The 220,635-nt window shown below is 58.0% G+C and carries 235 protein-coding genes and 2 tRNA genes (1 of these 237 only partly in view); 122 read left to right on the top strand and 115 right to left on the bottom strand.

Annotated features, from left to right (window positions below; translation table 11 throughout):
• The 5 genes from ACR0B3_RS05645 to uvrC form a co-directional block, all read left to right on the top strand.
• Positions 1 to 54, top strand: partial view of an ABC transporter permease gene (locus ACR0B3_RS05645; protein WP_170685199.1) — the final stretch only. Its footprint begins 708 nt before the window's first position; only the last 54 of its 762 coding nucleotides appear in the window; its start codon lies beyond the left edge, outside the window; its stop codon occupies positions 52 to 54.
• 104 nt (positions 55 to 158) lie between these two features.
• Positions 159 to 956: a S49 family peptidase gene (locus ACR0B3_RS05640; protein ID WP_170722317.1), complete on the top strand. Its 798-nt coding sequence runs from the start codon at positions 159 to 161 to the stop codon at positions 954 to 956.
• Positions 957 to 1,124: 168 nt separating this feature from the next.
• The gene (locus ACR0B3_RS05635; RefSeq protein WP_170722312.1) at positions 1,125 to 2,087 is read left to right on the top strand and encodes a calcium/sodium antiporter; all 963 of its coding nucleotides are present in this window, start codon (positions 1,125 to 1,127) and stop codon (positions 2,085 to 2,087) included.
• Positions 2,088 to 2,105: 18 nt separating this feature from the next.
• Positions 2,106 to 2,885, top strand: a complete 780-nt coding sequence (locus ACR0B3_RS05630; protein ID WP_480808210.1) for an SDR family oxidoreductase — start codon at positions 2,106 to 2,108, stop codon at positions 2,883 to 2,885.
• A 290-nt stretch (positions 2,886 to 3,175) separates the two neighbouring features.
• The gene (gene uvrC / locus ACR0B3_RS05625) at positions 3,176 to 5,050 is read left to right on the top strand and encodes an excinuclease ABC subunit UvrC (protein ID WP_480808209.1); all 1,875 of its coding nucleotides are present in this window, start codon (positions 3,176 to 3,178) and stop codon (positions 5,048 to 5,050) included.
• On the opposite strand, the gene ACR0B3_RS05620 is transcribed toward uvrC, so the two are convergent.
• Positions 5,047 to 5,931, bottom strand: coding sequence for a DMT family transporter (locus tag ACR0B3_RS05620; protein WP_480808448.1), 885 nt, complete (start codon positions 5,929 to 5,931; stop codon positions 5,047 to 5,049). The genes uvrC and ACR0B3_RS05620 overlap by 4 nt on opposite strands.
• Before the next feature lie 190 nt (positions 5,932 to 6,121).
• On the opposite strand from ACR0B3_RS05620, the gene pgsA reads away from it, so the two are divergent.
• Genes pgsA through ACR0B3_RS05605 form a run of 3 tightly spaced genes read left to right on the top strand, consistent with a single transcriptional unit; the run spans position 6,122 to position 7,484 of the window.
• On the top strand, positions 6,122 to 6,790 hold the full coding sequence (gene pgsA / locus ACR0B3_RS05615; RefSeq protein ID WP_480808208.1) for a CDP-diacylglycerol--glycerol-3-phosphate 3-phosphatidyltransferase: 669 nt from the start codon (positions 6,122 to 6,124) through the stop codon (positions 6,788 to 6,790).
• A 3-nt stretch (positions 6,791 to 6,793) separates the two neighbouring features.
• The gene (gene moaD / locus ACR0B3_RS05610) at positions 6,794 to 7,039 is read left to right on the top strand and encodes a molybdopterin converting factor subunit 1 (RefSeq protein WP_170685205.1); all 246 of its coding nucleotides are present in this window, start codon (positions 6,794 to 6,796) and stop codon (positions 7,037 to 7,039) included.
• A 1-nt stretch (position 7,040) separates the two neighbouring features.
• On the top strand, positions 7,041 to 7,484 hold the full coding sequence (locus ACR0B3_RS05605; protein WP_480808207.1) for a molybdenum cofactor biosynthesis protein MoaE: 444 nt from the start codon (positions 7,041 to 7,043) through the stop codon (positions 7,482 to 7,484).
• Position 7,485: 1 nt separating this feature from the next.
• On the opposite strand, the gene ACR0B3_RS05600 is transcribed toward ACR0B3_RS05605, so the two are convergent.
• From ACR0B3_RS05600 to ubiA, 3 genes are all read right to left on the bottom strand, one after another.
• Positions 7,486 to 7,806, bottom strand: a complete 321-nt coding sequence (locus tag ACR0B3_RS05600) for a hypothetical protein (protein ID WP_170395619.1) — start codon at positions 7,804 to 7,806, stop codon at positions 7,486 to 7,488.
• A 1-nt stretch (position 7,807) separates the two neighbouring features.
• A complete protein-coding gene (locus tag ACR0B3_RS05595) occupies positions 7,808 to 9,712 on the bottom strand; it encodes an OmpA family protein (RefSeq protein ID WP_480808206.1) in 1,905 nt (634 codons plus the stop codon).
• Between the two features lie 66 nt (positions 9,713 to 9,778).
• A complete protein-coding gene (gene ubiA / locus ACR0B3_RS05590; protein WP_480808205.1) occupies positions 9,779 to 10,741 on the bottom strand; it encodes a 4-hydroxybenzoate octaprenyltransferase in 963 nt (320 codons plus the stop codon).
• Positions 10,742 to 10,753: 12 nt separating this feature from the next.
• On the opposite strand from ubiA, the gene ACR0B3_RS05585 reads away from it, so the two are divergent.
• The 9 genes from ACR0B3_RS05585 (at position 10,754) to pheT (ending at position 19,872) form a co-directional block, all read left to right on the top strand.
• Entirely contained in the window at positions 10,754 to 11,479 is a 726-nt protein-coding gene (locus ACR0B3_RS05585; protein WP_480808204.1) for a 16S rRNA (uracil(1498)-N(3))-methyltransferase, read from the top strand.
• Positions 11,476 to 12,324 (top strand): GNAT family N-acetyltransferase, encoded by an 849-nt coding sequence (locus tag ACR0B3_RS05580; RefSeq protein ID WP_480808203.1) that lies wholly within the window; start codon positions 11,476 to 11,478, stop codon positions 12,322 to 12,324. Before ACR0B3_RS05585 ends, ACR0B3_RS05580 begins: the two co-directional genes overlap by 4 nt.
• A complete protein-coding gene (locus tag ACR0B3_RS05575; protein ID WP_480808202.1) occupies positions 12,321 to 12,848 on the top strand; it encodes a hypothetical protein in 528 nt (175 codons plus the stop codon). Before ACR0B3_RS05580 ends, ACR0B3_RS05575 begins: the two co-directional genes overlap by 4 nt.
• A gap of 66 nt (positions 12,849 to 12,914) precedes the next feature.
• Complete coding sequence (locus ACR0B3_RS05570; protein ID WP_480808201.1) at positions 12,915 to 14,285, top strand: glutamate--cysteine ligase; 1,371 nt, start codon at positions 12,915 to 12,917, stop codon at positions 14,283 to 14,285.
• 70 nt (positions 14,286 to 14,355) lie between these two features.
• Positions 14,356 to 15,429 (top strand): phenylalanine--tRNA ligase subunit alpha, encoded by a 1,074-nt coding sequence (gene pheS / locus ACR0B3_RS05565; protein WP_480808200.1) that lies wholly within the window; start codon positions 14,356 to 14,358, stop codon positions 15,427 to 15,429.
• A gap of 227 nt (positions 15,430 to 15,656) precedes the next feature.
• A complete protein-coding gene (locus ACR0B3_RS05560) occupies positions 15,657 to 16,007 on the top strand; it encodes a hypothetical protein (protein WP_480808199.1) in 351 nt (116 codons plus the stop codon).
• A 158-nt stretch (positions 16,008 to 16,165) separates the two neighbouring features.
• A complete protein-coding gene (locus ACR0B3_RS05555; RefSeq protein ID WP_480808198.1) occupies positions 16,166 to 16,969 on the top strand; it encodes a CE1 family esterase in 804 nt (267 codons plus the stop codon).
• A 23-nt stretch (positions 16,970 to 16,992) separates the two neighbouring features.
• The gene (locus ACR0B3_RS05550; protein WP_480808197.1) at positions 16,993 to 17,400 is read left to right on the top strand and encodes a cupin domain-containing protein; all 408 of its coding nucleotides are present in this window, start codon (positions 16,993 to 16,995) and stop codon (positions 17,398 to 17,400) included.
• 75 nt (positions 17,401 to 17,475) lie between these two features.
• The gene (pheT, locus tag ACR0B3_RS05545) at positions 17,476 to 19,872 is read left to right on the top strand and encodes a phenylalanine--tRNA ligase subunit beta (protein WP_480808196.1); all 2,397 of its coding nucleotides are present in this window, start codon (positions 17,476 to 17,478) and stop codon (positions 19,870 to 19,872) included.
• A gap of 45 nt (positions 19,873 to 19,917) precedes the next feature.
• Here the strand turns inward: pheT and ACR0B3_RS05540 are convergent, their stop codons facing one another.
• Positions 19,918 to 20,802, bottom strand: coding sequence for a LysR family transcriptional regulator (locus tag ACR0B3_RS05540; RefSeq protein WP_480808195.1), 885 nt, complete (start codon positions 20,800 to 20,802; stop codon positions 19,918 to 19,920).
• 85 nt (positions 20,803 to 20,887) lie between these two features.
• Here ACR0B3_RS05540 and ACR0B3_RS05535 point away from each other — a divergent pair, with 85 nt between their 5' ends.
• Both ACR0B3_RS05535 and ACR0B3_RS05530 read left to right on the top strand, forming a co-directional pair.
• Positions 20,888 to 21,520, top strand: a complete 633-nt coding sequence (locus ACR0B3_RS05535; RefSeq protein ID WP_480808194.1) for a class I SAM-dependent methyltransferase — start codon at positions 20,888 to 20,890, stop codon at positions 21,518 to 21,520.
• Positions 21,521 to 21,604: 84 nt separating this feature from the next.
• Entirely contained in the window at positions 21,605 to 22,054 is a 450-nt protein-coding gene (locus ACR0B3_RS05530) for a YtoQ family protein (protein ID WP_480808193.1), read from the top strand.
• 51 nt (positions 22,055 to 22,105) lie between these two features.
• On the opposite strand, the gene ACR0B3_RS05525 is transcribed toward ACR0B3_RS05530, so the two are convergent.
• Positions 22,106 to 22,804, bottom strand: coding sequence for a glutathione S-transferase family protein (locus ACR0B3_RS05525; RefSeq protein ID WP_480808192.1), 699 nt, complete (start codon positions 22,802 to 22,804; stop codon positions 22,106 to 22,108).
• 220 nt (positions 22,805 to 23,024) lie between these two features.
• Between ACR0B3_RS05525 and ACR0B3_RS05520 the strand changes: the two genes are divergently transcribed.
• Complete coding sequence (locus ACR0B3_RS05520) at positions 23,025 to 23,831, top strand: mechanosensitive ion channel family protein (RefSeq protein WP_480808191.1); 807 nt, start codon at positions 23,025 to 23,027, stop codon at positions 23,829 to 23,831.
• A 180-nt stretch (positions 23,832 to 24,011) separates the two neighbouring features.
• Here the strand turns inward: ACR0B3_RS05520 and ald are convergent, their stop codons facing one another.
• Positions 24,012 to 25,130 carry an alanine dehydrogenase gene (gene ald / locus ACR0B3_RS05515; RefSeq protein ID WP_480808190.1) on the bottom strand — a complete coding sequence of 373 codons (1,119 nt, stop codon included), beginning with the start codon at positions 25,128 to 25,130 and terminating at the stop codon, positions 24,012 to 24,014.
• 135 nt (positions 25,131 to 25,265) lie between these two features.
• On the opposite strand from ald, the gene ACR0B3_RS05510 reads away from it, so the two are divergent.
• The gene (locus ACR0B3_RS05510) at positions 25,266 to 25,724 is read left to right on the top strand and encodes an Lrp/AsnC family transcriptional regulator (protein ID WP_170685221.1); all 459 of its coding nucleotides are present in this window, start codon (positions 25,266 to 25,268) and stop codon (positions 25,722 to 25,724) included.
• A gap of 152 nt (positions 25,725 to 25,876) precedes the next feature.
• Positions 25,877 to 26,815, top strand: coding sequence for a polyphosphate kinase 2 (gene ppk2, locus ACR0B3_RS05505; RefSeq protein WP_170685428.1), 939 nt, complete (start codon positions 25,877 to 25,879; stop codon positions 26,813 to 26,815).
• A gap of 52 nt (positions 26,816 to 26,867) precedes the next feature.
• Here ppk2 and ACR0B3_RS05500 read toward each other — a convergent pair whose 3' ends face one another.
• Positions 26,868 to 28,139 (bottom strand): CAP domain-containing protein, encoded by a 1,272-nt coding sequence (locus ACR0B3_RS05500; protein WP_480808189.1) that lies wholly within the window; start codon positions 28,137 to 28,139, stop codon positions 26,868 to 26,870.
• Positions 28,140 to 28,435: 296 nt separating this feature from the next.
• The gene (gene rpsU, locus ACR0B3_RS05495; protein WP_005614280.1) at positions 28,436 to 28,642 is read right to left on the bottom strand and encodes a 30S ribosomal protein S21; all 207 of its coding nucleotides are present in this window, start codon (positions 28,640 to 28,642) and stop codon (positions 28,436 to 28,438) included.
• A 111-nt stretch (positions 28,643 to 28,753) separates the two neighbouring features.
• Here rpsU and ACR0B3_RS05490 point away from each other — a divergent pair, with 111 nt between their 5' ends.
• On the top strand, positions 28,754 to 29,446 hold the full coding sequence (locus ACR0B3_RS05490; RefSeq protein ID WP_480808188.1) for a COQ9 family protein: 693 nt from the start codon (positions 28,754 to 28,756) through the stop codon (positions 29,444 to 29,446).
• Positions 29,447 to 29,518: 72 nt separating this feature from the next.
• Complete coding sequence (locus ACR0B3_RS05485; RefSeq protein ID WP_480808187.1) at positions 29,519 to 30,505, top strand: NAD(P)H-quinone oxidoreductase; 987 nt, start codon at positions 29,519 to 29,521, stop codon at positions 30,503 to 30,505.
• Between the two features lie 16 nt (positions 30,506 to 30,521).
• On the opposite strand, the gene ACR0B3_RS05480 is transcribed toward ACR0B3_RS05485, so the two are convergent.
• Positions 30,522 to 31,379, bottom strand: a complete 858-nt coding sequence (locus tag ACR0B3_RS05480) for a DUF2189 domain-containing protein (RefSeq protein WP_480808186.1) — start codon at positions 31,377 to 31,379, stop codon at positions 30,522 to 30,524.
• Between the two features lie 214 nt (positions 31,380 to 31,593).
• Here ACR0B3_RS05480 and ACR0B3_RS05475 point away from each other — a divergent pair, with 214 nt between their 5' ends.
• Complete coding sequence (locus ACR0B3_RS05475) at positions 31,594 to 32,577, top strand: quinone oxidoreductase family protein (protein ID WP_480808185.1); 984 nt, start codon at positions 31,594 to 31,596, stop codon at positions 32,575 to 32,577.
• Between the two features lie 41 nt (positions 32,578 to 32,618).
• On the opposite strand, the gene ACR0B3_RS05470 is transcribed toward ACR0B3_RS05475, so the two are convergent.
• From ACR0B3_RS05470 to ACR0B3_RS05430, 9 genes are all read right to left on the bottom strand, one after another.
• Positions 32,619 to 33,152: a porin family protein gene (locus tag ACR0B3_RS05470; RefSeq protein ID WP_170722254.1), complete on the bottom strand. Its 534-nt coding sequence runs from the start codon at positions 33,150 to 33,152 to the stop codon at positions 32,619 to 32,621.
• A 256-nt stretch (positions 33,153 to 33,408) separates the two neighbouring features.
• On the bottom strand, positions 33,409 to 33,882 hold the full coding sequence (locus ACR0B3_RS05465) for a YHS domain-containing (seleno)protein (RefSeq protein ID WP_170685228.1): 474 nt from the start codon (positions 33,880 to 33,882) through the stop codon (positions 33,409 to 33,411).
• A 173-nt stretch (positions 33,883 to 34,055) separates the two neighbouring features.
• Entirely contained in the window at positions 34,056 to 34,328 is a 273-nt protein-coding gene (locus ACR0B3_RS05460) for a hypothetical protein (RefSeq protein ID WP_480808184.1), read from the bottom strand.
• Complete coding sequence (plsY, locus tag ACR0B3_RS05455) at positions 34,325 to 34,930, bottom strand: glycerol-3-phosphate 1-O-acyltransferase PlsY (RefSeq protein WP_480808183.1); 606 nt, start codon at positions 34,928 to 34,930, stop codon at positions 34,325 to 34,327. The genes ACR0B3_RS05460 and plsY overlap by 4 nt, the downstream gene beginning before the upstream one ends.
• Positions 34,930 to 36,210: a dihydroorotase gene (pyrC, locus tag ACR0B3_RS05450; RefSeq protein ID WP_480808182.1), complete on the bottom strand. Its 1,281-nt coding sequence runs from the start codon at positions 36,208 to 36,210 to the stop codon at positions 34,930 to 34,932. Before pyrC ends, plsY begins: the two co-directional genes overlap by 1 nt.
• Positions 36,207 to 36,593: a hypothetical protein gene (locus tag ACR0B3_RS05445; RefSeq protein ID WP_480808181.1), complete on the bottom strand. Its 387-nt coding sequence runs from the start codon at positions 36,591 to 36,593 to the stop codon at positions 36,207 to 36,209. The genes pyrC and ACR0B3_RS05445 overlap by 4 nt, the downstream gene beginning before the upstream one ends.
• Complete coding sequence (locus ACR0B3_RS05440; RefSeq protein ID WP_480808180.1) at positions 36,578 to 37,102, bottom strand: hypothetical protein; 525 nt, start codon at positions 37,100 to 37,102, stop codon at positions 36,578 to 36,580. Before ACR0B3_RS05440 ends, ACR0B3_RS05445 begins: the two co-directional genes overlap by 16 nt.
• Positions 37,099 to 38,034 (bottom strand): aspartate carbamoyltransferase catalytic subunit, encoded by a 936-nt coding sequence (locus tag ACR0B3_RS05435; RefSeq protein WP_480808179.1) that lies wholly within the window; start codon positions 38,032 to 38,034, stop codon positions 37,099 to 37,101. The genes ACR0B3_RS05440 and ACR0B3_RS05435 overlap by 4 nt, the downstream gene beginning before the upstream one ends.
• 60 nt (positions 38,035 to 38,094) lie before the next feature.
• Positions 38,095 to 38,709, bottom strand: coding sequence for a scavenger receptor class F, member 2 (locus ACR0B3_RS05430; RefSeq protein ID WP_480808178.1), 615 nt, complete (start codon positions 38,707 to 38,709; stop codon positions 38,095 to 38,097).
• 84 nt (positions 38,710 to 38,793) lie between these two features.
• Here ACR0B3_RS05430 and ACR0B3_RS05425 point away from each other — a divergent pair, with 84 nt between their 5' ends.
• The 5 genes from ACR0B3_RS05425 to ACR0B3_RS05405 all read left to right on the top strand — a co-directional run bounded on the left by ACR0B3_RS05425 (position 38,794) and on the right by ACR0B3_RS05405 (position 45,756).
• Positions 38,794 to 39,567, top strand: a complete 774-nt coding sequence (locus tag ACR0B3_RS05425) for a uracil-DNA glycosylase (RefSeq protein ID WP_480808447.1) — start codon at positions 38,794 to 38,796, stop codon at positions 39,565 to 39,567.
• Positions 39,564 to 40,163 (top strand): metallophosphoesterase family protein, encoded by a 600-nt coding sequence (locus ACR0B3_RS05420; RefSeq protein WP_480808177.1) that lies wholly within the window; start codon positions 39,564 to 39,566, stop codon positions 40,161 to 40,163. Before ACR0B3_RS05425 ends, ACR0B3_RS05420 begins: the two co-directional genes overlap by 4 nt.
• 79 nt (positions 40,164 to 40,242) lie before the next feature.
• A complete protein-coding gene (moaB, locus tag ACR0B3_RS05415) occupies positions 40,243 to 40,785 on the top strand; it encodes a molybdenum cofactor biosynthesis protein B (RefSeq protein ID WP_480808176.1) in 543 nt (180 codons plus the stop codon).
• Between the two features lie 106 nt (positions 40,786 to 40,891).
• Entirely contained in the window at positions 40,892 to 42,349 is a 1,458-nt protein-coding gene (locus ACR0B3_RS05410; RefSeq protein ID WP_480808175.1) for an efflux RND transporter periplasmic adaptor subunit, read from the top strand.
• Positions 42,350 to 42,354: 5 nt separating this feature from the next.
• The gene (locus ACR0B3_RS05405; RefSeq protein ID WP_480808174.1) at positions 42,355 to 45,756 is read left to right on the top strand and encodes an efflux RND transporter permease subunit; all 3,402 of its coding nucleotides are present in this window, start codon (positions 42,355 to 42,357) and stop codon (positions 45,754 to 45,756) included.
• Here ACR0B3_RS05405 and ACR0B3_RS05400 read toward each other — a convergent pair.
• Positions 45,736 to 46,170: an NUDIX hydrolase gene (locus tag ACR0B3_RS05400; protein ID WP_480808173.1), complete on the bottom strand. Its 435-nt coding sequence runs from the start codon at positions 46,168 to 46,170 to the stop codon at positions 45,736 to 45,738. The two genes, ACR0B3_RS05405 and ACR0B3_RS05400, sit on opposite strands and share 21 nt — an antisense overlap.
• A gap of 4 nt (positions 46,171 to 46,174) precedes the next feature.
• Positions 46,175 to 46,987, bottom strand: a complete 813-nt coding sequence (locus tag ACR0B3_RS05395; protein ID WP_480808172.1) for a protein-disulfide reductase DsbD domain-containing protein — start codon at positions 46,985 to 46,987, stop codon at positions 46,175 to 46,177.
• A gap of 148 nt (positions 46,988 to 47,135) precedes the next feature.
• Here ACR0B3_RS05395 and ACR0B3_RS05390 point away from each other — a divergent pair, with 148 nt between their 5' ends.
• On the top strand, positions 47,136 to 47,690 hold the full coding sequence (locus tag ACR0B3_RS05390; RefSeq protein WP_480808171.1) for a YqgE/AlgH family protein: 555 nt from the start codon (positions 47,136 to 47,138) through the stop codon (positions 47,688 to 47,690).
• Here the strand turns inward: ACR0B3_RS05390 and ACR0B3_RS05385 are convergent.
• The gene (locus ACR0B3_RS05385) at positions 47,687 to 48,634 is read right to left on the bottom strand and encodes an L-threonylcarbamoyladenylate synthase (RefSeq protein ID WP_480808170.1); all 948 of its coding nucleotides are present in this window, start codon (positions 48,632 to 48,634) and stop codon (positions 47,687 to 47,689) included. The two genes, ACR0B3_RS05390 and ACR0B3_RS05385, sit on opposite strands and share 4 nt — an antisense overlap.
• Before the next feature lie 132 nt (positions 48,635 to 48,766).
• On the opposite strand from ACR0B3_RS05385, the gene ACR0B3_RS05380 reads away from it, so the two are divergent.
• The 7 genes from ACR0B3_RS05380 to ACR0B3_RS05350 all read left to right on the top strand — a co-directional run bounded on the left by ACR0B3_RS05380 (position 48,767) and on the right by ACR0B3_RS05350 (position 55,273).
• Positions 48,767 to 50,470, top strand: coding sequence for an acyl-CoA dehydrogenase family protein (locus tag ACR0B3_RS05380; RefSeq protein ID WP_480808169.1), 1,704 nt, complete (start codon positions 48,767 to 48,769; stop codon positions 50,468 to 50,470).
• Entirely contained in the window at positions 50,470 to 51,516 is a 1,047-nt protein-coding gene (locus tag ACR0B3_RS05375; RefSeq protein WP_480808168.1) for an MBL fold metallo-hydrolase, read from the top strand. The genes ACR0B3_RS05380 and ACR0B3_RS05375 overlap by 1 nt, the downstream gene beginning before the upstream one ends.
• Before the next feature lie 4 nt (positions 51,517 to 51,520).
• A complete protein-coding gene (locus ACR0B3_RS05370; protein WP_170685244.1) occupies positions 51,521 to 51,970 on the top strand; it encodes a DUF6173 family protein in 450 nt (149 codons plus the stop codon).
• Between the two features lie 64 nt (positions 51,971 to 52,034).
• On the top strand, positions 52,035 to 53,873 hold the full coding sequence (locus ACR0B3_RS05365; RefSeq protein ID WP_480808167.1) for a glycerophosphodiester phosphodiesterase family protein: 1,839 nt from the start codon (positions 52,035 to 52,037) through the stop codon (positions 53,871 to 53,873).
• Positions 53,860 to 54,414, top strand: coding sequence for a hypothetical protein (locus tag ACR0B3_RS05360; protein ID WP_480808166.1), 555 nt, complete (start codon positions 53,860 to 53,862; stop codon positions 54,412 to 54,414). The genes ACR0B3_RS05365 and ACR0B3_RS05360 overlap by 14 nt, the downstream gene beginning before the upstream one ends.
• Before the next feature lie 68 nt (positions 54,415 to 54,482).
• Positions 54,483 to 54,617, top strand: coding sequence for an aa3-type cytochrome c oxidase subunit IV (locus tag ACR0B3_RS05355; RefSeq protein ID WP_170685247.1), 135 nt, complete (start codon positions 54,483 to 54,485; stop codon positions 54,615 to 54,617).
• A 23-nt stretch (positions 54,618 to 54,640) separates the two neighbouring features.
• The gene (locus ACR0B3_RS05350) at positions 54,641 to 55,273 is read left to right on the top strand and encodes a hypothetical protein (RefSeq protein ID WP_480808165.1); all 633 of its coding nucleotides are present in this window, start codon (positions 54,641 to 54,643) and stop codon (positions 55,271 to 55,273) included.
• Here the strand turns inward: ACR0B3_RS05350 and ACR0B3_RS05345 are convergent.
• Both ACR0B3_RS05345 and ACR0B3_RS05340 read right to left on the bottom strand, forming a co-directional pair.
• Positions 55,262 to 55,594, bottom strand: coding sequence for an AzlD domain-containing protein (locus tag ACR0B3_RS05345; RefSeq protein ID WP_480808164.1), 333 nt, complete (start codon positions 55,592 to 55,594; stop codon positions 55,262 to 55,264). The genes ACR0B3_RS05350 and ACR0B3_RS05345 overlap by 12 nt on opposite strands.
• The gene (locus ACR0B3_RS05340; protein ID WP_480808163.1) at positions 55,591 to 56,301 is read right to left on the bottom strand and encodes an AzlC family ABC transporter permease; all 711 of its coding nucleotides are present in this window, start codon (positions 56,299 to 56,301) and stop codon (positions 55,591 to 55,593) included. The genes ACR0B3_RS05345 and ACR0B3_RS05340 overlap by 4 nt, the downstream gene beginning before the upstream one ends.
• On the opposite strand from ACR0B3_RS05340, the gene ACR0B3_RS05335 reads away from it, so the two are divergent.
• Genes ACR0B3_RS05335 through ACR0B3_RS05320 form a run of 4 tightly spaced genes read left to right on the top strand, consistent with a single transcriptional unit; the run spans position 56,300 to position 59,640 of the window.
• Entirely contained in the window at positions 56,300 to 57,241 is a 942-nt protein-coding gene (locus tag ACR0B3_RS05335; protein ID WP_480808162.1) for a formate dehydrogenase accessory sulfurtransferase FdhD, read from the top strand. The genes ACR0B3_RS05340 and ACR0B3_RS05335 overlap by 2 nt on opposite strands.
• Positions 57,234 to 57,890 (top strand): molybdenum cofactor guanylyltransferase MobA, encoded by a 657-nt coding sequence (mobA, locus tag ACR0B3_RS05330; protein ID WP_480808161.1) that lies wholly within the window; start codon positions 57,234 to 57,236, stop codon positions 57,888 to 57,890. Before ACR0B3_RS05335 ends, mobA begins: the two co-directional genes overlap by 8 nt.
• Positions 57,887 to 58,378 carry a molybdopterin-guanine dinucleotide biosynthesis protein B gene (gene mobB, locus ACR0B3_RS05325; protein ID WP_480808160.1) on the top strand — a complete coding sequence of 164 codons (492 nt, stop codon included), beginning with the start codon at positions 57,887 to 57,889 and terminating at the stop codon, positions 58,376 to 58,378. The genes mobA and mobB overlap by 4 nt, the downstream gene beginning before the upstream one ends.
• The gene (locus ACR0B3_RS05320) at positions 58,375 to 59,640 is read left to right on the top strand and encodes a molybdopterin-binding protein (RefSeq protein WP_480808159.1); all 1,266 of its coding nucleotides are present in this window, start codon (positions 58,375 to 58,377) and stop codon (positions 59,638 to 59,640) included. The genes mobB and ACR0B3_RS05320 overlap by 4 nt, the downstream gene beginning before the upstream one ends.
• On the opposite strand, the gene ACR0B3_RS05315 is transcribed toward ACR0B3_RS05320, so the two are convergent.
• The 3 genes from ACR0B3_RS05315 to ACR0B3_RS05305 all read right to left on the bottom strand — a co-directional run bounded on the left by ACR0B3_RS05315 (position 59,637) and on the right by ACR0B3_RS05305 (position 61,725).
• Positions 59,637 to 60,629, bottom strand: a complete 993-nt coding sequence (locus tag ACR0B3_RS05315; RefSeq protein WP_480808158.1) for a hypothetical protein — start codon at positions 60,627 to 60,629, stop codon at positions 59,637 to 59,639. The genes ACR0B3_RS05320 and ACR0B3_RS05315 overlap by 4 nt on opposite strands.
• 15 nt (positions 60,630 to 60,644) lie before the next feature.
• A complete protein-coding gene (gene greA, locus ACR0B3_RS05310) occupies positions 60,645 to 61,115 on the bottom strand; it encodes a transcription elongation factor GreA (RefSeq protein WP_170395722.1) in 471 nt (156 codons plus the stop codon).
• Between the two features lie 229 nt (positions 61,116 to 61,344).
• Positions 61,345 to 61,725 (bottom strand): VOC family protein, encoded by a 381-nt coding sequence (locus tag ACR0B3_RS05305; protein ID WP_170685255.1) that lies wholly within the window; start codon positions 61,723 to 61,725, stop codon positions 61,345 to 61,347.
• A gap of 90 nt (positions 61,726 to 61,815) precedes the next feature.
• Here ACR0B3_RS05305 and soxR point away from each other — a divergent pair, with 90 nt between their 5' ends.
• The 4 genes from soxR to ACR0B3_RS05285 all read left to right on the top strand — a co-directional run bounded on the left by soxR (position 61,816) and on the right by ACR0B3_RS05285 (position 66,681).
• On the top strand, positions 61,816 to 62,271 hold the full coding sequence (gene soxR, locus ACR0B3_RS05300) for a redox-sensitive transcriptional activator SoxR (RefSeq protein WP_480808157.1): 456 nt from the start codon (positions 61,816 to 61,818) through the stop codon (positions 62,269 to 62,271).
• 135 nt (positions 62,272 to 62,406) lie between these two features.
• Complete coding sequence (locus tag ACR0B3_RS05295; RefSeq protein WP_170685257.1) at positions 62,407 to 64,053, top strand: electron transfer flavoprotein-ubiquinone oxidoreductase; 1,647 nt, start codon at positions 62,407 to 62,409, stop codon at positions 64,051 to 64,053.
• 104 nt (positions 64,054 to 64,157) lie between these two features.
• Complete coding sequence (locus ACR0B3_RS05290) at positions 64,158 to 65,870, top strand: tetratricopeptide repeat protein (RefSeq protein ID WP_480808156.1); 1,713 nt, start codon at positions 64,158 to 64,160, stop codon at positions 65,868 to 65,870.
• The gene (locus tag ACR0B3_RS05285) at positions 65,860 to 66,681 is read left to right on the top strand and encodes a 4-(cytidine 5'-diphospho)-2-C-methyl-D-erythritol kinase (protein ID WP_480808155.1); all 822 of its coding nucleotides are present in this window, start codon (positions 65,860 to 65,862) and stop codon (positions 66,679 to 66,681) included. Before ACR0B3_RS05290 ends, ACR0B3_RS05285 begins: the two co-directional genes overlap by 11 nt.
• On the opposite strand, the gene ACR0B3_RS05280 is transcribed toward ACR0B3_RS05285, so the two are convergent.
• Entirely contained in the window at positions 66,674 to 67,672 is a 999-nt protein-coding gene (locus ACR0B3_RS05280) for a polyprenyl synthetase family protein (protein ID WP_480808154.1), read from the bottom strand. The genes ACR0B3_RS05285 and ACR0B3_RS05280 overlap by 8 nt on opposite strands.
• 56 nt (positions 67,673 to 67,728) lie before the next feature.
• Here ACR0B3_RS05280 and ACR0B3_RS05275 point away from each other — a divergent pair, with 56 nt between their 5' ends.
• The 3 genes from ACR0B3_RS05275 to ACR0B3_RS05265 all read left to right on the top strand — a co-directional run bounded on the left by ACR0B3_RS05275 (position 67,729) and on the right by ACR0B3_RS05265 (position 68,997).
• Positions 67,729 to 67,944, top strand: a complete 216-nt coding sequence (locus ACR0B3_RS05275; protein ID WP_008755664.1) for a putative signal transducing protein — start codon at positions 67,729 to 67,731, stop codon at positions 67,942 to 67,944.
• Entirely contained in the window at positions 67,941 to 68,708 is a 768-nt protein-coding gene (locus tag ACR0B3_RS05270; RefSeq protein ID WP_480808153.1) for a tRNA1(Val) (adenine(37)-N6)-methyltransferase, read from the top strand. The genes ACR0B3_RS05275 and ACR0B3_RS05270 overlap by 4 nt, the downstream gene beginning before the upstream one ends.
• Before the next feature lie 124 nt (positions 68,709 to 68,832).
• Positions 68,833 to 68,997 (top strand): DUF465 domain-containing protein, encoded by a 165-nt coding sequence (locus ACR0B3_RS05265; RefSeq protein ID WP_170685262.1) that lies wholly within the window; start codon positions 68,833 to 68,835, stop codon positions 68,995 to 68,997.
• Here ACR0B3_RS05265 and yddG read toward each other — a convergent pair.
• Both yddG and ACR0B3_RS05255 read right to left on the bottom strand, forming a co-directional pair.
• Positions 68,994 to 69,860, bottom strand: coding sequence for an aromatic amino acid exporter YddG (gene yddG, locus ACR0B3_RS05260; protein ID WP_480808152.1), 867 nt, complete (start codon positions 69,858 to 69,860; stop codon positions 68,994 to 68,996). The genes ACR0B3_RS05265 and yddG overlap by 4 nt on opposite strands.
• Positions 69,857 to 70,804 carry a transcriptional regulator GcvA gene (locus tag ACR0B3_RS05255; RefSeq protein ID WP_170722175.1) on the bottom strand — a complete coding sequence of 316 codons (948 nt, stop codon included), beginning with the start codon at positions 70,802 to 70,804 and terminating at the stop codon, positions 69,857 to 69,859. Before ACR0B3_RS05255 ends, yddG begins: the two co-directional genes overlap by 4 nt.
• A 72-nt stretch (positions 70,805 to 70,876) precedes the next feature.
• Here ACR0B3_RS05255 and ACR0B3_RS05250 point away from each other — a divergent pair, with 72 nt between their 5' ends.
• Positions 70,877 to 71,026: a hypothetical protein gene (locus ACR0B3_RS05250; protein ID WP_480808151.1), complete on the top strand. Its 150-nt coding sequence runs from the start codon at positions 70,877 to 70,879 to the stop codon at positions 71,024 to 71,026.
• Between the two features lie 81 nt (positions 71,027 to 71,107).
• Here ACR0B3_RS05250 and phbB read toward each other — a convergent pair whose 3' ends face one another.
• From phbB to ACR0B3_RS05210, 8 genes are all read right to left on the bottom strand, one after another.
• Positions 71,108 to 71,830 carry an acetoacetyl-CoA reductase gene (gene phbB, locus ACR0B3_RS05245; RefSeq protein WP_170685266.1) on the bottom strand — a complete coding sequence of 241 codons (723 nt, stop codon included), beginning with the start codon at positions 71,828 to 71,830 and terminating at the stop codon, positions 71,108 to 71,110.
• 187 nt (positions 71,831 to 72,017) lie between these two features.
• Positions 72,018 to 73,193: an acetyl-CoA C-acetyltransferase gene (locus tag ACR0B3_RS05240; RefSeq protein WP_480808150.1), complete on the bottom strand. Its 1,176-nt coding sequence runs from the start codon at positions 73,191 to 73,193 to the stop codon at positions 72,018 to 72,020.
• A 194-nt stretch (positions 73,194 to 73,387) separates the two neighbouring features.
• The gene (locus tag ACR0B3_RS05235) at positions 73,388 to 74,221 is read right to left on the bottom strand and encodes an EAL domain-containing protein (RefSeq protein WP_480808149.1); all 834 of its coding nucleotides are present in this window, start codon (positions 74,219 to 74,221) and stop codon (positions 73,388 to 73,390) included.
• Between the two features lie 111 nt (positions 74,222 to 74,332).
• Positions 74,333 to 74,521 carry a hypothetical protein gene (locus tag ACR0B3_RS05230; RefSeq protein WP_170685268.1) on the bottom strand — a complete coding sequence of 63 codons (189 nt, stop codon included), beginning with the start codon at positions 74,519 to 74,521 and terminating at the stop codon, positions 74,333 to 74,335.
• Between the two features lie 88 nt (positions 74,522 to 74,609).
• Positions 74,610 to 75,581, bottom strand: a complete 972-nt coding sequence (locus ACR0B3_RS05225) for a sterol desaturase family protein (protein WP_170760294.1) — start codon at positions 75,579 to 75,581, stop codon at positions 74,610 to 74,612.
• On the bottom strand, positions 75,578 to 75,964 hold the full coding sequence (locus tag ACR0B3_RS05220) for a hypothetical protein (RefSeq protein WP_480808148.1): 387 nt from the start codon (positions 75,962 to 75,964) through the stop codon (positions 75,578 to 75,580). Before ACR0B3_RS05220 ends, ACR0B3_RS05225 begins: the two co-directional genes overlap by 4 nt.
• A gap of 92 nt (positions 75,965 to 76,056) precedes the next feature.
• Positions 76,057 to 76,422, bottom strand: coding sequence for a hypothetical protein (locus ACR0B3_RS05215; protein ID WP_480808147.1), 366 nt, complete (start codon positions 76,420 to 76,422; stop codon positions 76,057 to 76,059).
• Positions 76,423 to 76,485: 63 nt separating this feature from the next.
• Positions 76,486 to 77,052 carry a TlpA disulfide reductase family protein gene (locus ACR0B3_RS05210; protein WP_480808146.1) on the bottom strand — a complete coding sequence of 189 codons (567 nt, stop codon included), beginning with the start codon at positions 77,050 to 77,052 and terminating at the stop codon, positions 76,486 to 76,488.
• 21 nt (positions 77,053 to 77,073) lie between these two features.
• Here ACR0B3_RS05210 and argH point away from each other — a divergent pair, with 21 nt between their 5' ends.
• From argH to ACR0B3_RS05185, 5 genes are all read left to right on the top strand, one after another.
• On the top strand, positions 77,074 to 78,462 hold the full coding sequence (gene argH, locus ACR0B3_RS05205; RefSeq protein ID WP_480808145.1) for an argininosuccinate lyase: 1,389 nt from the start codon (positions 77,074 to 77,076) through the stop codon (positions 78,460 to 78,462).
• Positions 78,462 to 78,644: an argininosuccinate lyase gene (locus ACR0B3_RS05200; RefSeq protein WP_170722162.1), complete on the top strand. Its 183-nt coding sequence runs from the start codon at positions 78,462 to 78,464 to the stop codon at positions 78,642 to 78,644. Before argH ends, ACR0B3_RS05200 begins: the two co-directional genes overlap by 1 nt.
• Positions 78,645 to 78,715: 71 nt before the next feature.
• Entirely contained in the window at positions 78,716 to 78,868 is a 153-nt protein-coding gene (locus ACR0B3_RS05195; protein WP_480808144.1) for a hypothetical protein, read from the top strand.
• A 64-nt stretch (positions 78,869 to 78,932) separates the two neighbouring features.
• Entirely contained in the window at positions 78,933 to 80,198 is a 1,266-nt protein-coding gene (gene lysA, locus ACR0B3_RS05190) for a diaminopimelate decarboxylase (protein WP_480808143.1), read from the top strand.
• A 34-nt stretch (positions 80,199 to 80,232) separates the two neighbouring features.
• Positions 80,233 to 82,779 (top strand): TIGR02302 family protein, encoded by a 2,547-nt coding sequence (locus tag ACR0B3_RS05185; RefSeq protein WP_480808142.1) that lies wholly within the window; start codon positions 80,233 to 80,235, stop codon positions 82,777 to 82,779.
• Here the strand turns inward: ACR0B3_RS05185 and ACR0B3_RS05180 are convergent.
• Entirely contained in the window at positions 82,776 to 83,504 is a 729-nt protein-coding gene (locus tag ACR0B3_RS05180; RefSeq protein ID WP_480808141.1) for a zinc-ribbon domain-containing protein, read from the bottom strand. The two genes, ACR0B3_RS05185 and ACR0B3_RS05180, sit on opposite strands and share 4 nt — an antisense overlap.
• Positions 83,505 to 83,686: 182 nt before the next feature.
• On the opposite strand from ACR0B3_RS05180, the gene ACR0B3_RS05175 reads away from it, so the two are divergent.
• From ACR0B3_RS05175 to ACR0B3_RS05160, 4 genes are read left to right on the top strand one after another with little or no spacing between them, the layout of a single operon-like run.
• A complete protein-coding gene (locus ACR0B3_RS05175) occupies positions 83,687 to 84,364 on the top strand; it encodes an ATP-binding cassette domain-containing protein (RefSeq protein WP_170760308.1) in 678 nt (225 codons plus the stop codon).
• Positions 84,361 to 85,260, top strand: coding sequence for a cell division protein FtsX (locus tag ACR0B3_RS05170; protein ID WP_480808140.1), 900 nt, complete (start codon positions 84,361 to 84,363; stop codon positions 85,258 to 85,260). The genes ACR0B3_RS05175 and ACR0B3_RS05170 overlap by 4 nt, the downstream gene beginning before the upstream one ends.
• Positions 85,260 to 86,000 (top strand): lysophospholipid acyltransferase family protein, encoded by a 741-nt coding sequence (locus ACR0B3_RS05165; protein WP_480808139.1) that lies wholly within the window; start codon positions 85,260 to 85,262, stop codon positions 85,998 to 86,000. The genes ACR0B3_RS05170 and ACR0B3_RS05165 overlap by 1 nt, the downstream gene beginning before the upstream one ends.
• Positions 85,987 to 86,592, top strand: coding sequence for a pyridoxamine 5'-phosphate oxidase family protein (locus ACR0B3_RS05160; protein ID WP_480808138.1), 606 nt, complete (start codon positions 85,987 to 85,989; stop codon positions 86,590 to 86,592). The genes ACR0B3_RS05165 and ACR0B3_RS05160 overlap by 14 nt, the downstream gene beginning before the upstream one ends.
• Before the next feature lie 20 nt (positions 86,593 to 86,612).
• Here ACR0B3_RS05160 and ACR0B3_RS05155 read toward each other — a convergent pair whose 3' ends face one another.
• The gene (locus ACR0B3_RS05155; protein WP_480808137.1) at positions 86,613 to 87,206 is read right to left on the bottom strand and encodes an NAD(P)H-dependent oxidoreductase; all 594 of its coding nucleotides are present in this window, start codon (positions 87,204 to 87,206) and stop codon (positions 86,613 to 86,615) included.
• A 101-nt stretch (positions 87,207 to 87,307) separates the two neighbouring features.
• Between ACR0B3_RS05155 and ACR0B3_RS05150 the strand changes: the two genes are divergently transcribed.
• Positions 87,308 to 87,886 carry a TetR/AcrR family transcriptional regulator gene (locus tag ACR0B3_RS05150; protein ID WP_480808136.1) on the top strand — a complete coding sequence of 193 codons (579 nt, stop codon included), beginning with the start codon at positions 87,308 to 87,310 and terminating at the stop codon, positions 87,884 to 87,886.
• 17 nt (positions 87,887 to 87,903) lie between these two features.
• Here ACR0B3_RS05150 and lpdA read toward each other — a convergent pair whose 3' ends face one another.
• The 9 genes from lpdA to mdh all read right to left on the bottom strand — a co-directional run bounded on the left by lpdA (position 87,904) and on the right by mdh (position 98,466).
• Complete coding sequence (gene lpdA / locus ACR0B3_RS05145; RefSeq protein WP_480808135.1) at positions 87,904 to 89,292, bottom strand: dihydrolipoyl dehydrogenase; 1,389 nt, start codon at positions 89,290 to 89,292, stop codon at positions 87,904 to 87,906.
• 69 nt (positions 89,293 to 89,361) lie between these two features.
• Positions 89,362 to 89,634, bottom strand: coding sequence for a hypothetical protein (locus ACR0B3_RS05140; RefSeq protein ID WP_480808134.1), 273 nt, complete (start codon positions 89,632 to 89,634; stop codon positions 89,362 to 89,364).
• A gap of 2 nt (positions 89,635 to 89,636) precedes the next feature.
• Positions 89,637 to 91,151, bottom strand: coding sequence for a 2-oxoglutarate dehydrogenase complex dihydrolipoyllysine-residue succinyltransferase (odhB, locus tag ACR0B3_RS05135; protein ID WP_480808133.1), 1,515 nt, complete (start codon positions 91,149 to 91,151; stop codon positions 89,637 to 89,639).
• A 3-nt stretch (positions 91,152 to 91,154) separates the two neighbouring features.
• Complete coding sequence (locus tag ACR0B3_RS05130) at positions 91,155 to 94,112, bottom strand: 2-oxoglutarate dehydrogenase E1 component (protein ID WP_480808132.1); 2,958 nt, start codon at positions 94,110 to 94,112, stop codon at positions 91,155 to 91,157.
• Entirely contained in the window at positions 94,109 to 94,648 is a 540-nt protein-coding gene (locus tag ACR0B3_RS05125) for a DUF805 domain-containing protein (protein ID WP_480808131.1), read from the bottom strand. Before ACR0B3_RS05125 ends, ACR0B3_RS05130 begins: the two co-directional genes overlap by 4 nt.
• Positions 94,649 to 94,682: 34 nt before the next feature.
• A complete protein-coding gene (gene sucD / locus ACR0B3_RS05120) occupies positions 94,683 to 95,564 on the bottom strand; it encodes a succinate--CoA ligase subunit alpha (protein ID WP_170455655.1) in 882 nt (293 codons plus the stop codon).
• A gap of 42 nt (positions 95,565 to 95,606) precedes the next feature.
• The gene (locus tag ACR0B3_RS05115; RefSeq protein ID WP_480808130.1) at positions 95,607 to 95,996 is read right to left on the bottom strand and encodes a hypothetical protein; all 390 of its coding nucleotides are present in this window, start codon (positions 95,994 to 95,996) and stop codon (positions 95,607 to 95,609) included.
• 6 nt (positions 95,997 to 96,002) lie between these two features.
• The gene (gene sucC, locus ACR0B3_RS05110; protein ID WP_170685292.1) at positions 96,003 to 97,196 is read right to left on the bottom strand and encodes an ADP-forming succinate--CoA ligase subunit beta; all 1,194 of its coding nucleotides are present in this window, start codon (positions 97,194 to 97,196) and stop codon (positions 96,003 to 96,005) included.
• A 307-nt stretch (positions 97,197 to 97,503) separates the two neighbouring features.
• Positions 97,504 to 98,466 (bottom strand): malate dehydrogenase, encoded by a 963-nt coding sequence (gene mdh, locus ACR0B3_RS05105; protein WP_010442827.1) that lies wholly within the window; start codon positions 98,464 to 98,466, stop codon positions 97,504 to 97,506.
• 161 nt (positions 98,467 to 98,627) lie between these two features.
• On the opposite strand from mdh, the gene ACR0B3_RS05100 reads away from it, so the two are divergent.
• On the top strand, positions 98,628 to 99,383 hold the full coding sequence (locus ACR0B3_RS05100; protein ID WP_480808129.1) for a sulfite exporter TauE/SafE family protein: 756 nt from the start codon (positions 98,628 to 98,630) through the stop codon (positions 99,381 to 99,383).
• Here the strand turns inward: ACR0B3_RS05100 and ACR0B3_RS05095 are convergent.
• On the bottom strand, positions 99,380 to 99,679 hold the full coding sequence (locus tag ACR0B3_RS05095; protein ID WP_480808128.1) for a hypothetical protein: 300 nt from the start codon (positions 99,677 to 99,679) through the stop codon (positions 99,380 to 99,382). The genes ACR0B3_RS05100 and ACR0B3_RS05095 overlap by 4 nt on opposite strands.
• A gap of 175 nt (positions 99,680 to 99,854) precedes the next feature.
• On the opposite strand from ACR0B3_RS05095, the gene ACR0B3_RS05090 reads away from it, so the two are divergent.
• The 11 genes from ACR0B3_RS05090 to ACR0B3_RS05040 all read left to right on the top strand — a co-directional run bounded on the left by ACR0B3_RS05090 (position 99,855) and on the right by ACR0B3_RS05040 (position 108,284).
• A complete protein-coding gene (locus ACR0B3_RS05090) occupies positions 99,855 to 100,712 on the top strand; it encodes an HpcH/HpaI aldolase/citrate lyase family protein (RefSeq protein ID WP_480808127.1) in 858 nt (285 codons plus the stop codon).
• A 7-nt stretch (positions 100,713 to 100,719) separates the two neighbouring features.
• Positions 100,720 to 101,274, top strand: coding sequence for an NnrU family protein (locus ACR0B3_RS05085; RefSeq protein WP_170685296.1), 555 nt, complete (start codon positions 100,720 to 100,722; stop codon positions 101,272 to 101,274).
• Between the two features lie 12 nt (positions 101,275 to 101,286).
• Positions 101,287 to 101,493, top strand: a complete 207-nt coding sequence (locus ACR0B3_RS05080; protein WP_170685297.1) for a DUF1737 domain-containing protein — start codon at positions 101,287 to 101,289, stop codon at positions 101,491 to 101,493.
• The gene (locus ACR0B3_RS05075) at positions 101,493 to 102,521 is read left to right on the top strand and encodes a MaoC family dehydratase (RefSeq protein ID WP_480808126.1); all 1,029 of its coding nucleotides are present in this window, start codon (positions 101,493 to 101,495) and stop codon (positions 102,519 to 102,521) included. Before ACR0B3_RS05080 ends, ACR0B3_RS05075 begins: the two co-directional genes overlap by 1 nt.
• Positions 102,522 to 102,587: 66 nt before the next feature.
• A complete protein-coding gene (locus tag ACR0B3_RS05070) occupies positions 102,588 to 103,262 on the top strand; it encodes a DUF1194 domain-containing protein (RefSeq protein ID WP_480808125.1) in 675 nt (224 codons plus the stop codon).
• A 204-nt stretch (positions 103,263 to 103,466) separates the two neighbouring features.
• Positions 103,467 to 103,850, top strand: coding sequence for a succinate dehydrogenase, cytochrome b556 subunit (gene sdhC / locus ACR0B3_RS05065; RefSeq protein WP_170685300.1), 384 nt, complete (start codon positions 103,467 to 103,469; stop codon positions 103,848 to 103,850).
• Positions 103,851 to 103,863: 13 nt separating this feature from the next.
• Complete coding sequence (locus ACR0B3_RS05060; RefSeq protein ID WP_480808124.1) at positions 103,864 to 104,247, top strand: succinate dehydrogenase, hydrophobic membrane anchor protein; 384 nt, start codon at positions 103,864 to 103,866, stop codon at positions 104,245 to 104,247.
• A gap of 12 nt (positions 104,248 to 104,259) precedes the next feature.
• Complete coding sequence (gene sdhA / locus ACR0B3_RS05055) at positions 104,260 to 106,068, top strand: succinate dehydrogenase flavoprotein subunit (RefSeq protein WP_480808123.1); 1,809 nt, start codon at positions 104,260 to 104,262, stop codon at positions 106,066 to 106,068.
• Between the two features lie 12 nt (positions 106,069 to 106,080).
• Positions 106,081 to 106,860: a succinate dehydrogenase iron-sulfur subunit gene (locus tag ACR0B3_RS05050; RefSeq protein ID WP_170408332.1), complete on the top strand. Its 780-nt coding sequence runs from the start codon at positions 106,081 to 106,083 to the stop codon at positions 106,858 to 106,860.
• 137 nt (positions 106,861 to 106,997) lie between these two features.
• A complete protein-coding gene (locus ACR0B3_RS05045; protein WP_480808122.1) occupies positions 106,998 to 107,138 on the top strand; it encodes a hypothetical protein in 141 nt (46 codons plus the stop codon).
• Positions 107,139 to 107,420: 282 nt separating this feature from the next.
• The gene (locus tag ACR0B3_RS05040; RefSeq protein WP_480808121.1) at positions 107,421 to 108,284 is read left to right on the top strand and encodes an urea carboxylase-associated family protein; all 864 of its coding nucleotides are present in this window, start codon (positions 107,421 to 107,423) and stop codon (positions 108,282 to 108,284) included.
• A gap of 12 nt (positions 108,285 to 108,296) precedes the next feature.
• On the opposite strand, the gene deoD is transcribed toward ACR0B3_RS05040, so the two are convergent.
• From deoD to ACR0B3_RS05025, 3 genes are all read right to left on the bottom strand, one after another.
• Complete coding sequence (gene deoD / locus ACR0B3_RS05035; protein WP_480808120.1) at positions 108,297 to 109,007, bottom strand: purine-nucleoside phosphorylase; 711 nt, start codon at positions 109,005 to 109,007, stop codon at positions 108,297 to 108,299.
• A gap of 17 nt (positions 109,008 to 109,024) precedes the next feature.
• Positions 109,025 to 109,336, bottom strand: coding sequence for an H-NS histone family protein (locus tag ACR0B3_RS05030; RefSeq protein ID WP_480808119.1), 312 nt, complete (start codon positions 109,334 to 109,336; stop codon positions 109,025 to 109,027).
• 113 nt (positions 109,337 to 109,449) lie between these two features.
• Complete coding sequence (locus tag ACR0B3_RS05025; protein ID WP_480808118.1) at positions 109,450 to 111,417, bottom strand: methylmalonyl-CoA mutase family protein; 1,968 nt, start codon at positions 111,415 to 111,417, stop codon at positions 109,450 to 109,452.
• 145 nt (positions 111,418 to 111,562) lie between these two features.
• Between ACR0B3_RS05025 and ACR0B3_RS05020 the strand changes: the two genes are divergently transcribed.
• The 6 genes from ACR0B3_RS05020 (at position 111,563) to ACR0B3_RS04995 (ending at position 118,471) form a co-directional block, all read left to right on the top strand.
• On the top strand, positions 111,563 to 112,945 hold the full coding sequence (locus tag ACR0B3_RS05020) for a 1-acyl-sn-glycerol-3-phosphate acyltransferase (protein WP_480808117.1): 1,383 nt from the start codon (positions 111,563 to 111,565) through the stop codon (positions 112,943 to 112,945).
• 111 nt (positions 112,946 to 113,056) lie between these two features.
• Positions 113,057 to 114,343: a crotonyl-CoA carboxylase/reductase gene (gene ccrA, locus ACR0B3_RS05015; RefSeq protein WP_170589705.1), complete on the top strand. Its 1,287-nt coding sequence runs from the start codon at positions 113,057 to 113,059 to the stop codon at positions 114,341 to 114,343.
• 367 nt (positions 114,344 to 114,710) lie between these two features.
• The gene (locus tag ACR0B3_RS05010) at positions 114,711 to 115,430 is read left to right on the top strand and encodes a helix-turn-helix transcriptional regulator (RefSeq protein ID WP_480808116.1); all 720 of its coding nucleotides are present in this window, start codon (positions 114,711 to 114,713) and stop codon (positions 115,428 to 115,430) included.
• An 84-nt stretch (positions 115,431 to 115,514) separates the two neighbouring features.
• The gene (locus tag ACR0B3_RS05005) at positions 115,515 to 116,153 is read left to right on the top strand and encodes an acyl-homoserine-lactone synthase (protein WP_480808115.1); all 639 of its coding nucleotides are present in this window, start codon (positions 115,515 to 115,517) and stop codon (positions 116,151 to 116,153) included.
• A gap of 60 nt (positions 116,154 to 116,213) precedes the next feature.
• Complete coding sequence (locus ACR0B3_RS05000) at positions 116,214 to 117,746, top strand: ATP-dependent DNA helicase (protein ID WP_480808114.1); 1,533 nt, start codon at positions 116,214 to 116,216, stop codon at positions 117,744 to 117,746.
• A complete protein-coding gene (locus tag ACR0B3_RS04995; RefSeq protein ID WP_480808113.1) occupies positions 117,743 to 118,471 on the top strand; it encodes an SDR family oxidoreductase in 729 nt (242 codons plus the stop codon). Before ACR0B3_RS05000 ends, ACR0B3_RS04995 begins: the two co-directional genes overlap by 4 nt.
• Before the next feature lie 3 nt (positions 118,472 to 118,474).
• Here ACR0B3_RS04995 and ACR0B3_RS04990 read toward each other — a convergent pair whose 3' ends face one another.
• The 13 genes from ACR0B3_RS04990 to ACR0B3_RS04930 form a co-directional block, all read right to left on the bottom strand.
• Positions 118,475 to 119,239: a TIGR02186 family protein gene (locus tag ACR0B3_RS04990; RefSeq protein WP_170685313.1), complete on the bottom strand. Its 765-nt coding sequence runs from the start codon at positions 119,237 to 119,239 to the stop codon at positions 118,475 to 118,477.
• Between the two features lies 1 nt (position 119,240).
• Positions 119,241 to 120,161, bottom strand: a complete 921-nt coding sequence (locus ACR0B3_RS04985; RefSeq protein WP_170760357.1) for a sulfite exporter TauE/SafE family protein — start codon at positions 120,159 to 120,161, stop codon at positions 119,241 to 119,243.
• A gap of 260 nt (positions 120,162 to 120,421) precedes the next feature.
• Positions 120,422 to 121,432, bottom strand: a complete 1,011-nt coding sequence (locus ACR0B3_RS04980) for an ABC transporter permease (RefSeq protein WP_170722086.1) — start codon at positions 121,430 to 121,432, stop codon at positions 120,422 to 120,424.
• Positions 121,432 to 122,526, bottom strand: a complete 1,095-nt coding sequence (locus tag ACR0B3_RS04975; protein ID WP_170685316.1) for an ABC transporter permease — start codon at positions 122,524 to 122,526, stop codon at positions 121,432 to 121,434. Before ACR0B3_RS04975 ends, ACR0B3_RS04980 begins: the two co-directional genes overlap by 1 nt.
• A 3-nt stretch (positions 122,527 to 122,529) precedes the next feature.
• Positions 122,530 to 124,059, bottom strand: coding sequence for an ABC transporter ATP-binding protein (locus tag ACR0B3_RS04970; protein ID WP_170722084.1), 1,530 nt, complete (start codon positions 124,057 to 124,059; stop codon positions 122,530 to 122,532).
• 81 nt (positions 124,060 to 124,140) lie between these two features.
• Positions 124,141 to 125,139, bottom strand: a complete 999-nt coding sequence (locus ACR0B3_RS04965; RefSeq protein WP_170722081.1) for a BMP family ABC transporter substrate-binding protein — start codon at positions 125,137 to 125,139, stop codon at positions 124,141 to 124,143.
• Between the two features lie 147 nt (positions 125,140 to 125,286).
• Positions 125,287 to 125,706 (bottom strand): GNAT family N-acetyltransferase, encoded by a 420-nt coding sequence (locus ACR0B3_RS04960; protein WP_480808112.1) that lies wholly within the window; start codon positions 125,704 to 125,706, stop codon positions 125,287 to 125,289.
• Positions 125,703 to 126,293: a tRNA (adenosine(37)-N6)-threonylcarbamoyltransferase complex dimerization subunit type 1 TsaB gene (gene tsaB, locus ACR0B3_RS04955; protein ID WP_480808111.1), complete on the bottom strand. Its 591-nt coding sequence runs from the start codon at positions 126,291 to 126,293 to the stop codon at positions 125,703 to 125,705. Before tsaB ends, ACR0B3_RS04960 begins: the two co-directional genes overlap by 4 nt.
• Entirely contained in the window at positions 126,283 to 126,846 is a 564-nt protein-coding gene (locus ACR0B3_RS04950) for a NifU family protein (protein ID WP_480808110.1), read from the bottom strand. The genes tsaB and ACR0B3_RS04950 overlap by 11 nt, the downstream gene beginning before the upstream one ends.
• 69 nt (positions 126,847 to 126,915) lie before the next feature.
• Positions 126,916 to 127,509 (bottom strand): DsbA family protein, encoded by a 594-nt coding sequence (locus tag ACR0B3_RS04945; RefSeq protein WP_480808109.1) that lies wholly within the window; start codon positions 127,507 to 127,509, stop codon positions 126,916 to 126,918.
• Between the two features lie 9 nt (positions 127,510 to 127,518).
• Positions 127,519 to 127,974 carry a universal stress protein gene (locus ACR0B3_RS04940; RefSeq protein ID WP_170685323.1) on the bottom strand — a complete coding sequence of 152 codons (456 nt, stop codon included), beginning with the start codon at positions 127,972 to 127,974 and terminating at the stop codon, positions 127,519 to 127,521.
• Between the two features lie 72 nt (positions 127,975 to 128,046).
• Complete coding sequence (locus tag ACR0B3_RS04935) at positions 128,047 to 128,910, bottom strand: branched-chain amino acid aminotransferase (protein WP_480808108.1); 864 nt, start codon at positions 128,908 to 128,910, stop codon at positions 128,047 to 128,049.
• 58 nt (positions 128,911 to 128,968) lie between these two features.
• Entirely contained in the window at positions 128,969 to 129,430 is a 462-nt protein-coding gene (locus ACR0B3_RS04930) for an Lrp/AsnC family transcriptional regulator (RefSeq protein WP_480808107.1), read from the bottom strand.
• Positions 129,431 to 129,559: 129 nt separating this feature from the next.
• Here ACR0B3_RS04930 and ACR0B3_RS04925 point away from each other — a divergent pair, with 129 nt between their 5' ends.
• Positions 129,560 to 130,609, top strand: coding sequence for a Glu/Leu/Phe/Val family dehydrogenase (locus ACR0B3_RS04925; RefSeq protein ID WP_480808106.1), 1,050 nt, complete (start codon positions 129,560 to 129,562; stop codon positions 130,607 to 130,609).
• Positions 130,610 to 130,671: 62 nt separating this feature from the next.
• On the opposite strand, the gene trpS is transcribed toward ACR0B3_RS04925, so the two are convergent.
• Positions 130,672 to 131,700 (bottom strand): tryptophan--tRNA ligase, encoded by a 1,029-nt coding sequence (gene trpS, locus ACR0B3_RS04920; protein ID WP_480808105.1) that lies wholly within the window; start codon positions 131,698 to 131,700, stop codon positions 130,672 to 130,674.
• A gap of 86 nt (positions 131,701 to 131,786) precedes the next feature.
• Here trpS and ACR0B3_RS04915 point away from each other — a divergent pair, with 86 nt between their 5' ends.
• Complete coding sequence (locus ACR0B3_RS04915) at positions 131,787 to 132,473, top strand: rhomboid family intramembrane serine protease (RefSeq protein WP_480808104.1); 687 nt, start codon at positions 131,787 to 131,789, stop codon at positions 132,471 to 132,473.
• 6 nt (positions 132,474 to 132,479) lie between these two features.
• On the opposite strand, the gene murJ is transcribed toward ACR0B3_RS04915, so the two are convergent.
• Genes murJ through ACR0B3_RS04900 form a run of 3 tightly spaced genes read right to left on the bottom strand, consistent with a single transcriptional unit; the run spans position 132,480 to position 137,969 of the window.
• The gene (gene murJ / locus ACR0B3_RS04910; protein ID WP_480808103.1) at positions 132,480 to 134,021 is read right to left on the bottom strand and encodes a murein biosynthesis integral membrane protein MurJ; all 1,542 of its coding nucleotides are present in this window, start codon (positions 134,019 to 134,021) and stop codon (positions 132,480 to 132,482) included.
• Positions 134,018 to 136,837 carry a [protein-PII] uridylyltransferase gene (locus ACR0B3_RS04905; protein ID WP_480808102.1) on the bottom strand — a complete coding sequence of 940 codons (2,820 nt, stop codon included), beginning with the start codon at positions 136,835 to 136,837 and terminating at the stop codon, positions 134,018 to 134,020. Before ACR0B3_RS04905 ends, murJ begins: the two co-directional genes overlap by 4 nt.
• Positions 136,797 to 137,969: a penicillin-binding protein activator gene (locus tag ACR0B3_RS04900; protein WP_480808101.1), complete on the bottom strand. Its 1,173-nt coding sequence runs from the start codon at positions 137,967 to 137,969 to the stop codon at positions 136,797 to 136,799. Before ACR0B3_RS04900 ends, ACR0B3_RS04905 begins: the two co-directional genes overlap by 41 nt.
• Positions 137,970 to 138,056: 87 nt before the next feature.
• On the opposite strand from ACR0B3_RS04900, the gene rsmI reads away from it, so the two are divergent.
• From rsmI to gshB, 3 genes are all read left to right on the top strand, one after another.
• Positions 138,057 to 138,914, top strand: coding sequence for a 16S rRNA (cytidine(1402)-2'-O)-methyltransferase (gene rsmI / locus ACR0B3_RS04895; RefSeq protein WP_480808100.1), 858 nt, complete (start codon positions 138,057 to 138,059; stop codon positions 138,912 to 138,914).
• Between the two features lies 1 nt (position 138,915).
• Complete coding sequence (locus ACR0B3_RS04890; protein WP_480808099.1) at positions 138,916 to 139,287, top strand: YraN family protein; 372 nt, start codon at positions 138,916 to 138,918, stop codon at positions 139,285 to 139,287.
• 61 nt (positions 139,288 to 139,348) lie between these two features.
• Positions 139,349 to 140,281, top strand: a complete 933-nt coding sequence (gene gshB, locus ACR0B3_RS04885; protein WP_480808098.1) for a glutathione synthase — start codon at positions 139,349 to 139,351, stop codon at positions 140,279 to 140,281.
• Here the strand turns inward: gshB and ACR0B3_RS04880 are convergent.
• The 4 genes from ACR0B3_RS04880 to cobU are packed head-to-tail and all read right to left on the bottom strand — an operon-like array spanning position 140,278 to position 143,879.
• On the bottom strand, positions 140,278 to 141,792 hold the full coding sequence (locus tag ACR0B3_RS04880) for a YifB family Mg chelatase-like AAA ATPase (protein WP_480808097.1): 1,515 nt from the start codon (positions 141,790 to 141,792) through the stop codon (positions 140,278 to 140,280). The two genes, gshB and ACR0B3_RS04880, sit on opposite strands and share 4 nt — an antisense overlap.
• Before the next feature lie 47 nt (positions 141,793 to 141,839).
• Positions 141,840 to 142,724 carry a glutathione S-transferase gene (locus ACR0B3_RS04875; protein ID WP_480808096.1) on the bottom strand — a complete coding sequence of 295 codons (885 nt, stop codon included), beginning with the start codon at positions 142,722 to 142,724 and terminating at the stop codon, positions 141,840 to 141,842.
• Positions 142,725 to 142,782: 58 nt separating this feature from the next.
• Positions 142,783 to 143,361 (bottom strand): histidine phosphatase family protein, encoded by a 579-nt coding sequence (locus ACR0B3_RS04870; protein WP_480808095.1) that lies wholly within the window; start codon positions 143,359 to 143,361, stop codon positions 142,783 to 142,785.
• Positions 143,358 to 143,879: a bifunctional adenosylcobinamide kinase/adenosylcobinamide-phosphate guanylyltransferase gene (cobU, locus tag ACR0B3_RS04865; RefSeq protein WP_480808094.1), complete on the bottom strand. Its 522-nt coding sequence runs from the start codon at positions 143,877 to 143,879 to the stop codon at positions 143,358 to 143,360. The genes ACR0B3_RS04870 and cobU overlap by 4 nt, the downstream gene beginning before the upstream one ends.
• Positions 143,880 to 143,981: 102 nt before the next feature.
• Here cobU and ACR0B3_RS04860 point away from each other — a divergent pair, with 102 nt between their 5' ends.
• The 6 genes from ACR0B3_RS04860 (at position 143,982) to ACR0B3_RS04835 (ending at position 150,545) form a co-directional block, all read left to right on the top strand.
• Complete coding sequence (locus tag ACR0B3_RS04860) at positions 143,982 to 144,860, top strand: RNA polymerase factor sigma-32 (protein WP_480808093.1); 879 nt, start codon at positions 143,982 to 143,984, stop codon at positions 144,858 to 144,860.
• Positions 144,857 to 145,678, top strand: a complete 822-nt coding sequence (locus ACR0B3_RS04855) for a ChaN family lipoprotein (protein WP_480808092.1) — start codon at positions 144,857 to 144,859, stop codon at positions 145,676 to 145,678. Before ACR0B3_RS04860 ends, ACR0B3_RS04855 begins: the two co-directional genes overlap by 4 nt.
• Positions 145,679 to 145,741: 63 nt before the next feature.
• Entirely contained in the window at positions 145,742 to 146,953 is a 1,212-nt protein-coding gene (coaBC, locus tag ACR0B3_RS04850) for a bifunctional phosphopantothenoylcysteine decarboxylase/phosphopantothenate--cysteine ligase CoaBC (RefSeq protein WP_480808091.1), read from the top strand.
• 10 nt (positions 146,954 to 146,963) lie between these two features.
• On the top strand, positions 146,964 to 147,419 hold the full coding sequence (dut, locus tag ACR0B3_RS04845; RefSeq protein ID WP_480808090.1) for a dUTP diphosphatase: 456 nt from the start codon (positions 146,964 to 146,966) through the stop codon (positions 147,417 to 147,419).
• Positions 147,419 to 148,477 (top strand): HesA/MoeB/ThiF family protein, encoded by a 1,059-nt coding sequence (locus ACR0B3_RS04840; protein ID WP_480808089.1) that lies wholly within the window; start codon positions 147,419 to 147,421, stop codon positions 148,475 to 148,477. The genes dut and ACR0B3_RS04840 overlap by 1 nt, the downstream gene beginning before the upstream one ends.
• A gap of 52 nt (positions 148,478 to 148,529) precedes the next feature.
• Positions 148,530 to 150,545 carry a M3 family metallopeptidase gene (locus ACR0B3_RS04835; protein WP_480808088.1) on the top strand — a complete coding sequence of 672 codons (2,016 nt, stop codon included), beginning with the start codon at positions 148,530 to 148,532 and terminating at the stop codon, positions 150,543 to 150,545.
• Here ACR0B3_RS04835 and ACR0B3_RS04830 read toward each other — a convergent pair.
• From ACR0B3_RS04830 to ACR0B3_RS04805, 6 genes are read right to left on the bottom strand one after another with little or no spacing between them, the layout of a single operon-like run.
• Entirely contained in the window at positions 150,542 to 151,474 is a 933-nt protein-coding gene (locus ACR0B3_RS04830) for a 2-hydroxyacid dehydrogenase (protein WP_480808087.1), read from the bottom strand. The two genes, ACR0B3_RS04835 and ACR0B3_RS04830, sit on opposite strands and share 4 nt — an antisense overlap.
• 10 nt (positions 151,475 to 151,484) lie before the next feature.
• On the bottom strand, positions 151,485 to 152,624 hold the full coding sequence (rodA, locus tag ACR0B3_RS04825; protein WP_480808086.1) for a rod shape-determining protein RodA: 1,140 nt from the start codon (positions 152,622 to 152,624) through the stop codon (positions 151,485 to 151,487).
• On the bottom strand, positions 152,621 to 154,570 hold the full coding sequence (gene mrdA, locus ACR0B3_RS04820; protein ID WP_480808085.1) for a penicillin-binding protein 2: 1,950 nt from the start codon (positions 154,568 to 154,570) through the stop codon (positions 152,621 to 152,623). The genes rodA and mrdA overlap by 4 nt, the downstream gene beginning before the upstream one ends.
• Entirely contained in the window at positions 154,567 to 155,103 is a 537-nt protein-coding gene (locus ACR0B3_RS04815) for a rod shape-determining protein MreD (RefSeq protein ID WP_480808084.1), read from the bottom strand. Before ACR0B3_RS04815 ends, mrdA begins: the two co-directional genes overlap by 4 nt.
• Positions 155,096 to 155,998: a rod shape-determining protein MreC gene (gene mreC, locus ACR0B3_RS04810; protein WP_480808083.1), complete on the bottom strand. Its 903-nt coding sequence runs from the start codon at positions 155,996 to 155,998 to the stop codon at positions 155,096 to 155,098. Before mreC ends, ACR0B3_RS04815 begins: the two co-directional genes overlap by 8 nt.
• A 56-nt stretch (positions 155,999 to 156,054) precedes the next feature.
• A complete protein-coding gene (locus tag ACR0B3_RS04805) occupies positions 156,055 to 157,101 on the bottom strand; it encodes a rod shape-determining protein (protein ID WP_480808446.1) in 1,047 nt (348 codons plus the stop codon).
• A 155-nt stretch (positions 157,102 to 157,256) separates the two neighbouring features.
• On the opposite strand from ACR0B3_RS04805, the gene ACR0B3_RS04800 reads away from it, so the two are divergent.
• On the top strand, positions 157,257 to 158,042 hold the full coding sequence (locus tag ACR0B3_RS04800; protein ID WP_480808082.1) for a 23S rRNA (adenine(2030)-N(6))-methyltransferase RlmJ: 786 nt from the start codon (positions 157,257 to 157,259) through the stop codon (positions 158,040 to 158,042).
• 166 nt (positions 158,043 to 158,208) lie between these two features.
• On the opposite strand, the gene ACR0B3_RS04795 is transcribed toward ACR0B3_RS04800, so the two are convergent.
• On the bottom strand, positions 158,209 to 159,777 hold the full coding sequence (locus ACR0B3_RS04795; RefSeq protein WP_480808081.1) for a 2-isopropylmalate synthase: 1,569 nt from the start codon (positions 159,775 to 159,777) through the stop codon (positions 158,209 to 158,211).
• A 274-nt stretch (positions 159,778 to 160,051) separates the two neighbouring features.
• Here ACR0B3_RS04795 and ACR0B3_RS04790 point away from each other — a divergent pair, with 274 nt between their 5' ends.
• On the top strand, positions 160,052 to 160,717 hold the full coding sequence (locus ACR0B3_RS04790) for an SDR family NAD(P)-dependent oxidoreductase (protein WP_480808080.1): 666 nt from the start codon (positions 160,052 to 160,054) through the stop codon (positions 160,715 to 160,717).
• A 7-nt stretch (positions 160,718 to 160,724) separates the two neighbouring features.
• Here ACR0B3_RS04790 and ACR0B3_RS04785 read toward each other — a convergent pair whose 3' ends face one another.
• Positions 160,725 to 162,215 (bottom strand): MORN repeat-containing protein, encoded by a 1,491-nt coding sequence (locus ACR0B3_RS04785; protein WP_480808079.1) that lies wholly within the window; start codon positions 162,213 to 162,215, stop codon positions 160,725 to 160,727.
• Positions 162,216 to 162,362: 147 nt separating this feature from the next.
• Here ACR0B3_RS04785 and ACR0B3_RS04780 point away from each other — a divergent pair, with 147 nt between their 5' ends.
• From ACR0B3_RS04780 to ACR0B3_RS04770, 3 genes are all read left to right on the top strand, one after another.
• Entirely contained in the window at positions 162,363 to 164,021 is a 1,659-nt protein-coding gene (locus ACR0B3_RS04780; protein WP_480808078.1) for an NAD+ synthase, read from the top strand.
• 335 nt (positions 164,022 to 164,356) lie between these two features.
• On the top strand, positions 164,357 to 164,578 hold the full coding sequence (locus ACR0B3_RS04775) for a hypothetical protein (protein ID WP_480808077.1): 222 nt from the start codon (positions 164,357 to 164,359) through the stop codon (positions 164,576 to 164,578).
• Between the two features lie 148 nt (positions 164,579 to 164,726).
• On the top strand, positions 164,727 to 166,046 hold the full coding sequence (locus ACR0B3_RS04770; protein WP_480808076.1) for an NAD(P)/FAD-dependent oxidoreductase: 1,320 nt from the start codon (positions 164,727 to 164,729) through the stop codon (positions 166,044 to 166,046).
• Between the two features lie 3 nt (positions 166,047 to 166,049).
• Here the strand turns inward: ACR0B3_RS04770 and ACR0B3_RS04765 are convergent, their stop codons facing one another.
• Positions 166,050 to 166,982, bottom strand: coding sequence for an MBL fold metallo-hydrolase (locus ACR0B3_RS04765; RefSeq protein WP_170760423.1), 933 nt, complete (start codon positions 166,980 to 166,982; stop codon positions 166,050 to 166,052).
• A 116-nt stretch (positions 166,983 to 167,098) separates the two neighbouring features.
• On the opposite strand from ACR0B3_RS04765, the gene ACR0B3_RS04760 reads away from it, so the two are divergent.
• Entirely contained in the window at positions 167,099 to 167,533 is a 435-nt protein-coding gene (locus ACR0B3_RS04760; protein ID WP_480808075.1) for a DUF1801 domain-containing protein, read from the top strand.
• Between the two features lie 60 nt (positions 167,534 to 167,593).
• The gene (gene gltX, locus ACR0B3_RS04755; protein WP_480808074.1) at positions 167,594 to 168,919 is read left to right on the top strand and encodes a glutamate--tRNA ligase; all 1,326 of its coding nucleotides are present in this window, start codon (positions 167,594 to 167,596) and stop codon (positions 168,917 to 168,919) included.
• Positions 168,920 to 168,934: 15 nt separating this feature from the next.
• Here the strand turns inward: gltX and ACR0B3_RS04750 are convergent, their stop codons facing one another.
• Positions 168,935 to 169,546: a gamma-glutamylcyclotransferase family protein gene (locus ACR0B3_RS04750; protein ID WP_480808073.1), complete on the bottom strand. Its 612-nt coding sequence runs from the start codon at positions 169,544 to 169,546 to the stop codon at positions 168,935 to 168,937.
• A gap of 94 nt (positions 169,547 to 169,640) precedes the next feature.
• On the opposite strand from ACR0B3_RS04750, the gene ACR0B3_RS04745 reads away from it, so the two are divergent.
• Entirely contained in the window at positions 169,641 to 170,087 is a 447-nt protein-coding gene (locus ACR0B3_RS04745; RefSeq protein ID WP_480808072.1) for an RrF2 family transcriptional regulator, read from the top strand.
• 2 nt (positions 170,088 to 170,089) lie between these two features.
• Here ACR0B3_RS04745 and ACR0B3_RS04740 read toward each other — a convergent pair whose 3' ends face one another.
• Both ACR0B3_RS04740 and ACR0B3_RS04735 read right to left on the bottom strand, forming a co-directional pair.
• Positions 170,090 to 172,618 (bottom strand): ABC transporter permease, encoded by a 2,529-nt coding sequence (locus ACR0B3_RS04740; RefSeq protein WP_480808071.1) that lies wholly within the window; start codon positions 172,616 to 172,618, stop codon positions 170,090 to 170,092.
• The gene (locus tag ACR0B3_RS04735; protein ID WP_480808070.1) at positions 172,615 to 173,310 is read right to left on the bottom strand and encodes an ABC transporter ATP-binding protein; all 696 of its coding nucleotides are present in this window, start codon (positions 173,308 to 173,310) and stop codon (positions 172,615 to 172,617) included. Before ACR0B3_RS04735 ends, ACR0B3_RS04740 begins: the two co-directional genes overlap by 4 nt.
• A gap of 69 nt (positions 173,311 to 173,379) precedes the next feature.
• On the opposite strand from ACR0B3_RS04735, the gene ACR0B3_RS04730 reads away from it, so the two are divergent.
• Positions 173,380 to 174,000 (top strand): arylesterase, encoded by a 621-nt coding sequence (locus ACR0B3_RS04730; RefSeq protein ID WP_480808069.1) that lies wholly within the window; start codon positions 173,380 to 173,382, stop codon positions 173,998 to 174,000.
• 9 nt (positions 174,001 to 174,009) lie between these two features.
• Positions 174,010 to 174,624 carry an SOS response-associated peptidase gene (locus ACR0B3_RS04725; RefSeq protein WP_480808068.1) on the top strand — a complete coding sequence of 205 codons (615 nt, stop codon included), beginning with the start codon at positions 174,010 to 174,012 and terminating at the stop codon, positions 174,622 to 174,624.
• Here ACR0B3_RS04725 and ACR0B3_RS04720 read toward each other — a convergent pair.
• Together ACR0B3_RS04720 and ACR0B3_RS04715 are read right to left on the bottom strand one after the other, a co-directional pair.
• Positions 174,621 to 175,175, bottom strand: a complete 555-nt coding sequence (locus ACR0B3_RS04720; RefSeq protein ID WP_170685366.1) for a L,D-transpeptidase — start codon at positions 175,173 to 175,175, stop codon at positions 174,621 to 174,623. The two genes, ACR0B3_RS04725 and ACR0B3_RS04720, sit on opposite strands and share 4 nt — an antisense overlap.
• Before the next feature lie 168 nt (positions 175,176 to 175,343).
• On the bottom strand, positions 175,344 to 175,550 hold the full coding sequence (locus tag ACR0B3_RS04715; protein ID WP_170573203.1) for a cold-shock protein: 207 nt from the start codon (positions 175,548 to 175,550) through the stop codon (positions 175,344 to 175,346).
• A gap of 327 nt (positions 175,551 to 175,877) precedes the next feature.
• On the opposite strand from ACR0B3_RS04715, the gene ACR0B3_RS04710 reads away from it, so the two are divergent.
• Entirely contained in the window at positions 175,878 to 176,429 is a 552-nt protein-coding gene (locus tag ACR0B3_RS04710; RefSeq protein ID WP_480808067.1) for an REP-associated tyrosine transposase, read from the top strand.
• 129 nt (positions 176,430 to 176,558) lie between these two features.
• Here the strand turns inward: ACR0B3_RS04710 and ACR0B3_RS04705 are convergent, their stop codons facing one another.
• From ACR0B3_RS04705 to ACR0B3_RS04685, 5 genes are all read right to left on the bottom strand, one after another.
• Positions 176,559 to 177,287, bottom strand: coding sequence for a hypothetical protein (locus ACR0B3_RS04705; protein ID WP_480808066.1), 729 nt, complete (start codon positions 177,285 to 177,287; stop codon positions 176,559 to 176,561).
• Positions 177,288 to 177,317: 30 nt separating this feature from the next.
• On the bottom strand, positions 177,318 to 177,677 hold the full coding sequence (locus tag ACR0B3_RS04700; protein WP_480808065.1) for a hypothetical protein: 360 nt from the start codon (positions 177,675 to 177,677) through the stop codon (positions 177,318 to 177,320).
• Entirely contained in the window at positions 177,674 to 178,006 is a 333-nt protein-coding gene (locus ACR0B3_RS04695) for a hypothetical protein (RefSeq protein ID WP_480808064.1), read from the bottom strand. Before ACR0B3_RS04695 ends, ACR0B3_RS04700 begins: the two co-directional genes overlap by 4 nt.
• 54 nt (positions 178,007 to 178,060) lie before the next feature.
• Positions 178,061 to 179,728 (bottom strand): energy-dependent translational throttle protein EttA, encoded by a 1,668-nt coding sequence (ettA, locus tag ACR0B3_RS04690; RefSeq protein WP_480486725.1) that lies wholly within the window; start codon positions 179,726 to 179,728, stop codon positions 178,061 to 178,063.
• 93 nt (positions 179,729 to 179,821) lie between these two features.
• On the bottom strand, positions 179,822 to 181,213 hold the full coding sequence (locus tag ACR0B3_RS04685) for a KAP family P-loop NTPase fold protein (RefSeq protein WP_480808063.1): 1,392 nt from the start codon (positions 181,211 to 181,213) through the stop codon (positions 179,822 to 179,824).
• A gap of 103 nt (positions 181,214 to 181,316) precedes the next feature.
• On the opposite strand from ACR0B3_RS04685, the gene ACR0B3_RS04680 reads away from it, so the two are divergent.
• From ACR0B3_RS04680 to dacB, 3 genes are all read left to right on the top strand, one after another.
• Positions 181,317 to 181,784: an MOSC domain-containing protein gene (locus ACR0B3_RS04680; protein WP_480808062.1), complete on the top strand. Its 468-nt coding sequence runs from the start codon at positions 181,317 to 181,319 to the stop codon at positions 181,782 to 181,784.
• 32 nt (positions 181,785 to 181,816) lie between these two features.
• Positions 181,817 to 182,437 (top strand): nicotinate-nucleotide adenylyltransferase, encoded by a 621-nt coding sequence (locus tag ACR0B3_RS04675; RefSeq protein ID WP_480808061.1) that lies wholly within the window; start codon positions 181,817 to 181,819, stop codon positions 182,435 to 182,437.
• A 67-nt stretch (positions 182,438 to 182,504) separates the two neighbouring features.
• Positions 182,505 to 183,983, top strand: a complete 1,479-nt coding sequence (gene dacB / locus ACR0B3_RS04670; protein WP_480808060.1) for a D-alanyl-D-alanine carboxypeptidase/D-alanyl-D-alanine endopeptidase — start codon at positions 182,505 to 182,507, stop codon at positions 183,981 to 183,983.
• On the opposite strand, the gene ACR0B3_RS04665 is transcribed toward dacB, so the two are convergent.
• The gene (locus ACR0B3_RS04665; protein ID WP_480808059.1) at positions 183,980 to 184,402 is read right to left on the bottom strand and encodes a tellurite resistance TerB family protein; all 423 of its coding nucleotides are present in this window, start codon (positions 184,400 to 184,402) and stop codon (positions 183,980 to 183,982) included. The genes dacB and ACR0B3_RS04665 overlap by 4 nt on opposite strands.
• Before the next feature lie 154 nt (positions 184,403 to 184,556).
• Positions 184,557 to 185,843, bottom strand: a complete 1,287-nt coding sequence (locus ACR0B3_RS04660) for a DUF1963 domain-containing protein (RefSeq protein WP_480808058.1) — start codon at positions 185,841 to 185,843, stop codon at positions 184,557 to 184,559.
• 214 nt (positions 185,844 to 186,057) lie between these two features.
• Between ACR0B3_RS04660 and ACR0B3_RS04655 the strand changes: the two genes are divergently transcribed.
• The 3 genes from ACR0B3_RS04655 to ACR0B3_RS04645 all read left to right on the top strand — a co-directional run bounded on the left by ACR0B3_RS04655 (position 186,058) and on the right by ACR0B3_RS04645 (position 190,504).
• Positions 186,058 to 187,632 (top strand): lysine--tRNA ligase, encoded by a 1,575-nt coding sequence (locus tag ACR0B3_RS04655; protein ID WP_480593287.1) that lies wholly within the window; start codon positions 186,058 to 186,060, stop codon positions 187,630 to 187,632.
• A 48-nt stretch (positions 187,633 to 187,680) separates the two neighbouring features.
• Positions 187,681 to 188,082: a DUF4864 domain-containing protein gene (locus tag ACR0B3_RS04650; protein ID WP_480593286.1), complete on the top strand. Its 402-nt coding sequence runs from the start codon at positions 187,681 to 187,683 to the stop codon at positions 188,080 to 188,082.
• 136 nt (positions 188,083 to 188,218) lie between these two features.
• Entirely contained in the window at positions 188,219 to 190,504 is a 2,286-nt protein-coding gene (locus tag ACR0B3_RS04645) for a glycosyl hydrolase family 28-related protein (protein ID WP_480808057.1), read from the top strand.
• A 37-nt stretch (positions 190,505 to 190,541) separates the two neighbouring features.
• Here ACR0B3_RS04645 and ACR0B3_RS04640 read toward each other — a convergent pair whose 3' ends face one another.
• Complete coding sequence (locus ACR0B3_RS04640) at positions 190,542 to 191,207, bottom strand: hypothetical protein (protein ID WP_480808056.1); 666 nt, start codon at positions 191,205 to 191,207, stop codon at positions 190,542 to 190,544.
• Between the two features lie 154 nt (positions 191,208 to 191,361).
• Between ACR0B3_RS04640 and ACR0B3_RS04635 the strand changes: the two genes are divergently transcribed.
• The 3 genes from ACR0B3_RS04635 to ACR0B3_RS04625 all read left to right on the top strand — a co-directional run bounded on the left by ACR0B3_RS04635 (position 191,362) and on the right by ACR0B3_RS04625 (position 192,680).
• Complete coding sequence (locus ACR0B3_RS04635) at positions 191,362 to 191,688, top strand: antibiotic biosynthesis monooxygenase family protein (protein ID WP_170687253.1); 327 nt, start codon at positions 191,362 to 191,364, stop codon at positions 191,686 to 191,688.
• Between the two features lie 65 nt (positions 191,689 to 191,753).
• Positions 191,754 to 192,161 carry a universal stress protein gene (locus tag ACR0B3_RS04630; RefSeq protein ID WP_480808055.1) on the top strand — a complete coding sequence of 136 codons (408 nt, stop codon included), beginning with the start codon at positions 191,754 to 191,756 and terminating at the stop codon, positions 192,159 to 192,161.
• A gap of 72 nt (positions 192,162 to 192,233) precedes the next feature.
• Complete coding sequence (locus ACR0B3_RS04625; protein WP_480808054.1) at positions 192,234 to 192,680, top strand: excalibur calcium-binding domain-containing protein; 447 nt, start codon at positions 192,234 to 192,236, stop codon at positions 192,678 to 192,680.
• 65 nt (positions 192,681 to 192,745) lie between these two features.
• On the opposite strand, the gene ACR0B3_RS04620 is transcribed toward ACR0B3_RS04625, so the two are convergent.
• On the bottom strand, positions 192,746 to 192,895 hold the full coding sequence (locus ACR0B3_RS04620; protein WP_480808053.1) for a hypothetical protein: 150 nt from the start codon (positions 192,893 to 192,895) through the stop codon (positions 192,746 to 192,748).
• 179 nt (positions 192,896 to 193,074) lie between these two features.
• On the opposite strand from ACR0B3_RS04620, the gene ACR0B3_RS04615 reads away from it, so the two are divergent.
• A complete protein-coding gene (locus ACR0B3_RS04615; protein ID WP_170687250.1) occupies positions 193,075 to 193,428 on the top strand; it encodes an MmcQ/YjbR family DNA-binding protein in 354 nt (117 codons plus the stop codon).
• Here ACR0B3_RS04615 and ACR0B3_RS04610 read toward each other — a convergent pair.
• Positions 193,425 to 194,132, bottom strand: a complete 708-nt coding sequence (locus tag ACR0B3_RS04610) for an ORF6N domain-containing protein (RefSeq protein ID WP_480808052.1) — start codon at positions 194,130 to 194,132, stop codon at positions 193,425 to 193,427. The two genes, ACR0B3_RS04615 and ACR0B3_RS04610, sit on opposite strands and share 4 nt — an antisense overlap.
• A 215-nt stretch (positions 194,133 to 194,347) precedes the next feature.
• Here ACR0B3_RS04610 and ACR0B3_RS04605 point away from each other — a divergent pair.
• A tRNA-Arg gene (locus ACR0B3_RS04605) sits at positions 194,348 to 194,425 on the top strand.
• A gap of 105 nt (positions 194,426 to 194,530) precedes the next feature.
• Here ACR0B3_RS04605 and ACR0B3_RS04600 read toward each other — a convergent pair.
• Together ACR0B3_RS04600 and ACR0B3_RS04595 are read right to left on the bottom strand one after the other, a co-directional pair.
• Entirely contained in the window at positions 194,531 to 195,007 is a 477-nt protein-coding gene (locus ACR0B3_RS04600; protein WP_480808051.1) for a GNAT family N-acetyltransferase, read from the bottom strand.
• A gap of 13 nt (positions 195,008 to 195,020) precedes the next feature.
• A complete protein-coding gene (locus ACR0B3_RS04595) occupies positions 195,021 to 195,332 on the bottom strand; it encodes an ETC complex I subunit (protein ID WP_010442452.1) in 312 nt (103 codons plus the stop codon).
• 274 nt (positions 195,333 to 195,606) lie between these two features.
• On the opposite strand from ACR0B3_RS04595, the gene uvrB reads away from it, so the two are divergent.
• Positions 195,607 to 197,793, top strand: a complete 2,187-nt coding sequence (gene uvrB, locus ACR0B3_RS04590) for an excinuclease ABC subunit UvrB (protein WP_170733624.1) — start codon at positions 195,607 to 195,609, stop codon at positions 197,791 to 197,793.
• Between the two features lie 27 nt (positions 197,794 to 197,820).
• On the opposite strand, the gene ACR0B3_RS04585 is transcribed toward uvrB, so the two are convergent.
• Together ACR0B3_RS04585 and ACR0B3_RS04580 are read right to left on the bottom strand one after the other, a co-directional pair.
• The gene (locus ACR0B3_RS04585) at positions 197,821 to 198,597 is read right to left on the bottom strand and encodes an SMODS-associated NUDIX domain-containing protein (RefSeq protein ID WP_480808050.1); all 777 of its coding nucleotides are present in this window, start codon (positions 198,595 to 198,597) and stop codon (positions 197,821 to 197,823) included.
• A gap of 205 nt (positions 198,598 to 198,802) precedes the next feature.
• Complete coding sequence (locus tag ACR0B3_RS04580) at positions 198,803 to 199,093, bottom strand: antibiotic biosynthesis monooxygenase family protein (RefSeq protein WP_480808049.1); 291 nt, start codon at positions 199,091 to 199,093, stop codon at positions 198,803 to 198,805.
• Positions 199,094 to 199,469: 376 nt separating this feature from the next.
• Between ACR0B3_RS04580 and ACR0B3_RS04575 the strand changes: the two genes are divergently transcribed.
• From ACR0B3_RS04575 to ACR0B3_RS04560, 4 genes are all read left to right on the top strand, one after another.
• The gene (locus ACR0B3_RS04575; protein ID WP_480808048.1) at positions 199,470 to 199,898 is read left to right on the top strand and encodes a hypothetical protein; all 429 of its coding nucleotides are present in this window, start codon (positions 199,470 to 199,472) and stop codon (positions 199,896 to 199,898) included.
• A gap of 240 nt (positions 199,899 to 200,138) precedes the next feature.
• On the top strand, positions 200,139 to 200,474 hold the full coding sequence (locus ACR0B3_RS04570) for a hypothetical protein (protein ID WP_170687242.1): 336 nt from the start codon (positions 200,139 to 200,141) through the stop codon (positions 200,472 to 200,474).
• A 699-nt stretch (positions 200,475 to 201,173) separates the two neighbouring features.
• Positions 201,174 to 203,870: a Z1 domain-containing protein gene (locus ACR0B3_RS04565; RefSeq protein ID WP_480808047.1), complete on the top strand. Its 2,697-nt coding sequence runs from the start codon at positions 201,174 to 201,176 to the stop codon at positions 203,868 to 203,870.
• 11 nt (positions 203,871 to 203,881) lie between these two features.
• Positions 203,882 to 204,766, top strand: coding sequence for a PD-(D/E)XK motif protein (locus ACR0B3_RS04560; protein WP_480808046.1), 885 nt, complete (start codon positions 203,882 to 203,884; stop codon positions 204,764 to 204,766).
• Here the strand turns inward: ACR0B3_RS04560 and ACR0B3_RS04555 are convergent.
• Entirely contained in the window at positions 204,672 to 205,679 is a 1,008-nt protein-coding gene (locus tag ACR0B3_RS04555) for a tyrosine-type recombinase/integrase (protein ID WP_480808045.1), read from the bottom strand. The two genes, ACR0B3_RS04560 and ACR0B3_RS04555, sit on opposite strands and share 95 nt — an antisense overlap.
• 130 nt (positions 205,680 to 205,809) lie before the next feature.
• Positions 205,810 to 205,885: transfer RNA gene (locus ACR0B3_RS04550), tRNA-Val, on the bottom strand.
• Between the two features lie 240 nt (positions 205,886 to 206,125).
• Here ACR0B3_RS04550 and modA point away from each other — a divergent pair.
• The 3 genes from modA to modC are packed head-to-tail and all read left to right on the top strand — an operon-like array spanning position 206,126 to position 208,675.
• Positions 206,126 to 206,890, top strand: coding sequence for a molybdate ABC transporter substrate-binding protein (gene modA, locus ACR0B3_RS04545; RefSeq protein ID WP_480808044.1), 765 nt, complete (start codon positions 206,126 to 206,128; stop codon positions 206,888 to 206,890).
• A 4-nt stretch (positions 206,891 to 206,894) separates the two neighbouring features.
• Positions 206,895 to 207,587 (top strand): molybdate ABC transporter permease subunit, encoded by a 693-nt coding sequence (gene modB / locus ACR0B3_RS04540; protein ID WP_480808043.1) that lies wholly within the window; start codon positions 206,895 to 206,897, stop codon positions 207,585 to 207,587.
• The gene (modC, locus tag ACR0B3_RS04535) at positions 207,584 to 208,675 is read left to right on the top strand and encodes a molybdenum ABC transporter ATP-binding protein (protein WP_480808042.1); all 1,092 of its coding nucleotides are present in this window, start codon (positions 207,584 to 207,586) and stop codon (positions 208,673 to 208,675) included. Before modB ends, modC begins: the two co-directional genes overlap by 4 nt.
• A gap of 3 nt (positions 208,676 to 208,678) precedes the next feature.
• Here modC and ACR0B3_RS04530 read toward each other — a convergent pair whose 3' ends face one another.
• Positions 208,679 to 209,590 carry a Hint domain-containing protein gene (locus ACR0B3_RS04530; protein WP_480808041.1) on the bottom strand — a complete coding sequence of 304 codons (912 nt, stop codon included), beginning with the start codon at positions 209,588 to 209,590 and terminating at the stop codon, positions 208,679 to 208,681.
• Between the two features lies 1 nt (position 209,591).
• Positions 209,592 to 210,104: a toxin-activating lysine-acyltransferase gene (locus ACR0B3_RS04525; protein WP_480808040.1), complete on the bottom strand. Its 513-nt coding sequence runs from the start codon at positions 210,102 to 210,104 to the stop codon at positions 209,592 to 209,594.
• 175 nt (positions 210,105 to 210,279) lie between these two features.
• Here ACR0B3_RS04525 and ACR0B3_RS04520 point away from each other — a divergent pair, with 175 nt between their 5' ends.
• Positions 210,280 to 210,690: a hypothetical protein gene (locus tag ACR0B3_RS04520; RefSeq protein WP_480808039.1), complete on the top strand. Its 411-nt coding sequence runs from the start codon at positions 210,280 to 210,282 to the stop codon at positions 210,688 to 210,690.
• Positions 210,691 to 210,693: 3 nt separating this feature from the next.
• Here the strand turns inward: ACR0B3_RS04520 and hemF are convergent, their stop codons facing one another.
• Genes hemF through clpS form a run of 4 tightly spaced genes read right to left on the bottom strand, consistent with a single transcriptional unit; the run spans position 210,694 to position 213,729 of the window.
• Positions 210,694 to 211,578, bottom strand: coding sequence for an oxygen-dependent coproporphyrinogen oxidase (gene hemF, locus ACR0B3_RS04515; RefSeq protein WP_480808038.1), 885 nt, complete (start codon positions 211,576 to 211,578; stop codon positions 210,694 to 210,696).
• A 5-nt stretch (positions 211,579 to 211,583) separates the two neighbouring features.
• Positions 211,584 to 212,384, bottom strand: coding sequence for an SDR family NAD(P)-dependent oxidoreductase (locus tag ACR0B3_RS04510; protein ID WP_480808037.1), 801 nt, complete (start codon positions 212,382 to 212,384; stop codon positions 211,584 to 211,586).
• Between the two features lie 37 nt (positions 212,385 to 212,421).
• The gene (locus tag ACR0B3_RS04505) at positions 212,422 to 213,384 is read right to left on the bottom strand and encodes a class I SAM-dependent methyltransferase (RefSeq protein WP_480808036.1); all 963 of its coding nucleotides are present in this window, start codon (positions 213,382 to 213,384) and stop codon (positions 212,422 to 212,424) included.
• A gap of 24 nt (positions 213,385 to 213,408) precedes the next feature.
• The gene (clpS, locus tag ACR0B3_RS04500; protein ID WP_480808035.1) at positions 213,409 to 213,729 is read right to left on the bottom strand and encodes an ATP-dependent Clp protease adapter ClpS; all 321 of its coding nucleotides are present in this window, start codon (positions 213,727 to 213,729) and stop codon (positions 213,409 to 213,411) included.
• A 115-nt stretch (positions 213,730 to 213,844) separates the two neighbouring features.
• Between clpS and ACR0B3_RS04495 the strand changes: the two genes are divergently transcribed.
• Positions 213,845 to 214,546, top strand: coding sequence for an HAD family hydrolase (locus ACR0B3_RS04495; RefSeq protein ID WP_480808034.1), 702 nt, complete (start codon positions 213,845 to 213,847; stop codon positions 214,544 to 214,546).
• Positions 214,547 to 214,827: 281 nt separating this feature from the next.
• The gene (locus ACR0B3_RS04490) at positions 214,828 to 216,195 is read left to right on the top strand and encodes a D-alanyl-D-alanine carboxypeptidase family protein (protein WP_480808033.1); all 1,368 of its coding nucleotides are present in this window, start codon (positions 214,828 to 214,830) and stop codon (positions 216,193 to 216,195) included.
• Between the two features lie 67 nt (positions 216,196 to 216,262).
• Here the strand turns inward: ACR0B3_RS04490 and ACR0B3_RS04485 are convergent, their stop codons facing one another.
• The 5 genes from ACR0B3_RS04485 to ACR0B3_RS04465 form a co-directional block, all read right to left on the bottom strand.
• Complete coding sequence (locus ACR0B3_RS04485) at positions 216,263 to 217,510, bottom strand: hypothetical protein (RefSeq protein WP_480808032.1); 1,248 nt, start codon at positions 217,508 to 217,510, stop codon at positions 216,263 to 216,265.
• A 130-nt stretch (positions 217,511 to 217,640) separates the two neighbouring features.
• A complete protein-coding gene (locus ACR0B3_RS04480; protein ID WP_480808031.1) occupies positions 217,641 to 218,402 on the bottom strand; it encodes a LamB/YcsF family protein in 762 nt (253 codons plus the stop codon).
• A 12-nt stretch (positions 218,403 to 218,414) separates the two neighbouring features.
• Positions 218,415 to 219,410 (bottom strand): 5-oxoprolinase subunit C family protein, encoded by a 996-nt coding sequence (locus ACR0B3_RS04475; RefSeq protein WP_480808030.1) that lies wholly within the window; start codon positions 219,408 to 219,410, stop codon positions 218,415 to 218,417.
• The gene (locus tag ACR0B3_RS04470; RefSeq protein ID WP_480808029.1) at positions 219,407 to 220,156 is read right to left on the bottom strand and encodes a 5-oxoprolinase subunit B family protein; all 750 of its coding nucleotides are present in this window, start codon (positions 220,154 to 220,156) and stop codon (positions 219,407 to 219,409) included. Before ACR0B3_RS04470 ends, ACR0B3_RS04475 begins: the two co-directional genes overlap by 4 nt.
• 255 nt (positions 220,157 to 220,411) lie before the next feature.
• The coding region (locus ACR0B3_RS04465; RefSeq protein ID WP_480808028.1) for a hypothetical protein at positions 220,412 to 220,635 on the bottom strand (224 nt) is incomplete at its 5' end.

Raw genomic sequence — 220,635 nt, 5'->3', positions numbered from 1 at the left:
TGCCTTGCGATCGTAGGCTGGATATTCAAAACCGGTTGGCGCATCCGTAGCTAGGGCGTTGCATTTTTGCCGACCGGGTGTGTGAAATTCGTTCACGTCGCGTTTATGGCCCTGCGGGTCTCTTGTTTACGACCCCGGCGCGCTCTACATCGGCTTCCATGAAACTCAGCCTGCCTTTCATGAAAAAGCCGCCGCTCGTGGCCGTTGTTCGCCTGTCCGGCGCCATCGGGATGGCCGGACGCGGATCGATGAATGCAACCGCCTTAGCACCAGTGCTGGAAAAAGCCTTTCGCAAGGGCAAGCCTGCTGCTGTCGCGCTTGAGGTCAATTCGCCGGGCGGATCACCGGTCCAGAGTTCACTGATCGGAGCGCGTATCCGACGGCTGGCGGATGAACTTGAGATACCCGTCTACGCATTTGTCGAAGACGTGGCAGCCTCAGGCGGTTACTGGCTGGCGGCATCTGCGGATGAGATTTGGGCCGATGACAGCTCGGTTCTGGGATCGATCGGGGTGATCTCTTCAGGATTTGGCGCGCATGTCTTTCTGGCCCGTCAAGGGTTTGAAAGGCGTGTCCATACTGCGGGTCAGTCGAAATCGATGCTTGATCCGTTTGCACCGGAAAAGAAAGAAGACGTCGCCCGCCTCAAAGTGCTACTTGGCGATATCCACGAGAATTTCATCGCCCATGTCAAAACCCGTCGGGACGGCAAGCTGGATAACAGCGCTGATCTGTTCAACGGCGAGGTTTGGCTGGCCCGCCGCGCGCAAGAGCTGGGCCTGATCGATGGGATTGCCCATCTGAAACCCAAGATGCAGGAAAAGTTCGGCGAAAAGGTCAGGTTCCGCCGCTATGGAATGCGCAAGCCGATCTGGTCTCGCTTCGGCGCGACGCTGGCGCAGGATGCAATCGCCGGGATTGAGGAGCGTGCCGCCTACGCGCGTTTCGGGTTGTAACGTGATCATCAAGGCAGTCACCCTGTTCCTGATCGCCATGGGCGTTCTGGCGATGTTCGGCAAGCTACGCTTTCCGGGGCAGAAGCGGCTGAGCTCCGCGAAATGCCCGCGGTGCGGACGCTTTCGGATCGGCAAAGGCCCGTGCCCGTGTGAAAAAGGAGGCCGCGGATGACGGCGTGGCTGTTCTCGGGCCTTGGTCTGCTGATCCTTCTTCTGGCAGGTGATGCGCTGGTGCGCGGGGCCGTTAACCTTAGCCTGCGACTGGGTGTGCCTGCCCTGATTGTCAGCCTGACAATTGTAGCCTTTGGAACATCCGCCCCCGAGCTTTTGATCGCAATCAGTGCGATCCAGGAAAATGCGCCGGGCATTGCACTGGGTAACGTGGTGGGATCGAATACGGCGAATATTTTGCTGGTTCTGGGTCTGCCCGCATTGTTGGCAACCCTGCACACAAGCGAATGTGACAGCCGTAAGAATTACGTCTTCATGCTGCTTGCATCGGTCCTGTTCATCGGACTGGCCTTTTGCGGCGTCTTCAATCTGGTCAGCGGGGCGATCCTGTTGGCGGCTTTGGCTTTGGTGCTGGCCAATGCCTTTCGCGAGGCACGTGCCCACCGCAAAGCCTGTGGAGAGGACTGTGCCGATGAGGAAGAGCTTGAGGGGCTTGAGGAAGCAGACCCCGACATGCCCTATTGGAAAGTCGCGGTCTATCTGATCCTCGGCCTCATTGGTCTGCCTATGGGCGCGCATCTGTTGGTCGACAATGCCACAATCATTGCGCGGAACTATGGTGTGAGCGAAACGGTAATCGGGCTTACGTTGATCGCGGTTGGGACGTCATTGCCCGAACTCGCCACGACCGTGATGGCCGCATTGCGGCGACAGGCGGATGTGGCTTTGGGCAATGTCATTGGATCGAACATGTTCAATCTGCTGGCCATTGTTGGCATCGCGACCTTGTTTGGGCGTATACCTGTCGACCCCGAATTCCTGCGGTTCGATCTGTGGGTGATGTTGGGCTCTTCGCTTTTGCTGGTGCCATTTGTGTTCTTCAAGAAAGATATCACGCGCGTCTGGGGCCTGATCTTGACAGCACTCTATGTGATCTATGTAGCAAGCCTGTTAGCCTGACTTTCGAGGAGAGTACCTATGACCCGAGCATTGGTAACAGGTGCAGGCATGCGTCTTGGCCGTGCCATGGCGCTGTACCTGGCGCAGCGCGGCATGGATGTGGCGGTACACTATTCAAGTTCGGAACAGGCTGCGCATAAGACGGTCGAAGACATTCAGGCGCTGGGCCGGAAATCAATTGCGCTGCAGGCTGACTTACTTGATGAAAGCCGCGTCAGTACATTGCTCCCCAGCGCTGCTGAGGCGTTGGGTGGGTCGATCACCTGTTTGGTCAATAATGCGTCTATCTTTGAATACGACAATATTCATACAGCCACGCGCCAAAGCTGGGACAGGCATCTCGACAGCAACCTGCGCGCGCCGTTTGTACTGACGCAAGCAATGGCCGAACAAGGGTTGGCGCCAGAGCTTGATGATCAGGGTGAACCCCGGGCTGTTGGCCTGATCGTTAACATGGTCGATATGCGGGTACGTAAGCTTACGCCCGAATTCATGTCTTATACGATCGCCAAAATGGGCCTGTGGGCTCTGACCCGGACCGCTGCACAGGCTCTTACGCCTGCAATCCGCGTGAATGCAATTGGTCCGGGGCCGACCTTGCAGGGTCATCGCCAGAGCGAGAAGCACTTTAGCGCCCAGCGTCAGAACACAATTCTGGAACGCGGATCCAACCCGTCAGATATCACTGCTGCACTGGGGTATTTTCTGGATGCGCATGCTGTTACCGGCCAGCTTCTGTGCGTGGATGGTGGGCAGCATCTGGGCTGGCAGACCCCGGATGTTCTGGGCGTAGAATAGGTATATCCGCCGCAAGTTTTGCACCGCTCTCGTTCCCGTTATGTTAGCGTTACAAAAATGTCTTAATTTTCATACACTTGTCTCGCGTTAGAAAAAATAACGTTTAAAAACAACAGTATAAAATACTGCCTATTTTTTGTGCAGATCAACGAATAGGCAAGGATTCAAGGGAAAATCGCGATGCCCCAAAAGTTATCTGCACAGTTATCCACAGAAGTCGTGGATTTGTTTTCTCTTGATCTGAAACGCGCAAGATTGCAGCCATGGTCAGAGAATCATATCTCTGACACATGACCGCCACCACCGATCCCGATTCGTCGAACCAAGCCACCGGCTATGCCTGTATCCAGCGCTATGTGAAAACGCTGGACAGCTCGCCAGGTGTTTACCGAATGCTGGATTCGGATAGCCGTGTTCTGTATGTGGGTAAGGCGCGGAACCTGAAGGTGCGGGTGTCGAACTATACGCGGCCCGGGCATTCGGGACGGATTGAGAAGATGATCGCGGCGACCGCCTCGATGATGTTCCTGACTACGCGGACCGAGACCGAAGCGTTGTTGCTTGAACAAAACCTGATCAAGCAGCTCAAACCGAAATACAACGTCCTGCTGCGTGACGATAAGAGCTTTCCGAACATTTTGGTTGCCAAGGATCATGCATTTCCGCAGATCAAGAAACATCGTGGTGCCAAGAAGGAAAAGGGCGCCTATTTCGGACCATTCGCCAGCGCGGGTGCCGTGAACCGGACGTTGAACCAGTTGCAGAAAGCATTCCTGCTACGGAATTGCTCGGATTCCATGTTCGACAGTCGAACCCGGCCTTGCTTGCTCTACCAGATCAAGCGCTGTTCTGGGCCATGTGTTGGCTTAATCTCCGAGGCTGAGTACTGCGAAAGCGTCAAAGATGCTGAACGGTTCCTATCTGGCCGATCCACCAAGGTGCAGGAAGATTTGGCCGACCAGATGATGGCAGCCTCCGAAGCGATGGAATTCGAGCGCGCTGCTGGTCTGCGCGACCGCATCCGGGCGCTGACTCAAGTGCAGACCAGCCAAGGCATCAACCCGCGCGGTGTGACTGAGGCTGATGTCATCGGCCTCTATATGGATAGCGGGCAGGCTTGTGTTCAGGTGTTCTTTATCCGCGCCAATCAGAACTGGGGGAACAAGGACTTTTATCCGCGCGTCGGCGCGGACGTATCGCCAGCTGAGGTGATGGAGGCGTTCCTTGGACAGTTCTATGACAACAAGGAACCCCCACGGCAGTTGATCCTGTCCGATGCCATCGAGAACGCTGATCTGATGCAAGAGGCGCTTTCGGAAAAGGCAGGGCGCAAGGTGGAAATCCTAGTGCCCCAGCGTGGCGAAAAGCAGGAACTGATCGCAGGTGCGCTGCGCAATGCACGAGAGTCTTTGGCGCGCCGCATGTCGGAAAGCGCTACTCAGGCCAAGCTGCTGCGAGGCGTGGCGGAGGCGTTCGATCTGGACGGCCCGCCGGCCCGGATCGAGGTCTATGACAACTCTCACATACAAGGCACCAACGCGGTTGGCGGCATGATCGTCGCGGGCCCTGAAGGCTTCATGAAAAACGCCTATCGCAAATTCAACATCCGAGGTGACGATCTGACACCGGGCGATGACTTTGGGATGATGAAAGAGGTTTTGACCCGCCGGTTTACCCGTCTGCAAAAAGAAGATCCGGATCGCGACAAGGGTCTGTGGCCTGATCTACTGTTGATCGATGGCGGCGCCGGGCAGGTGAGTGCTGTGCAGGAGATTATGCAGGCCCACGGCGTCGAAGATATCCCGATGATCGGCGTTGCCAAAGGCGTCGACCGCGACCACGGCAAGGAAGAGTTCCACCGTACCGGTCAGCGCCCCTTTGCCTTGAAACGTAACGATCCTGTTTTGTATTTCATCCAGCGCCTAAGGGACGAAGCACACCGCTTTGCCATCGGCACGCACCGCGCCAAGCGGGCCAAAGCTGTGGGTGCGACGCCCTTGGATGAAATCCCAGGCGTTGGTGCCGCGCGAAAGCGGGCCTTATTGGCCCATTTCGGCAGTGCCAAAGCCGTAAGCCGCGCCAACTTGGCGGACTTGAAAGCGGTCGATGGAATCTCTGCCGGGCTGGCGCAGAAGGTCTATGATTTCTTCCACGATAAGGGTTAGGCTTTTCGACCACGCCAGAGAATATAAAGCCCCGAGGCCACAATCAGCGCGCAGCCGATCCACATGGTTTGATCCAATCTCTCTTGGAACAGGAAAACACCCAGCCCGATCCCGAACAAAAGTCGGGAATAGCGGAATGGCGTTACTGCAGACACTTCGCCTGTACGCATCGCTTTCATGAGTGACGCGTAGGCAATCGTCCCGATTACCACTGCCGCAGCAATGTAGATCCCTGTTTGGCCGGTCAAAGCCTCCATCGGTGTGCCTTCCCAAAAGCGATAGGCGATCCCCGCCACAACGACCGAGAGGAACCCATAGAAGCCCAGCACGTCAGCTCCCAAAGTGGCTGGTGCGGCGCGGCTGGCCAAATCGCGACCTGCAAACCCCAGCATCCCCAACACAGCCAGCAATGACAGCATCGTAAAGCTATCGCCCGTTGGCCTGATGATGACGATCACACCGACCAAGCCAATTGCGATAGCGCTCCAGCGTCGCCAGCCCACGGTCTCTCCAAAAAACAGCGCTGCACCAGCGACCACGACCAGTGGCGTTGCCTGCAAAATTACCGTTGCTGAGGATAGTGGTGTCAGAGCGATTGCCAGTAAATAGAACATCCGGCCGAGGATTTCAAAAAACACGCGGATTTTCATGGGTCCAGACAAAACGTCGGGATGAAACAAGCGCCCACCGCGTAAGGTTGCCGCGCAGGCGAAAATCACCGACCCACCTGCGCCGAATAGAACTAATACTTGCCAGATTGGTAGATCTGCCGACGCGCCCTTCAGCAGCGCGTCTTCAATTGCGAACAAAGCCATGGCGGCAATCATCCAGGCGCTGCCGATCAGATTTGATCGGGGATCAGTTTGAATATTCGGTGTCATGTTGGGTTCTGGTACTTTCAGGCCGGGCCGATCGCCAATCTGGCCCCAAAGCCGCACGATGCCAAGATGTATCTGATCGCCTCGCAACTGTTGCGACTCTGTGACGTGCTGCGGGCCAAACGCTTGTGCGTGGTTAGTTTTTTGCGGCCTTGTCTTTTCTGTCTTGAACCGGCGATGTAGGGTCCAAGCCATGAAATGGAACCTGCCCAATATTCTGACCGTTCTGCGCCTTGTGGCGGCCCCCGGTCTTGCCGTGATGTTTCTGTATTTCACGCGCCCCTATGCGGATTGGTTTGCGCTGATCCTGTTCCTGACTGCGGCCATCACTGATTGGTTTGACGGCTATCTCGCACGCGCCTGGAAGCAGGAAACCAAGATCGGAGCCATGCTGGATCCGATCGCCGACAAGGCGATGGTTGTGATCGCGTTGATGATCCTGGTGGGGTACTCAACCGAACACTGGACGCCATGGCTGGTACTGCCCGCAACGGTCATTCTGTTTCGCGAAGTGTTTGTTTCAGGTCTGCGGGAATACTTGGGTGATGTGGCTGGAACACTGAAAGTCACGAAGCTGGCCAAGTGGAAAACGACGGCGCAAATGGTTGCCATCGCCATCCTGTTCTCGCAGGGCATATTCGAACATCACTTTGTAATGGCCACGTTCGGCATGGATGCGGCTACCATAGATCAGGTCCTGACCGGGCAGGTGGAAGATGTGGGCCACATAGGATGGCATCTTGAAGGCATGTTCTGGTCTGGTCGCATTGGTCTGTGGTTGCTGTGGATTGCCGCAACGCTGACATTGATCACTGGCTATGACTACCTACGTAAAGCCATGCCCCACCTGAAGGAGAGCTAAGCAATGGACGTGCTGTATTTCGCCTGGGTGCGTGAACGCATCGGCCTGCCGAAAGAGAAAGTCGAGACCGAGGCTGCCACGGTTAACGACCTGGTCGCTGAACTCAGCGCGCGCGAAGATCGCTATGCCGCAGCATTTGCTGATCTGTCGGCCCTTCGCGTGGCGCTTGATCAGGAGCTTTCGGATTTTGATGCTTCGCTATCCGGAGTGCGCGAGGTCGCCTTTTTCCCACCCATGACGGGTGGATAAAGTGCGTATCGTCGTGCAAGAGGCTCCGTTCGATCTAGGGGCCGAGGCGAACGCATTTGCCGCCGGAAACGACGCCAATGGGGCCATCGTGACCTTTACGGGCGTTGTGCGCGATCTGGCCACTGGCGATCTGGATGTGATGGAGATCGAGCATTATCCGGGCATGACCGAACGTGCCCTGACAAAGATCGCAGAAGAGGCGCTCACACGTTGGTCACTGGGTGATGTGCTGGTGATCCATCGCCACGGACGGCTTGCTCCGGGGGACCGGATCATGATGGTTGCCACCGCCGCACCGCATCGCAAGGATGCGTTTGAAGCGGCGGAGTATCTGATGGATTACCTCAAATCCCGCGCGCCGTTCTGGAAGAAAGAAATCACCACATCCGGAGCTGAATGGGTCACCGCGAAGGATGAGGATGAGGATGCGTTGACGCGCTGGTAAGTCAGTCTGCGTTGTTGATCCGCCCACGCATCTCTTCGGCTTCCTGCCGCGCGGCGCGCAATCCTTCCATTGCTGCGTTCAACTCTGCCTCAGTCTGCGTCAACTGATTGGTCAGTTCCGCCTCACGCTGTTGCAGGTAAGTGATCGCCTGATCGCGGGTTTCCTCTGCCTCGTGCAACTCCTGGCTCATGCGATCCAGATCGGCCACGTCGCTTTGACGGACACGTGACAGGCGATGGGCCAACCAATTGGCGAACCATCCCATACAGAAAGCGGCGAACAGGATTATGGCGGTGGCGATGATGAATTCTGTTCTGTTCAACTTACTGGTCCTCTGCGCCCGCATCCGGTGCGTCGGTTTCAGGTGTTTCGGTCTCGGTTTCCATCGCCTCAAGTCCGGTTTCGGAATTTGCGACCGGCTCAGGCCGGATCAAGCGGAACTCAATGCGACGGTTTTCTTCGCGGCCTTCTTCGGTCTCATTGTCGGCGATGGGCTGGGTCTCACCATAGCCGACCGCTGAAAAGCTGGACGTAGGCACACGCCGCCCGCGCAATTCATTCAGGATCGATTGCGCCCGCGCCTGGCTGAGCTGCTCGTTCATTTCCTCACGGCCTTGGCTGTCGGTATGGCCCTGAATTTCCAACCGGATCGGACCGCATTCGCGCAGGATGTCAGCAATCTGGTTCAGGGCATCGCGAGATTCTGCGGCGACGGTGGCTGAGCCCGGTTCGAATGCGATTTTGCTGGCGGCCTGAACCTCTGCGAGCTGTTCTTCGCAGACCTCAGGATCAGGAGGCGCATCTGCGGGTGCAGGGGGCTCCTGATAGGTGATCGACAGGGCGTATTCCTGCGCCTCACCCAACTTATCCGACAACATGCCGGCGATCCGTGCCTTGGCGTCGGGATCATGGCTGATACCAGACAAGGCGACATTGTCCGGCGTCACGGTCAGCGCACCGTTGTGTAGCTCTGACAAAGCCTCCAGCCCAGCGAGTACACGCACTGGCCAATCTGCGGGCAGGTCCGGCGCGATCCGGGTTGCGGTGTGAACTTGCAAAGATCCGAAAGCAGCGCGGGCAAAGCTGTCGGTCATTTCGCGCAGAGTTTCGTCACCTACACGGCCCCGCAATTGCACCAGCCCCTCGGGGCTGCGCGTTGCCACGAACTCAACAGGCCCTGATGGGTCGTCCGGTTCGGGCTCAGGCAAGACCGCATGCAGGACAAAGACCTCAGGCAGCGCGTTTTCGAGCTCTCCCACAATGCGGTCGAACTCCAACGGGTTGGTGTCTTGTGCTGCGACGAGTGTGATATCTGCATCCGACAGCGTGATCGATCCTTTGCCGAGTTCAGCCAAGGCCCGGATGCTTAACTGTGCCGCATTGGCCCAACGCGGGGAAGGCACGCCCAATCCGATTTTACAAGAATAGGGGCCCGTCAGCCCTGCCTCTTGTGCTGTTCCAACAATGATATCTCGCGCATCTTCGTCCTGCGCTGAACACGCATCAAATTGCCCGCCAACCTCATCGATCAGGTATCGCAGCGTAAAGGGCGTAATCACTGGGCGGGGCGCCGAGATCGAAAGGCCTATGCGCAGACCCGGCGGCGCGGCGCGGTTCAGGTTCTGCTCAAGCCGCTCTTTTTCCTGTTGGCTGTCCGCGATGGCGGTGACGCGTACAAGCCCGGGGCTGGCAGAAATCTTGGCACGTGGCAAATCCGAGAGCGCATCAATCGCATAGTCGATGGCCTGATCCCAGCCATCTGGCTTGGGATAATCAGCGCTTTCCATCAGGTCCGAAACCCGAGCACTTGGATCGAGGCGCTGAAGATGTTCGATCAGATCATCGCGATCCAACTCGGCAGGCACCAGCCCTATGATCGAAATTCCGCTGTCATTGCGCAGGATTTCGGCCGAGAAACGCGGCGGCGTTAGGTCAGCGGTGGGTGCGACTTCCATTTCATCGATCACGCGTGAGGTTTCGACCTCGGTTCCGGCAGCGGTCAGGGCGTTGAATCGGGTGGCCTCATCAGGCGCGGTCCCCGTCAACACGACACGAAGGCCATCGGATTGCACTTCGGCCCAGTCATGCCCCTGCAGGTTCAACGCCCGGCGTACGGCAAACTCCGATGCGTCTTCGATTTTGCTAACAGCAAAGCCGGCGGCCACCAATGACAGCAGGGCAGTCACCGCGAAGATCAACGCAACGGCAAGGGCGTAGGGCAGACGCATGGGTTGGATCGAAACTCCTCGGGCGGTTGGTTCCGGACTCATACAGAGCCCGAACCAGAGGTGCAATCAGAGGAAAAGGGCGACGCAGAGGAAGATCAGCGGAATCAAGCCGGTGTCGCGATTGGCCCGAAACAGTTGCAACAATTTGGCGTTGTCTTCCGTATCCAAACCTCGCAATTGCCAGGCTAGATGCCACCCCATCGCCCAAGGTCCACCCAGGGCCACCACCAAAGCGAGCACCGAAGCCTCAGGCAAAGCCGCATCGACAATCGCAAGTCCCATCAGGCTGACGGTTCCAATCAGAAAGTATTTAAGCCAGCGCGCGGTGTCGTTGCCAAACAGCCGGGCAGTGGACTTGATGCCGATCAGTTCGTCATCCTCGGCATCTTGATGGGCATAGATCGTGTCATAGAATAGCGTCCAGGCGATTCCTGACAGGTAGAGCAGGATCGCGGGCCAACCGACCGCGCCGGTATGGGCCGCCCAGGCCAGCAGCGCCCCCCAGTTGAAAGCCAGCCCCAGGAAAACCTGTGGCCACCATGTAAAGCGTTTCGCAAAGGGATAGATGGTGACTGGTAGCAGTGAGAGCACTCCCATCGCAATCGCCGCCCTATTGAAGGTCAGCAAGATTGCCAGGGCCAGCAGACACTGCAACACCATCCAGAACACGGCCTGACGCACACTGACCTGACCCGATGGGATAGGGCGCGAGCGGGTGCGCTCGACCTTCCCGTCAAACTCCCGATCCGTGATGTCATTCCACGTACAGCCCGCGCCGCGCATCAGAAAAGCCCCAATGGCGCAGCCGATGGCGATCCAGAGGTCTTCCCACCGAGGTTGGCCATCGCTCAGGATCGCCAGCGCCAGCCCCCACCAACAGGGGATCAGTAGCAGCCAAGTGCCGATGGGCCGATCAGCCCGGCTGAGTCGCAGATAAGGGCGAGCAAATGCAGGTGCGTGAGTATCGACCCAGTTGCCGGATACTGCGTCAGCGACTTGACCGTCTGGTGTTGGGGCATTGCCTTGCATATGTAGGGTCTCATGACTGCGAAGATCAGACTTTATGTAGAGCACCCTTTGGGTCCGGGGCAATCGGTTCCTTTGACGCGCGAGCAGGCACATTACCTGTTCGGCGTCATGCGGCTGTCGATTGGAGGTCAAGTTGCCTTGTTCAACGGTCAGGATGGCGAGTGGCGGGCTGAGGTCGTCGAAGCGGGCAAGCGCGGTGGCGCGCTTTCCTGTGTTGATCAGACAAAGCCGCTGCAATTACCGCCTGACCTGTGGCTGCTCTTTGCGCCGATCAAGAAGGCACGTACTGACTTTATCGTTGAAAAGGCAGCCGAAATGGGTGCTGCGCGGATCATCCCGGTCCAAACCGAATTCACCAATTCTGAACGCATCCGACGGGACCGCCTGCAGGCCCATGCTGTGGAAGCGGCCGAGCAGTGTGGTGGAACATATGTGCCTGAGGTCACCGACCTGCAGCGTCTGGAACACATCCTTGGTGATTGGTCCGAAAACCGCCAATTGATGTTTTGTGACGAGGCCGAAGTTGGCTCAGCCCTGCGCTTGGCAGAGACTGAGAAAGGAAAACCCTGGGCCATCCTGATTGGTCCTGAAGGCGGGTTTTCAGAGCGTGAGCGTAGGCGATTGGCGGAGTTGCCATTCGCTCATGTGGTCAGCCTTGGCCCACGTATCCTGCGCGCCGATACTGCAGCCGTTGCAGCGATGACAATGTGGCAGCAGGCGTTGGGGGATTGGGTGTGACGTGGCGACCAGCGCAGGAGGCAGACCTGCCCGAGATCGACACGTTTTTTTCCCGGCACATCCAGACATCCATGTTTCCTTTGGCCAACTTGCGCGATCACGGCCTGCACAGCGTTGATCCACGCGCGTTGAATGTCTGGGTTCTGGGTGATGGTCCTCGTGATGTCTTCGCGATCACAAACGAAGGCATGCTGTTGCCGCAATGTCCTGAATGCACTGACGCTGAGCTCATCAACGCGATCTCGCTCACTCGAGGCAGGGCTCTGTTTGGTATCGCCGCCGAGGCCACGCAGGCGCGACGGATTATGCAGCTTGCGGGGTGGCAGGATCGACCGGCGACTCTCAATAGCGATGAGCCGGGGTTTTTCTTGGCGCTGGATCAGCTCCAAGTGCCAGATCCAGATGGTGCTGAGCTCATTCCCCTCACTGATGCCAAACGTGCGGTTACTGAAAGGTGGCGGGAAAGCTACCTGATTGAAGCCATGGATTTTGATGCAGCACGGGCGAGAAAACAGTCCAGCAAAGACATTCAATCATATATTGAGCGCAACTCACATCGCGTTTTGCTGATTGACGGTGACCCCGTCGCCATGACCGGGTTCAACGCCAGCTTGCCCGAGATCGTACAGATCGGCGGTGTCTATACGCCACCCGAATTGCGTCGAAGGGGCTTTGCGCGTCTCGCCGTTGCGCTGCATCTGGTCGAGGCACGTAATGCCGGGGTGTCTCGCGCTGTTCTCTTTGCAGCTTCCGATGCCGCAGCGCGTGCCTATATATCGATTGGGTTCCAGCCTGCGGGCCATTACTCGCTAATCCTGTTCAAACACCCGGAGGACGTGGCATGAGTTTCATCCGACCCGAAGCCAAGCTGGCCCTGTGGCGCTGGCGCGAAGTGCTGGTTGCAGGGTTTGTTCTGATCCTCGGCCTCAGTTGGATCAGCGGCCCCGGTGGATTGCTTGCGTGGTTGGGATGGCTGTTGATTGCGATCTCGGTCGCTCTGGCCGTGATCGGATTACAGCGCGCGCGCTTTCGCAATAGTGCAGGCGGTCCCGGTGTTGTGACCATCGATGAAGGCCAGATCACCTATCTGGGCCCGCTTGACGGGGGGATGGTCGCTGCGCGTGAGATTGAGCGGTTGGCGTTGGACCCGACCTCGCGCCCCGCGCTTTGGGTTCTGGACCAGCCGGGGCAGCCGACACTTCACATTCCGGTGAACGCTGAAGGGGCCGAGTCGCTGTTTGATGTCTTCTCAGCGCTTCCGGGGCTGAAAACCGAGCAAATGCTGTCGGAACTCAACGGTCGAGCGACGCATCCGGTGGTGATCTGGGAACGCACGCCATCACGACCAGCCCACCTTAGGCTGCATTGACACTCGCGCGGTTTGCGCTCAGGACTGAGCCGAAGACAGACACATCAGGATCGGAGCACGGGTCACATGTCCATCCCCCAGTCCGGCGGCGGACCGATCGAACGCCACGAGCAATTGGCCGAATATCTGGAATCGGGCTGCAAGCCCAAGGATGATTGGCGCATCGGTACCGAGCATGAAAAGTTCGGTTATTGCAAAGACACGCTGAAGCCGCTGCCGTTTGAGGGCAAACGGTCCATCGTGGCCGTATTGGAAGGTTTGCGCGACCGCCACGGTTGGGCGGAAGTACGCGAAGCCGGGCATCTGATTGGGCTTCAGAAGGATGGTGCGAATGTCAGCCTGGAGCCGGGCGGCGCATTGGAGCTGTCGGGTGCTCCGCTGGAGACGATCCACGAGACCTGCGACGAAGTGAACATCCATCTGCGCGAGGTAAAAGACATCGCTGACGAGATCGGCGTAGGCTTTATCGGTCTGGGCGCGGCTCCGATCTGGACCCATGATGAGATGCCGTTGATGCCCAAGGGCCGCTACCGACTGATGAACGACTATATGGAAGAAGTCGGCACCATGGGTCGCGCCATGATGCGGCGTACCTGTACCGTTCAAGTCAATATCGACTTTGGGTCTGAGGCGGACATGGTGCAGAAACTGCGCGTTGCACTGGCCCTTCAGCCGGTGGCGACAGCGCTGTTCGCAAATTCCCCATTCTTCGAGGGCAAGGTGAACGGCCAGAAAAGTTGGCGCAGCTATATCTGGCGGCATCTCGACGATGCACGGACGGGCATGCTGCCCTTTGTGTTCGAAGAGGGCTTCGGGTTTGAGCGCTATGTGCAATACGCGCTCGATGTGCCGATGTATTTTGTCTATCGCAACGGTGAATATATCAACGCGCTGGGCATGTCGTTCCGCGACTTCCTGCAGGGCAAGCTGCCCGCGCTGCCGGGTGAGACACCAACGCTTTCAGACTGGGCTGACCACCTGACCACGGCCTTCCCCGAGGCGCGGATCAAAAAATTCATGGAGATGCGCGGCGCCGATGGTGGCCCATGGCGTCGCCTGTGTGCGCTGCCGGCATTTTGGGTCGGTCTGACCTATGATCAGGGCGCGCTAGATGCCGCTTGGGATCTGGTCAAAGGTTGGGATGCTGAGACGCGCGAAGCCCTTCGGGTTGAGGCTGCCAAGGATGGTCTGCAAGCGCAGGTTGGCAACATCAATATGCATGATCTGGCGCGTGAAGTGGTCTCGATATCCGAAGCTGGCCTGAAGGCACGCGCGTGCCCCGGCGCAGGTGGACTGGTGCAGGACGAGACGCATTTCCTGAACGCGCTCAAGGACAGCATCGATACGGGCAAGGTACCAGCAGATGAGTTGCTGGATCACTACAATGGCGACTGGAATGGCGACCTGACCCGGATTTTCCCCGAATACAGCTATTGATCCCCTCCGTCCCGCTTGCATTCACGGGGCGGGGCCGATAGCAGGTTGGCGACCAAATTCAGAGGGCGTCATGGACGATCTTAAGGCAAAATATCTGGGCCAAATCGCCGAAGCAGGCGATGAAAACGCGCTTGAGGCGATCCGCGTCGCTGCTGTGGGCAAAAAAGGCGAGGTCGCGCTGAAAATGCGCGAGCTCGGCAAGATGACCCCCGAAGAGCGTCAGGTCGCAGGCCCCGCGTTGAACGCTCTGAAGGATGAGATCAACTCGGCGCTTTCTGCGAAAAAGGCCGCGCTGGCCGATGCCGCGCTGGATGAGCGTCTGCGCACCGAATGGCTGGACGTCACTCTGCCGACCCGCGCACGCCGTCAGGGCTCGATCCACCCGGTCAGCCAGGCGACCGAGGAATTGACAGCGATTTTTGCCGAACTGGGATTCTCGGTGGCCGAAGGGCCGCGCATTGAAGATGACTGGTACAACTTCGACGCGCTGAACATTCCCGGGCACCATCCTGCGCGGGCCGAGATGGACACGTTCTACATGCACCGCGCCGAGGGCGATAATCGCCCGCCGCATGTGTTGCGCACCCATACTTCGCCGGTGCAGATCCGCTCGATGGAGCAGCAAGGTGCACCGATCCGCGTGATCTGTCCGGGCGGTGTGTATCGCGCCGACTACGACCAGACCCACACGCCGATGTTCCATCAGGTCGAAGGGCTTGCCATCGACAAAGACATCTCGATGGCGAACCTGAAATGGGTTCTGGAAGAGTTCGTAAAGGCGTTCTTCGAAGTCGACGACGTCGAACTGCGCTTCCGCGCCTCGCATTTCCCCTTCACCGAACCGTCGGCCGAGGTCGATATCCGCTGTTCCTGGGATAACGGTCAGCTGAAGATCGGCGAGGGCGACGACTGGATGGAGATTCTGGGCTCGGGCATGGTCCACCCCAAGGTCATCGCCGCTGGTGGCATTGATCCTGAGGTCTATCAGGGCTTTGCCTTCGGGATCGGGATCGACCGTTTGGCGATGCTGAAATACGGGATTCCGGATTTGCGGGCGTTCTTTGATTCTGACCTGCGTTGGCTGCGGCACTATGGGTTTGCAGCGCTGGATATGCCGAACCTGCATGGTGGTTTGTCGCGGTGATCTATCACTTTCTGAGCGTCAATCGCGGAAGATACTTGTGCCGGGAGCATGGGTCGTTTTGCGATAGCTCTGATGGTTATACGACAAATTGCCCACTATGTTCTGCCGAGAGCAAATGTACTTGGGAAGTAAACCGAGTTGACCGCTCGTTACAGATATTAGGAAACTTACAAGCTAGATCACAAAGAGGTCTGACGGTAGCGTCTGGACTCCTCGGGGCTGCAAGCGTGGTTGGTTTGGCTGAAAAGATCACTGGATTGGGGATGCTCAAAAACAGTGATCTTTTTGCACCCGGCCTGTTGGTTGGTCTTTCTACACTTTTGGTTGCGATCTGGCTCTACTTGCTATCGATGAAGCACATGGATGTGACGGTTAATAGGCGATTTGAAAAACTCGAGTTGAGCCAGTGGGAGAAAAAAATCACTGGGTTCATCTGGCAGGTCGAGCGTCTACACACCTACGCCACTTATTTTCTCGGCGCTGCGATACTAACCTTTTCGTTGAGTCTTATTGTGCCGCCTGTTTGGGTTGAACTAGTAACCTATTGGCACAAGATAAATGGAACCAAGGGTTTCTGAGCGCAGTAGCGCGGTTAGCGAATATAATTTGATGTAGGGTGGGCTTTAGCCCACCATGTTGTGCGTGCCAGGCTGAAGCCCGGCCTACATGCGGGCTGCGTTTGGTTTACACCGATATGTTATGTGACAGCGGGGAAAGTCTCGTTAGGGTCGGGCGCATGATTTATCGACTGCTTCTTCTTCTGCTAACCGCAACCCCGGCATTGGCCATGGGGCCGTGGAACACTGATTGCCACGGCGATACCGCCTGTGAGGTCGGCGACCGCTCGTATCATGTGCTGGAGCCTGAGGGTTGGGATGGTGAGACGCCTCTGCCGGTGCTGCTGCATTTCCACGGATGGGCGCGGCAGGGAACCGTGGTGGTAAACCATCAGCGCATCGCGGGCGCGACCAAGCTGCGGGGTGTGCTGTTGGTGGCCCCGAACGGGCGCGGCAAGAGTTGGGATTTCTGGCGCTCGGGTACCGAGGATGTGCCATTCGCGGATGCCGTGTTGGAGGATGTCGCCAAACGCTATCCGATTGATACTGACCGCATCTATGTTTCGGGCTATTCCTTTGGCGGCGCGATGGCGTGGCGCTATGTGTGCCAGTCGGGCAACGACGTGGCCGCCTTGCTGGCCGTGGCAGGCAGCATTCGCCAGACCGAGGACTGCCCCGAAGCCCCAACCGAGGCGCGCCATGTGCATGGGTTGGACGACACGGTGATGGATTATCCCTTTGGACCGGGCGGAGACACCACCTATCCGGTGGCGCTGTGGCGCGAGAAATTCCGCTGCAACGGCGCGACCCCGCGCGGGGATTGGAGTGTTGAGCCGTTCCTGACCCTCAGCCGTGTGGAATGGACGGATTGTGCGCAAGGCCAAGTGGTGTTGGATATCCATCCCGGCGGGCATTTCATCCCGCATGGCTGGATTGGACGGCAATTGGACGAACTGCTAGGCCGGGCACCAACATATCCGTAGTCTTGCTGAATAGGAGCCATTTCATGCGTTTATTTCTGCCTCTCATGTTCGTGCTCACATCGCTTCCGGTGCTGGCCCATGAGGCCTATCCGCCGCTTGAATTGCTATTGCAGACAAGCACCACGGTGGCAGGCGAACCTCTGGTCTATCCCGACGGCACACCCGAGATCACCATGGCCATCGTCACCCTTGAGCCGGGTCAGAAAACCGGCACCCATCGGCATGAGGCGCCACTGGTGGGCTATATCCTCGAAGGGGAAATCACCGTGGATTACGGCCCTGCGGGGATCAAGGTGTTCAAGGCCGGCGATGCGGTGGCCGAGGCACTGAACTCGCCCCATGCCGGTGAAAACAGCGGCGACGGGATCGCGCGTATTCTGGCAGTGTTCATCGGATCGGACACTGTGACCAACACAGTCCTCGAAGAGTAGGCGCGCCCTCTTTCCCATGTGCGGATAATCCGGTAAGTGCGGTCTGACCCGAGATCTACTGGCGGAACCCGACCGATGAAATTCACACTTTCCTGGCTGAAAGACCACCTCGACACTGACGCTTCGGTCGATGAGATCGCAGAAGCGCTGACCGATCTCGGGCTCGAGGTCGAAGAGATCGTGAACCCGGCGGATCGGCTGGCAGGCTTTACGCTAGGCCATGTGAAACACGCGGAAAAGCATCCCGACGCGGATAAGCTGCGCGTATGTACGGTGGAAACGGATGAGGGTGATCTACAGATCATCTGTGGTGCACCCAATGCGCGCGAAGGAATCACCGTCGTGGTCTGCAAACCGGGCATGTATATCCCGGGTCTTGATATCACGATCAGCGTCGGCAAGATTCGCGGCGTCGAAAGCTTTGGCATGATGGCTTCTGAGCGCGAGCTTGAGCTATCGGACGAGCATGATGGCATTATCGAGCTGCCCTCGGGCGAGGTGGGTGACACATTCGTCGACTGGCTGGCCGAGAATGATCCGTCCAAGATTGACCCGATGATCGAGATCGCGATCACGCCGAACCGCCCCGATGCGCTGGGTGTTGCGGGTATTGCGCGCGATCTGGCAGCCCGTGGATTGGGCACGCTGAAGGTGCGTGACTATGTCCCCGTGCCGGGGGACTTTGAAAGCCCGATCAAAGTGTCGATTGACGAGGATACGCTGGATGGCGCACCACATTTCACTGGGCGTCTGATCAAGGGCGTGAAGAATGGCCCCAGCCCTCAATGGTTGCAGGATCAGCTGAAGGCGATTGGCCTGCGTCCGATCTCGGCTTTGGTCGATATCACCAACTACATGACCTTCGACCACAATCGCCCGCTGCACGTGTTTGATGCGGACAAGGTGCAGGGCAATTTGCGGGTGCACCGCGCTGAGGGTGGAGAGAAACTGGTGGCGCTGGATGAGAAGGAATACACTCTGCAGCCCGGCATGATGGTGATTTCGGACGACAAAGGTCCGGAATCGATTGCTGGTATCATGGGTGGCGAAGAAACCGGCTGTACTGAGGAGACAGTGAACGTCTTTCTGGAAAGTGCGTTCTGGGATCATGTGCAGATCGCCCTGACGGGCCGTGCACTGAAGATCAACTCGGACGCGCGGTATCGGTTCGAACGTGGGGTTGACCCCGAATACACGCGCGAAGGGTTAGAGCATGCAACGCAGATGATTTTGGATATCTGCGGCGGTGAAGCTTCGAATGTTGTCGAGGCGGGCAAAGCGCCGAACCATGCGCGGGCCTACAAGCTGGACGCAGCGCGGGTGCAGTCTCTGGTCGGGATGGAGATCCCGGAAAGCGAGCAGCGGCAGACGCTGACTCGTTTGGGCTTCCGCTTGGACGGCGAGATGGCGCATGTGCCCAGCTGGCGTCCGGATATCATGGGTGAGGCCGATCTAGTGGAAGAGGTCGCGCGTATCGCATCTCTGACCAAGCTGCAGGGTATTCCTCTGCCACGCACCACGGCGGGGATTCCCAAGCCGGTTATGACACCCACGCAGCGCCGCCAGTCGATGGCGCGCCGGACCTGCGCTGCGCTGGGGTATAATGAATGTGTGTCTTATACCTTCATCGATCAGGCCTCGGCAGCCTTGTTTGGGGGCGGTGACGCGGCAACGATGCTGGAAAACCCGATCTCGTCCGAGATGAGCCATATGCGCCCCGATCTGTTGCCCGGTCTGCTACAAGCGGCGGCACGCAATCAGGCTCGGGGCTATGCCGATCTGGCTTTGTTCGAAGTCGGGCCCGTGTTCCATGATGGCGAGCCCGGGGATCAGCAGACGCAGATCACCGGTCTGTTGGTGGGCCGCAACGGTCCCAAGGACGTGCATGGTTCCTCCCGCCCCGTTGACCTGTTTGATGCCAAAGCCGACGCAGAGGCGGTGCTTGCCGCCATTGGTGCGCCCGCCAAGGTTCAGATCCTTCGTGGCGGCGATGCCTGGTGGCATCCCGGTCGGCACGGTAAGATTTGCCTGGGTCCGAAAAAGGTTCTGGGTGTCTTTGGTGAACTGCATCCGCGCGTGTTGCAGGCGATGGATATCAAGGGTCCGGCAATGGCGTTCACCATCTGGCCGGATCAGGTGCCGATGCCGCGCAAATCCGGTGCAACCCGTTCCGCCTTGGAGCTGCGTGACCTGCAGGCTGTTGAACGGGACTTTGCCTTTGTGGTCGATGCAGATGTCGAGGCATTGACGCTGGTGAATGCGGCGGCGGGTGCCGACAAGGCGTTGATCGAGGATGTGCGCGTCTTTGACGAGTTCATTGGCGGCAGCCTTGGCGAAGGCAAGAAATCACTGGCCATCACCGTGCGTCTGCAGCCTTCGGACGAGACACTTAAGGAAAAAGATATCGAGGCCGTGGCTGAAAAGATCATCGCTAAGGTCACCAAGGCAACCGGTGGCACCTTGCGCGGGTAGAGCCCCTCAGATTGTATCTGAACGACGCGCCTTCGGGCGCGTTTTTCATTTGGACAGATATTCAGCCAACAGATCAAAGACCAGCCGAATGCGGCGACTGGTGTGCAATTCACGATGGGTAGTGAGCCAGACGGGAAATGTGATCGGCTCCATCTCCGGCAGAACGCGTTCCATCCCGGGCGTTGCATCGCCGACGACCTGAGACATTGGCGCGATCCCAAAGCCATGTTTTGCGTATTCCCATGCCACAAGCCCGTTTTGTGAACCCAGCCGGAAATTCTCATCAGACAGGTGAATACTCAAGGGTTTCAGATAGGCGATCATCTGGGTGGTATCGCCGAAACTGATAAACTCGTGCTGTGAAAGGTCCAATGTATTCCGGGGGCGCCCGACGCGGTTCAGATATTCTGTGGTGGCATAGAAATGCCCGGTAGCCTCCTGCACAAGCTTTGCGATGAGGTCGGGTTGGTCCGGGCGCACGTGTCGGATGGCGATATCTGCCTCACGCCGCATCAAATCGCGAATGTCGTTCGATGCGATCACATCTATGTGCAAACGTGGGGCCTGGGCGCGAATATCTCGCAGCAAGTTGGGCAGGATATAGGCGGCCATCACGTCACTGGCGGTGATGCGAACCAGCCCTTCGATGGATTGCGCCTGCCCGGATGCGGTCAGAGAAATACGATTGGCGGCTTCGCCCATCTCGCGCGTGTGATCCAACAACTCCATTCCGGCTTGCGTAATCTCCAAGGATCGACCAATGCGTTCGAACAGCATCAATCCCAGATCTACCTCAAGCGCAGCGATCTGTCGGCTGAGTGTGGGTTGCGTCTGCCCCAATTGGCGCGCGGCTGCAGATAGTGAGCCTGTTTCGGCTGTGGCGAGAAACGCCCTGATGTGGTTCCAGTCAAAGTCACTGAGATTGTTCATGCAAATATGTATAAGCGTTCTGCAATATTCGGCAATTCCTATTCGATCTGTGCATAGCTACCTAGTGAGTCAAAGGAGACACCCTATGACGACCGCTGCAAAGTTTTGGGATGGCGTGGCAGAAAAATATGCCCGCTCACCCATCAAGGATATGGCCTCGTACGAGCATACGCTGGAACGAACCGCCTCATATCTGCAAAAATCAGATGACGTGCTCGAGCTTGGCTGCGGCACCGGGATGACCGCCTTGCGCCTTTCAAAATTCGCCGGCTCGATCACCGCCACCGATGTGTCGCAGGCCATGTTGGACGTCGGGCGCAAACACGCCGCTGAGCAAGACGTCACGAATGTGAAATTCGTCTGGGCCGAGGCGAATACACCGCCCTCTGGAAAATTCGATGTCGCGATGGCCTTCAATTTGCTGCATCTGCTGGAGGACCTAGAGGGAGGGTTGAAACAGATACATAGGTCGCTCAAGCCGGGCGGTCTGTTCATTTCAAAGACATTTTGCCCCCCTGCACATGGTGCAAGCCTTCGGTTTCAGGCCATAAGGCTTGCGCTGCCTGTCATGCAGTTGCTGGGAAAGGCCCCTTTCGTGCGTTTCATGTCCGAGCATGAGCTGGACAGCGCCATACGGTGGGCCGGGTTCGAACTGGTCGAACAAGATAGTTTTCCCGCTCGCGACGCCCGGCGATTTGTCGTTGCCCGCAAGATTTGAGACAATTACAGAAACTCACACTTTCTGATTGGGACTTGCCCGTTTGAGGCTTAAGTAGCACCAGAAGCAACAGCGGAGGGTGCAATGGGCCTAAAGGTCTATCTATCCGGAGAAATCCACACGGACTGGCGTGAACAGATCATCGACGGGGCGCAAGGGTTGGATGTGACATTCAGCAGCCCGGTCACCGAACATGGCGCATCGGATGACTGCGGGGTCGCGATACTTGGGTCTGAGCCGAACAAGTACTGGCATGACCATAAAGGCGCGATGGTAAACGCGATCCGGACCCGCAAGGGGATATCAGACGCAGATGTTGTGGTTGTACGATTTGGCGAGAAATACAAGCAGTGGAATGCGGCCTTTGACGCAGGCTATGCAGCGGCGCTGGGTAAATCGATTATTGTTCTGCACGGGCCTGACCACCAGCACGCACTGAAAGAAGTGGACGCCGCAGCCCTTGCTGTGGCTGAGGAACCTTCTCAGGTGGTTGAGATTCTAAAGTACGTGCTCACCGGGTCGTTGCCCGGGTGATATGCAGGACGGGTGCGGCGTGTTTGGGGCTCGCCGCACCTTCAACATCGCTTAGTCCCGCGATGGGATGTTCAGTCCGCGTTGCACGGCGGGCCGCTCAAGGAATCTGTCGAGATATTCAGTCACGTTGCTAAAGCTGTCCCAAGCCACAACATCCTTGACACCGTAAAAGTCCAGGCCCCGCAGCCACGGAGCGATTGCGATATCTGCGATCGAAAAGTCACCAGCAACCCAGTCTTGGCCATCCAATTGCTTGTCCAGAACACCGAGCAGTCTTTTGGCCTCAGACACGTAACGCTCACGCGGACGGGGGTCTTCAATATCGGCCCCTGCGAATTTGTGGAAATATCCCAGCTGGCCGAACATCGGCCCTAGACCCCCCATCTGGAACATGACCCATTGGGTGACCCGATGCTTGTCGGCCACGGACTCACCGAGCAATTTGCCGCTTTTCTCAGCCAGATACAGAAGGATCGCCCCGCTTTCGAACAGAGCAAGCGGAGATCCGTCGGGTCCGTTAGGATCAATGATCGCGGGAATCTTGTTATTCGGGTTCAGAGAAAGAAACTCGGGGCTTTTGACATCTGCATCTGCCAGGGTAACTTTGTGCGCCTCATACGGCAGGCCGATTTCCTCAAGCGCGATCGAAACCTTAACGCCGTTCGGTGTGGGGAACGAATACAGCTGAATCCGCTCGGGAAACTGCGGGGACCATTTGGTCGTGATCGGGAATTGGATTTCGTCCAGCATGAGGGGCTCCTGAGATCGTAGTGGTGCAGTCAATTTGGGAACTTGAGACGAATTTGTAAGACCCGCAACTGTGCATGATTGTTCAGTCGATGTTTGCTGAGGAACAGCAGGGGGAAAACTCAGGAATCCCGCACCTAGACCTGGAGGCAAAATTAGCCCAGACTTTTCAATGATCCCGCGCCAGAGGCGCGGGTTTGCTATTGTTGCAAAGGAGATGCGCGTGGAAGACGTCGTAACACAGGTGGGTGCATTTGCGCCGCTGATCATGAGCGCGATCAAGGCGTTGATCGTTCTGATATTGGGTTGGATCGTAGCCAGAGCCATCAGTGGGCTGGTGAGGCGGCGCATCAACGCGACGCCGCATATCGATCCGACTTTGGGGAATTTTGTAGCGAGCCTCGTAAAATGGGTTCTGCTGGCGATCGTGTTCGTCGCAGTGCTCGGCATTTTCGGGATCGAGGCGACCAGCATCGTTGCCATTTTGGGTGCTGCATCATTGGCCATTGGTTTGGCTTTGCAAGGGACGCTCAGCGATCTTGCTGCGGGTGTGATGTTGGTGGTGTTCCGGCCTTATAAGCTGGGGCAATATGTCGATATCGGCGGGACGGCCGGTACGGTGAAAGACCTAAACCTTTTCACAACGGAATTGGTCACGCCTGACAACGTGCAGATCATCGTGCCCAATGGTCAGGCCTGGGGCTCGGTGATCACCAACTATTCAGCGCATGACACGCGCCGCGTGGATTTGGTGTTTGGGATCGACTATGGCGACAGCGCCGACGAGGCAATGGGCATCATTCTGGACGTGGCCAAAGCTGATAACCGTATCATGGGTGACCCTGAACCTTGGGTGCGTGTGACCAATCTGGGTGACAGCTCGGTCGATCTGACTGCGCGCCTATGGTGTGCGGCTGCTGATTACTGGGACGTGAAATTCGAGCTTACCAAAGCGATCAAAGAAGCGTTTGATGCCAAGGGTGTTTCGATCCCCTATCCGCATTCTGTGGAAATCCACAAGGAAGGCTAGGGTCTCCCGCCCGTCGCGCGGGCATTGGAAATGCCCTCCTCCGGTTGGGCTCAGCGCCGCGCATCATGCGCGGCGCTTTTGTTCTGAGCTGTGGCACAACCGCGCTGCGCCGAAGGCGCGGCGCCCGGCCCAACGCTGTAAAGCGCTCTCGCTAAAGAGCGCTTTCAAGGGCGGGAGCGTTTATGATTTGACCACAACACCCGGAGCGACCACATCGATGCCCAAAGCTTTGCCAACGGCATAATAGGTCAGTTGTCCGGCGTGGACGTTCAGACCGGCCAGCAGGTGCGGATCGTCCTGACACGCCTGTTTCCAGCCCTTGTCCGCCAGCGACAGCATAAACGGCATCGTCGCGTTGCCCAATGCGATGGTCGAGGTGCGTGCGACGGCACCCGGCATGTTGGCGACGCAGTAGTGCATGACACCATCCACCTCATAGATTGGATCGGCGTGCGTTGTTGCCTTCGAGGTCTCGAAGCAACCACCCTGGTCGATCGCAACGTCTACCAATGCCGCACCGGGCTTCATGGTGGATAGCTGTTCGCGCGAGATCAACTTTGGAGCAGCTGCACCCGGAATGAGTACCGCACCGATCACCAGATCGGCATCCTGAATCAGCTCAGCTGTGGCACCAGCAGTCGAGTATTGGTTCTTGAACGTACCGCCGAACACATCGTCCAAATAGCGCAGACGCGGCAGCGAGCGATCCAGCACGGTGACATCCGCGCCCATTCCCGCCGCGATTTTCGCGGCATGTGTACCAACAACACCGCCGCCGATGACGATCACCTTGGCCGGGCCAACACCCGGAACACCGCCCATCAGTACGCCACGACCGCCATTGGCTTTCTGCAAAGTCCAAGAACCTACTTGAGGCGCCAGACGCCCAGCGACTTCGGACATCGGAGCCAACAGGGGCAGGCCGCCATTTGCGTCGGTGACAGTCTCATAGGCAATTGCGGTGCAACCCGATTCCAGCAGATCGTGGGTTTGATCCGGATCGGGTGCCAGATGCAGATAGGTAAACAGCAATTGGCCTTCGCGCAGCATCTTGCGCTCACCCGCCTGCGGTTCCTTGACCTTGACGATCATGTCGGCGGTGGCGAACACTTCTTCGGCGGTGTCGACAATACGAGCACCTGCGGCGACATAGGCGTCGTTATCAAAACCCGAACCCATCCCGGCACCGGTTTCGATGATGACTTCGTGACCACGGGCTACAGCCTCGCCAGCCGCGTTCGGGGTCATACCGACGCGGAATTCCTGGGGTTTGATTTCCTTGGGGCAGCCGATTTTCATGTGAGACTCCATTGATAAACTGCCTAAATTATGGGCATTATTCAGCGCAATTTTTGTGAAACCCCACTTGCCAAACTGAAATTCTACGGGAAATTATTCTAAATGAATGCAGCCTGACGCAATGGATGTGCGCAAATGACGATTGATGCAACGGATCGGAAGATTCTAGCCGCCCTTCAACGAAAAGGTCGGATGTCGAATTCAGAACTGTCTGATCAGGCGAATCTGTCCCCTTCGGCCTGCCATCGGCGCGTGCAGCGGCTTGAGGCTGAAGGTTATATCAAAGACTACGTCGCACTGCTCGATGCCCGGAAGATGAATGTGCCGACAACCGTCTTTGTTGAGATCACGTTGCAGGGGCAGGCGGAAGAGGTGCTGGAGGCCTTTGAAAAGGCCGTTGCGCGAATACCTGATGTGCTTGAATGCCACCTTATGGCCGGCACGGCGGACTATATTCTGAAGGTCGTAGCTGAAAACACTGAGGATTTTGCCCGCATTCATCGACAATACCTGTCGCGCCTGCCCGGCGTGGCACAGATGCAAAGCTCGTTTGCCTTACGTACTGTGTTCAAAACCACGGCTCTGCCGGTTTGAAACCGGCCTCAGCGCAGGCCTCATTGCGTCAATTCCACCGCTTGTATCTGCTGCCAGACCGGGTCAAAATCCGTGGTTCCGACCTTATGTGTAACCCAGGCAATTTGCGCTGACACCCTATGGTTACACTGGCCGTGTACGGTCCGAACCCGATGAATGAGAAGGAGCAGACCTTGGCTTACGAAAACAACAGCACCCCCAAAGACTGGCTGGAAGCCGAACTGGAAGACACGCTGGACGAGGATTTCGAGATTGAATTCAGCGAGCCGATGCTCTCGATGGAGGTGCGCAAGATCTATAAGGATCAGCACCCCGACCTGCTGGATCGCAAGGTCTATTTTCGCAACCTTCTGCGGTTGCAGGCTGAATTGATCAAGGTCCAGGATTGGGTGGTCCACACAGGTGCCAAGGTATGCATTCTGTTCGAAGGTCGGGACAGCGCTGGCAAGGGTGGGGTGATCAAGCGGATCACGCAGCGTTTGAATCCGCGCGTTGCGCGCGTGGTCGCCCTGCCTGCCCCCAGCCGTCGGGAACAAAGTCAGTGGTATTTCCAACGCTATGTGCCGCATCTGCCCGCAGCCGGGGAGATCGTGTTCTTCGACCGGTCCTGGTACAACCGCGCGGGTGTCGAGCGTGTGATGGGCTTTGCCAACGAAGATCAGGTTGAACAGTTCTTCCAGGACGTTCCCGAATTCGAACGGATGCTGGTGCGGTCAGGGATCATTCTGCTGAAGTACTGGTTCTCGATCACTGACGAAGAACAACAATTGCGATTCCTGATGCGCATTCATGACCCGATGAAGCAGTGGAAACTGTCACCGATGGATCTGGAATCCCGCATCCGGTGGGAGGCCTATACCAAGGCTAAGGAAGACATGTTCTTTCGCACCAATATCTCTGAGGCACCGTGGTACATTGTTGAGGGCAATGACAAAAAGCGCGAGCGGCTCAATTGCATCGAGCACTTGCTGACCAAGATACCCTATGAAGATGTACCGCAGGAAAAGGTGAACCTGCCCGACCGGCGCTATAACCCGGAATATGAACGCCGGATTCTGCCGGATGAGCTACACGTGCCCAAGATTTACTGACCTCGTGGTCGGATGGTGCGGGGAAGTGATCCCCCGCACCTGAACGGATTGATTAAGCCCAATCAAATCCGCAGTTCATTTCAAAAACAAACATGCCACACATGTCGTCATTCATGTCTTCGACTGTGGTTTCGACAGTTTCGATGATGTCGTCAGCGATGTCGGTATCGACCACAAGATCGATTTCATCCATCTCGGACGTTATGTCGGCCTGCTGTACCGGTGCCCATTCGAATTGATCAAAATGGGCCTGCAGTGCGTTAACAAACGCCTCAATTCCAGCAAGGAAAGCCTGCACGTCAAAACAGTCTGCACCCGGTGCGCCATTATCAACGACAATTTCAGGCGTTTCCGCCTCGGGGTCTTCGACATCTGTGACGTCAGTGTCCGGAGTTTCGGGCTCGTCGACGTCGACCACGTCAGTATCCGGCATCTCAGGTTCTTCAACTTCGGTTACGTCTGTTTCCGGGGTTTCCGGCTCAGGGTCTTCGCCTTCGGTCACATCGGTTTCAGGCGTTTCCGGATCTTCGGTTTCGGTCACATCTGTTTCCGGCGTGTCTTCCACGGGGTCTTCTGTCTCGGTCACATCCGTTTCAGGTGTTTCGTCAACCGGTTCCTCGGTCTCGGTCACATCTGTTTCGGGAGTTTCGTCCGTTGGCTCTTCGGTTTCAGTGACGTCCGTCTCCGGAGTGTCCTCTACCGGCTCTTCCGTCTCGGGCGTTTCCGCGACAGGAGTTTCGTCTGCTGGCTCTTCGACCTCAGTCACATCGGTTTCCGGCACCTCGGGTTCGACCGGTTCGATAACCTCTTCTTCCGGTTCGACAACCTCTTCAACGGGCGGCGCGACCGGCGGGGCGGTGCTACCCGTATCGAGCATGACCTCGCCTTGGGTTGCGGCAAAGTTTTGCGTCACCATGACCGCATCGTACCCTTGCATGTCGCCTTCTTCGATCCCGATGCCGATATACTTGAAATCGGGGTTCAGGATGTTGGCGCGGTGGCCCGGGCTGTTCATCAGGTTTTGGTGCAGTTGGGCGACATCATCGCTGATGCCGGGTGCGCCCCGCTCGGATTGCCAGGCGATGTTTTCGCCAGTGCGCCAGCTTCCGGACAAATCGAATCCTGCGGCTTGCATCCGTTGGGTCGCGGATGAGCCACCTTCGCCGGTGTGGCTAAAGCGGTCGGTGTCCAGCATCCAGCTGCTGTGGTCTTCGGATGAGTCGTTCAGTCGTCTCTCAAGTTGTAGGGGATCAAGACCGCGGGATGTGCGTTCTTGGTTGATCAGCGCGAGCATTTCGCGCTCGACCGTACTTGCTGTCGACATCAGTGCCTCCGTTTTTGGTTATGTCTGAGTGGACGAGACCAACTACCGAGGATCAACGAACGCTGAACAGAGGGGTGAGAGTCATGGGCGTTTTTCGGCGGCGGAATGCAACCGGGCGGCGATTCGCTGCGCTGTAATATGCCGACTGCGGCTGCAGCATCGAAATCGGCAGGTTGCCGCGTTGCTAAAGCTGGAAACGGGCGGAAATACCCGCCCTAGAAACGACAAACCCCCGGGCGGGGCCTCGGGGGTCGTCAAATAGTGTCATCCAAAGCTGGACGAGTCGCGGTAGGCTCTTAGAGCAAACCTTCGCGCTGTGCTTTCTTACGTGCCAGTTTACGGGCACGGCGGATCGCTTCAGCTTTCTCGCGCGCTTTTTTCTCGGACGGTTTCTCGAAATGTTGCTTCAGCTTCATTTCACGGAACACGCCTTCGCGCTGCAGCTTTTTCTTCAGGGCACGAAGCGCCTGATCGACGTTATTGTCGCGAACACTAACCTGCATGTGGTTGTCACCACCTTTCTAGATAGAGTTGCAAGGAAATTGCAGGAAGTGGCCGTATAGCAAAGCGCGCCTAACTTGTCTAGTACTGGACCCGCAGACCGGAGACCTGACATGACCGCCACCTACGAAGACACCAAAGAACAGCTCTTGAACGCGATTCTGGACCATGTGCCGTTTGACGGATGGTCGGAAACCGGCTTTCGGGCCGCGATCGCGGATTGCAATCTGGACGCGGGGCTGGCGCGCGCGATTTGCCCGCGCGGGGCTGTCGATTTGGCGCTGGCCTTCCATGCGCGTGGTGATCAGGCGATGCTGGATCGGATCAAATCCGAGGATCTAAGCGGGCTGAAGTTTCGCGACAAGATTGCCGCTGCCGTCCGTTTCCGCCTTCAGGCCGTCGAGGATAAAGAGGCGGTGCGCCGGGGGGTGACCCTGTTTGCCCTGCCAATCTATGCCGCAGATGGGGCCAAGGCGGTCTGGGGCACCTGTGATTTGATTTGGAACGCTCTGGGTGACAGCTCGGACGATGTGAACTGGTACACCAAGCGCGCGACTCTGACGGGTGTCTACTCCTCTACGCTGCTTTATTGGCTTGGAGATGACAGCCCCGATTATCAAGCGACATGGGAGTTTCTGGATCGCCGGATCGAGGGCGTGATGCAGTTTGAAAAGCTCAAGGCACAAGTCAATGGCAATCCATTGCTAAAGCCGTTTTTGGCCGTGCCCAATTGGCTGGCAGGCCAGGTCAAAGCCCCTGTGAAAATGCCGGATAACTTACCGGGTTCCCTGACATCTGGGAAATAAACGCGTCTGCCTCACTTGTCGCTAGGTCTTTGCTTGGCGGCCTGTTAGTCAATGGGCAAAGGAGAACTGCCCATGACCCAGACGATGCGCGTTGTTGAGATTTCCCAACCAGGTGGCCCGGATGTTTTGCAATTGGCAGAACGCCCGGTCCCGGCACCGGCTGAGGGTCAATTGGTTCTCAAAGTGGCCTATGCAGGCGTGAACCGCCCCGATGCGCTGCAGCGGGCAGGGGCGTACGATCCGCCTCCGGGCGCAAGCGATCTGCCGGGGCTTGAGGCGTCGGGCGAAGTTTTGGCGCTCGGATCAGGCGTCGAAGGGGTGGCCGTAGGCGATCAGGTCTGCGCCCTTCTGCCCGGTGGCGGCTATGCAGAATATGTCGCCACGCCCGCCGCGCATTGTTTGCCTGTGCCTGAAGGCATGGGCTTGAAAGAAGCCGCCTGTCTGCCTGAAACCTTCTTTACTGTTTGGTCTAACGTCTTCACCCGAGGTGGCTTGAAGCCGGGGGAAAGGTTTCTGGTACATGGCGGTTCCAGCGGGATTGGCACAACGGCCATTCAGCTGGCGAATGCCTTTGGTGCTCGGGTCTTTACCACCGCCGGCTCGGCTGAGAAATGTGAGGCTTGCGTCAAGCTGGGTGCCGAAAAGGCGATCAACTACCGTGACGAAGATTTTGTGGCCGCGATGCGCGCCGAGGGTGGGGCGAACCTGATCCTCGACATGGTCGGCGGCGATTACATCCCGCGCAACGTCAAGACACTGGCCGAGGATGGAAGGCTGGTCCAAATCGCCTTTCTGCAGGGCCCGGTTGTTGAACTGAACTTTGCCCTGATGATGGTCAAACGCCTGACCCTGACCGGCAGCACTCTGCGTCCGCAAAGTGATCTGGCCAAGGCACGCATTGCGCAGGACCTGCGCGAGGCCGTCTGGCCCCTGCTTGAGGCGGGGAAAGTCGCGCCGGTGATGGATTCCGAATTTGAATTGGCCGATGCCGCAGCCGCGCATACGCGTATGGAAAGCTCAGGCCATATTGGCAAAATCGTTCTGAAGGTCGCTGGCTAGCTCTGCGTCAGGGCGGTCATGCGACCGCTCGGCGATACAGATGCCAAGTGGCGTGGCCCAAAATGGGAATGACGACGATCATTCCCAGCAACATCGGGACCGCGCCCAGTATCAACAATGCGGCCACGATCGCGCCCCATGTCAGGATCACGCCGGGGTTCTGACGCAGGACCCGGACTGAGGTCACAACGGCCACGGGTACACCAACTTTGCGATCCAGCAGCAGTGGGAAGCTGACCACGCTCAGCGCCAGTGCGACCAATGCAAATAAGAAACCGGTGGCGGTGCCGATGATGATCATGCTCCACCCCGCTCCGGTGGTGAAGACTTCGGTTACGAAGCCCGTCGCCGAGGCTGGAGGTTCGGGCCCAAGTGTCTGTGCATAGATGCCTTGCGCGACCATCAGCCAAACCAGCAGCAGCATGACCAGATAGAATCCCAGTGCCAGTATTGCTCCGAAGGAAGGTGAGCGGAATACGCCGAACGCGTCCAGCCAATGCACCTCACCACCCTGTTCCCGTTTGCGGCTGATTTCATAAAGCCCAACGGCTGCGACCGGTCCTATCAGGGCAAAGCCCATGACCAGCGGGGCCAACAAGGGCACCATGTCCTTGTTCAAGCCGATCCCGAACATCAGCAATCCCGCAATCGGATAAATCAGAACGATAAAGATCGCATCCGCGCGGGTTTCCAGAAAATCCGTATAACCGGCCTTCAGGCATTCGCGCAGGTCCTGAAGCGTCAGCGTGTGCACGGTTGGCAAGGCGCGGACATCCGCACTGCCGATCTCGGATACTGATTCTGTGACATGATCACTGGTCGCCTGCAAATTGCGGGCGACCCAGGTAATTGGGTTACCGATTGTCTTGTCCATGTTCATCCCCTTTTCTGGCGTGGGTGCGCCGCGGGATGCATCCGGCATGGCAATTCGCGTGACCGGATCAGCCGGCAACGTCTGCCCATTCACAACGTCTGCTTGCACTATAGCACATCTTGCGAAGTTTTGCCTGATCACCCTTTCGAGACCGCAAGGATTGCTCTGCCACACAAGCGTGTTAGCTTTGGCTTCACAGGCAAAGGAGGCATTCATGCAGCAAACAGCACGCACTGTCGTCATTCATGAAAACGGAGGCCCAGAGGTTCTGAGGATCGAAGATCGCCCGCTTGGCGATCCGGGCCCGGGTGAGGTGCGCATTCGCCATCACGCTTGCGGATTGAATTTCATAGATGTGTATCAGCGCACCGGCCTCTATCCGCTTGAATTGCCTCATGCATTGGGGATGGAGGCTGCCGGTGTGATTGAGGCCGTGGGCGAAGGTGTGACGCATCTCGCACCTGGCCAACGAGCGGCCTATGCGGCGGGCCCGTCTGGGGCGTATTCTGAGGCGCGTGTCATGCCTGCCGCGCAGGTCTGCCCACTGCCTGAAAGCATCTCGTTCCGAACGGCAGCGGCCATGATGCTAAAGGGCATGACCGTCGAATATCTGTTTCACCGTACAACGCCGCTTCGGCGGGGCGACACCGTGCTGTTTCACGCCGCTGCTGGCGGGGTGGGTCTGATCGCCTGCCAATGGGCGAAATCCGAAGGCATCAAGCTGATCGGAACCGCTGGAACAGATGAAAAATGCAGCTTGGCGCAGTTCAATGGCGCAGCGCATTGCATCAATTATCGAACAGAGAACTTTGTCGAACGTGTCGCCGAGATCACCGGGGGCAAAGGGGTCGATGTGGTGATGGATTCGATCGGCGCGGACACGTTTGAAGGATCTTTGGATTGTCTGAAACCTTTGGGCATGATGATCTCATTCGGCAATGCCTCGGGTCCGGTGCCACCGGTAGATCTGGGTATGCTCGCGCAGCGTGGATCATTGAAGGTGACGCGGCCAACCCTGTTCACCCATATCTCGGATCATGCGACCTGTCAGGCGATGGCGCGGCGCTTGTTTGGCAAAGTGGACGGGCGAGAGGTCAAGATCCACGTCGATCAGGAATTCCCGCTGGATCAGGTTGCAGACGCGCATCGTGCGTTGGAAGCGCGTCAAACCACGGGCAGCACGGTTCTGGTACCCTAGCGGCGCGGGCCCGGCGATCTGCGCCGGGCCCAATCATTTCGTCAAAAGCGATACGCGACTCGCAGCTGAACTGTCGTGGCGTCTACATCAACGCCCGATGAGTTGAAGTCATCAAACTCATGATACAGAATCTCGCCGCCAACGCTGATATTGGGGGCTACGATCTGTTCATAGCCTGCACCGATGAACCAGCCGTCGTCGCTGCCCAGATTGTCCGTATCGGCATCGGCATAGCCAGCAGTCCCATAGAGCAGTCCTTGAGGATTTACCTTGTAGCCCGCACGCGCTTTGAGCCGCCATACATTCTCGACTGTGGCGGCGCTGCCCAGGTCGACGTCGCTCCAGTCATAGTCGAAGCCACCGCCGACAACCCAGTCGCCCAGATCATAGTCATATCCCAGGATGATACCGCCAATCGCGCCATCACCGTCGACGCCTGACACGTTTGTATCGATGTCTGCATAACCGAACTGCGCACCGCCATAAAAACCGGTCCAATCGCCCGAGGATTGCGCCATGGCGGATCCCGCCGTCAATACCGCGACCGAGGTGATCAGTGCCAATCTTCCTGTCATCGTCTCATTCCTTTCGCTCGAAACCTGCTGCCAATCGAATGGCAGCGTTATGATTCAATCTACGTCCCGGCCTCGGGGCCGGATCAGAGCTTCATTGACTGTCCCGAACTAAGTGAATTGGCCAGGTGTTCTGGCGCAGGCCCTTTCAGGTTGGGCTCTTTTCTTTTGTTCTAGATAGGTTGCGGCGCGAGGCCTTCAAATAACAATCGGCGGCAGATACGATCTGCCGCCGATGCGATAAGGTCCTGTCAGCGGATTATTGCTGCAGCTCAGCCGGATCTTTGTCAGCAATGTTTTCCCAGTTTGCGCTGGCTTGCTCAACAAAGCCGGGAATGTCGCCTTCCCAACGTTCTTGAATGTCTTGCGACAGGTTCAGATAGAGCTTGTTGTCAACGATTTTCCAGTAGTTCGGGTCGCCGTCGAATTTGAAGCCCATCGCGGTACCGAATGCGCAGTAGCCGCCATACGCGGGCAGATACGCCTCTGGGTTGGCTTCAAATGCGGCTTTGTTTTCTTCCGATGCAAAACGATACAGCGCTTCGTTGTGCAGGGTCGAGATGCGATAGTCACCTTTGGTCGCCTCGCCAACGGTGAAATAGGCAACGGGGTCATAGCCCTGCATGGCCAGACCGGTCGAGCTTGCGTTGATTTCAACACCGGCCGCCATTGCCGAGCTAGCAATTGCAACAGACAGCGCGACACCGCTGATGATGGATTTGAACTTGTTCATGACTTCACCTTTCGTGAATAGGCTCGCTTTGAGAGCACTGAAATTTTGCCCGGGCGAACCGGATTTGATTGTCGCAACGCCGGTAATTGGCCGTCACAAAATCCCAGTTGGGGAATGGCTTGTTCACGTTCAAAGCAATCAATTGTGATTGTGCAGAAACAAATACCCGGTGTTCATTCCTGCACGTCTGGGACAAGCTTCAGTACGAAGTCCACGACCTTCTCAGCAGGCATCTCGCAAGGGCGAAGCAACGCGGCGTTCCCGGTCAGATACAGGTTCAGGCTGATATAGTCAGAACCGCCCAACTGCTCGGCGACCAGTTTGTGAGATTTCCCACCCGCCATGATCTGATGCGACACCACGTATCGGTTATGGCCCGCAGTCCCGTTAAACGTACCGATCGGCAGATTGTTGAGGGCGTCCAGAAAGGCGCTGGGTGCGATCACGATTTGCCGATTTTCGGCTCGGTCCCTGCCTTAATCCGCGCAAGGTTGGCGCTGTGCCGCCAATACACCAACAGGGTCAGCGCTATCCCAAGGATGAACGTGCTGCCATCTGTCAAAACCATGATCCAGGTCGTCGATAGCGCAGCGGCAGCCAATGCGCCAACGGACGAGATACGCCAGATCAGAGCTGCCACCAACCAAGTCAGGCAGCAGGCAACGCCGACGCGCCAATCCAGCGCCAGCCAGAGGCCCAGAAATGTTGCCACGCCTTTGCCGCCTCTGAAACCCAGCCAGACGGGAAAGCAATGCCCCAGAAACGCTGCAAGCGCCGCGACCTGGGCAGCGTCTTCTCCGGCCAATGTCCGTGCAAGCAGTACAGCAACTGCACCTTTGGCGGCATCAAGCAGCAATGTCAGCGCAGCCGCAGCTTTGTTCCCGGTGCGTAAAACATTGGTAGCACCTATATTGCCTGACCCAATCTGTCGAAGATTGCCTAGCCCCATCACACGCGCAACAATCATGCCAAACGGGATAGACCCGAACAGGTATCCCAGCGCGGCCCACAAGATGAGCTGGGTCATCGAACTGTCGATTACGGGCATCAGGTTCTCCGGTACACTTCTTGTCCTGCGACATACGTCGCAGTGACCTTACCCTGCATCCGTTGCCCGTCAAACGGCGTATTCTGCGATTTTGATTCCAACGTAAAGCGGTCCAGAACAAAGGGAATGTCCGGGTCGAACAGCACCAGATCGGCGGGTGCGCCCTCGGCCAATCGACCGCTTTCCAGCCCAAGCCGTTTGGCAGGGTTCAGCGCCATGGCGCGAAACAGTGTTGGCAGGTCCAACTGATCCGAGTGATGCAGCCGTAGTGCTGCGGGCAGCAGCGTTTCCAGCGCCACCGCGCCCGAAGCGGCTTCTTCAAACGGCAGACGCTTGCTCTCCTCGTCTTGCGGGGTGTGCATCGAACTGATCGTGTCGATCAGGCCGGTTCGGACCGCTTCGATGATGGCTTGCCGATCATCTTCGGACCGCAACGGAGGTTTGACCTTGAAGAAGGTGCGATAGTCGGCCACGTCCAATTCGTTCAGCGTCAGATGGTGGATCGAGGTTCCGGCGGTGATATCCAGCCCATTGCGCTTGGCGCGTCCCAGCGCAGGCAGAGCACGAGCCGCTGTGATCTGATCGGCATGGTAGGCCGCGCCCGTCATCTCCAACAAGGCGATGTCGCGGTCCAACCCCATGCGTTCGGCCATAGGCGACACAGCGGGCAAGCCACGCAGGGCGGCGAATTTGCCGCTAGTGGCTGCGGCACCAGCGCTGAGCCCCGGCTCCTGAGGGTGGGCAATGACCAGCGCACCGCAGGATTTCGCGTAGGTCAGCGCGCGCGAGAATACTTTGGTATTGGTGATCACGTGATCGCAATCCGTAAATGCGACAGCGCCTGCGTCTTGCAGGAACCCGATCTCGGTCATTTCGCGCCCATCGCGGCCCTTGGTTAGGGCGGCCATTGGCAAGACATTGACGGGCGCATCAGCCTGCGCGCGCCGGGTCGCAAATTCCAGCGTTTCGGGCGTATCGACGGCTGGCAGCGTATCGGGGCGCGTGACGATGGTGGTCACGCCTCCGGCAGCCGCCGCCAAACCGGCAGATTTATAGCTTTCCTTGTGCCGCTCACCGGGTTCACAAACCTTGACGCCGATATCAACGATGCCAGGGGCAAGGCATTGCCCTTTGCAATCGATCACCTGCGCGTTAGCGTCCGGGCCTGCGCCTTCACCGCGCGCGCTGATCCGACCATCTGTGACCTGCAACCACCCTAAGCTGTCCGTGCCAGTTTCGGGGTCGATCAGACGGGCGTTGGAAAAGATCAAATTGCTCATGCCATTGCTCTTTCAATTGCGGCTTTTGTAGCGGCTGGGTCTGATTGATATTTGATCAGGTGCTTGTCTCCGCTTGTGGTGACGATCTGGACAAAGCTGCCCATCGTGTTGACGGCCTTTATCTGATTCAGCGCCACCTTGCGTGGACCGGGACCCGTTAGTTTGGTTTCGGTCATCTCCCATGTGGCGGCGATCTCTTCCGAGGCCAGATACCACGCGCGGATGGTTATGGCTGCCAGACCGGCAGGCGCGCCGGTCCAGACATAGGGGTTTCCGATCAGCCAAAGTACGATCATCGCACCTGCCATCGCAAACGCAGCGAGCCACGCATTGGTTCGTATATACGCGCCTTTGTCCGGAGTGAACGTCACAGTATCAGCCAAAGGACGCCTCCGATGATAAGCGCCATGACGATGGCAAATATCAATGACCCCAACCTTTGCGCCTTGGCCCTGGCCTCCCGTGGTGGAGGGGTAGAGGCTGAGAACGGTTTTGCACTTTCGGTTTCGATTGTGCCGCCAGACCAGTTGGTCGCTTCTTCAGTGAACAGGCCGATCAGGCGCAGGCGCGGATCGGGTGACAGCGTTGCCGCTCGACCACCAAACGCCGCGCTGCGCAGGACCATGACCCAGCCCTCTATGGCTTCGAGTTTCGAGCGGTCCAACTGGTCGTCCGAGACACCACAGCCTTCGCTGAGATACCCATATAAGCCAAGGTCTTCCAGGTCAGAGACAGGGAAGATATCGATCTGATTGGGGTCCAACCCCTCAATGCCAAGTACCTGACCAGCAGCGCCCGGTTCCCGCAGAAACTTCGCCTCTTCGGGGCGCATATCCAGCGTGAACAGGCGGATCACGCCGCGTTCGTTAGGGGCGACAATCAGATTGCTCATGCCGCCTCGCTTTGGTTGCGCGCCAAAAGCTCCATCGCGGCCATACGCACAGCGACGCCCATCTCAACCTGTTCCTGAATGACGGATCGGTTGATGTCATCGGCCAGAGTGCCATCGATCTCAACCCCCCTATTCATGGGGCCGGGATGCATGACAATGGCGTCCGGCTTGGCCAGCGCCAGCTTTTCAGCGTTCAGCCCGTATCGGTGATAGTATTCTCGTTCTGACGGGATGAAGCCGCCATCCATCCGCTCTTTCTGGAGACGCAGCATCATCACCACGTCGACGTCTTTGAGACCCTCGCTCATGTCATCGTAAATCTCTGCCCCGAACTCGGAAAACTGTGGGGGCACAAGCGTGGGGGGGCCGATCAGGCGGATGCGGTTCTCCATCTTGCCCAGCAGGATCAAGTTTGACCGCGCGACGCGGGAATGTGCCACGTCTCCGCAAATGGCGATGTTCAGGCGATGCAGGCGGCCTTTGGCACGGCGGATGGTCAGCGCGTCCAGCAGGGCCTGTGTTGGGTGCTCATGCCGACCGTCACCTGCGTTCAACACGGCGCAATTCACCTTCTGCGCCAACAGATCCACCGCGCCTGACTGGGGATGCCGCACCACCAGCAGATCGGGATGCATTGCGTTCAGCGTCATCGCCGTATCGATCAGCGTTTCGCCCTTTTTGATCGAACTGGCCTGCATCGCCATGTTCATCACATCCGCACCCAGTCGTTTACCCGCCAGTTCGAAACTAGCCTGTGTGCGGGTGGAGTTTTCGAAGAACATATTGATCTGCGTCAGCCCCGACAGCACGTCCGAATGCTTGGACGATTGCCGGTTCAGGTCCACATAGGTTTCGGCCAGATCAAGAATGGCGGTGATATCGGATTGCGACAGATGCTCGATGCCAAGAAGGTGACGATGGGCGAAACGCATTGGGCGGGCTCCTGTCTGACAATCGGACCGCTTATAGAAAGCCAAGCGCGCAGAGGCAACCTAAGGTTCCGACCCTTCGGGCAGTTTCTCGCATCCGCCTTCGGGCAAGCATTGCTCTCCCGGTTTGCACCATTTGCCGTAACCGCAATCGATAGCTTTGATCGGCACACATCCCTGATGTTCCGAGCATTTGAAGCCCGGTCGGCATTGCGATCCGGTTTCCTCGCACAGGAACCAGCCGGGGCGGGAGCATCCGCCGCCCGGCAGACAGGACGAACCGGACCCGCAGGTTCGACCATCGTCGCAGGTAATGGCCGGGCTGGGTGTGAAATCCGGTGTATTGCGTTCGCATTCTCCGCGCCCATTGCAAAAACTGTCGCCCGGGCAATCCAATCGTGATGTGCATTTGTTCAACCCAGCAGGCGCGCAACGGGTGCCGCCTGCCACGCAGCGCTCAAATGGGCCGCAGGTACGACCGCCGCCGCAATAGGTGTGACCCGGAGGGATGCAGCGCCCATCAAAGCTGCAGCGCTGGCCTGCGGGGCAACATCCGCGACCGCATTGCAACTGACCGGGGCGGCATTGAGAGTTTCGGTCAAACAGTTGCGCGTGTGCCGAACCGCCCGAAGTTGCAAGCAACAATCCAATCAAAAGGAATCGCATAAATGACAGCATGACTCTGCCATGGTCGGTGCGACCCTGTGCCATGGCAAGGTCTATTCGCTTTCCCTCGGACAAAAGCTGGTTAGATTGAAAGCTATGGAATCGGGCTTGGATTATCATACGGCGCGTGCGCTGCTGGAATGGCAGATCGAATTGGGCGCAACCGATGCGATTGGGGATGCTCCGATCGATCGCTATGCATTGCCGGACAAAGCGCCCAAGGCGAAAAAGCCAGCAGCTGCGAAGCCAGCCAAGACCCCGGCGACACCCGAAAAGGTCGACCCAGTGGAGGTTGCGCAACACGCAGCGAACGCTGCCGGGTCGCTGGACGAATTGCACGCCGCGATGGATGCGTTTGGTCTGTGCGACCTAAAACGCGGCGCAAAGCAGCTTGTGTTTGCTGACGGAACCCCCGGTGCACGGGTGATGATCATCGGGGAAGCGCCCGGTCGCGATGAGGATCGCGAGGGCAAGCCGTTCGTCGGGCGCGCCGGGCAGTTGCTGGATCGGATGCTGGCTGCGATTGATCTGGACCGGAACGAAAACGCCTATATCACCAACGTATTGCCGTGGCGGCCTCCGCAGAACCGCGACCCCAAACCGGAAGAGATCGGCATGATGAAGCCGTTTCTGGAACGGCACGTGGCCTTGGCCAAGCCCGAGGTTCTGGTGGTTATGGGCAATATCAGCTGTCAGGCGGTGCTGGGCAAACGCGGGATCACCCGGCTGCGCGGCAACTGGGATCAGGCGCTGAATCTACCGGTGATCCCGATGTTCCACCCCGCCTACCTGCTGCGTCAGCCGCAGATGAAACGGCAAGCCTGGGCTGATCTGCTTGAGCTGCAAGCGCGGCTGAGAGGTGGCGCATGAGGGTTCTGGCCTTCTCTGATCTGCATATGGCGCGCAACCGGGCCGCTGATCTGGTGGCGGCCAGTACCGAAGCCGATCTGGTCATCGGGGCCGGAGATTTCTGCAACATGCGGCAGGGGCTGGATGAGGCGATGGGGATGCTGTCGGGCATCGCTGCCCCGCTGGTTCTGGTGCCGGGCAACGCCGAAAGCGCTGAAGAATTGACTGACGCAGCACCCGAAGGCGCTCATATATTGCACGGGACAGGCATGACCCTGGATGGTTTGCGCCTTTTCGGGTTGGGCTACGGTGTCCCGCCCACCCCATTTGGCGACTGGTCCTGCGACCTGACCGAGGCTGAGGCTGCAGAGCTGCTGGATCGGTGCGATGCGACGGATATTCTGATCGTGCATTCTCCGCCCAAGGGACATGGCGATACCACCTCGCAGGGGGTGTCGGTTGGGTCGGTAGCTGTGCGCGATGCGGTGGAACGGCTTCAGCCAATTCACGTCTTTTGCGGACATATCCATGATAGCTGGGGCTATCGTGGTACAATCGGGCGCGCGCAGATCGCCAATCTCGGCCCAAAGGTGCATTGGTTCGAGGTGACGACATGATCGCGATAGCTGCTTGTCGTTCCTCACTTCTCATTCTGTAAATCTGCGCCTTGCGCATCACCGAAAGGGCCTGGCAGACATGTCACGCATCGACGAAAGCATGGAATTCATCCCCATCCGCATCGCGGTCCTGACCGTGTCGGACACGCGGTCTCTGGCCGAGGATCGCTCGGGCCAGACACTGGTGGATCGGATCGAAAAAGCGGGCCATTCGGTGGCAGATCGCAAGATCATCAAAGATGAACGCGCTGAAATTGCTGACCAATTGCGCGCTTGGATCGCTGATCCCGAAATTGATGTGGTGATCTCGACCGGAGGCACAGGCCTGACCGGTCGCGATGTCACCGTTGAGGCCCATCGCGACGTCTATGAGAAAGAGATTGAGGCTTTCGGAACTGTCTTCACCATCGTGTCGATGGAAAAGATCGGCACTTCGGCTGTGCAGTCTCGCGCGACGGGCGGCGTGGCCGGTGGTACATACCTGTTTGCTCTACCGGGTAGCCCGGGCGCGTGTAAGGACGCGTGGGATGCGATTTTGGAGAAACAGTTCGATTATCGCCACCGGCCCTGCAATTTCGTGGAAATAATGCCCAGATTGGACGAACATCTGCGACGGAAGTAAACTGGTCCTGCGTTTAACTCATCATAACCGCTTTGTGGCTTGGCATTTTTTGCGGCCCGGCTACCTTTGCGGAAGGCAACATGTGCAACCCGAGGTAAGTTGACCGATGCGATTTCTGCGGCAAAGCCTTGTTGGGGTGTTCCTGGCGTTTCTGACGCTGGGTCTGTTGGTCGTTGCCGCTCAGATGATCTCGGGCGCGGTGCAAGATGTGTTGACGCGGGATAACAAAGCCCCTCAGGCGCGGGAACGCGTATTCGCCGTCACCGTGCGCACCGCCGAGCCTGAAACCGTGACACCCTATCTGGAAGCGTTTGGTCAGATTCAAAGCCGCCGCAGGCTGGAATTGCGCGCAGCCTTGGGTGGGCGCGTTGTCTCTCTGGCGGAGGATTTCGAGGATGGCGGCACCGTAACAGCGGGTGAGCTGTTGGTGGAACTTGACCCTGCCGATATGCAATCGGCACTCGACCGCGCCAAATCCGATCTTTTGGATGCTCAATTCGAAGAACGGGACGCCGAGCGTTCGCTGCTGCTGGCGCAGGATGAATTGAAGTCGGCTGAAGCACAGGCCGAGCTGCGCGACCGCGCGCTGCAGCGTCAACAAGATTTGCAGACTCGCGGCGTCGGCGCGGCTGCCAGCGTCGAAGAAGCGGAACTGGCGGCAACTTCGGCGCATCAGGCGGTTCTTGCGCGCAGGATTGCCCTGGCGCAGGCGGAATCTCGGGTGGATCAGGCCACAACTCTGTTCGCGCGGGCGCGCATCGCGCTGGAGGGTGCCGAGCGTGATCTGGAAGATATGACCATCCATGCCGGTTTTGATGGAACGCTGACCGAGGTGACCTTGGTCGAAGGTCGCCTGGTCGCGGCCAACGAAAAACTGGCCGAACTGGTAGACCCCAACGCGCTTGAGGTCGCGTTCCGGGTTTCGACCGCGCAATTCGTGCGGTTGCTGGATGGGCAGGGTGATTTGATCGCCGCGCCGGTTACGGTTTCGCTTGAGGTCACGGGAACGGATCTGACCGCCACAGGACGGATCAGCCGCGACAGCGGTGCTGCGGGCGAAGGGCAGACCGGGCGTTTGATCTATGCCCGTCTTGACGATGCCCCGGGTTTCAAGCCCGGAGATTTCGTGACCGTCTCGATCGAAGAACAACCATTGGACAATGTGGTGCGCCTGCCATCCTCGGTTCTGGACGCCACGGGCAACGTACTGGTGCTCGGACCTGACAACCGGTTAGAGCCACTGGCCGTTCAACTGATCCGCCGACAGGGCGATGAGGTTCTGTTGCGCGGCGAAGGCTTGGAGGGTCGAGAGGTCGTGATCGGCCGGACCCCATTGTTGGGGTCAGGCGTTCGTGTGCGTCCCCTGCGGATTGAAGCGAATGCCGAAGCTGATCCGGGCATGGTTGAGCTCTCCGATGAAAAGCGCGCGCAGCTTGTCGCGCAGGTCGAGGCCAGCGAAGCGATGTCTCAGGAAGACAAAGCGCAAGTGCTGGGTCAGTTGAGCGAGGCACAGGTGCCTGCCGCCCTCGTTCGTCGCCTTGATGGCAATCGGGCCGGGGGCTAGGCGCCATGATCCGCGACATTCCCAACGCGGCGGGCGGTATCCTCAGCTATTTCACCCGGCATCGCACGGCGGCCAATCTGCTGCTGCTGGTCATGTTGGTCCTCGGGGCTGCTGCGATTCCCAACATGCGGGCGCAGTTCTTTCCTGATGTGATCCTTGAGCGGGTGGATGTGAACGTTCAGTGGGACGGCGCAGGCCCCGAAGATGTCGACAACGGTATTATCCAATTGCTCGAACCGGCGCTTTTGGCGGTTGAGGGCGTTGCCAGCACGGAATCAACATCGCGCGAAGGAACGGCGCAGGTTCGGCTGGAGTTTGAACCGAACTGGGACATGTCTCGCGCGGTTGAGGAGGTTCGAACGGCTGTCGATAGCGTCACTAACCTGCCCGAAGACGCCGAGGAACCAACCATCCGGCGTGGGGCCTGGCGGGATCGGGTCACGGATGTTGTCATAACAGGGCCCATCGAAGCTGAACAACTGGCCAAATTCACCGATGAATTGATAACCCGCCTGTTCGCTGTTGGTGTCACGCGTACCACCATCCGAGGACTGGCTGCACCGCGCGTGGTTGTCGAAGTGCCCACCGCGCAGTTGATCGCCAATGACATCTCGCTTTCAGATATTGCCGAGGCAATATCCGCCGAAGTTACCACGAATCCCGCAGGCGACGTTACGGGGGCCAATGCGCGCATTCGGACTGGCGTCGAAAAACGCACCCCGGAAGAGATCGAAGGCATTGCGCTGCGTAACTTTACCGATGGATCCAAGCTGGTTGTCGGTGATGTGGCGCAGATACGCGTCGAGGGTGTAACTCGCAATCGCAGTTATTTTGTCGGCGACAACCCAGCGATGTCGATCCGCGTTGACAGGTCCAACCTAGGCGATGCCATCGGTATCCAGCGCGATGTCGAGGATGTGGTGGCCGAGATGCAGGCCAGCCTGCCCGAAGGTATCACAGTCGAATTGATCCGCACCCGCGCGCAGGCGATCACCGACCGGTTGGATATTTTGGTCGACAATGGGTTGGTCGGTCTTGGCCTCGTGGTGTGTCTGCTGTTTCTGTTCCTGAACGCTCGCATCGCTTTCTGGGTGGCCGCCGGTATTCCCGTGGCGATGTCGGCCGCAATAGCACTTATGTATCTGGGCGGGCTGTCGCTAAACATGGTCTCTCTGTTCGGGCTGATCATCACACTCGGTATCGTAGTCGATGACGCCATCGTGGTCGGCGAGCACGCCGATTTCCGCGCCCGCCGACTGGGTGAGGCTCCGATGGTTGCCGCCGAACGCGCTGCTCGTCGCATGGCGATGCCGGTATTTGCCGCAACCGTCACCACCGTTATCGCGTTTTTCGGCCTGACCGCGATTGGTGGCCGGTTTGGTGAGTTAATCCGGGATATTCCATTTACGGTTATCGCGGTCCTGATCGCTTCGCTGATCGAATGCTTTCTGATCCTGCCCAACCACATGGCCCATGCCATCGCGCACTCGGCCAAGGAGCATTGGTATGATTGGCCCAACCGCGTTGTGAACAAAGGCTTCCGCTGGGTGCGCGACAACCTGTTCCGCCCGCTGATCGGCTGGGTGGTCTGGGCGCGCTATGTTGTCGTTGCCATGATGGTGGTCATTCTGGCCAGCCAGATCGCGCTGTTCATCCGGGGCGATGTGAACTGGCGCTTCTTCAATGCACCGGAACGCGGCTCGGTCACTGGCAACTTCATAATGGTCGAAGGTGCCACGCGCGCCGAGACGCTGGAAATGATGCGCATGGTGCAGCAGGCCACCGAGGAATTGGGCCAGATCTACGAAGAACGTCATGGCCGCAACCCAATCGAATATGTTCTGGCCGAAGTTGGCGGCTCGGCCGGGTTTGGCCTGCGCGCGGCGGATGGCAAGGATGACGATCTGCTGGGCGGTATCTCGATCGAGCTGATCGATGCCGATCTGCGCCCCTATTCCAGTTTCGAATTTGTAGGCGAGCTACAGGATTTCGTGCCGCGCCACCCGAAGGTCGAGCTTCTCAGCTTCCGTGGATGGCGTTCCGGACCGGGTGGCGACGCGATTGATGTGCAATTCTACGGCGCGGATGTGAATACATTGAAATCTGCGTCCGAAGACCTTCAGGCTGAACTTGCGAAATACTCGGAAGTGTCAGCGCTCGAAGATAACCTCGCCTATGACAAGGAAGAGTTCATTCTGGATCTGACCGCGCAAGGCCAGGCGCTGGGCTTCCGCATCGAAACGCTGGGTCGTGTGCTGCGGGATCGCCTGAACGGGATCGAGGCCGCAACCTTCCCGGATGGCCCGCGCAGCACGGAAATCCGGGTCGAACTGCCCGAGGGCGAACTGACTGCCGATTTCCTGGAACGCACGCTGATGCGGACACCTGATGGCGTCTATGTCCCGCTGGCCGATATCGTTTCGGTCGAGCGTAAGTCAGGCTTCTCGACGGTTCGGCGCGAGAACGGCCTGCGGGTGATTTCGGTGAATGGGGACATTTCCGAAGACGATCCCGCAAGGGCCGCCGAAATTGCCCGGGCGATGCAGGAAGAAATCCTTCCCAATATTGCCTCTGAACGTCAGGTCGAATGGCGCATGGCAGGCCTGAGCGAGCAGGAGGATGAATTCCTGTCTGAGGCCCGCACAGGCCTGATCCTGTGTCTGACCGGGATTTATCTGGTTTTGGCCTGGGTCTTCGCCAGTTGGACGCGACCTTTGGTGGTGATGGCGATCATTCCCTTTGGCCTCGTCGGCGCGATCTGGGGGCATTATCTGTGGGGTGTACCGCTGAGTATGTTCACAGTCGTCGGCCTATTGGGCATGACCGGGATCATCATCAACGACTCGATCGTGCTGGTGACCACTATCGACGGGTACCAACAGGAACGCGGGCTGGTGCCTTCAATCATCGAAGGCACGGCGGATCGGTTACGGCCGGTGATGCTGACCACGCTGACAACGGTTTTGGGCCTGACGCCATTGATGTACGAAAGCTCTCAGCAGGCGCAGTTTCTGAAACCAACCGTGATCACCTTGGTCTATGGGCTGGGCTTTGGGATGGCCCTGATCCTGCTGCTGGTGCCTGCGCTTCTGGCGATCCTGAACGACATCTCGCGCCCGATTACGTCAATGCGGCGGGCTTTGCGTGCACCGGATCGGGTGGTGCGCAACGCCGTTCGCGCAACCGGTGCAGCATTGGCGGTCTGGCTCGGTGCCGCGATGATCTGGCCTGCTGCAACGGGCGCACCGATCGCGCTGCTTTCTGGCTTTTATCCTGTCGCTGAAGGCCCGAGCATTCTACAGATGGGATTTGGCGTTTTTGTCGCCGGTGCGACCGTTATCTTGCTGTTGGGCGTTCTGCTGTCGAGCCTGCTTTATGCGCGACTATCAGGACGTGCCGAGGTCTGAACGGGCAAGCGCAAGACTTAGCAGATCCGGCACGCGGTCGCTCATGGGCAGATTTTGGGCTAAGATCTGGGCGATCGGAAACCAGCGCGCATCCCGCGCGTCATCAGCAGCAACCGGAACGCCCGAGACGTAGCGACACGCGACACCAACCAGCAGGTAATGCGCCTGCACCTGCCCATCGTCGTCGCGCAGCAGCAGGTCGAGATTGTCGAGGTAACCCATCGGTTCCGCGATCAGACCCGTCTCTTCCCTCAATTCCCGAGCCGCAGCGTCAAGAACGGTTTCTCCCCATTCCACATGGCCGCCAGGAAAGCCCCACAATCCGGCATCAGGTTGCTTGCTACGCTGAACCAGCAGCACCTGTTGGTCATGCAGAACAACAGCCAAAGCACCGATCTTTGGAGTTTGGCTCATGCAGTCAGCCAGCGCTGCATCCCCGGATATCCACAGCGTGGTTTGCGCCAAGAACGGTGATCCGCACTTCGGAGCGATCCAAGGCAAATGGCCCACCCGAGGCACTGATAACCTCCGAGCTGGTAATCAAAGTGTTGCCTTTGCGGCGCGTTTCTGGCTGCGAGGCCCAAAGCGTCGGGTTGCCCGGCTCGATTACCGCAAACTCGGCCCCGCCAGCGGACGGCATGGTGATATGCGCCTCGATCTGCATGCCGTCCGCCGTGGGTGTTAGATGGCAGGTCGCGTCTGCCACCCCGGCCTCACGCTCGGAAAACGGGCGCTGGGCCAGAGCCGCCGCGATGGCCGGATTGCGCCCGGCGTCGGCGTCCAGCGTGTGGTCGATATCCAGCCGACCCGGCACGCAGACATCCTTGCACACGCCTAAATCCATCTCACCACGCAAACGCACGGGCTTTGCCGGATTTTTAGGAGTGATTTCGACCGGCAAAACCAGTTGGTCTTCGTATCCGACCGAGCGCAGACCGTTCTGGTCGAACACATGCGGCGCGGGCCAGGTGATCGCGATATCCGCGATATTGCCCGAGCCATTCCAGTCGAATTGCGGCGGGATACCTGCATCGCCAGGTGCACGCCAATAGGTTTTCCACCCGTCTTTGAGCGTCAGGCGCAAAGCGCCCTGATAGGTGCCTTTGGCGGTTTTACCGCCATCCAAAACCTCAAGCTGCACCAGATTGTCGACCCCTTGAGCAAGGGCAGGGGCGCTGATGCACAGGCTGGTGGCAAGCGTGGCCACAGTGGATAACCAGAGTTTTCTCATAGGCAGAACATGCGCATTCCGGGCCTGAATGCCAAGTCACGTTCCGGTCACCTCGCTGAAATGCGCGGAAATCCCTGCAGGTCCCTTGCCAATCCCCGGCTCGCAGGGTCATTCTAGGGGTATCCGATGGCGCAAGAGATTTCTGCTGATGGACCTTACGGGAAAACTGTTAATTGCAATGCCCGGCATGGGCGACCCGCGATTCGAGCATTCGGTTGTTTATATCTGCAGCCATGGTGACGATGGCGCGATGGGTTTGATTGTGAACAAGCCCTCGGACCTGCGGATCAAGACACTGCTGGAACAGCTCAACATCCCATGTCGCATTCCGGTTATCGGCGAACGTTTGGTGCAGTTTGGCGGCCCGGTTGAGATGTCGCGCGGCTTCGTCCTGCACAGCGCGGATTACGAGGCGAACCTGCATTCGATGCAAATCTCCGACGATTTCAGCATGACCGCAACGCTGGATGTGCTCGAGGATCTGGCTTCTGGCAAAGGGCCGCTGAACTCAATGCTGACACTGGGCTATTCCGGCTGGGGGCCGGATCAGCTTGAGGATGAGATTGCCATGAATGGCTGGCTGACCACCGAGGCGTATTCGAAACTGGTCTTCGACGTACCAGATGATGAGAAATGGGAGGCCGCATTGGCGACCCTTGGGGTTGATCCGCTGACACTGTCGGCCAGTGCAGGTCGCGCCTAGTCGCGTGGAGCTGCCGCTCGGCGCAGGCGGTCGTTGATTGCTGCACCCAGTCCAGTGTCAGGTATCAGGGATACGGCAATTGGCCGCCCGGTTTCGTTCAGCTTGTGCAGCGCTGCGAACAGATTGGCAGCGGCCTCGGGCAAGTTGCCGTTTTCGGACAGGTTCAGATCGCAGGGGACCGGACCAAAACCCAACAAAACTTCATCGCCTTGGCGCGATTCGGCATTCAGGCGCACCGGCGCATCTGGCGCGTAGTGCGATTGCAACTGCCCCGGTGCGGTCAGCAGATCACCCGGCTGGTGATGATGCAGTTCCGTCTGCAGCACCTCTTCGACCTGCTCCAGTGCAACACCCCCCGGGCGCAGCAGGGCCGGGGTGCCAGCCAAGCCCACAATTGTGGATTCAAGACCGACCCCGCAGGGCCCATCATCCAGAATCGCCGCGATGCGTCCTTTAAGCCCTGCTCGGACATGGTCTGCGGTCGTTGGGCTGATCTGCCCGGACGGGTTGGCCGAAGGGGCCGCAACGGGGCCGTCAAATTCCGCCAGCAAGGCGCGCGCTGCCGGATGTGCAGGCACGCGAACGGCCAATGTATCCAAGCCCGCTGTGACCAGCGATGAAATTCCATGGTCCGCGCGCAGTGGCAGAACTAATGTCAACGGCCCGGGCCAAAAGGCCTGCGCTAGTTGCTCGGCCTGATCGGTCCACTCAACAAACCGTTTTCCTGTCTCGGTTGAGGCGATATGGGCGATCAGGGGGTTAAAGCTGGGTCGCCCCTTGGCCTCATAGATCGCGGCCACGGCCTCACCGTTCCGTGCATCACCACCCAAGCCATAAACCGTCTCGGTTGGGAAGGCGACCAACTGACCCTGCCGCAACAGATCAGCGGCTTTGGTGATGCCGTCGGCGTCTGCGAATAAGTCTTGAGTACCGAGAAGGGTCATAAGTCGTGACGCCGCGTTTTGGTTGCTTGCAGTTCAGGTCACGGTAGGTAATCGTGCCAGCCCAGATGAATACCGGCGTGGGGCCGGGATTCCAACCCCACGCTTTGAACCTGATAGAACCAGAGGGAAACAATGCCCTATCGTGCCCCGATCTCAGACTATGAGTTCCTGTTCCGCAACGTGATTGGTTTTGACCAGATCGCCGCGACCGAGAGGTTCTCGGACGCCAGCGAGGATGTGGTCAGTGCCATTCTGACCGAAGCCGGGAAGATGTGTGAAGAGATCATGGCCCCGCTTCAACGCCCCGGTGATCTGGAACCGGCCCGATTGGAGAATGGCGTGCTGCGGACGTCTCCGGGCTATGCGGAAGGGTGGAAAGCAATCGCCGAAGGCGGCTGGATCGGGATGAGCGGTGACCCCGAATATGGCGGCATGGGCCTGCCTATGACCATGACCACTGCCGTGAACGAGATGATGAGTGCAGCCTGTCTGTCGTTGCAACTCGCCCCTTTGATGACCCAAGGCCAGATCGAGGCGCTGGAGCATCACGCAAGCGATGAACTGAAAGCGATTTATCTGCCCAAGATGATGGCGGGCGAATGGTCGGGCACCATGAACCTGACCGAACCGCAGGCCGGATCGGATGTGGGCGCGTTGACATCGAAGGCCGAAGATAACGGCGATGGCACTTATTCGGTGACCGGCCAGAAGATTTACATCTCGTGGGGTGACAACGACTTTACCGAGAATGTCTGCCATTTGGTTCTGGCCCGTCTGCCCGATGGCGTGCCGGGCACCAAAGGGATTTCGCTGTTTCTGGTGCCAAAATACATCCCCGACGAAAACGGTAATCCAGGTGTTGCCAACGATTTGAAAGTCGTCTCGCTGGAACACAAGATGGGCCTGCATGGCTCGCCCACCTGCGTGATGCAGTATGACGGGGCCAAGGGGTGGCTGGTTGGCAAGGAGCATGGCGGTATGGCCGCGATGTTCACCATGATGAATAACGCGCGTCTGGGCGTTGGCGGCGAAGGTGTGGGTGCGGCCGAAGGGGCTTATCAGCATGCTTTGGCCTATGCGCTCGAACGCAAGCAGGGCAAGACGCCCTCGGGTACGATCATCGACCATGCGGATGTGCGGCGGATGCTAATGAGCATGCGCGCGGATGTATTTGCCGCGCGGGCGATCATGCTGGCCAATGCCGCTGCGATTGATATGGCGCAGGCCACGGGTGAGGCCGATTGGGCGGCGCGCGCGGCGCTTCTGACACCGATCTGCAAGGCTTTTGGCACAGAGACCGGAATGCGCGTCTCTGAGACAGGGGTGCAGGTGCATGGCGGCATGGGGTTTATCGAAGAAACCGGCGCGGCACAGTATTACCGTGATGTCCGCGTGACGGCGATCTATGAAGGCACCAACGGCATTCAGGCCATGGATCTTGTGGCGCGTAAGATGATGGATGGGGGTGAGGCGGCCTCGAACCTACTGGACGAGATCGAGGATCAGGCTGAAAAAGCCCGTGCCACGATGCCTGAACTCGCGGGTCCTGTTTGGGAAGCCTCCGAATCACTGCGTGAGGCGACCGAGTGGGTCGTCGCGCAATCAGATATGAACAACCGGCTTGCCGGTGCGTCAGCCTATCTCAAGGCTTTTGCCCGCATTCTGGGTGGGCATTATCACCTGTCTGCAGCTCTGGCTGACCCCGAAGGCCCGCGCGCAAAACTGGCGCGGTATTACATCAATGCGCTGCTGCCCGAGCATACGGGCCTACTGGCGCAAGCGCAGAACGGGGCGGATGACCTCTATGCGCTCAGCGCTAAGGAGTTGGCAGTCTGATGGATGGCCAGGCCCCACAAGTGATGCGATACCCGTGGGAAGAACCGCCCGCGCCCGGCGAATGGGTCGAAGTCGCCGAAGGGGTTCTGTGGATCAGGCTGCCTTTGCCTATGGCGCTGGATCATGTGAATGTCTACGCGCTGGATGACGGCGACAGTTGGACCCTGGTCGATACGGGGCTGTCTTCAAGGAAAACGCGCGCGATCTGGCAAACCCTGATGGAAGGCCCATTGGCCGGCAAACCCGTTAGCCGGGTTGTCGTCACCCATCATCACCCCGACCACATCGGCAATGCGGGCTGGTTCCAGTCCGAACATGGCACCGAGCTAGTGACCAGCCGCACTGCGTGGCTGTTTGCCCGCATGCTGACGTTAGACGTTCAGGAAAACTGGCCAAAAGAGACGCTTGAATATTATCGCAGTGCTGGCATGGATGCGGATGTGTTGGCGGGCCGGATGGCCGAGCGCCCGTTCAATTTTTCCGACACCGTTTACCCGATGCCGCTGGGCTTTACCCGAGTGAAACAAGGCGATGTGATCCGCATAGGCGGGCGCGACTGGGATGTTCATATGGGCAACGGCCATGCGCCCGAACACTGCACGTTCTGGAGCCGCGATGACAATCTGGTGCTGACCGGCGATCAGATCCTCAGCTCGATCAGTTCGAATTTGGGCGTCTATGCGACCGAGCCGATGGCCGATCCTGTGGCTGACTGGTTGGAATCCTGCGAACGCCTGCAACCATTGGCCCGACCAGATCATCTGGTGTTGGGCGGGCACAAATTGCCCTTTACCGGGCTTCCGATCCGGATGCGACAGTTGATTGACAATCACCACGGCGCGCTGGACCGGCTGCTGAATGACCTCGACCAACCCAAAACCGCCGCTGACTGCTTTGCCCCGCTATTCAAGCGACCGATCAAGGCGGGCGAGTATGGCCTCGCGCTGGTTGAGGCGGTTGCACATGTAAACCATCTCTACCACATTGGAGCTGTCACCCGGACGCGCCGCGCGGACGGGGCGTGGGAATATCAGCGCAAAGGGTAGAGCAATGGACAAGATCGAAACATCGGCCGAAGCGGCGGAATCAGCGGCACTGCCTCGCTGTTATGAAGTCCATGCCAACCCCGATACTGCCTCGGGGCAAAAGGACCTGCCCAAGCCGTTGCAAAAGCCGGTAGAAACCAAAAGCCCCGCGCAATGGGCTTATGAACGCCTGATCCTCTACATCCAGAATTTCGAGAAAACGCTGGACGGCGATCACGAGGTTGCCATGGGCTTTACCGGTGGCGACGCAGGTGTCATGCGCATCGAAGGCATGGGCTATTTCGATCCCGATATCATCACCTTTTACGGCTCGGATGGCGGCGGAGCCAAGACCCAGCTGGTCCAGCATGTCAGCCAGTTGAACGTGATGCTGCGCGCCTTGCCCAAGACGGTCGAGGACAAACCGGCCAATCGGATCGGTTTCCGCTTGGCGGCTGATCTGGAAGACAGCTAACGCGCACTCTTGCAATTCACGCTTTCGCAGCCTTGAATGAGTTCACCATTCAGGAGGGCGCCGCGTGACCAATTTCTCAGCCGTTACAACTGCCTATCGTGGCGCCTGGACCCGGCGACGGGTCTTTGTGCCGATCTATCTGGCGGTGCGGCTATTGTTGGTCGCCCTGATCGCCCCGGGTGTGGCGATTGCGGTCAATTTCGCAGTTTCCCTGTCAGATCAATCGGCCCTGACAGATCAGGACATCGCCATGTTCCTGCTGTCGCCTGCCGGATTCATCGCAGCGGTAGTGGTGCTCAGCTTGTTCCTGCTTGCCGAGGTTTTTGTCTTCTCGGTCATGGCCGGGTCGCTGCGCATGGGTGAGAGCGACCCGTGGCGCGCTGGCAGTGCCTCAATCCGGTTGATCCTAACACGCCTGCCTGCGCTATTCGAATTTGCCGCGCGGTTCATTCTGCGTGTCTTGCTGCTGGCGCTGCCCTTCGTTGTTGTGGCTGGTGTGATCGCGTGGTGGACGCTGACGGAATATGACATCAACTATTACCTGACCTTCCACCCACCATCCTTTTGGGTCGCCGTGGTGTTGATCGGGTTTGTAGTGCTGTGTCTGGCCTGGGTTCTGATCCGCAGGCTTTCAGCCTGGGCGCTGGCGCTGCATCTGGTGCTATTTGAGGGCAGCAAATCGAAAGAAGCATTTGCAAGCAGCGCGGATCGGATGGAGGGCAAACGGGGCCGCCTCAAGATCGAGCTTGGACTCTGGCTTGCCATGCGCATTGTCATTGCGGCCCTGATTGCGGGCGTTGCCGGGGTCCTGTTCGATCTGGTGCCATTGCAAGAAGGGACCAACCTGCGTTTTGCGCTGATCCTCAGCCTGATCGTTGCGGGCTTGTGGTCACTCGCGGGGCTTGTTCTGGCAGCTGTTGCGCTGGGTGCATTGGCGGTGCTGCTGGATGGGTTCTTCGACGCTGATAGCAAAGAGGTGCCGCATCCCGAACCCGGCAATCTGCGTGCGCCGGTTTATGCTGTTGTTGGTGGTGCGATTATAGCGTTGGTCATCGGGCTCTGGTTCGGGCAGGAACTGCTGACGCGCATTCAGGCGCCCGACCACGCCGATGTTATCGGCCACCGGGGGGCTGCGGCGATACGGCCGGAAAACACTATGGCGGCGGTTCTGAAGGCGATCGAAGACGGGGCCGACTGGGTCGAAATCGACGTACAAGAGACCGCGGATGGCGTGGTCATCATCGCCCACGACAGTGATTTCATGAAACTGGCAGGGGTGCCGCTTAAGGTCTGGGACGCGACAATGGAGGATGTGGCTGAGATCGATATCGGCAGCTGGTTCGGCCCGGAATATGCCTCGGAACGTACGCCCACGCTGTACGATGTATTGGAGGCTGCGAAGGGCAAGTCCAAAGTCATTATCGAGCTGAAATATTATGGCCACGACGTTGATCTTGAGAACCGCGTGGCAGCGATTGTCGAAGAGCTGGAGATGCAGGACGATATCGCCACCATGTCGCTGAAATACCCTGCGGTGCAAAAGATGAAGGCGCTGCGCCCCGATTGGCGCGCAGGGGTTCTGGCCGCGACCGCGATTGGGGATCTCTCGGGGCTCGAAGGTGATTTCGTGGCTGTGAATGCGGCGACGGTGTCGTCGGGGCTGATCCGATCTGTCCACGACGCAGGCAAGGATATCTATGTCTGGACAGTGAATGACCCGTTACAGATGTCGGCCATGGCTTCGATGGGCGTCGACGGGCTGATCACCGACCGCCCGGCCATGGCCCGCGAAGTGCTGCGGGTTCGGGCTGAAATGGGGCCGGGCGAACGGCTGATGCTTTGGCTGGCAACTACATTTGGCTTGTCGGTCGACACCTCTGAGATGCGCGATGAAAGCCCTTAAACGCGCCGCTCTTCTGATCTGCTGCGCACTTCCGGCCAGCGCGCAAGACTTGATGCGAAGCGTGGAAATGCCAGCGCATCGCGCGTTGGTAGACACCATTGTAGGCGCTGAGTTGGCCCCGTTTGAAACGGATGGCTGCTCGGGCGGATTATCGTCAAGCTGGCGTCTGGTCGCCGAGACCTTTCCCAAGTTCAGCCTGCTGTATGAGGAACATCCGCCATGGGAATATTGCTGCGTCACCCATGACCGCGCATACCATAACGCGGGTGGTGCTACGCAGGCCGAGGCCAGCTTTGACGCCCGCCTCACCGCTGACGACGAATTGCGTGCCTGTGTCCAATCGCATGGTGAAACGCATGCCGACGAATACGCCGAACGCTATGATATGACACCGGATCAGATCCGCTCGGTCCATTCAATTACGTCCGAGGCGATGTTTCTGGCGGTGCGCTTCGGGGGCGGCCCCTGCAGCGGCCTGCCATGGCGCTGGGGGTTTGGTTATCCGGGCTGCACAATCTTTGGCCCAACTGCGCGCGAATGACGTCGTGACAGGCCCGGAATTTTGCATTATCCAACATCTCAAACACGCGAATTGGGATTCTAAGACACATGGCTGATCACAAGCACGGCGAGATGGACATCACTGTTCAGACCAAAACCTTTGACGGGTTCATCAAATTCACCACTTGGTGTGTGGTGGCAATTGTCTTCCTCTGCATCTTCCTGGCAGTCTTCGCGGCGTAATCGGTTTTTCGAGGCGCGTCCCTGTGATCAGGATATTGATAGCCTGCCTTCTGGCAGCGACGGTTGCAGGTTGCGCTGGATCGCAGCGCCCGCAAGCCGATCCTTCGGAATTCGTTGCCCGATCCTATCGTGATCCGGGGCCTTCGACGCTGACACTCTATACGATGATCAGCACGCGCACCGGCTCGGGCGCGCATACATCGCTGATGATCAGTGGCAGCGAGCGCGTTATCTTTGACCCTGCCGGGTCCTTCCGTGCCGATGTCGTGCCGATCAAGAACGACGTATTGTATGGCATCACCCCCAATGTCGAACGGGCCTATCGCAGCAGTCACGCCCGCGAGACGCATTACGCCCGCATCCAGACCATCGAGGTAACGCCGCAACAGGCCGAGATTGCGCTGCAATTGGCCAAACAAATGGGCCCGGTTGCGGGGGCGTTCTGCGCCAACTCAACCGCTCAGCTGTTGCAGCAGGTACCGGGGTTCGAACAGATCAGCACCACATTCTATCCTGTCAAACTGTCTGATCAGTTCGGTCAGATACCGGGTGTTTTGACCACGGAATATCGTGAGAGTGACTCGGCCGATCTGCAGCAGGGCCTGGCCGAAAACAACGCGCGTCTCAACCAGCTTGAAGCGGCGTCAACCAACTAGGTAAAGCAAGGCATACAGCGTGGCTGCGCCGCTGAAGATCGCGGCCAGCACGTTCTTTGTGACATACCCGACCGTTAACGCCACCGCCGCTGCGGACATGCGCGGCAGATCCGGTTGACCGTCTGTGGCCGACGGCCACACGACCAACGGCGCAATCAGGGCCGGGATGATCGCCACCGCCGTATATCGCAAATGCCGCAACAGCCACGGTGGCATCGGGCGATCGCCAACCAAGCCGATGAAGGTGAAGCGCAGCAGATAGCTGCCAACGGCCAGTCCAATAATGATGAACCAGATGGTGGGGTCGCTGATCTGAGTCATGGCCTGCTCCGCTCCAGTATCAATTCAGCTTGCGCACCGGCAATCATGCCCGCAGCACCCGCAATCAGAAGGCCCAGATTAAACGGCACCGCCACCGTAAGCAGAGCCACCACAATCGCCACCAGTGCAGCAACCACATGCGCCAGCGTTCGCATCATCGGTCCGATCATCGCCAGAAAGGTGATGGGCAGGGCGAAATCCAAGGCCCAGCTTTCCGGTATCTGAGTGCCCAGTACCGCCCCCAAATATGTACCCAGAATCCAAAGCGGCGTGATCGGTGTGACTGAGCCCACAAAATAGATCATGCGCTGTCGCACAGACATATCAGGCTCTTTTTCGAACTGCACGATCGAGCAGGCATAGGATTGATCGACGATCAAATAGGCCGCACACGCGCGCTGCCACAATGGTGCTGCACCCAGAAACGGCGTTAGTGAGGCCGAATACATTGCAACACGCAAGTTTACAGCCAGCGCAGAAATCAGAACGATCACCGTCGGCGTATTGTCTTGCAGCAACTGCAGCGCGGTGAACTGCGCTGCCCCGGCAAAAACCGTGGCGGAAAAGGCCAATGTCTGATTGACGTTAAACCCAGCTTCGGTCGCAAAAACGCCGAACAACAGACCAAAGGGCATTGCGACAAAGACAAAAGGCGTGCCGTCGCGAAAACCTTTCCAGAAGTATGACTTGGTGGTGGCAGAGGTCATGGCTAAATCCTATGGTGTTGCGAGCAGCAGTAGCCGTCTTGGGGAGGGGTTGCAATTGGCCACGGAATTGGACCTGTCAGACTATCTTATCGCGCCCGACCCAGGTGCCGCCCGCCTGACCCGCGCGGTGCAGGGCGTGGATCAGAACGGTGAGGTTAGCCAGATATCAGTGGTTGAAGAACGTCCGCTGACGATTTTCCTAAACGCGCAGGAAATCGTGACCGCGATGACCATCGGCGACTATCCCGAATATCTTGCGCTTGGGTTTCTGCGCAATCAGGGGATGCTGCTTGCGGATGATGAGATTACGCAGGTGGACTATGACGACGATCTGGAAACTGTGGTTGTCCGCACCGCCCGTGAAACCTCGTATGAGGACAAGCTGAAGAAGAAGACCCGTACAAGTGGCTGTGCGGTGGGCACTGTGTTCGGGGACATGATGGAGGGGCTTGAGGATGTGCGCCTGCCTCAGGTCTCGGTACGCACCTCGTGGCTCTATGAACTGGCGGCTAAGATCAACCGCACACCGTCGCTGTATCTTGAGGCCGGAGCGATCCATGGCACGGTCCTGTGCCGCGAAAACCGCCCGCTGGTCTATATGGAGGACGTGGGCCGCCATAACGCTGTCGACAAGATCGCAGGCTGGATGCTGTCCGAGGGTGAAGGCGCTGCGGATAAGATTCTCTACACCACGGGCCGCCTGACCTCGGAAATGGTGATCAAGACGGCGATGATGGGTATCCCGGTTCTTGCCTCACGCTCAGGTTTCACCGCCTGGGGTGTCGAGATTGCGCGCGAAGTTGGTCTGACCCTGATCGGCCGCATGCGCGGGCAGCGATTTGTTTGCCTGTCCGGCGAAGACCGCCTGGTGCGTGACGTTGATCCGGCATCTGTTGCTGTTGAAGACAAGAAACATCGCAGGAAAAGCGCCAATGGATGAGCAAGTGCAAAAACCGTTAGGCGTGATCCTCGCAGGCGGCCTCGCGACCCGCATGGGTGGGGGCGATAAAGGATTATGGCAGATCGGCGGCGTCAGCTTGATGGATCGTGTGATCGACCGGCTACGCCCTCAGGTGGATGGGCTGGCGCTCAATGCAAACGGGGACGCGTCGCGGTTTTCCGATTTGGGTCTGCCCGTGATCGCAGATTCGATTGAGGGGTTCGCAGGACCGCTTGCCGGTGTTCTCGCTGGTCTCGATTGGGCTGCTGAACAAGGCGCGCAGTCCATCGTGACGGTTGCAGCAGACACGCCATTTTTTCCGCGTGATCTCGTGCCGCAGTTGGTACAGGCCTCCGAAGGGCAGAAACACCGGCTTGTTCTTGCCACCACACCGCGCACCGGGGAGGAGGCCCTGAAATCCGGTGGCAGCAAGCGGGTGAACCGGCATCCAACCTTTGGTCTTTGGCCTGTCGCACTGCGCGATGATCTTCGGTCGGCGCTGAGCGATGGCTTGCGCAAAGTTGTCCTGTGGACCGATCAACATGACGGGCGCGAAGCCCTGTTCCCGGCTCAGCCGTTTGATCCTTTTTTCAACGTCAACACGCCCGACGATCTGGCCCACGCCGAAACCCTGTTGGAGCAGGCATGAGACTTTACGGCGTCACCGGTTGGAAAAACGCGGGCAAAACCGGGCTGATGGAGCGGCTGGTGGCCGAGATCACGGCGCGCGGGTTTACCGTTTCCACCGTCAAACATGCGCACCATTCCGTCGATGTCGATCAACCCGGCACCGACAGTTATCGCCACCGCACAGCAGGCGCGTCCGAGGTACTGTTGGCGTCTGGCCAGCGCATCGCTTTGATGCAGGAATTGCGCGGTGCGCCGGAACCAAATCTGGATACATTGCTAGCCCGATTATCGCCGGTTGATCTGGTTTTGATCGAAGGTTTCAAACGCGAAGGCCATCCGAAGATTGAGGCATTCAGGGCCGAGGCGGGCAATCCGTTGATCGCCGCTGAAGATAGCTCGATCAAAGCCATTGCCAGTGACACACCGTTGGAAGTGGATCGCCCGGTCTTCGATCTGGACGATACAGCAGCGATCGCAGATTTCATCCTCGGGGAGGTTGGATTATGAACAAGCCGGATATCGCACCTCCGCCTCTGCGCAATGATTGTTTTGCCTTGCCTGCAGGGGTGAACTGGACGCCCGTCGATGACGCTCTGGCGCTGCTGCAGAACAGATTGACCGTCGTGACCGGGATCGAAACCGTACCGCTGATGCAAGCCACGGGCCGCATTCTGGCGCAGGATGTTCAGGCCAGGCGGTCAAATCCGTCGCTGCCGAACACCGCGGTTGATGGGTACGGATTTGCCGGACCTGCGCCGGATGGCCCCTGTATCATGCCGTTGGTCGAAGGCCGTGCCGCGGCGGGTGTTCCGTTCAGCGGTCAAGTGCCCCCGGACCATGCTGTGCGTGTATTGACTGGGGCGGCCCTACCCGAGGGTGTCGATACGGTCATTCTGGAAGAGGACGTGACGCTCGATCAGGGCCACATCGCGTTTCGGGGGCCTTTGAAACAGGGCGCGAACGCACGAAAGGCGGGCGAAGACGTGGTCGAAGGCGCGCTGGCCCTACCTGCCGGGCGGCAACTGACACCCGCAGATTTGGCGCTTCTGTCGGCGGTTGGAGTGGCCGACGTGTCGGTGCGCAAGGCGTTGCGCGTCGGGGTGCTGTCAACCGGGGACGAATTGGTTGAGCCGGGCGATACCGCCGGCCCGGGCCAGATCTATGATGCTAACCGCCCGATGCTACTGTCGATAATCGTCCGGATGGGATTTGTGCCGATTGATCTGGGCCGTGCCGAGGATGATCGCGAGGCGCTGAAACACCATCTGGATCGCGCCGCGCGTCAAGTGGATGTGATCCTGACCAGCGGAGGCGCCTCTGCGGGGGATGAAGACCATGTTTCGGCCTTGTTGCGCGAGGCTGGGGCGATGCAGGAATGGCGGGTCGCGTTGAAACCTGGTCGGCCTCTTGCGCTAGGAATGTGGGATCAAACGCCGGTCTTCGGCCTGCCTGGAAATCCGGTGGCGGCGATGGTCTGCACATTGGTCTTTGCCCGCCCTGCGCTGAGCCTAATGGCCGGGGCGGGCTGGCAGGAACCGCAGGGGTTTGACGTGCCCGCCGCGTTTGAAAAGCGCAAGAAACCGGGTCGTCGCGAATATCTGCGGGCCCGCATCCGCGATGGACGGGCTGATGTGTTCCACTCGGAAGGATCAGGCCGGATCAGCGGGATCAGCTGGGCGGAAGGGCTGGTCGAAATCGAAGATGGCGCGCGCGATATCAAGCCGGGCGATCAGGTGCGATTCATTCCCTACGGCAGCTTCGGGCTTTAGTCGAACGTCCCCGCCACGCGCCCCACCAGCATAAAGGCTCGCGCTGTGCGTGTTTCGCCTAGGGCGGTTAGTTCAGCATCGCTGGCCTCGGGTTCGAACTCGACAATCATATGGTCAAAGCGGCGCAGGAAGTGGTGTGCCGCATCACGAAAGATCGGGTCCTGCTTCATCCGCGCAGCGGTCAGGGCCAGCGATGAGCGATCCCGGATGCCACCCAGTGCAGCCACAGATCGCCCGCGCGCACCTTGCGCAAACTGCCGCCATATCTCGGGCCGGGCCATGTCGGGGCGCAGGTCGTCCATGTAGATGCCCTCCTGGCTGAGAAGGGTCAGAACGTCTTGCGAGGCCTGTACAAGCTGTGCTGCCTTACGATCTTTCAGCGCAAGGCGCAGCGCATCGAACCCCTCGGCGTCGCTTTGTGTTTCAGGGAAATTCAAGGCGCGGATAAAAATATCCGTTGGCAACGGCGGGGCGATCTCATCCGCTGGTGTGCCCAGTTCCAAACTCGTCTGATCCGCCGGTTCCGAGGTGGGTTTGCTGCCGCGTGTCGGTTCGCCGCGATTGGTCGAGAAGGTGGCCAGCGCGCTTTCGGTTTTCTTCGCGCTTTGGGCGATTTCGTCCAGCTTTTTTCCCACGGTTGGCTCATACGTGCTGGCCGCGCGCTGTTGTTGAACCACATAGCTGTTGCGGATTGCATCAATCGCAGTCTGCAACCGGGCGCTTTCTTCGCGCATGACACGGCTGGCGCGCATCGCCAGCGCAGCGACCCAGATCATTGCCACCGGCATGAACACCGCCAGGAACGTAACGATGAACCCGCCCTGCTGTGCGCCGGGCAGCACCAGAAACACAACCGACACCACCAGCCAGATTAGGCTGAGAACAAAGGCCGCAATCTCGATCTCGGTGATCGAAGGATGCGCCGGGCGGTCGTAAATTCCCAGCGAGGTCGGCTTTTCGGTTTCCTGCTCAGGTTCGGACCCTGACATGACAAACGCTCCGGATCAGGCGTATTCGATACTCAGAACTTCGTATGAGCGCACACCGCCGGGGGTGCGGACCTCGACGCTGTCGCCTTCTTCCTTGCCGATCAGGGCGCGGGCGATCGGGGATTTGATGTTCAGAAGGCCTGCTTCAATATTGGCCTCATATTCACCCACGATCTGCCAGGTCTTTTCTTCGTCGGTATCCTCGTCGACCAGCGTCACCTTGGCACCAAACTTGATAGCCCCCGACAGCTTGGCCGGATCAATGACATCGGCGAGCGACAGGATGCCCTCAAGTTCTTTGATGCGGCCCTCGATAAAACCCTGCTTTTCCCGCGCCGAATGATACTCAGCATTCTCTTTCAGGTCGCCGAGTTCTCGGGCCGAGGCAATCGCTTCGATGATCGCAGGGCGCTCGACGGATTTCAGGTTCTTCAGCTCCGCCTCGAGCGCGGCATTGCCCGAGGGCGTCATGGGGATCTTTTCCATAGTCTTGTCGTCCACGCATAAATGTTACGCCCCGCCGCACAAAAGCGTCGGGGCGAAGGATGGGTTGGCATTTACCTGACCCAAATGGAGCGTGAATTGCAAGGGGGGAGGCGTGCCTTGTCAGTAAACTTGCAACTTAGTGCCACCGCCAGTAGGCGCGCGCCGATTGCGCTGCCCCAGAAGTTCGCCGCGTCGCCAGCGGCTGGCTTCATGCCCTAGCCACAACATCTCAATCATACTGAACCACCTCGAACTCGATGCCATTGTCATCGTTGAAATAGAACCGCTTGCCGGGCTCGTAATCCGCATGGTTGTGAGGTTCGAACCCCGCCTTGCGGACCCGTTCTTCGGTGGCGTCGATGTCTTCGACCAGCACGCCCACATGGTTCAGGCCACCCACGATGTCATAGCTGCTTTCGCCTGACGGCTGTGGATCGCTGGGCGCATAAAGCGCCAGATACGTGTGCGGTCCACCCACGTGCACCGTATAGCCACCCGCGATGGCCGGGCCTTCCCAGCGGGTTTGCCAGTCAAAGACTTTCTGCATCCACGCTGCGGATGCTTTTGGGTCGCGGACCGTGAAATTGGTGTGTTCTAACGTCGCCATCATGGGATCTCCTTCCGGTTTTTAGGCTTGTCCCGACTCACCGTAATTTCTAAACCTAACTTTAGGTCAAGAGATTATTTTTGGAGAGAGACCATGGCAGTTTCCGAAGGTCTGGCAATTGGGGCACTGGCGCGGCGCACCGGGTTGGCAGTCTCGGCCATTCGGTACTACGAAGCGCAGGGATTGATATCTCCATGGCGGAATGCTGGCGGGCAGCGACGATATCAGCGCGCGGATATCCGGCGGCTCAGTTTCGTGATGATTGCGCAGCAGTTTGGGTTGACCTTGCCAGAAATACGCGAAGTCTTGTCGGAATTGCCCGGAAACCGCACTCCGACCCCGCAGGACTGGAAAAGCATCAGTGAAGGGCTGCGCACCCGCTTGGACCAGCGAATCGATACGCTGAAGCGATTGCGCGACAATTTGGATGGGTGCATCGGTTGCGGCTGCCTGAGCCTGCCGAAATGTCGGCTTTACAACCCAGATGACCGGGCGAAATCGAATGGTAGCGGTCCCAGATACCTGATGGGCGACGCTCCCGAGGCATAACTGCCGCATTGCAGCAATGTTACGCCGTGTTTTGATTGACCAAGGTCTTTCAGTACATGTAATCACGCGTGAAACAAAATTGCGCAGACCATGCAGTGATAGCGCCAATTCGGAAAGATAGCTAAGGAGCCAACGATGGCCGAGATTGAACGCGAAGCAATGGAATACGATGTGGTTATCGTGGGCGCAGGTCCCGCGGGCCTGTCGGCGGCCATCCGACTGAAACAACTGGATGCCGACCTGAATGTCGTCGTTCTGGAAAAGGGCTCGGAAGTGGGTGCGCATATCCTGTCGGGTGCTGTGCTGGACCCGTGCGGTCTGGATGCGCTGATCCCGGATTGGAAGGAAAAAGGCGCGCCGCTGAACGTGCCGGTGCACGAAGACAACTTCTACATGCTGGGTGAGGCGGGCAAAATCCGCATCCCCAACTTCCCGATGCCGCCGCTGATGAACAACCACGGCAATTACATCGTCTCGATGGGCAATGTCTGCCGCTGGATGGCCGAGCAGGCCGAAGAGCTGGGCGTTGAAATCTTCCCCGGCATGGCCTGTTCCGAAATGGTCTATGGCGAGAATGGCGAAGTCAAAGGCGTTGTGGCCGGTGTCTTCGGTCTGGAGCCTGACGGGTCATACGGCCCCAACACAGAGCCGGGCATGGAGCTGCACGGCAAATACGTATTCCTGTCGGAAGGCGTTCGCGGCTCGTTGTCCAAAGAGGTCATCAACAAATACGACCTGTCTGCGGGTAAAGAACCGCAGAAATACGGCGTCGGCATGAAAGAGATCTGGGAGATCGATCCGGCCAAGCACAAGGAAGGCAGCGTCACCCACACGATGGGCTGGCCTTTGGGCAGCAATGCAGGTGGCGGATCGTTCATCTATCACCTTGAAAACAATCAGGTCTATGTCGGTTTCGTGGTCCACCTGAACTACAAGAATCCGCACCTGTACCCGTACATGGAATTCCAGCGCTTCAAGCATCACCCGATGGTGGCGGACTTGCTGAAAGGCGGCAAGCGCGTGGCTTACGGCGCGCGGGCCATCACCGAAGGCGGCTATCAGTCGATGCCGAAGCTGGTGGCTCCGGGCGTGGCGCTGTTGGGGTGTTCGGCAGGCATGGTCAACGTGCCGCGCATCAAGGGCAACCACAACGCGATGCTGTCGGGCAAGGCGGCGGCCGAGGCTGCGTTCGATGCCATCAAGGCCGAGCGTTCGGGCGATGAACTGACGGCCTATGAGACCGAAGTGCGTGACGGCGCCATCGGCAGCGACCTGAAGAAGGTGCGCAACGTCAAACCGATCTGGTCGAAGTGGGGCCTGACCGCATCGTTGATGCTAGGTGGTCTGGACATGTGGACCAACACGTTGGGCTTTTCGCTGTTTGGCACTGTGGGCCACGGCAAGAACGATGCTGAGTCGACCGAGGATGCCAGCAAGCACCAGCCGATCGACTATCCCAAACCCGATGGTGTTCTCTCATTCGATCGCCTGACCAACGTGTCCTTCGCGGCAACGAACCACGAAGAAAGCCAGCCCTGCCACCTGCGTCTGGCCGACCCCGAGATCCCGGTTAAGGTCAACCTGCCCAAGTTCGACGAACCGGCGCAGCGTTACTGCCCAGCAGGGGTCTACGAAATGGTCGAGGATGAAAACGGTCCGCGATTCGTAATCAACTTCCAGAACTGCGTGCACTGCAAGACCTGCGACATCAAAGATCCCAGTCAGAATATCACCTGGACCACGCCGCAAGGCGGCGACGGACCGAACTACCCCAATATGTAGGCAATAACCCGGGCACTGGCAGGGTCGTGAAGGCTCTGCCATTGCCTCTGGACCAGCAAAGCCCTAGCTTGTCGTTCAGTCAACGACAGCAAGGCAGATTATCAGTGGTTTCCCTGGTTCGACGCGCGGCTCTGGCCGTGATCCTCAGCACCTCCTTCGCGCTTCCGGCGGTTTCTGATACCGGATCGGGCTCGTATCTGGCCGGGCGTCAGGCCATTTACCAAAGCGACTACCCCGCTGCCGAGCGCTATTATACACGGGCTTTGCAAGCTGATCCCAGGAACCCGAAGCTGCTGGAGAATGTCGTCGTCGCCCGGCTGGCGCTGGGTCAGGTCGAGCGTGCGCTGTCCGTCGCGAAGGTCATTGAGGATAACGAACTGCCCAGCCAGGCGGCGCGCATGGTTATCGCGGCCAATCTGGTCGCAGAGGATAAGCTGGATGAATTTCTGGCGCGTGATCCAGAAACGCAGGGCATTGGTCCACTGGTTGATGGTTTGATGATCGCTTGGGCCCATATGGGTCAAGGCGCAATGACCAAGGCGATGGAGCAGTTTGATGTTGTTTCCACGCAGGACGGTCTGAAAGAATTTGCGCTTTTTCACAAAGCGATGGCTCTGGCCTCGGTCGGAGATTTCGAAGGTGCCGAGGCAATCCTTGCTGCTGATGATGGCGCGGTCGCCCGGTTCTCGCGCCGTGCTGCGTTGGCACATACCGAAGTGCTGTCGCAACTCGATCGCAATGATGAGGCGTTGGAGTTTCTTGAAAACGTCTTCGCAGCAGGCAGCGACCCGACCATCGAAGGATATGTCGAACGTCTGTCCGATGGCGAAACACTGCCGTTTACCCATGTCCGCTCGGCCCGGGATGGTATGGCCGAGGTGTTCTTTTCCGTTGGTGCCGCGCTGAGCGCTGAGGCCGCACAGGACTATGTTCTGCTCTATGCCCGCGCGGCGACCTTCTTGCGCCCCGATCATATCGACGCAATCCTGCTGAGCGCCGAGTTGCTGGATGGGCTGGAGCAATATGATTTGGCTGTTGATGTGTATCGTCAGGTTCCGCCGGACAGCAGCGACTACCACGCCGCCGAGCTTGGCCGTGCTGAGGTGCTGAGCCGTTCAGACAGGAAAGAAGCTGCCGCTGAAGTGCTGCAAAACCTTGCCGCGCAAAGCCCGGAATTGCCCGGCGTGCATGTGGCTTTGGCTGATCTGCGACGCCAGCAAGAAGACTATGCCGCCGCTGTCACGTCTTACGACACGGCGATTGGCCTGACCGAAGAAGGTTCAGGCAGCAATTGGTTCCTGCATTACGCCCGCGGGATTTCGCACGAACGCCTCAAGAACTGGGACGAGGCCGAGGCAGATTTTCGCCGCGCGCTCGAGCTGAATCCGGATCAACCGCAGGTGTTGAATTATCTGGGATATTCGCTGGTCGAACGCCAAGAAAAGCTGGACGAGGCGCTTGAGATGATCGAACGCGCCGTCGCCGCACGTCCGGACAGCGGGTATATCGTCGACAGTCTGGGCTGGGTTCTGTTCCGTCTCGGCCGCTATGACGAAGCGGTCGATCATATGGAACGCGCGGTTGAGCTGATGCCGGTTGATCCAGTTGTGAATGACCATCTGGGTGATGTCTATTGGGCTGTGGGCCGCGCCCGCGAGGCCGAGTTCCAGTGGAAACGTGCGCTCTCGTTCATTGATCCCGAAGATACGGATGGCGAGGCCGACCCCGAACGCATCCGCCGCAAGATCGAGGTTGGGCTGGACGCCGTTTTGCAGGAAGAAGGCGCCGAACCCCTGAAGGTGGCCAATGAAGGCTGAGGCATTTGCCCCCGCCAAGATCAACCTGACCCTGCACGTAACCGGCCAGCGAGACGATGGCTATCACCTGCTGGATTCGCTTGTTGCCTTCGCAGATGTCGGGGACAAGCTGACCTTTACGCGCGGCCATGATCTGTCCCTGTCGGTAAACGGCGAATTTTCCAAGGGCGTGCCCACCGACCAACGGAATCTTGTCTGGCAGGCGGCGGAGGCGATCGGCTGGGCCGGACATATCGAATTGACCAAAGCATTGCCCCACGGCGCGGGCATTGGTGGTGGCTCGTCCGACGCTGCAGCGACGTTGTGGGCATTGTCCGGTCAGGGGATCGATATCCCGGATGATCTGCCATTGTCATTGGGAGCCGATGTACCGGTTTGCATCAAAGCACAAGCAACTCGGATGCAGGGGATTGGTGAGCGACTTTCGCCGGTCCAATTGCCTCATCTGCCTGCCCTTCTTGTTAATCCTGGTGTGCCTGTGCCAACCGCGTCGGTCTTTCGCGCGATTGCAATGCGTGACAATGCACCCATGCCGGATCAGATCCCTGAATTTGAATCGCCCGAAGACTGTGCCGATTGGTTGGGTGATCAGCGCAACGATCTCGAAGTGCCGGCAATGGGCGTTGCACGAGAAATCGAATTTGCGCTGGACGAGCTCCGGCTGACCAATCGAGCAATGCTGGCCCGTATGTCGGGTTCAGGTTCAACCTGTTTCGCGCTCTATCCGACCATGAAGGCCGCTCATTTCGCAGCCTATGATATCGGAGCCGCACACCCAGAATGGTGGTGCCGCGCTGTGCAGCTTAGTTGAGGCGCGAAACGACGTAGTCGGCCAGATCACTGAGCAGAGTACGGATTTCATGATCTGGCAGCGCGGTCAGAGCGGACTTGGCCTTGGATGCCCATCCGAACGCATCCGCACGGGTGGCCTCTAGCGTTTGGTATTTGGCCATCAGCGATAGGGCATGATCCAGATCGCCCTCTTCCTGCCGGCCACGCCCGATTGTGCGCTCCCAGAACGCGTGCTCATCGGCAGTGGCCTGCGCCACGGCTTTGATCACCGGCAGGGTCAGTTTGCGCTCGCGGAAATCATCCCCGACATTCTTGCCGGTCGCTTTGCTGTCCCCTTGATAGTCCAGCAAATCGTCAGCGATCTGGAACGCTATTCCCAGCGCGTCGCCGTAATCATACAACGCCTTGACCTGCGCCTCAGATGCGCCCGCTATGACCCCCCCAACCTCGGTCGCAGCCGAGAACAACGCCGCCGTCTTGCCGCGTACGACCTGCAGATAGATGCCTTCGTCCGTGCCCAGATCGGTCGCCGCGGTCATTTGCAATACTTCACCTTCGGCAATGGTTGCCGAGGCGTTGGCCAGAATGTCCAGAACCCGCAATGATCCGGTTTCAACCATCAACTGGAAGCTACGGGAAAACAGGTAATCCCCAACAAGTACGCTGGATTTATTATCCCACAACAAGTTCGCCGTGGGCCGTCCCCGCCGCTGCCCGCTTTCGTCCACAACGTCGTCATGCAGCAGGGTAGCGGTGTGAATGAACTCAACCGTAGCCGCCAGCTTGACGTGATGGTCGCCGGAATAGCCAAACAGCTGCGCCGCTGCCAAAGTCAGCATCGGACGCAGGCGTTTGCCGCCCGCTTCAACCAGATGCGCTGTCACTTCAGGAATGCGAGGGGCATGTTCTGACGCCATGCGCGTCCGAATCAGAGTATTTACGGCTGCCATTTCGTCCGCCAGCATCTCTGCCAGACGCTCATGCGGTTTCGAGATCGTGCTGATGTTCATCACACTCCTGATACAAGGCTCGACATCCCACTCACCTTGCCCTTACATCCATCCCCATGAAAGAACTATTGCGCAGCACCGATCCGACAATCCTGGCTTTTGCAACCGCCCTTCTTGAAGGCGAGGATATAGACTGCTTTCAGATGGACGTAAATATGAGCATCCTCGAAGGCGGCATAGGAATCTTCCCGCGCCGTCTGATGGTGCGCGCCGATGATCTGACCCGTGCCGAACGGGTCATGCGCGACAACGAGATCCCGCTAGGGCGATGAGCAGTTTCTCCGACTGTGACCTGACCTGCAATGATTTTCTGGGTGGTCGGGTGCGCCTGTGGCAGCCGCGCTCAGGATATCGCGCAGGGGTCGATCCGGTTTTGCTGGCGGCTTGTGTCCCGGCACGCCAAGGCCAGACGGTGCTAGAACTGGGGTGTGGGGCAGGGGCTGCGATCCAGTGTCTGTTGGCACGCGTGCCTGATCTGCAGTCAACAGGGGTTGAACTACAGCCTGCCTATGCGGATCTGGCTCGCCGCAACGCGATCGAGAATGGCGAGATTAATGTGGTTGAGGCGGATTTGAACGCCCTGCCAGATGATCTGCGCCAAATGCAGTTTGATCATGTGATCGCCAACCCTCCGTACTATCGGGCAGGGGCGCATAGTCCGGCCAGTGATACGGGGCGGCGGATGGCGTTGGGTGAAAACACACCGCTGTCGGATTGGATCGATGTCGCTGCCCGACGTTTGGCACCGCGCGGTTACCTGCACATGATCCAGAAAGCCGACCGCCTGCCGGATATGCTGGCAGGATGTACGGGCCGGATAGGCTCGGTCGAAATACTGCCATTGTCACCGCGCAAAGATCGCGCCGCTGAGCTAGTGATCTTGCGCGCCAGAAAAGGCGGGCGCTCCGCATTCAGGCTGCATGCCCCCCTGGTTCTGCACACGGGTGATAGGCACGTCGAGGATGGCGAAAGCTATACTCCGCAGGTCTCTGCGGTCCTGCGCGATGGGGCGGATTTGACCGGGCTTTTTGCCTGATCGGCAATGACCAGCCGAATTTGTCGGATTTATTACAGATTCTGTGCGTCTGCAGCGTGACAGGCTGGAAATGATATGATCAACTTCCTAGGTGGATAGTATAACCCAACCAAGGAGGATCGCCATGAGCGTGAGCGCACATCTGACGGAGCTGAAGAAAAAACACGAAACTCTCGGTCTTGAAGTGGAAGAAGCCCAACGCTCGCCTGGCATCGACGATCTCCATATCGCGCAACTTAAAAAGCAAAAGCTGAAGCTGAAAGAAGAGATCGAGCGATTGTCGACTTAGGCTTTAAGACTGGCGCGGGCTGCAATGGCCGCGCCACCGGTGACTAACAAGGCCGCGATCGCCAAACCCCAGGACGGGGCGGCGATCCCGGCCAGAACCAAGATCAGCGTGGACAATAACGGTGCTGCATATGAGGCCGTGCCGAGAATTTGAATATCGCCACGCTTGACCCCGATATCCCAGACATAAAAGGCCAGTCCCACAGGCCCTAACCCCAATGCCAGGGTCGAGGCCCAGCTGACGGCGCCTTGCGGCCAGACCGTTTCTTCGACCGCGAAATGCAGCACCCACGAGGCGATTGCAGTCAATACGCAGAACACGGCGACCGAGCTTGTGGGCACGTCCCCCAACCTCCGCGACAGAACCGAGTAGCTTGACCAGGTCAGCGCGCATAACAGCGCCAACCCATAGCCGGGCAAGTGCTGAATCTGGAACCCTGCGCTGCCACCCCCGGTGATGATGACTGCGGCCCCGGCAAAGCCAAGGCATGCGCCGATCAGATGGCCGGGTTTCAGATGCTCACCGGGTAGCAGGCCCGACAGCAATACAATCAGCAAAGGCCAGAGATAGGCGATCAACCCGGCCTCCGCTGCAGGGGCCATTCGCAGGGCCGAGAAATAGAGCGCGTGATAGCCAAAAAGCCCAATAGCGCCAAACAGATAGGTCGTCCAGGCGACTTTGCGCAATTGCCCCAGACTACCGCTTGTCATGGTCCAGATCAGACCCAAAGTGCCGCCAATCGTAAAGCAAATCGCGTTCAGCAACAGGGGCGGTGTCGGGGTTGATCCGACTGTAAACAAGGCCAGCAATGACCAAAGCAATACGGCGATAAAACCGATTGCCGTCGCACCCATTTTGCTCATTCTGAGGCCACTTTCTCGACAGGGATAATTTCGAATTCATCCGATATGTGAGCGGTTTTTTCAATCTCGGAAATGAACCAGTCGCGAAAGGCTGCGATCTGGGGCCGTGTCTCCGCGCCCTGCAGGCATAGAAAACGGAACCGTCCGGCGGTTTCCAGCGCGACTTTGAAGGGCGCGACCAGGCGTCCCTCGGTCAGATCCTTCAGGATCATTGCACGCCGCCCCAGCACGACACCAACTCCGGCCACGGCTGCGTCGATGGCGTGATCGGCATTCGAAAAATGCGCCCCGTGTGTTGGCGTGAAATCCAATCCGATTGCCCGAAACCACGCTGGCCAGTCGCAGCGCGGCTTTAGAAAATTGATCGAGTCATCATGAATTAAAGGTGCCTCACGCAGTGCTTCAGGCGTTGGGAATTGTTCCGCCAGTTCAGGCGTCATCACCGGTGTTAGCCATTCCCTGCGGACGGGAACGGAATAAAGACCCTCATCCGGCCCGTAGCCAAAGCGGATCGCCACATCCACGTCATCGCGCTCAAGGTCCATGTTGCGCAATGTGGCTGAGAATTTCAGATCAATGCCGGGGTTTGCCCGGGCAAATTCGTACAGTCGCGGAGCTAGCCATTTCGCCGTCAAGGCAGGGCCAGCGGTAACCGTCAAGCTCGTTTCGTCCTGCAAGCGCCGCGTCGCCTGCCACGCAGCTTGCAAGGCGGCAAAACCATCAGCCGTTCCAGGTGCCAGTGTGCGCCCGGCTTCGGTCAGTTCAACGGCACGGTTGAGGCGGCGAAATAGTGGGTGCCCCAGATGCTCTTCCAGCGATTTGATCTGAAAAGACAGGGCCGCCGGCGTCACGTTCAGCTCATCCGCCGCCTTGGCAAATGACATGTGTCGCGCAGCGGCATCAAAGGCACGCAAAGCAGTGAGTGGAGGCAGGCGGTCTGACATTTCGATTAAGATTTTCTGAACTGAAGCGGCGAAAACTCTCGTTTGTGCAGTTTAAAATCAAAGGCCATGTTGATGGCAAGACAAATTCACCTTGATAGAGAGGGCATCAACATGATCGAGATGACATCAAACCCGGCCATCCAAAACGCCATTCACCGTGCCCATGAAGAGCGCAGCAAGGTCGTTGTAGCGTTCTGGTCCTGGTTATTCGGTTCCCGCTGATCGCAGCGCGCGCGATCTTACGGGATAAAAGAAGGGCCGGTCTTTGGTGGACCGGCCCGTTTTTGTTTCAATGGCTCTGGTTCAGACGAAAAACTGCGCCCCGTTGGCCGAAATGGTCGAGCCGTTGATGAACTGCGAATCATCCGACGCCAGGAAGGCCACGCAGCGCGCGATTTCTTCCGGCTCACCCAGACGACCGGCCGGGATCTGGCCGATGATCGATTCACGGACCTTTTCCGGCACCGCCATCACCATCTCGGTGGCGATGTAACCCGGGCAGATTGCGTTGGCGGTGATACCGGCCCGTGCGCCCTCTTGCGCAAGTGACTTCACGATCCCCAGATCGCCAGCTTTGGTGGCGGCATAGTTGACCTGCGCAAACTGACCCTTCTGACCGTTGATCGAGCTGATCACGATGATGCGGCCAAACTTGCGCTCGCGCATTCCCGGCCATACCGGATGGACGGTGTTGAACACGCCAGTCAGGTTGGTGTCGATCACCTGATGCCACTGCTCGGGCGTCATCTTGTGGAACGGCGCGTCGCGGGTGATGCCCGCGTTGGCGACCACGATATCGATCGGGCCGACCTCGGCTTCAACCTTCTCGATACCCGCTTTGGATTCGTCGTAATCCGCAACATTCCATTTGTAGGTCTTGATACCGGTTTCTTCGGTGAATTTTGCGGCGGCTTCGTCATTGCCTGCATAAGTGGCGGCAACATTGTATCCTTCGGCCTTCAGCGCCTTGGAAATTGCTGCGCCGATGCCGCGGGAACCGCCGGTTACGAGTGCTGTACGTGCCATTTAGGACTCCTCCAAATATAGTCGTCTTGGTAATTCTGTTACTCTGAGATATGTAGATGCGCAATATCGTTTCGCGATCGATTTTGTCTTTCTGTCCGGCGATAGTGTCGCATCCAAGGGATATGATCCGATTGTAACAAAAAAGGGCGCCTCATGGACGCCCTTTTCTATTGAGTTGTCAACGCACTCAGTCGCGCTCCACGCACAGGGCGACGCCCATGCCGCCACCGATGCAAAGGGTCGCCAGACCCTTCTTCGCGTCGCGGCGTTTCATTTCGAACAAAAGGGTGTTCAAAACTCGGCAACCGGATGCGCCGATCGGGTGACCGATGGCAATCGCGCCGCCATTGACGTTCACGATCGACGGGTCCCAGCCCATGTCCTTGTTGACTGCGCAGGCCTGCGCTGCGAAGGCTTCGTTGGCTTCGACCAGATCAAGATCGTCAACCGACCAGCCAGCTTTTTCCAACGCCTTGCGCGAGGCGTAGATCGGACCGACGCCCATGATCGACGGGTCCAGACCGGCAGTCGCGTAGGATGCGATGCGGGCCAGAGGCTCAATCCCGCGCTTTGCGGCGTTCTCGGCCGACATCAGCAGGGTGGCTGCGGCACCGTCGTTCAGGCCCGAGGCGTTGGCCGCCGTCACTGAGCCATCCTTGGTGAAGGCTGGGCGCAATTTGGCCATTGCCTCCATCGTTGCGCCGTGGCGGATGTATTCGTCCTTGTCCATCACGATGTCGCCCTTGCGGGTCTTGATGGTGAACGGCACAATCTCATCTGCGAATTTGCCCGCGTTTTGGGCCGCTTCGGCCTTGTTCTGCGAGGCAACGGCGAACTCATCCTGCATGTCACGGCTGATCTGCCATTTCTCGGCAACATTCTCGGCGGTCTGACCCATGTGATAGCCGTTGAAGGCATCCCACAGACCATCGCGGATCATCGTGTCGATGTATTTCATGTCACCCATCTTGTGACCGGCACGCAGGGCGGCGGCGTGGGGCGACAGAGTCATGTTTTCTTGTCCACCGGCGGCAACGATGTCGGCATCGCCCAACTGGATGTGCTGAGCGCCCAAAGCGACAGCACGCAGTCCCGATCCGCAGACCTGGTTGATGCCCCATGCGGCGCTTTCCTGCGGCAGACCCGCGTTGATATGTGCCTGACGGGCGGGGTTCTGGCCCTGAGCGGCGGTCAGAACTTGACCCATGATGGTTTCGCTTACCTCGCCCTTGTCGATCCCGGCGCGTTCTACAACGGCTTCAAGGACGGCAGCGCCCAGATCATGTGCGGGGGTGTTCGCAAACGAACCGCTAAAGCTACCGACGCCCGTACGTGCGGCGGATGCGATTACTACGTTGGTCATTCAGTCAATCCTTTACCGTCATGGTCTTGTGGGAAATCTGACGGCGCAGGTCACGGAGAAGCAATCTCCAAAAGCAAGAGCGCCTCGTGATCCCCCGCTCCAGCATCTTCTGCAATACCGCAATGCTGCATCTGCAGCAACGGACAGCTTGTCTCAGAGTAGGCAGCGGCGGAGTTTCGCGTGGTCACTTGTAATCAACTGCCCGTTTTTGCGACCTTTTCCCGGCTCCATGGCGGAGTGACCGATGGGGCGCCGTATAGATACCCCTGTAGGCAATCGACCCCATTGGCGATCAGAAAATTGGCATCCTCGGTACTTTCAACCGATTCGGCTGTGACCAGCATTTCAAATTCGCGCGCTGCGGCGATCAATGCCCGCACCAGTGCCTGATTGTCAGGGCTGCTGCTGATACCGCGAATGAACTGCCCGTCAATCTTGGCGGCATCAAACAGAAACTCGCGGAAATGGCGAAAGCCAAAGTTACTGGCCCCGAAATCATCCAGTGCAAAGGCAATGCCACGGGCCTGTTGGCGATCCATGAAATCGACCACAAGCTCGGGCACCTGCATGGCTGATCCTTCGGAAATCTCCAGGATCAGCCTCTCGCCCAGACTCGCATCTTTCTTCAGGAACCGGTCCAGTACACGTGACCAACTGGCATATCCGATCGATCGGGCCGACATGTTGATGGACAAGCGAATGCCTGGATTTCGGATCAGCGTGCGCAGGCCCATCTCAAGCGCGATACAATCCAGATCCCGGCCGATGGGCGTGTTTTCGACCTGCGGCATGAACTCGCGCGCGGGGATAACCCGGCCGGTTTCGTCCAAAACCCGGATGAACCCTTCATAAAACGCGATGCCTTGCGGGGGGTGCGCTTGAATCACGGGTTGAAAGGCCAGCCTGCATTGCTTGTGTTTCACCGCCTCAGTCGCCATTTGCAGCACCGATCGATCCCGAGCGTTTATTGCGGCGCTCAGCGGGTCATCCGATCCCTCGGGCAGGTCTGCGCGTTTCCTGTTTCCCATGATGTTCCGAATCCCTGATCCCGATGATGTGGGTCAGAAATCAGTTTCGGCGAAAGCAGGTAAAACTGGGGTTAACGGATGCAGGATTAATGTGGACGTTCGAACAGAAACTTAATGCGTTGATTGCCAGGCGTGACGAAGCGTGGCTGCGGCCCCAACAAGTGCCCCGAAAAGCCCAAGTGTTGCCATGACGAAACCCAGCGCAAGCAATGTTGGCGCAGCTCCGTTCAGTGCGGCGGTCATGGTTACGACCAGTCCCAGCAAGCCCGTGACTGTCGAAATTTTCAGAAGCTTTGGCATGTGACCCCCGGAAACCGATAACTTAAATCATCCCCCGGATATGGAGCCCCTGTGCCAAAATTCAAGCAGATAAAAGGTCTTTTTGAGACTAGGTCTGTTTTGCCGCAGGGGCGGAATGTTCCGCATCAAACCGCTCAAACCCGGGCGTGCCACGATCTTCGGGATGGCGGGTCAGATGCTTGGCCTTGATCTGCTCGGAATTGTCTCGACTGCCATCATGGCTATAGCCCGGAGGCGCGAAACAATAGGCCAGACGCTGGCGCATACTCAGCCCGGGCTGAGTGGCGTCGTTCCAAATTCCGACCCACTCATGAAAGGCCACGCGCAGCGGGTTGAAGGTGCCGATATTGTGAACCAGACCGTAGTCGACCTTATCGTCCTCTTGCTCGGGAACAAACGTGCCGAACCACTTGTCCCAAATGATGAAGACCCCGGCGTAATTGCAATCCAGATAACGCGCATTTCGCCCGTGATGGGCACGGTGGTGGCTGGGCGTGTTCATCACCGCCTCGAACCAGCGAGGCATTTTCCCAATGGCCTCGGTGTGGATCCAGAACTGGTAGATCAGATTCAGGCCTCCCACAAACAGCACCATAGCCGGATGAAATCCCAGCAAAATCAACGGAGCGCGCACCACCATCATGAAGGTAAAGGTGTAGGTCCAGGTCTGCCGCAGCGCCGTAGTCAGGTTATAGTGTTGCGAGCTGTGGTGGTTCACATGACTGGCCCAGACCCAGCGGATGCGGTGCCCGAAACGGTGCACCCAGTAATAGCGCAGATCATCCAGAATAAAGCACAGGATGATAACCGGAATCGAAGTCCCCAGGTTCAACGGCGTGATCTGCCACAGCCACATGAAGAACGCATAGGCGATGAAGCCCAGCAGAAAGCCCGAGGCGATATTGCCCGCCCCCATGATCAGCGAGGTCACCGCATCGCGCGTCTCATACCGCCCGCCCCGGCCTTTGACGGCGATCCACAGGAACTCGGCCAGAATGGCTGCGATGAAGAAGGGCACGGCCCATTGCACCGCGTCGGGAAAACTCACGTGATCGGTCATGCGGGATCCATCAGATATTGCCAGTGGCGGCGCTCGGTTTCGTCTAGATGCAGGATCACACGCGGAGTGCCGAATTCGTGAAACTGAACCTCGATCCCTTCCGGGTGGTCGATCCGATCGAAATCCAGCAGATGCCGCGCCACGGTATCAGCCCCAAATGACCAGAGCAGCCCGGCGCCGGTCTCGGTTCGCACAAGGGCGGCGTGGCCGTCATGCGCCACCGTCACGTCGATGACGGTATCGTCTGGGAAATGCCGCAGCCACTCCGAGCGGGCGCTGTTGGGTGTTAACTGACGCAGGCGCGATTTGCCTGTCACATGCAGCAGCAATGTGATCCCGGCGATACCGCCCACTACCAGAATCAACAGAATCTCGAGCGGCATTCCATCCTCCTACAGGCAAACTGTAGGGGCGGCGATGTGCTGTCAAAGGTGGCGTGGCGTCAGCCGCGCCACTTGCAAAGTGACTAAGGCCGCTATTCGATCCTATAGATCGTCGTGCTGCCCTTGCCTTTTTCGCGCGTCATCCGGGCCGAATTGCCGTCGACTTCAAATACCTGACAATCGGTGCCCAGTGCCTTACCATCCAAAACGCCATTGCGGCACCAGAACCTTTTGTTCCAAACCCAGCTCCCGCTGAACTTCTTTCCACTGACCAACTTGGCCGAGATCGTTCCGTCCGGGTTGGCGACAAATACATTGCCTTGCTCATCGACCAGTTTTTTCCCGGCCAATTGTGCATTGAACTGATCGGCGGTTTTAACGCGCTTGAAGTCCGCCTGCGCCGCCCCAGCAATGGTAAATGCGGCTGTAATTGCAATGAGAAATATTGAACGTGTCATAATTGACCCCCTGGTTAAATGCCGGTGAGCCTATCATGATTCGTTGATTTTAAGGCGAAATTCTCAGCTTTCACCATTGACGAGAGCCGAGATAATCGCCTTCGCGCTATCCGAGTTCCACTCGGCATCGCCAATCAGGCGTGCAATTTCCCTGCCTTCCGGGTCCAGGATGACCGTGATAGGCAGCGCAATCACGCCAAATTCGCGCGCGGCGGTCTGTTTGGGGTCCTGATGGCGCGGCAGGTTTGCGATGCCGTTCTCGTCAAAGAACTTCTTGATCCCGGCAGGGGTGTTGCGTCCCGTCGCCAGGGTCAGCACCTCGAACTTGTTACCGCCAAACTCTTCCTGCAACTCCGCGATCTGCGGCATCTCTTTGCGGCAAGGCGCGCACCAGGTGGCCCAGAAGTTCACAAGCACGTATTTGCCCGCATAATCCTCGAGCGTGCCGACACCGCCATCATCTTCCAACTGGAACTCGATCGTTTTCGCCTCTTTCGGTTCCTTGTGCAGGATCAGCCGTTTCAGCGTGCCGTCGCGCAATGGGGCGAGGGTCTCGGCATCCGTTGCCAAAGCGGCGTTTGCACCCAGCGCGAGGGCCATATAAAGGGGGATCAGACGTAACAGGCGCATATCAACTCCGGGTTTTCTTTCATGACCGATCAATCTTCGAACCAGATGTGGGGCGGCCGCTTTGCCGCCGGTCCAGACGCGATCATGGAGGCGATCAATGCCTCGATCGGGTTCGATCAGCGGATGGCAGCCCAGGACATTGCAGGCTCGCGCGCCCATGCCGCCATGTTGGCTGCCACAGGCGTTATAACTGATAGTGATGCGCAGGCCATTCGGGAAGGGCTGCTCACCGTTTTGTCAGAAATCCAGAACGGAGAATTTCAGTTTTCCACCGCGCTGGAAGACATCCACATGAATGTCGAAGCGCGCCTGAAAGAGGTGATCGGTGAACCTGCAGGCCGGTTGCACACAGGCCGAAGCCGGAATGATCAGGTCGCGACCGATTTCAAACTTTGGGTGCGTGATCAGTTCGATGCGGTGGAAACCGGCCTTCTGGCCCTGATCCGCGCACTTCTGGCGCAGGCTGAGGCCGGAGCGGATTGGGTCATGCCCGGTTTCACCCATCTGCAAACCGCGCAGCCGGTAACATGGGGCCACCACATGATGGCTTATGTTGAGATGTTTGGCCGTGATCTTTCCCGCGTCCGCGATGCACGTGCTCGGATGAATGAATCCCCGCTTGGCGCAGCCGCACTGGCCGGAACCTCCTTCCCGATCGACCGCCACATGACGGCTGAGGCGCTGGGCTTCGACCGCCCAGCTGCCAACTCGCTGGATGCCGTCAGTGACCGCGATTTCGCGCTTGAGTTCCTGTCAACGGCTTCGATCTGTGCCGTCCACTTGTCGCGCTTTGCTGAGGAATTGGTGATCTGGTCCTCGGCCCAGTTCCGCTTTGTGACGCTGTCCGATCGGTTCTCGACCGGCTCATCGATCATGCCGCAAAAGAAGAACCCCGATGCCGCCGAACTAATCCGTGCCAAGGTGGGTCGGATTTACGGGGCCAACACCGCGTTGATGATGGTGATGAAGGGCTTGCCGCTGGCCTATTCCAAGGACATGCAGGAAGACAAGGAACAGGTCTTTGACGCCGCCGACAACTGGATGCTGGCGCTGGCCGCGATGGAGGGCATGGTCAAGGACATGACAGCCAATCGTGACAGCCTTGCCGCGGCAGCGGGTTCCGGGTTCTCGACGGCGACCGACCTGGCTGACTGGCTAGTCCGCGTGCTGGGCTTGCCGTTCCGCGATGCGCACCACGTCACTGGATCTCTGGTGGCCATGGCTGAAACCAAAGGCTGCGACCTGCCCGATCTGACGCTCGAAGACATGCAATCGGTCCACGCGGACATCACCGATGACGTCTATTCTGTTCTTACCGTCGAAAATTCGGTAAACTCGCGCCAATCTTATGGTGGCACGGCACCCGATCAGGTGCGGGCCCAGATCAAGCGGTGGAAGGCGCTGGTGTGATGCGAATGATACGTGTGGTGCTGTTGATTGCTGCCGGGGCAGCCTTGGCTGGCTGCGGTGCAGATGGCGAACCGATCCAGCCCACAATGAGCGCCAGCGTGGGCGTCGGCAGCAGTGGCACCTATGGCGGCGTTGGGCTTGGCCTCAGACGCGGTGGATTGGGCGTGTATCTGGGGCTCTGACGTCCAGCGATTGCAATTTGCCGAATGCGCCCCATCTGCCACCTACACGTTTCAATGAAATGAGAACACGTATGAGACCTGTCGGCCTGATCCTTTGCTTTGCCCTGCTTGCGGCCTGCGACCCATCGGGCCCACCACGAGCAGAGCCGTCAACGTCAACCAGCAGCGGCTCGGGCATCTCGGTGTCCGGCTATGGCCGGGTCGGAATCTCAACACGCAGATGACACGGGTCAGCGAACTGCTCGGAATCCATTGATCCGCAGGCCGCTTTTGGTCTAAGCGCGCGGTATGGATCATTTTCTCTACCGCGACGGCGCGCTTTACGCCGAGGATGTCCCAATCTCCGAAATCGCTGCCGCGGTCGGGACCCCGTTCTATGTCTATTCGACAGCGACGCTGCAACGGCATTTCAAGCTGTTTGATGACGCGCTGGAAGGCACCGATCACCTTGTCTGTTATGCGATGAAAGCGGCCAGCAATCAGGCGATCCTGAAGACGCTGGCGCAGGCGGGCGCGGGTATGGATGTGGTCTCGGGTGGGGAATATATGCGTGCCAAAGCGGCAGGGGTGCCGGGTGAAAAGATCGTCTTTTCGGGCGTCGGTAAAACAGCGGATGAGATTCGTATTGCCCTGACCGGTGGCATCCGCCAGTTCAACGTCGAATCTGAACCCGAGATGCAGGTGATCAATGCGGTCGCAATGCAATTGGGCGTCATCGCGCCGATCACCGTTCGGGTGAACCCGGACGTGGACGCCAAGACCCACGCAAAGATCGCCACCGGCAAGTCCGAGAACAAATTCGGCATCCCGATCTCGCGCGCATCCGAAGTCTATGCGCTGGCCGCCAGCCTGCCGGGGCTGGAGGTCATTGGGATCGATGTCCATATCGGCTCACAACTCACCGAGCTGGAACCGTTTGAACTGGCCTACAACAAGGTCGCCGAACTGACCGAGCGTCTGCGCGCCGAGGGTCACACGATCCGCCGCCTCGATCTGGGTGGTGGTTTGGGCATCCCCTATACCCGCTCGAACGACGCGCCGCCGCTGCCGGTCGAATATGGCGCGATGATCAAGAAAACACTGGGCCATCTGGGCTGCGAGATCGAAATCGAACCGGGCCGCCTGATCGCTGGCAATGCGGGTCTGATGGTGTCCAAGGTTATCTATGTCAAATCCGGCGAAGACCGCGATTTCCTGATCCTCGACGGTGCGATGAACGATCTGATCCGCCCCGCGATGTACGAGGCGCATCATGACATTGTTGCAGTGCAGGAACCTGCGCCCGGTGTGGAACAACGCCCTTATGACATCGTCGGCCCGGTTTGCGAGTCCGGCGATACCTTTGCCAAACAACGCAACATGCCGCCCTTGGAATCAGGTGATCTGATCGCCTTCCGCAGTGCGGGTGCCTATGGCGCCGTCATGTCGAGCGAATACAATACACGGCCCCTGATCCCCGAAGTTCTGGTGAATGGGGATCAATTTGCCGTAATTCGTGAACGCCCAAGCTTTGACGAAATCATAAACCGCGATACCATACCTTTGTGGCTCTGACGCGATAGGCGCGTGGGCCGATCAGGAGGCCCGCTTGCGCGATAACCAGACCCTGCCGATTCCAAGACTGTCCCTGTGGCTGACGCACGGGGGTATGCTGGCCGAGCAGGTCATGCGCGCCTTCTGGCCTTTTTTCTCGATCTTAATGACCCTATTGGCGGCTTTAATGCTGGGGTTACAAGACCTTGTGCGCATTGAAACCGTTTGGGTTTCTGCCGCGGTCGGGCTGATCGCGCTGTTTGTAACGGCGATTCTTGGCGTTCGGTGGTTTCATTTGCCGACGCGGGCCGAGGCGCTGGTCCGGCTGGATGAAACTCTGCCGGGTCGTCCGATCCAGGCGCTGATGGACGATCAGGCCGTTGGTGCCATGGATGCGGATTCGGTCGCTTTGTGGCGGGCGCACCAATCCCGGATGGCGGACCGCGTATCCAAGGCTGATCCGGTGAAACCTGATCTAAGGTTGGCCTCTCGCGACCCCTACGCCCTGCGCTATGCTGCATTGCTGGCATTGGTTGTGGCCGCGCTGTTCGGGTCATTCTGGCGGATCGGGTCCGTTGCTGACATGACGCCGGGGACCGCGCAGGCCGCGCAGGGGCCGACATGGGAAGGTTGGGTCGAGCCACCGCGCTATACCGGCTTGCCAACGCTCTATCTGGCGGATCAGACCGATCCCACGCTGACGGTGCCCCAAGGCAGCCGCATCACGTTGCGCTTTTACGGTGAGATTGGTGCACACAGTCTGACCGAGACAACAACGCCGCTTGGAACCGAAGCCGCGACAGAGCCCGAGCAGGACTTTGTCGCCGACCGCTCTGGCCAGTTGCGGATTGAAGGCCCAGCGGGGCGCGATTGGGCGCTGGAAATCCTTGCGGACACCGCGCCTCAGATCGAAGTGGCGGGGAATGCTGAATCCGAAGCTGGCGGCCAGTTGAAGCTGCCCTTTACCGCAGCGGATGACTATGGAATCGTTTCTGGCACGGCACGGATCGAACTGGATCTTGCTTCAGTGAACCGCGAGTTTGGTCTGGCGACCGAACCGGAGCCGCGTGAGACCATCACGGTCGAGCTGCCGATGCCGATCACCGGCGACCGGACCGAGTTTACTGAAGACCTGATCGAAGATTTCTCGCAGCACCCATGGGCGCATCTGCCTGTAAAGATCACCCTCATGGCCCTTGATGCGGCAGATCAGGAGTCAGTGGCGGAACCCTATTCGACCGAACTGCCCGCGCGGCGGTTCTTTGACCCTTTGGCCGCGGCGGTGGCAGAACAGCGCCGCGATCTGCTTTGGTCACGCGAAAATGCACTGCGCGTGGCGCAATTGCTGCGCGCTGTATCGCATCTGCCCGAAGACCTGTTTCGATCTGACACGGCCTATCTGCGCCTGCGCGTGATCCTGCGCCGGCTAGAGGCGTTTGACCAATATGGCGCGCTGAATGTCGAACAACAGGAAGAGATTGCTCAGGCCCTTTGGGAACTTGCCGTTCTGATCGAAGACGGAACGCTGGCCGATGCGCTCGAGCGGATGCGCCGCGCGCAGGAGCGTCTGACCGAGGCCATGCAAAACGGTGCCAGCGACGAGGAAATCGCCGAGCTGATGCAGGAACTGCGTGAGGCGACCGAGGACTACATGCGCCAGTTGCAGCGCCTAGCGCAGGAGAACGGTGAGACGCAACAAGGCCAGCAGGGTCAAAATGGCGAGACTATGCAGATGACGCAGGATGATCTGCAGCGCATGATGGATCGCATTCAGGAACTGATGGAACAGGGCCGCATGGCCGAGGCGCAGCAGGCGCTGGAAGAGTTCCAGCAGATGATGGAAAACATGCGCGTCACCCAAGGGCAGGGCCAAGGTGGCCAGTCCGAGGGGCAACAGGCCATGGAAGGCTTGGCTGAAACTCTGCGCGAACAGCAAGGGCTCAGTGATCAGGCCTTCCGCGATCTTCAGGAACAGTTCAGCCCCGGCACCCAATCTGGTGAAAGCCAAGGGAACGAAGGCCGCAACGGTGGTCTTGGTCGAGGCCAGAGCCACGAAGGCCAAGGCGGTCAGGGCGAAGGACTGGATGAGGCGGGCGAAGGCCAGCAGGGTCAAGGTTCGCTCGCAGATCGGCAACAGGCGCTGCGAAACGAACTTAGACGGCAGGAACAGGGTCTGCCCGGCGGTGGCACGCCCGAAGGCGATGCTGCGCGCGAATCGCTGGGTCGCGCCGGGCGCGCAATGGACGAGGCCGAGGATGCGCTGCGCGGCAATGATCTGGCCGAAGCGATTGATCGTCAGTCAGAGGCGATGGAAGCCCTGCGCGAAGGCATGCGCTCACTCGGAGAAGCGCTGGCGCAGAACCAGCAAAACCAACCGGGGCAAGGCACCGAGGCCGGTGATATGCAAGCCAACAACCGGGACCCATTGGGCCGTGCACCGGGATCGGCAGGATCAATCTCGACCGATGACAACCTGTTGCAAGGTGAAGACGTCTACCGTCGCGCGCGCGAGTTGCTGGATGAAATCCGTCGCCGGACGGGCGAGCAGGATCGGCCTCAGCTTGAGCTGGAATATCTCAAGCGCTTGCTTGAACGGTTCTAGTTTTGCCCTGCGCCACCCGTTTGCGCTTCCAGCCACAGGCGCGCCTGATCGACCAATGAGACGTATGATTTCAGCACCGGATCAGCTTGCGGAACCGCTTCGCTGATCTGATTGGCATTGCCATAGATCAGAAACAGAATGACCCCTACGATGACGATCAGCGCAAAGCCGCGCAGGAACCCGCCAGATTTGCGCGCCGGGGCGACCGCCTCGGTCTCGTCCGACGTCAATTCGCTGCGTAGGCCCGAATTGATCGCCTCGACATCCGGCAACTCATCTTTCTGACCGGCATCTGAGGCCGTTTCTGTGGCTGCGGGACGTTTGGGTTTGACTTGGGGTTCTTCGGGCGGATCCAGCGCCAGATCGGGCTGGCTTTCCAGACTGCTGCCTTCGCGCATGCGCAGTTCGGCCTCGCGCGCCGCCTCTTCACGCAGGATGCTGGATACCGCAGGGTCCACATTGCCAACAGGTTCTTCCGCTACCGGTTCCGGCTCAACCGCTTCGGGTTCCGGCGCGTCCTCTGCCTTAACCTCATCCGGTTCAGCAAAGGCTGCTTCGATTGCCGATGCAGCTTTCGCTTCCGGCTTTGCGTCACTCGCGGCGGGGTGTTTGTCCTGAAACCAGGTCTCTTCGCAGTTCGAGCACTGAACTTCGCGCCCGTCTTCCGGGATCACCTCGTCTGGGACTTCGTACTGGGCACTGCAATTCGGACACGTTAAACGCATTCTGCCTCCTGGCCGTCAAGGCTGGCCTGATAGTAGTTTTTTCAGGGATGATATTCCGTTAAGACCCAACAGCAAAGCGTGTTTTCGGTTTCGCGGGCCAAGTGTCGCCAATTGGCCCCGCCCGAGGCATTGAATCCACCGCTGCGCTCGGGCAAGAGAAGTGCAGAACAATGGGGGCAGGCGTGATCGAGCTGGAAAATCTCAGCTATACCTACGGCGGCGGCGAATTGCTGAGCGATGTGTCGCTGCAATTACAGCCCGGATCGTTCCACTTTCTGACGGGCCCGTCGGGCGCGGGCAAGACCACGTTGCTCAAGCTCTGCTATGGCGCGTTGCTGCCGACCTCGGGCAGGTTGATGGCCTTTGGTGAGGATATCGCCCGCATGGATCGCGATCAGATGGCTCTGCTGCGTCGCCGGATTGGTGTGGTGCATCAAGATTGCCGCTTTTTGGATCACATGACGCTGGCCGAGAATGTCGCGCTGCCGTTGATGGTCTCGGGACGGGCAGAAAATGGGCAGCAGGATGATCTGACCGAGCTGTTGGGCTGGGTCGGGCTTGGCAGCAGACTAGAAGCGCACCCGCCCGAATTGTCAGGGGGTGAACGCCAACGCGCCGCATTGGCCCGTGCGGTTATTCTCTCGCCCGATGTCGTGCTTGCGGATGAACCCACCGGCAATGTGGATTGGGAGATGTCGCAACGGCTGCTGCGCCTGCTGGTCGAACTGAACCGCATGGGCAAGACCGTGCTGATCGCCACTCATGACCTCAGCCTGATCCGCGCGGCCAAAAGCCAGGTTCAAGCCCGTGTTCTGCGTATTGCCCAACGCCGGATTCAACTCGCGGGGGCGGATCTATGAGCACGGGCACAATCCGCAACCTGCTGCGCCGAGATACCCGCGCCGATCGGGTGGTGCCACCCACGGGCTTCACCGCGCAGCTGACCCTTTTTGTCTCGGGCGCGATGGCGTTTCTGGCAGTGTTTGCGCTGGCCTTGTCGCTGGCCTCGGGCCGTTTGGCAGATCGCTGGGCATCCGAACTGGCGGGCGCTGCGACCTTGCGGATCAATGCACCTGCCGACCAGCGCGCGGCACAGACTGAGGCCGCGTTGACAGTCCTGCAGCAGACGCCGGGGGTTGCATCAGCCCGCGCGTTGACCAGCGAAGAACAGGCCGCACTGCTTGCGCCCTGGTTCGGGCCGGACTTGCCGCTGGATGCCCTGCCAATCCCGCAGCTGATCGAGATCATCGAAGGTGAACCCGGCCTGGATGCGGCAGGCCTGCGCCTGCGATTGGGGGCTGAGGTGCCCGGCGCGGTTTTGGATGATCATACCCGCTGGCGTGAACCGCTGGTGGATGCGGCCAATTCGTTGCGGCGTCTGGGCTGGATTTCGATCCTGCTGATCGGCAGCGCCACCGCCGCCATGATCACGCTCGCTGCCAACGCCTCACTCGCTGCCAACGCGCAGATTATCGAGGTGTTGCGGCAGGTCGGTGCACGCGACCGGTTCATCGCCGGAGCCTTCGTGCGCCGTTTCACTTTCCGCGCGCTTTTTGGCGCCACAGTCGGCACCCTGTTGGGAATGTCTGGTGTTTTACTATTGCCCGAGGCTTCCGATACGGGTGGCTTTTTGACCGGGCTTGGGTTTCAAGGGATCGGATGGCTGTTGCCTGCGCTGATTCCGATACTGGGCGCCGCCGTCGCCTTTTTGGCCACATGGTCCGCCGCGCAGCGCAAATTGAAGGAGCTTTCGTGATGTTCATGGCCATTCAATGGGTCCGATCGCTGATCTTCATGATCGTCATCTATGCCTGGATGCTCGTGCTAGGCATTGTCTTCGCCCCTTACGCTCTGTTTGCCAAACGCGGTGCATTGCGGGCCTGCAAAACCTATGCGCGCACGACCATGTGGCTGGCCCGCTGGATGGTAGGCATTCGCTGCGAAGTACGAGGCGACGTGCCCCTTGGCGAGGTGGTCGTGGGGGCCAAGCACCAATCCTTCCTCGACATCATCATTATTTTCAACGCGGTGCCTCATGGCAAGTTCATCATGAAACGTGAATTGCTGTGGACGCCGATCATCGGAATGTACGCGCGTCGCTTGGGTTGTATCCCTGTCAATCGCGGCAAACGCGGTGCAGCGGTTGCCAAGATGGTCAAGGACGTCGCCCGCGAGTTCAGCGAACCCGGCCAGTTGGTGATTTATCCCCAAGGCACGCGCGTCGCACCGGGGGTACACAAACCCTATAAGGTCGGGACGGCAGTTCTGTATGAAGGTTTGGGTTTTCCCTGCGTGCCGGTGGCCACCAATGCGGGGGTCTTCTGGCCCAGAACGGGCGTCATGCGCAATCCTGGCACCGCGATTGTCGATTTCCTCGACCCGATCGAACCCGGCGTGGCGCGCAATGACTTTCTGGGACGGCTGGAAAACGTGATTGAGACACGGTCTAACGAATTGATGCGAGAAGTGGGGTTTGACCCGGATGGAGTTCGTTAAGGATATCACCGCGCTTGAGGCGCTCTATGGCACGCCCGGAGCAGCGGCCACGCGCAAAGTGGCGCGAAGACTGACGCCTCTCTACCGCCAATGGATCATGGCCTCGCGCCTGTGTATTCTCAGCACTGTCGGCCCCGAAGGCGTTGATGGTAGCCCGCGCGGGGATGACGGTCCGGTTGTGCTTGAACTCGACCCGGGCACCCTGGCCCTACCGGATTGGCGCGGAAACAACCGCTTGGATTCATTGCGAAACATCGTACGTGACCCCCGTGTGTCGCTGATGTTCATGGTCCCCGGTTCGAACAATGTTGTGCGGGTGAACGGGGCGGCCCAGCTGACCGTTGACGAGGGCCTCCGCGCACGGTTCGAGAAACGCGGAAAACGCCCCGCAACCGTCATCGTGATCGAGATTTCCGAAATCTACACGCAATGCGCCCGTGCCCTGATCCGGGCCGGCACTTGGCATGGCCGTGATGAAAGCGAAGGCCTGCCAACGGTCGGCGAAATCCTGTCGGAAATGACGTCGGGTGAAGAAGGCGGTGCGCAATATGATCAGGAATGGGGTGCCCGCGCCGCTAAAACCATGTGGTAGAGCACCCTTGGCGCTTGCGCTCAAAGCGCGGCGGCACCCATTTTGGCCACCTTACTGATCCAACGATCAACATTTCCGGGTTTGGGATAGCTCGCACCCGCAAAATAGGTAAACCGCGTGGGTTTGAATCCGACAAAACCCAAAATCTGATCGCGTATTTGCCGCAGCAACGCTTGGCGATAAATCAGACGCATGAACCAGCCCGGCGTGTCGGATGTCAGGATCACTCGTGCAGTGCGGCCGGTCAGCATCGGCGCAGGAAAACCGATCTTCGTTGTGTTTCGCGTATCGAATGTGCGCCCCGGAATGAAAGCCCGGTCGATTAGACCTTTCAGTTTGGCAGGCAATCCTCCCCACCACATCGGCGTTGCAAGGACAAGGTGATCGCTCCACTCGAAATCCTGCAAAACCTGTTCAAGCACGGGTTCAAGCGGTTTGTAATCTTCATAGTTTCCCTGCCCAAAGTCGTGATCGAACTGCAGATCACTCAGATGCACCATCCGTACCTCATGCCCCTGCGCAAGGGCCGCATCTGCATAAGTTTGTGCAAAGGTTCGGGAAAGACTGCTTTTTCCGGGGTGTCCATCGAGGACAAGTATCTTCTTCGTTTGCATTGTGATTCTCCAAAAATGACCGTGGTCACTTTCTAAATGTAAAAAGTGACCGTGGTCAATAATAAATTTGACCGCGGTCAATAAATGTGCGAGCAAGCGTCATGAAACAGCCGATTCAAAAACGAACGCTCAAAACACGTGCGCGCCTAATCTCAGCAGCAGAGGGCGTGATCCAGGTGAATGGGTACGAGGCCTTGCGCGTAGAAGAGGTGGTTCAGGCCGCTGGCGTCGCCAAAGGAACGTTCTTTGCCCATTTCCGTGACAAAGATGCTCTGATGGAAATCCTTCTGGCGGAAAAGCTGAACGCTTACTTTGATCAGGCCGAGGCCGGGCCTTCTCCAAAAACGGTATCCGAACTTATCGCCGCGTTGGATTCCGTGCACGGTTTCATGACGGTTGAACGCTATGTATTCGATCTGCTCATCCGATATTCGGGTGCGACAGCGATCACCGAAATCGGTCCGATCGCCTATTTCTTTGAACGGTATTTTCGCGTCGTAATGATGTGGCTTGAAAAAGCGGATGTCCGCAAAGACGTACCTGCTGAGCTTTTGGCCGAAGGGGTGCAGGCCTTTGCCATTCAGGCCATGTCGTTGCGCTTCTGTGAGCTTCACGCATCGACCCGTTTTGAGGACCGGCTCGAAACCTATCTTGAGGCGTGGTTGACCCCGGCGAGATAATTGCCGGGGTCTGACCGTCAGCTATGAATAGGCCCGTCACCGCAGGCCAAAGCGGCCTCGCGGACCGCTTCGGAATAGGTCGGGTGGGCGTGGCAGGTCAGCGCCAAATCTTCGGCTGAGGCGCCGAATTCCATCGCCACGCAAACCTCGTGGATCAAATCCCCTGCTGCTGGGCCGATGATATGCGCGCCCAGAATACGGTCGGTTTCTTTGTCGGCCAGAATCTTAACGAAACCGTCCGTCATCATGTTCGCCTTGGCGCGGCCATTGCCCATGAACATGAACTTTCCGACCTTATAGGCGCGGCCCTGTTCCTTCAGCGTTGTTTCGGTTTCACCCACATTGGCCACCTCGGGCCAGGTGTAGATCACGCCTGGAATGACACCATAGTTCACGTGGCCATGCTTGCCCGCGACCTGCTCGGCGGCGGCCATGCCCTCGTCTTCGGCCTTGTGGGCCAGCATCGGGCCTTCGGTCACGTCGCCGATGGCGTAGATGCCCGGAACATTGGTTTGCCAATCGGCCCCAACCTTGATCTGGCCGCGCGGCGTCATTTCAACGCCCAGAGCGTCAAGCCCCAGCCCGTCTGAGTACGGCTTGCGCCCCGTGGCCACCAGCACGGTATCGGCATCGATCACATGCTCGCTGTCATCCTTCAGCAGCTTGTACGTTACCTTGGCTTTGGTTTTGGTTGCCTCGGTTTTTTGCACCGCTGCGCCCATGACAAATTTCAATCCCTGCTTCTTGAGGATACGCTGGAAGGTCTTCTGCACCTCAGGGTCCATGCCCGGCGTGATTTCCTTGAGGAATTCGATCACCGTCACCTCGGCGCCCAAACGGCTGTAGACCGAACCCAGCTCAAGCCCGATCACACCGGCCCCGATCACCACCATCTTTTTGGGAATCTTGCCCAGCGACAGCGCCCCGGTCGAAGTCACGACAACTTTCTCGTCGACCTCAACACCGGTCAGCGCAGATGGCTCAGAACCCGACGCGATGATGATATTCTTGGCCTCATGCACCTCATCACCAACCTTGACCTTGCCCGCAGCAGGGATCGATCCCCAACCTTTCAGCCAGTCAATCTTGTTTTTCTTGAACAGGAACTCGATGCCCTTGGTGTTGCCCTCGATCACCTCGTCCTTATAGGCCTGCATCTGCTTCCAATCGACCGAAGGCGATTTGCCCTTCAGACCCATCTTGGCAAAGTTATGCTCGGCCTCGTGCAACTGATGCGAGGCATGCAGCAGCGCCTTGGACGGGATACAGCCCACATTCAGACAGGTGCCGCCCAGTGTCTCGCGTCCTTCGACCACGGCGGTTTTCAGTCCCAGCTGGGCACAGCGGATGGCGCAGACATAGCCGCCCGGGCCTGCTCCGATTACGATGACGTCATAATTTGCCATTTTATTCTCCTAAAACTTGAGGAGTGAATTGTGAAAGAAGCGGCCCGTTCCCTTGGTCCGCTTGATGACTCATGTGACCGGGGTCAACACCTTGACCTGAATATGTGCCACGCCACCACGTTCGTGATGCATGGCCAGTTCTTCGGATTCAATAAAGTCTTGTGCACGATCCAGATCCGTAATTTCGAACAAAGCAACCGCATGGTCCTTCTGCGCCGGATCTTGCCAGATGTGGAGGTCGCGGATACCCGCGGCCTCGCGCATCTTCTTGTCTTCCTGAAACACTTTCAGCCAGACATCGAAATCGGCCACATCAGCCTGCCAGAGTACATGTGTCGCCATGATTACAGGTCCATCAGCAGACGGCGCGGATCTTCCAGCGCCTCTTTCACGCGAACAAGGAAGGTCACTGCGCCTTTGCCATCCACGATGCGGTGATCATAAGACAGGGCCAGATACATCATCGGGCGGATCTTGATCTCGCCATTGATGACCATCGGGCGATCCTGAATCTTGTGCATGCCCAGAATACCCGATTGTGGGGGGTTCAGGATCGGCGAAGACATCAACGAGCCATAGACACCACCGTTCGAGATCGTGAACGTGCCGCCCTGCATTTCCGCCATCGAAAGCTTGCCGTCACGGGCGCGCTTACCCTTCTCGGCAATCGCCTTTTCGATGGCCGCAAACGACATCGAGTCCGCGTCCCGGATGACCGGAACCACCAGACCCTGAGGCGTGCCGGCGGCAACACCCATATGCACGAAGTTCTTGTAGACGATGTCATTGCCATCGATCTCGGCATTCACCTCGGGCACTTCTTTCAGCGCGTGGCAGCAGGCCTTGGTGAAGAAAGACATAAAGCCCAGTTTCACGCCATGCTTCTTCTGAAACAGCTCTTTGTATTCGTTGCGCAGGGCCATCACCTCGGTCATGTCCACCTCGTTATAGGTGGTCAGGATGGCGGCAGTGTTTTGCGCATCCTTCAGTCGCTTGGCGATGGTCTGGCGCAGACGGGTCATGCGCACGCGTTCCTCGCGGGCTGCATCATCTGCGGCGACCGGCGCGCGCGGTGCCTGGGCAGCGGGGGCGGGTGCCGCCGCAGGTGCCGGGGCCGCTGCCGTTGCGACCGCCTTAGCTACGTCTTCTTTCATGATGCGACCATCTCGACCGGTTCCTGTGACCTGATCAGCAGACAGACCGGCTTCGGCCATCGCTTTTTCGGCTGATGGTGCGTTTGCCACATCCTTGCCGGTGCTTGCTGCCGCAGCCGGGGCTGCTGCCGCTGCCACCGGAGCGGGTGCAGCACCCGCCGCCGCGCCGGAAATCACTGCCAGCTTGGCGGTGGCATCCACGGTGGCGCCCTCGGGCGCCACGATCTCAGCCAATACGCCTCCTGCCGGGGCGGGAACCTCGACCGAAACCTTGTCGGTTTCCAGCTCACACAGCATCTCGTCCTGCGCCACGCTGTCGCCGACCTGCTTGAACCATGTTGAAACGGTTGCCTCGGTCACGGATTCACCCAGCGTTGGCACCATGACGTCCACGCTGCCTCCCGACGCAGCCGGAGCTGCCGCAGCAGGGGCCGGTGCAGCCGCAGCCGGAGCGGGGGCTGCGCCTTCGCCAGCGGTTATCGTTGCCAACAGGGCATTGACACCAACGGTCTCACCTTCGCCAGCGACGATCTCTCCCATGGTTCCTGCAGCCGGAGACGGGACTTCGACCGTGACCTTGTCGGTCTCCAGCTCACACAACATTTCATCCACGGCGACCGCATCGCCCGGCTTTTTGAACCAGGTTGCAACAGTGGCTTCGGTGACAGACTCGCCCAGCGTGGGAACACGAACTTCAATCGTCATCGGTTACTTTCCTTCAATGGTCAGCGCTTCGTTCACCAGCGCTTCTTGTTGGGCTTTGTGTTGGCTGGCCAGACCCGTCGCGGGCGAGGCCGAGGTTGCGCGGCCCGCGTAAATCGGGCGTGTGTTTTTGGCGCCGATGCGGGTCAGGACCCATTCGATATTGGGTTCGATAAAAGTCCAGGCCCCCTGGTTCTTGGGTTCTTCCTGACACCAGACCATCTCGGCCCCCTTGAAACGCTCAAGCTCGTTGATCAGCGAATGCGCGGGGAACGGATAATACTGTTCAATCCGCATCAGGTAGATGTCGTCAATGCCACGCGCGTCGCGTTCTTCAAGCAGATCAAAATAGACCTTGCCCGAACACATGACGACCCGCTTGATCTTGTCATCTGCCACCAGCTTAGTGTCCGAGTTGCCCTGTTGCGCGTCATCCCACAGAACCCGGTGGAAGCTCGAGCCTGTGGTGAATTCCTCGGCCTTGCTGACCGCCAGCTTATGGCGCAGCAGAGATTTCGGCGTCACCAGAATAAGCGGCTTGCGGAAGGTCCGGTGCAATTGACGGCGCAGGATGTGGAAATAGTTCGCAGGTGTCGTGCAGTTCGCAACGATCCAGTTATCCTGACCGCACATCTGCAGGAACCGCTCAAGCCGTGCGGACGAGTGTTCGGGGCCTTGCCCTTCGAACCCATGCGGCAGCAGCGTGACCAGACCCGACATCCGCAGCCATTTCGATTCGCCTGAACTGATGAACTGATCGAACATGATCTGTGCCCCGTTGGCGAAATCGCCAAACTGTGCCTCCCAAAGCACCAGCGCATTGGGTTCGGCCAGCGAATAGCCGTATTCGAAGCCCAAAACTGCGTATTCGGACAGCATCGAGTCGATTACGTCGTAATGCGATTGCCCGGCGCGGATGTTGTTCAGTGGGTAATAACGTTCTTCGGTCTCCTGGTTGACCAGTCCAGAATGACGTTGGCTGAACGTGCCGCGCGTCGCATCCTGTCCTGCCAAACGCACCGGGTAGCCTTCGGTCAGCAACGAGCCGAAAGCCAGCGCTTCGCCGGTGGCCCAGTCAAAGCCGGCACCCGATTCGAACATCTGTTTCTTGTGATCCAGAAGACGACCCACAGTCTTGTGCAGCGCAAACCCCTCCGGAGCACTGGTCAACGCGGTACCAATCTCAGCAAACGTTTCCGGAGTAATCGCGGTCTCACCCCGCATATACTCGTCTTTGTGCTTGTCCAGATGCGACCAGCGCCCATCCAGCCAATCAGCCTTGTTGGGTTTGTAATCCTTCCCGGCATCGAACTCTTCGTTCAGATGCGCCTGGAATGCGGCCTTCATATCCTCGATCTCGCCCTCGGGGATCAGGCCATCCTTGACCAGACGTTCGGTGTACAGCGACAGCGTAGTCTTATGCGTCTTGATCTTCTTGTACATGATCGGGTTGGTGAACATGGGTTCGTCACCCTCGTTATGACCAAACCGGCGGTAGCAGAAGATATCCAGCACCACGTCCTTGTGGAACTTCTGGCGGAACTCGGTCGCCACTTTGGCGGCATGCACCACCGCCTCGGGGTCGTCGCCATTCACGTGGAAGATCGGAGCCTCAACCATCAGCGCGATATCCGTGGGATAAGGGCTGGAACGGCTGAAATGCGGCGCGGTGGTAAAGCCGATCTGGTTGTTTACCACGATATGCATGGTGCCGCCGGTCTTGTGCCCCTTCAGGCCCGACAGGCCAAAGCCTTCTGCGACAACGCCCTGACCGGCAAAGGCCGCATCACCGTGCAGCAGGATGCCCATGACCTTGGTACGGTCCTCGTCGTTCAACTGGTCCTGCTTGGCGCGGACCTTGCCCAGAACGACGGGGTTCACCGCCTCAAGATGGCTAGGGTTCGCCGTCAGCGACAGGTGCACCGAATTGCCATCAAACTCGCGGTCGCTGGAGGCGCCGAGGTGATATTTCACATCGCCTGACCCATCTACGTCCTCAGGCTTGAAGCTACCGCCCTGAAACTCGTTGAAGATCGCGCGATAGGGCTTGCCCATCACGTTGGCCAGAATGTTCAACCGGCCCCGGTGGGGCATGCCGATCACTATATCGCTGAGGCCCAAGGCGCCGCCGCGCTTGATGATTTGTTCCATCGCAGGGATCAGCGCCTCGCCACCATCCAGACCAAACCGCTTGGTGCCCATGTATTTCACATGCAGGAATTTCTCGAACCCCTCGGCCTCGACCATCTTGTTCAGGATCGCCTTGCGGCCTTCCTTGGTGAAGGCGATTTCCTTACCGAACCCCTCGATGCGTTCCTTCAGCCACGCGGCCTCTTCCGGGTTCGAAATATGCATGTATTGCAGCGCGAAGGTGCCGCAATAGGTCCTCTTCACGATCTCGACGATTTGTCGCATGCTGGCCATCTGCAGGCCCAGCACGTTGTCAATAAAGATCGGTCGATCCATGTCAGCATCGGTGAACCCGTAAGTCTTCGGGTCCAGCTCGGGATGCGTACTGGCGGCGCGCATGCCCAGCGGGTCCAGATCAGCTGCCAGATGTCCCCGGATACGATAGGCCCTGATCAGCATCAGCGCCCGCAGGCTGTCCAGCACCGCGCGCTTGATCTGGTCATCGCTGACCTCGACCCCCTTGGCTTCGGCCTTGTCCTTGATCTTCTTGCCCGCCGCCTTCGCGTCAATCTCGGCCCACTCACCGGTCAGCGCCCCGGTCAGATCATCCGCCGGCATCGGAGGCCAATCACTGCGCGCCCACGAAGGCCCCTCGGCCTCGCGCTGCACATCCGGCGCATCATCGCCCATGGCCTTGAAAAACTCGACCCAGGCCGCGTCTACCGCGCCGGGGTTCTTGGTGTATTGGGCATAAAGCTGCTCCAGATATTCGGCATTATGCCCCTGCATGAAGCTTGAAGCGTGAAACTGGTCGTTGGGCGAATGTTCGGTCATTGGGCTACCTCATATGGGTTGGGACCGTATTGGTTGGTGCCTGGTTCGCTGGGGCGGGTCAGCCACCACAGAACCAGGAGGGGCGACACGATGAGAACCAACAGTGTCGGAATGACGATAAGAAGTGTTGCGCGTGTGAACAGGATATCCAGTGTGCCACCATGAAACTGGCTGGCAAGGCCGATGCCAAAGATCAGAACGGCCAGCGCACCGAGGATCAGAAGGATCGGCAACAACGCATAAAACCCACTCCGCCCGGTATCATGCATCCGTCGCCACGCGACGGCCAAATGGGGGAAAAAGACGATCAGGCTGACGATGCTTTGCACCGGTTGCGAAGAACTGGCCGAGACGGATTTGGAAGTCTCTGTTTCGGTCACTGCAACCTGAGTGAAGAACTGCCAGTCGATGATCCCGGCGATGATGTTCCAGATCACGATGAACAGAAAAAAGAACCAGTATTCGGGCCGTGAAGCACGGCCCGAGAAGGTGAAGAACTTGGAGAAACAGGCTCTAACGGCTTCGCCGAAGGTCATGTTTACCGCTCCTCCCAAAGCAGTCCGATTCTGGTTACCCAATCGCTTCCAGCACAGCCTCGCCCAGCTGCGCCGGGCTTTCGGCCACGACGATACCGGCCGAGCGCATGGCTTCGATCTTGTCCTCGGCTCCGCCTTTGCCGCCGGCGACAATTGCGCCCGCGTGGCCCATGCGGCGGCCCGGAGGGGCTGTGCGGCCTGCGATGAAACCAGCGGTCGGCTTCTTGCGGCCCTTCTTGGCCTCGTCCGCCAGGAACTGGGCGGCTTCTTCCTCGGCCGAGCCACCGATCTCACCGATCATGATGATCGAGTGAGTCTCGTCATCGGCCAGGAACCATTCCAGCACGTCGATATGCTCGGTGCCTTTGATCGGATCACCGCCGATGCCCACGCAGGTGGACTGGCCCAGACCCACATCGGTGGTTTGCTTGACAGCCTCATAGGTCAGCGTGCCCGAACGCGACACAACACCGACCGAGCCGCGCTTGTGGATGTGGCCGGGCATGATGCCGATCTTGCAGGCATCCGGAGTGATAACACCTGGGCAGTTCGGGCCGATCAGACGCGAGTTTGAGCCTTCCAGCGCGCGCTTGACCTTCATCATGTCCAGAACCGGGATGCCTTCGGTGATGCAGACGATCACTTCCATCTCGGCATCAATCGCTTCGAGGATCGAGTCTGCCGCAAAGGGCGGCGGCACATAGATCACGCTGGCATTGGCTTCGGTCACATGCTTGGCCTCGTGGACCGAGTTGAACACGGGCAGGCCCAGATGCTCCATCCCGCCTTTGCCGGGGGTCACGCCACCGACCATCTTGGTGCCATAGGCAATGGCCTGTTCAGAGTGAAATGTGCCCTGCGAGCCGGTAAAGCCCTGACAGATCACTTTGGTATTTTCGTCGATGAGGACTGCCATTTTTAGGAGTCTCCTGAATTTGCCGCGCCGTGAGCGCGAGTGTTAAGCCTCCGAGGCGATAACCGCCCCTCCAAGTTTTTTTCCTTCGGCTTTGCCGCGATGGGAGTGATGCAAACGAACGACTTCAAATCGTTCTGCACCATTTGATTGAACAAACACGGAGTCGATCTTGGCGCGGTTCATTGACTTTTCGATTTCAGCCATTGCGTCTTTCCAGTGATCGAAGAATCCCAAATCTCTGTAGAGGTTGCCGGACTGTCTGATTAGCGCTGCGGAGACAGGGCCATCTTTTAATGTGCAAACTTCTCGCATTTGGGAAACGTAGATTGTGTCAGTTCGATTTGGATCAGCCAGTCGGTTTTCTTTCGCTACAAAGACCACGATGACCAATGCAGCGAAGGCTAACAGCGCGATGGCTTCTCCCACTCCCATGTTGGCTTAACCCTTAACCGCCTTCACGATCTTCTCGGCACCGTCTTTCAGGTTATCCGCCGCGATCACGTCCAGGCCCGAGGTGTTGATGATCTCTTTGCCTTTCTCGACATTCGTGCCTTCCAGACGCACGACCAGCGGAACCTGCAGGCCGACCTCTTTCACCGCAGCAACCACGCCCTCGGCGATGACGTCACAGCGCATGATGCCGCCGAAGATGTTGACCAGAATGCCTTTGACCTGCGGGTCCGAGGTGATGATCTTGAACGCCTCGGTCACTTTCTCTTTGGTGGCACCGCCGCCTACGTCGAGGAAGTTGGCAGGTTCGGCGCCATATAGCTTGATGATGTCCATCGTCGCCATTGCCAGACCAGCACCGTTGACCATGCACCCGATCTCACCATCCAGGGCGATGTAGTTCAGGTCGTATTTGGAGGCTTCCAGTTCCTTTGGGTCTTCCTCGGTCGTGTCGCGCAGCTCGGCAATATCCGGGTGGCGGTAGACCGCGTTGCCGTCAAAGCCGACCTTGGCGTCCAGCACCTTTAGATCACCGCTGTCCGAGACGATCAGCGGGTTGATCTCCAGCATCTCCATATCCTTCTCGACGAAGGCATTATAAAGCTGGTTCATCAGCTTGACGCATTGCTTGATCTGCGCACCTTGCAGGCCCAGCGAAAACGCGATGCGGCGACCGTGGTAAGGCTGATAGCCTGTCGCTGGGTCTACCGAGAACGAAAGGATTTTCTCGGGCGTGGCGGCGGCCACTTCCTCGATATCCATGCCGCCTTCGGTCGAGCACACGAACGAAATCCGGCTGGTCTGGCGATCCACCAGCAGAGCCAGGTACAGTTCGCGTTCGATGCCCGAACCGGCCTCGATATAGATGCGGTTCACCTGCTTGCCTGCTGGACCGGTCTGATGCGTGACCAGCGTGCGGCCCAACATCTTCTTGGCTTCTTCGGCGGCTTCTTCCACCGATTTGGTCAGACGGACACCGCCCTTTTCGCCCGCGTCGGTCTCTTTGAACGAGCCCTTGCCGCGCCCGCCCGCGTGGATCTGCGCTTTGACAACCCAAAGCGGCCCATCCAGTTCACCGGCTGCGGTTTTGGCTTCCTCGGCGCGCAACACGGCGCGACCATCGGAGACCGGAGCGCCATAGCTGCGCAATAGAGCTTTGGCCTGATATTCGTGAATATTCATCGATACTGTCCCGTCTGACTACGATTACCCTGTTATAGGGGTGTCTAAGCGCCAAAATTAAAGAGTTTTTTGACGTGTCACGGGAATTTGCCGAAGATTTTCAGTATTTGTGATCACAGGTTTTTGGGGTGTGATCACAAAGCGCAAAAGGCGCACGAGCTTGATTCGACTAGATGGGTTTGTACTGGGAAAACACATTCATGTTTCGGATTTGCGACGTTTGCGCCAACATTTCTGAGCCAAATGTTCAGCTCAAAAGAAAACCGGCCCACTAAAGGGCCGGTTCTGAAGTCCTGTGCGTGTATGATTACGCCAGCGAGCTGTCGATGCCTTTACATGCCTCGATCAGGCCTTTCACAGCATTCACCGAGTTGTCGAAACCGGCCTGCTCTTCCTCGTTCAGCTTGATGTTCACGACCCGCTCGACACCACCGGCACCAATCACGGTCGGGACGCCGACATACATGCCTTCAACGCCCAGCTCTCCATCGCAATAAGCGGCACAGGGCAGAACGCGTTTCTGGTCTTTCAGATAGGCTTCGGCCATTTCGATCGCCGAAGTGGCGGGCGCATAGAAGGCCGAGCCGGTTTTCAGCAGACCAACGATTTCGGCACCGCCGTCACGGGTGCGCTGAACGATGGCGTCCAGTTTCTCTTGTGTGGTCCAACCCATTTCAACCAGGTCGGGCAGCGGGATACCTGCGACGGTCGAATAGCGAACAGAAGGCACCATCGTGTCGCCGTGACCACCCAGAACAAAGGCGGTGACGTCGCGCATCGAGACGTTGAACTCTTCCGACAGGAAGTGTGCAAAACGGCCTGAATCCAGAACGCCTGCCATACCGCAAACCTTGTTGTGCGGCAGGCCCGAGAATTCGCGCAGAGCCCAAACCATCGCGTCCAGCGGGTTGGTGATGCAGATGACAAACGCATCAGGCGCATTGGCGGCAATACCTTCGCCAACCGATTTCATGACTTTCAGGTTGATACCCAACAGGTCGTCGCGGCTCATACCTGGTTTGCGCGGCACACCGGCGGTCACGATGCAGACGTCCGCGCCTGCGATATCCTCGTAGGACTGGGTGCCCTTCAGCTTGGCGTCAAAGCCTTCCGAGGGGCCGGACTCGGCGATATCCAGCGCCTTGCCTTCCGGGGTGCCTTCGGCGATGTCGAACAGGACAACGTCACCCAGTTCTTTCATTGCAGCGAGGTGGGCGAGCGTGCCGCCGATCTGACCTGCGCCGATCAGCGCGATCTTGGGTCTGGCCATTTGGAATATCTCCGATGGGTTTTGAAATCGCGGTTTTGCTAGTCGTAAATGCGACGTCGCGCAAGCCTTCTGCGCCGCGGCATGCTATCGCATACCGTTTGCATGCCCCGTACCGATTGCGCTAAACCGCCTGTGACACATGCATATTTCCGGGGCGCCCGATGTTCGAGATGAACCTTATGTTTTTTGCCGTGGCGATCCCGGCGGTGATCTTCGCGGGTATCTCGAAAGGCGGGTTCGGCTCAGGTGTGGCTTTTGCGTCGTCGTCGATTCTGGCGTTGATCCTGACGCCCGGGCAGGCGCTGGCGTTGATGCTACCGATCCTGATGGTGATCGATGTCGCCACTCTAAAGCCCTATTGGAAACGCTGGAGCTGGGCAGATTCCCGCCTTCTGATCCTGGGTGCAATTCCCGGCGTCGCACTGGGCGCGTGGCTTTATCGCGCCACTGATGATGATTTGCTGCGTCTGCTGATCGGCGGGATATCGGTCGGCTTCGTGATCTGGCATATCGCCCAGACCCGAGGCTGGGTGCGTGGTTTCGCAAATCGCCTGCCCCCTTCGGCGGGTTTGTTTGCCGGGCTGATCGCCGGGTTTACCAGCTTTGTCAGCCATGCGGGCGGCCCGCCCGCCGCCGTGTACTTGTTGTCTCAACGCCTGTCGAAGACCGAGTTTCAGGCTTCAACCGTTCTGGTCTTTTGGGTGATCAACGCTGTCAAATTTGTCCCGTTTGCCTATCTGGGCCTGTTTACCTGGCACACAGCCTTGGCTGACCTGTTGCTCACCCCGTTTGCGATCCTTGGGGCCTGGCTGGGTGTCCGGGCGCATTTCATGCTCTCAGAACGTTTGTTTTTCAACATTGCCTACGTTCTGCTGACCCTGACAGGGTGCAAGCTGATCTGGGATGCGCTGGTTTAGGTGTTAGGCGGCAGCGTTTCGGCCAGTGTTTCATAAGATTGACCCGAGGCGACCAGGCAGGTCACGCCTTCCGGCAAGGTCACAACAATGGTCCAGCTGCCGGATTGGTCCGATGCGAAAACCTCCATCACGGCACCCTGACGCGCTATCCCGATGCCACGTCGGGTTTCGCCATAGGTCTGCGCCAATCGCTTGATAACATCCTCGCGTGGCGCGCAATTCTGGGCGCTGACCTGTTGTGCTGCCAGCACCATGATGCCCAAACCAATCGTCATTTTCAGCAATATCGCCTTCATTGGTCACCCCTTTCGTGTTCTTCCTCAAAGCAGCGTGCCGCAGGCAAACGGACATCGCGTTAAGGCAACGCACGTTGCGCAGCGCTGGAAATGCTGCGCTGCGGCGATTTTGTTCTTGAACTTTCCGCCAAAAAATGCCCCATTCCGCGCAACATTATTTCAATGGGAGAGTCCTGTGGACCCGCGCCAACGCCCCTATCGCTCAGTTCTCTATATCCCCGGCTCACGAGAGCGGGCACTGGACAAGGCGCGCACGCTGCCGGTGGATGCGATCATTTTTGATCTCGAAGACGCGGTTGCCGCCGATGAAAAAGAGAACGCGCGCGAAACGCTCAAGGCGGCTCTGGCCGCCGGAGGGTATGGCGCGCGCGTCAAGATCGTGCGCATCAACGGGCTCGATACCGAATGGGGGCGTGCGGATGCCGAGGCCGTGCGTGAGATGGACGCCGACGCGGTGCTTCTGCCCAAGGTCAACTCCGCTGCTGATGTGGATGCGCTCTCCGCGATCACCGGCGATCTGCCGATCTGGGCTATGATGGAAACGCCGCGCGGTATGTTGAACGCAACGGAAATAGCAGCCCATTCGCTGATGGCGGGCTTTGTCATGGGCACCAATGATCTGGCGAAAGAGCTTCAAACCCGCTTCCGCCCCGACCGTTTGCCGATGATGACCTCGCTGGGGCTGTGCCTGCTGGCGGCCAAGGCCGAAGGGCTGCTCATCGTCGATGGCGTTTACAATGCGTTCAAGGACGCCGATGGCCTGCAGGCTGAATGTGCCCAAGGCCGCGACATGGGTTTTGACGGTAAAACGCTGATCCATCCCGCGCAGGTTGAGATTGCCAATTCTGCCTTCGCCCCATCGGAAGATGAGATTGATCTGGCCCGCCGTCAGATCGCCGCCTTTGAAGAGACCGAGGCCCAAGGACAGGGCGTTGCCGTTGTTGACGGCAAGATTGTTGAAAACCTACACGTTGTATCTGCCCGCGAAACTCTGGCAAAAGCAGAGGCGATAGTAGCTTTGCAAGCGGGGTAAGCCAGCGATGGGCTTTGTTCTTCTGATCCTTGGTGTGGCGCTGTGGTGGGCCGCACATCTGTTCAAGCGCGCGATGCCGGACCGCCGGGCCGCAATGGGCGATGCGGGCAAGGGCGTTGTGGCGCTTGCTTTGGTGGTCTCGATATTGCTGATGATTTTCGGCTATCGCATGACCGATTTCATCTATGTCTGGGCGCCGCCAACCTTCCTGATCCACGTCAACAACCTGTTGGTGTTGTTTGCGTTTTACTTGGCCAGCCCGGCCGGAACAAAAGGCCGCCTGCTGAACAAGGTCCGCCATCCGATGCTGGGCGGATTTAAACTCTGGGCCTTCGCGCATTTGCTGGTGAACGGCGATCTGGCTTCGATCGTGCTGTTTGGTGGACTGCTGGCCTGGGCAATTGTCGAAGTGATCGTGATCAACAAGTCCGAACCCGAATGGACACCGGGCGAACCCGGCACCTATGGCAAGGACGCGATGTTCTTTGTGGGCTCCATCGTGCTGTTGGGTGTTGTGGGCTATATTCACGGGCTGGTCGGCCCATCTCCGTTCGGTGGGTAAGGGGCTTTTTCGATGGCAAAAATTTATCGTCTGCTGACCGAAGAAGACACCTCGGCCTTTTGTCACAAGGTCTCGGACGCTTTGGCAAAAGGGTGGGACCTATATGGTGATCCCTCCTATGCCTTCGACGCGGCCAACAACGTGATGCGCTGTGCGCAGGCTGTGACCAAAGAGGTCGACGCCGACTATTCACCCGACATGAAACTGGGACAGCAATAATGGCAAAAACCAATCCGGGTAATTTCTTCGAGGATTATTCTATCGGGCAGGTCCTGCATCACGCCGTGCCGCGTACGGTGACCGATGGCGAGCGCGCGTTGTATCACGCGCTCTACCCGGCGCGCCATGCGCTCTATTCCTCGGATGAGTTCGCCCGGAATAGTGGCCTGCCGCAAAGCCCGATTGATGATCTGGCGGCGTTCCATGTGGTATTCGGCAAAACGGTTCCCGATATTTCGCTGAACGCGGTCGCCAATCTGGGCTATGCCGAGGGTCGCTGGCTGAAACCGGTCTATCCCGGCGATACCCTGCGCGCCGAATCCGAGGTGATCGGCCTCAAGCAAAACTCAAACGGCAAAACTGGCGTCGTCTGGGTCCGCACCCGCGGCCTGAACCAGCGCGATGAGGTGGTTATCGAATATGTGCGTTGGGTGATGGTGCGCAAATCCAACCTCGACGCGCCCGCGCCCGAAACAGTGGTGCCCGAGTTGAAGAAAGCTCTGGACGCCGGCGATCTTGTGGTGCCGCAGGGCCTCGATTTCTCAAAATATGATTTTGTACAATCCGGTGAAAACCACCGCTGGGATGCGTACAACACGGAAGAAACGATTGATCACGTCGATGGCGTGACCGTTGAAGAGGCCGAGCATATGCTCGCCACCCGCCTCTGGCAAAACACCGCCAAAGTGCATTTCGACCTGACGGTCCGCCCCGAAGGTCGGCTGATCTATGGCGGCCACGTCATCTCAATGGCGCGTGCTTTGTCCTTCAACGGCTTGGCGAATGCGCAGATGATCGTTGGTCTGAACGCAGGCGCCCATGCCAATCCCTGTTTCGCGGGCGACACGATCAAGGCCTGGTCCGAGGTTCTGGACAAGGCCGAAACCGGAACCCCCGGAATCGGTGCCATCCGCCTGCGCCTTGTTGCGACCAAAGGCGGCGAGCCCTTTGTTCTGCGTAATGACGATGGCAAATATCTTCCTAACGTACTGTTAGATTTGGATTATTGGGCTCTGATGCCGATGTGAGTTTCGCCATCTGGCGGCTAACATTGAAGTGATCGCGCTCTGCGAAAACCATGCTACGCTTGGTGCATGATGATGTTGCGTGCGATCATCGCCAGCTTGTGTCTGGCCCCTCAGGCTTATGCTTGTGATTTGGCTCTGGCCTTGGCTGTAGACGTTTCGGGCTCGGTCGATTCCCAGGAATACCGTATCCAAATGGACGGCCTTGCAGCCGGGTTGCGCGATCCGATTGTGTCCGAGGCCCTGGTGCGCGGGCAGGCCCGTCTGATGTTGGTACAATGGACAGGCAGCTCACGCCAACGGATCACAATCCCCTGGACCCGGATCGACAGCTTTCCCACGCTGGACAGTTTTGCCGAACAGGTCGCAGCCGATCCGCGTGTCTGGCGAAACTTCTCAACTGCGATTGGTGAGGCGCTCGATATGACCGTCACCAGCTTTGACGAAGTGTCTGAATGTAAAAGACATTTGATTGACCTTTCGGGTGACGGTATTTCGAATGAAGGTATTGAACCCTCGACAATCCACACCAAACTGCGTGATCTTGGGATCACCGTGAATGCAATCGCAATTGAAGAAAGCGAACCTGATCTTACAGCCTATTTCTTTGAGAATGTCATCGTGGGGGAAGGGGCCTTTGTCGTCTCTGCAGCGGGATTTGACGACTACCCGGAACGTATTCGCAAGAAGCTGTTGCGCGAGGTAACGCAGCAGACTGCTGGGTTAACGGCGGCGCAACCATAGATTCGTGATCACATTGCTTTTCCATTGAAAACGCTAACATTGGAGGTGTCGAAGGTATTTTGTGATCACGAGATTATTTTGCGTGATCACAAATGCGTCTTATCGTCAATTTTGCAGCAAAATTACTGGATTTTGCACCTGCAGCGCGTGACAGAGTCGCAAAAAACAGTAAAACGTTCGGTAGCCAACCGAAAAGGAGCCAACATGGCCGATGTAAATCGAGGCAACCGCCCGCTCTCACCTCATTTGACGATTTATCGTCCGCAGATGACCTCCATCTCTTCGATTATGGTGCGCATCACGGGTCTTGCGTCTTTTGGCTTGGCATTGTTGGTCGTTTGGTGGCTGCTTGCAGCGGCCACATCGCAAAGTGCCTTTGAACAGATCAATGGATTGATGACCAGTTTCCTGGGTGATCTGGTCATGTTCGGCGCGGCGTGGGCTATTTTCTATCACATGTTGGGCCGTTTGCGGCACGTCATTTGGGATCTGGGATATTGCGTGGATGTTGAAGTGTCCGAGAAGATGGGCATTGGCATGTTCGTGTTGGCAACCGTGTTGGCCCTGATCACCGCCGTGGCGCTTTAAGAGGAGGTTGGCTATGCAATTTCTGACAGACCGCAAACGCGCGCAGGGCATGGGAGCTGGACGCGCAGGAACGCATCACCATTGGCAAATGATGCTCAGCTCGGCGGCGCTGGTCATCCTTGTGCCGCTGTTTGTATTTACCTTCGGGCACGCCCTGGGTGGAACCTACGAAGAAGCTCTGGCCTACTACAGCCGTCCGTTCCCGGCGATTGTCATGGGTCTGACGCTGGTTGTTGTCATCCCGCACCTGTTGCGTGAAGCACAGGAAGCGATTGAGGACTATGTGCATGGCGTTGCCGAAAAGCTGGCGCTGATGGCCGCACGGGCCTTTGCATACACATTGATTGCTGCGGGTCTTTTTGCGCTCGCGCGGCTGGCCCTCGGATATGCGCAGTAAGGAACAAGAACAATGACAGCAGCATATGAATACGAAACCCACGAATATGACGTGGTTGTTGTTGGTGCCGGTGGTGCGGGTCTGCGGGCCACATTGGGTATGGCGGAACAGGGTTTGCGCACGGCCTGTGTGACCAAGGTTTTCCCGACCCGTTCGCATACGGTGGCGGCACAGGGCGGTATCGCCGCGTCCTTGTCAAACATGGGGCCGGACCATTGGCAGTGGCATATGTATGACACCGTAAAAGGCTCTGACTGGCTGGGTGACACCGATGCGATGGAGTACCTGGCACGCGAAGCGCCTAAAGCTGTCTATGAGTTGGAACACTACGGCGTACCATTCAGCCGGACCGAGGAAGGTAAAATCTATCAGCGCCCGTTCGGGGGCCACACCACCGAGTTTGGCGAAGGCCCCGCCGTGCAGCGCACCTGTGCCGCTGCCGACCGGACCGGCCACGCGATCCTGCACACCCTCTATGGTCAGTCGCTAAAGAACAACGCCGAGTTCTACATCGAATATTTCGCCATCGATCTGGTCATGTCCGATGACGGGCAGTGTCAGGGTGTCGTCTGCTGGAAGCTGGACGATGGCACGATGCATGTTTTCAACGCCAAGATGGTTGTTCTGGCAACCGGCGGCTATGGCCGCGCCTATTTCAGCGCGACCTCGGCCCATACCTGCACCGGTGACGGCGGCGGTATGGTGGCCCGCGCGGGTCTTGCGCTGCAGGATATGGAGTTCGTTCAGTTCCACCCAACCGGCATCTACGGATCAGGCTGCCTGATCACCGAAGGTGCGCGTGGTGAGGGCGGGTATCTGACCAACTCGGAAGGCGAACGGTTCATGGAGCGTTACGCGCCCCAGTATAAAGACCTTGCGCCGCGCGATTATGTCAGTCGCTCGATGACCATGGAAATTCGCGAAGGCCGCGGACATGGCGACGATGGCGATCATATTCACCTGAACCTCAGCCACCTGCCGGCCGAGGCTCTGGCGGAACGCTTGCCAGGGATTTCGGAATCGGCGCGTGTGTTTGCCGGTGTCGACGTGACCAAGGAGCCGATCCCTGTTCTGCCGACAGTGCACTACAATATGGGTGGTATCCCGACTAATTATTGGGGTGAGGTTCTGAACCCGACTGCTGACAACCCGACTGCCGTTGTCCCCGGCCTGATGGCTGTGGGCGAGGCCGGGTGTGCCTCGGTTCACGGGGCAAACCGTCTTGGTTCAAACTCGTTGATCGATCTCGTGGTCTTTGGCCGCGCAGCGGCGATCCGGGCGGGCAAAGTTGTGGATCCGGAAGCTCCAAATCCGGTTCTGAACCAAGCGTCGGTCGACAAGGCATTTGACCGCTTCGATGCGGTGCGCAACGCCAGCGGCGCGATCCCAACCGCCGATCTGCGGCTTGAGATGCAACGCACCATGCAGGAGGACGCAGCCGTGTTCCGGACCGCCAAGACCATGGCGGAAGGCGTCGAGAAGATGACGGCGATTGCGGCGAAGATGGATGACCTTAAAGTGTCGGACCGCAGCCTAGTCTGGAACAGTGACCTGATGGAATCACTGGAGCTGACCAACCTGATGCCAAGCGCTCTGGCCACCATCGTTGGGGCCGAGGCTCGCAAGGAATCGCGTGGCGCACACGCGCATGAGGATTTCACCGAGCGTGACGATGAAAACTGGCGCGTTCACACGGTCAGCCGCGTCGAAGGCAACAAGGTCGAGCTGAGCTATCGCCCTGTCATCGTCGATCCGCTGACGAACGAAGACGAAGGCGGCATCAGTCTGAAACGAATCGCGCCCAAGGCGCGGACGTTCTAAGGAGAGGAACCCATGGTACAACTGACCCTCCCCAAGAATTCGCGCATCACAACGGGCAAGACATGGCCTAAGCCCGATGGCGCGACGAATGTGCGCAAATTCCAGATTTACCGCTGGAATCCTGATGATGGCCAGAACCCGCGCGTTGACACCTATTTCGTCGACATGGATACCTGCGGGCCGATGGTTCTGGACGCGCTGATCAAGATCAAGAATGAGATCGACCCGACCCTGACCTTCCGCCGGTCGTGCCGTGAGGGCATCTGCGGCTCCTGCGCGATGAATATCGACGGGATCAACACGCTGGCCTGTATCTATGGCATGGATGAGATCAAGGGCGATGTGAAGATCTATCCGCTGCCGCATATGCCGGTGGTCAAAGACCTGATCCCGGACTTGACGCATTTCTACGCGCAGCACGCCTCGATCATGCCGTGGCTTGAGACCAAGACCAACCGTCCTGCGAAAGAGTGGAAGCAGTCGATCGAAGACCGCAAAAAGCTGGATGGCCTTTATGAATGCGTGATGTGCGCCAGTTGCTCGACTTCGTGCCCCAGCTACTGGTGGAACGGCGACCGCTATCTTGGGCCCGCCGCGCTTTTGCATGCCTATCGCTGGATCATCGACAGCCGGGATGAGGCCACAGGTGAGCGTTTGGACGAGCTGGAAGACCCCTTCAAGCTGTATCGCTGCCATACCATCATGAACTGCGCCAAAACCTGCCCCAAGGGACTGAATCCGGCCAAGGCGATTGCCGAGATCAAAAAGATGATGGTCGACCGCGCGGTCTGATCGCGCATATTACCAATGCACTTGCCGGGTTGCGGCAAGTGCATGACGCCTCTGCAAAACTATGCGATGCGTTTGCCTGTTTGCGGATCTAAGTTTCGCACAGGGAGGAGTGATAAGATCGAATAAAGGTCACTCCGATGAGCACGCAAAACCAAAAAATCGACGCTGCGAAAGCGCTAGAGCTGTTGGAACAGGCTTGGGCCTATTATACGCCCGAGCCGGTCGTTCCAGCCAAAGACGAAACTCCTGAACTATTTGAATACTCCAACGCGGCCTGATCTGCTGGGCTTGAAAAACGCGGCACAATCGGCCAAGCAGTTGCATGCCTATTTTGCTGCTTCTGCTTGCCGCCGGTGTGTTTGCCTATTTCTTTTGGCGATCCCGCACGTCTTCACTGACGCGCGACTGCAGATGGCGGCAACACCGAAGTGAGGGCCAGTGGCGTTGCGCCTATTGTGGCGCGGTCTCAAAGTCTGATGCCGAACCCACCCAATGCCTGAAAGGGCAATAAGGACGGTTTGGGGTTTTCCGTCAGGACGAACTGAGCCACTCTCCGCCCCATGACAGAATCTTGGAACACGCCCCGCCCGCCCGCCGATGCAGATACACGCCGTGCTGTAGCTCCAGTTATCTGCTACCCGAATGACGGGCTGCCAAAACCCGATCTCGGGCTGTATCAAGCTGCGCGTGATACAGCGCACAAAACGGATGAGGTGTTGGTGCCACCGCGAGATGCACGTTGCTTTGAGGTGCCCGCGGGGCATTTCTTTCGGATCACTTCTGTTGAAGGATCGCAAGTTGGCGATCTAAACCTGTGGAACCTCAATGACCTGACCGAGCGGTTTTACTCCGGCAAGACGCGGGCGTTGCACGGCACCCACATCACCACGGGTGAGCGTATGTGGTCGAGCTTTCCGCATATGCGCCCCATGGCAACGATCATTGCCGATACGTTGGGATGGTATGGGATTGATGAATTCGGAGGGTCGGTGCACGATGTGATCGGGACCCGATGCGATCCCTATACCGGTAATCTGCTAGCTGAGTCCCAGTACCATTACTGTTGCCATTCGAATCTGACGCGCGCGTTGGCGGATCATTTGGGTATTTCCTTGGCCGAAGCCGAGCCTGCCGTCCACGATGTGTTGAACGTGTTCATGTGTACCGGTTTCACGCGTGATACCGGGCAGTATTTCATGAAAGCTTCACCCGTCCGTCCGGGGGATTATCTTGAGTTCTTTGCCGAGATTGATCTGCTTGGAAATCTCAGCGCGTGCCCCGGCGGTGATTGTTCGTCCGAACACTCATCAGATACCGCTGCGTGTCATCCCTTGCTGGTCGAAACTTTTGCCCCGGCTGACGGTGCATTGAAGGGGTGGAGCAGCCCCGTGCGCAACGGATATGACCGCACGCACGGGCGCTAAGATTCTTGTGGCTCAGCTGTCAGGGAAGGCGGCTTGCAAGGCGATTTCGACCATATCACCAAAGCTGCTCTCTCGATCCGAAGAGGGCAGGGCCTCGCCAGTGAGCAGATGGTCGGAAACTGTAAGGACCGCTAGCGCCCGACATTTATGACGCGCCGCGAGGATGTAAAGCTCTGCCGCTTCCATCTCGACACCCAGGATCCCGTGCCGAACCATTTGTTCGTTCAGATCAGGACGTTCGTCATAGAAAACATCCGAAGAGTAGATGCCGCCTACATGGGTCGGCGTACCTTTGGCGTTCGCAGCCAGCGCTGCAGCCTGCAGCAAGCCCCAATCGGCACAAGGAGCAAAGTTCAGCTCTTTCATGATGCCGCGCGAAGGGGTGCTGAGCGTGGTCGAGGTCATCGCCAGAATGACGTCGCGCACATTCACGCTGTCCTGCATCCCGCCACAAGATCCGATGCGGATCAGAGTTTTGGCACCGTAGTCGCGGATCAGTTCGTTGACGTAGATCGACAGTGACGGCATTCCCATACCACTGCCCTGAATGGTAACGCGGTTGCCTTTCCAAGTGCCGGTGAACCCCAGCATGCCGCGCACCTCGTTGACCAGTTGGACATCGTCCAGAAAGGTCTCAGCAGCCCATTTGGCGCGATACGGGTCACCGGGCAAAAGAACGGTTTCTGCGATCTGGTCTTTTTCAGCTCCGATATGGATCGTCATTTGGGAGACTCCCTCGCTTAAATTTCGAGATCGGAGATATCAGTGCCAGCCTTGATTGCGTCATGCACCCATTGCGGTTTGCGGCCGCGTCCGGTCCAGGTTTGATCGGGATTTTCAGGGTTTCGGTATTTCGGCTTGGCAGTTTTTGACGATTTAGCGCCATCCACCGACAATTCGGACAGTGAAAATCCGAATTCGGCTGCCGCCTTTTCGGCGGCTTTCAACGCTTCTTTGCGCTCGCGCACCTCGGCGGTTTTTAGCGCTTTTTCGATCCGATCGCGCAATTCGCGCAATTCTTTACGCGACATTTTTTCCAGATCGATAGCCATTTTATTCTCCATTCCAGCGAATCCCCAGCTTATTGGCGGGGAAATTGAATTAGTCTGGCTTTAATTATTCCCATTTTAGGGGAAATAAAATTGGAGATTTCAGGAATTCCTTTTTATTCGGCGGCGATTTCCCTTGGGTCAACCAATGTGACGATATCACCCATGATCGCATTTAGTTCAAAATTCTTGGGTGTATAGACTTTTAAAACTCCCATGGAACGCAATTGCTCGGCGTCTTCATCGGGGATGATGCCGCCTACAATAACCGGGATATCACTTAGCCCTGCTGCTTTCAGTCGCGTCATCACGTCCTTCACCAAAGGCAGGTGGCTGCCAGACAGGATCGAAAGACCGATCACATGCGCTTTGTCTTCTTGTGCCGCAGTTACGATCTCTTCAGGCGTCAGGCGGATACCTTCATAGCTGATATCCATGCCACAGTCGCGCGCGCGGAAGGCGATCTGTTCGGCCCCGTTCGAGTGTCCGTCCAGACCCGGCTTGCCAACAAGAAACTTCAGCCTGCGACCCAGCCGGTCGCTGACTGCGTCTACGGCTGCGCGCAGGTCCTCCAGCCCTTCGGTTTTGTTTGATACTGACCCCGATACGCCAGTTGGTCCACGATAGGTGCCGTATGCTTTGCGCATTTCTTCAGCCCATTCACCGGTTGTCACACCAGCCTTAGCCGCAGCGATAGAAGGCGCCATCACGTTGGCGCCAGACTTCGCTGCTTCGCGCAGGGCTTGCAACGCCGCAGCCACGGCAGCGTCATCCCGGTCCGCACGCCAGGTGTTCAAGCGCCCGATTTGTTCCTGCTCGACCGCCGGGTCGACCACCATGATGCCACCATCTTCAGTCTGCAGAGGCGATGTTTCGCCCTCAGTCCATTTGTTTACACCAACGACAACAGTTTCGTTGCGCTCAATCCGGTTCAGGCGCTCGGCATTTGATTCGACCAACCGGGACTTCATATATTCGATCGAGGCAACCGCGCCACCCATCGACTCAAGGTTGGCAAGCTCGGCCCGCGCCCCATTCTTGAGCTCTTCGACCTTGGCATCGACGACCGGGTTGCCGTCAAACAGATCGCCATATTCCAGCAGGTCGGTTTCATAGGCGAGGATTTGTTGCATTCGCATCGACCATTGCTGATCCCAAGGGCGGGGCAGGCCAAGCGCTTCGTTCCACGCAGGCAATTGCACAGCCCGCGCACGGGCATGTTTCGACAATGTAACCGCCAGCATTTCGATCAAAATGCGATAGACGTTGTTTTCAGGCTGCTGTTCGGTCAGCCCCAGCGAGTTCACCTGAACACCATAGCGGAATCGGCGGAACTTGGGGTCTTCTACGCCATAGCGCTCGTGCAGGATCTCATCCCAAAGATCGACGAATGCGCGCATTTTGCACATTTCGGTAACAAAGCGAATGCCTGCATTTACAAAGAATGAAATCCGGCCGCACAGGGCGGGAAAGTCCTCGGCCGGTACGCGAGGGCGCAATTCATCCAGCACGGCAATGGCGGTTGCCAGCGCATAGGCCAGCTCTTGCTCGGGCGTCGCTCCGGCCTCTTGGAGATGATAGGAACACACATTCATCGGGTTCCATTTGGGCACGTTGTCATAGCAATATTCAGCCACATCCGCGATCATCTTCAACGAAGGCTTAGGCGGGCACACATAAGTGCCGCGGCTGAGGTATTCTTTGATCAGGTCGTTCTGGACGGTACCCTGTAGTTTCGAGACATCCGCGCCCTGTTCCTCGGCCACCGCGATATACAAGGACAACAGCCATGGGGCAGTGGCATTGATCGTCATTGAGGTGTTCATCTGTTCAAGCGGGATTTGTTCGAACAGAACCCGCATATCCCCCAGATGGCAGATCGGAACACCAACTTTGCCAACCTCACCACGCGCCAACGTGTGGTCGCTGTCATACCCGGTCTGGGTCGGCAGATCGAACGCGACAGACAGGCCAGTCTGACCTTTGGCCAGGTTCGCACGATAAAGCGCGTTTGACGCCTTGGCTGTCGAGTGACCGGCATAGGTACGGATGAGCCAGGGGCGATCTTTCTGCAACTGCGTCATGGGTCAAGCCTCGCGGATCGTTGAGCAATAAAATTACTTTCCTTGACGGTAAATAGTAATTTTAGACCCTTGTCAATTCGCTGCATCGCGGCATCACCCTTTTCTGCAGATTGTGGGTGGCCTCGATTGATGGCACTGTGCCCAAATGATGCAGACTGTGGAAATTCCGCTTTGGCTGTTTGTGCTGATCGTGCTGTTTGCTGCGGTCACATTTGCCTCGCATTTTTTGTTCCCTTCGGTGCGTTGGTTTTTCCGCCGCCGTCTTGAACGGGCTGTCGCGCGGTTGAACAAGCGCCTGCAACGCCCAATCCAGCCATTCAAGCTGGCTGGGCGGCATGACATGATCCAGCGGCTCATCTATGACCCGCAGGTCAGCCGTGCGGTGCAGCAACATGCCAAGAAGGAAGGTGTGCCCGACGCAGTCGCATCGGAACAGGCCCGTCGCTATGCGCGCGAGATTGCACCGTCATTCTCGACGGTAGCGTATTTCAGCATCGCGATCCGATTTGCGCGTATGCTGAGCAATGCGTTCTACAAAGTTCAACTGGGATATGAAGACAAGGCCGCGCTGGACAATATCGATCCGGACGCAACGGTGGTTTATGTCATGAACCACCGTAGCAACATGGATTACGTGCTGGTCACTTATCTGGCCGCGGATCACTCGACCCTGTCCTATGCAGTAGGTGAATGGGCGCGTGTCTGGCCGCTAAGCCGACTAATTCGCGCGATGGGCGCCTACTTTATCCGCCGCAAGTCAGGCAGCGATTTGTATCGTCAGGTGCTTGCAAGCTATGTGCGCCACGCGACCGAAGCGGGCGTGACGCAGGCGATGTTCCCCGAAGGTGGGCTGAGCCTGACAGGCAAGTTGGGTCGCCCTAAACTAGGCCTGCTGAAATACATCCTTGATGGTGCCGAACTGCAGGGTCGGGATGTCGTGTTCGTTCCCGTGGCCCTGAACTACGATAGGGTGCTTGAAGATACTGTTCTAACGGCAGCTGCGAAAGACAGCGAACGCCGTTTCCGTGCACGGATCGGAGTGATTACCCGTTGGACGCTCAAACAGATTTGGCGCAGGCTTGTTGGACGCTACAAGAGGTTTGGTATTGCCTCGGTACGATATGCGACCCCGATATCACTTAAGGAATTCCGGGCCTCGCATGAACGGGACCTCACGACTGACCTAGCGCGTGAGTTGATGCGTAGGATCGGTGCCGCCATCCCCTTTGTTCCGGTTCCTGCAACGTGTCTGCTCATACAGGAAGAGGGCCAGATGTCAGAGCATGAACTGAAGGAACGGCTGTTGGCTCTGGGTGGTGAGGCCGTTGCCGAGGATGGTGGCAAGGCGATTGACGATGCGATCAATCAACTGGTCGAGCGACGGATATTGCAGCGAGAGAACGGGGTTCTAAGCCCATCGGGTCAGCGGTCTGAGTTGCTTACCTATTATGCCGCCGCATCGGAGCCTACCGTTCTGGGCGGTAATGATGCAAGTGCAGAAAGTATTTCTGCAACCGCTGGGTCATAAAATTACAAAATAGACGCCAAAACGGTTGCAATATTACCAAAGGGATAATATTCCGTCTTTGGAAGCCCGCGATTCTGCGGCGCGGCAACATTTGGAAAAAAGGAGGCCAGCATGGCTTTGGATGTCGATAGCGGTATCGCGTCGTATGAGGCGCCGGAGAAGGACCTCTATGAAATGGGTGAAATCCCTCCGATGGGGTATGTTCCCAAGCAGATGTATGCGTGGGCCATTCGGAAAGAGCGCCATGGCGAGCCTGACACCGCGATGCAGCTTGAGGTCGTCGATGTCCCAAAGCTGGACAGCCACGAAGTTCTGGTCCTCGTTATGGCGGCAGGTGTGAACTACAATGGCGTCTGGGCGTCACTTGGCAAACCAATCAGCCCGTTTGATGGCCACGGCCAACCGTTCCACATCGCGGGATCGGATGCTTCAGGCATCGTCTGGGCCGTCGGTGATAAGGTTAAGCGCTGGAAAGTCGGCGATGAGGTTGTGATCCACTGCAATCAGGACGATGGCGACGATGAGCACTGCAATGGTGGCGACCCGATGTATTCGCCCAGCCAGCGCATCTGGGGCTATGAGACACCGGACGGCTCGTTCGCGCAATTCACCAATGTACAAGCACAGCAGCTGATGCCGCGCCCCAAGCACCTGACCTGGGAAGAAAGCGCCTGCTATACCCTGACGCTTGCGACCGCCTATCGGATGCTGTTCGGGCACGAGCCGCACGATCTGAAGCCCGGCCAAAACGTTCTGGTCTGGGGGGCCTCGGGTGGCTTGGGCTCATACGCCATCCAGTTGATCAATACGGCTGGTGCAAATGCGATTGGTGTGATCTCGGACGAAAGCAAACGTGACTTCGTTATGGATCTGGGTGCCAAGGGCGTTATTAACCGCAAGGATTTCAATTGCTGGGGCCAGTTGCCCACTGTGAACACGCCGGAATATGCCGAATGGTTCAAAGAGGCCCGCAAGTTTGGCAAGGCTATCTGGGATATCACCGGCAAAGGTGTGAATGTCGATATGGTGTTTGAACATCCCGGCGAAAGCACGTTCCCGGTTTCGACCTTTGTTGTGAAGAAGGGCGGAATGGTCGTGATTTGCGCAGGCACCACCGGTTACAACCTGACCTTTGATGTGCGTTACATGTGGATGCACCAGAAACGTCTGCAAGGTTCGCATTTTGCGCATCTCAAGCAGGCCTCGGCTGCGAACCAGTTGATGGTTGAGCGGCGTCTGGACCCTTGCATGTCCGAAGTCTTCACCTGGCAGGATCTGCCCGAGGCGCACATGAAGATGATGCGCAATGAACACAAGCCAGGCAACATGTCTGTATTGGTGCAAGCCCCGCATACGGGCATGCGGACACTTGAGGAAGTATTAGCGGCCCGCGACTAACGGTCTCAGGCAATCAGCAGCTACAACACCTGTAGGGCGCGCATCCGCCTTGCGGGTGTTTGCTATTTCTGTCAGTGATTGTGTGTTTTCAATAACTTACGAAGTATCGTCCCGCTATTTTTGGGGAGTAGAAAGCAGCGAGTAGGCCGAATTAGTCTGCACATGTTATGGTTGTGTTAACCCTTCGTTAACTATTTCGGGGACACCCTGATGGCGCAAAATGAGTGGATTTTGGACGTTCTGTCGGACCTCAACGCCTTTGCGATAGCGAATGGTTTGAGCGCACTTGCCGAGCAGCTTGACGACACAAGACTGATCGCCGCGGCCGAGATTGCGTCCTTGAAGGATGAGGCTTGCGCGCCTGCGAATGGGAACAAAATTCGATTTGAGCCAAATCCTCGAGGATTTGGAAAACACCAGCACGCTTGAAGAACTGACCGATGTAGCGGTCCAGTTACGTAAACCACTGCAAATTGATCACATGACCTATCACTGGGTTGATGGCGCAGGGGATCAATACGGGTTTACGACCTATTCAGACGCCTGGGATGAGCGCTATAGGGACAAAAATTACCATCGTATCGATCCGGTTATTTTGGGATGTTTCCAGCGTTTTCACGCAGTGGATTGGAAGCAACTAAACTGGTCCGGCAAAGCAGTGCGGGCTTTCTTGCAAGACGCACAAGTGCATGGAGTCGGAAATCAGGGATATTCGATTCCGCTGCGGGGACCCAGTGGGCAGTTCGCACTGTTTACTGTTAATAACACCTGTGATGACGCCGCGTGGCAGACATTCATACAGTCTTATGGCCGCGATCTGATCCTTGTCGCACATTTTCTCAATCGCAAAGCGTTGGAGTTTGCCAAAAACCGGCAGCCGGAAACCACGCGCGGTCTCTCGCCCCGCGAAATTGATGCCATGACCTTGTTGGCACTGGGCTATAGCCGGGCGCAGGTGGCCCATTCGCTCTCGATTTCCGAACATACGCTGAGGGCTTATATCGAAAGCGCGCGCTCAAAACTCGGAGCGCAAAATACGACTCATGCAATCGCCACCGCGCTGAGTAGAGGATTAATAGTCGTTTAACGACCGTACGGTGGTCTCATCTTAAATTAACCACGAGTTCGTACCCCCCTTTGTTCCAACTATGGACGACAAGGGGAATACGTCATGTTGCGTTATTTGTATGCGGATGAGCTGCATAAGTTTCCGGATTTGGCCAAGGGGATGTTCAGGGACCGTGCGGATCAGTTCAAAACCCGCCTTGGCTGGGACGTCAAGGTTGATGACAAGGGGGAAGAGCGGGACCAGTATGATGATCTCAACCCGCTCTATGTGATTTGGGAAGAGGCGGATGGCAGCCACGGCGGGTCGATGCGTATTTTGCCAACGACCGGGCCGGTTATGGTTAATGATGTGTTCGGGCATCTCACTGGTGGCAGTCCCATCAACAGCCCGCTGATCTGGGAGGTCACCCGCTTTTGTCTTTCGCGCAACGCGAGCGCTCATACCGCTGGGGCCATCATGCTCAGCGGTGGTGAAGTGATGGAGGGCTTTGGCCTTACTCATATCGCGGGCGTTTTTGATGCGCGCATGATCCGGATCTATCGACTGATTGGTTCTTCGCCCGTTGTGCTGGGCACCGAAGGGTCGGGCCGCGATCAGATTTCGGTTGGTCTGTGGCCGTATTCGGCGGAAGATTGTAACCGGGTCGCTGCCCGCGCAGGTATCCCGCGTGAGTTGTCGCGGCTGTGGTTCAGAACAGCCTTTGGCAACAGCGTGCAGCATCGGTTTGCGCTGTCTGCCTGAATGTGCGGAAATCGTATTCCGCATCTGGTGGGGCGCTGCGCGTCCCTGTAGGGTCGCGCCATGTCCTTGCCCCAAGTCACCTTTTCCGAAGATCAGGCCGCCGCCTTTGACAATATTGCCGAGATGTTGCGCGCGGCTGGTGTTGACCTTGAAGACGATGCGCTGCTGAAACTGCCTGGCAACGGCAAGTCCGGAGTCATGGCCGTTATTGGCAAGGCTGGATCAGGTAAAACCCTATTGCTGGCAGAGCTTTACAAGGCCTTGGTCGAGTCTGGGGTCAACTTGATCTCGGGCGATTTCGAAAGCCGCAAATCGCGCGACAGGCGCAGCCTCGCGATCCTTGCGCCAACCAACAAGGCCGCAAGTGTGCTGCGGCTGCGTGGGGTACCTGCGACGACGATCCACCGCATCCTTTACACGCCCGTCTACGACCCGGAATATGAGCGAATTGCCGGGTGGTTAGCGGGCAATGATGAGCGCCCCGAGATCGAAGGGCTGACGGATGAGGCGCTGGATCGGGCAGCAGCATTTTATGCCAACAACAAATCCATCCCCGGCGCACTGGCCGCTGCCGGTTTGCGCGGGTCCGACTTTATAACGGGCTGGAAACGCAGGGATGAGCCGCTGGACATTGGTTTTGTGGACGAAGCCTCGATGCTGGATGATCGACAGTTCGAGGATCTGAAAGAAATTTTTCCGACGCTTTTGCTGTTCGGTGACCCGGCGCAGCTGGCACCTGTCAATCAGTCGGGTTCGATGGTGTTCGACGCGTTGCCAGAGCCGCGCAAGCAAATTCTGCATCGCGTGCACAGACAGACGGCAGATAACCCAATCCTTGATCTGGCCCACGCTCTGTCCGATCCCGCCATGGGCTTTGAGGATTTCGAGCGATTGGTCGAAGACACCGCTCGTAAAGATGATCGTGTTGTGTGGGGCCAGCGGGTCGAGGTTGATCTGATGGCGCGCAGCCCGGTTCTGGTTTGGCGAAACGCAACCCGTATCCGTTTGATTCAGGCGTTTCGCACCGTCCATGGGGCACCAGAAACCGAGTTGCTGGAAGGAGAGCCGCTGATTTGCGACGGTATTGAACTTCCACTGAAGCATCGGAAGAAACGGTTGGACCTTGAGGCACGCGGGCTGATCAAGGGGGCTCAGGTTATCTATCTCGGCCCCGGTCGCAAGCCGGGGTTCTCGCGCCTTCATGTGATGGGGGCCGAAGACCCACAGGTTTCGGCGGCGTCGATCGTACAGATCGAGAAACCCGATGAGGAAGAGCCGTTCATTCCCTATGCCGCACGTATGGGCGCCACGTTTCTGCACGGCGCGGCGGTGACGATCCACAAGGCACAAGGCTCACAATGGGACACGGTGCAAGTCTTTGCACCCGACATCTATGCCGCGGCCCGTATGGGGCGCACCGAAGCGGGGCAACCCTTGTGGAAGCGTCTGGCCTACGTCGCCATAACCCGCGCGCAGGAGAGGTTGAATTGGGTGGTGCGGAACCGGCTATCAAAGCCGACGCATCCGCTGCGCGTGGATGATTTGCGGGCGGTTGCTGCACCGTCACTGACATTGGAGGCGGAAGAGACATGAAAACCATCATTGTAACCGGAGCCAGCTCGGGGATTGGTCGGGCGACAGCGGAGTTGTTTCTTGAAAAGGGTTGGACCGTCGGTTTACTTGCGCGCAGCGCTGATGCGCTGGACGCGATGGCTGACACGTTCGAAAGAGCCATACCGCTGGTCGCGGACGTCACAGATCCTGTCGCTGTCACGCGGGCATTTCGGACCTTCTCGAATCGCACGGACCGGTTGGATGTCTTGTTTAACAATGCAGGTATCTTTGCTCCTGGAGGCACGATTGACGAGATCGCGCTGGAGGATTGGTACAACTCGGTAAACGTAAACCTGAATGGCATGTTCCTGTGCGCGCGCGCGGCATTTGCGGCGATGCGGGCACAGTCACCGCAAGGCGGTCGGATTATCAATAACGGCTCAATTGCAGCCCATGTACCGCGCCCCAATTCGGTGCACTATTCGGCGACGAAACACGCGATTACCGGACTAACGCGCAGCTTGTCGCTGGATGGGCGGGATTACAGCATCGCTTGTGGGCAAATCGATATCGGCAATGCGCGGACTCAAATGGTTCAGAATCTGGTCGACAAGGCTGTTGCGGACGGGCAGACTCCTGATCCGACCATGGATGTTGGCGATGCCGCCCGATCGGTTCTGCACATGGCCGAATTGCCGCCCGAAGCGAATGTTCAGTTCATGACGGTGATGGCTACGACCATGCCGTATATCGGGCGCGGCTAAAGATCAGTTCTCCCGCAACATGCGGAACGCTGTTGATGCACCCCAACCAGCCGCAATCGCGATGGCCAGAGACATGAGGCCGTACCAGATCGGTTGCTCACGGGACATGTTGTAGAGGAACCTCTCAAGCCCAACTTTGCGCACATCGATGGTTGTTTCAAAGGTCGACACAACCTCACCACCCCGCGTCAGAAATATGCGGGCTGCATAATCCCCTTCGGTAAGGTCGGCAGGCATCTCGATTGACGTGCGAAACAGGGTCTGCTCGTCCACCGCAACCGTATTTTCTCGGATCGAATAAAGCCCGTCATCTTCACGAATGCGGATGACGGCTTCGGAAAAATCCTGAGCACCCTGAATGTTCATATCGGCGCCGACCGAACGGATGGCGCGTTCGATCGAGACTTTGTACCGCAGGTCTTCGGTATGGGTTAGAACATCCTCAAACGGGGCGCTGGTGGCGACGGCGTAAAAGCTTGGCGCCAGATCAACGACAAGGCTATCGGTGTTCACCCAGATGCCAAACCGCTTTTCCTTGCGCCGCACGGTGACAGGCTCTGACGGGCCAACAATGGATACGATGACCTCAAGCGGTGGCCCCGATGGCACAGGTGCTTCACGTTTTACGGCACCAAACACCAAGATTTCAGACCCGTCGAAATTAGCGGTGATAGAAACGCGATCCTGGCTGAGGCCGAGCACAACCTGTTCTTCGGCCGCATGCACAGGCAGGCAAATCAGGCACATAAGGGCGATCAGGCGCAACATCTCAGTGCCCTCCCGCAGCGCCGAGCGAGTACAGCTCAGAGGGTTGCAACAACAGATCAAGCGCAAGCTTGCCACAAACGGCAAGCACTAAGGCTGCCAGCAGGACGCGCAGTTGTTCAGCCGGCATCCGCGCACCTATAACTGTTCCGATCTGGGCACCTACAACACCGCCAACCAGCAACAGAACCGCCAGCACGACGTCCACGGTATAGTTGGTTGTTGCGTGCAGCATGGTGGTGAAGGCAGTCACAAAGATGATCTGAAACAGCGAGGTCCCAACAACCACTTTAGTTGGCATGCCCAGAAGGTAGATCATCGCAGGCACCATGATGAACCCGCCGCCGACACCCATGATTGCTGACAAGACGCCGACGAAGAGGCCGACAATGACCGGCGGGATAACCGAGATATATAGTCCGGAGGTCCGAAAGCGCATCTTGAACGGCATGGCGTGGACCCATCCACGCTGACGCCGTTTCGGAGCTTGTGCCCCGCCCTTGCGAGATTTGCGGAGCGCATTGAGGCTTTCGATAAACATCAGGCTGCCAATGACGCCCAGGAAGACGACGTAACACAGCGTGACCAATAGATCGACCTGCCCGAGACTTTTGAGATAGTTGAAAATGACGACACCCAATGCCGCCCCTACCAATCCTCCGATCAGCAGGACCGTCCCCATTTTCAGGTCCACCGTTCGACGCCTGAAATGCGCCAGCACCCCTGAAAATGATGAGGCGACGATCTGGTTTGCCTCGGTGGCAACCGCAACGGCGGGTGGAATGCCGATAAAGAACAGCAGCGGGGTCATCAGGAACCCGCCGCCCACACCGAACATCCCCGAAAGGATGCCCACCATTCCGCCCAAACCCAGCAACAGAAAGGCGTTTACAGAAACTTCGGCAATCGGGAGGTAAATCTGCATGGCTTCTTCTAGACAGGACAGGCCGTGCCACGTGACGTGACAAAGCCGTTAGTAACGTAACTCTCAATAGACGAAGCGCGCGCGCCAGGTGGGGCCATCCGTGTGTTTCCGTGGCTCAACCTGAAATTAGTCGAGAGCATGGCTGCGGAACTCGTGCGGGACACGTCCATACCCCCTTAGAGCGGTTGCGGCATACAAAATCAACTCTGTATGCCGCTTTGCAGCAAACAGGACTGAGGGGCAGTCCTAAACTGGCTCTATCAACGTTCTTTTACGTAGGGTTCACCGCCCGCGCGCGGTGGAATCGCTTTGCCGACGAAGCCCGCAAGAATCACCACGGTCAGGATATAAGGCAGCGCGTCCATGACCTGCACTGGGATCACGACCCCGCCCAGATCGATGTTCTGGAATCGCAAAGCGATAGCCTGCAGCAGCCCGAACAACAGACATGCCCACATCGCGTGCCAGGGTCGCCATTTTGCAAAGATCAGTGCGGCGAGCGCGATAAAGCCGCGCCCCGCTGTCATCTCTTTGACGAACCCGGCCTGCAGCGCTGTAGCCAGATAAGCGCCCGCAATTCCGCAGAGAACGCCGCAGATTGCAACAGCCGCATAGCGCAGACCCACAACTGAGACCCCTGCTGTATCGACCGCCGCCGGGTTCTCACCCACGGCGCGCAGGCGCAGACCAAAGCGTGTTCGGAACAGAATCCACCAGGTCAGAGGCACCATAAGGAATGCCACATAGACCAGAATGGAATGACCGGACAGAAGCTCGGAATAGGCCATATGCAGAGCATTTGTTTCAGACATAAGCTCGGAAACCGGGCGGCCTGTCAGTTCTGCGTCGGCTGGACCGATTGCGTAAGGGAACTCGGCGGATTCAAACCGTCCTTGTCCGAAAAGCGATGGGGTGCGGCCACCTTGTTGGAACCAGCTTTGGGCGATCAAAACGGTCAGGCCTGAGGCAAGGAAGTTGATGGCAACGCCCGAAATCAGTTGATTGCCCCGGAACGTGATTGATGCAAAGCCATGCAGTGCTGAAAGAACCAGAGACGCCGCGATCCCAGCGAACAACCCCAACCAGACAGAGCCAGTCACCGCAGCGACAGCTGCCGAGAAGAAGGCTGACATCAGCATCTTGCCTTCGAGACCGATATCAAAGATGCCTGCGCGCTCGGAATAGAGGCCCGCCAGACAGGCCAGCAGCAGCGGTGTGGCTAGCCGCACTGTGGAATCGAGGACCTGGATGAGCGTAACGAAGAACTCCATCACTTTGCCCCCTTCCGCAAGCTGAGAAAGATTTTTTCAAGCGGTATGCGCACCATGTTGTCCAGCGCACCGGTGAACAGGATGACGAGCGCCTGGATGACGACGATCAGCTCACGCGGGATCGATGTCCAAAGCGCCAATTCAGCGCCGCCCTGATACAGGAAGCCAAACAGAATCGCGGCCAGAAAAACGCCAAACGGATGTGATCGGCCCATCAGGGCCACGGCGATGCCGATGAACCCCGCGCCTTCGGTCGAATTCAGAACCAGCCGCTCGGCCTCGCCCATTACGTTGTTGATCGCCATCAGACCTGCGAGCGCGCCTGAGATAAGCATCGCGATGATCGTGATGCGCACGGGCGAGATACCCGCATAGACCGCACCGGTTTCCGAATGACCATACGCGCGGATTTCATATCCCAGCCGCGTGCGCCAGATCAGGGCCCAAACAACGATACAAGCGAGGATCGCGACGAAAAACGAAATGTTTGCAGGGGCCCCCCGAAAGACGATGTTCTCAGCACTCGAAAACATTGACTGGAAGGTCGGCAGGTGTACCGCCTCGGGGAACCGCGCGGTTGCCGGGTCTTGTGAACCTTGCGGCCGCATCACGTTGACCAGCATATAGTTCAGGAAGGCGGCCGCGATGAAATTGAACATGATCGTGGTGATCACGATATGGCTGCCCCGTTTGGCCTGTAGATAGGCCGGGATCGCTGCCCAGGCGGCACCAAACAGTGCCGCACCCAGTGCAGCAGCGACCAATGCGATGCTCCAGTGCGGCCAAGGAATATAAAGACAGACCATGGCAACGCCAAGCCCGCCCAGCATCGCTTGACCCTCACCCCCGATATTGAACAGACGTGCGTGGAAGGCGACGGCAACAGCAAGGCCTGTGAACATAAAGTTGGTCGCGTAGTAGAGCGTATAGCCCCAGCCATAAGTCGACCCGAGGGCGCCTGTGACCATAAGGTTGACCGCGGCGATCGGGTCTTCTCCGATCGCGAGGATGACGATTGCCGAGAGGATTGTGGCCAAGAGCAGGCTGATGATCGGGATCAGCACCACATCGGCCCATTTGGGCATTTTTTCCATGGTTCAGGCGGCCTCTCCTGCAACACCGGCCATTAGCAGGCCCAGTTCTTTTTCATCCGTGTCGGCGGGCAGGCGCTCGCCCATGATATGCCCATCAAACATCACCGCGATCCGGTCTGATAGCGAGAAGATCTCTTCCAGCTCAACTGACACCAGCAAGATCGCCTTACCCTGATCGCGCAGGGCGACAATCTGTTTGTGAATGAATTCGATCGCACCAATATCAACGCCACGCGTGGGCTGTCCGACCAACAACAGGTCGGGGTTGCGCTCAATCTCGCGTGCTACGACGATCTTTTGCTGGTTGCCGCCCGAAAAGCTTTTGGCGGTTAGCCAGCCATTGGGTGGGCGCACATCGAATTTCTCGATCTTGGCTTCGGTATCGGCACGCAGGGCAGCGTTATCCATGAAGATACCGCGCTTGTAGGCCGGGTCGCGATGGTAACCGAAGGCCACGTTTTCCCACGCGTGGAAATCCATGATCAGGCCTTCGCGCTGGCGGTCTTCGGGCACATGAGCGATGTGCTTTGCGCGCCGCGCCTGCCCGTCAGATCCGGCACCGCTGAGGGCCAAAGGTTCACCATTCAACTTGATCGATCCTTGACCAGAACGCATCCCGCCCAGAACTTCGAGCAATTCGGATTGCCCATTTCCGGCGACCCCGGCAATGCCAACGATCTCACCTGCGCGGACCGTCAGATTGATGCCTTTGACACGCTCAACCCCAGACGAGTCGGTGACGCTGAGGTTTTCGATTTCCAGAACCGGTTTGCCCGGTTTCGCCGGTACCTTGTCAACCTGCAGCAGGACCTTGCGGCCAACCATCAGCTCGGCCAGTTCCTGCGGGTTGGTGTCGGCGGTTTTTACGGTCGCCGTCATTTCACCACGCCGCATCACCGAGACGGTGTCGGTGTTTTCCATAATTTCGCGCAGCTTGTGCGTGATCACGATGATCGTTTTCCCTTCGGACCGGAGCCGGTCAAGGATGCGGAACAATTGATCCGCCTCGGCGGGCGTCAAAACCCCGGTGGGTTCGTCGAGGATCAGAATCTCGGCCTTGCGATACAGCGCTTTGAGGATTTCGACCCGCTGCTGCATACCCACGCCAATCTCGTCGATGCGCTTATCAGGGTCGACGAAAAGTTCGTATTCTTCCTCTAGGTCTTTCAGCTCTTTCCGGGCTTTCGCCAGCGACGGGGCCAACAGCCCACCGTCTTCGGCTCCAAGAACGATGTTTTCCAGAACGGTGAAATTCTCGACCAGTTTGAAATGCTGAAACACCATTCCGATGCCCGAGGCGATCGCCGCCTGGCTGTCAGGGATGTCGGTTTTGGTGCCGTTGATCCAGATTTCGCCTTTGTCGGCTTTGTAAAATCCGTAGAGGATGCTCATCAGCGTGGATTTGCCCGCTCCGTTTTCACCGATGATCCCGTGGATCGTTCCGGGGGCGACGCTGATGGAAATATCTTTATTGGCCTGAACCGGCCCAAAGGCTTTGGAAATCCCTTTGAGCTCAATGGCGGGGACGGTCATATCTTGTCCTTGGGTTGCCGAAAGGGCCGCATGCGGCAGAGTGGTGCAGGGCGGAGGCCATGGCCCCCGCCCCCAGTTACATCAGAACTGCAGTGCAGGGCAGCTGTCGTTCTCGTAGTAGCTAACGACGCTTACGTTGCCATCGATGATGTCGCGACGGGCACTTTCAATGGCCGAGTTCATTTCTTCGCTCACCAGTTCCGCGTTGTTTTCATCCATCGCAACGCCAACGCCATCTTGTGCAAGACCCATGGTGTAGACACCGGTCTGGACGTCTTCGCCAGCCTTCATGGCGTCATATACAGCAACGTCCACACGCTTGAGCATCGAGGTCAGGACTTTGCCCGGGTGCAGGTGGTTCTGGTTGCTGTCGACACCGATTGACAGGATGCCTTCGTCGGCGGCGGTTTGCAGAACGCCAACACCGGTACCGCCCGCAGCGGCGTAAATCACGTCAGCACCCTGGCTGATCTGTGCTTTGGTCAGTTCCGAACCTTTCACCGGGTCATTCCATGCTGCAGGGGTGGTACCTGTCATATTGGCAACAACGTTGATGTCCGGGTTCACGGACTTCGCGCCTTGTGCATAACCACAACCAAAGTGACGGATCAGAGGGATATCCATGCCACCGATAAAGCCCACCGTGCCGGATTGGGACGCCATCGCCGCCATCATGCCGACCAAGTATGATCCTTCATGTTCGGCAAATCCGATCTGGCGAATGTTCGGGGCTTCCAGCCAGGTCACGTCGACCGCAACGAATTTGGTATCCGGATAGTCACTTGCGACCGCCGCCAATGGATCGGCCATGGCGAAGCCCATTGTGATAATTGGGTTTGCGCCCGCTTCGGCAAAGCGGCGAAGCGCCTGTTCGCGCTGGGCTTCCGACTGAAGCTCGATCTCGCGATAGGTTTTACCGGTCTGTTCCGCCCAACGCTGAGCGCCATTATGCGCGGCTTCGTTGAACGATTTGTCGAATTTGCCACCCAGATCAAAGATAAGGGCCGGTTCCGCCATTGCAGCGCCTGCGGTTAGTGCAACCGCCGCGGCTGCGCCCATCAAGGATTTCATAAAGGTCATTTGTTACTCCCGTTGGCTATTATCGGTCCGGGGCTCAATCCCCTGGTACCCACTCAGAGCGAGCATACCTGTTGTGATGGCGGGAATTAAGGCTGTTTGCAACAGCTTCGGTCAACTGATTTTTGACCATATGGTCTAAAAAAGTGATTATTTGCCGTTTAGAAGGCATTCCATGACAATCGCATCGACGTTTTGGCCGGTTTTGCGTTGATAATACGCACTGCGCCTACCGCATGGCGTGTATCCACAGGATTGGTACAGGGCGATAGCCGGTTGGTTGTCTTCGGCGACCTCCAGAAAGGCGCGGGTTGCGCCAAGAAACCGTGCTTTGGCGTGCCACTCTGACATGATGGTCCGAGCCAGCCCTTGTCTTTGATGGTCAGGGTGAGTCGCGATTGTCAAAAGCTCAGCCTCATCGGCGATGACTTGGATCAGAGCAAAAGATCTTGCATCTCCAATGATATAGGTAAAGCGATTGGCCAACAATTCGGCGAATTCATCAGCGGCCCATGGCCGAGACTGGCTGAACGCGGCTGCGTGGATATCCGCCATTTCCTGCGGTGTCATTCGTCCAACAGCACCGGTGGGATATCGCTGGAGGGCGCGGCATCGGCGGGACGAACATAGAAAGGGGCTGGTGGGGCTTGCACATCAGTCCAACGGGCCGCAGCAATCAGCGCGATCGCGTTTGCCTGCTGTTCCGGGCTGCTACAGAAATACAGGGGGCCCATTTCTTCTGCCAACTGACGTGAGGTCAATCGAGCCGCTTCACCCGCGGGCTGCACATAAACCTGATCACGCGGGGCAGGAATCGCTGGCAGATGACCAGCGGGCGCCAATTCTGCCAGAGCGTCAAAGCCGGACACACCGACGGCGGGAACACCCAGCCCAAGCGCCAAACCGCGCGCTGCGGATACCGAAATACGAATGCCGGTGAAGTTGCCGGGGCCTATTCCAACGCCAATCGCGTCAAGCGACTTCCACGTGCAGCTGTTCCGGGTCAACAGCTCTTCGAGCAATGGCATCAACCGTTCGGCCTGCCCTCGGGTCATCGCTTCAGCATGAGTCGCGATAGTTTGGCCGTCTTGCAACAAAGCGGCCGCGCAATGCGCGGCCGATGTGTCAAATGCAAGGATTGTCGGGTCAGACCGCAACAGGGCGAACCTCGGTCACTTCGGGAATGTAGTGACGCAGCAGATTCTCGATCCCCATTTTCAGCGTCAGGGTCGAGGAGGGGCAGCCAGCGCAAGCGCCCTGCATGTGCAGGTAGACTACGCCCCGATCAAAGCCGTGGAACGTAATGTCGCCGCCGTCTTGCGCCACAGCGGGACGCACCCGGCTGTCCAGCAGATCTTTGATCTGGTTGACGACCTCGGCATCTTCACCCGTATGTTCAGCGTGGCCCGAGGCCGTTTCTGCATCCGCGCCCATGACCGGTTGGCCAGACTGGTAATGTTCCATCACAGCGCCAAGGATGGCGGGCTTGATGTGATCCCATTGCACGTCCTCGGATTTGGTAACAGTGACGAAATCATTGCCGAAAAACACGCCTGTCACGCCGTTCACGCCGAATATACGCTGCGCCAGCGGCGATTTTTCGGCGGCTTCGGCGCTTGGAAAATCTGCGGTGCCCGCTTCCAGAACCGTCTGGCCGGGCAGGAACTTTAATGTTGCCGGGTTAGGTGTGGATTCGGTTTGAATGAACATGTCGCAGCTCCGTCTAAGGTGCCTCTGATATGCGCGCCCGGGCTGGGGAAGTCAAGATTTGGAACCGTTCTAAATTGCGTACGCATGAGAAATTGCGTCATCCAGGCGGTCGTCGCCCCAAAACAACTCATCCCCGGTGATAAAACTTGGCGCGCCGAATATGTGCAGGGCCTTGGCCTGATCGACCTGATCAAACAGGACCGTTTTGATCTGCGGATCACCCATCCGTTCCAAAGTTTCAGGTGAAACATCCGCTGCAATAAGGCAATCGGCTAAAACCGAAGGGTCCGAGATGTTCTGCCCAGCCCCAAACTGTGCTGAGTAGACCGCCCTTGTAAAAGCGGCTCTCTGATGCCCTTGCTCAACCGCCAACGCCAGACGCGCTGCTTTCAGACTATTCTGCGGAAACGGGTCTGGTTGTTTAAGGGGCAGATTGCGGGCTGTACAGAGTCGCTTCATATCGCGCCACATGTACCGCCCTTTTGCGGGATAGAGATTGAATGGCGAGGTGTTCCAGCCCTGTTCCGCAAAGATCGGTCCAAGAAGAAAGGGTTGCCATTCCACGAAAACCCCTTTTGCGGACGCCGCCTGTTTGATCCGCATCGCGCTGAGGTAAGAATAGGTTGATGCGAAATCGAACCAGAACTGCAGCTTGGCAGACATGGGCTGGCCTCAGGTAATGGCTTCCAGCTTTTCCTTGCTCAGGTCGCCGGGAACAATTGTGATCGGAATGGGAAGGCTGCCAGAGTTCCGGGTCAACTGCGTGACCAGCGGTCCGGGGCCTTTCTTGTCGGTCCCAGCACCCAGCACTAGCACCCCTATTTCGGTGTCGGATTGGACATGTTCGATGATCTGGGGGACCGGATCGCCTTCGCGGATGGCCAATTCGGGTTCGACCCCTTGCTTGTCGCGCATCCACTTTGCGAAAACTTCAAAATGCGCGTGAATGCGTTCGCGCGCTTCTTCGCGCATCACTTCAGCTACGCCGATCCAATGGTTGAATTCGTCTGGTGGAATAACCGAAAGAACCGTAACTCCGCCGCCGGTATGGGCCGCGCGCATGGCAGCAAAGCGCATGGCGTTCAGGCACTCGCGGCTGTCATCCAGAACGACTAGGAACTTGCGCATATTTGTCCTCGTTTGTTTTCAGGATCATGCCTGACAGCAGGCACTGAGGCAACCGAAACAGGCAGGATCGGGTCAACGATTGTCCGCCGCCCAATCCCAGTACATTTCGCGTGCGCGGCGGGCAATTGGGCCGACCTGATACTGCGTATCATCCAACGCGGTGACCGGGGTTATCTTACTCATGTTGCCGCTCATGAAGACTTCGTCGGCCTGGTGAAAATCATCAAAGCTAAGGACTGTTTCGTGCACGGTCACGCCATCATCGCGCAGGTTTTTGATGTGGCGCGCGCGGGTGATCCCGGCCAGGAAGGTTCCGTTTGGAATCGGGGTGAAAACCTCACCATCACGGACCATGAAAATATTCGCGGTCGCAGTTTCCGCCACGTGCCCCATCGCATCAGCAACCAGCGCATTTGAAAACCCCTTGTTGCGCGCCTCACGCAGCATCCTTGCGTTGTTGGGGTAGAGGCATCCGGCCTTGGCGTTAACGACAGCCGACTCAAGCACAGGACGACGAAAGCGGGTGGTCGTCAGCGTCGCCGAGGCGGTCTCGGGCGCCATTGGAATTTCTTCGAGGCAGATGGCAAATCCGGTGCTGTCTTCCTGTGGCACAATCGCGGTCTGATCTCCATCGATTCCCCAATACATCGGTCGGATATAAACTGCGGTGTCCGACGCATAGCTTTGAAGTCCTTCATGCACCAGTTCGACCATTTGTTCGGTACTCACCATAGGCGTCAGCATCAACGCCTCGGCCGAGCGATTGACCCGCGCGCAATGAGCATCCAAATCCGGGGTGAGCCCGTTGAAGAACCGGGCACCGTCAAACACGGATGAGCCCAGCCATGCGCCATGGTCAGCTGCGCGCATGATCGGGGCGTCCCCGTCATGCCATTGCCCATCGAAATAGGTGCGGATGTTTTTGCCGACTGCCATTGCGCCCTCCCTCAAGCTTCGGGAAACCTAGGTTGGGGTTGGCGTAAGGTCCAGCAGATTATCCACGTGGCATGGGCAACGCCTCACGCTTGACCATGGTGCGCAAGGCAAAGTTCGATCGCAGATTTCGGATCCCTTGGATTTTCATCAGACGGTTCTCCAAAAACGCATCAAACGCGTTGAGGTCTTTGGCCACAACACGCAGCAGGATATCCCGCGATCCGGTCATAAGGTAACACTCCATCACCTCGTCACAGCGGCGAATGGCCTTTTCGAAAGAATCAATGGCATTCCGATCCTGCTTCTCCAATTCGACAGATACAAAGATCGTAACGCCGAACCCAAGCCGCTCGGGATCAATCCGGGCAGTATAACCCGTTATTATTCCGTCTCGCTGCAACCGATCCAGACGGCGCGCGCAGGGTGTGGAAGACAACCCAACATGATCAGCCAGATCGATCACGGTCATGCGGCCGTCGTTTTGAAGGGCGCGAATTATCTTGGAATCGATGTCGTCCATGGTGGAAAGCGCTATCAGAGCTAGTCTGAGTGTAGAATATCACTAAAATACCGCCAAAGATAGCGACATTTAGGTGAAAATCGCTCGCTAATAGGTGGCAAACTCCACGGGATAGCCCGGAGGAGAAGAATGGACATCACCGTCATAGACGCGCCAGAGCACGAGCGCGTGGTTGAATTCAAAGACAGCACACTTGGTCTTTTGGGCTATATCGCTATTCACTCGACCCAACGCGGTCCTGCGGCTGGTGGTGTGCGGATGCGCCCCTATGGGCATGCGGCTGAGGCGTTGCACGATGCCCTGCGATTGGCGAGAGGCATGACTTTCAAAAACGCTGCGGCTGACCTTCCACTTGGGGGCGGCAAAGCCGTCATTATTGGTGACCCGCAGGTCGATAAATCGCCCGAGCTTTTGCGGGCTTTTGGACAAGTGATCGAAAGCCTGAGCGGCCAGTATTGGACCGCAGAGGACATGGGCATGACACCGGCTGACATGGCGCATATCGGGTCGGGGACCACATATGTGGCCGGTTTGGCAGAAGGCGCGTTTGCCAGCGGGGATCCATCACCGATCACTGCGCGTGGGATCTTCAATGCCATCCGCGTTACGGCGCAGCATCGGTTTGGGCAATCCAGTCTTGGTTGCCTGACCGTATCCGTTCAGGGCCTTGGTCACGTGGGTGAGCATCTTTGCCAATTGTTGCACGATGAAGGCGCACAGCTGATCGTGACAGATATCGATGCCCGGCAGTCGGCGCGCGTGGCCGAACGGTATGCAGCAAAGGCGGTTGCACCAGATGCGATCTACGGCGTCGAAGCAGATATTTTCGCCCCCTGCGCGATCGGAGGTATCCTGAACGAAACGAGCATTCCACTCTTACAGGTTGGTGCAGTGGCAGGGGGCGCGAATAACCAATTGGCCAGCGACGCGGATGCGCAATTGCTTCACCAGCGCGGCATTCTGTATGCGCCTGATTTCGTCGCCAATGGTGGAGGCATCGTGAATGTGGCGACAGAAATCTTGCGTATCGCCGAGAGCGAGGCCTGGGTTGCCGATCGATTGCAGGCGCTTGAACAGACGATGGATCGAATTCTGACCAGAGCCAGTATCGAAGGGGTCAGCCCACATGAGGTTGCCGAATCTATCGTGCATGAGATGCTGCGCCCGCAGGCCGCCTGAGAGACGACAAACCGAAAAACGCCGCCCGTGATGGGGCGGCGTTTTGTTTTTCTAATCTGCGGTTACGACTTCCCTGCGCCTACCATGCCGACAATCTCGTAGGTTTTCTGCAAGATCGGTGATGCGATGGCCCGAGCGCGTTCAGCACCACGGGCAAGAATCTGATCGATCTCAGCCTCTTCTCCCATCAGGCGCGCCATCTCGGACGAGATGGGCGACAGCTTTTCAACCGCCAATTCAGCCAGCATTGGCTTGAACTCACCGAACTGCTTGCCGCCAACCTCTGCCAGAACCTGCTCGGCTGTCTGATCGCTGAGCGCGGCGTAGATATTCACCAGGTTGCGCGCCTCGGGACGCTCTTCAAGCCCTTTGATTTCCGAAGGCAATGCATCCGGATCAGTCTTGGCCTTGCGGATTTTCTTGGCGATGGCGTCGGCGTCGTCGGTCATATTGATCCGCGTCATATCAGACGGGTCCGAGGACGACATCTTACGCGATCCGTCGCGCAGGTTCATCACGCGCGGCGCTGGGCCACCGATGACCGGTTCGGTCACAGGGAAGAAGTCGGCGCCATAATCGTGGTTGAACTTGATCGCGATATCGCGGGTCAGTTCCAGATGCTGTTTCTGATCCTCACCAACCGGCACATGGGTCGCGTGATACACCAGAATATCGGCTGCCATCAGCGCAGGATAGGCAAACAAACCCAAAGAGGCGTTCTGAGCATTCTTGCCCGCCTTGTCCTTGAACTGAGTCATCCGCTGCATCCAGCCAATCCGGGCGATGCAGTTGAAAATCCAGGCCAGCTGAGTGTGCTCGGGCACCTGGCTCTGGTTGAACAGAATGGACTTTTCAGGGTCCAGACCCGCCGCAATGAACCCCGCACAGACTTCGCGGGTCTTTTCACGCAGGCGATCGGGGTCTTGCCAGACAGTGATCGCGTGGAGGTCAACCATGCAATAGACGGTCTCGAAATCCGGTCCTTGCATATCCACGAAACGTTTGAGTGCACCCAGGTAGTTACCCAAGTGCAGGTTTCCTGAAGGCTGGATGCCGGAAAACACGCGGGGCGTGAATTGGGTCTCGGTCATCAAAGGAAACTCCTGTCTGGAAAAATCAGCCCCCGTCGCTTACCCATGAGGCAAAGGGACGTCAACAGCCGCGGAAGGCCAGCCCAATGAGCAGTGAGCATTATACACCGCCCGTGAACCCTTTGCCGCCGGTGGTGGTGGCGTTGGTTCTGTTCATTATCGGGATCGAACTGGCCTTCATGCTGGGCAGCCGGGGCTTGATTGGTGGGCCGACCGCTGTCGGGTGGCGGTTGGATGCGCTGCAGCAGTATACGTTCTCGCCCGATATCTTCGACTGGATGGTTCAAAACGGGCGTTGGCCGTTCGAGCATGTGATCCGCTTTGTCACTTATCCCTTTGTCCAAGCAAATTTCACGCAAGCCGTGTTTGTCTGCGTGTTTGTTTTGGCGATGGGGAAAATGGTCGCCGAGGTCTTTGGCAGCGTCGCCATGCTGATCATCTTTGTGCTGTCCGGTGTCGGCGGCGCGCTGGCCTATGCCTTGCTGCTGAACCCTCCTTATCCGCTGGTCGGTGGGTTCCCTCCGGTCTACGGGCTGATCGGCGCGTTTACCTGGCTATTATGGCGCAAGCTTTCACTGGTCGGGGAAAACCAATCCCGCGCCTTCAGCCTGATCGCGGTTCTTATGGGGATACAGCTGCTGTTCGGCCTGATTTTTGGAGGCACCTCTGATTGGGTTGCCGATCTGGGTGGGTTCGCCACAGGCTTTGGCTTGTCGTTCTTTCTGGCCCCTGGTGGCTGGGCACGCATTCTCAGCAAAACACGGCGCGATTAATAGGCACTAGCTGCGGCGCAGCGCTGTTCGGAACTCTGAAATCCGGAAGGCGCCGAAGACGTGTCCCAAAAGGAAGTACGCCGCTGCCGCAGACATAATGAGCATCAGCAGTGCAAGATAACGCCAACCCGGCAGGTCAAACGTCCATCCGAATAGCTGGATCGCCGCGAACAACACCACGCCCATGCCTGCTGAGGCCGCAACGATCCGCCAAATCCGTTGTTTGAACCGGTCGTCAAACCGGGCCTCATCACCCATTCTGCGCGCACCGATTGCAAGCAGCGCCACCATCGCCCAACCAGCCGTCGATGCTGCGATTGCGGGCGCAATCCACCCGATAATGGGGTAGAGGCCAAAGGCAAGCCCGGCATTCACCACCATTGCAACAACAGCGTATCGAAACGGTGATTTGGTATCCTCGCGCGCAAAAAACAGCGGCTGCAGTAGCTTTTGCAGCATGAATGCGGGCAGTCCGACCCCGTATATGGCCACGGCCAACGCGGTGGCCGCTGTATCCTCGGCGCTGAACTGGCCGCGTTGAAACAGGACCGACACGAGCGGGCCGGGGATGATCATGAAGGCAACCGTTGAAGGCAGGGTCAGCAGCAGTGTGAACTCGCCAGCCCGCGAAAAGGCGTTGCGTGCACCATCCTTGTCATCAGCACGCAGCCGGCGTGACAGGTCGGGCAACAGTACGATGCCGACAGCGATGCCAACCACACCAAGCGGCAATTGATACAGGCGATCTGCGGCAAACAACCAGCTGACGGCCTTTTCGGTTTTTGAAGCCACAAGCTGCCCGACCACCAAATTGACCTGCGTCACCCCCATGGCCAGCGCCGCCGGCACCGCGATCCGCACCATGCGCCGCATTTCCGGGCTTAGCTTTGGCCGGCCGGGTCGAATGCGAATGCCCGCGCGTTCAGTTGCAACCCAGACCAGCGCCAATTGCGCGACGCCCGCAACCGGAATGACCACGATCAGCCAACGGATGACCTCACCACCCGTGATCGCGCCAAAGATCAAGGCAGTGCATGCGAAGATGTTCAGCAATACCGGAGCGGCAGCTGCAGCTGCAAAGCGCCCAGTCGCGTTCAGCACACCCGAAAACAGCGCGGCGAGGGACATGAACAGGATGTAGGGGAACACGACATAGCCGTAGTCGACCGCAAGGTCGAAACGTTCATCGCCATAGAACCCTTCGGCAGTTACCCAGACCAGTGCAGGCATGAAGACCATCGCCAGACCGACGAGAGCCAGCACTGCCACGGCCAGCAAGTTGAACGCATCTTGTGCAAAACCTTCGGCGTTTTCACCGCCCTCCAGGCGTTTTGAGAACATCGGCACAAAGGCTGCATTAAACGCACCCTCGGCGAAAAAGCGGCGGAACATATTGGGCAGACGGAACGCAGCAACGAACGCGTCCATCACCGGGCCTGGGCCAATATAGGCGGTCAGCAGAATCTCTCGCAAGAAGCCCAGAATGCGGCTGGCCAAGGTCCAGAAGCCAACGGTGAAGAAGCCCGAAATCAGGCGGATAGGCTTCATGAGGCCGCCCGCTCGGCGCCTTCGGTGATGGCCGTGCGCAGCTTGGCTTCCAGCCCGCGCTGCTTGGCCTCGGAGTGGTACTTCAAGCCGAACATGTCTTTGACATAGAAGGTATCGACCACCTGTTCGCCATAGGTCGCGATGACGGCGTTGGCGACATAGACATTCGCCGCCGCCAGCGTACGGGCTAGGTCATAGAGCAAACCGGGCCGGTCGCGGGTATCAACCTCGATGATCGTGTAAATCTCGGATCCTTCGTTGTCGAAGGTGATATGGGTTGGGACGTTAAAGGCACGTTCACGTTTCTTGATCTTGTCGCGTGATTTCAAGGCATCCCGCGCTACCACTTCACCCTTGAGGGTCTTGTGGATCATCTGGGTCAGACGCGGCAATCGCGAAGCCTCAAACGGATGACCTTCGGCGTCCTGAATCCAGAACGCATCAGTCACATAGCCGTCTTTGGTCGTATAGCTACGAGCATCCACCACATTGGCCCCGACAAGGGCCAGCGCCCCGGCGATCCGTGCAAAAATACCCGGGTGATCCCCCATCGCGAAACAGGCGCGGGTCGCGTCGCGATCTTCATCCGGATGAAGGCAGATTTCGACGGCACCGGGATCGCCGCTGTCTTCCAGCGATTTCAACATTTGCGCAAACTCGACATGGGTCGAAAGGTTCAGACCCTGCCAATAGGGATCATAGTGCCGCCCTGTTTCGGTCTTCAGATCGGTTTTGGACCAGCTCTCCAACGCAGCGCGCAACCGTTTTTTCGCCTCGGCCCCGCGATTGGCGCGGTTGAGGACTTCCATCCCGGATTCCAAAGCGCGCTTGGTGTCTGCGTGCAGGGCGCGCAGCAATGTGGCTTTCCAGTTGTTCCACGTGTTTGGCCCAACCCCGCGAATGTCGCAAACTGTCAGCACCGTCAACAAATCCAGCCGTTTGACGGTGCCAACGGCTTTGGCGAAATCGCGGATTGTGCGAGGGTCCGAGATATCGCGCTTTTGCGCCATATCGGACATCAAAAGGTGATAGCGCACCAGCCATTCCACGGTTTCTGCGTCCGACTTGTTCAGCCCAAGGCGCGGCGCCACCTTGCGGGCGATTTGCGCGCCAAGGATTGAGTGATCTTCGGGCCGCCCCTTGCCGATATCGTGCAGCAGTAGGGCCACGTACAGAACCTTGCGATTGACGCCTCCTTCAAGGATCGATGACGCCAGCGGCAGTGCTTCGATCAGCTCTCCGCGCTCGATCTGGGCCAGATTGACAATGCACTGGATCGTGTGCTCATCCACCGTATAGCTGTGATACATATTGAACTGCATCATCGCCACGATCGGCTCGAACTCGGGCAAAAAGGCTGACAAAACACCCAATTCGTTCATCCGCCGCAGGGCGCGTTCGGGGTTGCCGTGTTTCAGCATCAGATCAAGGAAGATGCGCCGCGCCTCTTTGTCGTTACGCATCTCTTCGTCGATGAGGTTCAGGTTTGCCGTGACCAGACGCATCGCGTCCGGGTGGATCAGCATCCCTGTGCGCAGGCCTTCTTCGAACAGTCTCAGCAGATTGAGCTTGTCTTGCAGAAATTTGTCTGGCTCAGCGATATCCAGTCGACCGTGGACAACTCTGTACCCGGCCTTGACCCGAGGACGGCGGCGGAAGATGCGTTCCAGCAAAGCCGCGCCCTTCATGTGTGAGGCTTCTAGCTTAGTCAAAAAGATGCGGGTCAGCTCGCCCACGCGGGTGGCTTCACGGAAATAGCGTTGCATGAACACTTCGACGGCGCGCCGACCGGCGCGGTCTTCGTATCCCATACGTTCGGCCACCTCGACCTGCAGATCGAAAGTCAACTGTTCGGTAGCGCGGCCCGTCACCAGATGCAGATGCGACCGAACGGCCCATATGAAATCTTCGGCCTGAACGAACTCATTGAACTCTTCAGGGGTGAATAGGCCCATCGGGACCAGTTCAGCGACATCTTTCACGCCATAGATATACTTGGCGATCCAGTAGAGTGATTGCAGATCGCGAAGGCCGCCCTTGCCCTCTTTGACATTCGGCTCGACCATATAGCGTTCACCCTGCTTCAGGTGCCGCTCATCCCGCTCTTTCAGCTTGGCTTCAATGAACTCGCGTTCGCTGCCTTTGAACAACTCGGTTTTCAGACGCGCCTCAAGCTCAAGCGCCAATGCCTGATCCCCAACCAGATAGCGCTGCTCCAACATCGCAGTCCGGATGGTAAAATCATCGGCCCCTAGTCGCAGGCAATCTTTGATCGTGCGCGAAGAATGTCCGACCTTCAGCCGAAGATCCCACAGGATGTACAGCATGGACTCAATCACACTCTCGGCCCACGCGGTGATCTTGTACGGGGTCAGGAACAGCAGGTCCACGTCAGACGAGGGTGCCATCTCACCCCGCCCATACCCACCGACAGCCAGAACAGCGATCTTCTCGCCTTGGGTGGGGTTTGCCAGAGGGTGCAAATGCTCGCTCGCGACGCGCATCGCGGTGCAAACCATCTGATCAGTTAGAAAGGTGTAGGAATGTGTCAGCGGTCGCGCGTCGAACGGGCGTTGTGCAAAAGCATCAGCAATCGCTTTGCGTCCGTCCTTTTGGGCGTCGCGCAGAATACGCACCGTTTCGGCACGCAGGGCGGCATTGTCCGAAGTGTTTTTAACCGCATCGGCCAGGCTGGCGTTGACCTTGGCACTGTCAAAAATCTCGTCAGCCGGACAAATCAGTTTGGCTTCGAGCGCAGAATTCTGCGCCGGTCGCTCAGAATCCGGCGCCAGAGAAGCTTTGTGGGGCAGGGTCAATCACAACCACCTGTTTGTTCTGGATCGTGGCAACAGCCAGACCGCGTTCATTCGTACCGTTCGGTCGTAGGCGGAAGATACCGCCGACACCCTGAAATCCGGCGTTTTGGGTCAGTGCTGCCCCTGTCAGGGCATCGGATTTGCCTTGGCTGACCAGCGCTCCGATTGCTGCGATCCCGTCATAGGCCAGCCCAGAGATCGGGTGTGGCGCCTCGCCATACGTGTTGTTGTACCGCTGGCGATAGGCCTGTGCCTTTGCCGGATCAGGCAGCGCAAACCACCCGCCCTGAACACCAGGCAATTCCAGCGTCTGAGCCGGGATGTCCCAACGTGTCAGGCCGATATACTGGGTTGTTGCAGGGGATACGCCTGCCTCGGGCAGCAATTGGCTATAGAGCGGCAGCGCGCCTGCCGTGGTTGCAGTCAGGAAAATCGAATCCGCACCGGTCGAATCGACCGTTGCTTTGATCGCAGGAACCGAATCGATCACGCCTTGTTGAGACCGGTCATACCCAACCGTTCCCGCATTGTTGACGCGGCTGTTGCTAAGCGCGGTGGCAATCGCGGACTGGCCGAGCTGACCCGCAGAATCGTTGCTATGCACGATGACTGTGCTGTTTTTGCCCTGCTGTCCGGCGTAGTTCACCAGCCGATTGGCCGTGTTCTGGAAGGTGGGACCAAGCACATAGACATTTCCGCCCGCGATGCTGGTGTTGTTTGAGAAGGACAGCACGTTGACGTTATTGCTCAAAACCGCAAGGCCCGCCGCATTGGCCGCTTGGGCGTAAACTGGTCCAAGAATGATCTTGGCCCCGTCTGCCACCGCTTGCTGTGCGACGGCTGAGGCCGTTCCAGCATTGCCAGCGGTGTCATACACGCGCAGATCAATCTTGACGTTCGGCAAATCTGCGATGGCCAGCCGCGCCGCGTTTTCAAGGCTTCGGGCAAGGGCCGCGTCACCGGACTGAGGCGATCCGCTTGGGACCAGCAGGGCCACCGGCACCGGGTCAGAGGTGTCGATCGAAGGCCCTCCGCCAATGCCTCCGACTTCGCAGGCGGCCAGAAAAACGGCCGTGGCCAGAACAATGGCGGATTTCGCCAGTTTGCGTGCGGGCTTGCAAACGGTAAACATCTAAAAGAAAACTCCCTGATCCGGCGTCTGAGGGCACCTTGGTCTATTGAACCGCGATAATAAACGTCACGCTGTGAGGGTCCAGCTTTGAATTTCCAAAAGATCAGATTGGCCGCTGGGCTGTACTTTATTGCCACCCCAATCGGGACGGCGCGCGACATTACGCTCAGGGCGCTGGATGTGCTGGCCTCGGCCGACATGATTGCCGCCGAGGATACCCGCAGCCTGCGTCGGTTGATGGAAATCCATGGCGTACCGCTCGAAGGGCGCCGCATATTGACCTACCACGATCACAGCGGCGCGGGCGCGCGGGGCAAAATACTTGAAGCGCTGGAACAAGGGCAATCGGTGGCTTACGCGTCCGAGGCGGGAATGCCGCTGATCGCCGATCCCGGCTATGATCTGGGTCGTCAGGCGGCTGAGGCTGGGTACACCGTGACCTGTGCGCCGGGACCGTCTGCCGTGTTGACGGCGCTGACGTTGGCCGGGCTTCCCACGGATGCATTTTTCTTCGCCGGGTTCCTACCCAATGCCTCTGGCGCACGGCGTTCGCGAATCGAAGCTCTGCGCAGCGTCCCGGGAACGCTTGTCTTCTATGAATCGCCCAAGCGTGTGGCCGGTTGCCTTGCCGATCTGGCCGACATTCTTGGTGGGGACCGGCAAGCCGCGCTGTGCCGTGAACTGACGAAGAAGTTCGAAGAAACGCGTCGTGGCACGCTCGCTGATCTCGCAGCCGAGTACGAGGGCGCATCGGTTAAGGGCGAGGTCGTTTTGCTTGTGGATCGCGCCCATTCGCAATCTGTTAAGGAGTCTGACGTAGAAGAGGCTTTGATGAAAGCCTTGGAAACACATTCGGTGCGGGATGCTGCAGATTTGGTGTCAGAAATGTTCAGCCTGCCGCGACGTCCGATCTATCAGAAGGCTCTGAAGCTGGGAAAGGGATGATATGGCAGGGCGATCCGTTCAGGGTTCGGTATCCTATCACGCTGGACAATCGGCGGAGCTTTGCGTGGCCTCCGAATACGAGCGACGAGGTTATTCAATCGCAAGACGCAGGTGGCGTGGTACTGGCGGTGAAATTGATCTGATCGCGCGAAATGCGGATGGCCTGGTCTTCGTTGAAGTCAAGAAAAGCCGCAGTTTCGAACGCGCAGCCGTCCGGATCAGCCGCCGACAGATGGATCGGATTTGTGCATCCGCTGCCCAGTATCTTGAGCACGAGCCTAACGGGCAGTTGACGAATTCTCGGTTTGACGCAGCGCTGGTAGATGACGCCGGGGCTGTTCAAATCATCGAAAACGCCTTTGGTTTGGACTGATCCCCATTGAACCCGTCAAGTCTCTGCGCCATGTATCGGGCGTGGAATTGAGGGATACACCATGAAGATCGCCTTTCAGATGGACCCGATCGGGGCCGTGGATATCAACGCCGACAGCTCGTTCCGTCTGGCAGAAGAGGCGCAGGCGCGCGGCCATCAACTGTTTTTTTATGGCCCGGATCACCTTGCGTATCAGGAAGGCAAGATCACTACGCGCGGGCATGACATGACGGTGCAACGAGTCGCTGGCGACCCGGCTGTGCTGGGCCCTGAGCGTGACGTGGATCTGGCTGAATTTGATGTCATCTGGCTGCGGCAGGACCCGCCGTTTGATATGCATTACATCACGTCGACCCATTTGCTGGACCGCCTTAAGGGGAAGGCCCTGGTGGTGAACGATCCGTTCTGGGTACGGAACTATCCCGAAAAACTGCTGGTTCTGGATTTCCCTGAATTGACCCCGCCCACCACGATTGCAAGGGATTTGCAGACCATTAAGGCGTTCAAGGAAAAGCACGGCGATATCATCCTCAAGCCGCTTTATGGCAATGGCGGGGCTGGTGTGTTCCGTCTGGACGCGAATGACCGCAATCTGACGTCGCTGCATGAGCTGTTCACAGGCTTCTCGCGTGAGCCCTTGATTGCGCAAGAATTCCTGCCGGACGTGCGCAATGGCGATAAGCGTGTGATTTTGGTTGATGGCGAGCCTGTCGGTGCCATCAATCGTGTACCGGCCGAGGGTGAAACTCGTTCAAACATGCATGTGGGCGGACGTCCCGAGAAGATCGGCCTGACCGAACGCGACTTGGAAATCTGCGCTGCGATCGGGCCGCTGTTGAAAGAACGCGGACAGATCTTTGTCGGTATCGACGTGATTGGCGACTATCTGACCGAGATCAACGTAACCTCGCCTACCGGCATTCAAGAGCTTGAGCGGTTTAACGGCGTGAACATTGCCGAGAAGATTTGGCAGGCGATTGAGGCCAAGCTTTAAGCACCTGCCTTGGCGCTGATGCGAAAGCTTAGCGCCTCGGCCACATGGGGGCGGCGTACATCGGGTTCTGCGTCGAGATCGGCGATGGTTCGTGCCACCCGCAGGATGCGGTGAAAGGCGCGGGCCGATAGACCGAAACGTTCGGCGGCCTTCAGCAACAACTCTTTGCCTTCTGCGTCAGGGGCGGCGATTTCTTCTAGCAAGTTCCCTTCGACGTCCGCATTTTGTCGGGTTTCCGGCGTGTCGCAAAAGCGATCTGCCTGGATAGCGCGCGCCGCTTCAACCCGTGCCGCGACTGTGGCCGAGCTGTCGCCGGAAGGCGGTAGGTCGAGATCGGTAAAGCCGACCGGTGGAACTTCGATCCGCAGATCGAAGCGGTCCATCAGCGGCCCTGAGATACGGCCCAAATAATCCTCGCCACAGACCGGAACACGAGAACACGCGCGGGATGGGTCTGTCAGATATCCGCATTTGCATGGGTTGGCGGCGGCCACCAGCATGAACCGGCAGGGATATTTCACATGGGCGTTTGCGCGCGCGACCATCACCTCGCCGGTTTCAATCGGCTGGCGCAAGGTTTCAAGAACGGTGCGTGGGAACTCGGGGAATTCATCCATGAACAAAACGCCGTTATGCGCCAATGAGATTTCACCCGGCTTTGCGCCTTTACCACCGCCCACGATGGCGGCCATCGAAGCCGTGTGATGTGGCTCTCGAAACGGTCTTGCGCGGCTAATGCCGCCTTCGTCCAGCAGGCCGCATAGCGATTGGATCATGGATGTTTCCAGCGCTTCGACCGGTGTCAAGGGTGGCAATATCCCGGGCAGGCGAGCAGCCAGCATGGATTTGCCAGACCCCGGAGTGCCGATCATGATCAAATGGTGCCGCCCGGCTGCAGCGATTTCCAACGCCCGTTTGGCGCGTTCCTGTCCTTTCACGTCCCGTAGGTCTCTCGCGCTGGGCGAAAGGTTCACTTCGCCCGGTGTGGCGGCGGGCAGGGCGGCTTGGCCAGTAAAGTGGCGCACCACATCCCCCAAGGACCCGGCTCCGATCACCTGAGTGGCATCCACCCACGCAGCTTCAGCGCTTGAGGCGCTGGGGCAAAGCAGGCTGCGATCCTCGGCGGCTGCGGTCATGGCAGCGGGCAAAGCGCCGACGACTGGAACCAGAGAGCCATCCAATGACAATTCGCCCAACGCAACCGCGCCCTCAGCGGCATCCGCTGGAATGATTTCCAAAGCGGTCAACAAGGCGACCGCAATGGGCAGATCAAAATGGCTGCCTTCTTTGGGTAAATCAGCCGGAGACAGATTGATGGTAATCCGTTTGGAAGGCAGCGCGATGGCCATCGAACTTAGCGCACTGCGCACACGGTCACGCGCCTCGGACACAGCCTTGTCTGGTAAGCCGACGATGGAAAACGCTGGTAGGCCCGGAGAAACGGCGCATTGCACCTCGACCGGGCGGGCATCGACCCCCTGAAAAGCAACGGTGTGGGCGCGGGCGACCATGGCAATCCTGTTCTTGGTTAACAGGACGTTGCTGCCATGGCTGCGGTTTAGGAATCGTTAACGCCGCTGATCATCGCCGTGAATTTTGGCCAGGCGTCGGGATCGGCAACAGTTTTGTCTCGGCAAAATGGATTGCATAATCCCCAGATCTTGCCGTCGAGTTCCAGATAATCGTTCACTGGTTTGCCCGAATAGGGACAGGTGGCGTTTTTCGATGGGCCAGTGCTGATCGCCGACGCCTTTGTATCCCCGCCAATCGGCCAGTTTTTGGCGGGAAGGTCCTGCGCATAGGGAAATGGTTCATAAGCGACCGTCAGGCCCATAGCGCGCCATTGCCGAACGGACATGTCTGAAAGCAGCTCGACACAGTAAGCGTGATTGGCATCCGATACGGGCAGGTCGTAGCCGACGATCCGGGCCGCGACCGGCGTGTAGAAGACATCGGCCAATGAATAAGCGCCGAACAATGGACCCGACGCAGTCCCCGAAATATTACGAGCGTGGGCCCACAGGGTTTCGATCCGGTGGAGGTCCGCAAGCGTGTCAGGAGAGGGCTTGAACCCTTCCCAACGATATTTCAATTGCATCGGGCATTGCCCCCTTAAAGCGGTAAAACCCGCGACCATTTCAGCGCAAAGCCATCGTGCCGTCGCGCGGGCGGCTACGTCCGTGGGCCAAAGCCCTGCTTCGGGGTGGTGTTCCGCCAAGGTCTCGGCCATGGCAAGGCTCTCGCCAACCACCGTGCCGTCCGGCAGACGCAGCGCGGGAACCAAACGTGCTGGCGCCAGTGCTTCCATATCCGCGGCCATCGTCCCGGAATAGAGGCCAATCATCTTGGTGCGGTATGGCAGGCCGAATTTCTCAAGCATCAACCAACCGCGCAACGACCAGCTTGAAAACAAGCGGTCACCGATAAAAAGTTCATAAGTCATGAGCGAACGATGGCGGGTCGATGCGCGTCCGTAAATCAGTGATTTGTGTGCAACCCGATCACGGTCGGTGATTGATCTGCTCTACGGACCACCCAGCGTCATGTCTCAAAATCTCTGTGACCGAGAGATTATCGATACGGTGGCCGAAGGCCTCTTGCGCCTCGACGTCTAACGCCCGTTGGACTTGTGTCAGGATCACACCAAAATGGGCGACCACAATCAGGTCTTGTCCGATATGGGTTGCGATCAAGGCATCAATGGCCGCGTCAATGCGACTGCGCACCTCGTTCCAGCTTTCACCACCCGGTGGCCTGACGTCGCCTGGGTTGTCCCAATAGGCAAAACTCAGTTCGGGGTCTTCGGCTTCAATCTCGGCAAAGGGGCGCATCTCCCAAGTGCCGAAATTGATTTCGCGCAGTTCACTTTGATGTGGCAGGCGGTGGCGCTTGGCTTGAATTGCAGTTGCTGTATCAACTGCGCGCGATAGGTCTGATGAGACAACAACGGCGTTCGATGGCAGATGTTCGTTGAGGCGGGCGATAGCAGCGTGATCACTCAGATCAGCCGGGATATCTGACCACCCCACCATGGTTTTTGCGTGGGTTGGGCCGTGCCGCACCAAATGCAGACGAGTCACAGCGGCGCGCCTTTCAGAACCAATGGCAGCCCCGCCGTAACCTGCACAACACGATCGGCCTGCGCGGCCAGCGCAATATTTAGCCGACCTTGCGCTTCGCGGAAGCGGCGGGACAGCGCGTTGTCTGGTACAATCCCGTGACCAACCTCATTTGAGACAATGACGATCTGCGCCGCGCAGTTTGTCAACGCGTTCAGAAGTCTGGCCTGCGCGTCCTCAAGATCATTCTCTGCAAGCAAGTGATTTGTCAGCCACATGGTTGCACAATCGATCAGGCAAACCTGATCAGCCGTCAGCTTTGCAAGTTCGGGTGAGAGGTCGAATGGCGCTTCGATTGTCATCCATCCGCTGCCGCGTTGTGCAATATGTTGCCTGATTTTTAGGCGCATTTCGTCATCAAACACTTGTGAAGTCGCCAGATAAACACGCCTTTTCCCAGTTGTAACAACAAGTTGCTCCGCAAAAAGGGACTTTCCGGATGCCGCGCCGCCCAAGACAAAGGTTAAATCGGGATGCACTTTTATTACCTTTCTGGTGATCCACCCGGTTTTGCTCTGCGTATCGACCCTGAGTCGGCAAAGCAAGCCCGGCGCATAGTCTGTGATTAAGGGGAGAATTGCATGGCACTGGACAACGCACATGATTTTTCGATGTCCCGGCAGGCAATGAAAGCGGAATTGCTGGATGCCGAGACTGAGTTAAGGCTGGCCTATGCGTGGCGCGATGATCGGGATGAGCAAGCGCTGCATCGTTTGATTACTGCCTATATGCGGTTGGCGATTTCAATGGCGGCGAAGTTCAGGCGCTATGGTGCGCCGATGAACGACCTGATTCAAGAAGCCGGCCTTGGCTTGATGAAAGCCGCCGACAAGTTTGACCCGGATCGGGGCGTTCGGTTTTCCACCTATGCGGTCTGGTGGATCAAGGCCAGCATTCAGGATTATGTCATGCGCAACTGGTCGATGGTGCGTACCGGTTCGACCTCTTCCCAGAAGTCTCTGTTCTTCAATATGCGCCGCGTGCAGGCGCGGCTCGAGCGCGAAGCAGCGACTGAAGGTCTGGATTTGGACCGTCATCAGTTACATCAGATGATCGCCACTGAAATCGGTGTTCCATTGCGGGATGTGGAAATGATGGAGGGTCGGCTTGCCGGATCGGATTTTTCGCTGAACGCGGTGCAATCGGCGGACGAGGATGGGCGCGAATGGATCGATGCACTGGAAGATGAAAGCGAACAGGCCGCCGAAACCGTCGAGAACAGCCATGACAATCAGCAATTGCGCGAATGGCTGGTGGCCGCGATGAAAGCCTTGAACGATCGTGAGCAATTTATCGTGCGAGAACGCAAGTTGCGTGAACCCGCAAGAACGCTGGAAAGCCTCGGTCAGGAGCTTGGCCTGTCGAAAGAACGCGTGCGTCAGCTTGAGGCGGCGGCGTTCATCAAGATGCGCAAGAACCTTGAAGCGCAATCGCGCGAGGTGCAACACTTCTTCGCATGAGACCAATTGCGATTCTTGCAGCTTTCGCGGTGTTCTTGGCTTTGCCCGGAACAAGCCGCGCGGATGAACTTATTCCTCAGGATGTACTGGACGACATGCGTTCGGCGGATGTCGTTATTCTGGGCGAGATTCATGACAACCCGCAGCATCACCTTGTTCAGGCCGAAGCGGTTGGAGAGATAGAGCCTTCAGCGGTTGTCTGGGAAATGGTGACCGAAGAAGGGGCTCAGCGGTTAGCGCAGAAAGCGGCAACCAATCCAGATGAGCTGTCTAGAATGCTGCGTTGGGCCGAATCCGGCTGGCCTCCGCTCAGTATGTATTACCCTGTTTTTCAGGCGGCGAACGTGCCGGTTTACGGCGCGATGGTCCCCAGAGCAGCCGCGCGCGCTGCGATGGAGCGTGGGGCGGCCACCGCATTGGGTGCGGATGCGGCCAGATACGGACTGACCGTGCCGCTGTCGGCTGAAGAGCAATCCGCACGAGAGGCTGAGCAACTGGCGGCGCATTGTGATGCCTTGCCCGCCGAAGCGCTGCCGCAGATGGTCGCGATTCAGCGGCTGCGCGATGCTGTATTGGCCCGTGCCATTTTGAAGGCCGCAGATGAGACTGGCGGGCCGATTGCGGTAATCACCGGCAACGGCCACGCGCGAAAGGATCGCGGTATTCCAACATTTCTGTCACGTCTGCGCCCGGGTCTTAGGGTCTTTGTGCTGGGCCAATCCGAAGATGGGATAGTGGACGGAGAGTTTGACGCCGTGATCGATAGCCCCGCGGCTGAGCGTGAGGACCCCTGCAAAGCCTTCGAGGTGCAGAATTAACTGCTGGAACTGCCCGGCAGCGTTGCCTAATGTCAGGGCCGACCGGGACGGGAAGGGCGAAACATGCTGTCATCCAAACGCATTCTGCTGATCATCGGCGGTGGAATCGCGGCCTATAAGTCGCTGGACCTGATCCGTCGCTTGCGGGAACGCGGGGCGGCAGTCACGCCGGTTCTGACCCGCGCTGCCGAAGAGTTTGTGACCCCGCTATCCGTGTCTGCCTTGGCTGGCGAGAAGGTCTATCGAGACCTCTTTGACCTGACCGACGAGGCCGAGATGGGGCATATCCAACTGTCCCGTTCGGCTGATCTAATCGTGGTTGCGCCTGCAACTGCCGATCTGATGGGCAAGATGGCAGGCGGATTGGCGAATGATCTGGCCTCAACCCTGCTGATGGCGACCGACACGCCGGTTCTGTGCGCACCCGCGATGAACGTTCGTATGTGGGAGCATCCAGCGACCGGACGCAACCAAGTGCAGCTAGAAGCGGATGGAGTACGGTTTGTCGGCCCGAACGAGGGTAATATGGCCTGCGGTGAATACGGCCCGGGCCGCATGTCAGAACCGCTGGAGATCGTCGCTGCGATCGAAGCACAACTTGCGGCGGGTCCCTTGGCAGGCAAGCGCATTCTGGTGACCTCCGGCCCCACGCATGAGCCGATTGACCCGGTACGCTACATCGCCAACCGATCCTCGGGCGCGCAGGGAACGGCTGTGGCCCGTGCGCTGGCTGCGCTGGGGGCCGAAGTTACCTTTGTCACAGGCCCGGCTGACGTGCCACCCCCTGACGGGGTGAATATTGTGCGGGTCGAAACAGCACAACAGATGTCAGATGCGGTAGATGCGGCACTTCCTGTAGATGCAGGCATATTCGCGGCCGCCGTGGCCGATTGGCGGGTGTCTGGCGCATCAGACAAAAAGCTGAAGAAAAGCCGCGATGGAATGCCCGCGCTAAACTTTGCCGAGAACCCGGATATTCTCAAGCGCATTGCCCATCTGGAAACGGACCGGCCCGGTTTGGTTGTGGGCTTTGCGGCTGAGACGGATAATGTGATCGAACACGCCACCGCCAAACGCACCCGTAAGGGGTGTGACTGGATCGTTGCGAACGATGTTAGCCCTGCGACAGGCATCATGGGCGGGTCCGAGAATGCTGTGATCCTGATCTCTGACGAAGGGGCCGAGGAATGGCCGCGCATGGGTAAAGACGACGTGGCAAAGCGGTTGGCGAACAGGATCGCTGAGGCGCTGAGCGAACAAGAACCAAAAGACTAGAGGTGCAGTGATGGTGGCAATTCGTGTGATCCGCGAGGAAGGGGCCGATCCGTCGGTGCCTTTGCCGTCTTATGAAACATCGGGCGCTGCCGGGGCAGATGTGCGTGCCAACCTGCCGGATGGCGCATCGATTACCCTAGACCCGGGCCATCGTGCGCTGGTGCCCACGGGCCTCCGGATCGAAATACCGCAAGGCTATGAAGTTCAGGTGCGACCACGTTCGGGCCTCGCTTTGAAGCACGGGATTACCTTGCCCAACACTCCGGGTACTATAGACAGCGATTATCGTGGCCCGCTGGGTGTGATCGTGATGAATGCAGGTCAGGACCCGTTCGAGATCACACATGGCGAGCGTATCGCGCAGTTGGTTGTTGCGCCTGTTGTGCATGCCACTTTTGAAGGTGTTGAGGTTCTCAGTGAAACCGACCGCGGCGCGGGCGGGTTCGGATCAACCGGTCGGGGCTGATGCTGCTGGTTCTGATTTTGGCCGCCGGGCTTTGGGGCGTCGGCTATATGGCTGGCGTGTCGCGCAACGCGCGGATGGTTTCTGTTGGCGCATTGCTGACGGGCGTGATCATTGCTCAACTCGTGTTGCCCGAGGGCAATCCATTGCGCCAAGCGACTGGTGGGTCTGCGGGGATGTGGCTGATCCTCGCTGGCGTGGCTCTGCTGGTTCTGCTTTATGGGCGGGGCATCAAGGCGTTGCGCAATCGCGCCGCGCCCGGCCCAACGACGGAGCCCGCCATGCCATCCGATCAATTCAGCGAAACCGAACTTGAACGCTATGCCCGCCATATTGTGTTGCGCGAACTTGGCGGCCCGGGTCAAAAGCGGATGAAACAGGCGCGTGTGCTGGTGATCGGGGCCGGGGGCCTTGGCGCGCCCGCGCTGCAATATCTGGCCGCGGCCGGAGTAGGCACCATTGGTGTGATCGATGATGATGAGGTCGAGAATGCCAACCTGCAACGGCAAGTGATCCATCGCGATGCGGATATCGGCATGCCCAAGGTTTTTTCGGCTCAGCAGGCCATGGTGGCGCAGAACCCCAATGTGGTGGTCCTGCCCTATCACCGTCGTCTGACCGAAGAGATTGCCGCAGATCTATTCGCCGACTTTGATCTTATCCTAGATGGTACCGACAATTTCGAGACCCGTTATCTGGCCAACCGAACGGCCGTGGCACTGGGCAAACCGTTGATCTCGGGCGCGCTGTCGCAATGGGAAGGACAGCTGAGCGTGTTCGACCCCGCCACCTCGGGCCCCTGCTATCAGTGCATTTTCCCCGAAGCGCCAGCCCCCGGTCTTGCGCCCTCATGCGCCGAGGCGGGTGTGATCGGCCCGTTGCCCGGCGTGGTTGGCTCGATGATGGCGGTTGAAGCGATCAAAGTGATCACTGGTGCCGGGCAGGCGTTACGGGGTGAGATGCTGATCTACGATGCGCTTTATGGTGAAAGCCGCAAGATCACCTTGGCGCGCCGCGCAGACTGCCCGGTTTGCGGTTCAGGGGATCAAAATCCGGGCTAGCACTGGATCATTCTGCCACACGGTCTTAGCTATGAGGTCAAAGGAGACCTCAATGACCAACCCGATCCTGTCCGACTGGAACACGCCCTTCGAAATCGCGCCGTTTGCCACGATTTCGGACGATGATTTTGCCCCTGCACTGGAACAGGCGATGCAAGCGCATGATGCTGAGATCGCGGCGATTTCAGCAAATCCGGATACGCCCACCTTCGCCAACACGATCGAGGCACTTGAGGCTGCCGGGGAACAGATGGACAAGGTTCTGTCGGTCTTCTTCACAGTTGCGGGTGCCGACAGCAACTCCAAGCGCGAGGAGCTGCAGCGCGCGTTTTCCCCGAAACTGGCGGCGCATTACTCGCGGATTTCCTCGAACAAAGACCTGTTTCAGCGGGTGGCGGATCTGTGGGATCGACGGAGCGACTTGGAACTGACGGACGAACAGGCGCGCGTGTTGATGCTGTCGCATCGCGGGTTTGTGCGCGCAGGCGCTTCGCTGACCGGCGATGACGATGCACGGATGCAAGAGATCAAGGCGCGCTTGGCATCATTGGGCACGTCCTTCACACAAAACCTGTTGGCGGATGAACGCGATTGGTTCATGGACCTGACCGAAGAAGACCTGGAAGGACTGCCGGGGTTCGTCGTTGATGCGGCCCGCGCAGCTGGTCAGGAAAAGGGCGCGGATGGCCCGGTTGTGACCCTGTCACGCTCGTTGATCGTGCCGTTCCTTCAGTTTTCGCCTCGCCGCGATCTCAGGGAAAAAGCGTATCGTGCCTGGGCGGCGCGCGGCGCGAATGGCGGAGAGACTGACAACCGCGAGATTGCGGCTGAGATTCTGGCCTTGCGAGAGGAACGGGCCAAGTTGCTCGGCTATGACAGCTTTGCCGACTACAAGCTGGAAACCGAAATGGCGCGAACTCCGGATCGCGTTCGCGAGCTATTGATGCAGGTCTGGGAGCCCGCAAAAACCCGCGCGGATGCGGATGCCGGTCTGCTAACGCAGATGATGCAGGAAGAGGGTGTTAATGGCCCGTTGGAGACCTGGGACTGGCGCTACTATGCCGAAAAACGGCGCAAGGCCGAGCATGATCTGGATGAGGCCGCGCTGAAGCCGTACTTGCAACTGGACCGGATGATCGAGGCCTCGTTTGCCTGCGCCAACCGTCTGTTCGGGCTGGAATTTACGCCACTGGATGTACCTCTCTACCATCCCGACTGTCGTGCGTGGGAGGTCACGCGGAACGGCCAGCACATTGCCGTCTTCATCGGCGATTATTTCGCCCGCGGATCGAAGCGTTCGGGTGCATGGTGCAGCGCGATGCGTGGGCAGGCGAAATTCCCGAAAGAGCAAGCCCCGGTCGTGATCAATGTCTGCAACTTTGCCAAAGGTGACCCAGCGCTGCTGTCATATGACGATGCGAGAACGCTGTTCCACGAATTCGGCCACGCCCTGCACCAAATGCTGTCCAACGTGACCTATGAAAGCATCTCGGGCACATCCGTCGCGCGGGATTTCGTGGAGCTGCCAAGCCAGCTTTATGAACACTGGCTTGAAGTGCCTGAGGTTTTGGCCGAATTTGCAACCCACGCCGAAACCGATGAGCCGATGCCGCAGGAGATGCTGGAGAAAGTGCTGAAGGCCGCCAATTTCGATCAGGGATTTCAGACGGTGGAATATGTCGCCTCGGCACTTGTAGATCTGGCATTCCATAATGGAACGGCACCTGCTGACCCGATGGCGAGACAGGCCGAAGTTCTGGCTGAGATCGGCATGCCCCCAGCGATCGGCATGCGTCATGCAACACCGCATTTCGCGCATGTGTTTGCAGGCGACGGCTATAGCTCTGGCTATTACAGCTACATGTGGTCCGAGGTCATGGATGCCGATGCGTTCGCCGCCTTCGAGGAAGCAGGCGGTGCGTTTGATCCGGAACGGGCCAAAGCGTTGGAGGACAACATCTTATCTACCGGAGGATCGCGCGAGGCCGAAGACCTGTATCTTGCCTTTCGCGGTCGCCTACCCGGCGTCGAAGCCCTGCTGAAAGGTCGCGGATTGATTGCAGCCTAGTAGCCTAGGTCCCGATCAACGAGGTGCAGGTATGGCTCTCCTGCCTCACCTCGGCGGATGTTTTCGCAAACCACCTTTGCTGTAGTGATGGGGCGGGTTTCCGAGGCGATATGCGGCGTTACGGTAACGTTGGGATGCGCCCAATACGGGTGTTCGGACGGCAAGGGTTCAGTGCGAAACACGTCCAGCGTGGCATGCCCAACCTGACCGGAATCTAACGCCGCCAGCATGGCATCGTCTTCGATCAACGGCCCACGCCCCGGATTGATGATCTTGGCCCCTTTCGGCAATAGGGCGAGCGTTTCAGCGTTGAGCGTATTCTCGGTCGCTGGGGTATCGGGCAGCAATAGAACCACGATCTCGGCTTGCGACAACGCCTCGCGCAGCCCGTTAGCACCATGCAGGCAGGTCACGCCGGGGATATCCTTTGCGGTGCGGCTCCATCCGGTGACATTGAAATTCAACGCCACCAATGCGCGGGCAGCGGCCTCTCCCAAAGTGCCCAAACCCAGGATGCAGACCGTGCGTTGCGAGGCAAGCGGTGGCGCCTCTGGCAACCACGTGCCATCCTGCTGTGTGATATGTTGATCCATCCCAAGATGATAGCGCAGCACGTGCCCGACCACCCATTCGGTCATGCCCTGCGTCAGCCCTTCGTCGACCATCCGTGTCAGCGGAACCGTCAGGGTTTCATTGCCCGCGATTTTCTCGACCCCGGCCCAGAGGCCCAGCACCGCCTTGAGACGCGTGTATGGTGTGAAATCCTGTAGTGGCCCGGTTGGGGCATAGATCACGTAATCGACCTGATCCGCTGGGATATCTGTCGCCAAGTGATAATCCAGCCCCGCGTCTGCCAGGTGCTGGCGCAGCAAAGGCTCGTACTCCGGCCACAATCCGGCGCGTGCGGAAAACAGGATATTCGCGGGCATTGGGAACCTTTCAACGGGGGCGGTGGATATGGGCGCTTTGCACGATACCGAAAGCAGCCATCAGCACAAGCATTGCCGAACCACCATAGCTGACCATGGGCAGCGGTACTCCGACAACCGGCGCCAGACCCATCACCATCGACATATTGACTGCAAAGAAGAGGAAGAAATTGAGCGCGATGCCCAGTGTCACCAGAGACGAGAACCGATCCTTGGTCGACAATGCCGTGACCATGCAGAAGATCAGGATCATGCCGTATAGGATCAGCAGGGTGATGCCGCCAACAAAGCCGAACTCTTCGGCCAGAGTGGTGAAGATGAAATCGGTGTGTTTCTCGGGCAGAAAGTTCAGACGTGATTGCGTGCCTTCCATGAAACCGCGCCCATTCCAGCCGCCTGAACCCAGTGCAATCTTGGACTGAGTGATATGATACCCCGCCCCAAGCGGGTCTGTCGAGGGATCAAGAAAGGTATCGATGCGCCTGAACTGGTAGTCCTTGAGAAGCTGCCATTCCGTCCCACGGCTGTTGAACACGGTTGCAATCAGACCAACCCCAGCCGCGATCACCGCAGCGAAATAGGCCCAGTGAACACCAGCCAGGAACATCAGGCCACCACCCGCTGCCAGCAACAGGATCGAGGTGCCAAGATCAGGCTGCCGCAGCACCATGAAGGTGGGGATCAGGATCAGTAGGACAGGGATAATTACCCAAATCGGGCGCGAGGTTTTATGCGCGGGCAACCAATCGTAATAGGCGGCCAGCACCATCACCAGCGCAACTTTCATCACCTCTGAGGGTTGGAGCCGCATGAACCCCAAGTCAATCCAGCGCTGTGCGCCCATGCCAATGGTGCCAAACAACTCGACAACAATCAGTAGACCGATCGAGCCCAGATAGGCCACAACCGACATGTTGCGCCAGAACCAGATCGGTACCAAGGCGATGATGAACATGGCCGCCAGACCCAGCCCGAACCTCTCCATCTGCGGTTCGGCCCATGGCGTCCAGGATCCACCCGCGACCGAGTAGAGCATCAGGAAGCCAGCACTGGCGACGCTGATCAGCAACAGCGTCAGCGGCCAATTCATATACAGGAATTTGCTGAAGCCTGATGGCGTGGATTTGACGGCGTATTCAAGATAGCTCATGCGCGATCCTTTGCGTCGGGACGCGCTTTGGGGCGGCGGTCGCCCTCAAGCCGTTTTTGTTGTTCCTTGATGCGCTCTCGATCAGCGACCGGGTAGGCTTCGAGCGGTGGGGTGCCGTTGTATAGCGCCTGAAGCATGATGTCCCGCGCGACGGGGGCCGCCGCCTTAGAGCCACCGCCCCCATGCTCGACCACAACCGCGATCGCATATTTGGGATTGTCGTAAGGCGCAAAGCTGACGAACAGGGCATGGTCGCGCCGTTCCCAAGGAAGGTCTTCATTGCGGATCACACCTGCCGCGCGTTCCGCCTTGGTAATATTGCGCACCTGGCTGGTGCCCGTTTTGCCCGCCATACGGAAATCATCGGCGATGATGCGGCTGCGATAGGCTGTGCCGCGCCGATCGTTCGACACCGACCACATCGCCTCGCGAATATACCGCAGGTTTGTACGGTTGATCTCTAGCGGGTCACCGGCACCTGTTGGCTGTTCGATGCCGTCGATTGATCGCACCAAACGGGGTGCAACAGCGCGCCCGGTGGCGATCCGCGCAGTCATTACGGCCAATTGCATTGGCGAGGCCAGCATAAAGCCCTGCCCGATCGATGCGTTGGCCGTATCACCGATCAACCAGTCCTCGCCATGGGTCCTTTGTTTCCATTCCTGATTGGGGGCCAAACCTGCGCGAACGGCGGACATTGGGATGTCGTGCTTGACACCCAGACCAAGGGTGCGCGCCATCTCAGAGATTTTGTCGATGCCGACCTTTATCGCCACATCGTAGTAATAAACATCGCAGCTCCGCTTGAGCGACGTATTTAGGTCTACCATCCCGTGCCCGCCGCGTTTCCAGCAGTGGAAGCGGCGGCTGCCAACCTTCAGGTGGCCGGGGCAGTAGACTGTGTTGCCGGGGCCAATAACGCCTGCCTCAAGTGCGGCCAAGGCCGTGACCATCTTGAAGGTTGAACCGGGCGGATAAGTTCCTTGAACAGTCTTGTTTGCCAGCGGGCGATATTTATCCTGTGTTAGAAACTGGTAATCCGCAACCGAGATGCCGCGCACAAACAGGTTCGGATCGAAACTGGGTGCCGAGGCCATTGCCCGCAGATCGCCGGTTTCGCAGTCAATGACTACGGCAGCCGCACTTTCCCCGGCCAGCCTCGCCTGTGCATATTGTTGCAGATCCGCGTCCACGGAAAGCTGCAGATCTGCGCCCGGTTGACCCTCTTGACGGTCCAGTTCACGCATGACACGCCCGGTGGCGTTGACCTCAACCCGCTTTGATCCAGCCCTGCCGCGCAACTCGAATTCCTGCTTGGCTTCCAGACCAACCTTGCCGATTTGGAACCGGGGGATGCGCAGCACAGGCTCCGGGTCTTCGATCTGGCTCAGGTCATAGTCGCTGACCGGGCCAACATACCCGACAATATGCGCGAAATCCTCATATCGCGGGTATTGCCGAGTTTGACCCACTTCGGGTGTGACGCCGGGCAGGGCAGGGGCGTTGACCGCGACCTTTGAGATATCCTCCCACGTCACCTGATCGGCCAGCGTGACGGGCAGGAAAGGGGCTGATCGGCGCATCTCGGTTTTGGCACGCTCGATCTCATCCTCGGTCAGCGGGATCAGATTAGACAGCTTGGCGAAGACCTCATCAATGTCGCCTGCATCTTCTCGCACGATGACGATGCGATAGGAGGGTGAGTTCTGGCCGATTATCTGCCCGTTGCGATCATAGATCCGGCCTCGGGTGGGTGGGATCAGGCGAATATTGATCCGGTTTTCTTCGGCCAACAGACGGTATTCGTCTGCCTGATCCACCTGCATGAAACGCATACGGGCCGCCAGCCCCCCGATAAAGGCGGTCTGTAACCCGCCAAGGATCAGGGCGCGGCGCGGCAGCCTCTTATATGCAAGACCTTGTGGTTTGGGTTTGCGCTGCTTCATGGCCGCACCCTTGCCGTTCCGTTGTCCGCGACTGATTTACGCCGCACACCAAATGCGGTCTGGCTAAGCAAAACCATCAGTGGATATATAGCAATCGTCATGAACACTTGAATGACCACCGGTCCCAACGTCGCTTGCTGCACGGACAGGATCGCAAGGATCAAACGATCGAGCACGAAGACGGTGGCGATGGCCGCTCCGACAGTTGTCCATTCGCTGACAAATCCTGCATCCCGCATGCCTGGCGCTGCGGTGCGCAAGTAAGCCGCGCCAAGCACCACCAGCGCGGCCAACAGGCCCGGAGGGCGTTGTAGCAGCAAATCGGCCATAAACATGACGATGGTGATGATCAGAACCGGGACATATTCGGATCGCCGCAGCACCCATGCATAGGTGAGCGCGATCAATACGTCAGGAAACGGCAAACGGTCTGGTTTTGCATCCAGCGGAAGCAGGTGCAAGAACACCACGAGTATTGCCAAAGCAACATAGAGACCGCGTTTGGCCCAAAGGTGAGTAACCGCCCTATCCATCGCTAACCTCAGCCGGGGTCAATGATGCCTCGGGTCGGCGGGGGCCGACAATGTCCCCTGAATCGGTGATTGGTGGGGCAGATTGGAACCGCAGCACGCGCAGAAATTCCAGCCGCTCGAAATCCGCCGACAAACGCACGCGCAACCGGCCGCCCGGATCAACGGCGATTTGTCCGATCAGCAGCCCGCCAGGAAACACGCCGCCATCGCCTGAAGTCACAACACGGTCACCCGGGCGCACAAGCTCTCGGTTCTCCAGAAACTCGACCGTGGGCGTGGCACTGTTGTCGCCGGTTATCAGAGCTGTCTGGCCCGAGGGCTGGATGGTCGCAGGTATCGCGCTTGAAGCATCGGTCATCAGGATGACGCGGGCTGTATCCGCCCCAACGCCCGAAATGCGTCCGACAACGCCAATTCCGTCCATGGTCGCCCAGCCATCCCTGATGCCGTCTCGCTCACCCACGTTCAGAAGAACCGATTGCCGGAACGGCGAACCGCTATCTGCCATCACCACACCGGTTACGTAGGTCAGGCGCGGATCAAGCCGCACGTTGTTCAAATCCAGCAGGCGGGCGTTTTCCTGTTCCAGCTGCAGCGCGGCCTCTTTCCACGCGCGCATCAGCCGCAATTCGCTGCGCAATTCCTGGTTCTGTTCGCTGAGGCGTTGGTAGCTTTGAAAATCACGAGACAGGTTCACCAGCGCCGTAACAGGCACCATTGCCCACTCCATAGAGGGTACAACCGTGTCGAGCACCTGAGCTCGGAATCGTTCGACTCGCGGGCTGTCAATGCGCCAGACGAGGAAAATACCAAGCAGGCATAAAACAACAATCCCCAGCAACAACCGGCGCAGGGGTGTCGTATATTCATCGCGCTGTGATCGGTCCTTTGCCACAGGTTACCTTCCCGTGCTGCTCGTGCCCGAGTTCTCACCCCAATAAGGTGCGCGCCTTAGCTATCGTAGTCAATCGCGTGGCGCAGTTGTTTTTCGTATTCAAGCGCCTTTCCGGTGCCCAAAGCCACACAATTCAGGCTTTCATCAGCGATTGACACGGCCAGCCCGGTCTGTTCGCGGAGAGCCAGATCCAAATCGCCCAACAGCGCACCGCCACCGGTCAGCATGACGCCGCGGTCGACGATATCAGCCGCCAGATCGGGCGGTGTGGTTTCCAGCGCGGTCATCACCGCCTCGCAGATCGCCTGAACGGGCTCGGACAGTGCTTCGGCCACCTGAGCCTGGCTGATCTCGATTTCCTTAGGCACGCCGTTCAACAGATCGCGGCCTCGGATATGCATCGACTGCCCACGCCCATCATCGGGCATCCGGGCTGTTCCAATGGTGGTCTTGATGCGTTCGGCGGTGGATTCACCAACCAGCAAGTTCTGCTGGCGACGCAGATACGAAATGATGGCCTCGTCCATCCGGTCACCGCCCACGCGGACCGAACGAGCATAAACGATGTCACCCAACGACAGAACCGCGACCTCGGTGGTGCCGCCGCCGATATCAACGACCATGTTGCCAGTCGGGTCGGTGATCGGCATGCCCGCACCGATCGCAGCTGCAATCGGTTCGGCAATCAGGCCCGCGCGTCGCGCACCTGCAGACAGAACCGACTGGCGGATCGCGCGTTTTTCAACTGGTGTTGCACCATGCGGGACACAGACGATGATCTTTGGTTTCGAGAAGGTCGAGCGTTTGTGCACCTTGCGGATAAAATGCTTGATCATCTCTTCGGCAGTGTCGAAATCGGCGATGACACCTTCGCGCATTGGACGGATCGCTTCGATTGAACCCGGGGTCCGGCCCAGCATCAGCTTGGCATCTTCCCCAACGGCCAAAACTTTCTTCACACCGTCCTTGACGTGATACGCCACAACCGAAGGTTCCGACAGGATCACGCCGCGCCCTTTGACATAAACCAGCGTGTTCGCCGTCCCGAGGTCAATTGCCATGTCTGCTGAGAACAGGCCGCCCAGATTGCCAAAGATGCCCATATTTTCACTGATCCCGTTTATCAGAATTTCCACTGCCCGCGACTCGACGGTTCCGGGACGGATGCCTTATAGGGTGCCAACTCGCCCGGTTAAAGGGCTGATTCCGCGACAGTCAGCACCTTTCCGCCTTATTGATGGGGACTTTAGAAGGCAAGATGCTCTCATATCAACACATTTACCACGCAGGAAATCTGGCTGATGTACAAAAGCACACATTATTGGCGTGGACGCTGCAGTATCTGACCCAGAAGGACAAACCAGTCAGCTATATCGAAACGCATTCGGGGCGCGGGTTATATCAGCTTGATGCGGCCGAAGCGGTTCGGACGGGCGAAGCAGCCGCCGGTATCGCGCGGGCACAACGAGAGGGGTGGTTTGACCCGGATCACCCGCTGGCACAGGTGTTGCAGGCCGTACAGGCTCGCCATGGGGCGCAGGCCTATCCCGGATCACCACTGATCGCGGCCAATTTGCTACGCGAGCAGGATAGCCTGCACTTTGCCGAGTTGCATCCGCAAGAGCATGCGGCGCTGTCATTGACGCTATCTCCGTTCGGAGCCAAGGTCTATCAGCAGGATGGCTTTGACTTGGCGCATTCCCGGCTGCCGCCAACGCCAAGGCGGGGGATGTTGCTGATTGATCCCAGCTATGAAGTAAAGGCCGAGTATGATCGCATGCCCGGGCTTATCGCCAAGCTGCATCGCAAGTGGAATGTTGGGGTGATCGCACTTTGGTATCCAATCCTGACGGATGCGCGTCATAAGGCGATGATCTCGTCGCTGAAATCCGCTGGATATCCAAAAACGATTTGCCATGAGATTACATTTCCTCCGGCACGTGAAGGCCACCGCATGGTCGGATCGGGAATGTTCATACTGAATGCGCCCTTTGGGATCGAAGAGGAAACACATCGGCTGTCCCAGATGTTCGCGGAACTCTGAACACTTTGAGCGCAGTGTAAATTCTCCCGCTCCGTTTGCCTGCATCAAAGATGCCGTCAAACGCGTTGGGCCCGGCAGCGCGCCAGAGGCGCGCTGCCGGGCCCAAAACCCAAGAAGGGTCGGCGAAGCCGGGCCGCCGCGGGTGCGGGAGCGTTTCGCCCTTTGATCAGGTCAGGTCTTTATAGCTGATCTCGCGTGCGTCGGCCCCGGGGCCTGCTTTTTCGCGCCGCATGATCAGACGATTCAGCGCGTGAATATAGGCTTTGGCCGAGGCAACAACCGTGTCAGTGTTGGCAGATTGGCCAGTCGCGATCATTCCATCCTCTTCCAAGCGCACCGAAACCGTCGCCTGAGCGTCCGTGCCTTCAGTGACGGCATGCACCTGATACAGCTGCAGATGCGCCTTGTTCGGATAGATTGCGCGGATCGCTTTGAAGGTCGCGTCAACCGGACCATCGCCGTGTTCGGTCGCGATGACGTCTTTGCCATCGAACTCCAATTCGACGGTCGATTCAGCCTGCCCGCTGGTGCCGCAGGTCACTTTCATCGACACCAGTTGCAGGCGATCATCGTCGTCGTCCAGCGACATCAGGGCGATCAGGTCATCGTCAAAGACCTCTTTCTTGCGGTCGGCAAGATCCTTGAACCGGACGAAAATGTCCTTAAGCTGGTTGTCCCCAACCTCATAACCCAGCGTTTCCAATTTATCCCGCAATGCGGCGCGGCCTGAGTGCTTGCCCAATGGCAAAGACGTGCCCGACAGCCCGATATCTTCGGGCCGCATGATCTCGAAGTTTTCGCGGTTCTTCAGCATTCCATCCTGATGGATGCCGCTTTCATGGGCAAAGGCGTTCTTGCCGACAATGGCCTTGTTGAACTGGACCGGGAAGCCTGCAACGGTCGCCACCCGCCGCGAGATGTGCATGATCTTGGTCGTATCGATGCCTGTATGCCATGGCATGATGTCATTGCGCGTGCGCAGGGCCATCACGACCTCTTCCAGCGCGGTGTTTCCTGCGCGCTCACCCAGGCCGTTGATCGTGCATTCGATCTGCCGTGCGCCCCCTGCGACCGCAGCCAGCGAGTTCGCAGTCGCCATGCCAAGATCGTTGTGGCAATGGGTGGCAAAAACCACCTCATCCGCGCCAGGCACCGTCTCAATCAGGCGTTTGATCAGATCCGCGCTTTCGACCGGGGCGGTGTAGCCAACCGTATCGGGGATGTTGATCGTGGTAGCACCCGCCTTGATCGCAATCTCGATCACGCGGCACAGGTAATCCCATTCGGTCCGGGTCGCATCCATCGGCGACCACTGCACGTTTTCGCACAGGTTGCGCGCATGGCTGACCGTTTCGTGGATTTTGTCGGCCATCTCGTCCATCGTCAGGTTCGGGATGGCGCGGTGCAGCGGAGAAGTTCCGATAAAGGTGTGAATCCGGTTCTTCTCGGCGTGTTTCACCGCCTCCCAACACCGATCGATATCAGCGAAATTCGCCCGCGCAAGGCCGCAGATGCGGCTGTTTTTCGACCGCTCGGCGATCTCGGACACCGCTTTGAAGTCGCCTTCTGATGCGATCGGGAAACCTGCCTCGATGATATCGACCCCCATCTCATCGAGAAGCTCTGCAATTTCCAGCTTTTCGTTATGGGTCATGGTCGCGCCGGGGCTCTGCTCGCCGTCGCGCAAGGTGGTATCGAAGATCAAGACGCGGTCTTGGTCGGTTACATAGGTCATGGGGTACTCTTTCTTCTTCTGTCCTAAGCCTCTTGGCGCGCTGGCGTCCTCCTCTGAGCGGGCGCGCCGGATGGCACGCTCAGAGGCGGATTAGGATCAGTAGACCACGCAGCGACGCACCGCATTGGGCGGCGTCAGCAAAAGCGATATCTGCGCGGTTGATCATGCATCCAGCTTATACAGCGCAGGTCGTGAATGAAAAGCGGGAAAATGAATAGGGGTGGAATTTGAGTAATCAGTTGAAGGTGCCGGGATTTCGTCTAGCTCTGAAACCATGGAAACCGCATTGATTATTGGCGCCTCTGGCGGAATTGGACGCGCGCTGAGCGCGCAATTGCAGGTGCAGGGTGTTGAGGTTACGCGTCTGTCCCGATCTGTGGATGGGTTTGATCTGAGTGTCCCTGATAAGGCAGAACAGATATTGGAGGCTCTCCCCGGGCCGTTCGATGCAGTTATTGTCGCAACCGGAGCGCTCGAGATTGACGGGGCGGCACCTGAAAAGTCGATGCGTGCGGTGTCTGCCCGCGCGATGATGGATCAGTTTGCCCTGAATGCGGTTGGTCCGGCGTTGGTTCTTAAACAGGCATACAGACTATTACCGCGCGACCGGCGATCGGCAATCGTCGTCTTATCGGCGCGCGTTGGGTCAATTGCAGATAACCGGTTGGGAGGCTGGGTAAGTTATCGCGCAGCAAAGGCCGCAGTGAACCAGATCGTCCATACGGCGGCAAATGAACTGGCGCGCACCCACAAACAAGCGATCTGTGTCGCGTTGCATCCCGGCACGGTCAAGACGGCATTCACGCAGAAATATCTGGGACGCCATCCAGCGGTCGAGCCTGAGGCGGCGGCGCAGAATTTGCTTGCAGTGATCGCGGGGCTTTCACCTGCCGATACGGGTGGGTTCTACGATTGGGCTGGGCAACGCGTGCCCTGGTAGGTCGCGCCTAGCCGTCGCTTGTATCCGTGGTATCCGCGTTGGATTCGGGTTCTGACGGCGCAGGCTCTGGTTCTGGCGCAGGCGTTTCAGTTGCAGTCTCGGCTTCACGCGCGAGTGTATCGTTCTCCCAGACGCCCGTTTCGACCTCACCACCGGCGAACCGCATAGTGCCTTCTCCGTGGCGTTTGTTATCCAGGAAATTGCCCTCATAAACGTCGCCGGTTTCATAGGTTGCCGTCCCTGCGCCGTTGATTTTCCCTTCGGACCATTCACCCGAATAGCTGAAGCCACCAGGGCGGGTCAGCGTACCTACACCGTGGCGTTGACCATCCAGAAAGTCGCCATCGTAGATGGTTCCATCAGGAAATGTGGCTTTGCCTTTGCCTTGTCGGACGCCATCTACCCAATCCCCATCATAGCGATAGCCGTTGGCGAAGGTCAGTACGCCCTTGCCATGGCTGCGCGCATTTTTGAAGTGGCCCGTGTAGACCGTGCCATTGGGATATGTTGCGGTTCCTGTGCCTTCAAACACGCCAGCGACCCAGTCACCATCATAGATAGTGCCGTTTGGATAAGTCGTGCGGCCTTTGCCGTGCTGCAGATCGTCCAAAAAATCGCCCACATAAACGGACCCATCCGCATAGGTCACTTCGCCTAGGCCGGCGATCTGACCATCAGACCATTCGCCAGAATAGCGAAAACCGTCAGGACCGGTAAAGGTCCCTTGCCCGTCGCGTAGGTCATCCGCGAAATTGCCCACGTACACCGCACCGCTGGCATAGGTAACCTTGCCTTCACCCTGACGCCGCCCGCTGACCAAAGCACCCTCATAGACATCCCCATTGGGAAGGGCCAAGCGCCCGTTACCTGTCATTTGATCGTCGACCCATTCGCCGGAATAGGACATCCCGCCAGCGAGGTTCAGACTGCCGGTGCCATTGCGCTTGCCAGCCTTGACGTCGCCCTCATAGGTGCTGCCATCGGCATAGATGATCTTGGCCGTGCCTTCCTTGCGGCCATCGACCCAGTCGCCATCATAGACGTATCCGTCAGGACCGGTTAGGATACCTTGACCGTGGCGCTGAGCCTCTTTGAACGTGCCCTCATACCGCATGCCATTGATGTATTCTGCAATGCCCGCGCCATTGATCGCGCCATTGGACCATTCGCCTTCATAGGTTTGCCCATCGGCATATGTAATCTTGCCGCGACCCTCTGGTTGGCCCTTGACGAACTCGCCTTCGTAGATTGAGCCATTGGTGTAGCGGGCAACGCCTTGCCCCTGGATTTCACCTTCGATCCATTGCCCGGAATACTCGAACCCGCTCGGTAGCCGATAAGTCCCGGTGCCGTGCCTCAGGCCGTTCTCGAAAGTGCCTTCGTAGACACCTCCGACGTCGTCATCGGCTATTCTGACCTGATCGTTTTGTTGCGCTGACGCAAATTGTGCCAGCATGGCAAATGTAGCAGCGGTAATGGATGTGCGGATCGCTTTCATATTTGTACCTGCCTGCGGCTCTTATGACGTGTTGGCGCAAAACTAGGATACCGTCGGGGGCAGAGCAACGGGTTTTGCCGCATTTGCCTTTCACTTGCGCTGTGATCTGTTAAATCCCTGAAGGACTGACGAGGGCAAGAGGGCAAAATGGCCGACCGTTTCCGCATCACTCTGGCGCAATTGAACCCAACTGTTGGGGATATCGAAGGCAATGCCGCAAAGGCTGCAGCAGCTTGGCGGAAGGGGCGCGAAGCACAGGCCGATCTGGTAGCACTGCCTGAAATGTTCATCACCGGCTACAACACTCAGGATTTGGTGATGAAGCCAGTGTTCCACCGAGCGGCCATGCGGGCCGTACAGGCGCTGGCGGAAGACTGCACCAATGGCCCTGCTCTGGCGATCGGTGGCCCATGGGTCGAGGACGAAAAGCTCTATAACGCATACCTCATCCTTCGGGGTGGGAAGATTGTCAGCAAGGTTCTCAAACATCATTTACCGAACGAGACCGTCTTTGACGAAGTCCGTTTGTATGACGCGGGCCCAATGGGTGGGCCTTATGCAGTGGGCAATGTCCGCATCGGGAGCCCGATTTGCGAGGATGGCTGGCACGAAGATGTCGCCGAAACGCTCGAGGAAACCGGAGCCGAGTTTCTGCTGATCCCCAACGGGTCGCCCTATTTCCGCAACAAATACGATATCCGGCTGAACCATATGGTGGCCCGCACGGTCGAGACAGGCCTGCCGGTGATCTATCTGAACATGGTCGGCGGTCAGGATGATCAGGTTTTTGACGGTGCCACCTTTGGCCTGAACCCCGGCGGAGAACTTGCGTTTCGCATGCCCGTCTTTGATGAGGCGGTACAAAACATTGACCTGTTGCGCACAAAAGACGGCTGGCAAATCGATCTTGCCGAGGTGGTTCCGCAGCCGGATGAGTGGGAGCAGGACTATCGCGCGATGGTCCAGTCCCTGCGTGACTACATGGATAAAACCGGCTTCAAAAAGGCGGTGCTTGGCCTATCAGGGGGCGTCGACTCGGCACTGGTTGCAACGATTGCGGTTGATGCCATCGGTTCGGACAATGTGCGCTGCGTGATGCTGCCTTCGGAATATACCAGCCAAAGCTCTTTGGATGATGCCGAAGCCGTCGCCAAGGCGCTGGGTGTTCACTATGATTTCGTGCCGATTTCCGAAGGCCGGACCGCGGTGACCAACACGCTTGCGCCGCTGTTTGCCGGGCGCGATGAGGATTTGACCGAAGAAAACGTTCAGTCGCGCCTGCGTGGCTTATTGCTGATGGCGATTTCGAACAAGTTTGGCGAGATGCTGCTGACCACCGGCAATAAATCCGAGGTCGCGGTGGGGTATGCCACCATCTATGGCGATATGAACGGTGGCTATAACCCGATCAAAGACCTGTACAAGACCCGTGTGTTTGAAACCTGCCGTTGGCGCAACGCCAATCACCGCGATTGGATGATGGGCCCGCAAGGAGAGGTCATTCGTCCTTCGGTCATCGACAAGCCGCCGAGTGCCGAACTGCGTGAGGATCAGAAAGATAGCGACAGCCTGCCGGATTACCCGGTGCTGGACGCCATTCTGGACATACTGGTGGATCAGGAGGGCTCGATAGCCGATTGCGTTGCGGCTGGTTTCGATGAGGCTGAGGCGCGGCGCGTTGAGTATTTAATTTACATCAGTGAATACAAGCGCTTCCAATCTGCACCGGGCACTCGACTGACGCCGAGGGCCTTCTGGCTGGATCGCCGATACCCCATCGTGAATCGCTGGCGAGATCGGAAGTAAGCACTGTTCTCAGTGCCCGCGGCGATATTGTTGCGATTTACGAACCAATGGCACGATCAGAATTCCATTGTAACTGCTACGCCGTTGTTTGTGCGATGAAAACTCAGGTTTGACTTGTGCGCGGGTCCCTTTTTTGCCACATTTGTGACAGGGGTTCGCCTCATATGGGGCGGGTGTGACGCAATCCGGTAGGTTGGCCTGCCATTTTCAGACCCAACGATCTGGATTGTTAAGCTGGAAAGGGCATCCGTGTTTGGGATGTCAGTAAAGGTATTGGTGGTAAAATGACGAATGGGTACGATAAACCTCTTCATTCTCCGTCGCTGTTGAAGCCGATGGAATCTCGTCCTCTTGAACTTGATGAAGCAGCCGTTGATGCAGCGATTGCGGATATCATGTGCCAAGAGGTGCCTGCGTCGCAGACGGCATCCGGCACATCGCTTTTGCGACCGGAATTCCCGGTTCTGCAGTCGCAGGAATCGATCGCGACAAAAACTGAACAAGGGCTAAGCTCGGTGCTGCGTCAAAAGTGGGCGCAATTGTCCGGCGCTGCCTGATCTGAAGGTTATGTGCGGCGGGAATCGCCGCGCGTTGGCCGATTGGCCACAGGTTCCTGCAATTGGCGGGAACAACGGCGTTTGCACATTGCCAGTGCAATCGTCTTCAGGCTGGATGACGCTCTGACGAATTAGCACCGAGCGGTTGATGCCTGGCCCTACTCCGACACCCGTCGAATCTGATCTTTTACTCCCTAAACACGTAGATGTTGTCGTAATTGGCGGTGGAATCATTGGAACCTCGACAGCCATTGAACTGGCTGAGCGTGGTGTTTCCGTTCTGTTGTGCGAGAAAGGCCGAATAGCGGGCGAACAAAGTTCACGCAATTGGGGCTGGGTTCGGCTGGGCACACGTGATCCGCGCGAAATTTCCCTGATGCAAGAGGCGATCCGGGTTTGGAAAGGGCTGGATGCACGGCTTGGTCGGGCGACGGGGTACACCCAATCGGGGATCGTATTCGGAGCATCGGGTTCAAGGGATGAGGCAAATCTGGCGCGATGGTTGCAGCATGTTGAAGGGCTGCAAACTGGTGCACGCATGGTGTCCGGGCCTGAACTGGAAAAGCTATTACCAAACAGCGCTATGAAGCTGCGCGCGGGCCTCTACATGCCGCAGGATGGTCGCGCCGAGCCGCAGTGGGCGGCACCCGCCATCGCCGAGGCCGCCCGTGAACGCGGCACCGCAATCATGACGCAATGTGCAGTCCGGAGTGTTGATCTTGAGGCCGGTCGGATCGCTGGCGTTTTCACTGAGCGTGGGCGCGTAAGTTGCAGCCAAGTCGTGCTTGCAGGCGGGGCATGGTCGCGTCTGTTTGCAGGCAATGCCGGGATCGATCTGCCCCAGCTCAAGGTGCTGAACACCGTCATGCGCACCTCACCGGTAGAGGCAGGGCCTGACGTGTCGCTGTGGAGCGATGCGTTTGCCATCCGGAAACGCGCGGACGGGGGATATACCATCGCCTCGGGGCATGAGAACACTGTGGATATCGTCCCTGAAAGCTTTCGCCTTGCGAAACAGTTTCTGCCCGCCTTTCGGCAAGAGTGGCGCTCGCTGAGGTTTCGATTGTCCGGTCGCTGGGTGACCGAGGCCAAACAGGAAAAGGCCTGGGTACCAACCGATGTGACCCCGTTCGAGCATTGCCGTGTTCTGGATCCCGAACCTTCGCAAAGAGTGTTGCGGCGGGCATGGGCCAGCGCCCGAAAGGCGCTGCCTGCGTTGGATGGGGCAGAAATCGTCCAAAGCTGGGCCGGAATGATCGATGCAATCCCGGTCATCTCGCAGGTTGATGAAATCCCTGGCCTGCATATTGCGACCGGATTTTCCGGCCATGGGTTTGGCATTGGCCCCGGTGCTGGACGCCTGACGGCTGATCTGGTTACCGGAACCACACCTTGTGTTGATCCGACCGCCTTTCGCCTGTCCCGTTTCACGGATGGCTCAAAAGTGCGGCCGGACCCTGGATATTAGGGCTTAGCCCATCATCTGATAGCTGACCGGAACAAACCGGAACCCGTCGCCTCGGGTTTCAACATATCCGGCTGCCGGGAAGGGCATGTGATAGCCGATCATCGGCACTTTGTCCGCAGCCAGCATTCCCAGCACATTTCGGCGAGATGCCGTTGCGGCGGCTGCATCCATGTCAAAGCTGAACGGCCATTCAGGGTGTGCAAAAGACCAGACATAGTGGTTTGCCAAATCCGCCGTCAGCACCAGTCGTTGGCCGTTGCTTTCAAGATGGTAGACCGTGTGGCCGGGTGTATGCCCATAGGCAGCGACGGCCGTGATCCCCGAAGCAACCTCTCCGCCATCTTCCAGGAAAGTCATCTTCTCGGCCTGAGGTGTGACCTTCGCCGCCACCATATCTCCGACGCGGTTCCCTGCTTCCAGCGCCGACCAGAAATCATATTCCGGAGCGGCGGTCACAAATCGAGCGTTGGCGAATGTCGGCGCGTCATTTGTCGTCATGCCGCCGATATGGTCGGGATGCATGTGGGTAATCACCACCACATCAACCTGATCGGGTGTGACGCCTGCATCAGCCAGCGCGGCCTGGATCCCACCTTGCCCCAGACCTGTGTCGAACAACACCAGTTCCGAACCGGTATGAACCAGCGTGGGGGTAAAGAAGAACTGTGCGACGTTAGTGGGGATGAAGTTTTCGGCCGAGACAGCCGCAAATTCATCATCGGCCACGTCCGCAGCAAAAAGCGCCTTTGGATCGTCGCGGGGGACGCTGCCGTCCAGCAAAGTTGTAACGGTGAAATCACCCAGCTTGAAGGATTTGGCTATAGTCGAATTTGCCTTGGCCGCCTCACCTGCCGCCAGAACCGGGGCTGCTGCTGATGCAAAAGGCAATGCCGCTGCTGCACCCAGAGCAGCTCTGCGTGTCAATTTGATGGTCATGTCGATGTCTCCCTGTCAGAACGCCAGTATTGGAATTAGCTCGGCGTGGGTCGCTTGCCAGTTATAGACGCATTACATGGGCTGCGTGGATGAACATTACGTGTTAATTTTTGTTCATGCCGCAAACTCAGAACAAAACGGTTCCCACTGGGCAAAACGTCGCCGATTTTCTGACGGCAGTACAGCCTGCGCGCAAAGCGGAAGAGGCGCAGGTGCTGGACAGGCTGTTTCGAGAAATCACCGGATATGAACCAGTAATGTGGGGGCCGTCGATTATCGGCTATGGCCGATATCACTATCGCTATGCGTCAGGGCGCGAGGGGGATTTTCTGGCAACCGGGTTTTCTCCGCGTAAGGCTGCGCATTCCATCTACATCATGCCGGGATATGCTGATTTCAGCGACATCTTATCGAGGCTGGGCAAGCACAAGCTGGGTAAATCCTGCCTTTATGTGAACAAGCTGCCGGATATCGATCTCGACGTGCTGCGTGAACTGATCAAAGCCGGGCTTGAACGTCTGGATGCAATGTGGCCGGTCGAGCCTACCTGAAAGCCCCTGCTGGACAAAAACGCGCCCATGTGAGATGAGCCGCGCCAACAGGAGAACTACATGACCACGACCCGTTTTGCCCCGTCGCCCACCGGTTACATCCATGTGGGCAACCTGCGCACCGCCCTGATGAACTATCTGATTGCTCGCAAGGCTGGCGGTACATTCATTCTGCGTATCGATGACACCGATCCTGAGCGGTCGAAGGAAGAATATGTCGATGCGATCAAACAGGATCTGGAATGGCTGGGCCTGCATTGGGATCGGGTTGAGCGTCAGTCTGAACGGCTGGATCGCTATGCCGAGGCTGCAGACAAGTTGCGCGAGATGGGCCGGTTTTATGAGGCGTTCGAAACGCCAACCGAGCTGGACCTTAAGCGTAAGAAACAGCTGAATATGGGCAAGCCGCCGGTCTATGACCGTGCGGCGTTGAATCTGTCGGATGCCGAGAAAGAAGCCCTGCGTGCCGAACGCGGCAACGGCGTCTGGCGGTTCAAGCTGAACCACGAGCGGATCGAATGGAATGACGGCATTCTGGGCGATATCTCGATTGATGCGGCCTCGGTTTCTGATCCGGTGCTGATCCGGGGCGATGGTCAGGTTCTGTATACGATTGCCTCTGTGGTCGATGACACCGAAATGGGCGTAACCGATGTCGTGCGCGGCTCGGATCATGTCACCAATACCGCAACGCAGATTCAGATCATCGAAGCCCTGGGCGGCACCTGTCCGCGTTTCGCGCACCATTCACTGCTGACCGGCCCACAGGGCGAGGCGCTGTCGAAACGTCTGGGTACTCTGGCCCTGCGCGACCTGCGCGAACAGGGCGTGCAGCCGATGGCTCTGCTGAGCCTGATGGCGCGGCTGGGGTCGTCTGACCCGGTCGAACTGCGCTCGGACATGTCCGAGCTGATCGACGGGTTTGACATTAATCGATTTGGCGCGGCGCCGACCAAGTTTGACGTGCAGGACCTGTTCCCGCTGACCGCGAAGCACTTGCAATCGCTGCCGCTGGCCGATGTGGCTGATGCCGTGGCCGACGCAGGCGTTCCGGCAGAACTGGCCGAACCGTTCTGGGCAATGGCGCGCGAGAACATCACCACCTTGAGCGATCTCAAAGGCTGGTGGGACCTGTGCCGCGAAGGGGCAGAGCCATTGATCGCGGATGAAGACCGTGAATTCATTGCCGAGGCGATTGCCCTGCTGCCCGAAGGTCCGTTCGATGCGGAGACATGGAGCACATGGACCAAAGCCGTAAAAGAGGCTACGGGCCGCAAAGGCAAAGGCCTGTTCATGCCACTGCGCAAAGCGCTGACCGGGATGGAGCGAGGCCCAGAGATGGCCTCCTTGCTGCCGCTTCTGCAGGTGATCCGCGCGCGCAGCTAATCCGCGGGATCGACGCTAAAACTCAAAGGAGGCAGGCAATTCGCCTGCCTTTCTTTGTTCTTCGGGCTGCAAGACCCGGGCTGAAACGCGTTGCAACCGATCATTCACGAATTCAGTTTCAACGGGCTTTAACTGCTGATGTCGTGGATAACGCGGCTCGGCCCGATCATTCAAAATCGGTGCGTCCCAGCCATCAGTTGTGGCAAAGAAACGATCCGCACCTTCTGGTCCGAATGCCCGCAGATAGCCTTGTACCACTACATCGATATAGCTCAGCAGCAGCGGATGGTGATTGTTGGGCGCAGTGTGGCGGTCATGGGGAACCGCATAGACTGCGATTTCTGCTTCTTGCGTCAGGGTGTGGGTTACGGAATGCGTGGCCAACACTCGGTCATAGGCCCATTCCCGTTCATCCAGCGCAGCCCAGTCGTTCTTTGGGACATGGGCGATCATCCCCTCGATTTCGCAATCGGCATCCGGAACAGCCGTCAGAAACGCGACCGGACGCAGATCGGTGTGTCGCCACGCGCGCCGCCACCCCTTCAGCCGCGCAGGGCGCGGGTCGGGAAAGTCGTGTGTCGACAGGTTCACGAGGCTGCCATAGCCGAAGAAATAAGGGTCTGCCATGTGCGTCGCGTCCTTCTTTGACGATTGATGTATGTCAAACAGTCTTTTTACGGGACATGCAATAAGGCTTCATCTTGAGATTCGGGAGGCCCTCATGCGGATTACCAAACGGACGAACATTGCGGTGCGTGTATTGATGTATTGCGCCGCGCATCAGGATCGGTTGGTCACAAAGGCCGAGATTGCCGATGTATGCAACATCTCGGAAAACCATCTGGCACAGGTGATCAACCAGCTCAGCCAGTTGGGCTATCTCAGCACTCAACGGGGCCGCAATGGCGGTATGACACTAGCGCGCCCGGCGGATCAGATCCGTGTCGGATCGGTGTTCCGCCATGTGGAAGGCGGTTTGCCGATTGCCGAGTGTTTTGCGGATGCCGACAACACCTGCCCACTGACGGATGCCTGCCGCTTGCGGTTGGCGCTGCAGGATGCGGCTGAGGTGTTCTATGCCTCGCTCGATGAAATCACGCTCGACGCGCTGGTGTGTGACAATGATCAATTGCTGAAGATATTACAGCCGGTCGCCTGTATGCGCTGACCTCAGTCGCTGGCGCGCAGAATGCGCGCCGGGCGTACAGACAGCGGCCTGAGGGCAAAGACCATCCCCGCGCCCAGCGTGACGCCGACCCCGGCGAAGACGATCCCCAGCGCGGACGACCAGATAACCGCGAAATCCGTGTCGAATATATACGTGGCCACGGCCCAGCCGCCCAAGATACCGGTTAATAGGGCAACGCAACCAGCGGCTGCCCCCAACAGGATCGCGCGCAGCGCAAAGCTGCGCAGTATGCGCCCCCGGTTTGCACCCAGAGTTTTGAGGATCGCGGCCTCATATCTGCGCGCAGGTTCTCCTGCGGCAGCAGCGCCGATCAGCACCAGAAAACCGGTCAACAGGGATACGCCCGCGCCGTATGAGGTGGCTGCCGCCAGCCCCGCAAGAAGGCCCGAAACCCGGTCGATGGCGTCCCGGACCCGCACTGCGGTGATGTTGGGAAATTGCCCGGCCAGATCGCGCAGGATGGCAGCCTCGGCCTCTTCTTCCGCATAAACGGTCGCGATAAAGCTGTGCGGTGCACCCGCCAATGCTGAGGGGTTAATAGACATGATAAACCCAATCCCCGCGGTCGAGAAATCAACCTCGCGTAGTGATGTGATCTCAGCGGTGATGTCGCGCCCCAGAATATTCACGGTCAGCTCATCGCCCAGTTTCAGCCCCATCTCGGCGGCCTCTTCTGCGGCAAAGCTGACCTGAGGCGGGCCGCTGTAGTCCTCGGGCCACCACTCACCGTCGGTGACACGGGCGTTCTGTGGCGGTTGGGCGGAATAGGTCACGCCCCGATCGCCGTCCAGCACCCAGTGATCTCCCGCCACCTCGCGCGCGGGCTGACCGTTGATCCTGGTGATGATCCCGCGCAGCATCGGTGCGCTTTCAACGCGGCTGACGGCGGGGTCACTGTTCAGACGTTCGCTGAACCCGGGCATCTGATCCTTTTGGATGTCGACGAAGAAATATGAGGGTGCAACTTCTGGCAGGTTCCCCGAGATCGCGTTGCGCAAGGTACCGTCGATCTGCCCCACGGCTGCAAGGACTGAAAGGCCCAGGCCCAATGACAGAACTACCGACGCGGCCCCTTCGCGTGGGTCAGAGATGGCGGACAATGCCCACCTCACGGCTGGGCGGCCACGCACCCATGGTGTCCCGGTGCGCGCCAGTTTTCGAATGGCGAACGCGGCAAGCGCCAACAGGGCCAGCGCCCCGGCAAGTCCCGCGCTGGTCCACAAGGTCAAACGGGTTGAACCGCTGAACCAAGCGGCGGATCCGATCAACACAGCAAGGCCAAGGGCTGTTGCGCCGACGTAGATCAGGCGTGGAAAGCTGCGGGCTGAAGACAGCGCATCGCGGAACAAGGTGGCGGCGCGCACTTCTTCTGTTCTGGCCAACGGCCAGAGTGTAAACAGGAACGCCGTCAGCACGCCATAAAGCGCAGCCTCCGCCAATGGTTGTGGATAGATTGAAAACACTGCCGGAATCGGGAGTTGAGATTCGATAACCGGAGCCAGAAGCATGGGCAGCGCTCCGCCGAGGAACAAGCCCAGGACAATACCAACGCCGGACAGAACAGCGATCTGGATCATATAGGTTTGAAAAATCGTCGCCCGGTCCGCGCCCAAGGTGCGCAGGGTCGCGATGGTCTCGGTCTTCTGGGAAAGATAAGCGCGCACGGCAGCCGATACACCAATCCCGCCGACCGCCAACCCGGACAGGCCCACCAGCACCAGAAATGCGCTCAGGCGGCCGACGAATTCGGATATGCCCGGCGCGCCATTGCGAGCATCAGTCCAGCGCATGCCGGTGCCTTCAAAGGCCTGTCTTGCCTCTGACGACAGCGCATCCAATTGGGCTGCTGCTGGCAAATCCATTCTGTATTTCGTTGAGAACAAAGTGCCCGGCGCCAGCAGGCCCGAGGATTGCAAGTCCTCGGTTCGAACCAAGGTGCGTGGTCCCAGCGAAAAGCCATCTGCTGCACCGTCCGGCTCATGCTCAAGCGCAGCCATCAGAACAAAGGTTTGCGTGCCAAGGTCGAACTGGTCGCCCACCGAAAGGTTCAAACGGTCAATCAAAGACGGGGCCATCACCGCACCGGGTAGCCCACCGGTGCCGGCAAAGGCGTCAGCCAAAGATAGCTCGGGTTCCAAAACGGCCGATCCCAACAGCGGATAGGCTTCGTCCACCGATTTGACTTGGGTTAACCCTCGCTGCACTTCAGCGCCATCACGCGTCACGGCCATGGACCTGAAATCAACGACCTCCGAGACCGCTTGCGCGGTTTCAGCCATCCACGCGCGCTCCTGATCGTTGGCAAAGCGATAGGTGAATTCCAGCTGGGCATCCCCGCCCAGAAGCGACGCACCCTCTTGCTGCAAACCGGTCTGGATGGCCTGACGCACCATGCCGACCGCTGCAATTGCCGCGACGCCCAAAGCCAAGCAGGCCAGAAACACACGAAACCCGCGCAATCCTCCGCGCAGTTCGCGCCGCGCCAGACGACCGGCCAGACGCAGGCTCATTCGGCGGCCTCGCGCTGGGATTCTTCGGCGATACGTCCATCCCGCAAGCGTACGACGCGGTCGCATTTTTGTGCCAAAGTATGGCTGTGCGTTACCAGAACCAGGGTCGCCCCGTGCCGATCACGCAGACCGAACAACAGGTCAATGATTGCCGATCCGTTGGTTTCATCCAGATTGCCCGTTGGCTCATCCGCCAGCAAAATCTGTGGACGCGGGGCCGAGGCGCGGGCCAGTGCCACGCGTTGCTGTTCACCACCAGACATTTGCGCGGGGTAGTGATCGCGTCGGTGCGACAGGCCCACGGCATCCAATTCAGCCTCAGCGCGCTGAAAAGCATCCTTGTGCCCTGCCAGTTCAAGCGGAGTTGCCACGTTTTCAAGCGCCGTCATCGTCGGGATAAGGTGGAAGTTCTGAAACACAACTCCCATCGCATCGCGCCGAAACCGCGCCAGCGCATCTTCGCCCATGTCGTTCAAATCTTGACCTAATGCGCTAACGCGACCAGCGGTGGCCTGCTCCAGCCCGCCCATCAGCATCAGCAGGGAAGACTTGCCTGAACCGGAGGGGCCGACCAGCCCCAGAGTCTCGCCCTTGTTCACTGTCAGTGAGATGTCGTGCAGGATATCCACTCTTCCGGCATTGCCATCCAGCGATAATGCGGCATCTTGGAGGGTGAGAACAGGTGTCGTCATCGATCAGGCCATCAAGAGGGGTACAGTCCATTGGGATATGGCGCGAAACAGAAACTGCGCAAGGGTTTGATGTCGTGTGTGTTCATCTGTTGCGGATTTGCAGCGACGGCCGAGCCGGTGGTGATCGCAGCGCTCGGGGATTCCCTGACGCAAGGCTACGGGCTGCCGGAACGGGACGGTTTTGTGCCGCAGTTGCAGCGCTGGTTGCAGGCGGAAGGGGCGGATGTTCAATTGATCAACGCCGGTGTTTCCGGAGACACCACTGCAGGCGGCGCAGCCCGCGTTGACTGGACCCTTACACCTGATGTCGATGGCATGATCGTGGCCCTTGGAGGCAATGATTGGTTGCGTGGGATCGATCCCGACGTGTCACGCGGCAATCTTGAGACGATCCTGAACGCTGCGGCAGCATCGGATGTTCAAGTGCTGCTGATCGGGATGCAGGCGCCCGGAAACTACGGCGCTGACTACAAGCAGAGTTTTGATGCCATGTATCCCGAGCTGGCTCAGCAATTTGGCGCGCTTTATGCGGAAAGCTTCTTTGATGGGCTCACAACCGAGGGCGACCCAGAAGCTGCGCGTCAGTTCATGCAGCCAGATGGCATCCATCCGAACGCTGAAGGTGTATCGAGGATTGTCGAGTCTCTGGGCCCCTCTGTCTTGGCGCTTACGGAACGCGCAGTTGAATAGGAGAGGGCGATGCCGGGCCGGTTCTTCCTGACGCGATCAATGGCAGAAATCGCGGGTTTTCTGAACGTTGAGAACAACCTTGGGCCGCAGCCCCCACGCAGAAATATTCAACCGGGTCAGGAGGTTGTTGTTCTCGCCCGCGATGGGCTGACGACCATGCGTTGGGGCATGATCCCCGTTGGCCGGGTCAATGCGCGCGGACGTCCCGTTATGGAGACCATCATCAATGCCCGTTCCGAGACGGTTTTTGACAAAAGCGCATTTGAGGGTGTCGGGCGAGCGGTCATTCCGGTGGATGGCTGGTACGAATGGACAGGGGAAAAGCGGCGCAAAACAGCGTGGCGCATCGCGGCCAAAGACGGATCACCGCTGCTGTTTGCAGCGATCACCGATACTTGGGAGGCGCCGGGCGGGTTGCGCGTGGATCAGGTTGCCTCTGTGACCTGCGAGCCCAATGCCGATGTTAAGCCGATCCATCACCGGATGGGCGTGCTGCTGGAGGGGCAGGACGTGCAGCGCTGGTTGCATGGGGCTGAAGAAGAAGCGCAGAGTTTGGCTCGCCCTTGGCCCGAAGGTCGATTGACGATTGAAGAGGCTGACGACGTCGATTGGTCGGCGGCCTAGACCACGGTAACGACCGTTCCGATTGGCACTCTGTTATACAGATCGATCACATGCTCGTTCAGCATTCGGATGCAGCCGTTTGAGGCCGCCCGCCCGATCGTCTGCGGTTGCGTTGTGCCGTGGATGCGGAAATAGGTGTCGATCCCGTTCTGGAACAGATACAAAGCCCGTGCACCCAAGGGGTTATCGCCGCCGCCGGGCTGAACATAGTCGTTGTCCTTGAACCGGCCATAAGCCACTGGGTCGCGCTCGATCATCTCATCGGTTGGCCGCCAAGTGGGCCATTCCTTTTTGACATCGATCGTTGCGGTCCCGGTGAACTCCAGACCGGCCTTGCCGACACCGCAGCCATAGCGGACCGCCTTGCGGGGTTCGGTTATATAATAAAGGTAGAATGACCGCGGAACGACCAGCAGCTGCCCCGGTTGAAACTGCTTTTTTACGCGCACGAATTGCGGCGTCGGATCATATTCGACCGCCTTCTTGGCGCTGGCGACACCCGGCAGCAGGCTTGCAGCGGTACCGGCCAGAAAGACACGGCGTGTGAACATGGTGACATCCCTCAAATGAGCAAAGAAATCATACTTACGTATCAGTATGATAACCGATTTGGGCAATCTTGGGGCGTCTACACCGATTTGTGAAGCTATGCCCTGTCACATGAGGCAGTTTGATCACAGTATGTAAGGGCAGGATAAAAACCCTGCCCTTTCAGCAGCTTAGGCCAGCTGAATGTCGTCCGCGCTTTCGCGGCCGTCACGGCCAGCGCGCAGCTCGTACGTGACTTTCTGGTTATCGGCCAGACCGGTAAGGCCCGAACGCTCGACCGCCGAGATGTGTACGAAGATGTCTTTGCCGCCATCTTCGGGTGCGATAAAGCCGTAGCCTTTGGTGGTGTTGAACCATTTTACGGTGCCTGCTGGCATATCCGTTGTCTCCTGTTTGGTGCTGCCCACGGAGTTGCGGCAGCCCGGCGTCGTTGTCTGGATCGAGTGACTGAGCGCCGTAGAAGGAGACAGTAGGTCGAAATAGAAAAACGTAAGCCTCTTGGATATGGCATCGGTCAGACGGTGTGGCAAGGGCGGATTGTATGGATTGTACAAGGGTTTGAGGGGGAATCGTCCGTCTTGTACAAAAATCCGCCGACGATTTTGGTTATTGGATGGCCGGATATCGATAAGCTTAAGTTATCTTGCGGACTCACACGCCGGCCCTTTAGAGTCCGTTAACCATGCCCATGATCCACTTAAGGCATGAGCGATTATCGACGGGTTCGCATTCCCGGAGCCAAATACTTTTTCACCGTGTCTCTGGCCGACCGGTCGTCGGATTTGCTGGTGCGCGAGGTGGCGCATTTGCGGGCGGCCTTTGCGGCAACGCAGAGAGAGCGGCCGTTCTGGTGCGATGCGTTTGTGGTGTTGCCGGATCACCTGCACGCGGTTTGGACCTTGCCGCCGGGGGATACGGATTATTCGACGCGATGGGGTTCGATCAAGGCGCGGTTTACGCGCGGGGTGAAGGCGTCGGGAGTGGTGGGGTGGAACCCCACCCTACGCGCGGATTCGAAAATTGCGAAGGGGGATGCCGGGGTTTGGCGGCGCCGGTTTTGGGAGCACACCATTCGGGACGAACAGGATTACCGCAATCATATGGCGTATTGTTGGGGCGGAGCCCTGGTCAAACACGGGTTGGTCGAGCGCCCGACCGATTCTCCGTATTCGTCAATCCATCGCGATATTCGCGCAGGTCGAATTGATCCGGAGTGGAGAGGTGCGGTCACCGAAGGGGCGTTTGGAGAGCCGTAGGATGGGGTTTCACCCCATCATTTGAGAGGTCGGAATTTGGTACTGGTTTGGTACGCGGGAACAGATCGTGCGGGTGTTCGCGTAGGGTCTTTGAGTGAGTGATGGGGTGAAACCCCATCCTACGCTTGCTCACTCATAAAGCGGAACCGGATAAAATCGTGTGGGGAGTTCCTTTTTTTCAGTATATCTTCTGACCCAGGATCCAACCGTAAAATTCTGTTTCCAATCTGCTGCGCTCGACGAGTTTGAATAGATTAACCTACTATCCCCATTGCCCTCCCCAAGAATACCAACATGGCCGGTCGCGACTCGTTTAGATTTCCCATCCACTATGATAAATTCAGTCGGTGAAATAACGATTCCTCCCGGTGGAATATCGTCGGCAGCAAGATCACTCGGAAAGCAATGATTAAGCTCTTGCTCGAAATTCGTTGTCAGATCTGTTTCATGGACGCTTCTACCCAGAGCATCTTGAATGAGATGGCGCACAGCCCAAACACAGGCCAAGTTACCTCCATCGGGTCCAGAAGCTGAGGAGTAGTTTCCCTCTGCACTAACGCAAAACTCATGAACCTTGCGATGATCATTTTCATGAGACGCGCTGCAAGTTTCTGTTCTTTCTCTAAAAACCGCAAAACGTCCGGCAATGTAATCTTCAATATCTATGACAGTTTCACTGCCAATATATTGATATGGCAATCCGCTTTCACTCAGGAACAAATGCTGCCCGCTGTCATCATCAGCATATTCAGTAATTAATAGATAAGAACTATCGCCGTCAGTTCTTTCCAAAAATGAAAAATTTGAAGCGTCGCTGTTCTCAAAAAAACTCTCTACGCCATATTCAGTCAGAGACATTTTCCGACTCCTTCCAGTCAATTTGGCTAATTAAAAAATTGCAGTTACGATGCTACCTGACGGCAATACAATATCCTTTGTCCGAGGTTCGCTTAGCAAATCCCCATCATACTGAGTATTTGCCAGATCGCAGAATTTTTTTGCAATTTTCGAAGAACTATCCCCAAGACCGTCGTTGAGAATGTTAATTAAATTCTGATCTCGGGCCACGTTTGCACCGCATTCTCGCAATAATTCCGATCTCAAACCACCATTGGGCGCTGATGGCGTGTTGGTTTCTATTTCGGTCTGGGCCGAGCCGCCTGGATTTTCGCATGCTGCTAAAACCAGAAAGCAAATTATTGTTAATTTTCTGAAAACGATGTTGTTTTTCGCCACAACTAACTTCATTGCGATACCGTATCGCCCAGATACTTTCCGCTAATCGTAGTCCCGTCATCAAATGTCACGTCTACATCTTGGCCTGGCTGTAAACGTTGTGGTTTAATTTGCTGGTCAAAACGTTTGCAATATTCTTCTGCGACTAATTTCGCTTGCTGAACTGAAAGCGACACCGCGCCAGGAAAGAATATCGAAACTAACTCAACAACGCTTGCAGCACTCAGTGCCACCTTACATCCGCTTGCTATTAGACCTTCTACTGTAACGTTTGATTCGTCCTGATTAGTGCAAGCAACTAAGAATGGTAGTGAGTAAAAAACAAAGTCCCTGCGTTTCATAATAATAGTCTCCCAAACAATAAAATATTTTGGGAGACTATCACATTTCTAAATCTAGCGCACGAACTTCTTATGCTTCAACCGCTTGGGCTCCAGCGCGTCTGGTCCAAGACGGCGCTTTTTGTCTTCTTCGTAGTCCTCGAAGTTGCCCTCGAACCATTCCACATGAGCGTCACCCTCGAAGGCAAGAATATGCGTGCAAATCCGGTCGAGGAAGAAGCGGTCGTGTGAGATGACGACGGCGCAGCCGGCGAAATCGACCAGCGCATCTTCCAGCGCGCGCAGGGTCTCGACATCGAGGTCGTTGGTCGGTTCGTCGAGCAGCAGCACGTTGCCACCCTCTTTTAGCAGACGGGCCATGTGGACGCGGTTGCGTTCACCGCCGGATAGCAGAGAGACCTTTTTCTGCTGATCACCGCCCTTGAAGTTGAACGATGAGCAATAGGCACGAGAATTGACCTGCGCGTCGCCCAGTTGGATGATCTCGGCGCCGCCGGTGATCGCCTCCCACACGGTATCGTTGTCTTTCAGGTCATCGCGGGACTGGTCGACATAAGACAGCTCGACGGTGTCGCCCAGCGTGATGGTGCCGCTGTCGGGCTGCTCCTGCCCGGTGAGCATCTTGAACAGCGTCGATTTACCCGCACCGTTGGGGCCGATGACGCCGACGATGCCGCCGGGGGGCAGAGCGAAGTCCAGCCCTTCGATCAGTTGCTTGTCGCCCATGTGTTTCGACAGGCCCTCGACCTCGATCACCTTGCCGCCAAGGCGCTGGCCGTTGGGGATGACGATCTGCGCGCGGGTCAGTTTCTCGCGCTCGGACTGTTCGGCCAGTTCGTTATAGGCGTTGATCCGGGCCTTGGATTTGGCCTGACGGGCCTTCTGGCCCTGACGCATCCATTCCAACTCGCGTTGCAGAGTCTTCTGCTTGGATTTATCCTCGCGGGCTTCCTGCTCCAGCCGTTTGGCTTTTTGTTCCAGCCATGCGGAATAGTTGCCCTCGTAGGGAATACCGCGGCCGCGGTCGAGTTCGAGGATCCAGCCGGTGATGTCGTCCAGGAAATAGCGGTCGTGGGTGACGATCAGGATGGTGCCCTTGTAGTCGATCAGGTGCTGTTGCAGCCAGGCGATGGTTTCGGCGTCCAGGTGGTTGGTCGGTTCGTCGAGCAGCAGCATGTCAGGCGCTTCCAGCAGCAGCTTGCACAGCGCCACGCGGCGTTTCTCACCACCCGAGAGGTTGGCGATGTTGGCATCATCCGGCGGGCAGCGCAGCGCCTCCATCGAAACGTCGATCTGGCTGTCAAGGTCCCACAGGTTTTCCGCGTCGATCGCGTCTTGCAGGGTGGTCATCTCTTCCATCAGCTCGTCCGAGTAGTTCTCGGCGATCTCCATGGCGATTTCGTTGAAGCGGTCGACCTTGGCCTTTTTCGCGGCCACGCCCAGCATGACGTTCTCGCGGACGGTCAGCGATTCATCCAGCTGAGGTTCCTGCGGCAGATAGCCGACCTTGGCGCCCTCGGCCGCCCATGCCTCACCGGTGAAGTCCGTGTCGAGGCCCGCCATGATCTTCATCAGCGTCGATTTACCTGCGCCGTTGACGCCGACGACACCGATTTTCACGCCGGGTAGAAAGCTTAGGTGGATGTTTTCAAAGCACTTTTTGCCACCGGGATAGGTCTTGGAGACACCCTGCATGTGGTAGACATATTGATAGGCGGCCATGTCGCGTCCTCTGGGTCGGGGAAATTGAGTTGGGCGGTGTGATAGCGGATGGTTAGGGTGGGGGCAATCCGCTGTTCAACACGGCTGCCACATTCATGCGAGCTTAAAGACGTCTGCGTAGTTCCGAAGAAGATGGTAGAGCACACTCGAGTCAAAACTGTTGAGTTGTGAGTGAACATCCTCACCAAAGTATTCAGACCAAAAGTCGACTGTTAAGTTTTCGGAGAAACAAAGAAACCAGGCGACGCTGAGCTTTTCGATTTCGCTCTTATCTACCTCCAGAGGAAATAGCGGTTTGATCGTCCGGCTTACTTCTTCCCATGTTACTCGACCTTCGCGGATCAGATGAATGACCTTGGGTGCGAATGCTTTGAAGAATAAGAGGCCCACCAGAAGGTAATGGCGATATTCGTTTGTGCTCGACGAGGCGAAAGGTGTTGTCGCAATCAATCGGGCAAATTGTTGGATGCCTCGAAGGGATAAATCCGCACTGTCAGCCAAGTGCTCTAAATAAGTTTGGCCAATTTCGTAGTAATAGTCACCTTTGATTTGCATCTGATCACCAAGAAATTCGTAATAATTCAAGTAAACTGAACGCATATTCCTGTTTGTTATCCGGTTTTGGAGGCGGAGAGAAACGGTAGTGAACTTTTGAAGGTAAAGAGACGCGTCTACACCCTGTCCATAACGGGCACGAGTACTGTTTTCTAACTCCCTCAAGTTCACTCCAAGAACGAAGTGCACGCCCTCGACGTCGAAGAAGTGTTTGATGGTTTCCGGCAGTGACAGAGCATAATCGGGGCGACATCGATCTAGCTCATCCACAACGATCACAAGTTTCTTAGTGGGTTTTGCGTCAGCGCCGTTCTCTGATTTGGGTTCAGTCAAATCGGTAAGCGCGAGACGAAATGCGTCCATGGCCGCGATTTTCGCTTGATGTGCATCCCAGAATTGATCCGCTTGCTTGTCACCCGTCTCCTTGCTGAGGAAGGCTTTTGCTTCTTCACCCACAGACTGCGCGATTTCATCACCCAGATCGCTGAGTATTTCGGTTGCGCCGAAAGTAACTGCGGATAGTCCAATTCGCCCAGTAGCCTTGCTCACAGCCCACGCGGTTTTCTTGAGGTTTTGTGTCCGTTTTTCGTTCTCTTCTTGTTGATTGTCTTCAGATGTTCGAAACCGATTAGCAATCGCTCCGGTCAACGCAACAAGCGGATCATCCAGATAATCATGTTTGAACGCATCGAAATAGACAGTTTGTGTCGTATGCTGGTTCCGTTTCAGATGTTCACCCACCCAGCACTTCAGGAAGAACGATTTGCCTGAGCCCCATGCTCCGTCCAAAGCAATCACCAGTGGGTCGTTTATCCGTTCGACCAATTCTGAAAGCTTGTCGCCTGTAGCTCTGCGTGAGAGTTTATCGTGCTCAGCAAACCCGTCTTCGTAGAGCTTAATCTTGGGCTCTGGTATGGTCAGGCGTGGCATGTCGTTCTCCAATTCACAAATCAATCAGCGCTACTATTAGCGACTGCATTCGGAAGAGCCAGACTGCTAAATGAGGGGAGGAGATGCGGAGGAAAAGTCTGGAATGTCACTGAAAACTCTCATCGCAGGGTGGGCGCAGCCGGGACGTGTCGAATGGATCGGCCTTCGGCCAGAACGCCGGGCGGAGGTGATTACCGTAGATGAGGCCATGATCTCAGCCGACGGCCTCGACGGAGACCGCAGCCGTGCAGGCAAGCGGGCGGCGACTTTGATCCAGCAGGAGCATCTTGCGGCGATTGGCTCTTATTTGGGGCAGGGGGTGGTTGCGCCTGAAATCCTGCGGCGCAATCTGGTGGTTTCGGGGATCAATTTGGCGGCGCTCAAGGGGCGTGAAGTGCAGGTTGGCGAAGCGATTTTGCGTTTTACTGTGATCTGTGCGCCTTGCAGCCGGATGGAGGAAGCGCTGGGCGAGGGGGGCTATTCCGCTGTGCGGGGGCATGGGGGATGGTGCGCAGAGGTTGTTCAACCCGGACGGGTCAAGGTAGGCGATGTGGTGCAGCCGATTGATTGACAAGCCGCGTCAGTTCTGAACATCAGCGTGGGATGGAGCGATATGCCATACCATATGCGCGGCCCGGGCAGGTCGTGGGTTTGTTCGGGGGGTCGTTTGATCCTCCGCATCAAGGCCATGTGCATGTGACGCGTGAGGCGATGAAGGCATTTGGGCTGGATCGGGTTTGGTGGCTGGTGTCGCCGGGCAATCCGTTGAAGGAACGCGGGCCTGCGCCCTTGGCACAACGGGTCGCAGCGGCGCGCGATGTCATGCAGCATCCGCGGGTCGAGGTCACGGATATCGAAGCACTGACCGGGACGCGGGCGACGGCGGATACGTTGGCGGCGCTCAGGCGGCTTTATCCGGGCGTCCGGTTCGTCTGGTTGATGGGCGCGGATAATCTGGCGCAGTTTCATCGCTGGAAAGACTGGCGGCTGATCATGGACAGTATCCCGGTGGGCGTGGTGGCGCGGCCCGGCGATCGGATTTCGGCCCGGATGTCCCCGGCGGCGCGGCTTTATGCCAGGTACCGCATTGATGGGCAGGCGCGGCATTTGCTGGGGCGAGCGGACGCTCCGGCCTGGTGTTTCGTGAACGTGCCGATGGTTGATCTGAGTTCAACTGATCTTCGCAATCGCGGCATCTGGGGCGATGGGGTGTTGCCCGAATGACTCCTATCGGCGCATAATCTTAATCAAGTGATTGTCTGCATTAAAGCTCTGGGATTCTAATAGACCCATGGTTGATCGTATTTCGCGTCGTTTATTTCTGGGTGGATTGGGGGCGTCTCTGGTTCCAGGCACGGGTCTGGCCGAGGCGCCTTTGGTGTCACTGCGCCCTGTGCTGCGCGGGCCACAGCCCAGCGGAGCCGAACGGCTGGTTCGGGCCGCAGGGCTGAAGGGCGAAGTTGTTTTTGCCGTGGCCGATGTGGAAACCGGAACCCCGCTGGAGGTTTTTGGCGAGGGCCAGAGCCTGCCGCCAGCCAGCGTCGCCAAGGCGCTGACGGCGCTTTATGCGCTTGATGTTTTAGGGCCAGAGCATCGGTTCGAAACGCGCCTGATCGCGGATGGGCCCATTGAGAACGGCACTCTAAAAGGCGACCTGATCCTTGCGGGTGGCGGTGACCCGCTGCTGGATACTGATGCGCTGGCGAGCATGGCAGCCAATCTGCGCAAGGCCGGGATTGTCGAGGTGCAGGGTGCGTTCAAAGTCTATGACGGTGCCTTGCCGTATGTGTTCAGTATCGACCCCGGGCAGCCGGATCATCTGGGTTATAGCCCGTCGATCAGCGGGATTTCCCTGAATTTCAACCGCGTGCATTTCGAGTGGAAACGCGAAGGCTCTGGTTATGGCGTGACCATGGATGCGCGCAGTTCGAATTATAAACCGTCGGTCGAGATGGCCCGGATGCAGGTCGAGAACCGCAGCCTGCCGATCTATACCTATCAGCCAAGCGCGCGGCAGGATCGCTGGACTGTTGCCAAAGGCGCGCTGGGCAATGAGGGGGCGCGGTGGTTGCCGGTGCGCAAGCCCGCGCTTTATGCCGGGGATGTGTTCCGCACTCTGGCGCGGGTGAACGGCATCGTCCTGGGCCGGGTGCAGGTGACGCGGCAGGTGCCGCAAGGGACCGCTCTGGTCGTGCATCAGAGCGACCCGTTAGTGAGCATTCTGAAGGGGATGCTGAGATATTCGACCAATCTGACCGCTGAAATGGTTGGTCTGGCGGCCACGAAGGCGCGCGGGGTTGAACCGCAGAACCTTGAGGACTCGGCCGCCGAGATGAACCTTTGGGCGGCAGAGCGTTTTGGTGCGGAGGGGATCGCGATGCTTGACCATTCCGGTCTCAATGGCGCGTCGCGCATGGCCCCTGCGGGACTGGTCAAGGCGTTGGTTGCGGCGGGGCAGTCCAAGGAATTGCGGCCCCTTTTGCGCTCGTTCACTTTGGCTGACAAAAACGGGCGGCCGGTCAAGGATCATCCCATCAAGGTGGATGCGAAAACCGGGACGCTGAACTTTGTGTCTGGTCTGGGGGGCTATCTGACCACGCCGGACGGGATTGATCTGGCCTTTGCGATCTTCACGGCGGATACGGCGCATCGGGCGACAATCCCGCGCGCGTTGCGCGAACGCCCGGATGGGGCCCGCGCCTGGAACCGACGCTCACGCAGCTTGCAGCGCACTCTGATCGAACGGTGGGGAACGATCTACGGCAGTTAAGTGGTGTGACGCGCCCGTGCACCGCGTTCGATTGCGGCGGCGTGCAGGCGGTCAATGCTGAGCTCGTAACGGATTTCTTCCAGCAGGCGCAGTTCGGTTTCAGCCAGCGAACCATCAGCGGCTGCGACGTCGCAGGCCAGCGCATAGGCCGTTTCATTCAAACGCTCGGGCAGGTTCTCGCGGATCAGGCCAAACAGGGCATCCAACCCATCCTCCTGTTCAAACAGGTCAAACACGATCTGCGAGACACGGCGCATACGGTCGATATCGTAACCGGCAAACACCGGCAGCATGTTGACTGCGCCTTCGATCTTGACCAGCTCGGCGGTGCGAATGGTCTCATCCGAGGCGGACACCGCGACCATGATCGCCACGAGGCAATCCTGCGGAGACATGGGATGAGGGATTTGCTCGGTCATGGGATCGTCCTGATTGATACGTCGGTTGCCGCACGATAGGAGCGGGGGCGGGGAGGTTCAACACCTCGATTGGAATCTGGCCTGCAAACGCACCAGCGGCTCCGAGCGACAGCGAACAATCGCCATCTCAATAAGGATATGATGATCGAAGAGCTCAATGCCCTTCAAGAGTGAACTCTGCTCGCTCCCAGTGACCGCTCTGTATATCTTCCGGCGTTATCCAGACCTGCACTGTACCCACATCACCCCATAGCCAATTCATTAACATGTCCGAGCCGAATTGAATTAGCATATAACTGTCGCGAAACCTCTCCGGAGCGCCTTGTACATTAATGCCCGAACCTCCGATCTGATGCCACATTGACCACCCGTTCCCAGTCCCGAAAGGGATGTCGTTAATCCGCTCGATATAACCCTCGGGCAAAGCATCAAAACGACCTTCGGTCATTAGCAGCAAAGCGGTGTCCAAGCCGATGTAGCGATCAACCAATTGGTATCCTCCCGATAAAGGCACTCTGAGGTCGCGGAAATCGGCGCTGAGGTGCGTCGATTTGGATTTCATGACTTCAAGGTCATTGTCAGACAGAGGGGCAAGGCGATCGAGGTTGAATGCCCAATCGACACATTCCTTCAATGCTGAGTCGTATGCTGAGCCTAATCGATCATAGGCCTGCAGGAATTGGTCAGCCCGCGCATTGTCTTCTTTCAGTCGTCTCAGTTCGTAGGGCTTTAAGGGCGGTGGTGGAGAAACGAGCGCGCGCAACCGACCAAGGATGCCATTGGTATCCTGTTCTTTCAACTGTGCAGCTGTGCGTTCCAAGCGGTCCTGGTAGAAGCCGCGCCAGAACGAAAGGTCTGATCTTCGACGATGCAGGTCTGATGCCCAAAGCTGTGCACTAAGTCCGAGCCACGGCTTTCCACCACGGCGGGGTAGATTGAAGAGGACACGCTCCATATTCCCGGCATTGGTGTTCTCTTTGAGCCACTCTTTAATCTCAGCGTCCGTGTGACCAGCGGCTATGTCTAGCGTATGGAACCCAATCGGGGCTTGCAGAAACTGTTTAGGCCCAGGAATTCTGTCGGATGCATATTTGAAATAGTAGCTATGGTCGTCCCCGTATACGGGGCCGATGTCTTCTGGTTCTGGAGTTTCGTCTTCGGCGGCATCGACATATATTACACGTCCCGGAAAATAGGGTTCTTGTGGTCCGCCTCCAGTGTCAGTTGAGAAAAAGAAGGCGAGACAACCGCTTTTGGGAAGTGGTGTTTGAGCCTGCGCCAAATCCTCCAGCGAGATCTGTGCCAATAGGTGCATTGGGCGGTTCGTGTGTGGACATCTTGGCCATTCAATGGGGCCTAAGCGGGGCGTACCGCCAAGCCAGCAGCTGGGCTTGTGTAGAGCTGCTCCCAGTTCTTTTCGCTTTAAGAGGATAGGTTGCATAAAAAGTCTGTCGTTAGAACCGTTTAGAAATATTCAGTCATCAAGCATCTGTTTCATGGGATTTGCAAGAGTTGAACCGGGCGCCGGGCTGCGTTCACTGAGCAAATCGACGCTAAATTCCCCACCCTTTATTGACTCATACTGCACCTGCACAATAACAGGGGCCGGTCTGGGCGCATGGGGTGTCTGGCACGTTTCCCGATGGAGTATCCAAATGTCTGACCTGCGTGAAACCGCGATGACGTCCAAGGCGTGGCCGTTTGAAGAGGCGCGGCGGTTGCTCAAACGGTATAAGCAGGGCGCTCCGGAGAAGGGATATGTGCTGTTTGAGACGGGCTATGGCCCCTCGGGTCTGCCGCATATCGGCACCTTTGGTGAGGTGGCGCGGACCACGATGGTCAAGCGTGCGTTTGAGGCGCTGTCGGATATCCCCACCAAGCTGATCTGCTTCTCGGACGATCTGGACGGGATGCGGAAGGTGCCGACCAATGTGCCGAATCCCGAAGCGCTGCAGGATTATTTGCAATGCCCGCTGACCTCGGTGCCGGACCCGTTTGGCACGCATGACAGCTTTGGAGAACATAACAACGCCATGCTGCGCCGGTTCCTCGATACCTTCGGGTTCGAGTACGAATTCTATTCGGCGCGTGAATTTTACCGCTCGGGCCAGTTTGACGAAATCCTCAAACGCGCCGTTGAAAAGTATGATGACGTGATGGCGATCATGCTGAAAAGCCTGCGTGAAGAGCGTCAACAGACCTACTCGATTTTCTTGCCGATTCATCCCGAGACGGGGCGGGTTCTGTATGTGCCGATGAAGAAGGTTTGCGCCGAGACCTTCACTGTCACTTTCGACGATGAAGATGGCAAGGAATGGACGCTGCCCGTGACCGGCGGAAACGTCAAGCTGCAGTGGAAGCCGGATTTCGGTGCGCGCTGGGCGGCGCTGGGCGTTGATTTCGAGATGTATGGCAAGGAACATGCCACCAACGAAAAGATCTATGACGCGATCTGCCGGGCCTTGGGTGGTCGTGCGCCCGAGCATTTCTCGTATGAGCTGTTCCTCGATGAGAACGGGCAGAAGATTTCGAAATCTTCGGGCAATGGTGTCTCGATTGATGAATGGCTGACCTATGCGCCGACCGAGTCGCTGGCCTATTTCATGTACCAGAAGCCCAAGACGGCGAAGCGGATGCATTTCGATGTGATCCCGAAAGCTTATGATGAGTATCATCAGCAATTGCGGGCCTACCCGGGGCAGGACCTGAAGGCGCAGTTGAACAATCCTGTGTGGCATATCCACGGTGGGAATGTACCTGAATCCACGCTGATGGTGCCCTTTGCGATGCTTCTTAACCTCGCGTCGGTTTCGGGAGCCGAGGATAAAGAGGCGCTGTGGGGTTTCATTCGCCGGTATGCGCCTGAGGCGACCGCCGAGACACATCCCGATCTGGATGAGGCGGCGGGCTTTGCGGTGCGTTACTTCAACGATTTTGTCAAACCGACGCGCCAGCACCGCGCGCCGACGGATCAGGAACGCGAAGCGCTGGAGGCGTTGAAGGCGGCGTTGGAGGCCTATGACGGGCCGATGGAAGACGAGGCACTGCAATCGGTGGTCTATTCCATCGGGCGCGAGCGGTTTGATCCGATGCGCGGCTGGTTCACGGCGCTTTATGAGGTGCTGCTGGGGGCGTCGCAGGGGCCTCGGTTCGGTGGGTTCATCGCGCTTTATGGCGTGCCGGAGACGATAGCCCTGATCGACAAGGCGCTGGCCGGAGAACTGGCCTGATTTGACCTGACCTCGCGTGGGGCTACTCTTGATTCAGGAGGTGGCCCCATGCGTCGATTATTGCTTGCCCTATCCCTGAGTGCCGGACTGGCATCCGGAGCTTTTGCTCAGAGTGACGAGATCGAGGCCAATATCTCGGCGCAGATACAGGCGTTCAAGGCGGATGACTTTGCCACCGCTTTCACTTTTGCCAGCCCCAATATCCAGCGCATGTTTGGCGATCCGGATAATTTCGGGGTCATGGTTCGGCGCGGTTATCCGATGGTCTGGCGGCCAGCGGATGTGCGGTTTCTGGAGCTGCGGGAGATTAACGGAGCCCTGTGGCAGAAGGTCATGATCACGGATGGTGACGGACGGGTGCATCTGCTGGATTACCAGATGATCCAGCAAGAGGGCCTTTGGAAGATCAATGGCGTGCAGTTGCTGGGTAATTCTGACCCGGCGGCTTAAGGCAACACCACCGTCACGGTGGTAAGAGCCGCGATTAATCCCTTTTCGATACTCAGACCCATGCGCTTGGGCTCATGGTCCGGGCGGTATCGGGTTTTGGCGCGCGTGCTTGGCGCGATTGGGAAAGGGATTTTACATGAACAAGGCAATCACCGACGGCATCGTGTTCATGCCGCCCGCCTATGCGGCTGGTCTTGGTGTCTGGTCCAGCGGCGACGGCACGCCGGGCTCTCCGACCTATGAGGGGTCGGGTACGGGCGTATTTGTCCCGGCGGACGCGGATTTTGCGGGCTGTCTGGAGATTTACAAGACGGCAGAACCGCAGCGGCTGCGCTATATGGGGCAAACGCCTTTGTTGCCCGGCTGCTATCTGCAGATCAAGGCGCGGGTGAAGGCGATCAGTGGGCCGCTGCCCGAGGTGCGGATCGCGGGCTGGGCCGGTGGTGCAGGAGATGCGCATGTGGACGGGTTGGTCGAGCAGGGCCCCGCGGTGCAACTGACCGGCTATGGCACAGTGCATGAGGTGACGGCCATCGTGGGCACAGGGCTGCGCCCCGGTGTGGATATGCCGTGGGGCAATGCGGCGCTTTACGGTCACTTTGGTCTGGATATCGAAGGCATGAACGGTGCGGTGGTGCGGGTCGATGATATCGAGATCTCAGATGTGACCTCGGTCTTCCTGCGGGACATGATCGGTTTGGTCGACGTGCGCGATTTTGGGGCGGTGGGCGACGGCGTTACCGATGACTCGGCGGCGTTTGAGGCGGCGGATCAGGCGGCGAACGGGCGCAAGGTTTATATTCCGCAAGGTGAGTTCCGGCTGGAAGAGAACACTAATATGGCATCCGAGGTCTCATTCGACGGCACCGTTACTATGCCGGTCGACAAGATGCTGCTGCTGACCAAGAATTTCGATCTGCCGACCTATATCACCGCCTTTGGTGACGAGATGCTGGCGTTTAAAAAGGCGTTTCAGGCGCTGTTAAATAGCTCGGACCATGAATCGCTGGATCTGGGCGGGCGCAAGATTGCGGTGACCGAACCCATCGATATGGCGGCGGCTGTGCCGAACCGGACGGGGTATGCCACCCGTCGGGTGGTGCGCAACGGACAGTTTGACGTCAAAAGCAGTTCGAACTGGGATACCGAGACCTTCACCTCAATCGCGACATACAGCCCGTCTGATCCCGATACGCTGACCAATGTGGCCAATGTGGCCAATATCCCGGTGGGGTCGCTGGTCACCGGCAGTGGCGTCGGGCGCGAGGTTTATGTGCAGTCGAAAAACGAAAGCACGGGTGAGATCACGCTGAGCGCGCCGACCTATGATGCGGCGGGTACGCAGACTTTTACCTTTACCTCGTTCAAATACCTGCTGGATTTCAGCGGATTCAGCGCGCTGCAGAAATTCAACATGGAAGGGATCGAGTTCCAGTGTAACGGTCGATGCAGCGCGATCCGGCTGTCTGCGGGCGGGAACACCTTTGTGCTGAAGGACTGTTTCATCAGTCGCCCGAAGGATCGCGGTGTCACCTCTATCGGGCGCGGATGCCAGGGAATGTTGATCGATGGCTGTCAGTTCCTGTCCACCGAGGAAAGTCTGGATGTACCGGATCGCACCTCAATCGCGCTGAATGCCAATGCCAACGACGTCAAGCTGCGCCACAACCGGGCCACCCGGTTCCATCATTTTGCGGTGCTGAGCGGCGACAACAATCTGGTGCTGGGCAACCATTTCTTTCAGGGCGATAACGTCGCAAACGGGGTGCGCAACGCCGGGTTGGTGATCATCGGCGGCTATAACAGTTCGTCCATCGCTGAGAACTATGTCGACAACTGCTTTATCGAGTGGACCAACGAGCATGACGCGAACCCGGATTATTTCACCAGTTTCTCGTTCAGCGCGCTGAGCATCACCGACAACATCTTTTATGCCAGCGATGTTGCCCCCTGGTTCAGCTATCTGGTGATCCGGCCTCATGGCACGGGTCATTTCCTGAACGGGCTGACGGTGACCGGCAACAAGTTCCGCGTCAACAATGTGCGGATCGACAGGGTGGATCGGGTCGACACCAGTTTTGCCGATCTCGACCCGGAACGGCACAAGAGGGTTTGTTTCGAGAACAATACGTTCCACGGCATTGACACCCCTTGCGCCAACCCGTTGCGGGTGCAGCATACGCAAAGCTCTCCGTCCTCGGCCTGGACAGTCAGTTCACAGGGGCAGCTGCCGTTTGGGGGCAGGGCGCGCGGGTGCGACTCGGTTGTGGCGCTGGGAAGCCTCAGGACTGCGCTGAACGCGATACGCTATGTCGCGCCATATGTCGAACTTCGGCAGGGGGCGAGCCAAAGTGATATTCGTCTGCGCTGGTCTGAAGGGTTGCGGGGGGCAGTCTCGACAATCCTGCGGATCGATACCTGATTGAGATGTGGGCCGCCTTCCCTTAGGCGGCCCATTCTCAATAGCTGCGCCAAAGGGCAAATTTGATCCCGATATTCTTATCATTCGAATTGCGTTCTGCGCCCAGAATCCAGGTGAGTTTTCCTGTCTTCGGACGATACATCAGCGAGGGTCGCACCCGCCAATACCAGGGGCGATCTGAAATATATGAAGTTTCGATCTGCAAAAGCGGATCGATACGCCGACCCGAGGACAGGCCAGCCGTTAAATCCAGCTTGTGGATCAGCGCCTCATGCGTGCGGTTCTCGACTGCAGCGTCGATATTGATCCATCCTCCGCCAATCCCGGTTTGAATGCCTTTGCCATATGAGAGCGTTGCTTTGTACATGGCCCAGGCGCCGTATTGGCGGTGGTGCGCACCGATACCGAACTCGGCGGCAAATCGGCCTGCCTGCCCGAGATCGGCAACCGGAATGCGGGCAAAGACCAGCGCGTGCCCATACAGATCCTGATGCTCTTCGGCATCCAGGCCGATCGTCAGTTTTGGCCTCAGCCCCCATTCGGCATAAAGCGCGGATTTGTATTTGTAGATCCCGTCCTCTTCTTTGAAGGCGGTGACTGAGAGCGCGGTGAAGCTTGAGCCTTTTTCGCGCAGCCACGCCCCGGCGAAGGCCGGAGTGCTCAGCAAAACGAGCAGCAGATAGAGAAGAACCTGACGCGCCATAGCTGCAGCATCGGCAGACTTGGTTAACGGATGGTTAGTATCTTGTTCATCTTCGAGAAAGTTTTTTGACCCTTGCCGCCTTGTATGTGCAGGAAAAGGGTGGCGTTTTCAAAAGCTGTGATAGGCTTGAGGGAGCTAGTTAAGGAGAAGCCAGATGCCGCAGATTTCCAAGACCAACAGTTATCAGACCGTCATCACCACATTCGAGATGACCCCAGGAACCTGCCAGGATCTTCTTGAAGCGCTGACGGCCGCCTATGCCGAGTTCATCTCAAAACAGCCGGGGTTCATTTCCGCCGGGCTGCATGTGAATGACGCCCAAACCCGGATCGCCAACTATTCGCAATGGGAGCGGCGCGAGGACTTTCTGGCGATGTTGCGGACGCCGGAAATGCGGGAACGCAATCGCAGGCTGAACGAGCTGTGCAAAAGCTTTGAGCCTGTGATGTATGACGTGGCCGAGACATTTGGTGATAGCTGATCTGTATCAAGGTGCAGCGTTGACGCGCGACGCAGGATAACAGCGCAACTACGGAGGCGCGTGCCATGTATCACAATATCCTTGTTCCCATTTCCTTTGACGCTGAACGGGACAGCTCGGGCGCATTGAAGCTGGCGCAGTTGCTGGCGACGCCTGAGGCCGAGGTCACCCTGCTGCATGTGGTTGAACACATCCCGGATTACGCGATCTCTTACATGCCCGCCGAGTATCTTTCGGAAGCACGCAAGGCGATCCAGGCCGAGTTGGACACATTGGCCTCGGGTGTGCCGAACGCCAAAGGATTGGTGATCGAAGGGCATTCCGGGCGCACAATTCTGGATTGGGCCGAAGTGAACAAGCCTGATCTGATCATCATGGCCTCACATCGCCCCGGCATGCAGGATTTGCTGCTGGGCTCGACGGCGACCCATGTGGTGCGCCACGCCAAATGTGCAGTGCATGTGGTGCGGTAATACCCGCCTTTTTCTTATATGGGCGCTCGTATGGCCATGGCTTTGCCACATAGGTCATGTAACAGCTTGGTCATGACGAGCGGGAAAGTGGCGAAAGAGGCTGAACCAAGCCCACGTTTGACACGGCGGCAGCGGAAGGCAGATGCACTGCGCAGGCAGGCCCTGTCACCGTTGCGTATTCTTCTTATGGTTCTGGCTCTGCCGATAACCACTGGAATGATCGCCATCGGTGTTTACCTGCGCGTCTCCGATTATGAGCGGCATGAAGCGGTGATACATCTGGTGGCGCTGGCCGGTTGCGATGCTGTTGGGATGTTGGGCTTTGGGCCATTCCGCGAAGGTGGTCCGGGATATCACAAGCGCAATGATCCCGATGGCGATGGTGTCGCCTGCGGGTCATTTGGCTTGCAACAGCAACGCAACGTTGCGATGCCGGGAAGAAACACCGAGACCACGTCTCAGAGTATCGAGCCCCCCAAACAGCGGACCGTTGGCACTGCTAAGTTTCTGAAGCCATGAAATGTGGGTTTCGAAATCTTTGAAAGATTTCGGGTCGCTTTCTTTTTAAGAAAGCGGTGCGCAGCTCAGGTGAGCCAGCGCACCGGCGCGCGATTGCAAAAGATTACGATCTGGCCCGAGTTTTCCACCACTTGATACCCGCGGCGGTGAATTTCTGCCATAAAGCGCTCCATCCCGACAATGCGTTCGATATCACGCGCCTTGCGTCGGATCACGCCACCCTGCTGAACGGCCTTGGACCTGAAAAGATCGCTGAGCCAAATTTCGGGCGAGAGGGGAGAGTTTTGGCTATTCATCACTGATGATTTGACGCAACAAGGTTAATGCGGGGTAAAGGGTTTATGGACGCATTCGGGACTTGCCTAAATTTGGTCAGAGCGCCACAGTCCCGGCGATGACACGTGATGAATTCAACTCTTTTTGTTCCGACCTCAAAGCGACAAGCCATGTGGTGCAATGGGGCAATGCCGATGTCTGGAAAGTGGGTGGCAAGGTGTTCGCAATCTGCGGCTGGAATGAGGGCAAGGACGCGTTCACCTTCAAGGCCACTGATCTTGCCTTTGAGGTTCTTGGTGATGAACCCGGCATCCGCCCAGCGCCCTATCTGGCATCACGTGGCATGAAGTGGCTGCAGGTTTACGAGGAACGCGGCATGAGCGATGCCTCGCTTCGCGATCATATCGTTATCTCGTATGATCTGGTTGTCGCCAAGCTGACCAAGAAGAAGCGCGCTGAACTGGGCCTCTAAGCCTTCATGGCGTGCAGCAATTCCAGCAGTTGTTTCCGGTCATCGTCGTCGGCATAGTCACCGGTCGCCAAACGTTCCGCGATGCGCAGGCGCAGGCGGTCTTGTTGCGTGCGCACCTCTTCGCCGGCGGTTTCGGCCAGCGTTTTCATGATCGTGGCCACCGCCTGCTGCCGTTTGGTGGTCGGATTGGCGATGTAGTCGACAAGGCTCTGCTGCCCGGAATCGAGGATGTTTTCGGCCAGATCGCGCAACTGATCTCCGTTGGGAAGCAGCGCAGGCTCGGCACCTTTCGCGGGCAGGACTTCCGGCGGGTTGCGCGGGGTTTCGGCCAGTGCGTTGGCGCCATCGACGAAGGCTTCGGTGATCATCCGCGTGATCCTGATCGCGCGCGGATCTTTGAACAGGGCCGAGGCGATGGCCACACCGTAATCGGTATAGACCCACGGGTTGACCCGCCGCCCACCACGGCCTTTGGGTTTTGAAATCACGTTCTGTGATTGCAAATCTGCGACTTCGGCATCGGTCAGCTGAAAGCGGTAGCCTTCGAACAGGTCCGCATTGCGCGAGACGGCCTGATTGAAGGCGCTGACTGATTTGCCGTAGAATTGCGCCAGGTCTTCGGCCAAAACCACGCGCTGCCCGCGCACCTTGTGAATGGCGCTTTGGACCTCATGCGGGCTGGGCAGGGTTTCCGGGTTTGTCATCGCATCCGTTTGGAATCACAATCTGTGATTTCAAACGTGACGCAGCGCGCGCTGGGCCGCAAGTTTGAACTGCGGGCGGGTTCGTCGACTTTTCCCAAAAAGGTCTGACCAGCCCTGCCAATAGTCTGATACTAATACAATTTTCAGATGACCGCTTTGACCCTCTATCAAGTTGACAAACCCAAAGGATTGACTGATACAAACGGAACAAGACCGGGCCGTTAGCTCAGCTGGATTAGAGCAGGGAACTTCTAATTCTCAGGTCGGGGGTTCGAGTCCTCCACGGCTCGCCACTTCTTCAGATTTTCTGCGAGTTTGGGCATGGATGCGGCCTGCGCATCTGGCTGCAGGCCACAGGGTCAAACTGCGCCAAGTGGCTTTTAGGTTGCCCCAATTTCCTATGCGTCGGGCCCTAGGTCCAATTGCATGAACGCGCTATTGGGATCGGGCGCGTAGCCATAGATCGGCCCGCAATAGGAATAACCCAGCGCCTCATAGAGCTTGCGCGCATCCTCATATTCCGAAAGATGCTCGGCACCGGTTTCGAGGACCAGCGCGGAAATGCCCTCGGCTTGGGCCAGATCGGCCAGATGGGTCATGATCACCCGCGCCAGACCCCGGCCGCGCGCGGCCGCAATCACATGTACCGATTTCACCTCAGCCGTGCCATCCGGCAGCACCTTGAGCGCCCCGCAGCCCAGAGGCCGATTTTCTTCGTAAAGCGCCCAAAAGCGAATGCCCGGTTCGCGCAGGGCATCAATGTCCAACGTGTGGTTCGAGGTCTGGGGCGTTGCATCCCAACTATGGGCGAGATGCGCTTGAATGATCGGGCGCAGATCCTTGGCGCCGGGGTCTGCTTCGCGAATCTCGATCATTCACTGGGCCTTGTCAGTGCGTCCAGGGTGCGCGCCGGTCGGTGGCGAAGTTTTCACCATAACCGCGCGCCCGCAGGTTCGGTTTGCGCTTATGCGGTTCGCTCACCTGTGCGTCGATACCGTTGTCCTTGGCGTAATCCAGCGCCTCTTCCTTGGTGTCGAATTTCAGGCGCACCTGAGTCTGAGTATCATTGGATGAGGTCCAGCCCATCAGCGGATCGACCTCGCGCGCAGAAGCGGGGGCATATTCCAAAACCCACTTGCGGGTTTTGGCCATTCCCGAAGTCATCGCATTTCGCGAAGGCTGGTAAATCCGTGCGCGCATGTCGCCTCTCCGTACTCACTTGGCTGAGGCTGTTTATGCGTCAGAGCGCGCGCCGGGACAAGATGACAAATGTCACGGATGCGTCGAACGTCTGATGCCGGAAACTGTCATCAGTGGCGCATATACCAGTGAATGCGATGGCCGACCGCGCGCGGCCCCAGAACCATGAGGCAAATTGCGGAGGGATTCGCAATTGCAGCCCGTCAAACACTGATCAGCCCTTGCAGCTGGACAAAATAAGAACAAATGTAAGGGCCTGATCCGGAGCCTGCCTATGCCATACGCCCATTCCGACAAGACACAATTGACCGCCGATGACGTGCGTGCGCGTCTGAAACTGGAAGGTGGCAAGCAGTTTGTCATGCACACCGAATTTGCTCCGGCGGGCGACCAGCCCACGGCGATCAAAGAGCTGGCTGGCGGTGTGAATGATGGGGAACGCGATCAGGTTCTGCTGGGCGCGACGGGCACAGGTAAAACCTTCACCATGGCCAAGGTGATTGAGGAAACTCAGCGCCCCGCCATCATCCTTGCGCCGAATAAGACGCTGGCCGCGCAGTTGTACGGTGAATTCAAAGGGTTCTTCCCCGAGAACTCGGTCGAGTATTTCGTGTCCTACTATGACTACTACCAACCCGAGGCCTATGTGCCGCGGTCGGATACGTATATCGAGAAAGAATCGCAGATCAACGAACAGATCGACCGGATGCGCCACTCGGCCACGCGGGCGCTGTTGGAGCGTGATGACGTGATCATCGTGGCCTCGGTTTCGTGCATCTACGGTATCGGCTCGGTTGAGACCTATGGGGCGATGACGCAGGACCTGAAGGTAGGTCACGAGTATGACCAGCGGCAGGTGATGGCCGATCTGGTCGCCCAGCAATACCGCCGCAACGATCAGGCGTTTCAGCGTGGGTCCTTCCGCGTGCGTGGCGATTCGCTGGAAATCTGGCCGGCCCACCTTGAGGACCGCGCCTGGAAATTCTCGTTCTTCGGCGAGGAACTAGAAACCATCACCGAGTTCGACCCGCTGACCGGCGAACGTGCCGCGACGATGGAGCAGGTGCGGGTCTATGCGAATTCGCACTACGTCACGCCGAAGCCGACGATGAACCAGGCCATCATCGGGATCAAAAAGGAACTGCGCATCCGGCTGGATCAGCTGGTGGGCGAAGGCAAACTGCTGGAAGCACAGCGACTGGAACAGCGCACTAATTTCGATCTGGAAATGCTTGAGGCCACCGGCGTCTGCAACGGGATCGAGAACTACTCGCGCTACCTGACCGGCCGCGCGCCGGGCGAACCGCCCCCGACCCTGTTCGAATTTATCCCCGACAACGCCATCGTTTTTGCTGACGAATCCCATGTCTCTGTCCCGCAGATCGGCGGCATGTACCGGGGCGACTATCGGCGCAAGTTCACGCTGGCCGAACACGGATTCCGCCTGCCGTCCTGCATGGACAACCGCCCGCTGAAGTTCGAGGAATGGGACGCGATGCGCCCGCAATCCGTCTTTGTCTCGGCCACCCCGGCAAAGTGGGAGATCGAACAGACCGGCGGCGTCTTCACCGAACAGGTGATCCGCCCCACGGGCCTATTGGACCCCGAGGTTGAAATCCGCCCGGTGTCGATGCAGGTGGACGACCTGCTGGATGAGGTGCGCAAGGTCGCCGCCAACGGCTTCCGCACGCTGGTCACCACACTGACAAAACGCATGGCCGAGGACCTGACCGAATACCTGCACGAGCAGGGCATCAAGGTCCGCTATATGCACTCGGATATCGACACGCTGGAACGCATCGAAATCCTGCGTGACCTGCGGTTGGGAGCCTTCGACGTGCTGGTCGGCATCAACCTGCTACGCGAAGGGCTCGACATCCCCGAATGCGGGTTGGTCGCCATTCTGGACGCCGATAAAGAGGGCTTCCTGCGCTCGGAAACCTCGCTGATCCAGACCATTGGTCGCGCCGCGCGGAACGCCGATGGCCGGGTGATCATGTATGCCGACAAGATCACCGGTTCGATGGAGCGCGCCTTGGGCGAAACCAACCGCCGCCGCGCCAAACAGCTCGCTTATAACGAAGAACACGGGATCACGCCGGAAACGGTGAAGAAAAATGTCGAGGACGTTCTGGCCGGTCTCTACGAAGGTGATGTCGACATGAACCGCGTCACCGCCACCATCGACAAACCGATGCACGGTGCGAATTTGGAGGCCCATCTGGACGGGTTGCGTGAGCAAATGCGCAAAGCCGCCGAGAACCTGGAATTCGAAGAGGCCGCCAACATCCGCGATGAGATCAAGCGTCTGGAAGCGGTCGACCTCGCCGTCGCCGACGACCCCATGGCGCGCCAATGGGCGGTCGAGAAAGCCTCGGAAGACGCGGTGAAATCGCGCGGACGGTCAACGGCTGGCAGGCCGGGGCAGCGGGGTGGGAATGTGAAGCGGAGGAAAAGGTGATGCCAATCTGAGTGTTTAAACTTCGCCCTAAATTGGCGCCGCTTCATTTTTTTGAATCTGCGATTTGAAGAGGTAAGAGGTATTTGGAAGAACTTCCATTCCAGATACACCTTCTCCTTGACAGCCACTCAAACGGCCCTTTTCGATTTCATCAATACTAGCGAGACAATAGTCGACACAGGGCGCATTTTCGTCGGCAAGGTACTGTTCACGAAACTTGTCGAAAAAACTGTCAGAAACAGCCGAGAAGACTTGGATCCTTCGGTATTGTGGAAATGTTAGCGAATGCGGAACGTATGGTCCTTCGTGAATTGTTCTTATCAACCGGTACCGCAATGGCTCTAACGCATCTTGGACTCGCAAGCTCATATCAGTCTCGCGTGATTCCTCCATTATCTCGCGGCGCAATGCATCTGTGGAACTCTCTCGGTCTTTCTGCTCATTTAACCAAAGCAAAAAAAGACCCAGCTTTGCTCCGGGGATTTTACCACGGAGATCGAACTCCAGATCCGGGTCCGTCGCTGATTTAGCTTCTTTTTGAAAATCAAAGCTATCCAAGATGGGAAGCGCACTTGGATAATACTTAATGACGCCGCCAAGCGGACCAAAATACCCTGGCCTATGCCTGTTTCTGACCAACAAGAATTTACCATCTACTTCAATACGGGCGATAGCAGCAATCGAAATTCTGGTGCTTTTGGAACGATAAAGCTGACTCCTTAGAAACGGTGCGACATGATCAGAGTGCCGCCACAATATTTTAGCGCCTGTAATTAGCGGGCCCTTAAAGAGTTTGAGATCCATCGGCAGGTCGCACTTTCCTTACTTTTTGCGACTAACATACTAATTTAATTATAACTTTCAACTTACATTCACCCAAAATCGTGGGAGTATAGCGAGAATGAGATGGATGCTCGCACCGATCTATTCCTATTAGGCATCATGGTGGGCGAAATCACCCATCCTACGCACAGCGTCAAAAAAGGGCGGGAAAAACCCGCCCGCTGACTCACCCTTTATCCCAATGGGCAACCACATCGTACCCAACCGGCGTCGGTGGGCCCTCAAGGAACTCTGCGAACTGACCCCATAGCTCGGCCACTTTGGGCGCGTTTGCGTTCGAAGTCGCCTCGCTCTCGACCACCGAGATCACATAGCCCGAGCCGTCCTCGTTCATCACATTGGTAAAACTATGCATGCCGGGCATGCCCATGATGTCGGATTTCAGATCATTCATTTTCGCCGTCGCCGCCTCGCGCGTGCCTGGCTTCATCTTGAATTGAGTAATGCGTGCAAACATGACTTTCCTCCCTCGTTCGGCGAAATTGCCATAAGGCGTGACCGGTCCGGCCGCGCCGCGCGTAACCTAGCACAGCTGTCTGAAATCTCGCATTGATACTTGGAGAATCAAGGCATTTTCAACCTAACGCCTGACCTTAGCGCGGCACTCGTCACTTCAAAGTTGTAGCCCTGTGGATACTGCCCAGCACGCATGAGATCCAGAGCGCCGTTCACTGGATAGGCTTAACCAGAGTGGTGCTGGCCAGGAATCTGGTGTGCCCTTCAAGAGAATCCGTTGGCGCCTTCAATAAATCTGCCGCGCGCACGTCACGCCCCACTCGTCAAAGCTGATCACCATCCTTGCCCGAGGCCCATCGGCAGCTAAGTTACAGCGCATGCGCATCGTTTTACTCTCATTGATCCTCGTCACCCCGGCCGCTGCTTGGGAGGCAACAGTCGGGCAGATCTGCACGCTCTCGCATGACACCGAACAGGCCGAGATTTTCCTGACCTACGACCCGGCTCAGCCGCTTTACACGCTGACCGTCACTCGCAAAACCGAAGGTTGGGCGCAGGCCCCGTGGTTTGCCATGCGCTTTGATGGCCTGAAGCCTATCGAAATCGCCACGCCGCGCCATGTTCTGTCCGGGAACGGCTTGGCTCTGACCGTGACAGATACCGGATTTGGTAATGTTCTGGACGGGTTGGAATACAATCAGACCGCTTACGCGTTTACGCAGGATCGGTTGACCGAGTTTCCGTTGGACGGCGCAGCACCCCAAGTTCGCATCTTTCGCGAGTGTGCCGCAGCGGCGCTCTCATGACATCAAGCGAAAGGTGGGGTTTGCCCCCTTCGCCACGGTTTTGACGTGCTGATTTTTCGGTGTGTTGCACCAGAAAAATCATAAATTACCTTCGCCAAGTCAGGGTGCGATCTGGGTGCCGGGTGGCGTTTCCATGCGCCCATATTCGAGAACGCAGAACGACCCGAGTTTGGACAAAATTCCGCCCTGAATTGCCTCTAGCCGCCGCCGTATCACAGATCGAATACAGATTGGACTACGATGAAAAAGGCAGCTCTTCTTCTTGCTCTTTTGCCAATAACCGCATTCGCTGAAGAGCGGGTGTTTGAGTGCGACGCGCCAGATGCGGAACATCCGGAAATGGCCGCGAAACTTGTCAAATATGACGGCCAGCAACGCGGCCACATCACGATCGGAGATATCGACAAAGACGTCGATGTGTTCCCGGGCCTCGACACCTTGACCTATCTGTATGTCGGCGACGATTACACGCTGAGCTACAATGTGCATCCCGAGAAGGGCACGTTTGATTTCTCGGCCTCAGGCAGCAAGTCTGGGTGGGGCAAAGGATCGTGTGTGGAAACCACCGGTCAATAGCAGTTCCAGTGAGGCGATGGATGTCGGGACAACCGTAACGGCGTCTCAGCCATGACGCATGACATGCGGTGGGCTGGATCGGTCCACTGCAGCAAACTTCTCCAAGCGTAGTCGGCAGTAAGAACGATTTGGACGCGGTAAGGCGCAAGACCCAAAATCTTTGACTATCAAGGAGAAAGTGGTGGGTGATGAGAGATTCGAACTCCCGACATCTTCGGTGTAAACGAAGCGCTCTAACCCAACCCGCACGTGCAACAAGGTGCTGTTTTCCACTGCCGCCACCGACACTCCATTGAAAGATGTCTTGCGTTGCCAGTAGCTTGACGCTCTCACAATCGACAAAGCAATGCAATGCTGCAAGTGTGTTTTGGTTCAACTCAAAAGCTGAATTTCAGTAAGAGCAGTAACGCGTTTGCAGCGGAGGCGCAGCGGTCGTCACCTGCCGTGGAGGGTATGGGGGCAATTGGCTACAGAGTTAGGTTAGATACCCTCCCAAAAAAATGTGCGGCAAATTCTCGCCCAGTTCCAACGCGGACGATTGTACGATCGGTAGCGAATGACCGAGTTGATGCGCATCGAACCGAAGAGTTGAAAGCGGTGTCAGGACATTCTCCACTCGTCGAGCACGTCTACTTCAATCCACCCGCTCCCCAAGAGTCGGACTCTTGGTGGGCGAGGTACAAGGCTCAACTCACCGGCTTGACCGACACAGCGCGTGCCGCTGTTGAGGCAGACTCTCGCTACATTTTGCTGCGCGGAATATTGTCCGCCGACACCGCGAAGCCCGACGAGTGGTCAATCCGCCGCTCACGTACGGGACTCGTGATGGGTTCGGTCCAGTCAGGCAAAACCGCTTCTATGCTGGGTGTCTCAGCCTTGGCCATTGACCACGGCATCGACATTATCGTCGTACTGGCAGGAACCCGTCTCTCTCTATGGCGTCAGACTTACGAAAGGCTAGTGCAGCAGTTGGACTCAGGCGAGGAAAATGCACAGAAAATTAAACGCCGCCTGCTGTGTCCTCCACCTGGCATCGCTCTATCAGAACAGACCCAACCGTTGACGACCACCTACCGTTTGTCGTCGGCACAGGTTCGACCACGGCTGCGTCATGGCAGGCCTCTTATCATCGTTGCGATGAAGCAGACCGACCATCTGCATGCCTTGGCAGCAAGCCTCCGCGACAACGTTTTTGAAGAAGTCAAGGAGCTTGGTCGCACAGTCCAAATGCTCGTACTTGACGATGAGGCAGACGATGGCTCGGTCCTCGATGCAATTGTTGAGTCCTCGCAAGACCCCATTTACGGCAACCTGAAGCAGATCCCGCGTGCAATCGCCAACCTCTGGGATCCTCCACAAGGTTCGCCAGAAAACCTCTTCTCGACCTATATCGCCTACACGGCGACACCCCAGGCCAACCTCCTTCAGGAGGATCACAACCCCCTGGCGCCACGAGACTTCCTGATCTCTCTTCGCACGCCACTTGATGTCGGCTGCCCGGTAGATACGACCGATCCTGGCAATCTCAATGCCCCTCGCTCATCGACTTACCCCGAGCCGGACGGGATCCGTTCTTGCTACACCGGCGGAGAGGTGTTCTATCGCCGCGCAAGGGAAGCCGAACTTTGCGTGCCGACCACCAACTCCATGCAGCAGGACCTCGCCGACGCTGTCCGAGCGTTTTTAGTAGCGGGCGCAGTCCGCCTTTACCGCTCTGGCAAGCTCGGCCCAGCGTCCGCACTTGCAAGGCAGTTCGACACCAAGGAAGAAGCCCTTACCAAAGCGGCTTCACCGCACTCGATGCTGTATCACCCTTCTGCGGCAATCCAGCACCACTTCAAGGGTGCTGAGGACCTCTTGATCTGGGCGGGGATCCCGGATCGAGCGACGGCTCGAGAGATCCTCGAAGCGGGAAATGTCGGGCTTCCGCAAACATTGGAAGAGCAACTGCGGGCTGACCCCGCCCCTTGGGCGCAATGGCTCGAAAAGTATCGTGCCTCCGCAAAAGTAGTCGAGAAGGAGTTCGACCTCCTCCCACCAGCGAGCTTCCCGGACTGGCAGACAATTGAAGACCTATTAGTTGGGGAGGTGATACCTGGAACTAGGATAGCTGTGGTCAACAGCGACCCTAACGCAGATGATCGCCCGGCCTATGCACCGACTTGTGATGCAGAAACCGGTAAATGGAGAGCAGCCCGCGACCTTTGTACCATCTTCGTTTCGGGAAATGTGATGGCCCGGGGGCTTACGCTGGAAGGGATGACCACGGCATTGTTTCAGCGTTCATCATCCAACCCTTTAGCAGACACCCAGATGCAGATGCAGCGCTGGTTCGGCTACCGCGGATCATATATTGAACTGTGCCGCGTCTTCGCCTCCAGCGATCAACTCTCCCTTTTCAGTGCCTATCACGATGCCGATGAAGCGGTTCGAACCGCCATCATCGATCGCATGATGAGCGACGCGCCTAAACCTACCGTCTTGCAGGGGCTTAATTTCGAAGCCACAGGCAAGATCGCAGGCTTGGGCAACCTTCCATTGTCACCAGGGGCACGCCCTTTCGTAAGGGTCATCAATGACAGTCGGCGGGCGGATCCAAATGCAAACATCGTGGCTGGACTCTTCGCTCGGCCGTCCAGCGACCTCACTGTCGCAAATGTGCTGCGAGGCCGGATCCTAAATGTTCCACTCGAACTGACCGAGGCCGCCGAACTCTTAGATAGCCTCACTTTTGCCGATTACCGTCCCGGGAACGAGGGGCTGTACGCGGATTTCTGGAGCAATATCGAAGCCCGTGCAAACGCAATCGCCCCACTGGCGGACTCACCATTCTATCGCCCGCCAGGAAGGCACGGTGAGGGAGACCAGCCGAGGCGAGCATGTCCCCATGCGATCGCCGCTTATCTTCGACTTTGGTCGGCCAGCCTCTCTCGGTCGATTACGGGCCTATTTGTCACTGGCCAGCCCAGCGAACTGTGGTCATACGCGGACCTCTTGCGAAAAAAAGCTGAGCAACCGCGGTTCTGGGTCGGCATTCGTTATGGAGGTGGTGCTACCATATCCGAAGGTCCGTTGGCACAGCTCCCATTTGGAATACGCGCCACCACAAAGAGGGTAGCCAGAGGCGAACTTGAGACCACTTGGGGTGCGAGTGACCCCAACGCCGGTCCGGACCAATATCGCGGCGATGTCTATTTCGACTACTACCACCGTTGCGTTGATGTTCCGTCGAGCAATAACACTGGCTGGCGACCCAGCGGTTCCGACGGCCAAATTCTATTCTACGTCAATCAACATTCGGGCGACGAGCATCCCTCGGTCGCAGTTGGGGTCTGTCTTCCTGCGGGAGGTCCAGAGCAGTTTTCCGCCACCCGCGCTAGCGCTTCCATAGTTTAGAAAGAACTCTCATGACCAGCTACGAAGCAGTTCTAAACCAGATCAATGTCGTTCCGGTGGGTGCAAATGGAGATGACCGAGCCATTACTTGGTTGACGGATGCGAAAGTGGTCGGAATTGCTCGGAATAGTCGAGGCCATTTGGAACTGTTCTTTGCAGGCGACGAGTTAAGGCCCAGGACCGGTGCGGTGAAGGCTGCGCTTCACTACCACTCCTGGCACCGTGAAACTCTGCCTCCGCTGAACGCAAACCGAATTTGCTTGCCTGCGTTGGGGCATTTCGACCAGGTCGGTGCATTTATTGCCGCAGAACTGCTACGCGAGAAGGCTGACACTAATTTGGAGCGCGCCTTTGCCGTCACCGAGCCGCTGATCGAACTTGCCATTAAGCGCTTAGAAATCTCCGAGAACGCGATCCTCGGACTTGCAGGGGAACTACTTCTCCTCGACGCTCTTTGCCGACAGGCGACCGATCCTCAGGTAGGGCCAATCGTGCAAGCTTGGGATGGCTGGCGCCGTTCGGCAAGAGATTTCACATGGGAAGGCACAGGCGTAGAAATAAAAACAACTACTGGCACCAACTCAAGTCATGCCATCCATGGCATCCACCAGATTGAACCTACACCTGCCAGTGATGACACGGCAGGTGAAGAACGTCTGCTGCTCGTGAGCGTCGGCTTGTCCCAAGCTGATCTCAATGCGCCAGCTTTGTCGATCCCTTCCTTGGTGGAGAGCATCCTCGAGCGACTCAACGCCACCGGGGCTAAGAGACTACGACCACCCTGCACAGCATCACGCCGATTTACGCATGTTCGACGGCTGCCAACTTTGCCACGATGTCATCGGTCTGCAGGTGGGTGTAACGCATCAGCATCCGCAAATCCCGATGTCCGCTGATCATTTGGACCTGCGCCAGTGATAGTCCGCTTTCCACAAAGCGGGACACCGCCTCGTGTCGAATGTCATGAAATGTAAGGTCTACCACGCCTGCCCGTTGCCTGAGGCGCTCAAAGGCTAATCGCACAGAATTACCAGACAGGGGCAAACACCGGTTGTTCCCGCGTGGCAGGTCCATCAAGACAGCAACAGCATTCGGGCTGAGAGGCACTGTACGGGCGCGACCGTTTTTGGTTTGGGGCAAGAACACTGTCCGACGCTCAAGGTCTACATGCTTCCATTGTATCGACAGCAATTCCCCTCTGCGCATCCCGGTTGCCAAAGCAAGCGTCAGCAATGGCTTCATCAGCGGAGACCGAGCTTGGTTCACGGCTTCCAGCAAAGCCTGCCATTCTCCCTGCTGCAATCGTCTCTCTCGGCGGTTGTCGATCTTGGGCCGCCGGACAGACTTGACTGGGTTCCCCTGTGGCAGGTTCTGCCCCCAATCCTCACAGGCGATATCAAGGGCGTGCTGTAACCAACCCAGCTCCCTCACCACAGTCGCCGCCTTCATGGATTTTATGCGCTTGTCACGATAGTGGACAAAGTCAGCGGATCGCAGCTTGCCGACCTTCCTGCTGGCTAATTTGGTGCATTTACGCAGGAACCCGTTGATTGCATAACTTTCATTGTCCGCGCACCGTTTCTCGCTCGTGACGTCGTCTCGGTATTTTCTCAGCACTTCACCAAGCGTCATCTCGGATGCACCCACACTGAGGGCTGGGGTTAGCAATCCCCTGTCGGCGCTCAACTCCGTCTCACGAGCCCACTTCGTCGCATCAGCACGCTTTAGAAAGGATTTGGATCGGGATTGCCCGTCCTTCCGAACCGTCGCCTGCCACTTTCCGCTAGGCCGTTTTACGATTGTTGCCATGGCCCATATCTCCTGTGTTGGAGACATCTTTTCTGTCGAAGTGCAGCGGAGGCGCAGCGGACACAGTTTCATGCGCAGCACAGCAAAAGGTGCTAGTCGCTTAAGACCTTGATACTTTGCGGGGAAAGGATGGTGGGTGATGAGAGACTCGAACTCCCGACATCTTCGGTGTAAACGAAGCGCTCTACCAACTGAGCTAATCACCCGTGAGGGCTCATGTAGCCAAGGCCGTGCGCGGGTGCAAGAGGGTAGGGCACAATTTCTTTTGCAAAATTGCGCCCGGGTCCTGATTTGCGTGTAAGCAATTGGGCGCGGTCTTTGGCTTGGTACGCTTGTTTGCCCTATTGTGGAGCTATCTTGGGTAACGAGGCCAAAGGGCCTTGCCTGCCATGTGTTGGCTCCGATATGCCCAAAGGGATTGCAAACCACTGAACCGGAGGCAAATTATGACGGGCGTCTATCGCTGTCTGATCGCAGCTTTGGCCTTGTGCGCGACGCTCGCGGCTCCGGTTCGGGCCGAAGGTGTTCTGGTGTTTGCGGCCGCCAGCCTCAAAACAGCGTTAGATGCGATTGCAGATGGGTATGAGGCCGAGACCGGGCAGGAGATTACAGCCTCATATGCGGCGTCGTCGGTATTGGCGCGGCAGATTCAGGCGGGGGCGCCTGCGGACCTGTTCATTTCGGCCAATGTGGACTGGATGGATGTTTTGCAGGATGAGGGAGTGATCGAGGCAGATTCGCGCGTCGATCTGCTGGGCAATGGGTTGGTTCTGATCGGTGCTCAGGGTGCTGAGACGTCTGAAATAGCGGTGGGATTTGATCTAGCTGCGCGCCTGGACGGAGGGTTTCTGGCCATGGCGCTGGTTGATGCGGTGCCTGCGGGTATCTACGGCAAGGCGGCGTTACAAGGCATGGGCCTTTGGGAGGACGTACAAGACCAGATCGCGCAAACGGATAATGTGCGGGCGGCATTGGCTTTGGTCGCTTCTGGGGCGGCGACTTTGGGAATTGTGTATCGATCAGATGCCGAGGCTGAGACGAGCGTCGCGGTTGTCGGTGCGATTCCGGCAGAGTTCCATCCGGACATTATCTATCCTGCAGCTGCAACAAGATCGGCAAGCCCCGAGGCGCAGGATTTTCTGACCTATCTACAGGGTGAAAAGGCGCGGGCTGAATTCCTGAGGCAGGGGTTTTCCCTGCCCGAAGGTTAGCATCATGGGCTGGTTGGGACCCGCCGAGATTGAGGCGCTGCGCCTGTCGCTGCGGGTTTCTTTCTGGGCGACGCTGATCACGTTGCCCTTGGGGATATTTGTTGCCTATGCGTTGGCGCGCTGGCGGTTTCCGGGGCGGCAGGTTCTGAACGGTCTGGTGCATCTGCCGTTGATCCTGCCTCCGGTGGTGACAGGTTATCTGCTGCTGATGACCTTTGGCATTCAGGGGCCGTTGGGCGGGCTCTTGGCTGAGCTTGGCATCGTCTTTGCGTTTCGCTGGACAGGGGCGGCCTTGGCCGCCGGAATCATGGCTTTTCCGTTGATGGTGCGTGCAATCCGGCTGTCGATCGAAGCGGTTGACCCGAAGCTGGAGCAAGCCGGGGCCACGCTGGGTGCATCGCGTTTGATGGTCTTCGGGACGGTGACATTGCCGATGATCCTGCCCGGTGTCATTGCCGGCGCGATCCTGGCTTTCGCCAAAGCGATGGGAGAGTTCGGGGCGACGATCACCTTTGTCTCGAACATTCCCGGCCAGACGCAGACGTTGCCATCGGCCGTTTACTCGTTTCTGCAGGTGCCAGGCGGAGAGGCGGCGGCCACGCGGTTGGTCATCATTTCGATCATCATCGCCATGGGTGCACTTTTGCTGTCGGAATATGTGGGCCGCCGCGTCGCCCGCCGGGTGGCCGGGTCATGAGCCTGTCGGTCCGCCTGCAACACCGGCTGCCCGGGATCGGGTTGGATCTGGATTTTGACGCCCCGTCAGGTGTGACGGTTCTGTTCGGGCGGTCGGGCTCGGGCAAGACAACCGTCGTAAACGCTGTGGCCGGGTTGCTGCGGCCCGAGGCCGGGCGCGTCGCAGTGGACGACTGGACCTTGTTTGATACCGAACGGGGCGTATGGCTGCCGCCGCATCGCAGGCGTCTGGGGTATATCTTTCAGGAAGGTCGTTTGTTCCCACATCTGACCGTGCGCCAGAATCTGAACTATGGCCGCTGGTTCGCCCCGCGTGGATCGCAGCGTGAGAATCCGGAACGGGTGATCGACATGCTGGGTATCGGCCAACTGCTGGATCGCCGCCCTGCGCTGCTGTCAGGGGGAGAAAAGCAACGTGTTGCCATCGGTCGCGCATTGCTTGCCAGTCCACGCCTGATCCTTGCAGATGAGCCTTTGGCGGCGCTGGATGATGCGCGAAAGGCAGAAATTCTGCCCTATTTTGAACGGCTGCGGGATGAGGTTTCGGTTCCGATCCTCTATGTCACCCATTCGGCGGCCGAGGTCGCGCGGTTGGCGACCTCGGTTGTCGCCCTTCAGGATGGTCGGGTTCTACGACATGGCCCTGCTTCGGACGTTTTGGCGGACCCGTCGGTTGCCCCTGCGGGGGTGCGCGCTGTGGGGGCTGTGCTGCGGGTTCGCGTCGCGGCGCATCACGATGATGGTCTGTCCGAGCTGGACGCAGGTGGAGCACGGTTATTCCTGCCACGCATCTCGCATCAAATCGGTGAAGAACTGCGGATCCGCATTCCTGCGCAAGAGGTGATCTTGTCCAACAAACCGCCCGAGGGGCTTTCGGCTCTGAATGTGCTTTCCGGTCAGGTTGAGGCAATCCGTGCCGGTGAGGGCCCGGGCGCCATCGTGTCGGTCAAGACAACTGCGGGAGTTGTTCTGGCGCGGGTGACGCGGCGCTCGGTCGCCGCTCTGGGATTGCAGCAGGGCGGCACATGTTATGCAGTGATCAAAACCGTCGCACTGGCACCGCAGGATGTTGGTGGTCGGGTCGTTTAGACTTTAGGCAAGCGCGCGTGCCTCATGCTCGCGCAGGATCAGACGTGCGGCATGACCGAAACCTGCGTGTTCGTCAGTTGGGCGATCAGGGAATATTTCTGCGAGTTCCTGCAAGGCGTCTGAAGACAGCGTATAGAGGGTTTCTTCACCCAGAAACAGACTTTCTGCCTGTGCCCCTTCGGCGGTCAGAATTTCGTGCCGGTCCAGAAGAATGTGCAGATATTCGATGGGTTCGTCCCGGGTATCAATGTCGATGCCGGGCCATGCACACAGGTGCTTGGCGGCGACCAATGCTTCGGGCGCGCCAAATAGCATTTCGACCTTGGGACCAGAAACCAAAATGCGATGCTGTTGCGAGACCAGCAGATCGCGAGAGGGGATACCCGGCCCAAGGCTGCCCGCCCTGAGGCGCACAGGGCGCATTGCCGGGTTGGCGCGCAATCGTTTAGGGCTGAGGCAGCTGCTTTCGATCCAGCGGATGGGTTGCATCCCGCGATCAGCCGTCAGCACCTCATCCCCGACGTACAGGGATTCGATGGTCTGCGCGCCATCGCGGGTCTCGATCAGGGTGCCAGCTGTGAAGCAGACCCCTTCGATGGTGATTGTCACGTCGGCTGTTTGCGGGGCAACGCTAATGTCGAAGCCAAAAACGTTGACGACCGCATTCACTTCGACGGTGAAAGTATCTGTGACGATCTCGCCGTTATCCAGACCGTCGAAAAATGCAGGGTCAACCGTGTATGTCCATTCGCCAGTCGCAGGATTGATACTGGCGGTTCCGTGATCGGGAGGTGTCTGGATCGACCAGTCTTGCGACACGATCGTCGCACCGCTTGTGATGTCCAGATCACCGGTCGCAACGTTGGGTGGGTCACCTGTTACCGAGCCTGTTGTATCGCCGACGATCGAGACCATGTTACGAGCCTTCCTGCCGGAGCGTCTGCGCAAACTCCTGCTTCTTATAAAGACGCATATGGACCTCACCGGCATCGTCGCGCGTCCACTCGACAATCCGATTACGGTTCAGGTCGCTGTCCATTCGATTGGTGCGCACCCGGGGGTGGGGGATGTCGCGTTTCAGCAGATCGACGATCTGGTTGGTCTGACCGAACGGTGCGACCATATCGATGATCCAGAAGGATGTGCCGCTGGTGAAATCGACGTCTTTTAGCGGTTCTTCTTTCACCGCATAGCGATATTCAGCCTCAGAACTCAGCCCTGCAAATGTCACGAACCCGCGCGGAAAACCATTCTGCCGAAAGATATGATACTGCCCAAGCCGCAGCGGCGTTTCAAAGGCATAGAGCACCTGACCCAGACTACGATCCCGGTGGGTATTGGTCAGCGCGGCAAGATAGAACAATGCACCAAAATCGGCGTATTTCTCAGGAGATAGGTCAAACCAGTCTTTGGGAAATGACGTCTGCACGGGCCACTCGGGAAACTGCTGCTATTGGGATCATAGCGTGCCTCATATTCAAATAAAGTGTTTTCATATCCGCGTGCATAACACGTGTTTTATCGGCGCAACTATTCCCCCCATAGGCTGCGTGCCCTAGGTTTAAATCTATGTGATGATCCATTTTCTAAAACGGGATGTGGCTATGCGAATTGGTTGGATTTTGACTGCGGCAATGTTGGTGGCGACGACAGCTGGGGCTCAGGGTGTTGGTTTTGGCTATAAGCTGCGACCACAATTCAATACCCAGATCACGCCGCTGAAAGATGGCACCTATGAGGTGAAACCGGTGGGTGGGTCTTCGGCACCGGTTACCTATTGGTGCGGTATCGGAGATTATGCGGTCCGGACGCTGGGCGTATCGAACTCGCAGCGGATATATGTATCGAAGCCTTACGAGAAAGGGGTTCGGACGGTCCAGTTTTCACTGACCCCGCCACCCGGTGCGGACACCAATCCGGGGTATTCTCTGACGGTCAATCGGGTCGGTGAGAACCTGTCTGCGGCCTCGGCGCAAAACTACTGCTTCGACAATTTCATCGATTTCGGTTTTTAGGCGTCAGACCCATTTGGCCAGGGGCGGGAGGCTCATCAGAACGGCATCGGGGTCGTGCCCGGTCTCAAGGCCGAACTTGGTGCCCCGGTCATAGACCAAGTTATATTCGGCATAGAGCCCGCGATGGATCAGCTGAATATCCTTGTCTGCGTCTGAGCAAGGCTGAACCCGCCGCTTTTCGACCAAAGGCAGAAAGGCAGGCAGGAACGCCCGACCGATATCCTGCGTCAGGGCAAAGTCGGCCTGCCAGTCGCCGGTGCAGTAGTCATCCATGAAAATGCCACCGACACCCCGCGCGCGTTTGCGGTGGGGGATATAAAAATACTCATCCGCCCAGTCTTTCAGGCGCGGATAATGGCTCGTCCCGTGCGGGTCCAGATGCGCCTTTTGGGTGGCGTGGAAATGAGCAGTGTCCTCGTCATATTCGATGCAGGGGTTCAGATCGGAGCCACCGCCGAACCACCAGGCGTGCGGCGTCCAGAACATCCGCGTGTTCATGTGTACGGCAGGCACGTGCGGGTTCTGCATATGCGCCACAAGGCTGATACCCGAGGCCCAGAAGCGTGGGTCGTCCTTCATCCCAGGAATGCCTTTGCGCGCGGCCATCGCGTTTTGAGCGCGCTCGCCCAGTGTGCCGTAGACGGTCGAGACGTTAACGCCGACTTTCTCGAACACACGGCCGCCGCGCATGACGGACATCAGACCTCCGCCCGCGTCAGAACCATCGTCAGAGTGGCGTTGCGTTTCTTTCACCTCAAACCGGCCGGGTTCAGCGTCGGTAAAGGGGCCGGTTGAGTGGCTGTCTTCCAAAGCTTCAAAGGCGGTTACGATCTGGTCTCGCAATTGGCGGAACCAGGCAGAGGCGGTGGTCTTTTCATTTTCGAACATGTGGATCAATGGGCCGGTGCTGCGACGGGATCCAGCAGGGTGCGACCGCCGTCGATGGTCAGGATTTGGCCCGTCATGAACCCAGCCGCGTCAGAGGCGAGGAACTGCGCGGTTTCGACCAGCTCGTTCGGGGCGGCGATACGCGCAAGCGGTGTGTGTTTCTCGATGTCATCGCGGAAATCGCGGTTTTCTTTCAGCGTAGATTGCAGCGATGCGCTCATCACCGACCCTAATGCGATCGAGTTCACGCGGATGCGGTTTGGAGCCAGAGCCACGGCCAGTGAACGCGTCATCTGATCCAGCGCAGCAGTCGATACGGAATAGGCCATCAGATCGGGATGCGTGCGCCGCGCCGCGATTGAGGATAGGTTGATGATCGAACCGGCGGGGATTTCATCATCCCCATCCGCCTGTTTGATCAAACGCTTGGCGACCAACTGGCTTAGCCTCAGCGCGGGCATAAGGTTCTGGTTCAGCAATGTGCGCACCGAGTCGTCATCCGCATCCAGAGGGTCCGACTGAATCACCTGCCGCGCACCGTTGATCAGGATGTCGACCTGATCAAACGCATCCAGCGTCGCCGACAGCAGATTGGCGATGGTCAGCTTTTCGCGCAGGTCCCCTGCGAAATAGCGGATGTTGCTGTCATCGGCCTGCGCGCCCAGCTCGTCGGCAAGGCGCTTTTCGTCCATATCGGCGAACATGACATTGGCGCCTGCATCCGCAAAGTGCCGCCCGATGGCCAAGCCGATGCCATTGGCGCCGCCGGTGACGATTGCGGTCTTGCCCGCGATGGAAAAGGACATGCGAATCCTCCTGAGTTCTGGCGCAGGTTAGCGGGCCTCAGCCCTTAGGGCGAGAGGCATGGAAAACCTTGAACCGGTTGTCTCCGGCGACCTCTTCGACCTTGGTAAAGGCATCGGCCAATGTGGCCTCATAGGGCAGGTGACGATTGGCGACCATCCAAAGCTGGCCGTTGCGTGTGAGGTTGCGCGCGGCGCTTGTGATGAACCCCTGACCCAAACCCGGGTCTGCGCTGCGCGAGTTGTGAAAGGGCGGGTTCATGACCACCATGTCCAGCGGCTCGGGCGCGGTCCATTTTGTGGCATCGGCCCAATGAAACTGCGCGCGCGGGTCGGGCACGTTGGCGCGGGCACAGGTGAGGGCGGTGTGATCAGCCTCGACCAGATGCAGGCTGTGCAGAGTGTCATGGATCAGGTTGGTCGCGAGAAAGCCCCAGCCCGCGCCCAGATCTGCGATGCGCGCGCCGCGTTTTGCGGGCAGAGATTTCAGCAGCAGGGCAGAGGCCGGATCAATGCCGTCGGCAGAAAACACGCCGGGCGCGGTTTGGAAGCCATCGACGATCTGAGCCTCGGGCGCGGCCCAGTCGGCAAAAGCATCCGCATCGGATTTAAACCAGAAAATCTTGCCATGTGCTTTTGAGATTGGCCCTTCGATGGCAACGCGTTTGCGGATGTCCTTCAGAAGACTGTCGACGCCATCGGTTTTGGCCCCGTCGACCACAATAGTTCCGCCGGCACGAGCGCAGACCTGATGAACCAGCGCGCGAGCCAAAGCCTTGGCGCGGGGCAGAAAGATGATGGCATTCTGGCAAGGCGCATCGCTTTCAGGTGTCGCGCCAAAGCCCTGCGCAGCGAAATGGTCGTGAAACGGTTTGAAGGGCTGCACCACCTGTGTCTCAGGCGGCAGGGCTGACAAATCATGTTCCGGCGTCGGGGCTAGAACGCTTAGCGGTTGCGACAGGCTGAGCACGCTGCTCAGGGCTAGATCAAGGCGAGGGGACATGGGCAAACCGGCAGCAGACGCGCGCTATTCTTCGCGTTCCATGGTGCATTGCAGCGGGTGCTGATGCCTGCGTGCGAAATCCATGACCTGCCCAACCTTTGTCTCGGCGATCTCATGGCTGAACACGCCAACCACAGCCACGCCTTTCTTGTGCACCGTCAGCATGATCTCGAATGCCTGCGCGTGGGTCATGCCAAAGAAGCGTTCCAGCACATGCACCACAAACTCCATCGGTGTGTAATCATCATTCAGCAACAACACCTTATACAGCGGCGGACGCTTGGTTTTTGGGCGTGTTTGCACAAGGATCGAGGTGTCGTCGTCCTGGTCGTCCTTATCCGACATGATCCACTGGTGTTCGTGCATGGCTGTATGAGAATCTCGATTAACACTTCGGTTTGTTTCCCGGCTTATATAACGTCACTGTGCCCGGAGAAAAGAGCTACGAGTCGGAATCGCAATGCAGGAGCAATTGACCACAATCGGGTTCGATGCCGATGACACGCTGTGGCACAATGAGCGGTTTTTCCAACTGACACAGGCGCATTTTGCCGAGCTGCTGGCTGACCATGCTGAGCGGGACCATTTGATGGAACGCCTTTTGGCCGCAGAAAAACGCAATACTCGGCACTATGGGTACGGGATCAAAGGGTTCACCTTGTCGATGATCGAGACCGCCATCGAAGTAACCAAGGACAGGGTTCCGGCGCAGGTGATCCGCCAACTGATCGAGGCAGGGCAGGATATGTTGGCGCACCCGATTGAACTGCTGCCCCATGCCCGCGAAGCGATTGAGGCCGTGAACAGGACGCACCGGGTTTTGTTGATTACCAAAGGCGATCTGATCGATCAGGAGCGTAAGTTGGCGCAATCTGGTCTCGGCGGATTGTTCGACGGGGTCGAGATCGTGTCCGAAAAAACCGCAGCGACCTATGCTGCGATTTTTGCCCAGCACGGGGACGGGCCTGAGGCGTCGATGATGGTTGGAAACTCGATGCGCTCAGATGTGGTGGCCTCGATCGAGGCGGGGTGCTGGGGCGTGCATGTGCCCCATGGTCTGGAGTGGGAGATCGAGCAGGCGGACACGCCGACCGACAATCCAAGGTACTGCGAACTGCGCGATCTGGGCGATCTGGCGGCTTTGGTCGCCCGAATTTCCTGACCTGTTGCTGTTTCACATCAGTTGCAAAAAATTCGGCAGCGCGGCTTGTCCGAATTTCGGCACATTCGCCGGTATGGTGGCTGTTCGATCAATATCCACCATATATAGCGTATTCTTGAGTGATAAGCCGATCCGCCCTCACACAGCTTTCAGTTTCTTTAAACGTGTCTCTGTGTTAGCCTGATGGATATCAAAATAAGAATTGCTGACCGGGAAAACCCGGCGGCGCGAGGCAGACAGAGGCAAAGATCGTGCAGATTCGGCGGACAGTTCCGGCCCGAATGGGCTTATTCCTTATAGCATTTCTGTGGCTGTTTTCTTTTGCGCCACTTCAGGGCATTGCGGCCCCTTACGCGGCCATGGTGATCGACGCGCGCACCGGTGAGGTGCTGCATTCCCGCAATGCTGACACGCGGTTGCATCCGGCATCCCTGACCAAAATGATGACGCTCTACATCGCGTTCGAAGCGGTGCGAAATGGTGAGATCACGTTGGACACTCAGGTGCGGATCACCAAGGCAGCGGCAGCCGAACCGCCATCAAAGCTGGGATTGCGCACTGGTCAGCGAATCGCATTCCGTTATCTGATCCGGGCGGCGGCGGTGAAATCGGCCAATGACGCGGCAACTGCCATCGGGATCACACTCAGCGGCTCTGAGGCGGCGTTTGCGCGTCGCATGACCCGCACCGCCAAAGCGATGGGGATGAGCCGGACAACCTTTAAGAACGCGCATGGCCTGACCGAGTCGGGCCACTTGTCGACCGCGCGTGACATGACCACGCTGGGCCGTCACCTGCTGTATGACTATCCGCAGTATTACAACCTGTTCTCTCGCCAATCGACGCATGCCGGGATCAAGACAGTACCGAACACCAATCGCCGCCTTTTGGCAGCCTATAAGGGCGCCGATGGGATCAAGACGGGCTATACCCGTGCGGCGGGGTTCAATCTGGTGGCCTCGGCCAAGCGCAAGGATGAACGCATCATCGCCACGGTCTTTGGTGGCAAATCAGGTGCATCGCGCAATGCCCGCGTGGCCGAGCTTTTGGATATGGGTTTCCGCCGTGCCCCCTCGCGTGCGCCAATCCGCAAGCCAGCCCGTCCGGCTTATGCCGGGAATGCCGGACTGGGTGCCGCTCAGGTCGCTCAGGTAGGTCCGCCGAAAACGAGCCTGCGACCGGTGTTGCGGCCCGTGGCTGGTGCGACGGTTCAGGTTGCTGGATCGGTGGCTGCAACGGCTGAAAAGGATGAAACCCGGATACAAGACGGCATCGCCGCTGCCATCGCCGCTGTAGATATCGCGCCTTCGGACGGTACCGCACCTGCCTCAGAAGTGGTGCTGGCCTCGGTCGAGCCGGCCAAGCAGCCCGAGCCGGAGCCCGAGGTTGTCACGCGCCTGTCCACATCTGGTGGGCACCTTTGGGGTGTCAACGTGGGTCGCTATACCACGCGGTATGAGGCTGAAAAGGTGCTGCTGAAAACCGCGTTGTCAGAGATGACCACCTTGGAAGGTACATTGCGCAAGGTGAACCAAAGCTCGCGCGGGTTTGATGCAACCTTTCAGGGCATGACCCGCGAACAGGCCGATCTGGCCTGCCGCCGACTGCAAGCGCGCAATGTCACTTGTTTCATGATCGGGCCGTCATAAGACCCGACATTCTCTCCTGGATGGGCCTGGGCTGCGATGACCTCGCAGCCCATTTTTTTATGTCTGATCAGTCGAACACGTGACCGTGCTGATACTGTTCGTCCTGTCCGGCGGCGGCGGTCAGAGCGGCCACGTTATCTTTGGTGAAGAAGCCATCATAATGATGACAGCGCTCGATATACTCCGTTATCAGAAGCGTATGCTTTGAATGCTTTGAGAAGATCTGTTTCAGGTTTGGATCGTCTTTGCATTCCCCGACCACATGGGCCAGGAAGGGCACGCCTTTGTCCTTCAGCGTATCGACCACGAAATCGACGTTCTTTTCGCCTGCGGCATGATCGCCGTCCTGAATTTCGACTGCCATGTGATGCAGACGCCGCCCGAAATTGCGCACGAAATCCTCGGTCGGCATCGGAAGCTTGGCGAAGGAGTTTACGAAAGACGGCGTATTGTTCGCAGTAAAGACCTTGGCAGGGGATTTCTTGTCGTCATCTACATTGGCATTGCGGTTTACATTGGTCGACGAGTTCATGTCGAAGATGTTGTAGGCGCCCCAAAAGTAATAGGGGACCATGGTCAGAAATTCGAGGATCGCATCCTCGCGCTCACCCGCAAGAACCCGTGTTGCGAGGTGATCGATGCCCAGCATCAGCGGAGAGATCTTGCTGTCTGCACCAAAGGCTGCAGCCTGATCCAGTCGGGCTTGTTCCGTATCGCTCAGCAACACTCGGTCGCCCAGCCCAAGACTATCGGTATCGTTGAAATCATGCGTGGAATAGCCGACGCGGTTGCAGGTGAAATCTGACGGCGTGGTAAACCGGTATCCGTCCAGCGTGTAGAATGGGTTTTCGGTGTCCCCAGAGTACTCGAACCGGATATTCTGATCTTCCAGCGTTCCAGTCAGCGCGTGCAGATCGGTGGCCCCGTAGATCTCGCCCACATATCGTGTCTGAGGCGTGCTGCGCGCCAGCGGGTACATGCGATTGATGCGCGGGATGAAGTCTTCGAACGCCGGGCTGAGAGGGGCCATCAGGATCAGCGCCGGATAATCAGTGTGCGAATGCATCACCGCGAATTTGTGCGTCTGGCCCAGATAGCTGGCCGTGTGGCGATAGGGGGTCATCACGTAAAGCTCGACCAGAGTGTCGAACAGCGCGTCGGGTTCGACCTGAATGACAATCGCGCGCATCGCGCCGACCTGATCGGCAATGCCCGAACTGGTGCGACGTTCGTAAATCTTGGGCAGGTATTCGGTAAAGAAGTCTGAATTCTTTTTGTCGCCTCTGGGTTCATAAGTCATCAGATCAAAAGACATTGGCGCACCTCCCTGTGCGGTATTGTGCAAATTTGTGGCAGTCAGAACATGCACTTGCCGTTCATGCTAGGCGCTTCGGCCTGCACGGGCAACAGTCTGCATTTGGGGTGTAAACCTGATGCAAAGATGACTAGCGGATGAATTTCGTGACCTCAACACCGCCTTCGATCAGGTTCTCGCGTACGGAACGTGCAATCTGAACCGCCGTTGGGCCATCGCCATGCAGGCAGATCGTGTCGATAGAGGTTTCAAGCCGTTTGCCGGATTCCGTGATGATTGCGCCTTCTTTCACCATATTCAGAATGCGCGGCCCGGCCAGCGCGGGATCATGGATGACCGCCCCCGGCAAGGACCGGTCCACCAGAGTGCCGTCGTCGTTATAGGCGCGATCGGCAAAGATCTCACCCACCCATTTGCAGCCCAGATCACGTACAGCCTCTTCCTGCTTGGTCACCGCAAGGACCATGATGATAATGTCGGGGTCCACGTCCAGTGCGCCTTGATAACAGGCCCGCGCCATGTCAATATCGACCGAGCACATATTGGCCAGCGCCCCGTGCAGTTTCAGGTGTCGAACTTCCGTACCAACCGCTTTGGCCATACCGATGGCGGATCCCAACTGATAGCGCACCAGATTGCGCAAGCTTTCGTGGGGCACTTTCATATTGCGACGCCCGAACCCCTGCAGATCAGGGAAGCCGGGATGCGCCCCGATGCCCACGCCGTTCTCAGCCGCCAGAGCCATGGTCTGGGCCATCACATCCGGGTCGCCAGCGTGAAAGCCACAGGCGATATTGGCCGATGTTATGATCTTGAGCAGACTTTCATCATCGCCCATCTTCCACGGGCCAAAGCTTTCGCCCATATCGGCGTTCAGGTCGACGTGAGGCATGTGCGGTTCTCCTTATTCAGTGGCTGAGATCATTCCACTGATCAATTGGTAGGACAGAAGATCGGGGATGTCATGGGGATCGCGCACCAGAGGTTCAACGCGGCTTGGCAGGCGGGCAAGGTCCGCATCAAATGCGGCTTGCAGCGTTGTGGCTTGTTCCAGCGAGACGAACTCGAACTGAATCTCACCACCCGACGGAGCCTGCGCAGCGCGGGGCAGATCACAGGGCAGGACAGTTGCAATGCGCGGATAGCCTCCGGTCGTCTGGCATTCGGGCAGCAGGATGAAAGGCGCTCCGGTACCGGTCATCTGGATGTCACCGGGGGTTATGACTTCGGACAGGATGTTCAGCTGGCCCCGCGCGGCGAACCCTTCGCCATCGCTGTCCAACTGCATGCCCATCCGATTGGCGCGCGCACCACGCCTGAACATGGTTTGGGTAAACCGCTTCAGGGTCTCGTCGTCGAACAGTTCAGTTTGAAAGCTGGCAACCACCCTGAGGACACCGCCCGAAAACCGATTGTCTGAGCGTAGTTTCAAACCTGTCTTGCCGGTTCCGTTCGCAGGCAAGTCATCGCCGGGCTGAACATCGCGCCCGATCCGGGCAGTGAGATGTGCCGCGCGCGAACCCAGAGCGACCTCAGTCTGAATGCCGCCGCCCAGATGCAGATACCCATAGCTGCCCTGCAGAACCGATCCGATCACCAGCCGCTGCCCTGCCTCCATCTGATGCGAGGCATTCCACATCACCGGGCTGCCATCGATACTGGCCTGCATCGGCGCACCGGTTAGGGCGATTGCGGTCGGTGCGGTTGCCTCGAACTCACCACCCATCCCTGCCATTTCCAGCGCAGCGCTGGTTGGGGCGTTGCCCAGCAGCGCGGCCCCTTCGTGCAACGCCAGCACATCCGCCGCGCCTGAACGCGACAGGCCCTGCGCCAGATACCCGGTGCGCCCCTGATCCTGAATGGTGCAGGCGGGTCCGATGCGATGAACGGTTAGGGTCATGCCGTGATCTCCTCACAGCTGGCACCACCCGTCCCATCGGTGCAGCTTGCCTTAATCGCCTCCAATTCGTCGCGCGACACCGAAACGAACTGCATCTCGTCCCCTGGGTTGAGCGCAAAGCTCTGTTCCATGTCTGGGCGAAAGCATCGAAATGCAGTTTGCCCAACATGTCGCCATCCGGTTGGTGTGGGTCCCGAGAACAGCACAAATTGCGAGATGGCCAGAACCAGGGCGCCTTCGGGCACCATGGGTGTCAGCTCTTTCAGGCGCGGAATGTTAAACTCCGGCCCCAGAGGCCCGAGATAGGGTTGCCCCGGAGCAAACCCGATGGTCAGAACGCGAACGCGCGATTGGCTGAGACGCGCGATCGCTTCTGCCGGGTCCAGTCCGGCCGTTGCTGCTGCATCCTCCAACTGTGGCGCAAGATCGGTGCCATAGACTGTTGGCACCTTCCAAAAGCGCCGCCCGACAGGCAATGGTGCGCTGTACCAATCACGGCTTTCCATTTGAGCACGTATCTGATGTTCAATATCCTGATGCGACAGCTGCGATGGATTAAACCTGATATAGGCAGAGGCCAGCGAGGCTGAAGTTTCAAGCACCCCATCTATTTGTTGCGCTTCAATGGCCCCCCGAAACGCCAAAGCCGCGCGGTTCGATGGTTCAGACATTGTCTGCGCAAAGGTGACAAGAAGGCCATCATATCCGACGGTCCGCACCAAGGGGAACTGAGGTTCAGTCATCATGTCACTACACGAGCCTATTGCTTGTTCTGTGTGGAGACCTGAGCCCATCCATACGGAATGCGCAAGGCCTTGTCCTGCGGACGGGTGCTGTTCACGGATTACACTGCGCTTCGCGCGAATCTTGGGCCTAAAGTGAATCGGTTTTGCTTCTTCGAGTCGGATCAGTCTTGTGGGCAACTAAGAGACTCTCACTATATATAGGGGTATAACCAATGCGCTTCGGACTTGGTAAAGGTTGCCCCCAGCGTTTGGCTTCTATTTTCGGTAGCTTTCCATGGAGTTAGTGCATTTTAAGTAATTGATATAAATAAGAAAAACACTGCCCCCCATTTTTTCTTTGTTTTCTTGAATTTTCTGCTTGCGGATATGATTGGTTATACTTAGAACGCCCTTCACCGGCGCTGCTGAGGCGGTGTTGGGGCGCTGCTGAGGCGGTGGAGACGGACCGGAGAGACGGTTGGACGCATCGGAGAGACGGT

The sequence above is a fragment of the Ruegeria sp. CE9 genome, from assembly GCF_056537425.1.
The sequence above is the reverse complement of the archived record's forward strand: the minus strand, read 5'-3'. Positions and strand labels throughout refer to the sequence as shown.

Excerpts from the sequence above, each read along its gene's own strand:
- ACR0B3_RS05550 (WP_480808197.1), top strand. The coding sequence starts at position 16,993 with ATGCGTTTATTTCTGCCTCTCATGTTCGTGCTCACATCGCTTCCGGTG.
- ACR0B3_RS04655 (WP_480593287.1), top strand. The coding sequence starts at position 186,058 with ATGTCTGACCTGCGTGAAACCGCGATGACGTCCAAGGCGTGGCCGTTT.
- uvrC (WP_480808209.1), top strand. The coding sequence starts at position 3,176 with ATGACCGCCACCACCGATCCCGATTCGTCGAACCAAGCCACCGGCTAT.
- ACR0B3_RS05280 (WP_480808154.1), bottom strand. The coding sequence starts at position 67,672 with ATGAACATCAGCACGATCTCGAAACCGCATGAGCGTCTGGCAGAGATG.
- ACR0B3_RS05360 (WP_480808166.1), top strand. The coding sequence starts at position 53,860 with ATGAAAGCCCTTAAACGCGCCGCTCTTCTGATCTGCTGCGCACTTCCG.
- ACR0B3_RS04750 (WP_480808073.1), bottom strand. The coding sequence starts at position 169,546 with ATGGCAGACCCTTATTTCTTCGGCTATGGCAGCCTCGTGAACCTGTCG.
- ACR0B3_RS04510 (WP_480808037.1), bottom strand. The coding sequence starts at position 212,384 with ATGTCCTTTTCCATCGCGGGCAAGACCGCAATCGTCACCGGCGGCGCC.
- ACR0B3_RS04675 (WP_480808061.1), top strand. The coding sequence starts at position 181,817 with ATGGAGCGATATGCCATACCATATGCGCGGCCCGGGCAGGTCGTGGGT.
- ACR0B3_RS04745 (WP_480808072.1), top strand. The coding sequence starts at position 169,641 with ATGCGGATTACCAAACGGACGAACATTGCGGTGCGTGTATTGATGTAT.
- ACR0B3_RS05480 (WP_480808186.1), bottom strand. The coding sequence starts at position 31,379 with ATGGACAAGACAATCGGTAACCCAATTACCTGGGTCGCCCGCAATTTG.
- ACR0B3_RS05295 (WP_170685257.1), top strand. The coding sequence starts at position 62,407 with ATGGCCGAGATTGAACGCGAAGCAATGGAATACGATGTGGTTATCGTG.
- gshB (WP_480808098.1), top strand. The coding sequence starts at position 139,349 with ATGAAGATCGCCTTTCAGATGGACCCGATCGGGGCCGTGGATATCAAC.
- mobA (WP_480808161.1), top strand. The coding sequence starts at position 57,234 with ATGGATGAGCAAGTGCAAAAACCGTTAGGCGTGATCCTCGCAGGCGGC.
- ACR0B3_RS04710 (WP_480808067.1), top strand. The coding sequence starts at position 175,878 with ATGAGCGATTATCGACGGGTTCGCATTCCCGGAGCCAAATACTTTTTC.
- ACR0B3_RS04725 (WP_480808068.1), top strand. The coding sequence starts at position 174,010 with ATGCCGGGCCGGTTCTTCCTGACGCGATCAATGGCAGAAATCGCGGGT.
- ACR0B3_RS05555 (WP_480808198.1), top strand. The coding sequence starts at position 16,166 with ATGATTTATCGACTGCTTCTTCTTCTGCTAACCGCAACCCCGGCATTG.
- ACR0B3_RS04660 (WP_480808058.1), bottom strand. The coding sequence starts at position 185,843 with ATGCAACCTATCCTCTTAAAGCGAAAAGAACTGGGAGCAGCTCTACAC.
- ACR0B3_RS05255 (WP_170722175.1), bottom strand. The coding sequence starts at position 70,804 with ATGTCAGACCGCCTGCCTCCACTCACTGCTTTGCGTGCCTTTGATGCC.
- ACR0B3_RS04615 (WP_170687250.1), top strand. The coding sequence starts at position 193,075 with ATGACACGTGATGAATTCAACTCTTTTTGTTCCGACCTCAAAGCGACA.
- ACR0B3_RS05070 (WP_480808125.1), top strand. The coding sequence starts at position 102,588 with ATGATGATGTTGCGTGCGATCATCGCCAGCTTGTGTCTGGCCCCTCAG.
- ACR0B3_RS04795 (WP_480808081.1), bottom strand. The coding sequence starts at position 159,777 with ATGACCTATGTAACCGACCAAGACCGCGTCTTGATCTTCGATACCACC.
- ACR0B3_RS05180 (WP_480808141.1), bottom strand. The coding sequence starts at position 83,504 with ATGCGTTTAACGTGTCCGAATTGCAGTGCCCAGTACGAAGTCCCAGAC.
- ACR0B3_RS04635 (WP_170687253.1), top strand. The coding sequence starts at position 191,362 with ATGCCGCAGATTTCCAAGACCAACAGTTATCAGACCGTCATCACCACA.
- ACR0B3_RS05140 (WP_480808134.1), bottom strand. The coding sequence starts at position 89,634 with ATGGCGACACATGTACTCTGGCAGGCTGATGTGGCCGATTTCGATGTC.
- moaD (WP_170685205.1), top strand. The coding sequence starts at position 6,794 with ATGGACGTGCTGTATTTCGCCTGGGTGCGTGAACGCATCGGCCTGCCG.
- odhB (WP_480808133.1), bottom strand. The coding sequence starts at position 91,151 with ATGACGATTGAAGTTCGTGTTCCCACGCTGGGCGAGTCTGTCACCGAA.
- ACR0B3_RS04915 (WP_480808104.1), top strand. The coding sequence starts at position 131,787 with ATGAGCAGTGAGCATTATACACCGCCCGTGAACCCTTTGCCGCCGGTG.
- ACR0B3_RS04875 (WP_480808096.1), bottom strand. The coding sequence starts at position 142,724 with ATGACTTATGAACTTTTTATCGGTGACCGCTTGTTTTCAAGCTGGTCG.
- greA (WP_170395722.1), bottom strand. The coding sequence starts at position 61,115 with ATGGAAAAGATCCCCATGACGCCCTCGGGCAATGCCGCGCTCGAGGCG.
- ACR0B3_RS05115 (WP_480808130.1), bottom strand. The coding sequence starts at position 95,996 with ATGGGAGTGGGAGAAGCCATCGCGCTGTTAGCCTTCGCTGCATTGGTC.
- ACR0B3_RS04840 (WP_480808089.1), top strand. The coding sequence starts at position 147,419 with ATGCTGCTGGTTCTGATTTTGGCCGCCGGGCTTTGGGGCGTCGGCTAT.
- ACR0B3_RS05475 (WP_480808185.1), top strand. The coding sequence starts at position 31,594 with ATGCAGCAAACAGCACGCACTGTCGTCATTCATGAAAACGGAGGCCCA.
- ACR0B3_RS04685 (WP_480808063.1), bottom strand. The coding sequence starts at position 181,213 with ATGCCACGCCTGACCATACCAGAGCCCAAGATTAAGCTCTACGAAGAC.
- ACR0B3_RS05155 (WP_480808137.1), bottom strand. The coding sequence starts at position 87,206 with ATGCAAACGAAGAAGATACTTGTCCTCGATGGACACCCCGGAAAAAGC.
- soxR (WP_480808157.1), top strand. The coding sequence starts at position 61,816 with ATGGCAGTTTCCGAAGGTCTGGCAATTGGGGCACTGGCGCGGCGCACC.
- sdhA (WP_480808123.1), top strand. The coding sequence starts at position 104,260 with ATGACAGCAGCATATGAATACGAAACCCACGAATATGACGTGGTTGTT.
- moaB (WP_480808176.1), top strand. The coding sequence starts at position 40,243 with ATGTCACGCATCGACGAAAGCATGGAATTCATCCCCATCCGCATCGCG.
- ACR0B3_RS05430 (WP_480808178.1), bottom strand. The coding sequence starts at position 38,709 with ATGCTGTCATTTATGCGATTCCTTTTGATTGGATTGTTGCTTGCAACT.
- ACR0B3_RS05410 (WP_480808175.1), top strand. The coding sequence starts at position 40,892 with ATGCGATTTCTGCGGCAAAGCCTTGTTGGGGTGTTCCTGGCGTTTCTG.
- ACR0B3_RS05425 (WP_480808447.1), top strand. The coding sequence starts at position 38,794 with ATGGAATCGGGCTTGGATTATCATACGGCGCGTGCGCTGCTGGAATGG.
- ACR0B3_RS05225 (WP_170760294.1), bottom strand. The coding sequence starts at position 75,581 with ATGACCGATCACGTGAGTTTTCCCGACGCGGTGCAATGGGCCGTGCCC.
- ACR0B3_RS04560 (WP_480808046.1), top strand. The coding sequence starts at position 203,882 with ATGACCAGCTACGAAGCAGTTCTAAACCAGATCAATGTCGTTCCGGTG.
- ACR0B3_RS04940 (WP_170685323.1), bottom strand. The coding sequence starts at position 127,974 with ATGCGCAAGTTCCTAGTCGTTCTGGATGACAGCCGCGAGTGCCTGAAC.
- ACR0B3_RS04780 (WP_480808078.1), top strand. The coding sequence starts at position 162,363 with ATGGCCGACCGTTTCCGCATCACTCTGGCGCAATTGAACCCAACTGTT.
- ACR0B3_RS04695 (WP_480808064.1), bottom strand. The coding sequence starts at position 178,006 with ATGAAACGCAGGGACTTTGTTTTTTACTCACTACCATTCTTAGTTGCT.
- ACR0B3_RS05210 (WP_480808146.1), bottom strand. The coding sequence starts at position 77,052 with ATGCGCCTGTTACGTCTGATCCCCCTTTATATGGCCCTCGCGCTGGGT.
- coaBC (WP_480808091.1), top strand. The coding sequence starts at position 145,742 with ATGCTGTCATCCAAACGCATTCTGCTGATCATCGGCGGTGGAATCGCG.
- ACR0B3_RS05635 (WP_170722312.1), top strand. The coding sequence starts at position 1,125 with ATGACGGCGTGGCTGTTCTCGGGCCTTGGTCTGCTGATCCTTCTTCTG.
- mdh (WP_010442827.1), bottom strand. The coding sequence starts at position 98,466 with ATGGCCAGACCCAAGATCGCGCTGATCGGCGCAGGTCAGATCGGCGGC.
- argH (WP_480808145.1), top strand. The coding sequence starts at position 77,074 with ATGACCGATCAATCTTCGAACCAGATGTGGGGCGGCCGCTTTGCCGCC.
- ACR0B3_RS05050 (WP_170408332.1), top strand. The coding sequence starts at position 106,081 with ATGGTACAACTGACCCTCCCCAAGAATTCGCGCATCACAACGGGCAAG.
- ACR0B3_RS05150 (WP_480808136.1), top strand. The coding sequence starts at position 87,308 with ATGAAACAGCCGATTCAAAAACGAACGCTCAAAACACGTGCGCGCCTA.
- ACR0B3_RS04900 (WP_480808101.1), bottom strand. The coding sequence starts at position 137,969 with ATGTTTACCGTTTGCAAGCCCGCACGCAAACTGGCGAAATCCGCCATT.
- pgsA (WP_480808208.1), top strand. The coding sequence starts at position 6,122 with ATGAAATGGAACCTGCCCAATATTCTGACCGTTCTGCGCCTTGTGGCG.
- ACR0B3_RS05470 (WP_170722254.1), bottom strand. The coding sequence starts at position 33,152 with ATGACAGGAAGATTGGCACTGATCACCTCGGTCGCGGTATTGACGGCG.
- ACR0B3_RS05030 (WP_480808119.1), bottom strand. The coding sequence starts at position 109,336 with ATGGCTATCGATCTGGAAAAAATGTCGCGTAAAGAATTGCGCGAATTG.
- ppk2 (WP_170685428.1), top strand. The coding sequence starts at position 25,877 with ATGAATGAGAAGGAGCAGACCTTGGCTTACGAAAACAACAGCACCCCC.
- ACR0B3_RS04650 (WP_480593286.1), top strand. The coding sequence starts at position 187,681 with ATGCGTCGATTATTGCTTGCCCTATCCCTGAGTGCCGGACTGGCATCC.
- ACR0B3_RS05270 (WP_480808153.1), top strand. The coding sequence starts at position 67,941 with ATGAGCAGTTTCTCCGACTGTGACCTGACCTGCAATGATTTTCTGGGT.
- mrdA (WP_480808085.1), bottom strand. The coding sequence starts at position 154,570 with ATGAAGCAGCGCAAACCCAAACCACAAGGTCTTGCATATAAGAGGCTG.
- ACR0B3_RS05315 (WP_480808158.1), bottom strand. The coding sequence starts at position 60,629 with ATGTCAGGGTCCGAACCTGAGCAGGAAACCGAAAAGCCGACCTCGCTG.
- ACR0B3_RS04740 (WP_480808071.1), bottom strand. The coding sequence starts at position 172,618 with ATGAGCCTGCGTCTGGCCGGTCGTCTGGCGCGGCGCGAACTGCGCGGA.
- ACR0B3_RS04975 (WP_170685316.1), bottom strand. The coding sequence starts at position 122,526 with ATGGAAAAAATGCCCAAATGGGCCGATGTGGTGCTGATCCCGATCATC.
- ACR0B3_RS04665 (WP_480808059.1), bottom strand. The coding sequence starts at position 184,402 with ATGACCGAGCAAATCCCTCATCCCATGTCTCCGCAGGATTGCCTCGTG.
- ACR0B3_RS05380 (WP_480808169.1), top strand. The coding sequence starts at position 48,767 with ATGCCCTATCGTGCCCCGATCTCAGACTATGAGTTCCTGTTCCGCAAC.
- ACR0B3_RS04935 (WP_480808108.1), bottom strand. The coding sequence starts at position 128,910 with ATGGCAGTCGGCAAAAACATCCGCACCTATTTCGATGGGCAATGGCAT.
- ACR0B3_RS04855 (WP_480808092.1), top strand. The coding sequence starts at position 144,857 with ATGAGACCAATTGCGATTCTTGCAGCTTTCGCGGTGTTCTTGGCTTTG.
- ACR0B3_RS05215 (WP_480808147.1), bottom strand. The coding sequence starts at position 76,422 with ATGACACGTTCAATATTTCTCATTGCAATTACAGCCGCATTTACCATT.
- ACR0B3_RS04600 (WP_480808051.1), bottom strand. The coding sequence starts at position 195,007 with ATGATCGAGATTCGCGAAGCAGACCCCGGCGCCAAGGATCTGCGCCCG.
- ACR0B3_RS05435 (WP_480808179.1), bottom strand. The coding sequence starts at position 38,034 with ATGCGTTTCGCCCATCGTCACCTTCTTGGCATCGAGCATCTGTCGCAA.
- ACR0B3_RS04970 (WP_170722084.1), bottom strand. The coding sequence starts at position 124,059 with ATGACCGTCCCCGCCATTGAGCTCAAAGGGATTTCCAAAGCCTTTGGG.
- ACR0B3_RS04680 (WP_480808062.1), top strand. The coding sequence starts at position 181,317 with ATGTCACTGAAAACTCTCATCGCAGGGTGGGCGCAGCCGGGACGTGTC.
- ACR0B3_RS05170 (WP_480808140.1), top strand. The coding sequence starts at position 84,361 with ATGAGCACGGGCACAATCCGCAACCTGCTGCGCCGAGATACCCGCGCC.
- dacB (WP_480808060.1), top strand. The coding sequence starts at position 182,505 with ATGGTTGATCGTATTTCGCGTCGTTTATTTCTGGGTGGATTGGGGGCG.
- lpdA (WP_480808135.1), bottom strand. The coding sequence starts at position 89,292 with ATGGCAAATTATGACGTCATCGTAATCGGAGCAGGCCCGGGCGGCTAT.
- ACR0B3_RS05305 (WP_170685255.1), bottom strand. The coding sequence starts at position 61,725 with ATGATGGCGACGTTAGAACACACCAATTTCACGGTCCGCGACCCAAAA.
- ACR0B3_RS04580 (WP_480808049.1), bottom strand. The coding sequence starts at position 199,093 with ATGTTTGCACGCATTACTCAATTCAAGATGAAGCCAGGCACGCGCGAG.
- ACR0B3_RS05585 (WP_480808204.1), top strand. The coding sequence starts at position 10,754 with ATGACTGCGAAGATCAGACTTTATGTAGAGCACCCTTTGGGTCCGGGG.
- ACR0B3_RS05240 (WP_480808150.1), bottom strand. The coding sequence starts at position 73,193 with ATGACCAACGTAGTAATCGCATCCGCCGCACGTACGGGCGTCGGTAGC.
- ACR0B3_RS05075 (WP_480808126.1), top strand. The coding sequence starts at position 101,493 with ATGGCAAAAACCAATCCGGGTAATTTCTTCGAGGATTATTCTATCGGG.
- ACR0B3_RS05130 (WP_480808132.1), bottom strand. The coding sequence starts at position 94,112 with ATGACCGAACATTCGCCCAACGACCAGTTTCACGCTTCAAGCTTCATG.
- ACR0B3_RS04715 (WP_170573203.1), bottom strand. The coding sequence starts at position 175,550 with ATGCCAGCAGGCACCGTAAAATGGTTCAACACCACCAAAGGCTACGGC.
- ACR0B3_RS05045 (WP_480808122.1), top strand. The coding sequence starts at position 106,998 with ATGAGCACGCAAAACCAAAAAATCGACGCTGCGAAAGCGCTAGAGCTG.
- ACR0B3_RS04765 (WP_170760423.1), bottom strand. The coding sequence starts at position 166,982 with ATGACCATCAAATTGACACGCAGAGCTGCTCTGGGTGCAGCAGCGGCA.
- ACR0B3_RS05390 (WP_480808171.1), top strand. The coding sequence starts at position 47,136 with ATGGACCTTACGGGAAAACTGTTAATTGCAATGCCCGGCATGGGCGAC.
- ACR0B3_RS04705 (WP_480808066.1), bottom strand. The coding sequence starts at position 177,287 with ATGTCTCTGACTGAATATGGCGTAGAGAGTTTTTTTGAGAACAGCGAC.
- ACR0B3_RS05420 (WP_480808177.1), top strand. The coding sequence starts at position 39,564 with ATGAGGGTTCTGGCCTTCTCTGATCTGCATATGGCGCGCAACCGGGCC.
- ACR0B3_RS04770 (WP_480808076.1), top strand. The coding sequence starts at position 164,727 with ATGCCTGGCCCTACTCCGACACCCGTCGAATCTGATCTTTTACTCCCT.
- ACR0B3_RS04720 (WP_170685366.1), bottom strand. The coding sequence starts at position 175,175 with ATGTTCACACGCCGTGTCTTTCTGGCCGGTACCGCTGCAAGCCTGCTG.
- deoD (WP_480808120.1), bottom strand. The coding sequence starts at position 109,007 with ATGACGATCCATATCGGAGCTGAAAAAGACCAGATCGCAGAAACCGTT.
- ACR0B3_RS05095 (WP_480808128.1), bottom strand. The coding sequence starts at position 99,679 with ATGAAGGCGATATTGCTGAAAATGACGATTGGTTTGGGCATCATGGTG.
- trpS (WP_480808105.1), bottom strand. The coding sequence starts at position 131,700 with ATGACCGAGACCCAATTCACGCCCCGCGTGTTTTCCGGCATCCAGCCT.
- ACR0B3_RS05540 (WP_480808195.1), bottom strand. The coding sequence starts at position 20,802 with ATGAACAATCTCAGTGACTTTGACTGGAACCACATCAGGGCGTTTCTC.
- ACR0B3_RS05060 (WP_480808124.1), top strand. The coding sequence starts at position 103,864 with ATGCAATTTCTGACAGACCGCAAACGCGCGCAGGGCATGGGAGCTGGA.
- ACR0B3_RS04700 (WP_480808065.1), bottom strand. The coding sequence starts at position 177,677 with ATGAAGTTAGTTGTGGCGAAAAACAACATCGTTTTCAGAAAATTAACA.
- ACR0B3_RS04815 (WP_480808084.1), bottom strand. The coding sequence starts at position 155,103 with ATGGATAGGGCGGTTACTCACCTTTGGGCCAAACGCGGTCTCTATGTT.
- sucC (WP_170685292.1), bottom strand. The coding sequence starts at position 97,196 with ATGAATATTCACGAATATCAGGCCAAAGCTCTATTGCGCAGCTATGGC.
- ACR0B3_RS04610 (WP_480808052.1), bottom strand. The coding sequence starts at position 194,132 with ATGACAAACCCGGAAACCCTGCCCAGCCCGCATGAGGTCCAAAGCGCC.
- ACR0B3_RS05235 (WP_480808149.1), bottom strand. The coding sequence starts at position 74,221 with ATGGGAAACAGGAAACGCGCAGACCTGCCCGAGGGATCGGATGACCCG.
- pyrC (WP_480808182.1), bottom strand. The coding sequence starts at position 36,210 with ATGAGCAATTTGATCTTTTCCAACGCCCGTCTGATCGACCCCGAAACT.
- ACR0B3_RS05535 (WP_480808194.1), top strand. The coding sequence starts at position 20,888 with ATGACGACCGCTGCAAAGTTTTGGGATGGCGTGGCAGAAAAATATGCC.
- murJ (WP_480808103.1), bottom strand. The coding sequence starts at position 134,021 with ATGAAGCCTATCCGCCTGATTTCGGGCTTCTTCACCGTTGGCTTCTGG.
- ACR0B3_RS05345 (WP_480808164.1), bottom strand. The coding sequence starts at position 55,594 with ATGACTCAGATCAGCGACCCCACCATCTGGTTCATCATTATTGGACTG.
- ACR0B3_RS04805 (WP_480808446.1), bottom strand. The coding sequence starts at position 157,101 with ATGGGCATCTTTGGCAATCTGGGCGGCCTGTTCTCAGCAGACATGGCA.
- ACR0B3_RS05385 (WP_480808170.1), bottom strand. The coding sequence starts at position 48,634 with ATGACCCTTCTCGGTACTCAAGACTTATTCGCAGACGCCGACGGCATC.
- ACR0B3_RS05340 (WP_480808163.1), bottom strand. The coding sequence starts at position 56,301 with ATGACCTCTGCCACCACCAAGTCATACTTCTGGAAAGGTTTTCGCGAC.
- ACR0B3_RS04475 (WP_480808030.1), bottom strand. The coding sequence starts at position 219,410 with ATGACCCTAACCGTTCATCGCATCGGACCCGCCTGCACCATTCAGGAT.
- ACR0B3_RS04625 (WP_480808054.1), top strand. The coding sequence starts at position 192,234 with ATGACGAGCGGGAAAGTGGCGAAAGAGGCTGAACCAAGCCCACGTTTG.
- dut (WP_480808090.1), top strand. The coding sequence starts at position 146,964 with ATGGTGGCAATTCGTGTGATCCGCGAGGAAGGGGCCGATCCGTCGGTG.
- rpsU (WP_005614280.1), bottom strand. The coding sequence starts at position 28,642 with ATGCAGGTTAGTGTTCGCGACAATAACGTCGATCAGGCGCTTCGTGCC.
- ACR0B3_RS04570 (WP_170687242.1), top strand. The coding sequence starts at position 200,139 with ATGAAAAAGGCAGCTCTTCTTCTTGCTCTTTTGCCAATAACCGCATTC.
- ACR0B3_RS04790 (WP_480808080.1), top strand. The coding sequence starts at position 160,052 with ATGGAAACCGCATTGATTATTGGCGCCTCTGGCGGAATTGGACGCGCG.
- ACR0B3_RS04775 (WP_480808077.1), top strand. The coding sequence starts at position 164,357 with ATGGAATCTCGTCCTCTTGAACTTGATGAAGCAGCCGTTGATGCAGCG.
- ACR0B3_RS05100 (WP_480808129.1), top strand. The coding sequence starts at position 98,628 with ATGTTCGAGATGAACCTTATGTTTTTTGCCGTGGCGATCCCGGCGGTG.
- ACR0B3_RS05620 (WP_480808448.1), bottom strand. The coding sequence starts at position 5,931 with ATGACACCGAATATTCAAACTGATCCCCGATCAAATCTGATCGGCAGC.
- ACR0B3_RS04860 (WP_480808093.1), top strand. The coding sequence starts at position 143,982 with ATGGCACTGGACAACGCACATGATTTTTCGATGTCCCGGCAGGCAATG.
- ACR0B3_RS04630 (WP_480808055.1), top strand. The coding sequence starts at position 191,754 with ATGTATCACAATATCCTTGTTCCCATTTCCTTTGACGCTGAACGGGAC.
- ACR0B3_RS04965 (WP_170722081.1), bottom strand. The coding sequence starts at position 125,139 with ATGACCTTTATGAAATCCTTGATGGGCGCAGCCGCGGCGGTTGCACTA.
- modC (WP_480808042.1), top strand. The coding sequence starts at position 207,584 with ATGAGCCTGTCGGTCCGCCTGCAACACCGGCTGCCCGGGATCGGGTTG.
- sucD (WP_170455655.1), bottom strand. The coding sequence starts at position 95,564 with ATGGCAGTCCTCATCGACGAAAATACCAAAGTGATCTGTCAGGGCTTT.
- ACR0B3_RS05000 (WP_480808114.1), top strand. The coding sequence starts at position 116,214 with ATGTCCTTGCCCCAAGTCACCTTTTCCGAAGATCAGGCCGCCGCCTTT.
- uvrB (WP_170733624.1), top strand. The coding sequence starts at position 195,607 with ATGCCATACGCCCATTCCGACAAGACACAATTGACCGCCGATGACGTG.
- ACR0B3_RS05400 (WP_480808173.1), bottom strand. The coding sequence starts at position 46,170 with ATGAGCCAAACTCCAAAGATCGGTGCTTTGGCTGTTGTTCTGCATGAC.
- ACR0B3_RS05595 (WP_480808206.1), bottom strand. The coding sequence starts at position 9,712 with ATGCGTCTGCCCTACGCCCTTGCCGTTGCGTTGATCTTCGCGGTGACT.
- ACR0B3_RS04530 (WP_480808041.1), bottom strand. The coding sequence starts at position 209,590 with ATGGTCTCGATCGTCGGCGATACAACAGGCTCGGTAACAGGTGACCCA.
- ACR0B3_RS05375 (WP_480808168.1), top strand. The coding sequence starts at position 50,470 with ATGGATGGCCAGGCCCCACAAGTGATGCGATACCCGTGGGAAGAACCG.
- pheT (WP_480808196.1), top strand. The coding sequence starts at position 17,476 with ATGAAATTCACACTTTCCTGGCTGAAAGACCACCTCGACACTGACGCT.
- ACR0B3_RS04555 (WP_480808045.1), bottom strand. The coding sequence starts at position 205,679 with ATGGCAACAATCGTAAAACGGCCTAGCGGAAAGTGGCAGGCGACGGTT.
- ACR0B3_RS05510 (WP_170685221.1), top strand. The coding sequence starts at position 25,266 with ATGACGATTGATGCAACGGATCGGAAGATTCTAGCCGCCCTTCAACGA.
- ACR0B3_RS05630 (WP_480808210.1), top strand. The coding sequence starts at position 2,106 with ATGACCCGAGCATTGGTAACAGGTGCAGGCATGCGTCTTGGCCGTGCC.
- ACR0B3_RS05440 (WP_480808180.1), bottom strand. The coding sequence starts at position 37,102 with ATGAGCAATCTGATTGTCGCCCCTAACGAACGCGGCGTGATCCGCCTG.
- ACR0B3_RS04880 (WP_480808097.1), bottom strand. The coding sequence starts at position 141,792 with ATGGTCGCCCGCGCCCACACCGTTGCTTTTCAGGGGGTCGATGCCCGC.
- ACR0B3_RS05085 (WP_170685296.1), top strand. The coding sequence starts at position 100,720 with ATGGGCTTTGTTCTTCTGATCCTTGGTGTGGCGCTGTGGTGGGCCGCA.
- ACR0B3_RS04645 (WP_480808057.1), top strand. The coding sequence starts at position 188,219 with ATGAACAAGGCAATCACCGACGGCATCGTGTTCATGCCGCCCGCCTAT.
- ACR0B3_RS05200 (WP_170722162.1), top strand. The coding sequence starts at position 78,462 with ATGCGAATGATACGTGTGGTGCTGTTGATTGCTGCCGGGGCAGCCTTG.
- ACR0B3_RS04640 (WP_480808056.1), bottom strand. The coding sequence starts at position 191,207 with ATGGCGCGTCAGGTTCTTCTCTATCTGCTGCTCGTTTTGCTGAGCACT.
- ACR0B3_RS05575 (WP_480808202.1), top strand. The coding sequence starts at position 12,321 with ATGAGTTTCATCCGACCCGAAGCCAAGCTGGCCCTGTGGCGCTGGCGC.
- ACR0B3_RS04945 (WP_480808109.1), bottom strand. The coding sequence starts at position 127,509 with ATGTCTGCCAAGCTGCAGTTCTGGTTCGATTTCGCATCAACCTATTCT.
- ACR0B3_RS04980 (WP_170722086.1), bottom strand. The coding sequence starts at position 121,432 with ATGGAGTTCTTCGTTACGCTCATCCAGGTCCTCGATTCCACAGTGCGG.
- ubiA (WP_480808205.1), bottom strand. The coding sequence starts at position 10,741 with ATGCAAGGCAATGCCCCAACACCAGACGGTCAAGTCGCTGACGCAGTA.
- ACR0B3_RS04800 (WP_480808082.1), top strand. The coding sequence starts at position 157,257 with ATGCTCTCATATCAACACATTTACCACGCAGGAAATCTGGCTGATGTA.
- ACR0B3_RS04890 (WP_480808099.1), top strand. The coding sequence starts at position 138,916 with ATGGCAGGGCGATCCGTTCAGGGTTCGGTATCCTATCACGCTGGACAA.
- ACR0B3_RS04760 (WP_480808075.1), top strand. The coding sequence starts at position 167,099 with ATGCCGCAAACTCAGAACAAAACGGTTCCCACTGGGCAAAACGTCGCC.
- ACR0B3_RS05165 (WP_480808139.1), top strand. The coding sequence starts at position 85,260 with ATGTTCATGGCCATTCAATGGGTCCGATCGCTGATCTTCATGATCGTC.
- modB (WP_480808043.1), top strand. The coding sequence starts at position 206,895 with ATGGGCTGGTTGGGACCCGCCGAGATTGAGGCGCTGCGCCTGTCGCTG.
- ACR0B3_RS05500 (WP_480808189.1), bottom strand. The coding sequence starts at position 28,139 with ATGTCGACAGCAAGTACGGTCGAGCGCGAAATGCTCGCGCTGATCAAC.
- ACR0B3_RS05195 (WP_480808144.1), top strand. The coding sequence starts at position 78,716 with ATGAGACCTGTCGGCCTGATCCTTTGCTTTGCCCTGCTTGCGGCCTGC.
- ACR0B3_RS05640 (WP_170722317.1), top strand. The coding sequence starts at position 159 with ATGAAACTCAGCCTGCCTTTCATGAAAAAGCCGCCGCTCGTGGCCGTT.
- ACR0B3_RS04830 (WP_480808087.1), bottom strand. The coding sequence starts at position 151,474 with ATGCCCGCGAATATCCTGTTTTCCGCACGCGCCGGATTGTGGCCGGAG.
- rodA (WP_480808086.1), bottom strand. The coding sequence starts at position 152,624 with ATGAGCTATCTTGAATACGCCGTCAAATCCACGCCATCAGGCTTCAGC.
- ACR0B3_RS05405 (WP_480808174.1), top strand. The coding sequence starts at position 42,355 with ATGATCCGCGACATTCCCAACGCGGCGGGCGGTATCCTCAGCTATTTC.
- ACR0B3_RS05530 (WP_480808193.1), top strand. The coding sequence starts at position 21,605 with ATGGGCCTAAAGGTCTATCTATCCGGAGAAATCCACACGGACTGGCGT.
- ACR0B3_RS04480 (WP_480808031.1), bottom strand. The coding sequence starts at position 218,402 with ATGCCTCACGTCGACCTGAACGCCGATATGGGCGAAAGCTTTGGCCCG.
- ACR0B3_RS04575 (WP_480808048.1), top strand. The coding sequence starts at position 199,470 with ATGCGCATCGTTTTACTCTCATTGATCCTCGTCACCCCGGCCGCTGCT.
- ACR0B3_RS05125 (WP_480808131.1), bottom strand. The coding sequence starts at position 94,648 with ATGACCTTCGGCGAAGCCGTTAGAGCCTGTTTCTCCAAGTTCTTCACC.
- ACR0B3_RS05020 (WP_480808117.1), top strand. The coding sequence starts at position 111,563 with ATGATGCAGACTGTGGAAATTCCGCTTTGGCTGTTTGTGCTGATCGTG.
- ACR0B3_RS05370 (WP_170685244.1), top strand. The coding sequence starts at position 51,521 with ATGGACAAGATCGAAACATCGGCCGAAGCGGCGGAATCAGCGGCACTG.
- mobB (WP_480808160.1), top strand. The coding sequence starts at position 57,887 with ATGAGACTTTACGGCGTCACCGGTTGGAAAAACGCGGGCAAAACCGGG.
- modA (WP_480808044.1), top strand. The coding sequence starts at position 206,126 with ATGACGGGCGTCTATCGCTGTCTGATCGCAGCTTTGGCCTTGTGCGCG.
- ACR0B3_RS04785 (WP_480808079.1), bottom strand. The coding sequence starts at position 162,215 with ATGAAAGCGATCCGCACATCCATTACCGCTGCTACATTTGCCATGCTG.
- ettA (WP_480486725.1), bottom strand. The coding sequence starts at position 179,728 with ATGGCCGCCTATCAATATGTCTACCACATGCAGGGTGTCTCCAAGACC.
- ACR0B3_RS04490 (WP_480808033.1), top strand. The coding sequence starts at position 214,828 with ATGGGCTTATTCCTTATAGCATTTCTGTGGCTGTTTTCTTTTGCGCCA.
- ACR0B3_RS05230 (WP_170685268.1), bottom strand. The coding sequence starts at position 74,521 with ATGCCAAAGCTTCTGAAAATTTCGACAGTCACGGGCTTGCTGGGACTG.
- ACR0B3_RS05570 (WP_480808201.1), top strand. The coding sequence starts at position 12,915 with ATGTCCATCCCCCAGTCCGGCGGCGGACCGATCGAACGCCACGAGCAA.
- ACR0B3_RS04985 (WP_170760357.1), bottom strand. The coding sequence starts at position 120,161 with ATGCAGATTTACCTCCCGATTGCCGAAGTTTCTGTAAACGCCTTTCTG.
- ACR0B3_RS05485 (WP_480808187.1), top strand. The coding sequence starts at position 29,519 with ATGACCCAGACGATGCGCGTTGTTGAGATTTCCCAACCAGGTGGCCCG.
- ACR0B3_RS04485 (WP_480808032.1), bottom strand. The coding sequence starts at position 217,510 with ATGTCTTTTGATCTGATGACTTATGAACCCAGAGGCGACAAAAAGAAT.
- ACR0B3_RS05355 (WP_170685247.1), top strand. The coding sequence starts at position 54,483 with ATGGCTGATCACAAGCACGGCGAGATGGACATCACTGTTCAGACCAAA.
- ACR0B3_RS05005 (WP_480808115.1), top strand. The coding sequence starts at position 115,515 with ATGTTGCGTTATTTGTATGCGGATGAGCTGCATAAGTTTCCGGATTTG.
- ACR0B3_RS05320 (WP_480808159.1), top strand. The coding sequence starts at position 58,375 with ATGAACAAGCCGGATATCGCACCTCCGCCTCTGCGCAATGATTGTTTT.
- pheS (WP_480808200.1), top strand. The coding sequence starts at position 14,356 with ATGGACGATCTTAAGGCAAAATATCTGGGCCAAATCGCCGAAGCAGGC.
- plsY (WP_480808183.1), bottom strand. The coding sequence starts at position 34,930 with ATGCCCGTAATCGACAGTTCGATGACCCAGCTCATCTTGTGGGCCGCG.
- ACR0B3_RS05250 (WP_480808151.1), top strand. The coding sequence starts at position 70,877 with ATGGCAAGACAAATTCACCTTGATAGAGAGGGCATCAACATGATCGAG.
- ACR0B3_RS05465 (WP_170685228.1), bottom strand. The coding sequence starts at position 33,882 with ATGAACAAGTTCAAATCCATCATCAGCGGTGTCGCGCTGTCTGTTGCA.
- ACR0B3_RS04585 (WP_480808050.1), bottom strand. The coding sequence starts at position 198,597 with ATGGATCTCAAACTCTTTAAGGGCCCGCTAATTACAGGCGCTAAAATA.
- phbB (WP_170685266.1), bottom strand. The coding sequence starts at position 71,830 with ATGGCACGTACAGCACTCGTAACCGGCGGTTCCCGCGGCATCGGCGCA.
- ACR0B3_RS04595 (WP_010442452.1), bottom strand. The coding sequence starts at position 195,332 with ATGCGCGCACGGATTTACCAGCCTTCGCGAAATGCGATGACTTCGGGA.
- ACR0B3_RS04925 (WP_480808106.1), top strand. The coding sequence starts at position 129,560 with ATGGACATCACCGTCATAGACGCGCCAGAGCACGAGCGCGTGGTTGAA.
- ACR0B3_RS05265 (WP_170685262.1), top strand. The coding sequence starts at position 68,833 with ATGAGCGTGAGCGCACATCTGACGGAGCTGAAGAAAAAACACGAAACT.
- ACR0B3_RS05395 (WP_480808172.1), bottom strand. The coding sequence starts at position 46,987 with ATGAGAAAACTCTGGTTATCCACTGTGGCCACGCTTGCCACCAGCCTG.
- ACR0B3_RS05220 (WP_480808148.1), bottom strand. The coding sequence starts at position 75,964 with ATGCCGCTCGAGATTCTGTTGATTCTGGTAGTGGGCGGTATCGCCGGG.
- hemF (WP_480808038.1), bottom strand. The coding sequence starts at position 211,578 with ATGTTCGAAAATGAAAAGACCACCGCCTCTGCCTGGTTCCGCCAATTG.
- ACR0B3_RS04995 (WP_480808113.1), top strand. The coding sequence starts at position 117,743 with ATGAAAACCATCATTGTAACCGGAGCCAGCTCGGGGATTGGTCGGGCG.
- ACR0B3_RS04950 (WP_480808110.1), bottom strand. The coding sequence starts at position 126,846 with ATGTTCATTCAAACCGAATCCACACCTAACCCGGCAACATTAAAGTTC.
- ACR0B3_RS05160 (WP_480808138.1), top strand. The coding sequence starts at position 85,987 with ATGGAGTTCGTTAAGGATATCACCGCGCTTGAGGCGCTCTATGGCACG.
- ACR0B3_RS04495 (WP_480808034.1), top strand. The coding sequence starts at position 213,845 with ATGCAGGAGCAATTGACCACAATCGGGTTCGATGCCGATGACACGCTG.
- yddG (WP_480808152.1), bottom strand. The coding sequence starts at position 69,860 with ATGAGCAAAATGGGTGCGACGGCAATCGGTTTTATCGCCGTATTGCTT.
- ACR0B3_RS05025 (WP_480808118.1), bottom strand. The coding sequence starts at position 111,417 with ATGACGCAGTTGCAGAAAGATCGCCCCTGGCTCATCCGTACCTATGCC.
- ccrA (WP_170589705.1), top strand. The coding sequence starts at position 113,057 with ATGGCTTTGGATGTCGATAGCGGTATCGCGTCGTATGAGGCGCCGGAG.
- ACR0B3_RS04930 (WP_480808107.1), bottom strand. The coding sequence starts at position 129,430 with ATGGACGACATCGATTCCAAGATAATTCGCGCCCTTCAAAACGACGGC.
- ACR0B3_RS04835 (WP_480808088.1), top strand. The coding sequence starts at position 148,530 with ATGACCAACCCGATCCTGTCCGACTGGAACACGCCCTTCGAAATCGCG.
- ACR0B3_RS05490 (WP_480808188.1), top strand. The coding sequence starts at position 28,754 with ATGACCGCCACCTACGAAGACACCAAAGAACAGCTCTTGAACGCGATT.
- ald (WP_480808190.1), bottom strand. The coding sequence starts at position 25,130 with ATGAAAATCGGCTGCCCCAAGGAAATCAAACCCCAGGAATTCCGCGTC.
- ACR0B3_RS04730 (WP_480808069.1), top strand. The coding sequence starts at position 173,380 with ATGTCGTGTGTGTTCATCTGTTGCGGATTTGCAGCGACGGCCGAGCCG.
- ACR0B3_RS04470 (WP_480808029.1), bottom strand. The coding sequence starts at position 220,156 with ATGATGACTGAACCTCAGTTCCCCTTGGTGCGGACCGTCGGATATGAT.
- gltX (WP_480808074.1), top strand. The coding sequence starts at position 167,594 with ATGACCACGACCCGTTTTGCCCCGTCGCCCACCGGTTACATCCATGTG.
- sdhC (WP_170685300.1), top strand. The coding sequence starts at position 103,467 with ATGGCCGATGTAAATCGAGGCAACCGCCCGCTCTCACCTCATTTGACG.
- lysA (WP_480808143.1), top strand. The coding sequence starts at position 78,933 with ATGGATCATTTTCTCTACCGCGACGGCGCGCTTTACGCCGAGGATGTC.
- ACR0B3_RS04990 (WP_170685313.1), bottom strand. The coding sequence starts at position 119,239 with ATGTTGCGCCTGATCGCCCTTATGTGCCTGATTTGCCTGCCTGTGCAT.
- clpS (WP_480808035.1), bottom strand. The coding sequence starts at position 213,729 with ATGTCGGATAAGGACGACCAGGACGACGACACCTCGATCCTTGTGCAA.
- ACR0B3_RS04735 (WP_480808070.1), bottom strand. The coding sequence starts at position 173,310 with ATGACGACACCTGTTCTCACCCTCCAAGATGCCGCATTATCGCTGGAT.
- ACR0B3_RS05275 (WP_008755664.1), top strand. The coding sequence starts at position 67,729 with ATGAAAGAACTATTGCGCAGCACCGATCCGACAATCCTGGCTTTTGCA.
- ACR0B3_RS05010 (WP_480808116.1), top strand. The coding sequence starts at position 114,711 with ATGGGAACAAAATTCGATTTGAGCCAAATCCTCGAGGATTTGGAAAAC.
- ACR0B3_RS05285 (WP_480808155.1), top strand. The coding sequence starts at position 65,860 with ATGAAGGCTGAGGCATTTGCCCCCGCCAAGATCAACCTGACCCTGCAC.
- ACR0B3_RS05525 (WP_480808192.1), bottom strand. The coding sequence starts at position 22,804 with ATGCTGGACGAAATCCAATTCCCGATCACGACCAAATGGTCCCCGCAG.
- ACR0B3_RS05040 (WP_480808121.1), top strand. The coding sequence starts at position 107,421 with ATGACAGAATCTTGGAACACGCCCCGCCCGCCCGCCGATGCAGATACA.
- ACR0B3_RS05080 (WP_170685297.1), top strand. The coding sequence starts at position 101,287 with ATGGCAAAAATTTATCGTCTGCTGACCGAAGAAGACACCTCGGCCTTT.
- ACR0B3_RS05335 (WP_480808162.1), top strand. The coding sequence starts at position 56,300 with ATGGCTAAATCCTATGGTGTTGCGAGCAGCAGTAGCCGTCTTGGGGAG.
- ACR0B3_RS04505 (WP_480808036.1), bottom strand. The coding sequence starts at position 213,384 with ATGTCCCCTCGCCTTGATCTAGCCCTGAGCAGCGTGCTCAGCCTGTCG.
- ACR0B3_RS04960 (WP_480808112.1), bottom strand. The coding sequence starts at position 125,706 with ATGACACCGCAGGAAATGGCGGATATCCACGCAGCCGCGTTCAGCCAG.
- ACR0B3_RS04520 (WP_480808039.1), top strand. The coding sequence starts at position 210,280 with ATGCGAATTGGTTGGATTTTGACTGCGGCAATGTTGGTGGCGACGACA.